Source organism: Paenibacillus sp. UNC496MF, from assembly GCF_900113915.1.
GTDB lineage: Bacteria > Bacillota > Bacilli > Paenibacillales > Paenibacillaceae > Paenibacillus_Z > Paenibacillus_Z artemisiicola.
Genome location: NZ_FORE01000010.1, coordinates 1 through 225,684, shown reverse-complemented (window position 1 = coordinate 225,684; position 225,684 = coordinate 1). Strand labels below are relative to the sequence as shown.

General features: G+C 64.5%; 211 protein-coding genes, 4 pseudogenes and 2 riboswitches (1 of these 217 only partly in view). Of the genes and pseudogenes, 69 read left to right on the top strand and 146 right to left on the bottom strand.

The window, feature by feature from the left end; all coding sequences use genetic code 11:
* From nagZ to nirB, 7 genes are all read right to left on the bottom strand, one after another.
* Positions 1–683 carry the 5' end (the start) of a beta-N-acetylhexosaminidase gene (nagZ, locus tag BMZ79_RS18885; protein WP_256252833.1) on the bottom strand. The gene continues 715 nt to the left of window position 1, outside the view, so 683 of the gene's 1,398 nt are visible here — the first part of the coding sequence; it begins with the start codon at positions 681–683; its stop codon lies off the left edge, out of view.
* A gap of 42 nt (positions 684–725) precedes the next feature.
* Positions 726–914 (bottom strand): hypothetical protein, encoded by a 189-nt coding sequence (locus BMZ79_RS34730; RefSeq protein WP_218154719.1) that lies wholly within the window; start codon positions 912–914, stop codon positions 726–728.
* A 66-nt stretch (positions 915–980) separates the two neighbouring features.
* The gene (locus BMZ79_RS18880) at positions 981–1,805 is read right to left on the bottom strand and encodes an alpha/beta hydrolase family protein (protein WP_090642462.1); all 825 of its coding nucleotides are present in this window, start codon (positions 1,803–1,805) and stop codon (positions 981–983) included.
* A 123-nt stretch (positions 1,806–1,928) separates the two neighbouring features.
* Entirely contained in the window at positions 1,929–2,624 is a 696-nt protein-coding gene (locus tag BMZ79_RS18875; protein ID WP_090642722.1) for a DNA alkylation repair protein, read from the bottom strand.
* A gap of 181 nt (positions 2,625–2,805) precedes the next feature.
* Positions 2,806–3,630, bottom strand: coding sequence for a uroporphyrinogen-III synthase (locus BMZ79_RS18870; protein ID WP_090642460.1), 825 nt, complete (start codon positions 3,628–3,630; stop codon positions 2,806–2,808).
* An 87-nt stretch (positions 3,631–3,717) separates the two neighbouring features.
* Complete coding sequence (nirD, locus tag BMZ79_RS18865; RefSeq protein ID WP_090642459.1) at positions 3,718–4,053, bottom strand: nitrite reductase small subunit NirD; 336 nt, start codon at positions 4,051–4,053, stop codon at positions 3,718–3,720.
* A 107-nt stretch (positions 4,054–4,160) separates the two neighbouring features.
* On the bottom strand, positions 4,161–6,590 hold the full coding sequence (gene nirB / locus BMZ79_RS18860; RefSeq protein WP_090642457.1) for a nitrite reductase large subunit NirB: 2,430 nt from the start codon (positions 6,588–6,590) through the stop codon (positions 4,161–4,163).
* Positions 6,591–6,943: 353 nt separating this feature from the next.
* Here nirB and BMZ79_RS18855 point away from each other — a divergent pair, with 353 nt between their 5' ends.
* Positions 6,944–7,498: an ANTAR domain-containing response regulator gene (locus BMZ79_RS18855; RefSeq protein WP_090642456.1), complete on the top strand. Its 555-nt coding sequence runs from the start codon at positions 6,944–6,946 to the stop codon at positions 7,496–7,498.
* A 316-nt stretch (positions 7,499–7,814) separates the two neighbouring features.
* On the top strand, positions 7,815–9,053 hold the full coding sequence (locus BMZ79_RS18850; RefSeq protein ID WP_090642719.1) for a nitrate/nitrite transporter: 1,239 nt from the start codon (positions 7,815–7,817) through the stop codon (positions 9,051–9,053).
* 178 nt (positions 9,054–9,231) lie between these two features.
* Here BMZ79_RS18850 and BMZ79_RS18845 read toward each other — a convergent pair whose 3' ends face one another.
* The gene (locus tag BMZ79_RS18845) at positions 9,232–10,071 is read right to left on the bottom strand and encodes a molybdenum cofactor guanylyltransferase (protein ID WP_177222209.1); all 840 of its coding nucleotides are present in this window, start codon (positions 10,069–10,071) and stop codon (positions 9,232–9,234) included.
* 321 nt (positions 10,072–10,392) lie between these two features.
* Here BMZ79_RS18845 and BMZ79_RS18840 point away from each other — a divergent pair, with 321 nt between their 5' ends.
* On the top strand, positions 10,393–10,983 hold the full coding sequence (locus tag BMZ79_RS18840) for a nitroreductase family protein (RefSeq protein WP_371263744.1): 591 nt from the start codon (positions 10,393–10,395) through the stop codon (positions 10,981–10,983).
* A gap of 317 nt (positions 10,984–11,300) precedes the next feature.
* On the opposite strand, the gene BMZ79_RS18835 is transcribed toward BMZ79_RS18840, so the two are convergent.
* Positions 11,301–12,959 (bottom strand): glutamine--tRNA ligase/YqeY domain fusion protein, encoded by a 1,659-nt coding sequence (locus tag BMZ79_RS18835; RefSeq protein WP_090642451.1) that lies wholly within the window; start codon positions 12,957–12,959, stop codon positions 11,301–11,303.
* 223 nt (positions 12,960–13,182) lie between these two features.
* Between BMZ79_RS18835 and BMZ79_RS18830 the strand changes: the two genes are divergently transcribed.
* Genes BMZ79_RS18830 through BMZ79_RS18820 form a run of 3 tightly spaced genes read left to right on the top strand, consistent with a single transcriptional unit; the run spans position 13,183 to position 17,414 of the window.
* Positions 13,183–13,710, top strand: a complete 528-nt coding sequence (locus BMZ79_RS18830; RefSeq protein ID WP_177222208.1) for a MarR family winged helix-turn-helix transcriptional regulator — start codon at positions 13,183–13,185, stop codon at positions 13,708–13,710.
* Between the two features lie 6 nt (positions 13,711–13,716).
* Complete coding sequence (locus BMZ79_RS18825; protein WP_090642447.1) at positions 13,717–15,447, top strand: ABC transporter ATP-binding protein; 1,731 nt, start codon at positions 13,717–13,719, stop codon at positions 15,445–15,447.
* Positions 15,444–17,414, top strand: coding sequence for an ABC transporter ATP-binding protein (locus tag BMZ79_RS18820; RefSeq protein WP_090642446.1), 1,971 nt, complete (start codon positions 15,444–15,446; stop codon positions 17,412–17,414). The genes BMZ79_RS18825 and BMZ79_RS18820 overlap by 4 nt, the downstream gene beginning before the upstream one ends.
* 324 nt (positions 17,415–17,738) lie before the next feature.
* Here BMZ79_RS18820 and BMZ79_RS35510 read toward each other — a convergent pair whose 3' ends face one another.
* Positions 17,739–18,101 (bottom strand): S-layer homology domain-containing protein, encoded by a 363-nt coding sequence (locus BMZ79_RS35510; protein WP_090642444.1) that lies wholly within the window; start codon positions 18,099–18,101, stop codon positions 17,739–17,741.
* A gap of 44 nt (positions 18,102–18,145) precedes the next feature.
* Between BMZ79_RS35510 and BMZ79_RS18810 the strand changes: the two genes are divergently transcribed.
* The gene (locus BMZ79_RS18810; RefSeq protein ID WP_256252832.1) at positions 18,146–18,445 is read left to right on the top strand and encodes a carbohydrate ABC transporter permease; all 300 of its coding nucleotides are present in this window, start codon (positions 18,146–18,148) and stop codon (positions 18,443–18,445) included.
* A gap of 172 nt (positions 18,446–18,617) precedes the next feature.
* Here the strand turns inward: BMZ79_RS18810 and BMZ79_RS18805 are convergent, their stop codons facing one another.
* From BMZ79_RS18805 to thiC, 4 genes are all read right to left on the bottom strand, one after another.
* A complete protein-coding gene (locus BMZ79_RS18805; protein ID WP_090642443.1) occupies positions 18,618–19,838 on the bottom strand; it encodes an FAD-dependent oxidoreductase in 1,221 nt (406 codons plus the stop codon).
* Positions 19,835–20,695, bottom strand: a complete 861-nt coding sequence (locus BMZ79_RS18800; RefSeq protein ID WP_305728351.1) for a thiazole synthase — start codon at positions 20,693–20,695, stop codon at positions 19,835–19,837. Before BMZ79_RS18800 ends, BMZ79_RS18805 begins: the two co-directional genes overlap by 4 nt.
* Positions 20,696–20,700: 5 nt before the next feature.
* Positions 20,701–21,567: a thiamine phosphate synthase gene (gene thiE / locus BMZ79_RS18795; RefSeq protein WP_090642441.1), complete on the bottom strand. Its 867-nt coding sequence runs from the start codon at positions 21,565–21,567 to the stop codon at positions 20,701–20,703.
* A 78-nt stretch (positions 21,568–21,645) separates the two neighbouring features.
* Positions 21,646–23,409: a phosphomethylpyrimidine synthase ThiC gene (gene thiC, locus BMZ79_RS18790; RefSeq protein WP_090642440.1), complete on the bottom strand. Its 1,764-nt coding sequence runs from the start codon at positions 23,407–23,409 to the stop codon at positions 21,646–21,648.
* Positions 23,410–23,787: 378 nt separating this feature from the next.
* Positions 23,788–23,893, bottom strand: a riboswitch (TPP riboswitch).
* A gap of 154 nt (positions 23,894–24,047) precedes the next feature.
* Between thiC and BMZ79_RS18785 the strand changes: the two genes are divergently transcribed.
* Positions 24,048–24,581: a YceI family protein gene (locus BMZ79_RS18785; RefSeq protein WP_090642438.1), complete on the top strand. Its 534-nt coding sequence runs from the start codon at positions 24,048–24,050 to the stop codon at positions 24,579–24,581.
* Positions 24,582–24,851: 270 nt separating this feature from the next.
* Here BMZ79_RS18785 and BMZ79_RS18780 read toward each other — a convergent pair whose 3' ends face one another.
* The 4 genes from BMZ79_RS18780 to BMZ79_RS18765 all read right to left on the bottom strand — a co-directional run bounded on the left by BMZ79_RS18780 (position 24,852) and on the right by BMZ79_RS18765 (position 26,731).
* A complete protein-coding gene (locus BMZ79_RS18780) occupies positions 24,852–25,328 on the bottom strand; it encodes a MarR family winged helix-turn-helix transcriptional regulator (protein WP_090642436.1) in 477 nt (158 codons plus the stop codon).
* Between the two features lie 81 nt (positions 25,329–25,409).
* Positions 25,410–25,907, bottom strand: coding sequence for a CcdC family protein (locus BMZ79_RS18775; protein ID WP_090642435.1), 498 nt, complete (start codon positions 25,905–25,907; stop codon positions 25,410–25,412).
* Between the two features lie 136 nt (positions 25,908–26,043).
* Positions 26,044–26,517 carry a NanQ anomerase/TabA/YiaL family protein gene (locus tag BMZ79_RS18770; protein WP_090642433.1) on the bottom strand — a complete coding sequence of 158 codons (474 nt, stop codon included), beginning with the start codon at positions 26,515–26,517 and terminating at the stop codon, positions 26,044–26,046.
* 4 nt (positions 26,518–26,521) lie between these two features.
* Positions 26,522–26,731, bottom strand: a complete 210-nt coding sequence (locus BMZ79_RS18765; protein WP_090642432.1) for a YwbE family protein — start codon at positions 26,729–26,731, stop codon at positions 26,522–26,524.
* 181 nt (positions 26,732–26,912) lie between these two features.
* Between BMZ79_RS18765 and BMZ79_RS18760 the strand changes: the two genes are divergently transcribed.
* Positions 26,913–27,137 (top strand): DUF1450 domain-containing protein, encoded by a 225-nt coding sequence (locus tag BMZ79_RS18760; RefSeq protein WP_090642430.1) that lies wholly within the window; start codon positions 26,913–26,915, stop codon positions 27,135–27,137.
* A 114-nt stretch (positions 27,138–27,251) separates the two neighbouring features.
* Positions 27,252–27,758: a ferritin gene (locus tag BMZ79_RS18755; protein ID WP_090642428.1), complete on the top strand. Its 507-nt coding sequence runs from the start codon at positions 27,252–27,254 to the stop codon at positions 27,756–27,758.
* A 189-nt stretch (positions 27,759–27,947) separates the two neighbouring features.
* Here BMZ79_RS18755 and BMZ79_RS18750 read toward each other — a convergent pair whose 3' ends face one another.
* The 4 genes from BMZ79_RS18750 to BMZ79_RS18735 all read right to left on the bottom strand — a co-directional run bounded on the left by BMZ79_RS18750 (position 27,948) and on the right by BMZ79_RS18735 (position 30,503).
* Complete coding sequence (locus BMZ79_RS18750; protein WP_090642426.1) at positions 27,948–28,286, bottom strand: DUF4183 domain-containing protein; 339 nt, start codon at positions 28,284–28,286, stop codon at positions 27,948–27,950.
* Positions 28,287–28,363: 77 nt separating this feature from the next.
* Entirely contained in the window at positions 28,364–28,681 is a 318-nt protein-coding gene (locus tag BMZ79_RS34325) for a DUF4183 domain-containing protein (protein ID WP_177222206.1), read from the bottom strand.
* 470 nt (positions 28,682–29,151) lie between these two features.
* The gene (locus BMZ79_RS18740; protein WP_090642423.1) at positions 29,152–29,892 is read right to left on the bottom strand and encodes a WecB/TagA/CpsF family glycosyltransferase; all 741 of its coding nucleotides are present in this window, start codon (positions 29,890–29,892) and stop codon (positions 29,152–29,154) included.
* Positions 29,893–29,978: 86 nt separating this feature from the next.
* Positions 29,979–30,503: a hypothetical protein gene (locus BMZ79_RS18735; protein ID WP_090642422.1), complete on the bottom strand. Its 525-nt coding sequence runs from the start codon at positions 30,501–30,503 to the stop codon at positions 29,979–29,981.
* A gap of 152 nt (positions 30,504–30,655) precedes the next feature.
* Here BMZ79_RS18735 and BMZ79_RS18730 point away from each other — a divergent pair, with 152 nt between their 5' ends.
* Positions 30,656–31,402 carry a Gmad2 immunoglobulin-like domain-containing protein gene (locus tag BMZ79_RS18730; protein ID WP_090642421.1) on the top strand — a complete coding sequence of 249 codons (747 nt, stop codon included), beginning with the start codon at positions 30,656–30,658 and terminating at the stop codon, positions 31,400–31,402.
* 87 nt (positions 31,403–31,489) lie between these two features.
* Here BMZ79_RS18730 and BMZ79_RS18725 read toward each other — a convergent pair whose 3' ends face one another.
* From BMZ79_RS18725 to BMZ79_RS18715, 3 genes are all read right to left on the bottom strand, one after another.
* A complete protein-coding gene (locus BMZ79_RS18725) occupies positions 31,490–31,858 on the bottom strand; it encodes a DUF4180 domain-containing protein (protein ID WP_090642419.1) in 369 nt (122 codons plus the stop codon).
* Between the two features lie 152 nt (positions 31,859–32,010).
* Complete coding sequence (locus tag BMZ79_RS18720; protein ID WP_177222205.1) at positions 32,011–32,778, bottom strand: sugar phosphate isomerase/epimerase family protein; 768 nt, start codon at positions 32,776–32,778, stop codon at positions 32,011–32,013.
* A gap of 7 nt (positions 32,779–32,785) precedes the next feature.
* A complete protein-coding gene (locus BMZ79_RS18715; RefSeq protein WP_177222204.1) occupies positions 32,786–33,823 on the bottom strand; it encodes a Gfo/Idh/MocA family protein in 1,038 nt (345 codons plus the stop codon).
* A gap of 254 nt (positions 33,824–34,077) precedes the next feature.
* On the opposite strand from BMZ79_RS18715, the gene BMZ79_RS18710 reads away from it, so the two are divergent.
* The gene (locus tag BMZ79_RS18710; protein WP_090642416.1) at positions 34,078–35,619 is read left to right on the top strand and encodes a copper amine oxidase N-terminal domain-containing protein; all 1,542 of its coding nucleotides are present in this window, start codon (positions 34,078–34,080) and stop codon (positions 35,617–35,619) included.
* An 85-nt stretch (positions 35,620–35,704) separates the two neighbouring features.
* Here BMZ79_RS18710 and BMZ79_RS18705 read toward each other — a convergent pair whose 3' ends face one another.
* The 3 genes from BMZ79_RS18705 to BMZ79_RS18695 all read right to left on the bottom strand — a co-directional run bounded on the left by BMZ79_RS18705 (position 35,705) and on the right by BMZ79_RS18695 (position 38,595).
* Positions 35,705–36,103: a VOC family protein gene (locus tag BMZ79_RS18705; protein WP_090642414.1), complete on the bottom strand. Its 399-nt coding sequence runs from the start codon at positions 36,101–36,103 to the stop codon at positions 35,705–35,707.
* Between the two features lie 53 nt (positions 36,104–36,156).
* Positions 36,157–36,729, bottom strand: a complete 573-nt coding sequence (locus BMZ79_RS18700; protein ID WP_090642413.1) for a GNAT family N-acetyltransferase — start codon at positions 36,727–36,729, stop codon at positions 36,157–36,159.
* Between the two features lie 114 nt (positions 36,730–36,843).
* Positions 36,844–38,595, bottom strand: coding sequence for a DEAD/DEAH box helicase (locus BMZ79_RS18695; protein WP_090642411.1), 1,752 nt, complete (start codon positions 38,593–38,595; stop codon positions 36,844–36,846).
* A 211-nt stretch (positions 38,596–38,806) separates the two neighbouring features.
* Between BMZ79_RS18695 and BMZ79_RS18690 the strand changes: the two genes are divergently transcribed.
* From BMZ79_RS18690 to BMZ79_RS18680, 3 genes are read left to right on the top strand one after another with little or no spacing between them, the layout of a single operon-like run.
* On the top strand, positions 38,807–39,178 hold the full coding sequence (locus BMZ79_RS18690) for a hypothetical protein (protein ID WP_090642410.1): 372 nt from the start codon (positions 38,807–38,809) through the stop codon (positions 39,176–39,178).
* A gap of 30 nt (positions 39,179–39,208) precedes the next feature.
* Positions 39,209–40,450, top strand: coding sequence for an FAD:protein FMN transferase (locus BMZ79_RS18685; RefSeq protein ID WP_090642409.1), 1,242 nt, complete (start codon positions 39,209–39,211; stop codon positions 40,448–40,450).
* Between the two features lie 17 nt (positions 40,451–40,467).
* On the top strand, positions 40,468–41,085 hold the full coding sequence (locus BMZ79_RS18680) for a ferric reductase-like transmembrane domain-containing protein (protein WP_090642407.1): 618 nt from the start codon (positions 40,468–40,470) through the stop codon (positions 41,083–41,085).
* Positions 41,086–41,166: 81 nt separating this feature from the next.
* Here the strand turns inward: BMZ79_RS18680 and BMZ79_RS18675 are convergent, their stop codons facing one another.
* On the bottom strand, positions 41,167–42,285 hold the full coding sequence (locus BMZ79_RS18675) for a nitric oxide synthase oxygenase (RefSeq protein WP_090642406.1): 1,119 nt from the start codon (positions 42,283–42,285) through the stop codon (positions 41,167–41,169).
* Positions 42,286–42,471: 186 nt separating this feature from the next.
* Between BMZ79_RS18675 and BMZ79_RS18670 the strand changes: the two genes are divergently transcribed.
* The gene (locus BMZ79_RS18670; RefSeq protein WP_090642404.1) at positions 42,472–43,521 is read left to right on the top strand and encodes an NADH:flavin oxidoreductase/NADH oxidase; all 1,050 of its coding nucleotides are present in this window, start codon (positions 42,472–42,474) and stop codon (positions 43,519–43,521) included.
* A 151-nt stretch (positions 43,522–43,672) separates the two neighbouring features.
* Here BMZ79_RS18670 and BMZ79_RS18665 read toward each other — a convergent pair whose 3' ends face one another.
* Entirely contained in the window at positions 43,673–44,650 is a 978-nt protein-coding gene (locus BMZ79_RS18665; RefSeq protein ID WP_090642403.1) for a helix-turn-helix transcriptional regulator, read from the bottom strand.
* Between the two features lie 243 nt (positions 44,651–44,893).
* On the opposite strand from BMZ79_RS18665, the gene BMZ79_RS18660 reads away from it, so the two are divergent.
* Positions 44,894–45,778: an SDR family oxidoreductase gene (locus BMZ79_RS18660; RefSeq protein ID WP_371263743.1), complete on the top strand. Its 885-nt coding sequence runs from the start codon at positions 44,894–44,896 to the stop codon at positions 45,776–45,778.
* Positions 45,779–46,178: 400 nt separating this feature from the next.
* On the top strand, positions 46,179–47,039 hold the full coding sequence (locus BMZ79_RS18650; RefSeq protein WP_090642398.1) for a hypothetical protein: 861 nt from the start codon (positions 46,179–46,181) through the stop codon (positions 47,037–47,039).
* Between the two features lie 196 nt (positions 47,040–47,235).
* On the opposite strand, the gene BMZ79_RS18645 is transcribed toward BMZ79_RS18650, so the two are convergent.
* The 3 genes from BMZ79_RS18645 to BMZ79_RS18635 form a co-directional block, all read right to left on the bottom strand.
* Positions 47,236–47,643 (bottom strand): VOC family protein, encoded by a 408-nt coding sequence (locus BMZ79_RS18645; protein ID WP_090642397.1) that lies wholly within the window; start codon positions 47,641–47,643, stop codon positions 47,236–47,238.
* Positions 47,644–47,731: 88 nt separating this feature from the next.
* Entirely contained in the window at positions 47,732–49,735 is a 2,004-nt protein-coding gene (locus BMZ79_RS18640; protein ID WP_090642395.1) for an elongation factor G, read from the bottom strand.
* Positions 49,719–50,231: a metallophosphoesterase family protein gene (locus tag BMZ79_RS18635; protein ID WP_090642394.1), complete on the bottom strand. Its 513-nt coding sequence runs from the start codon at positions 50,229–50,231 to the stop codon at positions 49,719–49,721. Before BMZ79_RS18635 ends, BMZ79_RS18640 begins: the two co-directional genes overlap by 17 nt.
* Positions 50,232–50,472: 241 nt before the next feature.
* Here BMZ79_RS18635 and BMZ79_RS18630 point away from each other — a divergent pair, with 241 nt between their 5' ends.
* Positions 50,473–50,937: a GNAT family N-acetyltransferase gene (locus BMZ79_RS18630; protein WP_177222203.1), complete on the top strand. Its 465-nt coding sequence runs from the start codon at positions 50,473–50,475 to the stop codon at positions 50,935–50,937.
* Positions 50,938–50,981: 44 nt separating this feature from the next.
* Here the strand turns inward: BMZ79_RS18630 and BMZ79_RS35170 are convergent, their stop codons facing one another.
* From BMZ79_RS35170 to BMZ79_RS18590, 7 genes are all read right to left on the bottom strand, one after another.
* Positions 50,982–53,531 carry a helicase C-terminal domain-containing protein gene (locus BMZ79_RS35170; protein ID WP_256252830.1) on the bottom strand — a complete coding sequence of 850 codons (2,550 nt, stop codon included), beginning with the start codon at positions 53,529–53,531 and terminating at the stop codon, positions 50,982–50,984.
* Positions 53,532–53,625: 94 nt separating this feature from the next.
* Positions 53,626–57,351, bottom strand: a complete 3,726-nt coding sequence (locus BMZ79_RS18615; protein ID WP_177222202.1) for a response regulator — start codon at positions 57,349–57,351, stop codon at positions 53,626–53,628.
* A gap of 99 nt (positions 57,352–57,450) precedes the next feature.
* Positions 57,451–58,536: an AI-2E family transporter gene (locus tag BMZ79_RS18610; RefSeq protein WP_090642389.1), complete on the bottom strand. Its 1,086-nt coding sequence runs from the start codon at positions 58,534–58,536 to the stop codon at positions 57,451–57,453.
* A gap of 169 nt (positions 58,537–58,705) precedes the next feature.
* Positions 58,706–58,906 carry a cold-shock protein gene (locus tag BMZ79_RS18605; RefSeq protein ID WP_090642387.1) on the bottom strand — a complete coding sequence of 67 codons (201 nt, stop codon included), beginning with the start codon at positions 58,904–58,906 and terminating at the stop codon, positions 58,706–58,708.
* A gap of 297 nt (positions 58,907–59,203) precedes the next feature.
* Positions 59,204–60,268, bottom strand: coding sequence for a ThiF family adenylyltransferase (locus BMZ79_RS18600; RefSeq protein WP_090642712.1), 1,065 nt, complete (start codon positions 60,266–60,268; stop codon positions 59,204–59,206).
* Between the two features lie 265 nt (positions 60,269–60,533).
* Positions 60,534–61,556, bottom strand: a complete 1,023-nt coding sequence (add, locus tag BMZ79_RS18595; RefSeq protein WP_090642386.1) for an adenosine deaminase — start codon at positions 61,554–61,556, stop codon at positions 60,534–60,536.
* 211 nt (positions 61,557–61,767) lie between these two features.
* Positions 61,768–62,658 carry a LysR family transcriptional regulator gene (locus BMZ79_RS18590; protein WP_090642384.1) on the bottom strand — a complete coding sequence of 297 codons (891 nt, stop codon included), beginning with the start codon at positions 62,656–62,658 and terminating at the stop codon, positions 61,768–61,770.
* A gap of 189 nt (positions 62,659–62,847) precedes the next feature.
* Here BMZ79_RS18590 and BMZ79_RS34320 point away from each other — a divergent pair, with 189 nt between their 5' ends.
* Positions 62,848–62,988: a hypothetical protein gene (locus tag BMZ79_RS34320; RefSeq protein ID WP_256252829.1), complete on the top strand. Its 141-nt coding sequence runs from the start codon at positions 62,848–62,850 to the stop codon at positions 62,986–62,988.
* Positions 62,989–63,350: 362 nt separating this feature from the next.
* A complete protein-coding gene (locus tag BMZ79_RS18580) occupies positions 63,351–64,709 on the top strand; it encodes an outer membrane protein assembly factor BamB family protein (RefSeq protein WP_177222200.1) in 1,359 nt (452 codons plus the stop codon).
* Positions 64,710–65,040: 331 nt separating this feature from the next.
* Here BMZ79_RS18580 and BMZ79_RS18575 read toward each other — a convergent pair whose 3' ends face one another.
* The 7 genes from BMZ79_RS18575 to iolG all read right to left on the bottom strand — a co-directional run bounded on the left by BMZ79_RS18575 (position 65,041) and on the right by iolG (position 73,431).
* Positions 65,041–66,060, bottom strand: coding sequence for a LacI family DNA-binding transcriptional regulator (locus tag BMZ79_RS18575; protein WP_090642380.1), 1,020 nt, complete (start codon positions 66,058–66,060; stop codon positions 65,041–65,043).
* A 64-nt stretch (positions 66,061–66,124) separates the two neighbouring features.
* Positions 66,125–67,579, bottom strand: a complete 1,455-nt coding sequence (locus BMZ79_RS18570; protein WP_090642378.1) for a CoA-acylating methylmalonate-semialdehyde dehydrogenase — start codon at positions 67,577–67,579, stop codon at positions 66,125–66,127.
* 178 nt (positions 67,580–67,757) lie between these two features.
* Positions 67,758–68,759 carry a 5-dehydro-2-deoxygluconokinase gene (gene iolC, locus BMZ79_RS18565; RefSeq protein ID WP_090642377.1) on the bottom strand — a complete coding sequence of 334 codons (1,002 nt, stop codon included), beginning with the start codon at positions 68,757–68,759 and terminating at the stop codon, positions 67,758–67,760.
* A gap of 3 nt (positions 68,760–68,762) precedes the next feature.
* Positions 68,763–69,602 carry a 5-deoxy-glucuronate isomerase gene (gene iolB / locus BMZ79_RS18560; RefSeq protein ID WP_090642375.1) on the bottom strand — a complete coding sequence of 280 codons (840 nt, stop codon included), beginning with the start codon at positions 69,600–69,602 and terminating at the stop codon, positions 68,763–68,765.
* Positions 69,599–70,507, bottom strand: a complete 909-nt coding sequence (gene iolE, locus BMZ79_RS18555; RefSeq protein ID WP_177222199.1) for a myo-inosose-2 dehydratase — start codon at positions 70,505–70,507, stop codon at positions 69,599–69,601. Before iolE ends, iolB begins: the two co-directional genes overlap by 4 nt.
* 30 nt (positions 70,508–70,537) lie before the next feature.
* The gene (gene iolD, locus BMZ79_RS18550; RefSeq protein ID WP_090642373.1) at positions 70,538–72,397 is read right to left on the bottom strand and encodes a 3D-(3,5/4)-trihydroxycyclohexane-1,2-dione acylhydrolase (decyclizing); all 1,860 of its coding nucleotides are present in this window, start codon (positions 72,395–72,397) and stop codon (positions 70,538–70,540) included.
* On the bottom strand, positions 72,394–73,431 hold the full coding sequence (iolG, locus tag BMZ79_RS18545; protein WP_090642372.1) for an inositol 2-dehydrogenase: 1,038 nt from the start codon (positions 73,429–73,431) through the stop codon (positions 72,394–72,396). Before iolG ends, iolD begins: the two co-directional genes overlap by 4 nt.
* 644 nt (positions 73,432–74,075) lie before the next feature.
* Between iolG and BMZ79_RS18540 the strand changes: the two genes are divergently transcribed.
* Positions 74,076–74,285, top strand: coding sequence for a hypothetical protein (locus BMZ79_RS18540; RefSeq protein WP_090642370.1), 210 nt, complete (start codon positions 74,076–74,078; stop codon positions 74,283–74,285).
* A gap of 217 nt (positions 74,286–74,502) precedes the next feature.
* On the top strand, positions 74,503–75,726 hold the full coding sequence (locus tag BMZ79_RS18535) for an NAD(P)/FAD-dependent oxidoreductase (protein ID WP_090642369.1): 1,224 nt from the start codon (positions 74,503–74,505) through the stop codon (positions 75,724–75,726).
* Between the two features lie 95 nt (positions 75,727–75,821).
* On the opposite strand, the gene BMZ79_RS18530 is transcribed toward BMZ79_RS18535, so the two are convergent.
* From BMZ79_RS18530 to BMZ79_RS18520, 3 genes are read right to left on the bottom strand one after another with little or no spacing between them, the layout of a single operon-like run.
* Positions 75,822–76,574 carry an amino acid ABC transporter ATP-binding protein gene (locus tag BMZ79_RS18530; RefSeq protein ID WP_090642367.1) on the bottom strand — a complete coding sequence of 251 codons (753 nt, stop codon included), beginning with the start codon at positions 76,572–76,574 and terminating at the stop codon, positions 75,822–75,824.
* A gap of 39 nt (positions 76,575–76,613) precedes the next feature.
* Positions 76,614–77,291, bottom strand: coding sequence for an amino acid ABC transporter permease (locus tag BMZ79_RS18525; RefSeq protein WP_090642366.1), 678 nt, complete (start codon positions 77,289–77,291; stop codon positions 76,614–76,616).
* A gap of 19 nt (positions 77,292–77,310) precedes the next feature.
* Complete coding sequence (locus BMZ79_RS18520) at positions 77,311–78,207, bottom strand: amino acid ABC transporter substrate-binding protein (RefSeq protein WP_371263740.1); 897 nt, start codon at positions 78,205–78,207, stop codon at positions 77,311–77,313.
* Positions 78,208–78,405: 198 nt separating this feature from the next.
* On the opposite strand from BMZ79_RS18520, the gene BMZ79_RS18515 reads away from it, so the two are divergent.
* From BMZ79_RS18515 to BMZ79_RS18510, 3 genes are all read left to right on the top strand, one after another.
* Entirely contained in the window at positions 78,406–79,692 is a 1,287-nt protein-coding gene (locus BMZ79_RS18515; protein ID WP_090642364.1) for a multidrug effflux MFS transporter, read from the top strand.
* A gap of 42 nt (positions 79,693–79,734) precedes the next feature.
* Entirely contained in the window at positions 79,735–80,958 is a 1,224-nt protein-coding gene (locus BMZ79_RS33660) for a hypothetical protein (RefSeq protein ID WP_143088993.1), read from the top strand.
* A gap of 656 nt (positions 80,959–81,614) precedes the next feature.
* Positions 81,615–82,040, top strand: a complete 426-nt coding sequence (locus BMZ79_RS18510; protein WP_090642363.1) for a VOC family protein — start codon at positions 81,615–81,617, stop codon at positions 82,038–82,040.
* Positions 82,041–82,137: 97 nt separating this feature from the next.
* Here the strand turns inward: BMZ79_RS18510 and BMZ79_RS18505 are convergent, their stop codons facing one another.
* The 6 genes from BMZ79_RS18505 to BMZ79_RS18480 all read right to left on the bottom strand — a co-directional run bounded on the left by BMZ79_RS18505 (position 82,138) and on the right by BMZ79_RS18480 (position 87,862).
* Positions 82,138–83,268 (bottom strand): glycosyltransferase WbsX family protein, encoded by a 1,131-nt coding sequence (locus BMZ79_RS18505; RefSeq protein ID WP_177222198.1) that lies wholly within the window; start codon positions 83,266–83,268, stop codon positions 82,138–82,140.
* A 271-nt stretch (positions 83,269–83,539) separates the two neighbouring features.
* Entirely contained in the window at positions 83,540–84,463 is a 924-nt protein-coding gene (locus BMZ79_RS18500; protein ID WP_090642360.1) for a helix-turn-helix transcriptional regulator, read from the bottom strand.
* 15 nt (positions 84,464–84,478) lie between these two features.
* Positions 84,479–85,297 (bottom strand): sulfite exporter TauE/SafE family protein, encoded by an 819-nt coding sequence (locus BMZ79_RS18495; RefSeq protein WP_090642358.1) that lies wholly within the window; start codon positions 85,295–85,297, stop codon positions 84,479–84,481.
* A gap of 576 nt (positions 85,298–85,873) precedes the next feature.
* On the bottom strand, positions 85,874–86,152 hold the full coding sequence (locus tag BMZ79_RS18490) for a hypothetical protein (protein ID WP_090642357.1): 279 nt from the start codon (positions 86,150–86,152) through the stop codon (positions 85,874–85,876).
* A gap of 74 nt (positions 86,153–86,226) precedes the next feature.
* Positions 86,227–87,210, bottom strand: coding sequence for a quinone oxidoreductase family protein (locus BMZ79_RS18485; protein ID WP_090642355.1), 984 nt, complete (start codon positions 87,208–87,210; stop codon positions 86,227–86,229).
* A gap of 4 nt (positions 87,211–87,214) precedes the next feature.
* On the bottom strand, positions 87,215–87,862 hold the full coding sequence (locus BMZ79_RS18480) for a glutathione peroxidase (RefSeq protein ID WP_090642354.1): 648 nt from the start codon (positions 87,860–87,862) through the stop codon (positions 87,215–87,217).
* 362 nt (positions 87,863–88,224) lie between these two features.
* On the opposite strand from BMZ79_RS18480, the gene BMZ79_RS18475 reads away from it, so the two are divergent.
* Together BMZ79_RS18475 and BMZ79_RS18470 are read left to right on the top strand one after the other, a co-directional pair.
* On the top strand, positions 88,225–89,028 hold the full coding sequence (locus tag BMZ79_RS18475) for a futalosine hydrolase (protein WP_090642352.1): 804 nt from the start codon (positions 88,225–88,227) through the stop codon (positions 89,026–89,028).
* A gap of 4 nt (positions 89,029–89,032) precedes the next feature.
* The gene (locus BMZ79_RS18470; protein WP_090642351.1) at positions 89,033–89,866 is read left to right on the top strand and encodes a 1,4-dihydroxy-6-naphtoate synthase; all 834 of its coding nucleotides are present in this window, start codon (positions 89,033–89,035) and stop codon (positions 89,864–89,866) included.
* 329 nt (positions 89,867–90,195) lie between these two features.
* Here the strand turns inward: BMZ79_RS18470 and BMZ79_RS18465 are convergent, their stop codons facing one another.
* Entirely contained in the window at positions 90,196–91,053 is an 858-nt protein-coding gene (locus BMZ79_RS18465; RefSeq protein WP_090642349.1) for an MBL fold metallo-hydrolase, read from the bottom strand.
* Positions 91,054–91,335: 282 nt separating this feature from the next.
* On the opposite strand from BMZ79_RS18465, the gene BMZ79_RS18460 reads away from it, so the two are divergent.
* Positions 91,336–92,280 carry an NAD(P)/FAD-dependent oxidoreductase gene (locus BMZ79_RS18460; protein WP_090642348.1) on the top strand — a complete coding sequence of 315 codons (945 nt, stop codon included), beginning with the start codon at positions 91,336–91,338 and terminating at the stop codon, positions 92,278–92,280.
* A 50-nt stretch (positions 92,281–92,330) separates the two neighbouring features.
* Here BMZ79_RS18460 and BMZ79_RS18455 read toward each other — a convergent pair whose 3' ends face one another.
* From BMZ79_RS18455 to BMZ79_RS18425, 7 genes and pseudogenes are all read right to left on the bottom strand, one after another.
* Positions 92,331–92,927 (bottom strand): hypothetical protein, encoded by a 597-nt coding sequence (locus tag BMZ79_RS18455; RefSeq protein WP_090642346.1) that lies wholly within the window; start codon positions 92,925–92,927, stop codon positions 92,331–92,333.
* 77 nt (positions 92,928–93,004) lie between these two features.
* Entirely contained in the window at positions 93,005–94,471 is a 1,467-nt protein-coding gene (locus tag BMZ79_RS18450; protein WP_090642702.1) for a DEAD/DEAH box helicase, read from the bottom strand.
* A gap of 247 nt (positions 94,472–94,718) precedes the next feature.
* Positions 94,719–97,715 (bottom strand): alpha-mannosidase, encoded by a 2,997-nt coding sequence (locus BMZ79_RS18445; protein ID WP_256252826.1) that lies wholly within the window; start codon positions 97,713–97,715, stop codon positions 94,719–94,721.
* 215 nt (positions 97,716–97,930) lie between these two features.
* A complete protein-coding gene (locus BMZ79_RS18440; protein ID WP_090642343.1) occupies positions 97,931–99,190 on the bottom strand; it encodes a GntR family transcriptional regulator in 1,260 nt (419 codons plus the stop codon).
* 624 nt (positions 99,191–99,814) lie between these two features.
* Positions 99,815–100,282: a transcription elongation factor GreA gene (greA, locus tag BMZ79_RS18435; RefSeq protein WP_090642341.1), complete on the bottom strand. Its 468-nt coding sequence runs from the start codon at positions 100,280–100,282 to the stop codon at positions 99,815–99,817.
* Between the two features lie 166 nt (positions 100,283–100,448).
* The gene (rlmN, locus tag BMZ79_RS18430; RefSeq protein ID WP_090642340.1) at positions 100,449–101,510 is read right to left on the bottom strand and encodes a dual-specificity RNA methyltransferase RlmN; all 1,062 of its coding nucleotides are present in this window, start codon (positions 101,508–101,510) and stop codon (positions 100,449–100,451) included.
* Between the two features lie 147 nt (positions 101,511–101,657).
* Positions 101,658–102,237 (bottom strand): annotated as a pseudogene (locus BMZ79_RS18425) (DJ-1/PfpI family protein).
* 229 nt (positions 102,238–102,466) lie between these two features.
* On the opposite strand from BMZ79_RS18425, the gene BMZ79_RS18420 reads away from it, so the two are divergent.
* Entirely contained in the window at positions 102,467–103,780 is a 1,314-nt protein-coding gene (locus BMZ79_RS18420; protein ID WP_090642338.1) for a phytoene desaturase family protein, read from the top strand.
* An 88-nt stretch (positions 103,781–103,868) separates the two neighbouring features.
* A complete protein-coding gene (sigJ, locus tag BMZ79_RS18415) occupies positions 103,869–104,783 on the top strand; it encodes an RNA polymerase sigma factor SigJ (RefSeq protein WP_090642337.1) in 915 nt (304 codons plus the stop codon).
* A gap of 252 nt (positions 104,784–105,035) precedes the next feature.
* On the opposite strand, the gene BMZ79_RS18410 is transcribed toward sigJ, so the two are convergent.
* From BMZ79_RS18410 to BMZ79_RS18400, 3 genes are all read right to left on the bottom strand, one after another.
* Positions 105,036–106,706, bottom strand: a complete 1,671-nt coding sequence (locus tag BMZ79_RS18410) for a methyl-accepting chemotaxis protein (protein WP_218154718.1) — start codon at positions 106,704–106,706, stop codon at positions 105,036–105,038.
* 423 nt (positions 106,707–107,129) lie between these two features.
* On the bottom strand, positions 107,130–107,372 hold the full coding sequence (locus BMZ79_RS18405; protein ID WP_090642334.1) for a hypothetical protein: 243 nt from the start codon (positions 107,370–107,372) through the stop codon (positions 107,130–107,132).
* Between the two features lie 183 nt (positions 107,373–107,555).
* Positions 107,556–108,011, bottom strand: a complete 456-nt coding sequence (locus BMZ79_RS18400; protein WP_143088992.1) for a hypothetical protein — start codon at positions 108,009–108,011, stop codon at positions 107,556–107,558.
* Between the two features lie 205 nt (positions 108,012–108,216).
* Between BMZ79_RS18400 and BMZ79_RS18395 the strand changes: the two genes are divergently transcribed.
* Positions 108,217–108,735, top strand: coding sequence for a Crp/Fnr family transcriptional regulator (locus BMZ79_RS18395; protein WP_090642331.1), 519 nt, complete (start codon positions 108,217–108,219; stop codon positions 108,733–108,735).
* Between the two features lie 108 nt (positions 108,736–108,843).
* On the opposite strand, the gene hmpA is transcribed toward BMZ79_RS18395, so the two are convergent.
* Positions 108,844–110,061 (bottom strand): NO-inducible flavohemoprotein, encoded by a 1,218-nt coding sequence (gene hmpA, locus BMZ79_RS18390; RefSeq protein ID WP_090642329.1) that lies wholly within the window; start codon positions 110,059–110,061, stop codon positions 108,844–108,846.
* A gap of 237 nt (positions 110,062–110,298) precedes the next feature.
* Between hmpA and BMZ79_RS18385 the strand changes: the two genes are divergently transcribed.
* The 7 genes from BMZ79_RS18385 (at position 110,299) to thiE (BMZ79_RS18355) (ending at position 116,667) form a co-directional block, all read left to right on the top strand.
* A complete protein-coding gene (locus tag BMZ79_RS18385) occupies positions 110,299–111,297 on the top strand; it encodes a globin-coupled sensor protein (RefSeq protein ID WP_090642327.1) in 999 nt (332 codons plus the stop codon).
* Positions 111,298–111,451: 154 nt separating this feature from the next.
* Positions 111,452–111,556, top strand: a riboswitch (TPP riboswitch).
* 97 nt (positions 111,557–111,653) lie between these two features.
* Positions 111,654–112,424 carry an ABC transporter ATP-binding protein gene (locus BMZ79_RS18380; protein ID WP_090642326.1) on the top strand — a complete coding sequence of 257 codons (771 nt, stop codon included), beginning with the start codon at positions 111,654–111,656 and terminating at the stop codon, positions 112,422–112,424.
* Positions 112,399–113,193, top strand: a complete 795-nt coding sequence (locus tag BMZ79_RS18375) for an ABC transporter permease (RefSeq protein WP_090642324.1) — start codon at positions 112,399–112,401, stop codon at positions 113,191–113,193. Before BMZ79_RS18380 ends, BMZ79_RS18375 begins: the two co-directional genes overlap by 26 nt.
* Positions 113,190–114,248 carry an ABC transporter substrate-binding protein gene (locus BMZ79_RS18370; RefSeq protein WP_256252822.1) on the top strand — a complete coding sequence of 353 codons (1,059 nt, stop codon included), beginning with the start codon at positions 113,190–113,192 and terminating at the stop codon, positions 114,246–114,248. Before BMZ79_RS18375 ends, BMZ79_RS18370 begins: the two co-directional genes overlap by 4 nt.
* Positions 114,249–114,299: 51 nt before the next feature.
* Entirely contained in the window at positions 114,300–115,100 is an 801-nt protein-coding gene (gene thiM, locus BMZ79_RS18365) for a hydroxyethylthiazole kinase (protein WP_090642323.1), read from the top strand.
* Positions 115,101–115,166: 66 nt separating this feature from the next.
* Entirely contained in the window at positions 115,167–115,991 is an 825-nt protein-coding gene (gene thiD, locus BMZ79_RS18360) for a bifunctional hydroxymethylpyrimidine kinase/phosphomethylpyrimidine kinase (RefSeq protein ID WP_090642321.1), read from the top strand.
* Positions 115,992–116,046: 55 nt separating this feature from the next.
* Positions 116,047–116,667, top strand: coding sequence for a thiamine phosphate synthase (gene thiE, locus BMZ79_RS18355; RefSeq protein ID WP_090642697.1), 621 nt, complete (start codon positions 116,047–116,049; stop codon positions 116,665–116,667).
* Positions 116,668–117,094: 427 nt separating this feature from the next.
* Here the strand turns inward: thiE (BMZ79_RS18355) and BMZ79_RS18350 are convergent, their stop codons facing one another.
* On the bottom strand, positions 117,095–117,907 hold the full coding sequence (locus BMZ79_RS18350) for a hypothetical protein (RefSeq protein ID WP_090642320.1): 813 nt from the start codon (positions 117,905–117,907) through the stop codon (positions 117,095–117,097).
* A 160-nt stretch (positions 117,908–118,067) separates the two neighbouring features.
* Between BMZ79_RS18350 and BMZ79_RS18345 the strand changes: the two genes are divergently transcribed.
* A complete protein-coding gene (locus BMZ79_RS18345) occupies positions 118,068–118,721 on the top strand; it encodes a DUF6199 family natural product biosynthesis protein (RefSeq protein ID WP_218154717.1) in 654 nt (217 codons plus the stop codon).
* Positions 118,722–119,236: 515 nt separating this feature from the next.
* Here the strand turns inward: BMZ79_RS18345 and BMZ79_RS18340 are convergent.
* A complete protein-coding gene (locus BMZ79_RS18340) occupies positions 119,237–120,286 on the bottom strand; it encodes an NAD(P)/FAD-dependent oxidoreductase (RefSeq protein ID WP_090642317.1) in 1,050 nt (349 codons plus the stop codon).
* A 191-nt stretch (positions 120,287–120,477) separates the two neighbouring features.
* Between BMZ79_RS18340 and BMZ79_RS18335 the strand changes: the two genes are divergently transcribed.
* The 5 genes and pseudogenes from BMZ79_RS18335 to BMZ79_RS18315 form a co-directional block, all read left to right on the top strand.
* Complete coding sequence (locus BMZ79_RS18335) at positions 120,478–121,482, top strand: iron-hydroxamate ABC transporter substrate-binding protein (RefSeq protein WP_090642316.1); 1,005 nt, start codon at positions 120,478–120,480, stop codon at positions 121,480–121,482.
* Between the two features lie 4 nt (positions 121,483–121,486).
* The gene (locus tag BMZ79_RS18330; RefSeq protein ID WP_090642315.1) at positions 121,487–122,497 is read left to right on the top strand and encodes a FecCD family ABC transporter permease; all 1,011 of its coding nucleotides are present in this window, start codon (positions 121,487–121,489) and stop codon (positions 122,495–122,497) included.
* Complete coding sequence (locus BMZ79_RS18325; RefSeq protein WP_090642314.1) at positions 122,494–123,504, top strand: FecCD family ABC transporter permease; 1,011 nt, start codon at positions 122,494–122,496, stop codon at positions 123,502–123,504. The genes BMZ79_RS18330 and BMZ79_RS18325 overlap by 4 nt, the downstream gene beginning before the upstream one ends.
* Before the next feature lie 187 nt (positions 123,505–123,691).
* Positions 123,692–124,249, top strand: coding sequence for a cytochrome c biogenesis protein CcdC (locus BMZ79_RS18320; protein WP_090642313.1), 558 nt, complete (start codon positions 123,692–123,694; stop codon positions 124,247–124,249).
* A 192-nt stretch (positions 124,250–124,441) separates the two neighbouring features.
* Positions 124,442–124,636: pseudogene (locus BMZ79_RS18315) on the top strand (3-ketoacyl-ACP reductase); the annotation flags it as partial.
* Here BMZ79_RS18315 and BMZ79_RS18310 read toward each other — a convergent pair.
* The 8 genes from BMZ79_RS18310 to BMZ79_RS18275 all read right to left on the bottom strand — a co-directional run bounded on the left by BMZ79_RS18310 (position 124,600) and on the right by BMZ79_RS18275 (position 131,665).
* Positions 124,600–125,013, bottom strand: coding sequence for a hypothetical protein (locus BMZ79_RS18310; RefSeq protein WP_090642311.1), 414 nt, complete (start codon positions 125,011–125,013; stop codon positions 124,600–124,602). The pseudogene BMZ79_RS18315 and the gene BMZ79_RS18310 overlap by 37 nt on opposite strands.
* Positions 125,010–125,684 carry an HAD family hydrolase gene (locus BMZ79_RS18305; RefSeq protein ID WP_090642310.1) on the bottom strand — a complete coding sequence of 225 codons (675 nt, stop codon included), beginning with the start codon at positions 125,682–125,684 and terminating at the stop codon, positions 125,010–125,012. The genes BMZ79_RS18310 and BMZ79_RS18305 overlap by 4 nt, the downstream gene beginning before the upstream one ends.
* 48 nt (positions 125,685–125,732) lie before the next feature.
* Positions 125,733–126,674 carry a LysR family transcriptional regulator gene (locus BMZ79_RS18300; protein ID WP_090642308.1) on the bottom strand — a complete coding sequence of 314 codons (942 nt, stop codon included), beginning with the start codon at positions 126,672–126,674 and terminating at the stop codon, positions 125,733–125,735.
* Positions 126,675–126,889: 215 nt separating this feature from the next.
* A complete protein-coding gene (locus BMZ79_RS18295; protein ID WP_143088991.1) occupies positions 126,890–127,765 on the bottom strand; it encodes a M15 family metallopeptidase in 876 nt (291 codons plus the stop codon).
* 117 nt (positions 127,766–127,882) lie between these two features.
* Positions 127,883–128,710, bottom strand: a complete 828-nt coding sequence (locus tag BMZ79_RS18290; RefSeq protein ID WP_090642305.1) for an SDR family oxidoreductase — start codon at positions 128,708–128,710, stop codon at positions 127,883–127,885.
* Between the two features lie 217 nt (positions 128,711–128,927).
* Positions 128,928–129,524 (bottom strand): TetR/AcrR family transcriptional regulator, encoded by a 597-nt coding sequence (locus BMZ79_RS18285; RefSeq protein ID WP_090642304.1) that lies wholly within the window; start codon positions 129,522–129,524, stop codon positions 128,928–128,930.
* Between the two features lie 292 nt (positions 129,525–129,816).
* On the bottom strand, positions 129,817–130,980 hold the full coding sequence (locus tag BMZ79_RS18280) for a sensor histidine kinase (protein ID WP_090642302.1): 1,164 nt from the start codon (positions 130,978–130,980) through the stop codon (positions 129,817–129,819).
* Positions 130,973–131,665 carry a response regulator transcription factor gene (locus tag BMZ79_RS18275; protein WP_090642301.1) on the bottom strand — a complete coding sequence of 231 codons (693 nt, stop codon included), beginning with the start codon at positions 131,663–131,665 and terminating at the stop codon, positions 130,973–130,975. The genes BMZ79_RS18280 and BMZ79_RS18275 overlap by 8 nt, the downstream gene beginning before the upstream one ends.
* A gap of 223 nt (positions 131,666–131,888) precedes the next feature.
* Between BMZ79_RS18275 and BMZ79_RS18270 the strand changes: the two genes are divergently transcribed.
* The 5 genes from BMZ79_RS18270 to BMZ79_RS18250 all read left to right on the top strand — a co-directional run bounded on the left by BMZ79_RS18270 (position 131,889) and on the right by BMZ79_RS18250 (position 138,787).
* On the top strand, positions 131,889–133,631 hold the full coding sequence (locus tag BMZ79_RS18270) for a sensor histidine kinase (RefSeq protein ID WP_090642299.1): 1,743 nt from the start codon (positions 131,889–131,891) through the stop codon (positions 133,629–133,631).
* A complete protein-coding gene (locus tag BMZ79_RS18265; protein ID WP_177222197.1) occupies positions 133,624–135,051 on the top strand; it encodes a response regulator in 1,428 nt (475 codons plus the stop codon). Before BMZ79_RS18270 ends, BMZ79_RS18265 begins: the two co-directional genes overlap by 8 nt.
* A gap of 126 nt (positions 135,052–135,177) precedes the next feature.
* On the top strand, positions 135,178–136,893 hold the full coding sequence (locus tag BMZ79_RS18260) for an extracellular solute-binding protein (protein WP_090642296.1): 1,716 nt from the start codon (positions 135,178–135,180) through the stop codon (positions 136,891–136,893).
* A gap of 89 nt (positions 136,894–136,982) precedes the next feature.
* Positions 136,983–137,873 carry an ABC transporter permease gene (locus BMZ79_RS18255; protein ID WP_090642295.1) on the top strand — a complete coding sequence of 297 codons (891 nt, stop codon included), beginning with the start codon at positions 136,983–136,985 and terminating at the stop codon, positions 137,871–137,873.
* A 20-nt stretch (positions 137,874–137,893) separates the two neighbouring features.
* A complete protein-coding gene (locus BMZ79_RS18250; protein WP_090642293.1) occupies positions 137,894–138,787 on the top strand; it encodes a carbohydrate ABC transporter permease in 894 nt (297 codons plus the stop codon).
* 215 nt (positions 138,788–139,002) lie between these two features.
* Here BMZ79_RS18250 and BMZ79_RS18245 read toward each other — a convergent pair whose 3' ends face one another.
* The 5 genes from BMZ79_RS18245 to BMZ79_RS18225 all read right to left on the bottom strand — a co-directional run bounded on the left by BMZ79_RS18245 (position 139,003) and on the right by BMZ79_RS18225 (position 143,074).
* Entirely contained in the window at positions 139,003–139,470 is a 468-nt protein-coding gene (locus tag BMZ79_RS18245; RefSeq protein ID WP_090642292.1) for a heme-degrading domain-containing protein, read from the bottom strand.
* A gap of 79 nt (positions 139,471–139,549) precedes the next feature.
* The gene (locus tag BMZ79_RS18240) at positions 139,550–140,155 is read right to left on the bottom strand and encodes a pentapeptide repeat-containing protein (RefSeq protein WP_090642290.1); all 606 of its coding nucleotides are present in this window, start codon (positions 140,153–140,155) and stop codon (positions 139,550–139,552) included.
* 80 nt (positions 140,156–140,235) lie between these two features.
* A complete protein-coding gene (locus tag BMZ79_RS18235; RefSeq protein ID WP_090642288.1) occupies positions 140,236–140,526 on the bottom strand; it encodes a hypothetical protein in 291 nt (96 codons plus the stop codon).
* 128 nt (positions 140,527–140,654) lie between these two features.
* Positions 140,655–141,290 (bottom strand): DUF2306 domain-containing protein, encoded by a 636-nt coding sequence (locus BMZ79_RS18230; RefSeq protein WP_256252821.1) that lies wholly within the window; start codon positions 141,288–141,290, stop codon positions 140,655–140,657.
* Between the two features lie 260 nt (positions 141,291–141,550).
* The gene (locus BMZ79_RS18225; RefSeq protein ID WP_090642287.1) at positions 141,551–143,074 is read right to left on the bottom strand and encodes an MDR family MFS transporter; all 1,524 of its coding nucleotides are present in this window, start codon (positions 143,072–143,074) and stop codon (positions 141,551–141,553) included.
* 119 nt (positions 143,075–143,193) lie between these two features.
* Here BMZ79_RS18225 and BMZ79_RS18220 point away from each other — a divergent pair, with 119 nt between their 5' ends.
* Complete coding sequence (locus tag BMZ79_RS18220; protein WP_090642285.1) at positions 143,194–143,748, top strand: PadR family transcriptional regulator; 555 nt, start codon at positions 143,194–143,196, stop codon at positions 143,746–143,748.
* A gap of 240 nt (positions 143,749–143,988) precedes the next feature.
* Here the strand turns inward: BMZ79_RS18220 and BMZ79_RS18215 are convergent, their stop codons facing one another.
* The 6 genes from BMZ79_RS18215 to BMZ79_RS18185 all read right to left on the bottom strand — a co-directional run bounded on the left by BMZ79_RS18215 (position 143,989) and on the right by BMZ79_RS18185 (position 150,211).
* On the bottom strand, positions 143,989–144,411 hold the full coding sequence (locus BMZ79_RS18215; RefSeq protein ID WP_090642284.1) for a universal stress protein: 423 nt from the start codon (positions 144,409–144,411) through the stop codon (positions 143,989–143,991).
* A gap of 42 nt (positions 144,412–144,453) precedes the next feature.
* Entirely contained in the window at positions 144,454–145,722 is a 1,269-nt protein-coding gene (locus BMZ79_RS18210; protein ID WP_090642282.1) for an MFS transporter, read from the bottom strand.
* Between the two features lie 5 nt (positions 145,723–145,727).
* Complete coding sequence (locus BMZ79_RS18205) at positions 145,728–146,165, bottom strand: MerR family transcriptional regulator (protein WP_090642281.1); 438 nt, start codon at positions 146,163–146,165, stop codon at positions 145,728–145,730.
* A 500-nt stretch (positions 146,166–146,665) separates the two neighbouring features.
* Positions 146,666–148,624, bottom strand: coding sequence for an ABC transporter ATP-binding protein (locus tag BMZ79_RS18195; RefSeq protein WP_090642280.1), 1,959 nt, complete (start codon positions 148,622–148,624; stop codon positions 146,666–146,668).
* 51 nt (positions 148,625–148,675) lie between these two features.
* Complete coding sequence (locus BMZ79_RS18190) at positions 148,676–149,482, bottom strand: DeoR/GlpR family DNA-binding transcription regulator (protein ID WP_090642278.1); 807 nt, start codon at positions 149,480–149,482, stop codon at positions 148,676–148,678.
* Between the two features lie 324 nt (positions 149,483–149,806).
* On the bottom strand, positions 149,807–150,211 hold the full coding sequence (locus tag BMZ79_RS18185) for a winged helix-turn-helix transcriptional regulator (RefSeq protein ID WP_090642277.1): 405 nt from the start codon (positions 150,209–150,211) through the stop codon (positions 149,807–149,809).
* 140 nt (positions 150,212–150,351) lie between these two features.
* Here BMZ79_RS18185 and BMZ79_RS18180 point away from each other — a divergent pair, with 140 nt between their 5' ends.
* The 6 genes from BMZ79_RS18180 to BMZ79_RS18160 all read left to right on the top strand — a co-directional run bounded on the left by BMZ79_RS18180 (position 150,352) and on the right by BMZ79_RS18160 (position 155,020).
* On the top strand, positions 150,352–151,581 hold the full coding sequence (locus tag BMZ79_RS18180) for an MFS transporter (protein WP_090642275.1): 1,230 nt from the start codon (positions 150,352–150,354) through the stop codon (positions 151,579–151,581).
* A gap of 75 nt (positions 151,582–151,656) precedes the next feature.
* A complete protein-coding gene (locus tag BMZ79_RS18175; RefSeq protein ID WP_090642274.1) occupies positions 151,657–152,499 on the top strand; it encodes an aldo/keto reductase in 843 nt (280 codons plus the stop codon).
* Positions 152,500–152,631: 132 nt separating this feature from the next.
* Positions 152,632–153,216 (top strand): Hcp family type VI secretion system effector, encoded by a 585-nt coding sequence (locus BMZ79_RS18170; protein WP_090642272.1) that lies wholly within the window; start codon positions 152,632–152,634, stop codon positions 153,214–153,216.
* Between the two features lie 17 nt (positions 153,217–153,233).
* Entirely contained in the window at positions 153,234–153,392 is a 159-nt protein-coding gene (locus tag BMZ79_RS34315) for a hypothetical protein (protein WP_177222195.1), read from the top strand.
* A 51-nt stretch (positions 153,393–153,443) separates the two neighbouring features.
* Positions 153,444–154,313, top strand: a complete 870-nt coding sequence (locus tag BMZ79_RS18165) for a type VI secretion system tube protein Hcp (protein WP_090642271.1) — start codon at positions 153,444–153,446, stop codon at positions 154,311–154,313.
* Between the two features lie 140 nt (positions 154,314–154,453).
* Positions 154,454–155,020, top strand: a complete 567-nt coding sequence (locus BMZ79_RS18160; protein WP_143088990.1) for a hypothetical protein — start codon at positions 154,454–154,456, stop codon at positions 155,018–155,020.
* 14 nt (positions 155,021–155,034) lie between these two features.
* On the opposite strand, the gene BMZ79_RS18155 is transcribed toward BMZ79_RS18160, so the two are convergent.
* The 4 genes from BMZ79_RS18155 to BMZ79_RS18140 all read right to left on the bottom strand — a co-directional run bounded on the left by BMZ79_RS18155 (position 155,035) and on the right by BMZ79_RS18140 (position 161,989).
* Complete coding sequence (locus BMZ79_RS18155; RefSeq protein ID WP_090642268.1) at positions 155,035–156,684, bottom strand: thiamine pyrophosphate-binding protein; 1,650 nt, start codon at positions 156,682–156,684, stop codon at positions 155,035–155,037.
* A gap of 27 nt (positions 156,685–156,711) precedes the next feature.
* Positions 156,712–159,516, bottom strand: coding sequence for a sensor domain-containing phosphodiesterase (locus BMZ79_RS18150; RefSeq protein ID WP_090642691.1), 2,805 nt, complete (start codon positions 159,514–159,516; stop codon positions 156,712–156,714).
* A 298-nt stretch (positions 159,517–159,814) separates the two neighbouring features.
* The gene (gene pyrH / locus BMZ79_RS18145; RefSeq protein ID WP_090642266.1) at positions 159,815–160,552 is read right to left on the bottom strand and encodes a UMP kinase; all 738 of its coding nucleotides are present in this window, start codon (positions 160,550–160,552) and stop codon (positions 159,815–159,817) included.
* A gap of 210 nt (positions 160,553–160,762) precedes the next feature.
* Positions 160,763–161,989, bottom strand: coding sequence for an MFS transporter (locus tag BMZ79_RS18140; protein ID WP_090642265.1), 1,227 nt, complete (start codon positions 161,987–161,989; stop codon positions 160,763–160,765).
* A 134-nt stretch (positions 161,990–162,123) separates the two neighbouring features.
* Between BMZ79_RS18140 and BMZ79_RS18135 the strand changes: the two genes are divergently transcribed.
* Complete coding sequence (locus tag BMZ79_RS18135) at positions 162,124–162,999, top strand: LysR family transcriptional regulator (RefSeq protein ID WP_090642263.1); 876 nt, start codon at positions 162,124–162,126, stop codon at positions 162,997–162,999.
* A 146-nt stretch (positions 163,000–163,145) separates the two neighbouring features.
* Here BMZ79_RS18135 and BMZ79_RS18130 read toward each other — a convergent pair whose 3' ends face one another.
* The 11 genes from BMZ79_RS18130 to BMZ79_RS18080 all read right to left on the bottom strand — a co-directional run bounded on the left by BMZ79_RS18130 (position 163,146) and on the right by BMZ79_RS18080 (position 175,608).
* Positions 163,146–163,571: an organic hydroperoxide resistance protein gene (locus BMZ79_RS18130; RefSeq protein ID WP_090642262.1), complete on the bottom strand. Its 426-nt coding sequence runs from the start codon at positions 163,569–163,571 to the stop codon at positions 163,146–163,148.
* Between the two features lie 329 nt (positions 163,572–163,900).
* Complete coding sequence (locus BMZ79_RS18125) at positions 163,901–165,784, bottom strand: cache domain-containing sensor histidine kinase (protein ID WP_090642260.1); 1,884 nt, start codon at positions 165,782–165,784, stop codon at positions 163,901–163,903.
* Positions 165,777–167,420 carry a response regulator gene (locus BMZ79_RS18120; protein WP_090642259.1) on the bottom strand — a complete coding sequence of 548 codons (1,644 nt, stop codon included), beginning with the start codon at positions 167,418–167,420 and terminating at the stop codon, positions 165,777–165,779. Before BMZ79_RS18120 ends, BMZ79_RS18125 begins: the two co-directional genes overlap by 8 nt.
* Positions 167,421–167,588: 168 nt before the next feature.
* Positions 167,589–168,848, bottom strand: coding sequence for an FAD-dependent oxidoreductase (locus BMZ79_RS18115; protein WP_090642258.1), 1,260 nt, complete (start codon positions 168,846–168,848; stop codon positions 167,589–167,591).
* Between the two features lie 129 nt (positions 168,849–168,977).
* Positions 168,978–170,540, bottom strand: a complete 1,563-nt coding sequence (locus BMZ79_RS18110; RefSeq protein WP_090642256.1) for an extracellular solute-binding protein — start codon at positions 170,538–170,540, stop codon at positions 168,978–168,980.
* A gap of 87 nt (positions 170,541–170,627) precedes the next feature.
* Complete coding sequence (locus tag BMZ79_RS18105; protein WP_090642255.1) at positions 170,628–171,503, bottom strand: carbohydrate ABC transporter permease; 876 nt, start codon at positions 171,501–171,503, stop codon at positions 170,628–170,630.
* 15 nt (positions 171,504–171,518) lie between these two features.
* The gene (locus BMZ79_RS18100; protein ID WP_090642688.1) at positions 171,519–172,463 is read right to left on the bottom strand and encodes an ABC transporter permease; all 945 of its coding nucleotides are present in this window, start codon (positions 172,461–172,463) and stop codon (positions 171,519–171,521) included.
* Positions 172,464–172,734: 271 nt separating this feature from the next.
* Positions 172,735–173,292 (bottom strand): RNA 2'-phosphotransferase, encoded by a 558-nt coding sequence (locus tag BMZ79_RS18095; protein ID WP_090642253.1) that lies wholly within the window; start codon positions 173,290–173,292, stop codon positions 172,735–172,737.
* Between the two features lie 33 nt (positions 173,293–173,325).
* Positions 173,326–173,802, bottom strand: coding sequence for a GNAT family N-acetyltransferase (locus BMZ79_RS18090; protein WP_256252870.1), 477 nt, complete (start codon positions 173,800–173,802; stop codon positions 173,326–173,328).
* On the bottom strand, positions 173,748–174,764 hold the full coding sequence (locus BMZ79_RS18085) for an SDR family oxidoreductase (RefSeq protein ID WP_090642250.1): 1,017 nt from the start codon (positions 174,762–174,764) through the stop codon (positions 173,748–173,750). The genes BMZ79_RS18090 and BMZ79_RS18085 overlap by 55 nt, the downstream gene beginning before the upstream one ends.
* Positions 174,765–174,900: 136 nt before the next feature.
* The gene (locus tag BMZ79_RS18080) at positions 174,901–175,608 is read right to left on the bottom strand and encodes a DUF421 domain-containing protein (protein WP_090642249.1); all 708 of its coding nucleotides are present in this window, start codon (positions 175,606–175,608) and stop codon (positions 174,901–174,903) included.
* 177 nt (positions 175,609–175,785) lie between these two features.
* Between BMZ79_RS18080 and BMZ79_RS18075 the strand changes: the two genes are divergently transcribed.
* The 5 genes from BMZ79_RS18075 (at position 175,786) to BMZ79_RS18055 (ending at position 181,428) form a co-directional block, all read left to right on the top strand.
* On the top strand, positions 175,786–177,381 hold the full coding sequence (locus tag BMZ79_RS18075) for a spore germination protein (protein WP_090642247.1): 1,596 nt from the start codon (positions 175,786–175,788) through the stop codon (positions 177,379–177,381).
* A gap of 33 nt (positions 177,382–177,414) precedes the next feature.
* The gene (locus tag BMZ79_RS18070; protein WP_090642245.1) at positions 177,415–178,626 is read left to right on the top strand and encodes a Ger(x)C family spore germination protein; all 1,212 of its coding nucleotides are present in this window, start codon (positions 177,415–177,417) and stop codon (positions 178,624–178,626) included.
* Positions 178,623–178,850 (top strand): hypothetical protein, encoded by a 228-nt coding sequence (locus tag BMZ79_RS18065; protein ID WP_090642244.1) that lies wholly within the window; start codon positions 178,623–178,625, stop codon positions 178,848–178,850. The genes BMZ79_RS18070 and BMZ79_RS18065 overlap by 4 nt, the downstream gene beginning before the upstream one ends.
* Before the next feature lie 26 nt (positions 178,851–178,876).
* On the top strand, positions 178,877–180,277 hold the full coding sequence (locus BMZ79_RS18060) for a GerAB/ArcD/ProY family transporter (RefSeq protein WP_090642242.1): 1,401 nt from the start codon (positions 178,877–178,879) through the stop codon (positions 180,275–180,277).
* 104 nt (positions 180,278–180,381) lie between these two features.
* Positions 180,382–181,428 carry a hypothetical protein gene (locus tag BMZ79_RS18055; protein ID WP_090642241.1) on the top strand — a complete coding sequence of 349 codons (1,047 nt, stop codon included), beginning with the start codon at positions 180,382–180,384 and terminating at the stop codon, positions 181,426–181,428.
* A 189-nt stretch (positions 181,429–181,617) separates the two neighbouring features.
* Here the strand turns inward: BMZ79_RS18055 and BMZ79_RS18050 are convergent.
* Together BMZ79_RS18050 and BMZ79_RS18045 are read right to left on the bottom strand one after the other, a co-directional pair.
* Positions 181,618–181,929, bottom strand: a pseudogene (locus tag BMZ79_RS18050) (ABC transporter substrate-binding protein); the annotation flags it as partial.
* 133 nt (positions 181,930–182,062) lie between these two features.
* Positions 182,063–182,506, bottom strand: coding sequence for an Rrf2 family transcriptional regulator (locus BMZ79_RS18045; protein ID WP_090642686.1), 444 nt, complete (start codon positions 182,504–182,506; stop codon positions 182,063–182,065).
* 359 nt (positions 182,507–182,865) lie between these two features.
* Between BMZ79_RS18045 and BMZ79_RS18040 the strand changes: the two genes are divergently transcribed.
* Positions 182,866–184,074, top strand: coding sequence for an MFS transporter (locus tag BMZ79_RS18040; protein ID WP_090642239.1), 1,209 nt, complete (start codon positions 182,866–182,868; stop codon positions 184,072–184,074).
* A gap of 104 nt (positions 184,075–184,178) precedes the next feature.
* Here BMZ79_RS18040 and BMZ79_RS18035 read toward each other — a convergent pair whose 3' ends face one another.
* The 11 genes from BMZ79_RS18035 to BMZ79_RS17985 all read right to left on the bottom strand — a co-directional run bounded on the left by BMZ79_RS18035 (position 184,179) and on the right by BMZ79_RS17985 (position 197,259).
* A complete protein-coding gene (locus BMZ79_RS18035) occupies positions 184,179–184,637 on the bottom strand; it encodes a hypothetical protein (protein WP_090642238.1) in 459 nt (152 codons plus the stop codon).
* 65 nt (positions 184,638–184,702) lie between these two features.
* Entirely contained in the window at positions 184,703–185,113 is a 411-nt protein-coding gene (locus BMZ79_RS18030) for a hypothetical protein (protein ID WP_143088989.1), read from the bottom strand.
* The gene (locus BMZ79_RS18025) at positions 185,110–186,381 is read right to left on the bottom strand and encodes a ParM/StbA family protein (RefSeq protein WP_090642235.1); all 1,272 of its coding nucleotides are present in this window, start codon (positions 186,379–186,381) and stop codon (positions 185,110–185,112) included. The genes BMZ79_RS18030 and BMZ79_RS18025 overlap by 4 nt, the downstream gene beginning before the upstream one ends.
* 251 nt (positions 186,382–186,632) lie before the next feature.
* A complete protein-coding gene (locus tag BMZ79_RS18020) occupies positions 186,633–187,160 on the bottom strand; it encodes a CBO0543 family protein (protein WP_090642233.1) in 528 nt (175 codons plus the stop codon).
* Positions 187,157–187,621 (bottom strand): hypothetical protein, encoded by a 465-nt coding sequence (locus BMZ79_RS18015; protein ID WP_218154716.1) that lies wholly within the window; start codon positions 187,619–187,621, stop codon positions 187,157–187,159. The genes BMZ79_RS18020 and BMZ79_RS18015 overlap by 4 nt, the downstream gene beginning before the upstream one ends.
* Before the next feature lie 358 nt (positions 187,622–187,979).
* Positions 187,980–189,173, bottom strand: a complete 1,194-nt coding sequence (locus BMZ79_RS18010; RefSeq protein WP_090642683.1) for an MFS transporter — start codon at positions 189,171–189,173, stop codon at positions 187,980–187,982.
* A gap of 100 nt (positions 189,174–189,273) precedes the next feature.
* Complete coding sequence (locus tag BMZ79_RS18005; protein ID WP_090642230.1) at positions 189,274–191,226, bottom strand: elongation factor G; 1,953 nt, start codon at positions 191,224–191,226, stop codon at positions 189,274–189,276.
* 212 nt (positions 191,227–191,438) lie between these two features.
* A complete protein-coding gene (locus tag BMZ79_RS18000) occupies positions 191,439–193,328 on the bottom strand; it encodes an ABC transporter ATP-binding protein (protein ID WP_090642229.1) in 1,890 nt (629 codons plus the stop codon).
* Complete coding sequence (locus tag BMZ79_RS17995) at positions 193,306–195,066, bottom strand: ABC transporter ATP-binding protein (RefSeq protein ID WP_090642227.1); 1,761 nt, start codon at positions 195,064–195,066, stop codon at positions 193,306–193,308. The genes BMZ79_RS18000 and BMZ79_RS17995 overlap by 23 nt, the downstream gene beginning before the upstream one ends.
* A gap of 469 nt (positions 195,067–195,535) precedes the next feature.
* A complete protein-coding gene (locus tag BMZ79_RS17990; RefSeq protein ID WP_090642226.1) occupies positions 195,536–196,504 on the bottom strand; it encodes an L-lactate dehydrogenase in 969 nt (322 codons plus the stop codon).
* Between the two features lie 383 nt (positions 196,505–196,887).
* Complete coding sequence (locus BMZ79_RS17985) at positions 196,888–197,259, bottom strand: winged helix-turn-helix transcriptional regulator (RefSeq protein ID WP_090642224.1); 372 nt, start codon at positions 197,257–197,259, stop codon at positions 196,888–196,890.
* A gap of 126 nt (positions 197,260–197,385) precedes the next feature.
* Between BMZ79_RS17985 and BMZ79_RS17980 the strand changes: the two genes are divergently transcribed.
* Entirely contained in the window at positions 197,386–197,901 is a 516-nt protein-coding gene (locus BMZ79_RS17980) for a dihydrofolate reductase family protein (RefSeq protein WP_090642223.1), read from the top strand.
* Between the two features lie 220 nt (positions 197,902–198,121).
* Here BMZ79_RS17980 and BMZ79_RS17975 read toward each other — a convergent pair whose 3' ends face one another.
* The 11 genes from BMZ79_RS17975 to BMZ79_RS17925 all read right to left on the bottom strand — a co-directional run bounded on the left by BMZ79_RS17975 (position 198,122) and on the right by BMZ79_RS17925 (position 210,376).
* Positions 198,122–198,562, bottom strand: a complete 441-nt coding sequence (locus BMZ79_RS17975; protein WP_256252819.1) for a hypothetical protein — start codon at positions 198,560–198,562, stop codon at positions 198,122–198,124.
* A 122-nt stretch (positions 198,563–198,684) separates the two neighbouring features.
* Positions 198,685–199,116: a VOC family protein gene (locus BMZ79_RS17970; RefSeq protein WP_090642681.1), complete on the bottom strand. Its 432-nt coding sequence runs from the start codon at positions 199,114–199,116 to the stop codon at positions 198,685–198,687.
* Positions 199,117–199,296: 180 nt separating this feature from the next.
* Positions 199,297–200,130, bottom strand: a complete 834-nt coding sequence (locus tag BMZ79_RS17965) for a DUF5666 domain-containing protein (RefSeq protein ID WP_143088988.1) — start codon at positions 200,128–200,130, stop codon at positions 199,297–199,299.
* Positions 200,111–200,608 (bottom strand): RNA polymerase sigma factor, encoded by a 498-nt coding sequence (locus BMZ79_RS17960; protein WP_090642218.1) that lies wholly within the window; start codon positions 200,606–200,608, stop codon positions 200,111–200,113. The genes BMZ79_RS17965 and BMZ79_RS17960 overlap by 20 nt, the downstream gene beginning before the upstream one ends.
* A 356-nt stretch (positions 200,609–200,964) precedes the next feature.
* The gene (locus BMZ79_RS17955) at positions 200,965–202,407 is read right to left on the bottom strand and encodes a DEAD/DEAH box helicase (RefSeq protein ID WP_143088987.1); all 1,443 of its coding nucleotides are present in this window, start codon (positions 202,405–202,407) and stop codon (positions 200,965–200,967) included.
* Between the two features lie 222 nt (positions 202,408–202,629).
* A complete protein-coding gene (locus BMZ79_RS17950) occupies positions 202,630–204,150 on the bottom strand; it encodes an ABC transporter substrate-binding protein (protein ID WP_090642216.1) in 1,521 nt (506 codons plus the stop codon).
* Between the two features lie 7 nt (positions 204,151–204,157).
* Positions 204,158–204,919: a response regulator transcription factor gene (locus tag BMZ79_RS17945; RefSeq protein ID WP_090642215.1), complete on the bottom strand. Its 762-nt coding sequence runs from the start codon at positions 204,917–204,919 to the stop codon at positions 204,158–204,160.
* Complete coding sequence (locus tag BMZ79_RS17940; RefSeq protein ID WP_090642213.1) at positions 204,894–206,654, bottom strand: sensor histidine kinase; 1,761 nt, start codon at positions 206,652–206,654, stop codon at positions 204,894–204,896. Before BMZ79_RS17940 ends, BMZ79_RS17945 begins: the two co-directional genes overlap by 26 nt.
* 173 nt (positions 206,655–206,827) lie before the next feature.
* The gene (locus tag BMZ79_RS17935; protein ID WP_090642211.1) at positions 206,828–208,348 is read right to left on the bottom strand and encodes an ABC transporter substrate-binding protein; all 1,521 of its coding nucleotides are present in this window, start codon (positions 208,346–208,348) and stop codon (positions 206,828–206,830) included.
* Positions 208,349–208,486: 138 nt separating this feature from the next.
* The gene (locus BMZ79_RS17930) at positions 208,487–209,416 is read right to left on the bottom strand and encodes a carbohydrate ABC transporter permease (protein ID WP_090642209.1); all 930 of its coding nucleotides are present in this window, start codon (positions 209,414–209,416) and stop codon (positions 208,487–208,489) included.
* A 15-nt stretch (positions 209,417–209,431) separates the two neighbouring features.
* Positions 209,432–210,376 carry an ABC transporter permease gene (locus BMZ79_RS17925; protein ID WP_090642208.1) on the bottom strand — a complete coding sequence of 315 codons (945 nt, stop codon included), beginning with the start codon at positions 210,374–210,376 and terminating at the stop codon, positions 209,432–209,434.
* A gap of 499 nt (positions 210,377–210,875) precedes the next feature.
* On the opposite strand from BMZ79_RS17925, the gene BMZ79_RS17920 reads away from it, so the two are divergent.
* Positions 210,876–211,637 carry an SDR family oxidoreductase gene (locus BMZ79_RS17920; RefSeq protein WP_090642206.1) on the top strand — a complete coding sequence of 254 codons (762 nt, stop codon included), beginning with the start codon at positions 210,876–210,878 and terminating at the stop codon, positions 211,635–211,637.
* A gap of 168 nt (positions 211,638–211,805) precedes the next feature.
* Here the strand turns inward: BMZ79_RS17920 and BMZ79_RS17915 are convergent, their stop codons facing one another.
* Positions 211,806–212,234 (bottom strand): hotdog fold thioesterase, encoded by a 429-nt coding sequence (locus tag BMZ79_RS17915; RefSeq protein WP_256252818.1) that lies wholly within the window; start codon positions 212,232–212,234, stop codon positions 211,806–211,808.
* Here BMZ79_RS17915 and BMZ79_RS34725 point away from each other — a divergent pair.
* Complete coding sequence (locus BMZ79_RS34725) at positions 212,224–212,409, top strand: hypothetical protein (RefSeq protein WP_218154715.1); 186 nt, start codon at positions 212,224–212,226, stop codon at positions 212,407–212,409. The two genes, BMZ79_RS17915 and BMZ79_RS34725, sit on opposite strands and share 11 nt — an antisense overlap.
* A 100-nt stretch (positions 212,410–212,509) precedes the next feature.
* Here the strand turns inward: BMZ79_RS34725 and BMZ79_RS17910 are convergent, their stop codons facing one another.
* From BMZ79_RS17910 to BMZ79_RS17900, 3 genes are all read right to left on the bottom strand, one after another.
* Complete coding sequence (locus BMZ79_RS17910; protein ID WP_090642205.1) at positions 212,510–212,971, bottom strand: phage tail protein; 462 nt, start codon at positions 212,969–212,971, stop codon at positions 212,510–212,512.
* Positions 212,972–213,142: 171 nt separating this feature from the next.
* The gene (locus tag BMZ79_RS17905; protein ID WP_090642203.1) at positions 213,143–213,757 is read right to left on the bottom strand and encodes a GNAT family N-acetyltransferase; all 615 of its coding nucleotides are present in this window, start codon (positions 213,755–213,757) and stop codon (positions 213,143–213,145) included.
* A gap of 149 nt (positions 213,758–213,906) precedes the next feature.
* Positions 213,907–214,503, bottom strand: a complete 597-nt coding sequence (locus BMZ79_RS17900) for a Crp/Fnr family transcriptional regulator (RefSeq protein WP_090642202.1) — start codon at positions 214,501–214,503, stop codon at positions 213,907–213,909.
* A gap of 109 nt (positions 214,504–214,612) precedes the next feature.
* Between BMZ79_RS17900 and BMZ79_RS17895 the strand changes: the two genes are divergently transcribed.
* Positions 214,613–215,581, top strand: coding sequence for an NAD(P)-dependent alcohol dehydrogenase (locus tag BMZ79_RS17895; protein ID WP_090642200.1), 969 nt, complete (start codon positions 214,613–214,615; stop codon positions 215,579–215,581).
* A gap of 26 nt (positions 215,582–215,607) precedes the next feature.
* Here the strand turns inward: BMZ79_RS17895 and BMZ79_RS17890 are convergent, their stop codons facing one another.
* The 6 genes from BMZ79_RS17890 to BMZ79_RS17865 all read right to left on the bottom strand — a co-directional run bounded on the left by BMZ79_RS17890 (position 215,608) and on the right by BMZ79_RS17865 (position 219,838).
* Complete coding sequence (locus BMZ79_RS17890) at positions 215,608–216,048, bottom strand: VOC family protein (protein WP_177222194.1); 441 nt, start codon at positions 216,046–216,048, stop codon at positions 215,608–215,610.
* Positions 216,049–216,232: 184 nt separating this feature from the next.
* Positions 216,233–217,456 carry an RNA polymerase sigma factor gene (locus BMZ79_RS17885; RefSeq protein WP_090642198.1) on the bottom strand — a complete coding sequence of 408 codons (1,224 nt, stop codon included), beginning with the start codon at positions 217,454–217,456 and terminating at the stop codon, positions 216,233–216,235.
* A 7-nt stretch (positions 217,457–217,463) separates the two neighbouring features.
* Positions 217,464–217,808, bottom strand: a complete 345-nt coding sequence (locus tag BMZ79_RS17880) for a YciI family protein (RefSeq protein ID WP_090642675.1) — start codon at positions 217,806–217,808, stop codon at positions 217,464–217,466.
* A 529-nt stretch (positions 217,809–218,337) separates the two neighbouring features.
* Positions 218,338–218,805: a phage tail protein gene (locus BMZ79_RS17875; protein ID WP_090642196.1), complete on the bottom strand. Its 468-nt coding sequence runs from the start codon at positions 218,803–218,805 to the stop codon at positions 218,338–218,340.
* Between the two features lie 25 nt (positions 218,806–218,830).
* Positions 218,831–219,310, bottom strand: coding sequence for a GyrI-like domain-containing protein (locus BMZ79_RS17870; protein ID WP_090642195.1), 480 nt, complete (start codon positions 219,308–219,310; stop codon positions 218,831–218,833).
* Between the two features lie 93 nt (positions 219,311–219,403).
* Complete coding sequence (locus BMZ79_RS17865; protein WP_090642193.1) at positions 219,404–219,838, bottom strand: DoxX family protein; 435 nt, start codon at positions 219,836–219,838, stop codon at positions 219,404–219,406.
* A gap of 92 nt (positions 219,839–219,930) precedes the next feature.
* On the opposite strand from BMZ79_RS17865, the gene BMZ79_RS17860 reads away from it, so the two are divergent.
* Positions 219,931–220,899 (top strand): helix-turn-helix transcriptional regulator, encoded by a 969-nt coding sequence (locus BMZ79_RS17860; RefSeq protein ID WP_090642192.1) that lies wholly within the window; start codon positions 219,931–219,933, stop codon positions 220,897–220,899.
* 122 nt (positions 220,900–221,021) lie between these two features.
* Here BMZ79_RS17860 and BMZ79_RS17855 read toward each other — a convergent pair whose 3' ends face one another.
* From BMZ79_RS17855 to BMZ79_RS34720, 8 genes and pseudogenes are all read right to left on the bottom strand, one after another.
* Positions 221,022–221,720 (bottom strand): ABC transporter ATP-binding protein, encoded by a 699-nt coding sequence (locus BMZ79_RS17855; protein WP_090642190.1) that lies wholly within the window; start codon positions 221,718–221,720, stop codon positions 221,022–221,024.
* Positions 221,720–222,841: an ABC transporter permease gene (locus BMZ79_RS17850; protein ID WP_090642189.1), complete on the bottom strand. Its 1,122-nt coding sequence runs from the start codon at positions 222,839–222,841 to the stop codon at positions 221,720–221,722. The genes BMZ79_RS17855 and BMZ79_RS17850 overlap by 1 nt, the downstream gene beginning before the upstream one ends.
* A gap of 124 nt (positions 222,842–222,965) precedes the next feature.
* The gene (locus tag BMZ79_RS17845) at positions 222,966–223,532 is read right to left on the bottom strand and encodes a TetR/AcrR family transcriptional regulator (protein ID WP_090642188.1); all 567 of its coding nucleotides are present in this window, start codon (positions 223,530–223,532) and stop codon (positions 222,966–222,968) included.
* Positions 223,533–223,740: 208 nt separating this feature from the next.
* Positions 223,741–223,890, bottom strand: a pseudogene (locus BMZ79_RS17840) (DinB family protein); the annotation flags it as partial.
* A 114-nt stretch (positions 223,891–224,004) separates the two neighbouring features.
* Positions 224,005–224,313 carry a VOC family protein gene (locus BMZ79_RS17835; RefSeq protein WP_371263739.1) on the bottom strand — a complete coding sequence of 103 codons (309 nt, stop codon included), beginning with the start codon at positions 224,311–224,313 and terminating at the stop codon, positions 224,005–224,007.
* A gap of 236 nt (positions 224,314–224,549) precedes the next feature.
* Positions 224,550–224,786, bottom strand: coding sequence for a helix-turn-helix domain-containing protein (locus tag BMZ79_RS17830; protein WP_256252817.1), 237 nt, complete (start codon positions 224,784–224,786; stop codon positions 224,550–224,552).
* Between the two features lie 14 nt (positions 224,787–224,800).
* Positions 224,801–225,082, bottom strand: coding sequence for a hypothetical protein (locus BMZ79_RS17825; RefSeq protein ID WP_090642186.1), 282 nt, complete (start codon positions 225,080–225,082; stop codon positions 224,801–224,803).
* 17 nt (positions 225,083–225,099) lie between these two features.
* Positions 225,100–225,258 (bottom strand): nitroreductase family protein, encoded by a 159-nt coding sequence (locus BMZ79_RS34720; RefSeq protein WP_218154730.1) that lies wholly within the window; start codon positions 225,256–225,258, stop codon positions 225,100–225,102.
* Between the last annotated feature and the right edge of the window lie 426 nt (positions 225,259–225,684).

Below are 225,684 nucleotides of genomic sequence, written 5' to 3'. Positions count from 1 at the left end.
CCCATCAGCTTGCTCGCCTTCCCGAGCGCGGTGCCGATCTGACCCGCGTACGCCGCGTCGCCCGTGTCGCCGATGGTCCGGGCGGGCGGGATTTTCAACAGGCCGGGCAGCCGGCTGACGCGCCCGCCTTCCTGGTCCACCGAGATGAAGAGCGGCGCGGGATTGGCCTTGTTCCACGCCTTCAGCTGATTGACGTAAGCGGCCACGCCCGCGGGGGTCGTGACATTGTTCTTATAGAAAATAAAGCCGCCGACATGCTGCTCCTGAATCATGCGCTTCGTCTGCGCGCTCGCCGTCGTGCCTTCGAGGCCGGCGATGAGCATCTCGCCGAGCTTCTCGTCCAGCGTCATCTTCGCGACGCGCTGCGCGAGCAGCTCTTCGGCCGTCGGCTGCGCGGGCGTCTGCGGCGGCGGCTCGTCCGAGCCGGCGTTGCCATTCTCCGCGGGCGGCGTCTGCGCCCCGTTATTGCCTGCGTTCCCGCCGTTGCCCGATGGCGCGCCGTTGCCCGCTCCGGGCTGCTCCGGCGCCGTCTGCGGCGGATTGCCGTTGTCCGGCGTCTGCGCCGGCGGGGCTCCGTTCCCCGGATTCGTCTCGCCCGTCGCGCCGCCGTTGCCCCCGGCAGAGCCGCAGCCCCCCGCAAGCACGACCGACAGCGCCAGCGTTGCCAGCCAAAGCTTTCTCATCTATACCACCACTCGTTTCGTCGTTGTAGGTTTAGTCTTACCCTAACCGACGAAAGCAGACGCCGGAATTGTTGCAATGGCGGCAAAAGACGGCTCGATCGGGTATGACGCGAGGATCCGAACGAGGCATGGAACAAAATGCGAAACCAGCAGCGAAGCAAGCTGCAAGACAAGCAGCGAATTCAGACGCAATGCAGCGATTCCGGCGGTATAACGGCGTTTATGACGCATGCCGGAAAGCGAAAAGCCGCCCGCGACCGTGTCGGTCCAAGGCGGCCGCCCTGCGGGAATTCCCCGTCAGATCGTCCACAAACTCCAATCGCTGCGGCGTTTGCCGACCGCGTCGATCCAGCGCAGCGAAATATCGAACAGCTCGTCGCGCGAGGTTTTGCTCGAGAAGGTATGGTCGCCCTGCAGGATGACCTCTTTGTCGCAATTGCCCTCTTTGCGGAGCCAGAACATTTTCTGGTACAGGAAGCAGTAGTCGACCGGCACGACCGTATCGGCCGTTCCGTGCACGATCAGCACGTCGCCGCCGAAGCCGCGCAGCTCCGTGAGCGGCTGGTACTGGGCCAGCGAGTCCGCGAAGCGCTTGGTGAACTGGTAATGCATGTAGTCGGTCTTGCCGACGTTCTCGATCTCCTCGATGGCCTTGGTTCCGATGATGTTGCGAATATCCATGAACGGATGCGCGACCGGCGCCCACAGGACGAGCGACTTCACGCGCGAATCCCGCGCCGCCGTCAGCACCGCGACCGCGCCGCCCAGGCTGTGGCCGAGCAGGATCAGCCGCTCCGAATCCACCAGGTCGAGGCTCGACGCGTAGTCGATGACCGTGCGGGTCTGCTCGATGAGCGCGTCCAGACCGCCGCCGCCGTAATCGCCGCCGCTCTCGCCGCAGCCGGCGTAATCGAAGCGGAGCACGAGATAGCCGCTGCGCGTCAGCCGCTCCGCCGCTTCCACGAACAGCCGGTCCGTGCCCATCCGGTTGCCGATGAAGCCGTGGCAGACGATGACGAGCGGATATTTGTTGCCGCATTTCGCGCCTTCCGGCACGACGGGATATTGAAGCACGCCGGACAGCTCGACCTCGCCGCTCCGGATCGTAATGGAATGATTCATCTTCGGCACCACCTTATTCCTATAATTCCTACCCACTTTGTTGGAATTAGAATACCACGGGACGAGCATGCCCGTCAAATACATTTGCAATGCGGCCAAACGCCTTGCGCGACGCCGTCCGGGCTACTCCCCGATATGCCTCAGCGCCTCGCGCGCGCTAAGCGGCGACAGCTCCGCCCGGCGCACGAACGCCCGCACCGCCTCCGGATTCGTCTTGGCGTATTCCCGCAGCGCCCAGCCGATCGCCTTGCGCATGAAAAAATCGCTCTCGCCCGCCGTGGGGCGGATGAGCGCGAACAGCAGCTCCGCATAGGTGCCCGCCTTGTAGCCGAGCTGGAACAGGATCGCCGAGCGGCGCAGCCACAGGTCGTCCGACGCGATCCATTTCTCCGCGAACGCCGGAACGAGCTCCGGATGCTTGTCGAACAGCGCCCCGGCCAAATGGCTCGCCGGCCTGTCCACCGTATCCCACCAGCTGTGCGTCGTGATCAGCTGCTCCAGCAGCCCCGTCTGCTCCGGGCGCATCTTCTTCTTGCGCTTCGTCAGAAGCTCCAGCGCCGCATAGTGAAATTCCCGCTCCGGCAGCGCCCACAGCCGCCGCGCGACGGCTTCGAGCGCTTCGCCGGGCGGTACGCCGTGCTCCTTCGCGTAGGCTTTCGCCAGCGCCGTGCGCGCCGGATTGCGGATCCCGAGAAACGGAAACCGGTCCCGCATATACGCCGCCATCGGAACGGCCTTCGCCGCGTCGGCATGGCCGCGCAGCAGCCGCTCCAGCCCGTCCGCGTACGCGGCCGCGTCTCCCGCCCATCGAACCCCCATCGCGTCGTCGCCCCCTTCGTTCACCCGAAACAAATCCGATTATACAGGATGCGCGGCCCGGCTCCTAATGGCCCGCGCCGCAGGGCGCGAAAAAGAGCCCCTCCTTGCGGAGAAGCTCCCGTTCTCTTGCGTGCTTGGCGCCGTGGCGGCGCGCTCCCCGTCTCGCGCGACTCCTTGCGCCTTACGCCACGTGATGGCCGCCCGCGGCGCCGAAATGCTTCCCGAGCGCCACGATCAAGCTGCCCATCCGCTCCTCCTCCGGGTAGAGCACCCGCTCCACCCCTTCCTCGCGCAGCGCTTCGGCCGACACCTTGCCGACGGATGCCGCGAGCACGTCCCCGGCGAACGCCTCGCGCACGGCTTCCAGCAGGCCCAGCTCGGCCGCGCGGCCCATCACGCAGCGGACCTGCGCCGTGCTCGTGAACGCGACGGCATCCACGCGCCGGCCCGCGATCTCGTCCAGCAGCTGCCGGAGCACGGCGCCTTCCGGCGCCAGATGGCGGTACGGCAGCAGCTCCTCGCAGACGGCGCCGCGGGCGGCGAGCTCGCCGGTGAGCCGCGGCGCGGGATCGCCGTACAGCTGCAGCGCGATCCGCGCGCCGGCGAGGCCGCGCTGCCCCATCGCGCGCAGCAGCCCCACCGTCGTGCCGTCGTCGTCGCGCACGTCCGGCGCTTGGCCGTATTTGCGCAGCGCGTTCACGGTCTTGTAGCCGCGCGCCGCGATGCGCATCCGCCCGAGCGCCGCGAGGAACGGCATCAGGAGACCGAGCCGGTCCGCCGCCTCCAGCAGCGCCTCTGTCCCCGTGCCGGTCGTGAGCACCAGCCAATCGGCCGGGCGGACGATCAGCCCGCGCAGCTGCTCTTCGATCCGGGCGTCGTCGAGAAACACGTCGCCCTGCGCCGGACGGAGCACCGTCGTCCCGCCGAATTTGGCCACCATCCTGTCGAACTCCTCCGCCTTGCGCGCGCCCGTCACCGCTATCGTTTTCCCTTCCAATCGCGCCATGCCGCCGCCTCCCGTCTTGGTCCGATCCGCTTCTAACGGCCCGGGCGCTCCTACGCGCCCCTTGCCGCCCCTGCACGCTTGCAAGACCTACGAAACTTTCGCTTCCGCCTCTTCCTTCAAAAACAATACGACGTTGCCGCTTTCGTCCACCTCGACCCGGTAAGCCGCCACGCAGCCCTCGTCGGGCGCCTGCACGAGCCCGTCGCGCAGATCGATCTTCCAATCGTGCAGGGGGCAGTAGACGTGATGGTCGCAGACGATGCCTTCGGAGAGCTGTCCGCCCTTGTGCGGACACCGGTTCTCCACCGCCCGGACCGTGCCGTCGGACAGCTTGAACAGCGCCAGCTCCAAGCCGTCCATTCGGAAAATGCGCCCCGACCGCGCGGGAAACTCGTCAATATGGCCCACAATCACTTCGTTCATCGCTCTTCCGCTCCTTTGCGCGGCTGCCGCCCGGGCGGCAGCGCTTCTCTGTCTCATTCGGTTAAAGCCGTCCGCGCCGCGCCCCGATCCGCAGCTTGCCGCGGACGTTACTTCGCGTCCGCCGGCGCGGTCAGCGTCTCGAACGCGCTGCGCAGTTCGGCGTTCTCGATGATCTCCTTCCACGGATCCCGCGTCAGCCCGAGCGTCGCGTCGATGCGGGCGTTCAGCGCGTCGCGGTCCGCTTTGTCCGCGAGCGCCGCCTTGACCGTGTCGAGTCCGACGCGCTGGCACCATTCGCTCGTGCGTTCCAAATAATTCGCCGTTTCGCGGTAGTACTGGAGGTACGCGCCGGTCCACTCCAGCACCTCCTCCTCGGTCTTCACCTTCGTCAGCAGTTCCGCGGCCCGGACGCGGGTGCCGCCGTTGCCCGCGACGTGCAGCTCCCAGCCGCCGTCGATCGCGACGACGCCGAGGTCCTTGATCGTCGCCTCCGCGCAGTTGCGCGGACAGCCCGACACGGCGAGCTTCACTTTATGCGGCGTGTTGAGCCGCTCGAATTTCTTCTCCAGGTCGATGCCCATCTTCATCGCGTCCTGGGTGCCGAAGCGGCAAAAGGTATTGCCGACGCAGGTCTTGACCGTGCGGAGCGACTTGCCGTAGGCGTACCCCGACGGCATGTCGAGGTCCTCCCACATGCCCGGCAGGTCCTCCTTCTTCACGCCGAGCAGATCGATCCGCTGGCCGCCGGTAATCTTGACGAGCGGCACCCGGTACTTCTCCGCGACCGTCGCGATCCGCTTCAAGTCCTCCGGCGTCGTCACGCCGCCGTAAATCCGCGGGACCACGGAGTACGTGCCGTCCTTTTGGATGTTGGCGTGGCTGCGCTCGTTGACGAAGCGGGACTCCTGTTCGTCCTCGTGCTCCTCCGGGAACGCCATCCCGATATAGTAATTGAGCGCCGGCCGGCATTTGGAGCAGCCCTCCGGATGGCTCCACTCCAGCACGTGCATCGCTTCCTTCGTCGTCGTGAGACGCATCTCCCGGATGGCGCCGACGATCTCGTCGCGCGTCAGCTTCGTGCAGCCGCAAATGCCCTCCTTCACCGCCGCCACCTTGTCGGCGCCGAGCGTCGACGTCAGGATCGCTTCCACGAGCGGCTTGCAGCCGCCGCAGCCGCCGGACGCCTTCGTGCACGCCTTCAGCTCGGGCACGCTGGCGCAGCCCTTCTGCGTGATGGCGTCCACGAGCATATCCTTCGTTACGCCGTTACAGCCGCAGACGATTTCGTCGCCGCTCATCGCCGCCGCGAGATCCTCCGCGCCCGCGGGCGTGCCGCTTCCGCCGGACGGGCCGAACAGCAGCTCCCGCTCGCTGCCCGTGTAGTCTTTTCCGCTGCGGATCGCCGCGAACAGCTTCGAGCCGTCGCTCGTGTCGCCGAACAGCACCGCGCCGACGACGCGGCCGTTCTCGAACACGACTTTCTTATAGATGCCGTCCAAGTCGTCCTGCACGCGGAGCGCCCTCGTGCCGGGATCGTCGGTATACCGGCCCGCCGAGAAGACGTTCACGCCCGACACCTTCAGCTTCGTCGACGGCACCGAGCCCGCGTATCCCGCGGTTTCCGCGCCGGCCAGCCGCTTGGCCAGCACCGCTCCCTGCTCGTAGAGCGGCGCCACGAGGCCGTACGCCACGCCGCGGTGCTCCGCGCACTCGCCGACGGCATAGACGTGCGGGAGATTCGTCTCCATAAAGTCGTTCACCACGATGCCGGCATGGACCGACACGCCGCTGCGCGCCGCCAACCCCGCGTTCGGCCGGATGCCGACCGCCATGACGATCAGATCGGCTTCCGCGTGCGTCCCGTCCGCGAACGTCAAGCCGGTGACGCGCGACTCGCCCGTAATGGCGGCGGACTGCTTATTCAGCAGGAACGTCATCCCTTGGCGCTCCAGCTCCGTCCGCAGCATGCGCGAAGCCGTCTCGTCGAGCTGCCGGTTCATGAGGAACGGGCCGTTGTGGACGACGGCCGCTTCCATGCCGAGATGGAGCAGGCCGCGGGCCGCTTCGAGACCGAGCAGGCCCCCGCCGATGACGATCGCCTTGCGGTATCGTTTCGCCGCCTCCATCATCGTCTCGCAGTCCTTGATGTCGCGGAACGCGATGACGCCTTCCTTGTCGGCCCCGGGCAGCGGCAGCATGAACGGCAGCGAGCCCGTCGCGAATACGAGCTCGTCGTACGGCAGCGCCGCGCCGCGGTCCGTGCGCACCTCGCGCTTCGCGGCGTCCACCGCGACCGCCTCCTGTCCGGCGAGCAGCGCGATGCCGTTGCCCTGGTACCAGTCCCAATCGTTCAGCACGATCTCGTTCAGGCCGGCGTCGCCGGCGAGGACGGACGAGAGCATAATGCGGTTATAGTTCGGATGCGGCTCCGCGCCGATGATCGAGATGTCGTACCGGCCCGGGTTCAGCTTCAGCAGCTGTTCGACGAACGAGACGCCCGCCATTCCGTTTCCGATCATGACCAGCTTCTTCTTCATGGCGATCTCTCCTAAACGTAAAGTGAGGGCGAAACGCGAATGACAACTCGGATGAAACCATAAAAAGCCCATCCCCGCGCCAAAGAAAACAAGACGCTCGGGATAGGCTCCATTGCCGGATCGTAAGGGCACGCCGTTGTGCCGTCGGATCGAAAGTTCTTGACCCGATTATAGATCGCCTTCAGACATATGTCAACTATCTTGACACGTAAACCCCGCCCAATTCATAATACAAAGAAGAGGCCCTTCGAAATGCGCGTTATTCGAAGCGATTCTGTGTAATCATACGTGACATTCATAACCGGCATAAACAGCCACGAACGCTTAAGCCCAGTTTAGCGAGGTGAAGGTCCATGAAGTCGATTTTGTTGCTTGAGAACGGCACGCCGCCCGCGGCCGCGGACAGTCTGCGGCGATGCTGCAAGTCGCTGCGCCGGGCGGCCGGCGAGAGCGAAGCCCGCGCCGCCGTCGGCGCCGTCGACGCGGTCGTCCTGCATGTCCCGGCCGCGGCGCTGGCCGGCTGGCAATCCGCCGTCGCGGGCATGCGCCGGCTGCCGACGCTGTGGCTCTGCCCGGACGGAGACGTCCCGCCGGATGCCGATTGGGGCTGCGCGCTCGACGGGATCCTGTTCGCTTCCATGGGCTCCCGCGAGACGAAGATCGCGCTCCAGTGGAGCGTCCGCGCGTTCCAGCAGCGCCGGCGCTGGGCGGAAGAACGCGAGCAGCTTTTGCAGCGGATCGAGGAGCGCAAATGGATCGATCAGGCGAAGGCCGTGCTGTGCGAGATCAAGGGCATTACGGAAGCGGAAGCGTACGACTTCCTCCGCAAGCAGGCGATGAACGAACGCAAGCGGATCGGGGACATTTCCGCGTCGATCGTCAAGGTGTACCAGCTCATTCACGGGTGAACCGGGGGGCTGCGGGCTTGAAAACTTTTGTATCGCCTTTTTTCGAAAATAATGTCAGGTATATTGACATCCGTTTTCGGCCGCCTCTATAATGCAAACAAGATCACAATGATGTGGATCCACGAATGAACCGGCGCGCACACCGACGTGCGGCCGGGTGGCAATGAGGCCGCGTTGCAGTTCTTTTTGACTGCGATGCGGCCTTTTCCGGTTGTTCCGGGCCCTGCCCGTTCGCGTAGTTCCGCCGGCCGGCATCCGGCAAGAGAGATGGAGAGAAAGAAGCAACGCCAACCATGGAGAGGAGTTTTGCAGGATGATGGATCGCAAAAGTTTCTTGAAAAGCGGGCACGGCCCTTCGCTGCTGAGCGCGTTTCTGTATTTCGATTTGAGCTTTATGGTCTGGTCGCTGCTCGGGCCGCTCGCCGTCGTCATTATGGGCGACTACCAAATGGACGCCGCGCAGAAGGCCAACCTCGTCGCGCTGCCCGTCCTCGGCGGCTCGGTGCTGCGCCTCGTGCTCGGCTACCTCACGGACGTCATCGGGCCGAAGCGCACCGGGCAGCTCGGGCTGCTGCTGACGATGGTCCCGCTCGTCTGGGGCTGGAAGTTCGTCGACTCCTTGAACGAGCTGTACGGCGTCGCCCTCATGCTCGGCATCGCCGGCGCCTCGTTCGCCGCCGCCCTGCCGCTCGCGAGCCGTTGGTACCCGCCGAAATACCAAGGCCTGGCGATGGGCATCGCCGGCGCCGGCAACAGCGGCACCGTGTTCTCGACGCTGTTCGCGAACCGGATCGCGCAGCATTTCGGCACGTGGCACGTCGTCTTCGGCCTCGCGCTCATCCCGATCGCCATCGTGTTCATCGTCTTCTCCATTCTGGCGAAGGATAGCCCGAACCAGCCCGCGCCGCGCAAGCTGTCCGATTACGGCGCCGTGCTGCGGCAGCGCGACACGTGGATGTTCTGCGTGTTCTACGGCGTCACGTTCGGCGGCTTCGTGGGCATGTCCAATTACCTGACCATCTTCTTCAATACCCAATACGGCCTGAGCCCCGTGCGGGCGGCCGACTTCACCACGCTGTGCGTCATCGCCGGCAGCTTCTTCCGCCCCGTCGGCGGCTGGCTGGCCGACCGGATCGGCGGCATCCGCATGCTGATGCTGCTCTATGGCATCGTCGCGCTCATGATGGCGTGCATCTCGTCGCTCCCGGGGCTCCCCATCATCCTCGTGCTGCTGTTCGTCGGCATGATGGCGCTCGGCATGGGCAACGGCTCCGTGTTCCAGCTCGTCCCGCTCCGCTTCCAAAACGAGATCGGCATCGTGACCGGCATCGTCGGCGCCGCGGGCGGTCTCGGCGGCTACTTCCTGCCGAAGCTGCTCGGCAACCTGAAGCTGTCCACCGGCTCGTACGCGCCCGGCTTCCTGATCGTGAGCGGCGTCGCGGCGCTGTGCGTCGCGCTGATCTTCCTGATCCAAGGCTCGTGGAAAAAATCGTGGATCGGCAGCGGCGGCAAAGCCCGCGTCGACGCGAGCGTGCCGGGCGGCGTCGCCTCGTAGAAGCGGGCGGCCGCGACGCCGCGGCGCTGGGAGATAAAGCAACGGCCACGATTGGCGACATTAACGGCAACTTTAAAGATCACTGCAGCAATCATAAAGGCAATGGCGACGATAAAGACAAGGACAATGGCGAGATAAAGGCAAAGCCCCTTGACCCGCGCGGATCTTCCGCAAACGGTCAAGGGGCTTTCGGTTGTTCGCCGAGACGGACGTACCGTTCGTACGCGTCCGGCGTGTTCAGGTTCGCGAACGCGCCTTCCTCGTCCGCGCCCGGCGTCAGCTCGAGCGTCCGCAGCGCGCCGGCGAGCGCCATGACGCGCAGGTCCCCGCGCGCCAGCCGCGACGCCAGCTCCGCGGCCGCGCTCGTATGGTACAGCGCGTGGAAGGGCTGCCCCGCCGCGCGGATCAGCTGCGGGCCGCGGAATGCCTCGCGACCTTCGGTCTTGGCGCCTCCGGCAGCCGCGGTTGCGGCAGCCGGCTCGGCCGCGTTCGGAGGCGCGCCGGCCGCGCCGCGGGCAATGCCGCCTGCCGGCGCGCCCGCTTCTCCCGGGCCCGCGACGACTTCGTTGCCGGCGGGTTCCGACGCGGAAACGCCGACGGCCCTGGCAGCATCGGGCCAGCCCGCTCCGCCGGGCCCCGCCTCCGCGGCGGCCCGAAGCAGCCGCGCCAGCAGCGGCGCCGACAACGCCGGCATGTCGCAGGCCATCGCGAAGCCGTAGCCGGGCGCCGGCATCGATGTCAGCGCGGCATGCAGCCCCGCAAGCGGCCCGCTATCCGGGAAGCGGTCGGCCGCGAAGCCGATCTCGCCCGGCAAGCCCGCGAGCAGCGGCCCGTATTCGTTCGCGCGCTCCGCCGGGCCGCAGGCGACGACGACGCGCCGCAGGCCAAGGGCGAGCATCGCCTCCGCCGCAAGCCGCAGCAGCGGCTTGCCGCCCACCGGCAGCAGCGCCTTGTTGCGTCCCATCCGCGAGCTCCGTCCGCCCGCGAGGAGGATGCCGGTCACTTCCTCCGCTCTCATGCGCATGACGCTCCTTCCGCTCCTTTTTCGCTAGATGCGCGTTTTCTCCAGTATAGAGGGCCATGAAGAGATTGTGAAGAAAGCCCGGCGCAAGCTTGCGGGCTTTGCAGCCGAACCGGAAGGAAGTCTATAATAAAACAGGAAGAAATGAACGGCGAAAGCGAACGCTAGGCTGCGCGGCCGCCGGTCTGTAAGCCGGCTCTGCTCGCCGTGCCGTTCCCGCCCGTGAACGAGCGTCCCGCCCCCCCCTCGTAACAGACGGGCGGCACGGGATGACCAGCCTGACCGCCATTCCATTTTCCCGACGAAAGGATGAGATCGATGTCGTTCGCTGAAATCGTCAAAGGACGCCGCTCCGTTCGCAAGCTGACCAACGCGCCGGAGGTGCCGCGCGCCGCGGTCGAGGACGTGATTCGGAACGCGCTGCACGCGCCGTCCGCCTTCAACATGCAGAGCGGCCGCCTCGTCGTGCTGACGGGCGCCAACCACGCCAAGCTGTGGGACCTCGTGACCGAAACGCTGCGCGCCCACGTCCCGGCGGAAAAATTCGGCGCGACGCAGGACCGCATGAACGGCTTCAAGGGCGGCGCCGGCACGGTGCTGTTCTTCGAGGACGAAACGACGGTCAAAGCCATGCAGGCGAAATCGTCGCCGTCGTACCAGATGCATTTCCACAATTGGTCGCATCAAGGCAGCGCGCTGCTCCAATACGCCGTTTGGCTCGGCCTGACCGAACAAGGTCTCGGCGCGTCGCTGCAGCACTACAACCCGATCATCGACGACCAGGTGAAAGCGGAGTGGGACGTCCCCGCCTCGTGGACGCTCATCGCCCAAATGCCGTTCGGCCGGCCGGCGGAGACGCCGGGCGACCGCTCCTTCCTGCCGTACGGGGACGTCGTGAAGTGGCACTGACCGCCTGATTCTCTATTCGACGCAAGCAAGCCGTACGCCATGAGGGCGTACGGCTTGTTTTATGATAGGGGCCTCCCGCCTTAGATTCGCACGTACGGTATCACGTACGGTACATGCACCCTCCAAACGCCAAATCCGCCCCATGTACGGTACCACGTACGGTGCATGTCCCAACCCTGCGGTAACCCCCGCCTCAACAACGACGCGCGCTTCCGCTCATTGTCGCCTTCTCCCCAAACAAACAAAAAGGACCGCCCCCACAGGCACGGCCCTTCACGTATCTGCCGGCATTCAACTCGCCGGCTAGCTCACAAGCGTCACGCCTTCGGGTCGAACGAGCTCTTCAGCGACACGATGCGGTTGAACACGATCCGCTCCGGCGTCGAGTGCTTCGGATCGACGTTGAAGTAGCCGTGGCGGAAGAATTGGAACTTGTCCTGCCCCTTGGCGTCCTTCATGTTCGGCTCGACGAAGCCTTGCAGCGTCGTCAGGGAGTTCGGGTTGATGCGGTCGAGGAACTCCTTGCCGCCGTCGGCTTCGTCGTCGAGCAGCAGCGGCTCGAACAGGCGGAATTCCGCCGGCACGGCTTGCGACGCCTCCACCCAGTGGATCGTCCCCTTGACCTTGCGGCCGGTGAAGCCGGTGCCGCTCTTCGTCTCCGGATCGTACGTGCAGCGCAGCTCGGTCACGTTGCCGTCCGCGTCCTTGACGACGTCCTCGCACTTGATGAAGTACGCGTTCTTCAGCCGGACCTCGTTGCCCGGGAACAGCCGGAAATATTTGCTCGGCGGGTTCTCCATGAAGTCGTCGCGCTCGATGTAGATTTCGCGCGAGAACGGGATTTGGCGGATGCCCATCGCTTCGTTCTCCGAATTGTTTTCGGCGTCCAGCAGCTCCGTTTGCCCTTCCGGGTAATTCGTGATGACGACCTTCAGCGGATCAAGCACGGCCATCGTGCGCGGCGCCTTCAGCTTCAGGTCCTCGCGGATGAAGAACTCCAGCATGCGCTCGTCCACGACGCTGTACGCGCGGGCGACGCCGATCTCGCGGCAGAAGGCGCGCAGCGCTTCCGGCGTGAAGCCTTTGCGGCGCAGGCCGCTGATCGTCGGCATGCGGGGATCGTCCCAGCTTTCGACGACGCCTTTGTCCACGAGCATTTTCAAGTAGCGCTTGCTCATGATCGTGTTCGTCACGTTCAAGCGGGCGAATTCGTATTGGCGCGGCTTCGCCGACATCTCGCATTCTTCGATGACCCAGTCGTAGAGCGGCCGGTGGTCTTCGAATTCCAGCGTGCAGACGGAATGCGTCACGCCTTCGATCGCGTCGCTGATCGGATGCGCGTAATCGTACATCGGATAGACTTTCCACGCGTCGCCCGTGCGGTGATGATGGGCGTGCGCGATGCGGTACAGCGCCGGGTCGCGCAGGTTGATGTTCGGCGACGCCATGTCGATCTTGGCGCGGAGCACGCGCTCGCCGTCCTTGAATTCGCCGGCGCGCATGCGGGCGAACAGGTCCAGGTTCTCGTCGACGCTTCGGTCGCGGTGCGGGCTGTTCTGGCCGGGCTGCGTCAGGGTGCCGCGCATTTCGCGCATTTGCTCGGCGGTCAGGTCGTCGACGTACGCCTTGCCCTTCTTGATCAGCAGCACCGCGCGGTCGTACAGCTCTTCGAAATAATCCGAGGCGAAACGCAGGTCGTCCCACTCGAAGCCGAGCCAGCGGACGTCCTCCTGGATCGCGTCCACGTATTCGGTATCTTCCTTCACGGGATTCGTATCGTCGAAGCGCAGGTTCGTCTTGCCTTTGAACTCGTCGGCCAGCTCGAAGTTGAGGCAGATCGATTTCGCGTGCCCGATGTGCAGGTAGCCGTTCGGCTCCGGCGGGAAGCGGGTGATGACCTCGCCCACCTTGCCGGACTGCAGGTCGTCGCTCACGATGTTCCTGATAAAATTAGAGGATGATGTCTTATTCTCCATAACGACCAACCTTTCTCCACTCTAGCGGAATGCGCCGTCCGAAGCGCCGGCTTCGAACGGAAGCCGATCCGCTCTTATCCTACTATTGTACACAAAACTAGACGTCTTTATAAATAGCAACTTGGCGAGCATGCCCGGAAAAACGATTCTTGACATTCTCCGTCCCTCTCATATACTTAGGTTAGCTAAACAAATTAATTGGCAAGCAAAGGAGTACCCGCTTATGCAGGATGACCGCGAACACCCCAGCCCCTCCGCGCACGAGCTCATCCGCGCCCTGCGTCAGCTGCGGCAGCTCCCGTGGAACAACCGCAACCCGATCGAGAACTGCACGCCGAGCGAGACGATGACGCTGTTCTGCATCCGCCGGGCCACGGACCGCAATCCGGCCGGCGTCAAGGCGTCGGAGCTCAGCACGATGCTGAACGTGGCGTCCCCGACGATCACGCAGAGCGTCAACCTGCTCGTCGCCAAAGGGCTGCTGCAGCGCAGCGCCGATCCGCAGGACCGCCGCGCCGTCCGCATCACGCTGACGGAGGAAGGCATGCGCCTGACCGGGCTCGCGCAGGACGCGATGCAGGAGCGGATGACCCGGCTCGTCGCGCATCTCGGCTCGGACCGGGCGCATCAGCTGGTCGAGCTGCTGCACGACGTCGCTTCGTTCTTCGGCGGCGACGAAGCCGGACCGGGAAACGGCGGCCCGTGCCGGAACGGCTGGAATCCCCCCACTACGTCCAAAGAAGGTGAATGAATCTCCATGGTCAAACTGCTCCGCATGCTGAAACCGTACCGATTGCTCGTCTTTTTCGTGCTGCTGTTCGTGTTTCTCCAGTCGCTGTCCGACCTGTACCTGCCGACGCTGCTCGCCGACATCGTCGACAAGGGCGTCGTGAAGGGCGACAACCCGTACATTTGGAAAATCGGCGGCCTCATGCTCTTCATCGCGCTGCTCGGCGGCCTCTGCTCCATCGGCGCGAGCTTCCTGTCCGCGAAGTCGTCCAGCGCCTTCGGCCGCGACCTGCGCAGCCGCGTCTTCGCCCACGTAGAGAAGTATTCGCTCCACGAGTTCGATAAAATCGGCACCGCCTCGCTCATCACGCGGACGACGAACGACATCACGCAGGTGCAGCAGGTGCTCATGATGATGATGCGGGTCATGGTCGCGGCGCCGATGATGTGCTTCGGCGGCATCATCATGGCCCTCTACAAGGACGCCCATCTGTCGCTCATCATCATCGCGATCGTGCCGATCCTCGCGCTGGTCATTTTCGCCGTCGTCAGCCGCGGCGTGCCGCTGTTCAAAGTGATGCAGGTCAAGATCGACAAGCTGAACCTCGTGCTGCGCGAGAACCTGACCGGCATGCGCGTCATCCGTTCCTTCAACCGCTCGAAGCACGAGCAGGCGCGCTTCAACGACGCGAACGCGGATCTGACGGACACCGCGATCAAGGTCAACCGCATCATGGCGTCGCTCATGCCGATCATGATGCTCGTGCTGAACTTCGCCAGCCTCTTCATCGTCTGGTTCGGCGGCCTTCGCATCGAAGACGGCCACATGGCGGTCGGCGACCTGATGGCCTTCATCCAATACGCGTGGCAGATCATGTTCGCCCTCATCTTCGCTTCCATGATGTTCGTCATGATTCCGCGCGCGTCGGCTTCGGCGACGCGGATCAACGAAGTGCTGCACACGGTGCCGGACATTCACGACCCGGCGCACGGCGGCGCCAAGCGTCCGTCCGTCCGCGGCGAGCTGGCGTTCCACGACGTGTCGTTCCACTACCCGGGCGCCGAAATGCCGGCGCTGTCCGGCATCTCGTTCGCGGCCGGTCCCGGCGAAGTGACCGCCATCATCGGCGGCACCGGCTCCGGCAAATCGACGCTGATCAACCTCATCCCGCGCTTCTACGACGTCTCCGGCGGCCGCATCACGATCGGCGGCACGGACGTCCGCGAGCTGACGCAGGAAGAACTGCGCTCGGGCATCGGCCTCGTGCCGCAAAAGGCCGTGCTGTTCACCGGCACGATCGCGGACAACATCCGTTTCGGCAAGACGGACGCCACGGACGAGGAAGTCCGCCATGCCGCCGTCGTGGCGCAGGCGTACGACTTCGTCTCCGAGATGAAGGACGGCTTCGACGCCCCGATCGCGCAGGGCGGCACCAACGTGTCCGGCGGCCAGAAGCAGCGGCTGTCGATCGCGCGGGCGCTCGTCCGCAAGCCGTCGATCTACCTGTTCGACGACAGCTTCTCGGCGCTCGACTTCAAGACCGACGCCAAGCTCCGCGCCGCGCTGCGCGGCGAGACGTCGGACGCCACCGTCCTGATCGTCGCGCAGCGCGTCAGCACCGTCATGGACGCCGACCGCATCATCGTGCTCGACGACGGCAAGGTGTCCGCGATCGGAACGCACCGCCAGCTGCTGCAGTCGTCCCCCGTGTACCGCGAAATCGTGACGTCACAGCTCTCGGAGGAGGAAATCGCATGAGCGAACAACAACGCGGATCCGCGGGCGGCGGCCCGGGCGGCGCCGGCAGACCCGGCCAGCGGCCCGGAGGCGCCGGACCCGGCTTCGGCTTCGGACCCGGACGCGGCCCGGGCGCCATGGGCATGCCCGTGCAGAAGGCCAAGGATTTCAAGGGCACGCTGCGCCGCCTGATCGGCTACCTGCGCCCGTACCGCGTCTCGCTGCTCGTCGTCCTGCTGACGGCCGTGCTCAGCACGGTGTTCTCCATCGTCGGCCCGAAAATCATGGGCAAGGCGACGACGAAGCTGTTCGAGGGCCTTATGGGCAAGATCCAGGGCACGCCGGGCGCGAAGATCGATTTTCATTACATCTGGCAAATTCTCGCCTTGCTGGGCGTCCTCTACATCATCAGCGCCCTGTTCGGCTTCATCCAGCAGTACGTCATGGCGGGCGTCGCGCAGAAGACCGTCTACGGCCTGCGCAAGGACGTCAACGAGAAGCTCGAGCGATTGCCGCTCAAATATTTCGATTCCCGCACGCACGGGGAAATCCTGAGCCGCGCCGTCAACGACGTGGACAACATCAGCGGCACGCTGCAGCAGAGTTTGACGCAGTTCATCACCTCGTTCGTCACGCTGATCGGCGTCATCGTCATGATGCTCACGATCAGCTGGATCATGACGCTCATCACGATCGTCACGCTGCCGCTCAGCTTCCTGGCGATCAAGATGATCGCGAAACGGTCGCAGCTGTATTTCAAAGGCCAGCAGAAGGCGCTCGGCGAGCTGAACGGCCACGTCGAGGAAATGTACACGGGCCACAACATCGTCAAGGCGTTCGGCCGCGAGAAGAGCTCCGTCGCGAAGTTCGACGAAGTGAACGGCCAGCTGTACGAGTCCGGCTGGCGCGCGCAGTTCGTCTCCGGGATGATCATGCCGGTCATGGGCTTTATCGGCAACATCGGCTACGTGCTCGTCAGCGTGGCCGGCGGGATCCTCGTCCTGCACAGCCGGATTACGATCGGCGACGTGCAGGCGTTCATCTCCTACTCCCGCCAGTTCGCGATGCCGATCACGCAGACGGCGCAGATCGCCAACGTCATCCAGTCGACGATCGCGTCGGCGGAGCGGATTTTCGAGCTGCTGGACGAGGAGGAGGAGGTGCCGGAAGCGGCGCAGCCGGCCGCCCTCGCGGCGAACGCGAAGGACGCCGTTCCGGGCAAGGCCGTCAAGGTGCGCGGCGACGTCAGCTTCAATCGCGTGCAGTTCCGCTACAAGGACGACACGCCTCTGATCGAGGACATGAACATCCACGTCGAGTCCGGCCAGATGATCGCGATCGTCGGCCCGACCGGCGCGGGCAAAACGACCTTGATCAACCTGCTCATGCGCTTCTACGAGCTGAACGGCGGCAGCATCACGATCGACGGCGCGGCGCTGACCGAGCTGAAGCGCGGCGACCTGCGCAGCCTGTTCGGCATGGTGCTGCAGGACACGTGGCTGTTCAACGGCACGATCCGCGACAACATCGCCTACGGCCGCATCGGCGCGACGGAGGAAGAAGTCGTGGCGGCCGCCCGCGCGGCGTACGCGGACCACTTCATCCGCACGCTGCCGGAGGGCTACGACACCGTCCTGAACGAGGAAGCGTCCAACATCTCGCAAGGGCAGAAGCAGCTGCTCACCATCGCCCGCGCGATCTTGGCGGATCCCGCGATCCTCATCCTCGACGAGGCGACGAGCAGCGTCGACACGCGGACCGAGATCCACATCCAGCGCGCCATGAGCGAGCTGATGCAGGGCCGCACGAGCTTCGTCATCGCGCACCGCCTCTCGACGATTCGCGACGCCGATCTCATTCTCGTCATGAACCACGGCACCGTTATCGAGCAGGGCACGCACGAAGAGCTGCTCGCGGCGGGCGGCTTCTACGCCGACCTGTACGAGAGCCAGTTCAGCACGCAGAAGCGGACGCAGGACGTCAGCTGACCCGGCCGGGTTATCGTCTCCGGCACACGCGGCGGCAACCCCGGCGGCAGAGCCGCGAGCCTTGCCGTCAGCTCGGCAGCGGCGAGATGCGCCGCGCGTGCCCAGGGCAGCGCGACGCATCTCCGCACGACAAAAGCCTCTCCGAAACCGGAGAGGCTTTTTGCCGTTCGCGCCGGGCGCGCGCGTAAGTCCGCCGCGGCCGCCCCCCGGTTCGCCGCAAACGTCCTGCCGTACGCCGCCTTCGGGCGTAAAGAAGCCGCGAGCCCCGTCACTGCGGGCTCGCGGCCTTTTGGAACCGCTTATCGCGCGTGCTCTTATACTTGCTTAGTTTACTTGCTCTTCTTTCACTTGATCGGCGATCTGCTTGATGAAATGCTCCTGGCCTTCGTCATTCCGGCTCGAGGCGTGGGAGAACGACGCTTCTACGATCTGCCCGAAGCCCCAGTAGCCCGCGGGCACGTCCGGGAACATCGGCGCGATGTCCGTCAGCGGACCGCGGAACAGCATCGCGTTGATCAGCACGACCGCTTCCACCCGCTTGATCGCGTTGTTCGGCTTGAACGTGCCGTCCCCGTAGCCGCTGATCATGTGGCTGCGGTACAGCGCCTCGATGGCCGAAGACGCCCAGCTGCCCTGAATGCGCAGCGCGATCGGGGTGCCGGCCTGCAGGTTCAGGAACCGCGCCATGCCTGTCGAAGCTGCACCGGGTCGACACGTACGCCGGCCATATCGTGCCCGGCCTGACCGGCGCGTTCGGCTGCTTCCTCTTGCGGCAGTTCATCGCCACCATCCCGAGCGAAATCATCGAGTCCGGCCTGATCGACGGGGCGGGCCACCTGAAAATAGTGCGGGCCATCGTGGCGCCGCTGCTGTACCCGGCGCTCGCGACGCTCGGCATCTTCACGTTCATGGGGACGTGGAACAACTTCTTCTGCCCGCTCGTCGTCACGAACAGCGAGGATCTGCGCACCGTGCAGATCGGGCTCAGCTTCTTCCAAACCCAGTACGGCACGGCCGACTGGGCGCGATGATGGCCGCCGCGACGCTCGTGAGCGCGCCGGTGCTCATCGTCTTCTTCTTCGCGCAGAAATATTTCATCGAAGGCATTACGATGACGGGCATCAAGGGCTGAACAAGCGACAAGGGCTCCGCCGCCGCCAGGGATCATGGCGGGGCGGAGCCCTTGTCGGTCGCGGCGGTCCTTCAGCCGCGATTCGCGCGGACGGCGCCGCGCGCGAACCGCTCCGGCGCGAAGCTCGCCGCCGCTTCCGGCTCCGGCGGCCGGCCCTGCAGCAGGCCGCCGATCAGCGCGGCGGTCGCCGGGGCGAGCAGGATGCCGTTGCGGTAATGGCCGGCCGCGAGCAGCGCGTCCGGGCTGCCGGGAACGGCGCCGACGAGCGGCCGCCCGTCGACCGTGGCCGGCCGCAGCCCCGCCCACGTCATGGCGGGCGCGCGCCCGGCGAGGAACGGGAACACCCGCGGCGTCCAGCGGGTCAGCCGGGCGATGCCGCGCTCCGTGACGGAGGCGTCGTAGCCCGCCGCGTCCTCGGAGGCGCCGCAGACGAGCCGGCCGTCCCGCTTCTGCACCCAGTACGCTTGGCTCGAGAACACCATGTGCCGCACGGATTCCGGCGCGGAAGCACGGCGGTCGTGTTCCGCGCCGCCGTGCGGGGCGCTGCCGGCCGCGGCGTTCCCGCCCGCGCCGGCCAGCTCGAAGGCGCAGATCTGCCCCCGGATCGGATGCACCGGGATCGGGAACCCGCACGCCTCGGCATAGGCGTTCGCCCAGGCGCCGGCGCAGACGACGAGCGCGTCGCCGGCGATCCGCCCGTACGCCGCCGTCTCCGCGGCGGGCTCGAGGCGGCCGCCGGCGACCCGCGGCGGCGCGATGCGCCCGGCGTGCTCCAGGAGGCGCACGCCGAGCCGGCGGCAGGCTGCCTCGAGCGCGGCGACCAGCTTCGGCGCGTGTACATGCGCCTCGCCGGGGCAATGCAGCGCGCCGACCGCGGCCTCGGTCAGCCGCGGCTCCAGCTCGCGCAGCCGTTCGGGGCCGACGAGCTCGGCATCCGCCCCGTAGCGGCGCTGCCAGGCGAGCCGCGCCTGCAGCGGCTGCAGGTCCGCCTCGTGCAGCGCGACCGTCAGGCTGCCGGAGGCGGTCAGCTCCGCGGACAGGCCGGACACGTACTCAATCCGGCGCACCCATTCGGGATAGCGCCGCAGGCTGTCCAGGCACAGCCGGAAGAACGCGTCCGGTAGCTTGGGGTTCTCGGTGTACGGCGCCAGCATGCCGGCCGCGGCGCCCGACGCCTGGCCGCCGGCGCGGCCCGGCTCCACGACCGTGACGGCGTCGCCGGCCAGCGCGGCCTCGAACGCGCAGGCGAGGCCGACGATGCCGCCGCCGAGCACGACGACGCGCCGGCTCATCCGCGGCCGTCCCGCGCGTCCGGCCGCGCGCCCGCGGCGGCGCTCGCCGCCAGGGGCGGCACGCCCTCCGCCTCGCTGCTGGCCGAGGCGTAGCGGCGCTTCGGAATCCGGCCGGACAGGTACGCCAGCCGGCCCGCCTCCACGGCCAGGCGCATCGCCCGCGCCATGCCGACAGGGTCCTGCGCCTTGGCGACCGGCGTATTCGCCAGGATGCCGGCGGCGCCGAGCTCCATCGCCTGCACGGCGTCGGCCGCGGCGCCGATGCCGGCGTCCACGATGACCGGCACCCCGGCCTCCTCGACGATCAGGCCGAGGTTGTACGGGTTCAGCAAGCCGAGCCCCGTGCCGATCGGCGCGCCGCCGGGCATGACCGCCGCCGCGCCGGCTTCCTCGAGCCGCTTGCACAGGATCGGATCGTCCGACGTGTACGGCAGCACGACGAAGCCTTCGCGCGCGAGACGCTCCGTCGCCCGCAGCGTCTCGATGGGATCCGGCAGCAGCGTGCGCGGATTGGCGCTGATCTCGACCTTGATCCAGTCGCTGAGCCCCGCCGCCCGAGCCAGCTTGGCAATCCGCACCGCCTCGTCGGCGTTGCCCGCGCCCGACGTGTTCGGCAGATAGACGTAGCCGCTTCCGTCCATATGCTGCAGAATCGCGTCGTCCTCCGCGTAATCGAGATTGACGCGGCGCACCGCGAACGTCACGACCTCCGCCGCCGACGCCTCCAGCGCCAGCCGGAACACCGCCGGGCTCGGGAACCGGCCCGTGCCGAGGAAGAACCGCGACCGCAGCCGCTTGCCGCCGATTTCGAGCCAATCCTCTTCCGCGCGATAGCCCATCGCTTCCAGCTCCGCCATTCGCCTCACCCTCCTCCCACGAAATGCACCAGCTCCAGCGCCGCCCCGTCCGCCAGCGAAGCCGTCTCCCACGCTTCGCGGGCGACGATGACGCCGTTCAGCTCGACGACGAGGCTCTTGCCCGCCAGGCCGAGCGCCTCCACCAGCTCCGCGACCGTCCGCGCGGCCGTCTCCTCGCGGCGCCCGTTCACGACGACCGCGATGGCCGCCGGCGCGCTAATCTCCGCGGCCCGCTCCGCCGCCGCGTCGATCCGCGCACGGAACGCCCGGCAGACGTCCGCGGGACGCGCGTCGCCGACGATCGCCGACACCGCGCAGATCCGCGTCGCGCCGGCCGCCAGCACCTCGTCCGCGTTCGCGAGCGTGATGCCGCCGATGGCGACCCACGGAATCGACACGTTAGCCGCCGCTTCGCGCACGTACGCCGTCGTGACCGCCGCCCTGCCGGGCTTCGTGCCCGTCGGGAAGACGGGGCCGACGCCGATATAGTCGGCGCCCCCGCGCTCCGCCGCCAGCGCCTGCTCCAGGCTGTGCGTCGAGATGCCGATGATGGCGTCCGGCCCCAGCAACCGTCTCGCTTCCGCGAGCGGCATATCGTCCTGCCCGAAATGCGCCCCGTCCGCGCCGACCTCGAGCGCGACGTCGAGATGGTCGTTGACGATGAACGGCACCCCGTACCGGGCCGTCAGCTCGCGCAGCGCCCGGGCGTCCCGCAGCAGCTCCTCCTTCGAGGCGTCCTTCGCCCGCAGCTGCACGATGTCCGCGCCGCCGAGGATCGCCTGTTCCATGACCTCCGGCAGCCCCCGGCCGGGATGATAGTTCGCCGCCGTAATGGCGTACAGCTTGAAGTCCCGCCAATTTCGTCGTTCCATGCCCGCTCTCCTCTCCATGCTTCCTCTTTGCGCGATGCTCCCTCTTTCCGCCATGCTTCCCCCGCCTGCGCCGGCCGTCTACGAATAGATCGTCCCGCCGCCCGAACGGAACGCGCTCGCCTGCTCCTTCATGCCGGCCTCGATCGCCTCGCGCGTCTCCAGCCCGTTCGCCTCCGCGTAATCCCGGATATCCTGCGTGATCCGCATGCTGCAGAACTTCGGCCCGCACATGGAGCAGAAATGCGCCGACTTCGCCGCCTCCGCCGGCAGCGTCTCGTCGTGGTACGCCATCGCCCGTTCCGGATCGAGCGACAGGTGGAACTGGTCCTTCCAGCGGAATTCGAACCGCGCCTTCGACAAGGCGTCGTCGCGCAGCCGCGCCCGGGGATGGCCCTTGGCGAGATCGGCGGCGTGGGCGGCGATCTTGTACGCGATGACGCCGTCCTTCACGTCCTCCCGGTTCGGCAGGCCGAGATGCTCCTTCGGCGTCACGTAGCAGAGCATCGCCGTCCCGAACCAGCCGATCATCGCGGCTCCGATCGCCGACGTGATGTGGTCGTAGCCCGGCGCGATGTCCGTCGTCAGCGGCCCGAGCGTATAGAACGGCGCCTCTTGGCAGACCTCGAGCTGGCGGTCCATGTTCTCCTTGATCAGGTGCATCGGCACGTGGCCCGGCCCTTCGATCATGACCTGCACGTCGTGCTTCCACGCGATCCGCGTCAGCTCGCCGAGCGTCTCCAGCTCCGCGAACTGCGCCTCGTCGTTGGCGTCGGCGATGGAGCCCGGACGCAGGCCGTCGCCGAGCGAGAAGGCCACGTCGTAACGCTTCATGATTTCGCAAATGTCCTCGAAATGCGTGTACAGGAAGTTCTCCCGGTGATGCGCCAAGCACCACGCCGCCAGGATCGAGCCGCCGCGCGACACGATGCCCGTGACGCGCTTCGCCGTGAGCGGGATATAACGGAGCAGCACGCCCGCGTGAATCGTAAAATAGTCCACGCCCTGCTCCGCCTGCTCGATCAGCGTGTCGCGGAACACCTCCCACGTCAGGTCCTCCGCCTTGCCGTCCACCTTCTCGAGTGCCTGGTAGATCGGCACCGTGCCGACCGGCACGGGCGAATTGCGGACGATCCATTCGCGCGTCGTATGGATGTTCTTGCCGGTGGACAGGTCCATGATCGTGTCGGCGCCCCAGCGCGTCGCCCACGTCATCTTCTCGACCTCTTCCTCGATCGACGACGCGACGGCGGAGTTGCCGATGTTGGCGTTGATCTTCACGTGAAAGGCGCGCCCGATGATCATCGGCTCGCTCTCGGGGTGGTTGACGTTCGCGGGAATGATCGCCCGCCCGGCGGCCACCTCGTCCCGCACGAACTCCGGCGCCATGCCCTCGCGGATCGCGATGAATGCCATCTCCGGCGTCACGATGCCGCGCCGCGCGTAATGCAGCTGCGTCACGTTCCCGCCCTCGCGCGCCCGCAGCGGCCGCCGCGTCAAGCCCGGGAACGTCTCCGCGCCGCCCCGCGAAGCGGCCGACTCGCTATGAAACCCGTTGTCGAGCGGCGCGATCGTCCGTCCCTCGTACGCCTCCGTGTCGCCGCGCTCCGCGATCCAGCCGCCGCGCAGCGCCGGCAGTCCCCGTCTTACGTCCGTCTCGTACGCTTCGTCGGTGTAGGGTCCGCTCGTGTCGTACACGGCGATCGGCGCGTTCGGCCGCGCGCCGCCGTTCCTTCCTTCCGTCGGCGTCAGGCCGATCTCGCGCATCGGCACGCGGATGTCGGGCCGGCTCCCTTCCGCGTATACTTTGCGGCTTCCCGGCAGCGGAGTCGTCATCATTGTCATTTCGCACATCCTCCTCATAATCGTCCATCTCGGCGGAAACGCACCAGGAGGCCTGCAAAGGGAAGCGAGGCGCGCGAAAAAACGAACGGGACCGCGCGGCGGAGATCGCCGCCAAGCGAAACGCTTCGCCGCAACTTGCCGGAGCGCGGGACGCAGGCGCCCGCGGCCGCCCATCGGCGGCGCGGACGCGCATCCCAGCGCGCGGCCGGCGAACGGCCGCCACGCAAAAAAACCGCTCCGGCGAAGGAGCGGTTCATGTCGCGGTCGTCTGTCCGCCGGCCGCGGAACGCCCAAGCGTTCCGCGGCCGGCGGACGGATCGGCTTCGTACGGCATGGCGGCATGATCGCCTCCCGCGCCGTACGGCCGAATCGAAGTCGCACGTACATTTCCCACTTTCCTACGCTGGCATGACCCAGATCAGGTTCAAAGGGACCAAGGCATTCTGCCTTATCTCAGCCCGTGCGGGCGCCCCTAGTGGATTTCCTGACAAGACTATACCCCTCGAGGGAAAAGTTGTCAACGTTCCGATCGGCGGCAGGAAGAAAAAGGATTGACGGTTTCCGCTTTCTGACTCTATACTAACTATAAAATATTAAGTTCATTACTTTATGTTATTAATTATCCGGAGGTTTTGCCCATGTCCACGTCCAAATGGCTTGTCGACGCGACGCACAGCAGCGTAGATTTTACGATCAAACACATGATGATCGCGAAAGTGAAAGGCACCTTTCACGAATTCAGCGCCGAGATCGAGGCGGATCCGAACGATCTGACGACGGCGAACATCCGTTTCGACGTGACGCTCGCCAGCATCGACACGCGCAACGCGGACCGCGACAACCACCTCCGCACGGGCGATTTCTTCGACATCGAGCATTATCCCGCGCTCACGTTCCAGTCGACCTCCATCGTGAAAACGGGCGACGGCGAATACGACGTGACCGGCAACCTCACCCTCCGCGGCTTGACCCGTCCGGAGACGTTCAGCGTCACGTACGAGGGCAGCGGCAAGGATCCGTGGGGCAACGAGAAAGTCGGCTTCAGCGCCAAAGGCGCGATCAGCCGCAGCAGCTACGGCCTGACGTACAACGCGGTCCTCGAAACCGGCGGCGTCCTGATCGGCGACGAAGTGAAGATCGCCATCGAGCTCGAGGCCGGCAAAGCGGACTAAGTTTGCGGAAATCCGATGCCCGCGGGCGGAACGCGCCTCGGGAAATACGACGCTCCGGCTGCGAAGGGCTGAATCGCCGGGTGCAGGCAAGACCATGCGGTCCGATTTCGTGCGAGGCGGGCTGATTTTGCGTTTTGGCCCTTGCCGTGCGCGCGGGGCAAGGCGGCCCTCCGCCCGGCTCCTCAGCCAAACAAACAGCGGCCGCCCCGCAGGAAACGGGGCGGCCGCTGTTTGTACGCGGTCCTTCGTATGCACGAATCCAAGAAGAAGCTACCCTTGCAATCCTTCAGTCGCGTCGGCGGCGCGCTCGGTCTGCGCGTGTACCTCGGCCGTCAGCTTGCGAAGCTGTTCGCGCAGCGCGACGATGCCGTCCGGGCTCAGGCTCGTCTGGCAAAAGACGCGCTCCGGGATGTCGGTCGCCCGCTCCTTGAGCGCCCGCCCGTCGCCGGTCAGCCGAACGATGACGCTGCGCTCGTCCTGCGGGTCCCGTTCCCGGCGCAGCAATCCCATGGCCTCGAGCTTCTTGAGCAGCGGCGTCAGCGTCCCGGAATCCAGGTACAGCCTGCGGCCAAGCTCCTTCACGGGCACTTCGTCCTTCTCCCACAGCGCCAGCAAGGTGACGTACTGCGTATACGTCAGGCCGAGCTCGTCGAGGAACGGGCGATACAGCTTCGTCACCTCGCGCGCGCAAGCATAGAGGGCAAAACAGAGCTGATTGTCCAGCTCGAGCATCGCGCTCTTGTCCATGATTCGTCTCTCCAATCTATATCAATGCAATTAAATTGCATACAATTGATGTGGTTAGAATATCAGCTGACCCGAGGGCTGTCAACTGATTTCCTTGCCGGCGCCGCGCTGCAGGGCCATGAACTCCCGGAGCATCGCGATGCGCCACACGACGATCATGCCGAACGCGAGCACGAAGAACAACGCGCCCGTCTGCGGGATCGACACCTTCGACTCCACCGCGTCGTGCACCAGCAGGCGGACGATCAGCAGGCCGAGCAGGATGAACACGAACATTTTGGACCGCTTCAGGACGATCTCGCCGCCGATCCGCTCCAGCTTGGACGTCCGGATCAGCGGATAGGCGAACACGGTCGCGCCCGCGGCGAAGGCGATCAGCGCCCACGTCCACGGCACGTGCGTCTCGGGCACGACGAACATCAGGAAGCCTGTGGACATGCCAAGCGGCGGGATGATGATTTTCCGCATGTTCGTCGGCCGGTTGCTGGCCCGCAGCCGCAGGAACATGACCGCCGCGCCGGACAGCAGCGTCACGACGATCGACGCGACATGGCCGACTGAAAATGAATTCTGGAACATCCGGACGCACTCCTTTGCGGCAAGCTCCGCGGTCGGTTCGACGGCTCTGGCGAAGCAGCCGTCACTCCATCTATCCTACCTATTTTGCGCCGTTGTTGCAAACGCCGCCATTCCGGAAGGAACGCGCTTCGCCGCCTTAGGCGAGCACGTCGGCCCGGATCTTCACGACCGCCTTGCGGATCGGCATGTCCTCGTCCGCCGAGCAGTTCGGACGATGGATATCGGTCGGGAAGAGCACGACGAAATCGCCGGGCACCAGATGTACGGTTTGCTCGCGATGAACCTCGCCGTAGAACGCGATGTCTTCCGCGTCGTAGCGGTCGTCGGTCACGATCTGGTCCTCCGCCGCTTTGGCGACGCGCATCTGCTCGCGGCCGCTCAGCAGCAGCTGCACGTCGGTGTGCGTCCGGTGCGTCTCCGGCGGTACCTCCCGCCACGTCCGCGTCACCGGTTCGTTGATGAGGAGGAACATGCCTTCCTCGCCGATGTCGTGCCTGCCGGCGGGCAGCGCGTCCAAATCCATGGCCTGCAGCCGCTCGATCGCGCGCCGCACGCCCGCGGGGAACGTCTGCTTCTCGCGCGCCCAATTGGTCATGTCGCTGATAATCATCGGTTCAGCCTCCTTCGGGAACGACCGCCTTGACCCGGCCCACGTCGCCGCTCTGCAGGCGGACCTTGATGCCGTGGGGGTGGTTCGGCGAATTCGTCAAAATATCCTTGACCACGCCGCGGGTCAGGCGCCCGGTCGGCTGGTCCTTCTTCAATACGATGTCGACCGTGAGGCCCGGCCGGATGTTCGCGCGCGATTGTCCGTTTGTGCTCATGCGGGGCAGCGCTCCTTCTCGTTCGTTTTTCTGTCCCCCATCATAATCCAGCGGGCAGGCGAAGTAAAGGAACGGGGCATTCGATATTTTCGTTGACAGTGAGAATGAGAATTACTATCATTAGAGTAGAAAAGCAGGCTGGCGAAGCGCGCAGGCCGCAGAGAGGCAGGGTTCCGGACGCATGAAGAAAATCAAATACTGCTGCCGCAATTTCCGGCACGGCTCCAAGACCGTGTTCAAATCGCTGAAGCAGGAATTTCCCGATTTGAAGCAGAAGAAGAAGGACTGCCTCGGCAACTGCAAGCTGTGCGCCAAGCAGTGCATGGTCCTGATCGGCAAGACCGAAGTGGTCGTCGCCCCGTCCGCGGACGCCCTGTATGCGAAGCTGAAGCATCGGATAGGCTAATGACGGCATAGTGTGGTACGATAAGAGAAGAAGCGCCGGATCGACAGCATCCGCCCGCCTTCTTCTCTTTGCGTTTACATACGACCCTAATTGGAAAGCGAGGCGTAGCCGATGATGAACGACACGCTCAGCGAAGCGTTGAACGAACAGCTGAACTTCGAGTTTTATTCCGCCCACGTGTATTTGGCGATCGCCGCGTATTGCTCCGGAGAAAGCCTGGACGGCTTCGCGAACTTCTTTATCGTGCAGGCCGAGGAAGAACGTTTCCATGCCATGAAATTGTACAAGTACCTCAACGACCGCGGGAAGCGCGTCACGTTGAACGGCATGGGCACGCCCCACAACGACTATGGCTCCATTCTCGACGCGTTCGAGCATGCCTACCAGCATGAGCTCGAAGTCACCAAGCGCATCTACCACTTGTCCGACCTCGCCCTGAACGACCGCGAGCATGCGACGATCCAGTTCCTGAAATGGTTCATCGACGAGCAGGTCGAAGAAGAAGCGATGTTCGACAGCATCATCAAAAAGCTGAAGCGCATCGACAAGGACAGCAACGCGTTCTTCATGCTCGACGCCGAGTTCGCGGCGCGGACCTTCGTGCCGCCGGCGAACGCTTAACGCCGGGCTTGTCCGGTTGCGCGGCGAGACGGCTGCGAGTATGTCATCCGCCGCCACGAGAAGAGCTCCCTGCTTGCGCTTCAGGCAGGGGGCTCTTCCCGTTGCGAAACCGAATCTTTCGACCGGCCCGTAATCGCGGCCCGTACTTCAGCCGAATGAGTTAAGGCCGATTCCCGTCATGACTTAGATTTAGACCGCGGTCAAGGATACCGCTTCGAGGATGACCGGCGTATCCGCGAGCAGACTGAACGGCGCGTCGGACGTGAACACCACGGTACCCGTCGCTCCCGCTCCGGGCGTGACGACGTACGTCGTTCTTTGCTGCAGCACGCCGTTGATGAAGAGATTGTAGTAACCGTTCGGCGAGACGTCCGGGATCGTCGAAGGCGTATCGCCGGCATCGTTAGCGAATTGAGCTCCCGTTACCGTAAAGGTCGTCACATCCGTAAGCGCCGACGACGAAAAGAAGAACGTTCCCACGCTCGCCTGAACGCTCGGGGTCACGATATTAAAAAGCTGGGTTGGCATCGAAAATCACCTCCTCTAACTCTATTAAATGCTGCCGCCTCCCTAACCGGAAGAGCGGATAACCTGATTCGCTTTCATCAACTATTCGCCGTCGGCACCGCTTGAAAGCCTACCGTCTCCAAAATGATCGGCGTACCCGCCGCGACCGTTTGTCCGGTCTCGTATATGGTCAGTCCCTCAGGCGCGGCATGGTACGCCTGTCCTTGCTGGACAACGCCGTTCAGGTACAAATTGTAATAGCCGGATTGGCCGAAATCCGCGAACGAGGACACGGGCTCGCCTGCGTCGTTGACGAAGTCGGCGGCCGGGAACGCAACCGCCTCCGCAAAGCCGATTTCCGCGGGCGCGGCGTAAAAGTAACGCCGGATGTCGGGAATGACGCGAATGCCCGCCATGCTGGCCGCCCCCGGGATCCCCGGAAGCCCCCGTGCCCCCGGGGCCCCCTGCGTTCCTTGGATACCTTGCGGCAAAGCCGCATGCCTGCGCGACGGGCTCCTTGCCGGCCTGTTTTGTTTTTGGCTTCCGCATGTCCTGCGCTTTTTGGCGACCTTGCGGCAGCAGATCCGTTTGAAGCGTTTCATGCGGTCCTGAAGCTTTTTTTTGCGTCTAGGCGCAACGGAACAGGCCAACGTCGGCACCTCCTCCATTATCTCGTCCCCTGCCTGGACGGCACACGCGATGCGTCTTCACAGGTTATGTTCACAACCTAGCGGCGGCCCTAGATTATTGAACCGATCCGAAGCTGGATTGACACCCATTTCGAGATGCAAAAAGACGCCTTCGAACCAAGGCGTTCCATGGTTTCGAAGGCGTCTCCGCCGACCCGAAGGACGGCTTCTTTTTGTCCGCTGCCGTCCCGCAACCCTCAGCGGCGGCGCGTCGTCAGAATAGTGAGCGCGAATTTCGGCAGCACCAGCTGGCGGCGCCAGCGCGACGGCTGCTTCAGCAGCCGGTACAGCCATTCGACGTTCAGCTTCTGCCAGACGACGGGCGCGCGCTTCACCTTGCCCGCGATGACGTCGAGGCTGCCGCCCACGCCGAACGCGACCTTCGCGTTCAAGCGGCTCTTATGCTTGTAGATCCACTTCTCGGCATTCGGCGCGCCGAGCGCCACGATCAGCAGATCCGGCCGTTTCCGCGCGATGTCGGCCACGATTTCGTTCTCCTGGTCGCCCTTGAAGAAGCCGTTATGCCGGCCGGCGATCTCCACGCCGGGGTACTTCGCCTTGATAATGTCGACGGCCTTCGCGTTCGTCTCCTCGTCCGCGCCCAGGACGTAGAGCGAGAAGCCGCTTGCCGCCGCGCCCTCCAGCAGCCGAATCAGCATATCGTAGCCCGTCACGCGTTCGGGAATGCGCGTCCCCTGCCATTTCGCCGCGAGCACGACGCCGATGCCGTCCGGCGTGATGAGATCCGCCTCCTCGACGATCCGCCGAAGCTCCGGCTGCCCCTTCGCCGCCATCACGATCTCCGGATTGGCCGTAATGAGATGGAACGGCTTCGTCTCCGCGCGCGCATCCGCCGCCAGCTTGGCCTGAATCAGCTTCACCGTATCCGAAAGCGTCATTTTCGAGAAGGGCACGCCTAAAATATTGACGCAGTCCATGCTTCCACACCTTCCTCTTCCTCACTCATGCTGTCCCTTATTGTAGCACAGGGCCCATGCCGGCGAAAGAAACCGCCCCGCCCGCGCTAATCGAACAGCCCGCCGATCCAGCGGATGAAGTCGCCGACGATCGGCACGAGGCCGAAGCCGTGCTCGCCGATCGCGACCAAGCCGTAGACGCGCTCGCCGATCGCCACCGCGCCGACGACATGCCGGCCGATGGCGACCGCCCCGAGCGCGTTCTCGCCGATCGCGACGGCCCCGAGCGCGGATTGGCCGATCGCCACCGCCCCGAGGGCAAGATCGCCGATCGCCACCGCGCCGGCGGCGAGGCCGCCCGAGAGCGCGACCGCGCCGAGCCCGAGCATGGCGCCGAGGGCGACGGCGCCGAAGCCGACGATGCCGACCGCCACCGCGCCGCCGGCGACGAGGCCGATCGCGACGTCGCCGAGCGCCACGAGGCCGAAGGCGACCTTCGGCTTGCCCCTGCCCGCGCTCGTGCGGATGCTGATGACGGGAAACTTGGAAGTCGGCCATTGGTAGTCGATCTCGTTCCGTCCGTTTTGGCCCAAATACCGGTTAAACCGAAGCAGCCGGCTCCATTCGAACATGTCGCGCGCTTCCTCCTCTTGGCTCCTTTGGTGATTCAAGCCTTTTTTTCAAGCGTATACTAAAGGCAAGAGCGCAGGCAACCTCGTTCGCCTGCCGCTAGCGAATTTTTTTGACCGGCGATACGCCGAATATAGGAAAGCAGGTGACAGCGATGACGAAACGAATCCGGACGGCGGCGTCCGGCGCGATCGCGCTGACGCTCGCGCTGATGCTGCTCGCGGGCTGTTCCGGCAAGCCCGGCAACGTCGCCGAGGCGCCCGGCAAGCCGCCGGCGGCCGATCAAGGGGACCGGACCGGCTCCGGGACCGGCGATAACGCCGGCAATAGCGGGAATGACGCGGGTGCCGTGAACAAAAACGATGCCGGAGACGGCGGGACGGTCGCGCCTTCCCAGCCGTCCGATCCGTCCGCCGGCAGCGGCGGGAACGGCCCGAACGCGGGCGGAGGAACGAACGCGGGCGGCGGCTCGAATGCGAACGGCGGAGCGAAGCCGGGCACGGGCAACGACGCGAACGCGGGCGGCGGCAAGAGCAAGCCGGACAGCGCCAAGCCGAAGGTCGTCGCGAGCAACGAGGCGTTCCGCGTCTACGGTCCCGCGCCGGACAGCGTCGTCGGCAAGTCGTTCAAGGTGAAGGGGCAGGCCCGCGTCTTCGAAGCGGCCTTCGGCTACTCCTTCGAGGACGGCCACAACGTGCTCGCGGAAGGCCATGCGATGGCGGACAAAGGCGCGCCGGCCTGGGGCGAGTTCGAGCTCGACATCGCGCTCCGGCAGCCGCCGTCCAGCCCGACGGGCGTGCTGACGATCTACGAGGCGAGCGCCAAGGACGGCTCGCACGTGCACGAGCTGCACATCGCCTACACGTTCGACAAAGGCATCCTGAAGCTCGAGGGCGAATAAGGTTTTGGATCGAAACAAGATAAAAAACGAAGGCGGCTGCCATTTCCGGCAGCCGCCTTCGTCCTATCCCGTCCGCGGACGCCGCCGTTAGTCAGCGGCATGAAGCGCGTCCAGCGCCTCCGCCCGGTCCGCCAGGAAGAAGAACCGTTTCCCCTGGTTGCATTCGTAAATGAAATCCCGCAAGCTCTTGCTGCCGTAGCCGCCGAACTCGCCGACGATGGCGATCTTGACGCCGTAGTTCGTGAACTTCTGCAGGATATCGCCCGCCAGCTTCGTCCGCAGCTCGAAGAAATCCTCCGCGACGTTCGCCTTGTCGAGGAGCAGCTTATGCGCGTCCCCGTTGTAACTCGCGTCGGCCATCAGATCGAGCGCCTCTTGCACGCTGCCGATGACGACGCCGTCGTCTTCGATGATCGCGACCCGGGACGCCCCGCGCTGATCGATCGTCATGTTCATGCGCCGCACCGCCTTCCTTGATTTCGATGATGCGCCTGCCCGAGGGCCGGCTGACTCCATCATAGCGCGAACGCGCGGCGGGATAAAGCCGCGCGCCGAAAATAAAACGGAGCCCGCCCCGCCGGGCAGGCTCCTCGCGGCGAAGCGCGGCGTCAACCGCCGAGCAGTCCCGCTTCCTTCAAATTCAAGTAGCTCGCCGCGATCGTCTCCATCGGCGTCAGGTTGCGAAGCCGGTCCTGCTCGACGACCATCCAGTTCACGCCGATCTCGCGGGCCTTCAGAATCGACGGCGCGATCCGGACGATGCCCGTGCCGACGGCGGTCCATTGGTCCGGCGCCTCGGCCGTCGTGACGTCCTTCACGTGAATGGCGGGAACGCGGCCGGCCATCTTGTGCAGGATCTGAACCGGGTCGGCGCCGCCCATCGTGATCCAGGCGATGTCCATTTCGAAGAAGACCGCCTTCGGATCGGTGTATTCGACCAAAATATCCATCGCGTTCACGCCGCCGAACGCCGTCCGGAACTCGTGCGCATGGTTGTGGTAGCAGAGCTTGACGCCCTCCGCCGCCAGCCGGGCGCCCGCCCGGTTATACAGCTCGGCGTCGCGCAGCAGCTGGTCCTTGGATTCGCACGGTCCCCACCAGACGGTGACGTGGGACGCCTCGACCGTCGCCGCGTTCGCGACGAGCCGGTCCAGCTCCTCGCGCAGCGACTCCCGGCTCGCGCTGACCGTGACGGCCTGCAGGCCGAGCGCTTGGAAGCGCTTCACGTTGCTCGCGGCGTCGCCCGCCAGCAGATGAGGCTCCATGCCCTCGATGCCTTGATAACCGATTTCGGCCGCCTTGCTCATCGCACCCCAAAAATCGGTCTTCGCTTCCTTGTGAATGATCCCGATCAAACCCAGCTTCGGATTTCCCATCTTCCGGTCACGCTCCTTGTTCGGCCGCCGGCTCGAAATGGCCGGCGTCCAGCAATTGGATAAACGCATTGTCGGTCACGCCCGCGAGGGGCAGCTCCACCCGCGCGTGGCGCCGGACCGATTCGTAGCACGCATAGATGATCTCGCTCGCGCGGAGCGCCTTCCGGTACGACAGCTCGGGCTCGCGGCCCGCTTCGAGGCTCGAGACGACGTCGTCGACGACCCCGATCATTTGGGCGGCTTCGTCGGCCTCCGGCACTTCGGGCTTCCACGCCGGGTCGTCATAGACCCGCGCTTCGCCGATGCGGCCGTCCCAGTCCACCTCGACGAAGCCTTCGCTGCCCACCAGCCGGACGCCGGTGTGCATATCCTGGTCCGGTCCGCCGGTCTGCAGGACGGCGCGGACGCCGTTCGCGAACACGAGCGTGCCGACCGCCATGCTTTCCGCGCGCACGCTGAACCAATTCAGCGGGTTCGTGCCGTCCACCGCGCCGAGCACCCATTTGACGCCGGTCTCTCCGTTGAAGCTCAGCGCCTGGTCGAACGTGTGGGTCCCGCAATCCAGCAAATTCGGCGGCGAATAGAGATCCATCCGCAGCAGCTTGCCGATCCGTCCTTCCCTCAGCCACTCCCGGACGAGCCGGTTCCCCGCCGCGAAGCGGCGCTGGTGGCAGAACGTCAGCTGGCAGCCCGACGCCTCGGCGAGGCGCGCCATCTCCAGACAGTCGCCCCAGTTCGGCGCCATCGGCTTCTCGGAATGCACGGCCCGGACGCCCGCCGCCGCGCATGCGCGGAACATCGGCAGGTGCAGCGGCGTCCACAGGCACGAGATGACGATGTCCGGCTTCTCCGCGGCCAGCATGGCCGCGTAGTCCGTATGGACGGCGGCTTCCCCGAACGCGAACTCCGCCTTGAACGACTCCGCCGCCTCGAGACTCAGGTCCGATACGGCGACCACCCGGCAGCGGCCGTCCGCCCGCAGCGCCTCGGCATGGCGCTTCGCCCGGTTGCCGCAGCCGATGAATGCAACGCGATACTTGTCCACGATCACACCCTCCTCCGCCTACATAGCCTTAGCCTACCACAAGCGCGCGGGGGACGGGGATAGACAATCGTACGAGAAATGGCGGGCGATCGTTCACGATTCGGACCGCGGGAATCCCGGCTAGCCCGGGCATTCCCGGGGATTCCCCAACAACCGCCAAAATTAAAGATCTTTCATGCCGGCAGGATGTAACTTCCTGACCGAGAATGTAGTCTTATGACAAAAAGGGATCAGAGGCCCAGGGAGGGTATCGCGTGAGCTTCAATCGACTACGGACGGCGGCTTTGGCCGTCCTGCTGGCCTTCGGGACCGCGGCATCTGCCGGCCCGGTCGCGGACGCCGCGGCGACGCGGAGCGCCGTGGACGCGGACGAGGAAGTCGCGGCCGTGCCGGCGGCGCCGGCGCTGCCCGCCTTCGGCATCGCGGCGGGCGACGTCGCGGCCGTGCATTTTCACCAGGCCGACCAGCGCTACCTGCCGCTGTTCGCCTCGCGCGAGGCGGACCATGACGCCATCGCCAAGACCGCCTCGGTCGTCAACCGCCTGATCGGCAAGGCGGAGCTGACGAAGGAACGGCTGGAGGGCGAGGAGCATTTCTTCGCCGTCGGCGCGGACATCGACCTGGCCGGGGAGACGGATCTGTCGCTCGAATTCAAAGACCGGCAGCACGTGCTGCTCTACTACGGGCCGGACGTCTATCTGGCGGCCGACAACGCCGCGATGGATGACCTCGCGACGCTGATGGCGCTGCCGCCCCGCTCGACGATCAGCACGCTGGAGCCCGCGATCGGCGAGACGCTCGCGATCCGCGGCAGCGACGGGTTCGGGCAGTCCGGCATCGTCAACGTGTTCGTCGAGACGCCCGGCGCCTCCGGCGGCTACACGACGGCGAAGGGGATGTATTTTCCGTCCAAACGGGCGCTGCTCGTCTATTCGGGACCGATGCGCGAGGCGCGCTACGCGCTGACGTTCGTCATGCCGGCCTACGGCGAAACGATCGACGGCGCCTTCAAGCCGGTGCCGCCGGGCGAATACAGCCTCGATCTCGTCACCGACGCCGGCAACCCGTCGTTCCCCGTGCGCGTCGCCGCGCCCGCCGGGCCGCAGCTCGCGATCAACGGCGTACCCGCCGGCCGGACGGCGCTCGCGCCGGTCGTCTCGAACGGCGCCATGTTGCTGCCGATGCGGGCGCTGGCGGAGGCGTTTGGCTGGCGCGTGACGTGGGACGCGGCGCATAAAGCGGCGATGATCGCCTCGCAGCCGAAGCCGCCGGCGGTCAACCCGAGCGGCGCCGGCGAGCTGTCGCTCTGGGTCAACGGCAAGCGGCTGGCCGGCGCGAACGCCAAGCCCGTCCTCGTGAAGGGCAGCGTCTACCTGCCGCTGCGCGCGACGGCCGACGCCCTCGGGCTCGGCCTCACCTGGACGCCGGCCGTGAACGGCGCGCTGCTGACCTTCAAGCCGGCGCCGCTCCAAGAAAGCGCGTACGCGGGCGACCCGCGGAAGCTCGCCGCCGTCAAGGTCCTGAACGGCTACGTCGAGGCGCTGAACGCCCGGAACGGCGCGGCGCTCGAGAAGCTGTTCGCCAAGGACGCCCTGCCGGCGCCGGACTTCGGCGCCATCGGGCAGCGGTTCATTACGGGCATCCGCGCCGTGACGTTCCAAAACCGGCCGGGCGGCGCGCTGCTCGCCGACGTGACGTTCGGCTACCTGTTCGACCCGCGGGGCAACCGGACCGGCGGCGCCGGCCTCGTGCTGACGCAGGAGGACGGCGCGTGGAGGATCGCGGACGTGGATTGAGCGCGGGCAGGCGCCCGGAACGCATGCGAAAGAGGCTCGCGGACGCCGTATGCGTCCGCGAGCCTCTTTGCGCGAAAGGCAGGGCTTATTGCCCGCCCGGCGCCGTCGCGATCTGCCACCGCACGCCGAACGGATCGGTCAGCCGGCCGAACAGGCTGCCCCAGAACATCCGCTCGAACGGCATGAGCACCCGGCCGCCTTCGGCCAGCCGGTCGAACGCCTGGCGCGCGGCGTCCTCGGTCTCGAATTCCAGCGTCAGGTCCAGGCCGTTGCCGCGCTCGACGGGCCCGGCGTCCGCGAGGAAGAACGTCACGCCCGCCGCCTGCAAGACCAGATGCATGACGCGGTCGCGATCCTCCGGCCGGTTGCCCGGCATGTCGGCGAACGTCTGCAGGCTCACGATTTCGCCGTCAAGCGCCCGCGCGTAAAATCCCGCCTGCTCGCGGGCATTGGCGCTGTAGAGATAGGGGGTTATCTTGGCCATTTGAATCGCTCCTTTAAGGTGGATGGGGGATTGCGCCCGTTGACCGGAAGGCATCACGGCTCGCGGCGAATCCAGAACCGCCGGACGACGTTCCCGTGCGCCTCGGTGAACTCGGAATCGAACCGGCCGCCGTTCGCGAGAATCGTGCGTTCCGAGCCGTCGTTGCCGCGGTCGCAAATGACGAGCACCTCGCCGAGCCCGAGCCGGTCGGTGACCGCCAGCGCCTGGGCGAGCATCGCTTTGGCGTAGCCCTTCCGCCGCTGCGACGGCGCGACCCCGTACCCGATATGCCCGCCGCTCTCCGCCAGCTTGCGGTTCAGCCGGTGCCGGATGTTGGCGGCGCCGACGATGCGGCCGGCCCCGTCCTGCAGCCAGTAGGTCGAATGCGGCACCCAGCCTTCCTCCACCCGCGCCTCCTCCGACGCTTCCAGCAGAAACCGGACATACGCCGGAAAGTCCGACGGGTCCCGCTCCACGACCCACGGCACGATGTCCTCCCCGCTGTCGATCCATTCCCGGTAAAAGTCCATGTACGCCGCCCGCAGTTCGACCGCCGGCTGTACGAGACGCACGTCTCCTCCGCCGGGAACGGCCGCTTCGGCGTTCGGCTTGCCGTCGCTATCCATATCCGCCACTCCTTTCGTTCGCCCGATCGTTCGTCTCCGCCCGGCTTGTCCCGGGCGAGAAAAAAGGCAAGGCATCAGATCGTGCGCTGCTGCCTTGCCTCGTCTTGCCGCTGTCTATCGCGTACGGCCTCGCTGGGCGCGCCCGCCCGCGTTCGGCTTGCCGCCCGGGCGACCGCCCGGACGGCCGGCGGGCGCGCCGCCGGAGGCGGGACGACCGCCGCCGCGGTTCTTGTCGCCGCTGCCGGGGAACGCCGGCGCGCCGGCTCCGCCGCGGCCCGCTCCGCGCGGCGCCGCCGCGCCGCGGGCGCGCGATTCGCCGCCGCTCCGCGCGCCCGGCTCCGCGTCGCGCCCGGCCCGGCCGCGCGGGGCCGCCGCCCCGCGGCCGCCCTTGGCGCCGCCGCCGGCTTCGCCCGCCGGCGTGCTGTAGCGCCCGCGGCCGCGCGGCGATTCCGCGCGCGAGGCGCCCCATTGCGGCGCCTCGTCCGTGCCGGCGCCGCGCTTGGCCGCGGCCGCGTACGCGCCGCCGGCCGATCTGCCGCCGCCCGCGGCGGAACGTCCCCCGCTCCGGCCGCCCTGTCCGGCGCGAGCGCCCTCCGCGCCGCGGCCGCCTTGCCCGCCGCGTCCGGCAGCGCCGCCGGCGGATGCGCCGCGGCGGCCTCCGCGAGGGCCTTCCGCGCGGCTCCCGCGGGCGCCGTCCGAACGGCCCTCGCCCGGCCGATCGCCCGCCGCGCGCGCTTGGCGCGCGGGCGCGCCGCCCGCGCGGCCTTCCCGCGGGATCGACATCCGGATGCCCTTCTCGATGGCGGCCAGCTCCAGCCGGTCGTGCGGCGACACGAGCGTGATCGCCAGCCCGTCCTCGCCCGCGCGGCCCGTGCGGCCGATGCGGTGGATATAGCTTTCCGCGTTGTCCGGAATGTCGAAGTTGAACACGTGCGTCACGCCTTCGACGTCAAGGCCGCGGGCCGCCACGTCCGTAGCCACCAGCAGGTGCACCTTCGCGTTGCGGAACCGCTTCATGACCTGCTCGCGCTTCGCCTGCGACAGATCGCCGTGCAGCTCCTGGCTGTTGAAGCCGTTCTCCTGCAAATATTCGTTGACCTCGCTCGCCCGCTTCTTCGTCCGGCAGAAAATCACGCCGAGAAACGGGTTATGTTCCTCCAGCAGCCGCTTCAGCTGCTCCTTCTTGTCGCGGGCGCCCGTTTCGACCGTCAGCTGGCGAATGCCCTCGACCGTCACCTGCGGCGCGCGCACCGTGATGTCCTTCGGCTCGATCATGATCCGCGCCGCCAGCGAGCGGACGCCGGCCGGCATCGTCGCCGAGAACAGCATCGTCTGCTTGCGGTACGGCATCTGCGTCAGAATTTCCTCGACCTCGGTCAGGAAGCCCATGTGCAGCATCTGATCCGCCTCGTCCAGGACGAGCATGCGCACCCCGCCCAGCTTGACCGTGCCCCGGCGGATATGGTCGAGCAGCCGCCCCGGCGTCGCCACGACGATATGGACCCCCTGCTTCAGCTTGCGCAGCTGCGACTCCACGTCCTGCCCGCCGTACACCGCGAGCACGCTGAGCCCGTCCCCGTCCGCGAGCCGCTTCTTCAGCTCCGTCGTGATCTGCAGCGCCAGCTCGCGCGTCGGCGTCAGAATCAAGCCCTGCACGTCGTCCTTGTCCGCCCGCGCCTTCTCCAGCATCGGGAGCAGGAACGCCAGCGTCTTCCCCGTGCCCGTCTGCGCCTGGCAAATGACGTCGCCGCCCTGCAAAATAACGGGAATCGCGCTTTCCTGGATCGGCGTCGCTTCCGTGATGCCTTCGTTCCGGAGCGACTGCGCCCTTGCCTGCGCGATGCCCAATTGTTCAAAACCTGCCACTAGTTCCACCTCATTTATTAATCGAAAACCGACCCGTCTCTCAACCGGTATTCCTATCCTACCACATTCCGGCGGCGCTCATGTACCGAATGTTCCCTTTACGCGCCGGGAAAGGAAATTTTCCGCTTAAGCCTCCGCTTCAAATCTCCTTCATATACCCCCGCTATAATCGGGAGCAAGCGGATGATCCGCCCGAAAGGAGGCTGGTCCCATGAAGGCCGCGAAGTGGCTGAAGTGGAAAATCGGCGCGGCGTGCGCCGTGCTGCTCGTGCTCGTCTTTCAAGTCGTCCGCTCCAGCCCGCAGTTCCAGCAGGCGCTCGACCGGCAAGCGGCCGCGAAAGGCGCCGGACCCGACGACCTGCAGGCGCAAGCCGACGACGGCGATGCCGTCATGCGCGAATGGCAGGGTCAGGCAGAGACGCCTTCGGGCGACGAAGCCTGGCAGGATCAAGCCCGCGGAGGCCGGCGCTTCGGCCGGCACGGCGGGCACGGCGGGCAGGAGAGCCGGGACGGCTCGGGCGCCATGGACGCGCGGCCGCCGCAAAGCGGAGGCGGCTCCGACACGCGCACGAGCCGATCGTAATTCGCGCCGAACGGCGGAAAGGAGCTTCGCATGAGCAACGTCCTTCATCCCTCGGCGACGGCCGAACGACCGGCGTTCACGCTGCGCTTCCGCGCCATGAATACCGCGATTTCGTGCACGTTGCCCTGCGGCGGCGGCGAGGAACGCGAGCGGTTGGCGCAGGACGCGACGTCCTGGTTCCGGTACGTCGAGGAGCGGTTCAGCCGCTTCCGCCCGGCCAGCGAGCTCGTCCGCCTGAACGAACGCGCCGGCGCGGACTGCTTCGTGTCCGCCGCCATGCTGGAGGTGCTGCGGCTCGCGGAAGCGTACCGGAAGCTGACGAACGGCGCATTCGATCCGTTCATCCTGCCCGCGCTGGAACGCAGCGGCTACGACCGGTCGTTCGACGAGCTGGCCGCGCGGGAAGTCCGCTCGCCCGCGGAATCCGGCCGCGGCGCATCCGCGCATCCTGCCTACGTACCCGTTAACGCACCCGTTGATCTTCCCTCATCCCTGCGAACCATCGACATTCAACCCTCTATGCGGGCCGTCCGGCTGCCCCGCGGCGCGTCCATCGATCTGGGCGGCATCGTCAAAAGCTGGGCGGTCAAACGGCTGGCCGACTGGCTGCGCCGCGCGCGCGGCGCGGCGTACGGCATCGTCAACGCCGGCGGCGACCTGGCCGTCTGGGGACGCGAAGCCGCCGCTGCGGCTTCGGGCGGCGAGCGGCCCGGCGCTGCCGGAGCCGCGCCGGAGCTTGGCGGCGCCTCGGCCTCGGCCGCTGCTCCGTCCGCGCATGGCGGCGCGCTTGCCGCGCCCTTGGGCCCGCGGGCCGATGCCCGCGGCGCCCAAGCCTCCGGCCGCTTGCCACGCCCTTGGCGCATCGGCATCGAGCATCCGTGGGAGCCCGGCCGCGACATCGGCCGGCTGCTCCTCGGCGAAGGCGCCTCGGCCACGTCCGGCACGCTCGGCCGCCGGTGGACCGCCGCCGGCGGCGACCGCCATCACTTGATTAATCCCGCGACGATGGCGCCGTCGGACAGCGACGTCGCGCAGTGCACGGCGTCCGGCGACGACCCCGTCGCCTGCGAGATTTGGGCGAAGACGCTGTGCATCCTCGGCACCGAAGCCGGCCTCGGCCTGCTCGCCCGGACGGGAGCGCCGGTCGAGGCGCTGCTCTTCACCCGCGGCCGGGAGCTCGTCTTCTACGGCGACCCCGCGTCGCTCGGAACGCGCTGGACCGGCCTGCCGGCCGTGCGTCTCGTGCCCGCCGTTAAGCGGATATTCACGTAATCGAAGGAGGGAGCCATATGGCGGACCTGCTGCTTCGACTGCCCACCTGGTTCATGATCCGGGCTGCCGGCATCGCGTCCTTCTGCCTGATCACGATCGGCATGGCGATCGGCATCTCGCACAATTTCGGGTTCTGGCCGCGCGGCTCCAAGCGGCGCCTCTACCGGCTGCACGCCTTCTTCACCGTCGCCGGCACGGCCGTCGGCCTGCTGCACGGATCGGTCACGGTCATCGACACGTATACGCCGTACTCCTGGTTCGGCCTGCTCGTGCCGTTCGGCTCCTCCTACGAGCCGGCCTTAAGCGGGCTCGGCACGCTGAGCGGCTACGGCCTGCTGCTCGTCATCCTGACGACGGACCTGCGGAACAAGCTGAAGCGCCCGGTATGGCTCGCGTTACATCTGCTGTCCTACCCGGTCTTCTTCCTCGCGCTCGTTCACGGCTTCTTCCTCGGCAGCGACAGCGGCGCGCCGGCCCTGCGGCTGGTCTACGGCTTCGCCTTCGTGCTGCTGCTCGGCCTGACCGCCGTCCGCGGTTCCATGAACAAATCCGCCAAGGACGCGGAACCGCAGGTCGCCATCATCCCCCCGCCGGCCAAACGTTCCGCGCTGCGCGACCATGCGCCGCGCCCTTGAACCGGATTGCGCGATCGCAATAAGGGACGGAGCCGTGGCTCCGTCCCTTATTGCGATCGCTGATCGTTACGCCAGCGATATTCAGCCCCCGTAAGGCGTCGGCTGATAAAAATAATTCGGCTTGTTCTCCGTATCCTCGTACCGCGCATGGAAGATGCCCGTCGTCGCCGGCGACAGCGGCGGCACGAGCCACGACCAGCGGCCCGTCGGCACGCGGCCCCGCTGCCGCTCCTTCTCCGCGAACAGCGCGAACTGCCGGCTCGCCGTATGGTGATCGACGATCGTCACGCCCCGCGCCTTGAACGAATGCAGCACCGCCACGTTCATTTCCACGAGCGCCCGGTCCCGCCATAAGGTCGACTCTCTGGCCGTATCCAGCCCCATGAGCGCCGCCAGCTTCGGCAGCAGGTCGTAGCGGAACGGATCGGCCAAATTGCGGGCGCCGATCTCGGTGCCCATGTACCAGCCGTTGAACGGCGCCGCCGTGTAGTGCAGGCCGCCGATCTCGAGCCGCATATTGGAGACGAACGGCACGGCGTACCATTTCAGCCCGAGCGCCGCGAACGCCGGCAGGTCCGGGTGAACGAGCGGCACCTCGAGCACGAGGTCCTTCGGCAGCTCGAACCAGCGCGGCCCTCGGCCGTCCGCCTCGACGACGAGCGGCAGCACGTCGAACGGCGTGCCGGTCCCTCGCCAACCGAGCGCTTCGCACGCTTCCGTCAAGTCCGCCGAGACCGGATCCCCGACGACGGTGCCGTCCGTCTGCCTGTAGCCGGCGTACCGGATCAGCTGCTCGTTCCAGATCCGGACGCGCGGCCGTTCCGCCCGGGTCGTCGGCGCGAAGACCGTGATCGTCGGCCGGATCTTGCCGCCGTTGGTGGCGTAGCCGATATGGCGGAACAAGGCCTCGGCCATCTCTTCTTCCGTGCCGGCCGCGCGCGCGTCCTGCACGACGAGCGAATCCCAGAACAGCCGCCCGATGCAGCGGTTGCTGTTGCGCCAGGCGAGCTTCGCTCCATATGCCAGCTCGTCGGCCGTATGGACGTACGCGCCCGTCGCTTCCAATTCGTCCTTGATGTGCGCCAGCCTGGCGTCGGTCGTGTCTTGGGGGACGCCCAGCTCGGCGCCGTACTGGCGGATGAAGCGTTCGGCCTCTTGCAGCAGCGCGCCGCAGTCGGCGGCCGTGAGTTGATTTTGCATGGTTGATCCCTGCCCGGTTCCTGATGATGGTTTCATTATAACGGATTCGCCGCGCGATTTCCCGGGTAAGTAGGTTATCAAAATAATTTAACTTTAATTAAGTAAGTATTAGCTATATAATGGCACATAGAGCGGAGCGGTCTGCTCGAAATTTCCAATTCGGACCGAAAGAAGGAGTGACGCCGTTTGACCCGGAACCGGCTTTATACCCCCTATCAGCTGAAAGGCTTGTCCCTGCGCAACCGCATCGTAATGGCTCCCATGTGCCAATACGCGGTCGATGCCAAGGACGGCATTCCGAACGAGTGGCATTACGTGCATTACATCTCCCGCGCCGTCGGCGGCACGGGCCTTATCCTTATAGAGATGACGAACGTCGAACCGGACGGGCGCATCACGGACAACTGCCTCGGCCTCTGGTCGGACGATCATGTCCCGGCTTTCCGCCGCATCGTCTCGGAGGCGCATAAGCACGGCGCCAAGGTCGGCATCCAGATCGCCCACGCCGGCCGCAAGGCGCAGGACGCCGAGCAGCCGGTCGGACCGTCGGACATCCCGTTCGGCGCGGCGTCCCCCGTGCCCCGCGCGCTGAGCACGGACGAAGTCCGCGCCATGGCCGGCAAGTTCAAGGACGCCGCCCGCCGCGCGGTGGAAGCCGGCGTCGACACGATCGAGCTCCACGGGGCGCACGGCTACCTGATCCACCAGTTCCACTCGAAGCTCGTCAATAACCGGCAAGACGCGTACGGCCGGGATCTCGCGCTGTTCGGCAGCGAGGTCGTCCAAGCGGTCAAGAGCGTCATGCCGCCGGATATGCCGCTCATCATGCGCGTGTCCGCCGCGGAATACGCCGAGGGCGGCTACGATCTGGCCGGCGGGTTGGAGATTTTCCGCCGCTACCGCGACGCCGGCGTGGACGTCTTCCACGTCTCGAGCGGCGGCGAAGGCCCGGTCGGCGCTCAAGGCTCCGCGCTGTACGCCGGCTACCAGGTGCCGCTCGCGCGCGGGCTGAAGGCCGCGCTCGGCGTGCCGGTCATCGCCGTCGGCCTGCTCGACGACGCGAAGCTCGCCGACGCGACGCTGGCGCACGGCGACGCCGACCTCGTCGCGGTCGCCCGCGGCATGCTGCGCGACCCGTACTGGGCGCTGCACGCCGTGCAAGCGGTGGCCGCCGGCCGCGAAGCCGCGGCGGATGCCGCCGAGCTCATTCCGCGCCCGTATACGCGCGGCTACTGATTTCGGCGCGATCGCGAAAACGGCCCGACGGGCGAAGCGGACGATTCCGCCTCGCGCGTCGGGCCGTTTTTTTGCGGGATGTTGTCGCCGGTGAGGACTTCGCGGGCCGCGAGACTGCCGTACGGCAGCCATTCCCGACTGCCCCGCGGCGCTATTCCGCGTCCTCCGCGTAGGCTGCCGCGACGGCCCGGGCCTCCTCGGCGACCCGCGCGCGCAGTTCCTGCGGGGCGACCGCCTTAGCCAGACTGCCGTAGCCGAGCAGCACGCCGACCGCCGAGTCGAGCGTATTGAACTCCGCCTCGGCCTCGATCCAGCCCCAGCCGCGGTCGGCATGCCTCCCGACCGTGACGAACCGTTCCCGCCCGAAGCGGCTCCAGGCGCTCGCGGCGACGAGCACCGTCGCGTCGTACCGGGGCAGCCGGTCGCGAAACCGGACGAGCGACGCCTCCCAAGCCGCCGCCAGATCGAATCCTTCCGGCCGCTCGAACGCGTCGTCCGTCATCCGCGCCTCCTCCATGCGCGACACCCGGTACGTCCGGACTTCGTCGTCCGGCTCGGCAAGCGCCATGACGTACCAGATGCCCGACTTGACGACAAGCCCCAGCGGCCGAAGGAGCCTCTCTTTGGCCGCCTCCCCGTCGGACGAGCGGTACATCGCCCGAAGCTTCCTGGCGGCCCAGACCGCTTCCTGCACGACGGCCAGGGACGAGCCGGCGTCGCGCGGGCCGGCATCGTGCCAGCCCGCGCCGTCGACGTGCAGCCGTTCGCGGGCGATCTCCGCGTCGCGGCGGGCCGCCGGCGGCAGCGCCGAGAGCAGCTTGTTCATCGCCGTGCGCGTGCTGCCCGCCAGCCCGAGATCGCGGACGACGTCCGACGCCTGCAGGAAGAGCAGCGACGAGATTTCGCCCGCGGTCATGCCCGTTAACCGGCTGCGGTAGCCCTCCGGCAGCGACCAGCCGCCCCCGTTTCCCCGGTCCGCGTACACCGGGATGCCCGCGACGCTCAGCGCCTGCATGTCCCGGTGAATCGTCCGCTCGGATACCTCGAGCTTCTCCGCGATTTCCTTCGACGATAATTTGCCGTGCGCCTGAAGCAGGCCCAGCACCGCCAATAGCCGATCCGCGCGCATGATGCGCCGCCTCCTATTTGGTCCGATTGAAGCGGCATGCCCGCGTTTGAAGCGATTCCGGCTCCGAGTGCGCACCGCCGATTTCGCTGCGTTCGCCGCTCCTTAAGTGTCTTGTTCCATTCTAGCATGCGAATAAGACAATAGCTGTCATGTTTGAAGGATATACTGATGACGTCGGGTTGATTCCCGGTTACAGGCAAAATGATTATCGGAATCTGTTCAACTTGCGGAGGAGGAATCGTGTTGACGAACGCAAAACCATTGGATGGCCAAATCGCCGTCGTCGCCGGCGCGACGCGGGGCGCGGGGCGGGCGATCGCCGCGATGCTGGGCGCCGCGGGCGCGACCGTCTACGCGACGGGCCGGAGCGTGCGCGGCAACCCGTCCGACATCGGACGGCCGGAGACGATCGAAGAGACGGCGGCGCTCGTGACGGAGCAGGGCGGCCGCGGCATCGCGGCGCGCGTCGACCATACCGTGCCGGAGGAGGTGCAGGCGCTGTTCGCGCGGGTCGCGGAGGAGCAGGACGGCCGGCTCGATATTTTGATCAACGACGTATGGGGCGGCGAATCGCTGACGGAATGGGGGACGCCGTTCTGGGAAGGCTCGCTCGACAAGGCGCTGCTCATGCAGCGGCGGGCGGTGCACTCGCACCTCATCACGAGCTACTACGGCGCGCCGCTCATGGTCCGCCGGGGCTCCGGGCTGATCGTGGAGATCACGGACGGCTTCGACTACCGGTACCGCGGCAATCTGCCGTACAGCCTGGCGAAAACGTCGGTCATCCACCTGGCCGAGGCTCAGGCGGCGGAGCTGCGCCCGCACGGGGTCGCCGCCGTGGTCGTGACGCCGGGCTTTCTGCGCTCCGAGGAGATGCTGGACCACTTCGGCGTGACGGAGGCGAATTGGCGGGACGCGGGCGCCCAGGAAGCGCATTTTCTGCAGTCGGAGACGCCGTTCTTCGTCGGGCGCGGCATCGCGGCGCTGGCGGCGGACCCGAATCTCATGGCCAAAACCGGCCGCATCTTCACCTCGTGGGGCCTGTCCGACGACTACGGCATCGAAGACGTCGACGGACGCCGGCCGCACTGGGGCCGCTATGCGGAGGAGCAGGGGTTTTATAAATGACGGCGGCGGCTTGAACGCGGCCCGGAAGCTTCCATGGCGGAGCTCCCGGGCCGTTCGCGCGGGCGGGCGCTCGTGAACGCCCGCCCGCGCGTTCGCTGCGCGCCGGCAGGGGGCGCGATGCCGAGCGGCGCGTCGGTTCCGGCCTCCGCGGCGGCATCGGCGACGTGCCGACGGTCGACCGGCGAGCCCGTTCAAGCCGCCCTCCGGATCAAGCGCGCCTACCCGCCGTTCACCGGCCAACGGACCTGGAGCGTCAGCCATGCCGCCGTTCCCCCTTGCGCTTCCGGTCCGACGCCCGGCTCGGAACCAAGGCCGCTCCGGTCCGTCCCCGGCATTCGCTTTCCGGCCGAAACATGATAAACTGATGCTAACTATGGCTTTTCGGAAAGGCGGGGTTCGGATGGATTACAAGTTCACGATCGAGCCGGGCGCCTTCAGCGCGTTCGCGGACGAAGAAGCGCTGATCGCGCAGTGCAAGACGTGGGGGCTGCTGTCGGACAAAGCGGTCAAATCGAAACCGTTCGTCTACAAGCGCGGCGGCGCCAGCGTGCCCTGCGCGATCGTCGGGGTCGTCGACTTCATGACCGCGGTCATCGAATTCGAGAACAAGCGGCAGCACCTGATTCACCCTTCGCTGCTGAAGGAAATGCAGGCGGCGAGCTACGGCCAGCGGACGGTCGCCGCCGTCGATCCTTCCGGCGACGGCGAGCCCGCGGAGGCGGCGCAGGCGGAGACGGTGCCTGCCGCGGCCGAGCGCGATGCGGCGGCAAGCGACGGCGCGGAAGCGGCGGGAGACGCTGAGGCAAGCGCCGCCGAGACGGACAGCGCGACGGACGCCGAAGACGTCCCGGCCGCCTCGAATACCGCGGCGGCGAGCGCGGCGGCCGCGCATGCCGCGGACAAGCCTGCCGCCTCGGCGCCGGAGCCCGCGAAGGAGAAGCCCGCCAAGAAACGGACGTCGTCCAAGCCGCAGCTCCCGGAGGAGAAGGTGAAGATGACCGCGGTCGTCAAGGAGTTCACGACGGTGCCGAACCATTTCGCCGAGGAAGACGACGAAGTGATCGTCTACGAGCAGGTGAGCATCGTCGAACCGGAGCTCGAGCTCGGCGACGCTTGGTCGAGCCACAGCAACACGCTCAAGAAGCTCGCGCTGGAGGTCGGCGACACGATCACGTTCGAAGCCAAGGTCGTCGCGAAGAAGCTGACGAAGCATCCCGTCCCGTACAAAATCAACAACCCGAGCAAGCTCGCGAAGGCATGAACGGAGACGCGCAGGCTGCCGGTCGGCGGCACGCCGCTTGTGCCGGCTCCTTATTAACACGCGAGCCGGCCCTGCAGAGCGACAAAGAGGCAGATACGGACGATCCGTCCCGTATCTGCCTCTTTGTTGCGCTTGCCGCGTCGCTGCCGCCGGTCTCCTGGCCGCAGCCACGGGATGCTCCGCCCGCCTATCGCCGCTATGAGGGGCGACAGGTCGGCGGGGCCGACCGCCTCCCCGCCTCAGCGCCCCCGCCCGCGGCATGCGACAAAATATTGACCAGCTTCCCGAACGGGTCGCGCACGTAGAACCGCCGCACGCCCCATGGCTCGTCGACGGGGCCGTACGCCGCCCGGAAGCCGGCCGCCCGCATGCGTTCGAACGCCTCGTCGACGTCGTCCACTTCAATGGACAGATCGGGCACGTCCGTTCCCGATCCGCCCTGCGACGCGACGCTGAGCTGGACGGTCGTCTCGTCCGCCGTGCCGTACGTGGCGATCCAGCCGTGGTCCATCAGCACCTCTAGGCCGAGCACGCCCCCGTAGAAGCGCTCCGCCTCCGCCGGGTCCGCCGCGGCGATGTTCGCCACGATTCGTTTCACCTTCATCCGCCTGGCCTCCTTCGCGCATCGCGGTTAATACCCGATTTCGCGCGCTCCCCGGTCGCCGCCGCTGCCCTCGGCGCCCCGTCCATTGCTACCCGCTCATCGCGTTGCGCACGGACAAAATATACTTCGCCTCGTCCAGCGGATTGACGCCGCGCCGCGCGCGCGAAACGTCGACGTCCGGCGGGCATTCGCGGTAGCCGGCGAAGAACGTCGTCAGCGTGCCGCGCCCTTTCGTCATGGCGCCGAGCCGCGCCGGGAAGTCGAGCGACGTCGCGACGGGCAGCAGCCCCTCCAGCTCCATCCGCTCCTGCCGCAGCACCGGCGCGTCGAACTCGCCGCGCATGACGACGAGCTCGTTCATGATCTTGCCGCCGTATTCCTCCGGCACCGACAGGCGGAAGCGCAGCAGCGGCTCCAGCAGCTTCGTGCCGACGTTCGCCAGGCCGTTCATGATGCCCATCGGCGTGGCGATGACGAAATCGAGCGGATGCGTATGCCAGACGTGATGCTCGCCCTCGACGAGCGTGACGGACAGGTCCGTGACCTCCCAGCCCCGCAGCCCCTGCTGCAGCGCCTCCGGCACGCGCCTTGCCACCTCGTTCTGATAGCTCTCGAGCAGCCGCTCCCCCCGCACGAGCGAATTGTAGACGAGCCCGCTGCCGCGCTCCCCCGGCTCGATGGCGAAGCGCAGGATCGCCCAGCAAGGCTTCGGCGCCAAATACGCGACGAACCCTTCGCCCGCAGTGGCCGGCGTCTCCTTGTAGATGACGGAAGGCGCTCCGAATGTCACCGCCAGCTTGAACCGGGTGAGCAGGAGCGAGGTCAGCACCTCCATCTGGATCGGCCCCATGACCTTCAAATGCAGCTCCCGCTCGTCCTGCAGCCACTGCAGATCGAGCAGCGGATCCTCGTCCGCGAGCTCCTGGAACGCCGCGACCACGGCGGGATAGTCCGCCTCGCTACCCCACTGCACCTGCACGGTGAGCAGCGGCACCGCCAGCCGCTTCTCGCCGGGCACGCCCTCCGGCGAGCCCAGCACGTCGCCGATCCGCGCGCGGCTCAGCCCGTACACCGCGGCGATGTCGCCGGCCGTCAGCACGCCGATATCCTCCGACTTCGCCCCGTGCACGCGGCGGATCTGCGTCACCTTGTCCTGAACGTCGCGCGTGTGGTTGTACACGGCGTCGCGGTTGCGGATCGTGCCTTCGTACAGGCGCACGTACGCGATTTTGCCCATGACGGGGTCCCGCTCCATCTTGAACACGACGCCCGATGCCGGCGCCTCCGCCGAACCCGCGGCCGCGGGCAAATACGTCACGACGGCGTCCATCAGCTCCGTCACGCCGAGACCGCGCCCCGACGCGCCGAAGAGCACCGGGAACAGCGCCGAGCGGCGCGCGCCGTCCGTCAACGCGCGGGCGGCCTCGCCTTCGTCCAGCTCGCCGCTCTCCAGGTACGCCTCGAGCAGCGCTTCGTCCTGTTCCGCCGCCGCCTCCAGCAGCGCCAGCCGCCATGAGGCCGCCCACGGATGGGCCGCAAGCGCCTCCGCTTCCAGCAGATCCACCGACCCGGCGAATTCGCCCTCCGCGCCGACCGGCGCCGCGACCGGCACGGCGGCCGGCGACAGCAGCCGGCGCAGCTCGGCGAGCACGCGGTCCGCGTCCGCGCCGATCCGGTCCATTTTGTTCACGTACAGAATCGTCGGGATGCCCAGTTCCCGCAGCGCCTGCCAGATGATCTCCGTCTGCGCCTGCACGCCCTCCACCGCGGACACCACGAGCACCGCGCCGTCCATCACGCGCAGCGACCGCTCGACCTCGGATAAGAAATCGACGTGCCCCGGCGTATCGACCAGGTTGATCGGCGTCCCGTTCCAGGCGAACCGCGTCACCGCGGCCCGGACCGAGATGCCCCGCTCCCGTTCGACGTCCAGCCAATCCGTCTGCGCCGTCCCGGCGTCCACGCTGCCGAGCGCGCGGATATGGCCGCTTTGGTACAGCATTTGCTCCGTCGTGGTCGTCTTGCCCGCGTCGACGTGGGCGAAAATCCCGACGTTGCGCAGCGTTAAGCTTTCCTCAGCTCTTGTCGTCATAGTAGATATGCTCCGCTTGAAGCAGCCGGCCTCCCGTTATCGTGAATACGCCGAAGGAATACTTCGGCTGCCGGCGCTTATCCGCCGCCGACCCCGGATTGAACATCAGCACCCCGTCCCGCTCGCGCTTCACCGGCACGTGGGAGTGGCCGAACACGACGACGTCGACCGTGCCCGGCGCGAACGACCTGAACGCGTTCGTCTCCGTATCCGCGCGCTTGCCCGTCCCGATATGCCCGTGCACGAGGCCGACGCGGACGCCGCCGAGGGCGAGGATCTTGCGGTGGCCGAACTTCGCGACGATGTCCGCGCCGTCGTTGTTGCCGGCCACGCCGTCCGTCTCCGCGTAGGCGCGCAGCATGTCCCAAACCCCCATCGTCATCCAATCGCCGGCGTGCAGAATCGCGTCCGCGTCCGCGAGCTCCCGGATCAGCCGGTCCGGCAGCTTCTTCGCCATGCGCGTCATATGCGTATCGGATACCACGACGACCTTCATGGTCCGCTCATCTCCTTTACTACCCTCATTATTGGGCAAAACGACCCGCGGTTCAATAGCAACCGATCTCACGGGCAATACCTTACACACACCTTCCGCATAAACCGATCCCACACGGCTTAATCTCCGTACCCGACCTGTTTTATCCGGAAATCCGTTCCCTCAATCCCGATCTTATGTTAGATTATATTACATAATAATGCATTGCCGTTATCCCACACCGGACAAAGGAGCGATCGCGATGCTGCACATTCGCCGTTATTCCACCGCCGACCACGACGACATCTGGCGGCTCCACCTGCTCGTCATTGCCGCCGCGGGCGTCGAGCCGACGCACCTGCATTACCATGATATTTTCCATATCGACGAGCAATACTTGTCGGGCGGGGGCGAGTTTCTCGTCGGCACGAACCGGCAAGGCACGGTCGTCGCGATGGGCGGCCTCAAGAAGCTCGACTTCGAGACCGCCGAGATCAAGCGGCTGCGCGTGCACCCGGACTACCAACGGCGCGGCTACGGGCAGCTGCTGCTGTCCCGGCTGGAGGGAACGGCCGCCGAGCTCGGCTTCCGCCGCCTCTACCTCGACGCGCTGACCAATCAGCACGGCGCCAAGCGGCTGTTCCTGAACAACGGCTACGCCCATCAGGGCGCCTCCGTCATCGACGGCTTCTGGGTCAACGTATACGAGAAATCGCTGCGCGGATAGCCGCCCGCGCCCGCGCGCGGCGCGCCGTCCTGTCGCCCGCCCCGCTATACGATCGTGTAATCCAGCCATTCCTGGGGCAGCAGCCGCTTGTACGGCGTCTGCAGGTAGCGGTCGTCGATCAGCAGCAGGACGCCCCGGTCCCGCTCCGAGCGAATGAGGCGCCCGCCCGCCTGCAGCACCTTGTTCATGCCGGGGTAGAGGAACGCGTAATCGAAGCCGCCCCGTCCCGTGCCGTCGAAGTACGCCTTCATGATATCCCGCTCGAACCCCACCTGGGGCAGCCCGACGCCGACGACGGCGACGCCCGTCAGCCGGTCCCCGACGAGGTCGATCCCCTCCGCGAATATCCCGCCCATGACCGCGAATCCGATCGTCCGCTCCCCGGTCCCGCCTTGAAACGCCGACAGGAACCGTTCCCGTTCCTCCTCCGACATGCGCGAGCCCTGCACGATGACATTCGCGCCGTCCCCCTCCGGCTCTGTCCCGCCGGCTTCCGCGCGCAGCGCCATGAACCGCTCGTACGCGTCGTCCATGTACGCATAGGACGGGAAGAAAAGCAAAAAATTGCCTCGCCGCTCCGCCGTGACGCGGCGGAGCAGCGCGACGACGGCCCCCTTCGTCCGCTCCCGGTCCTGGTACCGGGTGGACAGCGGGCTGACGAGCACGTCCAGCTGCTCGCGCGAGAACGGGGTCGGGATGACGACGGAATAGTCCGCCTCGCCGTCGCCCCCCAGCATGTCCATGTAATAGGGCAGCGGCGTCAGCGTCGCCGAGAAGAACACGGTCGACCGGTAGCCCTTGCCCATCGTCCGCAGCAAATGCGACGGGTCCAGGCAGAACAGCTTGACCCGCACCTCGCTGCGCGCGCATTCGACGTACGTCACGTACCGTTCGTCGTACAGCTTGGCCGCGCGGACGAAGTCCTGGCAGGCGAAATACAGCTCCAGCAGCTCCCGGCCGCCCGGCAGCTCTCCGACCGGGACGCGAGCGCCGCCGCCCGCGTCGCCCGGCGATCCGGAAGCGGCGCCCGCGGAGACGGCTTCGGGCACGCCGCCTCCGGGGCCGTCCGTCTCGGCGGCCCGCTCGTCCGCGGAGGCCTCCGCCGCGCTGCTTACGCCGCCCGCGTCCGACTCCAGCAGGTCGCCCTGCCGCACCGCGCCGGCGCCCGCGGCTTCCCCGGCGCCTGCGAACCCGGCGCCGCCTTGGCCCGCCAGCGCGCGCTCCGCCTCGGCGACGAACGCCTCCGCCAGCGCGACCAGCGCCTCCGGCAGCTCGGCGACCGCCTCCTGCTGCCGCTCGCCGATCCGCTTGCGCTGCGCGAGCAGGTGCTCGTTCACCGCCTTCGCCGCGCGGTGCACGCCGGGAAGCGCGCCCTTCGCCGCCCGCTGCACGCCCAGAAACGCGCTCTTGAACAACTCGGCGGAGTACATGTCCCGCGCCCGGTCGACCAGGTTGTGCGCCTCGTCGACGAGCACCGCCGTCCGCCGCTTCTGCTCGTCGAACATGCGCTTCAGGTTGACGCGCGGATCGAACGCGTGATTGTAGTCGCCGATGATCGCGTCCGCTCCGTACGCCGCGTCGAGCGAGAATTCGAACGGGCATACCCGGTGCTTGCGCGCGTACGCCTCGACGACCTGCCGCGTGATCAGCGTCTCGTTGCCGCGCAGATCGAGCAGCGCCTCGTTGATCCGGTCGTAATAGCCGTCGGCGAACGGGCAATGCTCCTTGCTGCAGCGGACCTCCTCCTGGAAACAGATTTTCTCCTTGGCCGTCAGCGTCACGGATTGGAGCCGCAGCCCCTTCTCCCGCAGCAGGGCGAAGGCGCTCTCCGCCGCGACGCGGGCGCTCGTCTTCGCCGTCAGGTACAGGACGCGCTGCAGCACGCCTTCCCCGATCGCCTTCACCGCGGGGAAGATCGTCGACATCGTCTTGCCGATGCCCGTCGGCGCCTTCGCGAACAGCTTGTGCCCGTCCGCGATGCTCTGGTACACCGCGCCCGCAAGCTTCCGCTGGCCCGAGCGGTACGCCTCGAACGGGAACGGCAGCGCCTTGACGCTGGCGTCCCGGGCTTCGGCGTGCTCCGCCTGCTGCAGCGCGCTGGCGTAATAAGCGCGCAGCATCTCCTCCAAGAAGCGCGCCAGCTCTTCCCGCGTCCACCGCTGCCGGAACCGCCGCTCTTCCTCGCTTTGCACCTGCACGTACGTCAGCTGGACCGTCACGGCCGCCAGCCCGCGGTCCGCCGCGATGATGGCGGCATAACACCGCGCCTGCGCCCAATGAACGGGGTACGTCTCCGCCTCCCCTTCCGGCAGCCGGCCGGAGGTCGACTTGATCTCGTCGACGACGACCTCGCCGTCCTCCGCGAGCAGCCCGTCGCAGCGCCCGTCCACGACGAAGAGGAGATCGTCCATGACGATCTCCTTGCTGACGTACACTTCCCGTTCGTCCCCTTCGCCGTACCCCTTCTGCACGCGCTGATGCGCCTTCGTGCCTTCCGTCAGCGCCGCCGCCGTCCGGAAGCCGGATTCGATGTCGCCGCCGCGGTGCGCGTATTCCACGAGCGCCCGCACCGAGAGCTGGATTTTTGCCTTCATCGCCGTCGCCGCGCCTCCCGCAAGAACGTTCGTTCCCTCCATTGTACCAGCAATCGCGGCCGGGATGAAGCCCCGCGGCCCGCGCCGGCGGCCCTTACGCGTACAGCCACACCTTCAGCAGCGACAGCAGCTTCTCGATGTCGATCGGCTTGCTGATGTAGTCGGAGGCGCCGGCATCCAGGCAGCGCTGGCGGTCCTCCTTCATCGCCTTGGCCGTCAGCGCGATGATCGGCAGCTTCTCGAACCGCGGCATGGCGCGGATCGCCTTCATCGCCTCGTAGCCGTCCATGTCCGGCATCATGATGTCCATCAGGACGAGGTCGAAGTCCGGGTCCTTCTCCAGCAGCTCCAGCGCCTCGCGCCCGCTCTCGGCGAACGAAATCCGCATGTCGTACGATTCCAGCACGTTGGAGAGGGCGAAAATGTTCCGGATGTCGTCCTCGACGAGCAGCAGCCGCTTGCCCTCGAACGCCGTCTCGTTGTTGTAGAGCCGCTCGAGGATTTGCCGGCGGTCCTCCGGCATGTCCGCTTTCACCCGGTGCAGGAACAGCGCCGTCTCGTCGAAGAGCCGTTCCTGCGACTTGACGTTCTTGATGATGATGCTCTCGGCGTATTTCTTGAGCTCCAGCTCCTCGCGCATGTCGAGCTCCTTGCCGGTGTAGATGATGATCGGCAGCTGCTTCAGGCGATCCGACCGCCGGATGCGGTCCAGCAGCTCGAAGCCGGAGATGTCGGTCAAGCCGAGGTCGAGCACCATGCAGTCGAAATGCTCCTTGCCCAGCTCCTCCAGCGCTTCCCGGCCCGTCGACACGGCGGTGATGAGCACGTCGTCGTGCCCGATCAGCTCCACCATGCTGTCGCGCAGGACGATGTCGTCCTCGACGATGAGCAGCCGCTTCAGGTCGCGCGCCATAAACGATTCCACGCGGGAGAGCGCCTGCTCGATGTGCGCCTTGTTCACCGGCTTCTTCAGGAACGCCATCGCTCCCATCGTCAGCCCCTTCTGCGGCTCGTCGACGACGGAGATGACGTGCACCGGAATATGCCGCAGCTCCGAATGCTGCTTCAGCCGCTCCAGGATCGACCAGCCGTCGATGACGGGCACCTGGATGTCGAGCAGAATGCCGTCCGGCTTATACTTGTGCGCGAGCGCCAATCCTTTGTCGCCTTCCAGCGCGATCAGCGCCTTGAACTTGCGCGCCCGGGCCATATCGAGCAAAATGCCGGCGAATCGCTCGTCGTCCTCGATGATGAGCAGCACCCGGTCGCCCGCTCGGATGTCGTCGCGGTCATCCTCCAGCGGGGACGGCGCCAGCAGCTCGGGGCTCGTCCACTCGATGCTCGGCGCGAGCAGCTGCTCCTCCCGGCGGGCCGCCTCCCGGCTCGCTGCCGCTTCGTCCGGCGCGGAAGCGCCGCCGGGGCCGCGCGGCTCCGGCGCGGAACCGGCTTCCGCCGCCGCGGGAAGGCCGGCGGGCGCGGCGTCCTCGTACCGCTCCGGCACGTACAGCGTGAAGACGCTGCCGACGCCCTCCTCGCTCTCGATCGCGATCCGGCCGCCGATCAGGCCGGACAGCTCGCGGCTGATCGTCAGGCCGAGCCCCGTGCCGCCGTATTTGCGGCTCGTCGAGCCGTCGGCCTGCTGGAACGCCTCGAAAATGATCTCCTTCTTCCCGTTCGGAATGCCGATGCCGCTGTCGGCCACGGAGAAGGCGACGACGCCCTCGGCTCCGTGCCCGCCGGGCCAACCTTCGGCCCCTGGCGGAGGCCCCTCCGGCCGGTGCATTCGCAGCGTGACATGGCCCTGATGGGTGAATTTGAAGGCGTTGGAGAGCAGGTTCTTCAAAATCTGCTGCAGCCGGTGGACGTCCGTCTGAATCGCCTCCGGCAGATCGCGCGCGATCTCGACCCGGAACGCGACGCCCTTCTTGCCCGCGAGCGGCTCGTAGCCGCGCTGCAGCGCGTCCCGGATGTCGGCCAGGTAGACCGGGCCGATCTCGATTTTCATTTGTCCGGCTTCCACCTTGGACAAATCGAGGATTTCGTCGATCAGGCGCAGCAGGTCCGTGCCCGAGGAATGGATCGTATTCGCGAATTCCACCTGCTTCGGCAGCAGGTTGCCCTGCTTGTTGTCCGCCAGCATCTGCGAGAGGATCAGCAGGCTGTTGAGCGGCGTGCGGAGCTCATGCGACATGTTGGCCAGAAATTCCGACTTGTAGCGCGACGCCGCCGCGAGATCGTCCGCCTGCCGGGCCAGCGCCGAATTTTGATGCGCGATCTGCTTGTTGAACGCCTCGGCCTGGTGCATCTGGATCTCCAGCCGCTGGGAACGCTTCGCCAGCTCCGAATTGCTCTCCTCGAGCTCTTCCTGCTGGCGCTGCAGCCGCTCCTCCGACCGTTTCAGCGCATCGTTCGACGCCCGCATCTCCTCCTGCTGCGCGAGCAATTGCTCGGACTGCGACTGCAGCTCCTCGGACTGCTGCTGCAGCTCCTCCGTCTGCGCCTGCAGCTCCTCGGCGAGCGTCTGCGACTCCTCCAGCAGCCGGGCGACCTGCATCTGCGCCTTGACGTTGTTGAGCGCGATGCCGACGTTGCCGCGGCTCTGCTCGATCAGCTCCAGGTGCGCCGGCGTGAACGCATGCAGCGACGCGAACTCCGCCACGCCCTCGACCCGGCCTTCGAATTCGATCGGGAAGACGAGGATGCTCTTCGGATCGGAGTCTCCGAGCCCCGTCGTGATCCGGACATGCCGCTCGGGCAGCCCGTCCAGCAGGAACACCCGCTTCTCGAGCGCGCTCTGGCCAACGATGCCTTCTCCGATGGCGAACCGTTCGAGTCCGGCCGGCGAGCCGGACGCGGCGTACGACGCGCTCCGGACCAGCTTGTCGCCCTGCCGGACGTAGAAGACGCCGTAGGCCGCGCCCAGCAGCTCCGCCGTCTTCGCCATGAACGACTGCGAGAGCTCGTTGACATGCGAGACGCCTTGGGTGGATACCGCGATCTCGGCGATGCCGGATTGCAGCAGGCGCGCCCGCTCCTGCGCGTCCAGGAGGTCGTTCGTCGCCTCGCCCAGCTCCCGCACCTCGTCGCGCGTGCGCATGTCGATCCGCCTCACCCTTCGCGCCCCTTCGGAGGCGGCGATGTCGCGGATCGCGTCGATGACCTGCCGGATGTTCCGGACGATCGTGCCGGAGACGACGAGCGAGACGGCGACGACCAGCACGGTCACGATGAGCAGCACGAGGTACAACCCGATCTTGAAGCTCCGGTTCTTCGCGTCGAGGTCATCGATCCGCTGCTGCGTCAGCCCCTTCTCGACCTTCAGGAAATCGGTCAGCTCCAGGCGCAGCGCGTCGATGATTTTTTTGCCGGGATCGAGCCGGAAGAACTGATTCAGCGTCGCCGCATCGCCCGCGTTCTTCGCCGCGATGACGGGCTCGCCGGCGGTTTCGATCCATCGCTCGACGTTCGCGCGGATCTCCTGCAGCTTCGCCTGTTGGCCGGGATTATCCGCGACGAGCCGGTACAGCTCGTTGTACGCCGCCAGCCAGTCCGCGCGGGACGACGCGTACGGCTCCAGGTACGTTTCCTGGCCGGTGAGCGCGTAACCGCGCTGCCCCGTCTCCATATTCAGCATATGGTTCTCGATCTGGTACGCCAAATCGTGCACGGTCATGTCGTGGCCGTTGATGAAGTCGATCTCCCGATCCATCGAGCTCATCCGGCCGTTCAGCACCGCGATGCAGATACCCACGCAGACAAGCACGATCAAATACCCGAGAATGATTTTGGATCTTAACGTAAACCTTGCATGCTTCCACATCCGGTCGTCCCTCCACCATTGTTGAACCTTAAACGGCCCGCTCCTTCGCAGCATGCCAAAAAGCAACGTTCCTCGGGAACCGTTGCTCCGGCCGGCGGCTCAGTCCACGAGCTCTTCCACTTTCTCCGCCAAAAACAGGTTGTACACGCGCACCACGATGATCTTCACGACCATGTACGCCGGAATGGCGAGAATGACGCCGAGAATCCCGGCGATGTCGCCCGCTACGAGCAGCAGCACGATCGTCGTCAGCGGATGGATGTCCAGCCGCCGGCCGTAGATGCTCGGGGACAGCACGTTCCCCTCGATCTGTTGGGCGATGATCGTCACGACCACGACCCAGAACGCCATCGTCGGCGACACGGTGAACGCGACGATGATCGACGGGATCGCGCCCAGGATCGGCCCGATGTACGGAATGATGTTGAGGAAGAACGCCGCGATCGCGAGCAGCAGCGAATACGGCAGCCCGATGATCAGGAAGCCGATGTACAGCATGACCGCGAGCAGGCACGTGATGATGACCCGCCCCACGATGAAGCCGCTGAGCGCCCCGTCGATCTCCTTCAGCACCTCTTGTCCGTCCTTGCGGTACCGGCGCGGCACGACGTGCAAAATCGATGCCGGGATGTGGTCGCTCTCCTTCAACATATAATACAGGATGATCGGCACGGTGGCGATGATGATGACGAAGCTGGTCACGACCGACACGACGTTCGTCACGTAGTCCGAAGCCGCGGTAATGGCGTCGTTCAGGTACTCCGACAGCTTCGTCGTGAGCTCCGACTCGTCGCCCGCGAAGCTCGAGAACACCGGGCTGTGCTGCAGCTGGGTCAGCTGGTACCGGAAACCGTCGATCAGCTCCGGCGCGCCCTTCACGAAGTTTTCCAGCTGCGTCTGCAGCGTCGGCCACACGACCGCGGCGAAGATGCTGAGCAGCCCGGCGAGCAGAACATAAATGACCAGAATCGCGAACACCTTGCTCATTTGCCGCCGGACCAACACGCTCACGACCGGCCGGAGCAGGTAGTAGAAGAACCCCGCGAGCATGAACGGCACGATGAGAATATTGAAGATCGTGAGGAGCGGCTTGAAGATAAAGCTGATCTTCGCAGTCAAATACACGATCAGAAGCAGCGCGATGATCACCAGGCAAATCCGAAAAAACCCTTTTTGCAGCGACATGGCCAACCCCCCCGGCTTGTACGGACAGTCTGAAACGCATTACCCCTTTATTAACCGGTTCGGATCCCGGCTGAAACAGGGGCACCGTCTCCGAAAGGGCGCCACGCGTGCAAAAAAAGAACAGCCCCGCGCAAATTGCGCGGGGCTGTTCGAACCGAAACGGTAAAACTTACAGTTTTACGACGTTTTCAGCTTGAGGACCACGGTTGCCTTGAACAACGTTGAACTCAACGCGTTGGCCTTCGTCAAGCGTTTTGAAACCTTCGCCTTGGATCGCGGAGAAGTGTACGAATACGTCGTTGCCGCCTTCGACTTCGATGAAGCCGAAACCTTTTTCTGCGTTAAACCATTTAACTGTTCCTTGTTGCATGGGGAATTACCTCCAAAAATTAAATTAACATGTACTTTTTATTCGTGGTAGCGAAATAAAAAAATCACACATTGAAAAACGTACCATTCACAAAATGACACCCTTTTCAATATGTGAATTCGGGGTTTTTTGATTAAGGTCATAGTAACATATCTGATTTTGAAATGCAATGAGCTTACAAGCTTTTACAAAAATTTGTGGGCGTTCCGAAAATCCGGCGAAACTGGCAACGACCGCTTGCCTTTGCTATTATACGCGGCCGCTGCCCATAATATACACGCTTCCGCCGAAAATGAATCAAGAACCGATGTACCGGTCGTACAGCGACTGCGCCCTGGCGAGATCCTCCGTGCCCTGAACGAGCACGCGCCCGTCGGGGAACACGACGAGCCGCTCGCCCTCCGGCAGCTCCGCCCGCAGCAGGTACGGGTTCGCCGTCACCGCGCAGGAGCGGCTCAGCCGTTCGCGCGTCTCCGCGAGATCGAGGCTCCGGCGGCCGCCGATCTGCACCGTCTCGCGGCCGCACAGCGTCACGGGAAGCGCGGCGTCCTCCGCGTTCAGCGACGGATAGCGCCGCAAGCCGCACGTCGGGCACGTCGGGCTCGGCTCCGGCAGCCGCATGTCCATCGTGCCGTGCCGCCAGACGTCCATCGACAGCAGCCCCTTCCGCAGCGACGCTTCGTCGCCGACGAGCAGCTTGAGCGCCTCCACCGCCTGCAAGGAGGCGACGATATCGACGATCGGCGAAATCACGCCGACGGTGTCGCACGTGTCGCCCGCGCCGTCGCCCCCGCCCAGCAGGCAGCGCAGGCAGGACGTCCGGCCCGGCACGAACGCCGCGGTCATGCCGCTCGAGCTGACGGCCCCGCCGTAGACGAACGGAATGCCGTGCTTGAAGCAGACGTCGTTCACGAGCAGGCGCGTGCCGAAATTGTCCGTCCCGTCCAGCACGAGGTCGGCATCGGCCAGCAGCGCTTCCGCGTTCGACGCCGTCAGGTGCGCCACGACCGGCTCGATCGCGATGTCCCCGTTGATCATGGCGAGCCGACGCTCCGCCGCGACGACCTTCGGCCGCGCCTGCAGGACGTCGTCCTCGTCGTACAGCATCTGCCGCTGCAAATTGCTCCGCTCGACGTAATCGCGGTCGATCAGCCGCAGCCGCCCGACGCCCGCCCGCGCCAAATGGTTCGCGATCACGGTGCCGAGCGCGCCCATGCCGACGACCGCGACCCGCGCCGCCTCGATCTTGCGCTGGCCGTCTTCGCCGATCGGCGCGAACAGCATCTGGCGCGAATAGCGCTCGCGCCGCCGGCGCTCCTCTTTTTCCGTCTCCCGCCGCTCCGCCGAAGCGCCCGTCTCCATGCCCATGCTTCCCCTCGACTCCTCTCGCCGCGCGCCGGCTTGTCCGCCGCCGGCCGCGCATCGCCTTTTTCCGTTAGTATACGGGACAACCGGCCGGGAAGTCGACTCCCGGGAGGTTATCGGGGCCGGTCGCGGCCCGCGGGCGCGGACGTCCGACGCCCGCTACGCCGGCTGCGTGCCCGGCACGGGCCGCTCGCGCTGGCACCGGCGCGCATTCTCGACGACCGCCGGGCACCGGCCGCTCCATCCGCGTCACCCGCCGTTCTTACAGCCGCATTGCCGCCAGTTCGTCGTCGATCCGCTTCGTCAGCGCCCGTTTCTCCGTCTCTCCGAGGAACGCCGCCCGCGCGCCGTTTCGGATCAGGACGGCCAGCTCCCGGTCCGAGAAGCCGAACTTCTCCGCGACGATGCCGTATTCCCGCGTGATGTCCGTCCCGGATACGCCCGGATTGTCCGTGTTCACCGTGACGACGAGCCCCCGGTCGAAATAATCGCGGATCGGGTAGTCGTCCCAGCCGTTCACCGCTTTCGTCTGAATGTTGCTCGACGGGCACATTTCGAGCGGAATGCGCCGCTCCAGCACGCGCTGCAGAACGGCGGGATCCTCGCGCAGCCGCACGCCGTGCCCGATGCGCGACGCGCCGAGACGCTCCACGGCCTCGAGCACGTTTTCGGCCCCGCCCGCTTCGCCCGCGTGGATCGTGACGGGCAGCCCGCGCTTATCGGCGAGCGCGAAGACGTCGCGGAACCGATCCGGAGGATACGCCGCCTCGTCGCCCGCCAGATCCACCGCGACGATCCCGCGCCCGGCGTACCGGGCCGCCGCCTCGACGACCTCCAGATTGGCGGCGCGGTCGTGGTTCCGCATGCAGATCGCGATCGCCCGGCCTTGGATATCGAACTGCTTTTCCGCCCGCTTCAAGCCCTCGGTCACGTAATGGACGGCCTCTTCCGCGCGCATCCCCTTCAGGCGGTGCAGCTGAGGCGCGAAGCGGACCTCGGCGTAGCGGCAGTTCTGCGCGGCCGCCTGCTCCAGCGTCTCGAACGCCGCGCGCTCCAGCGCCGCCCCGGACTGCAGGAACCGGGTCGTGAACGCGAATTTGCTTAGATATTCCGGAAGGCTGCGGCAGTCGTCGTCCGCTTGCATATGGGGCAGGAGCCCCGCTTCCGTGGCGGCCGGCAGCCCGATGCCCTCGGCCGCGGCGATCGCGAGGACGGTGGCCGGACGCAGGCTTCCGTCGAGATGGACGTGAAGATCGACCTTGGGCAGCGCATGCCATCGATTCATGAACGGTTCCTCCCTATTTATCGCGTTATATCGGCGCGAGCGCGATGCGGCCTTCCTCGATAGCGCCGAAGCCGCTCCGGGCGCCAAACGGCAATCCCGGGCGTGATCGCCGTACGGCTCGTTTTACCCCTATCTCCCGGCCGGACCCCCGGATACGCCAACAGGCAGCCCCCCCCGCCGTCACGGAATTCCGCCTGTCTTTGCCCGCCGTTTACACGGTTTGCGCCTCATGGCCCTCCGTGAGCAGCTCGATGAGATGCTTCATCGGCGTCGTCATGTATTTGCGCTTGCGGTATATCAGCTGCGTGTAGAAAGAGAGGTCCTCCATGCAGAGCGGCACCGTGCACAGCTGCTCCTTCTCGAGCTCCGACTGGATCGCGATGCGCGGGATGAGCGCGATGCCGAGGCCGTAGACGACGCACTGCTTGATCGCTTCCATGCTGCCGAGCTCGTAGGCGAGCCGGTACGGAATTTGCCGCGTCCGCAGCTCCCGCTCGAGCGCCGCGCGGTAGGTGCAGTCCTGCTCCGTCATGATGAACGACTCCCCGCTCAGCTGCCGCCACTCCACCGCCTTCAGCTTGGCGAAGGGATGGTCCGCGCTGGCCGCGACGACCATCTCTTCCTTGCGAATGACGATGCTGTCCAGCTCCGGATCCGCGAGCGGAACGTCGAGCAGAATGCCCATGTCGGCCTCGCCGTCCCGCACCGCCTGCTTGACCCGCTCCTCCTGCGCCGGCTCCAGCAGCACCTGCACCTGGGGATACATCCCCCGGAACCGGTGGAGGTACCTGGGGAGCAGGAACGCCGCCATCGTTTCGATCGAGGCGATGCCGAGGGCGCCGCATTCCTGCCGGCCGACGACGGATTTGGACTCCTGGAAGAGGTCGGCGATCTGGTTCGCGTAGAGGAGCAGCTGCTCGCCCGACTGCGTCGGCCGCATCCGCCGCCCGAAGCGCTCGAACAGCACGACGCCGTATTCCTGCTCCAGCTTCTGGATCTGCGTCGTGACGCTCGACTGCGCGTAGCCGAGCTGGTCCGCCGCTTTCGTGTAATTTTGCCACTTGGCCACCTCGCGAAACGTGAGGAAATGCTGAATGTCCATGCCCGCCAACCCCCTTGACGCATCGAAAAAACCGATCGTAGTTATCGAATATTATAGATAACTGCCAATCTGAAGTACATGATAAACTTTCCTTCGAGCAGGGAGGAAATGAGTTCCAAAACTGCAATTCATGTGTCAACGGAGTGATCGAACATGTTAAACCACTACGAGCATCAAAAATTGGCGGAAATGAAAGAAGACGAACTCCGCCGGCGGGCGTCCGGGCAATGGATGCGGGAGCCCCGGAACGGCGGCAACCCCGCCGCGGCCGCGCAGCCGAAAGGCATGCTCCGGCGAATCCAGGCCGTGCTGGCGGCGCTGTTCGCATGAGGGCCGCGCGACGCCTAGACCGACGACCGAGCCGCCGTTACACGCCAGACGAATAACGCCGCTTTCCGGTACGACCGTACCCGGAGAGCGGCGTTTTCTGCGTTTATTTGGGAGGCGGCTTGGTTGGAATGAGCCCCCGGGACGACGACGACGGCGCTTTGCGGGCGAAGCATGGAACCGGTGCGGGGCGGCTCGCGGGGAAATGCGGCGGTTCACGGGGAACATGGCGGCATGCGGGCATCAATAAAATCCCTGCGCTTGCAACCTTTTACAAATCGGACGCGTTTGAGAAGGCATATTCGGGCCTAGTGCTCGCTTGAACGAATAGCAGATTACAATTCAAGGAATGGATGGTGCGCGCGATGACAACGAACAGCATGTGGAGGACGACGGCGGCGCTCGGCTTGGCCGCGGCGATCGTTATCGGGGCGATGCCCGGCGGACAGCCGGCCGCCTACGCCGAACAGCCGGCGGTGAGCAGCGCTACGCCGATTTACGGCCCGCAGGCGTCCGCGCCGGTCGTCAAGCCGGCCTGGCAGCTGCCCCTGGCGAAGTTTCAGCAGGACGGCCGGACGTACACGGCCGCGCTCGCCGAGGAAGGGCGCGTGTTCGCGCTCGTGACGGGCGGGCAGCTGGCCGCCTACGACGGCGCGACCGGGAAGCGGCTGTGGAAGTACGGCGCGGGGCTGAAGCCGCTGCTGACGTACGACCGGGGCGTTGTATACGGCGCGGCGAAGGACGGCTCCGTCTACGCGGTGGGCACGAACGGCGCCAAGAAGTGGACGGCGGGCATTCGCGCGGACCAAGCGGGCAGCATCGAACCCATCGGCGACACGGTCTACGTCACGCAAAACCTGACGCTCTTCGCGCTCGACCGGGCGACCGGCAAGCTGCGCTGGAAAACGACCGAGACGGGCGGCCAATACGAGGCCGGCCTGACCGGCGTGACGGTGTCGGACGGCGTCGCGCTGCGCAGCTACATGGTGCAGGGCGCGCTGTCCTCGAGCCAGATCAACGCCTACGACGCGAAGACCGGCAAGCAGCTGTGGACCGCGTTCCGCCAAGGCGCCCCGCTCGCCGCGAAGGACGGGCTCGCCTATTCCGTCATGGACACGTTCATGGTCGGCGACGACGACCCCGTCAACAAGAGCCTGCATATCGCGGTGCTGAGCCTGAAGACCGGCGCCAAGAAAGGCGAGCGCGTCTACAAGTGGACGACGCAGCCCGAGCTTCCGGGCCAATACCGCTTCGGCGGCGCGTACGGCTCGGCGTTCCTCGACGGGAACGACCTGTACGTCTACCAGGACCAGGCCGTGGCCAGATACGATTTCGCCGCCTACGCCGCGGACGCCAAGCCCGTTCAGCGCTATGCCGCCCCGAACGGACGGGATTACCAGCCGCTGTACCGGGTATACGGCGGCCGGCTCCTGTACCAGAACGTCCACGATCACGGCATCCTGGCGCTGAAGACGGCAAACGGGCAGTTCGTGACGTACCCCGGCGGCGTCCAGCCGGTGCAAACCGATCTGTTCGGCAACGGGCTCTACGTCGCCCGGGCGGACGGCACCTTCGACGCGTACGATTTCGCGGCGCTGAAGCCCGCGTTCACCGTGAAGCTCGGCTCGCGGGATTTCGAGCCGACGCTGAAGTCCGGCGCGCTCGCCTACGTCCGCGCGGGGGGCACGCTGTACGCGGTGAAGCTGCCGGCGGGCTTGCGGTAAGGCGGGGCGGGGGGCGGGACGCGGCTGGGGGGATGACCGATCGCATCGGTCACCGCGCCTGCTGCCGTCGCGATTCGGGCCTACCGCTCGGGCCGGGCCGGCTCGGCCGTCCGTTCCAGGCTGGTCGGCGACGCGCCGCCTGCCGCCGCGGACACCGCGCTGCTTCGCCAAGCCGCGTGGAACAGGCCCGCCGCCAGCGCAGCCCTTGCGACCGCATCCGGCCAGTCTGTCGCCGGGCGCCCGCGCCGGTGGCGGTCACGCCAAAAAGACCTTCCGCAGCCATGTTTCCATGGCCGCGGAAGGTCTTTTCGCTTCCCGCGCGGCGTCTCGCTCACGCCCCCGCGGCGCCGCCCGGCGCCTGCGTCGACGCGCGCACGACCAGCTCCGGCAGCAGCACGACGCGCTGGCGGGCCGGCTCCTCGCCGCCCATCTGCTTGTGCAGCAGATCCACCGCCTGGCGGCCGAGCTCGCGGATCGGCTGGCCGACCGTGGTCAGCGCGGGGTCGATGATGCCGCACAGGAACGTGTTGTCGAACCCGACCACGGACAGCTCGCCGGGCACCGGAATGCCCCGCGCCCGCGCCGCCTGGATCGTGCCGATCGCGAGCAGGTCGTTGCAGGCGAACACCGCCGTCGGGCGTTCCGCCGCGTCCAGGATGGCGCCCGCGACGTCCATGCCCGACGCGACCGAGAAATCGCTGACCGCGACCCGGCGCTCGTCGAACGCGGCGTCGTGCGCCGCCAGCGCCGCCCGGTAGCCCTTCAGCCGCTGGCGCGAGCTCTCGAGGTCCATGCTTTCGACAATGATGGCGATGTCCCGGTGGCCGAGCCGCAGCAGATGCGACGTCGCCAGCAGCCCGCCCATGTAGTCGTCGACGAGCACGGTGTTCACCGGCGAACGCGGCACCTCGCGCGCGATGACCGTCACCGGCAGCTTCCGGTCCGTGAGCAGGTCGAGCGATTCCGGATGCGCGAGGCCGGTGGCGAGCAGGACGCCGTCGACGCCCTTTTGCTGCAGGAAGGTGAGGTAGTCGCGCTCCTTCTCCACGCGGTTGTCCGTGTTGCAAATCACGATATTGTAGCCCAGCTCGTGCGCCCGGTCCTCGATGTTCCGCGCCAGCTCGGCGAAATACGGATTCGAGATGTCCGGCAGCAGCAGGCCGAGCATGTAGGTCTTCTTGCTCGAAAGCGCCGTCGCCACGAGGTTCGGGGCGTACCCCATCGCCTCCATGATGTCCGTGACGCGCGCCCGCGTTTGCTCGCTGATCTTGCCCGTCCGGTTGATGACCTTGGACACGGTGGCGATCGAAACGCCCGCCTCCCGGGCGACGTCGTAAATCGTCGGCTTCATGCGTGAACGTCCCCCGTTTTTTATGCTCATCGTATCATAGGTCGGGCGCGGTCCGCCATGACGCCTAGTAACGGGCCACGATCATTTTCTTGCGGGTGTAGAACTCGACGCCGTCCTTGCCGTTCGCGTGCAGGTCGCCGTAGAACGACTTCTTGAAGCCGGAGAACGGGAAGAACGCCATCGGCGCCGGCACCCCCACGTTGATGCCCAGCATGCCCGCGTCGATCGTCTCGCGGAACTGCCGCACGGCGCCGCCGTTCGTCGTGAACAGGCAGGCGCCGTTCGCGAATTCGGATTCGTTCGCCCACGCGACCGCGTCCTCCAGCGTCTCGACGCGGACGATTTGCAGCACCGGCGCGAAAATCTCGTCCTGCCAAATCTTCATGTCCTGCGTCACGCCGTCGAAGATCGTCGGGCCGACGAAATAGCCCGGCCCTTGCGCGGCCGGCGCTTCCCGGCCGTCCAGCACGAGCGTCGCGCCTTCTTCGAGGCCCTTCTCGATATAGCCGAGCGTGCGGTCCTTGTGCGCGCCGCGGATGACCGGGCCGAGGAAGACGCCCTCGTCGAGGCCGTTGCCGATGGACAGTCCTTCGGCGCGCTCCTTCAGCTTGGCCACGAGCGCGTCGCCCGCCCCGCCGACGGCGACCACGACCGAGCACGCCATGCAGCGCTCGCCGGCGGAACCGAAGGCCGCGTTCGTGATTTCCTTGACCGCGAGGTCGAGGTCCGCGTCCGGCAGGACGATGGAGTGGTTCTTGGCGCCGCCGAGCGCCTGAACGCGCTTGCCGTGCGCGGCGGCGGTCTTGTAAACGTACTCCGCGACCGGCTGCGAGCCGACGAAGGAGATCGCCTTGACGCCCTCGTGCTCGAGCAGCCCGTTCACGACGTCATGCGCGCCGTGCACGACGTTGAACACGCCGTCCGGCAGCCCGGCTTCCTTGAACAGCTCCGCCAGCCGGTTCGCCGTGAGCGGCGTCCGCTCGGACGGCTTCAGGACGAACGTGTTGCCGCAGGCGATGGCGAGCGGGAACATCCACGACGGCACCATCATCGGGAAGTTGAACGGCGCGATGCCGCCGACGACGCCGATCGGATAGCGGTACATGGCGGATTCGATGCCCGTCGCGATGTCCGGCAGCACGCTGCCCATCATGAGCGTCGGCGCGCCCGCCGCGAACTCGACGCATTCGATGCCGCGCTGCACTTCGCCGTACGCCTCGCCGTAGCTCTTGCCGTTCTCGAGCGTGACGAGCTTCGCCAGCTCGTCCCAATGCTCCACGAGCAGCTGCTGGTATTTGAATAAAATCCGCGCCCGCTTCGGCACCGGCGTCTGGCTCCAAGCCGGATAAGCCGCCTTCGCCGCCCGGACCGCTTCTTCCAGATCCTCGCGCGCGGACAACGGCACGTTCACGAGCGTCTCGCCCGTCGCCGGGTTCGGCACCGCCTCCGACCGTTCGGAACGGGACGGCACGTAGCGCCCGCCGATATAATTGGCTACCGTTTGCATGCTATCAGCCATTTCTCTCCACTCCTATCGTAAAATCCTATCTTAAAAACCAATGGAAAAACGAACGCTTGCCGGCGCTAGGCGTTTGCCTCCGCGAGGCGCCCGCCGCGCGCCGATGCCGAGCGGCGCCCTCGCAAAAGCCGACAAGCGCGTCGCCGCGACGAACCGCCGCGTCGCCGGCCTCCGCTTGCTACACTTCCAGCGCGCCGACCATGCGCAGCACGTCCTCGACCTGCGCCCGCGTCGGCATGGCGTCCGAGCAGCTGTGGCTCGAGACGACGATGTGCGCCGCCGCCGCGCCGTAATCCTGGCACTTCGGCACCGGCCAGCCCTGCTGCAGGCCGTACAGGAACGCGCCGGCGAAGGAATCGCCCGCGCCGAACGTCTTGACGACGTTCGCCGGGAACGTGCGGCCCGGGAACACGCCGCCGTCCGCGTCGTAGGCGACCGAGCCGTCGCCCCCGCGCTTCACGACGACGAGCTTGGCCCGATGGCCCAGCCAGCGGGCGACGACCGCCGCTTCGTCGAACGGCGCGTCCGTCTTCGGCTCCAGCAGCGAGAATTCCTCGATGCCGCCGAAGATGACGTCCGCCTGCTCGGCCGCGAGCGCGCAGTACGTTTGAATCTCGTCGCGGTTCGCCCACGTGTACGGCCGGTAGTCGATGTCGTAGACGACCGCCGTGCCGTGCTTGCGCGCGTAGCCGATCGCCGCGAACACCGCTTCCCGCGAAGGGCTCGCGGCCAGCGCCGTGCCGGAGACGACGAGCGCCTTGGCGGAGGCGATCAGCTCCTCGCCGACTTCGCCGGGCGTCAGCTTCAGATCGGCGACGTTATCGCGGTACATGAGGATGCTGCAATCCGTCGGCGATTTGATTTCCGTGAACGCGAGGCCCGTCACCGCGCCCGTCGCATCGTCCACGACCGACGTCGTGTCGATGCCCGCCTCCTCCAGATAGCGCCGGATGAAGCGGCCGAAGCCGTCGCTCGCGATTTTCCCGATGAAGCCCGTCTTGGCCCCGAGCCGCGCGAGCGCGACCGTGATGTTCGCCGGCGACCCGCCGAGATAACGGGTGAACGTGACCGTCTCCTCGAGCGGCCGGTGAATCTCATTGGCGTTCAAATCGATGCACAGACGGCCGATGCTGACGAAATCCAGCGCGCGGCCCTCCGGAAACGCGAATCCGCTGCTCATCGCTCAAGCCTCCTCCTTCGGTTCCGGACTGGATGCCGGCTTCGGAAACAGCCACTCGTGCGCCGGATCGTTATGGAATTTCCACGTCCGGACCGGACCGGCCATGACGTTCAAGTAATAGCTGTCGTAGCCCGGCGCGGCCGACACGGGATGATAGCCGCGCGGCACGAGCACCGCTTCCCCGTCGCGCACCGTCAGCGTCTCGTCGAGCGAGCGGTCGTCCGTGTAGACGCGCTGCACCGCGAAGCCTTGGCCCGGGTTCACCCGATGGTAGTACGTTTCTTCGAGATAGGACTCCGCCGGCAGGTTGTCTTGGTCATGCTTGTGCGGCGGGTAGCTGGACCAGTTGCCGGCCGGCGTGAACACTTCCACGACCAGCAGGCTGTCCGCCGGCTCGCTCTCCGGCAAAATGTTTTGCACCCGGCGCGTCATGCTGCCGTAGCCGCGCGGCTCGACGCCGACCCGCTCCGGCGCGATCAGCCGGGCCGGAAGCCCGCCGCCGAGGCCCGGCGCGAGGCACACCGCCAGCTCCACGTCCGTCACCGCCGTGATGCGGCAGCTCTGCTGCTCGGGCACGTACACCGAATACGGCGGCGTGCCTTCGAAGATATCCATCCGCTTGCCGATGCCCGGCCAGCGCTGCCCGCCCGCCTCCGCGTCGGCCAGCCCGCTCAGCAGCACGAGGCACGCTTCCTGCGCTTCCGTCTGCCGCTCCAGCGTCTGCCCCGGCTTTAGCCGGTACACTTCGAAGCCGACATGCGTCCAGCCGGCCGACGCCGGGGTGACGCGCAGCACATTGCCCGCTTCGTCCGGCTCCGCCGGGCGCACGATCAGTTCGCTCATGACTTGACGCCTCCTTGCTGCAGCAGCGCCTGCACATGCGCCTTGCCCCGCGCGGCGTAGTCGACCGGATCGGCGATGGCCGGATCCTGCTCCGCTTCGAGAATCATCCAGCCCTCGTAGCCGTTCGCGTCCAACCGGCCGAGCACCGCCGCGAAGTCGACGCAGCCGTCGCCCGGCACCGTGAAGACGCCTTTCCGGACGCGGGTCAGGAAGTCCCAGTTCTCGCGGCGCGCCTGCTCCAGCACGTCCGGCCGGACGTCCTTCAGGTGCACGTAGGCGATGCGGTCCTTGTATTGCTCCGCATAGACCGCGGGATCGCCGCCGCCGTAGACGGCGTGGCCCGTGTCGAGCAGCAGGTGCACGAGCGACGGGTCGGTCGCCGCCATGAGCCGCTCGATCTCCCGCGGTCCTTCGACGACCGTGCCCGCGTGGTAGTGATAGACGAGCTTCATGCCGAGCTCGCTCGCGATCGCGCCGGCGGCGTTCAAGCCCTCCGCCAGGTTGCGCCACTGCTCGTCGCTTAGGATGACGCGCGCTTCGAACGCGGGATCCGCGTGCGGCGCGCCCCACACCTCGCAGGTGACGATGTGGCTCGCGCCCGCTTCCTTCAGGAATTCCGCGTGGCGGCGGTATTCGGCCAGCTCTTCCTCGCGGAAGGCCGGGTCCGCGAACCGGACGCCGCGCCACCAGGACCCGAGCTTCAGGCCGTGCGCGGCCAAGGCGTCGCGGACGCCCGCGGCGGATTGCGGGAATTTGCGGCACATCTCCGTGCCTTCGAAGCCGAGCGACGTGAAGTCGCGCATTAAATCCTCGAACGTATAATGGTCGCCGAGCTCGTGCATGTCCTCGTTGACCCAGTTGATGGCGGAAATGCCGAGCCGTACCCGTTCTGCGATCGGACGCATGCTATCCTCTCCTTATCGTTCGTATTCTGGTTAGATCGGCCGAGCTTGGCTGCGGATCTTGGCGTTCGCCTCGTGCGCCGCCGTGACCTTCGGGCTGACGGACACCGCCGCGCCGTCGACGCGCCACCACGATTCGTAGCCGTCCGTGTTCGTGCCCGGCAGCACCTGCATGTGGACGAGCGTCGAGCGGTCCGAAGCGGCCGCCTGCTCCAGCGCCGCGCGCAGCGAATCCGCGTCGTGCGCCGCGAACGCCGCGCAGCCCAGGCTCGCCGCCAGCGCGCGGAAGTCGATCGGCAGCGGATCGCCGCCGAGGACGCCTGCTTCCTTATAGCGGAACTCGTTGCCGAAGCCGTCGCTGCCGTGGCCGCGCTGCAGGTTGTGAATGCATTGGAAGCCGTGGTTGTCGAAGAGCAAGACGTTGATTTTGCGCCGCTCCTGCAGGCTCGTCACGAGCTCGGAGTGCAGCATGAGGAAGCTGCCGTCGCCGACGAGCGCGTACACTTCGCCTTCCCTGCGGGCCAGCTTCGCGCCGAACGCCCCGGAGATCTCGTAGCCCATGCAGGAGAAGCCGTATTCCATATGGTAGGTTTGCGGCTTGCCCGGCCGCCACAGCCGGTGCAGGTCGCCCGGCAGGCTGCCCGCCGCGCAGACGATGACGTCGTCCTCGCCGATGAACTCGTTGATGACGCCGAGCGCGCGCGTCTGCGTCAGGCCGTCCCCGCGCTCGAGCGCGTACAGGGCGTCCACTTCCGCGTTCCACTCCGCCTTGCGCGCCGACAGCGCCGCGCAGTCGTAGTCGGCGCGGTAGCCCTGCTGCGTCAGCAGGCCGGCCAGCCCTTCCAGCGCCAGCTTCGCGTCCGCCACGAGCGCCGTGCCGTCGAGCTTATGGGCGTCGAACGCCGCGACGTTGACGCACAGCAGCTCCGCTTCCGGGTTCGCGAACGCCGTCTTGGACGCGGTCGTGAAGTCCGACAGCCGCGTGCCGACCGCGATGACGAGATCCGCCTCGGCGGCCGTGCGGTTCGCCGCGAGCGTGCCGGTGACGCCGACCGCGCCGAGGTTCAGCGGGTGGTTCCACGGCAGGACGCTCTTGCCGGCCTGCGTCTCCGTCACCGGAATGCCGAACTGCTCGGCGAACTTGCGCAAGGTTTCGGTCGCGAGCGCGTAGTGGACGCCGCCGCCCGCCACGATGACCGGGCGCTTCTTGTCCGCGATCAGCTTCGCCGCGCGCGCCAGCGCCGAGGACGACGGCGGACGGCGGTCGATGCTGTGCACCCGCTTGCGGAAGAACGCCTCGGGATAATCGTACGCTTCCGCTTGGACGTCCTGCGGCAAGGCGATCGTGACCGTGCCCGTGTCCGCGGGATCCGTCAGCACGCGCATCGCCTGCGCCATCGCGCTCATCAGCTGCTCGGGGCGGGTAATCCGGTCCCAATAGCGGCTGACCGGCTTGAAGGCGTCGTTCGCCGATACCGTGTAGTCCATCGGATGCTCGAGCTGCTGGAGCACGGGATCCGGCTGGCGGTCGGCGAAAATATCCCCCGGCAGCAGCAGCAGCGGAATCCGGTTCACCGTCGCCGTCGCGGCGGCCGTCACCATGTTGAGCGCGCCCGGCCCGATGGACGAGGTGCAGGCGTAGATCGCGAGCCGGCCGCTCTGCTTCGCGTACGCGGCGGCGGCGTGCGCCATCCCCTGCTCGCTTTTGCCTTGAATGAAGTCAAGCGAGCCCCGGCCGCGCTCCAGCGCCTCGCCGATGCCCGTCACGTTGCCGTGGCCGAAGATGCCCATCACGCCCGTGACGAATTTGCGTTCTTCCCCGTCGATCTCCACGTACTGGGCGTCCAGGTACCGCACCAGCGCTTGCGCCATCGTCAAACGAACCGTACTCATGTCGCGGAAGCCTCCTTCAAGGAATCGATCACTTCGGAAATCTTCACCGGACGGCCTTCGCGCAGGGAGATCCCCGCCGCGCGCGCCGCCAATTCCGCCTGCAGGCCGTCGCGGCCTTGGACGGGCACGCTGCCCTCGCCGCGCACCGCCGCGAGGAAATCCTCGATCTCCCGCACGTAGGACGCGCTATAGCGCTCGAGGAAGAAATACTTCGGCTTCTCGCCGTGGATGCCCGTGCCGTCGAAGACGCGGACGTTGTTCGGATAGTCGTTGTCCGCCGTCAGGCAGCCGTCCGCGCCGAAGACTTCGACCCGTTGGTCGTAGCCGTAGCACGCCTTGCGGCTGTTGTCGATGGTGCCGAACGCGCCGTTCGCGAATTTCAGGGAAATCATCGCGGTGTCGATGTCGCCCATCTCGCCGATCGCCGGATCGATGAGCACGCCGCCCATCGCGTACACCTCCGTGATCTCGCTGCCGCTCAGGTAGCGCGCCATGTCGAAATCGTGGATCGCCATGTCGAGGAACAGGCCGCCGGACGTCTTGACGTACTCCGGAGCCGGCGGGTTCGGGTCGCGCGACGTGATCTTGACGGCGTGAACGCCGCCGATGCGTCCTTGCTCGACGTACGCCTTCACCTGGCGGAAGTTCGGGTCGAAGCGCCGGTTAAAGCCGATCTGCAGCGGCACGCCCGCGCGCTCCGCCGCTTCGATGGCCGCGTACGTCCGCTCGAGCTCCAGCGAGACCGGCTTCTCGCAGAAGATCGCTTTGCCGGCCTCGGCCGCTTCGGTAATGATGTCCACGTGCGTGCCCGTCGGGGAGCAGATGAGCAGCGCGTCGATCTCCGCGTCGCGCAGCAGCTCGCGGTAGTCGCCGCTTATTTTCGGGATGCCGATGCCGGCCGCCCATTCCCGGGCCGGATCCGGGAACAGGTCCGAGATCGCGACGATCCGGACGCCGCTCATCCGGACCAGATTTTCCGCGTGCAGGCGGCCAATCCGCCCCGCGCCGATAATGCCAATGCCAATCGGTTTCATGTCGTGTTACCGCACCTCTCCTAAGGGGTTGATTGCCGACTCGCAGCATGCCGTCGGCGCCTGGCCGGGCGTCCTCCCTCCCGGACGTCCGGCCGCGCTTCCTTGCGCTCCGCGCGCCGGCGGATCGCCCGTACTCCGGCGACCGAGCCGATCGCGCTTAAGTAAAACGGTTACCCTAATTCCCGCGGATCGCCGGCAGACGTCGGATAAAGTCGATTCGACAGATTTCCCAACGAATCGTCAACACGTGCGTCAATAGTCCCTTGTGCGCTTCGTCACGAGAAACCTCGGGCATTCGGGAATGGAGGGAAAGGATTGAGTTAAGCGCTTACCTTATAATTCAATCATGTAAGCCCTTTCGCTGTCAATCGAAACTTTCGGCGCGGCGGCCCGGGCGGGGACGCTTGCCCCGACTTCGCGGCGGAACGGATATCGGGACGCGGGACGGATGCCGGCGGACGGATAGCAGAGACGCGTGACGGCTTAGGCGAAGCGAGACGGTACGGGACTTTCCGCGGCGGTGCAAAACGGCACGCGACTATCCGGCAAGGCACGGCCCTCTGTTTCGCCCGCGCGGCGGAAGGGTACATGTCATACGACAACGACCGGCCGCCCGCCGGGGCCGCCGAAAGGAGCCTTCCCTCATGTCTTACGACGATTTCGCGTTCTTGCTGCGCTTCAATCATATCATGACGTTCGGCACGCTGACGCCGAGGACGGCGAATCACGGCACCGTCTTCGAGCTCCTGAAAGGCCGCCTGCCCAAAGCCGCCGGAGCCGGGCCGCTCCGCGCGGGACCCGGCTTCGCGGCCGCCGCCGGCCCGAACCCGCGGCGGACCGCGGCCGGCCGATAAGGCTCGCATTGCCCGAACGAACCGGCATCGCCCGGACGGGTCCTCCCGCCGGACGGACCCTCATCCCCAGCGAGACAAGCACCCTTACCGGCAAGGGTGCTTTTCGGCGTTCCCTCGCCGCCCGGACGACCGCCGCGGGCCGGACCGCGGCCGCAGACATGTTTCTTCCGGCTCCGGCGCACACTAACGCGACATGAAACGAAAGGCAGGGATCGGCTTGGATCTTCATACCGGCAAGATGTACTGGCCCACGACGCTGCAGGACGCGCCGGCGTATCCGACCCTTCGGGAAGACATCGCCTGCGACGTGCTCGTCATCGGCGGCGGCAGCTCCGGGGCGCAGTGCGCCTACGAGCTGAGCGGCGCGGGGCTCGACGTGGTCGTGGCGGACAAGCGGCGCGTCGGCTGGGGGAGCACGCTGACGAATACGGCGCTCCTGCAATACCTCGGCGACAAAATGCTGTTCGAGCTGGTCAACAGCTTCGGCGAACAAGCGGCGATCCGGCACGCCGAACGCTGCCGGCAGGCGATCTCGGATATCGAAGCCGACGCGGGGGCGCTGCCGCGGGACGTCGAATTCGCGCGCAGGGACAGCCTGTATTGCGCCGCGAGCGAGGCCGACCTGCCGAAGCTGGAGCAGGAGTTCGGCTACTTGTCGAAGCACGGCTTCGACGCCGAATGGTGGTCCGGGGACCGGATCCGCCGCCATTACCCGTTCTCGCGTCCCGCCGCGATCTACGTCCGCAACGACGGGGAGATCAACCCGTTCGCGTACAACGTCGCCCTGATCGAAGGCGCCAAGGCCCGGGGCGCGGCGATCTACGAGCAGACGGAAATCACCGGCCGGGTCGACGAAGCCGACCACGTGGCGTTCCGCACCGCCGGCGGCCCTACGATCCGGGCGCGCAGGGCGATCGTGGCGGCCGGCTACGAGACGATGTCCTTCAAGCCGGACAAAAACGCGCTGCTGCTCAGCACGTACGCCGTCGTGACCAAGCCCCTCGACGCGTTCGACGGCTGGCATGGCCGGACGCTCGTCTGGGAGACGGCCCGGCCGTACATCTACCTGCGCACGACGCGGGACCGCCGCGTCATCGTCGGCGGGCTCGACGAAGGGACCGCGATCGCGGAGGACCGCGATTCCCGCCTGGCCGGCAAGCGGGACCGGCTGATGAAAGAGCTGGCCGACCGGTTTCCCGCGATCGCCGCGGCGACGGAAGCGGAATTCCATCTCGCCGCCTTCTACGGCGGGACGCACGACGGCCTCCCGATGATCGGGGAATACGGGGACTTCCCGCGCTGCTTCTTCCTCTATGCTTACGGCGACAACGGGCTCGTCTACAGCTCCATCCTCGCCAAGCTGCTCAAGGACCGGCTGACGGGCACGCCGAATCCCGACTACGACTTTTACCGGCAAGGGCGGCCGGCATTGACGCGTTAGCCCGCGCGGGGAAGCGCGCTCCGAAGCCGAAGCCAAAAAGAAAGCCGGCCCCCGAACCGGGGGCCGGCTTTTTTGCTATGCCGTCTCGCCTTGTGTCACCCGTCCCGCTCCATCAGCAGGGACAAGAATCGCCGCGTCCGTTCCTCGCGCGGCCGCTCGAACAGCTGCTCCGGCGGGCCTTCCTCGACGATGACGCCGCCGTCCAGCAGCACGATCCGGTCCGCCACCTCGCGGGCGAACTTCATCTCGTGCGTGACGATCATCATCGTCCGCCCTTCCTCCGCCAGCTCGCGGATGACCTTCAGCACCTCGCGGACGAGCTCGGGATCGAGCGCCGACGTCGGCTCGTCGAACAGCAGCAGCTCGGGATCGATGGACATCGCCCGCGCGATCCCGACCCGCTGCTGCTGGCCGCCGGAGAGCTGGTGCGGGTAAGCGTCGGCCTTGTCGGCCAAGCCCACTTTCGCGAGCAGCCGCAGCGCTTTGTCCTTCGCTTCGGCCTTCGGCGCGCGCTTCACCGTCACCTGGCCCTCCATCACGTTTTGCAGCGCCGTGAAATGCGGGAACAGGTGATACGCCTGGAAGACCATGCCCGACCGGCGGCGCAGCGCGAGCACGTCCGCCTGCCGCGGCTTCGCGCCCGGCCGGAATTCCAGCCGCGCGCCCCCGACCGCGACGGTGCCCGACGTCGGCGTCTCCAGGACGTTCAGGCAGCGAAGCAGCGTCGACTTGCCGGAGCCCGACGGCCCGATGACGACGAGCACGTTCCCTTTCTCGAGCGTCAGGTCGATGCCGCGCAGCACGTCCAGGCCGCCGAACGATTTGGTCAGCCGGCGAACTTCGATCATGAGCGATCCCTCCTTCCGGACGGCGTCCCGGACCGTCCGCTAGACGGCGGCATACCGGTCGAAATGCCGTTCCAGCCGCCGCTGCAGCGCCCCGAGCACCGTGCAGAACACTAAGTAGATGAGCGCGACCTCACAATAGACCAGCATCGGTTCGTACGTCGCCGCCGCGATCTGCTGCCCTTTCTGGAACAGCTCGGTGACCGTCACGGCCGCCGCCAGGGACGTGTCCTTCACGAGCGAGATGAACGAGTTCGAGAGCGGCGGCACCGATACCCGGGCGGCCTGGGGCAGGATGATGCGCCGCAGCGCCTGTCCCCGCGTCTGCCCGAGGGAGTACGCCGCTTCCCACTGGCCCCGCGGAATCGAGACGATCGCCGCGCGGACGATTTCCGAGCCGTAGGCGCCGACGCTGAGCGAGAACCCGATGACCGCCGCCGGGAACGCGTCGATGAGAATGCCGAGGCTCGGCAGGCCGTAGAAAATGATGAACAGCTGGACCAGCAGCGGCGTGCCGCGGACGATCCAGACGTAGAAGCGCGCCAGCAGGACAAGCGGCCGGAAGTCCGACAGCCGCGCCAGCGCGGTCGCCACCGCCAGCGCGAGGCCGAGCGCGAACGAGATCACCGTAAGCGGCACGGTAAACGCAAGCCCCGCGCGCAGCAGGGGCAGGAAGGAATCGGCGAAAATCTGCAGGTATCGTTCCGTATGTTCGCTCATGTTGCCAACCCGCTTTCTCTTACTTCGAGACGTCCTCGCCGAAATAGGTCTGGGAGATTTTCAAGTAGGTGCCGTCCGCCTTCATGTCCGCCAGCGCCTTGTTCGCCGCGTCGACGAGATCCGTGCCGCCCTTGCGGAAGAGCAGCCCGCTTTGCGAGACGTTGTCCGTCTCCGCCACGACCTTGATCGGCACGTCGGGACGCTGCTTCTTCAAATCCAGGAACGACAGCTTGTCGTTGACGGTCGCGTCGATCCGGCCCGACGTCAGCAGGTCGATCGCCTGGTTGAAGCCGTCGATCTGCACGATCTGCGCGCCGTTCGCCTTGGCGATGTCGCCGAGATCGCTCGTGAGCGACTGGCCGGACTTCTTGCCCTTCAGGTCGGCCAAGCTCTTGATGGACGTGTTGTCGTCCTTCACGATCAGCACGGCCTTCGACAGGATGTACGGATCGGAAAAATCGTACTTCTGCTTCCGGTCGTCCCGGATCGTCACTTCGTTCGCGACCATGTCGAACCGCTTGGCGTCGAGTCCGGCCAGCATGCCGTCCCACTTGGTCTCCACGAACTTCGCCTTTACCCCGATCCGCTTCGCCACCTCCTGCGCGATATCCACGTCGAAGCCCGTCAGCTTGCCGCTCTTGTCGTGAAACGTGAACGGCGCGTACGTTCCCTCCGTGCCGACCGTGATTTCGCCGGCCGATTTGACGGCCGCGAGGGCCGTGCCGGCTCCCGCGCCCGCGTTGTTCCCGCCGGCGGCCTCGCCCGTATTGGTCCCCGCGCCGCCGGCCGCGTTGTTGCCGCCGTTCGCCGCCCCGTTGCCGGCATTATTGCCGCCCTTGCCGCCGCAAGCCGTCCCCGAGAGCAGAAGCGCCGCGGACAGCATGCCGGCGCCTAGACCGCGCTGCCAAGTATGCATGGGAAATCCCTCCTTTTGATTCGGGGATAGTATGCCGGCTTTTCCTTCGGATTATCCCGCGCATCCGGGAACGGCGGCTTTGCCGGACGCGCCTTGGGGACGGAAACCGTTCGGGCTCGTTCGTTGACAGCGCCGCGAACCGCTCCCTATAATGAGTGCAGCTTGTTACCGCGCGGAGACTCGATAAGCGCTGCTTCTATGAAACGGAACGTACCGAACGGAAAGGATTTGTTCGCCGTGTCTTCATCCCCGATTCCCGAATCGTCCGCCGCGCTGCCCCGCTCCCGGAGGCTCTGGACGGCGGGCGTGCTCGGTTCGCTGAGCGCGTTCGGGCCGCTCTCGCTCGACATGTACCTGCCGGCGCTGCCGAAGCTCGCGGAGGACCTGCATGCGAGCACGTCGCTCGCCCAGCTCAGCCTGACGGCCTGTATGATCGGCCTCGCGGTCGGACAGCTGTTCGCCGGCCCGGTCAGCGACGTGCGCGGACGCCGGGGCCCGCTGCTCGTCGGGCTGCTGCTCTACGCGGCCGCTTCGCTGCTGTGCGCGTTCGTGCCGAGCATCGGCGCCTTCATCGCCCTCCGCTTCCTGCAGGGCCTCGCCGGCTCCGCCGGCATCGTCGTCTCGCGGGCGGTCGTCCGCGACCTGTACAGCGGCACGGAGCTGACGAAATTTTTCGCCCAGCTCATGCTCGTGAACGGCATCGCCCCGATCGCCGCCCCCATCGTCGGCGGGCAGCTGCTGCACGTCACCGACTGGCACGGCGTGTTCCTCGTGCTCGGCGCGATCGGCCTCGCCATGTTTCTCGCCGTGCTGCTCGGCCTTCCCGAGACGCTCCCGCCGTCGCGCCGCTCCCAGGCCGGCATCGGGAACACGCTGCGCACCTTCCGCCGTCTGCTCGCGGACCGGTCGTTCATGGGCTACGCGCTCGCGCAGGGCTTCGTTATGGCCGCGATGTTCGCCTACATCTCGGGCTCGCCGTTCGTGCTGCAGAACGTGTACGGCGTCTCGCCGCAAGTGTTCAGCCTCTGCTTCGCCGTGAACGGCCTCGGCATTATTTGCGCCAGCCAGCTGGCGGGACGGCTTGCCGGCCGGGTCGACGAGGCGAAGCTGCTCGCGGCCGGGCTCGGCCTGGCCGCGGCCGGCGGCGTCGCGCTGCTGGCCATGCTGCTCGCCCATGCGCCGCTCGGCTTCGTGCTGCCGCCGCTGTTCTTCGTCGTCGCCAGCGTAGGGATCGTGTCCACGATGGGCTTCTCGTTCGCCATGCGCAGCCAGGGGAGCAACGCGGGCAGCGCCTCCGCGCTGCAGGGGCTCATGGCGTTCATCTTCGGCTCCGTCGTGGCGCCGTTCGTCGGCATCGCCGGCAGCGATACGGCGGTGCCGATGGGCATCCTGATCGCGGCCCTCGACGTCGGCGCGGTCCTGATCTACGCGCTGATGGTCAGAAGGAAAAAATCTCATAAAAAGCTATATTTTGATTCAAAATGAGTTAAAATATACTTTAAGAATCCATACTTAAGGGAGATATTTATGAATCTAGGAAGCTGGTTAATTGACAAGAAAATAAGGGGACTTAACCTTTCTTTAGATTTAAATATTCAAGAATATTGGAGTGTTGCTGAAAATATTTTAACGAAGAATGAGTTACAAAGACGCAAAGAACAACCAAAAGGCAATGTTTACACTCTATTGAGACGAGATTTGTTACAAGGGTGTATCATGCCACCAATAATACTAGCTGTTACTGAACAATTTGGCACTCGAATTGCTCCGTTAGTTACAGAAGTTGTTGCTAAAGGGTTTATTGATGATAATTCACATGACCAATTAAATAAATTTATTGGGGAAGCCTTTGAAAACAAAGAACTTATTATTTTAGATGGACTACAAAGAAGTTATACAATTAAGGCTGCATTGGAAGACTCAATTCACCAATCACAAATTGAAGCATTAAAAAATCATATAATTAGAGTTGAAGTCTACTTAGGTCTCTCAAAAATGGGTATACTTTATCGAATGTTAACACTGAATACCGGCCAAACTCCTATGTCGTTTAGGCATCAATTAGAAATGTTATACAATGACTATATTGATACTGACAAACTTCCAGATGGAATAACAGTTGTTCGTGAAATAGATGAAAGCCGCGCACGAGGACTAGGTAAATATAAGTTTTCTGATGTTATTGATTTGTTTTATTCATACTCCACTGGAACTCCGCAATCGTTTGATAAAGAAACTTTGGTTACACAGTTAAAGGAACTTGACTTTCTTGAAAATTATCAGTCAGACACTGAAGATATGTTAACTTTGCTTCAACTCTACAATCACTTGATCAATCACATTAATACAATTTCCGATGGTTGGGAGTATCAGAAAGACGAATATGCGCCAGATCAATTAAATAGAGCCTTTGGTGTAAGTGTTCCAAGTATATTTAGTAAAGTTCAAGCTATGACCGGATTCGGAAGTGCATGCAAAAAGTTAATAAAGACAAATATATATACAAACTTAACTTCTATCTATGAAACAATTACCAATTTATCATTTTGTGATAATCCTCCATCATTAGGCCTGGGTCAGTTATTAATTGTACTAGATGAAATTTCTCAAAGCGCCAAACGTATTGGTGACGCTCAAAGGGCTTATTTTGAAGTTGCCTTTAGAGAAATTCTTAATCCAAATTCAGATTCATTTGGTAATTTAAATGAGTGTTGGGTTGTTGCTCAAGAAAAATACAATATCTTATATTGAGGAGAATATGAGTCTACTCGAAAAGACAATATCTAAATTATTAGATATTCATACAGGTAACCATGCGCATACGAAAGACGGTATAACTTATAGTTACGGCGATAGCAGTATTAGCTTAAATTGTGGCGAAATTAATTTAAATGGTCTAGCAATAACTGAGTTTTCTTTCCTTCTTGTTAATGCTCGTGATCATAAAGAGAGCCAGAGCCTCAAGTGCAAAGTTTGAATAAACCTGAGCCCATTTCTCGTCTGGAATGTATGTTCTATCTATTAGAGAGTTTACCGGAAATATCCAACCAATTCTATCGCCATTAGAAAGTAATAATCTACTTAGTTTTTCACAGTGAGTTAACTTGTTTCTCGTTAATTCCGCCTATTATTCCGAATGATGGAATTTTCTCGATTCTAGATTTCTACTCAGCAGAACAAGCAGTTATTGTATTGAGTAATAAGGCAATAAATACTCTGAATCTAAACATAATGAATGTATGCCTAAAGCCAATTAGAAACTGAATAACCTCCTTCGGGAGGTTTTTTCACGTTTGCTATTGCGAACATATGTTCGATCATATATACTGGGTTTGTGGCGATACTGGATAGGGTTGCTAGCCCTGTAAAGCCCGTACCCATCTCAATATAGAGGAGCTGTTTGAGCCATGTCTTTGCGTTTGACCCCGTATTTCGTAATGAACGGCAACGCGCAGGATGCCATCGCATTCTATGAACGCGCCCTGGGCGCCACGCCGCTGTTCAAGCAGACGTTCGGCGAGATGCCGGAGAATCCCGATTTCCCGCTGCCGGAGTCCGCGAAGAGCCTGGTCAGCCATGCCATGATCCGCATCGGCGAATCCGACATCATGTTCTCGGATACGTTCCCGGGCCAAGAGGTCAAGGCCGGCAACCAAGTGACGATCTGCATCACCTTGGGCGACGCCGAAGAAGCCGCCCGCATCTTCAACGCGCTGGCCGACGGCGGCACGATCGAGATGCCGCTGCAAGAGACGTTCTTCAGCTCCGCGTACGGCACGCTGACGGACAAGTTCGGCATCCCGTTCCAAATCTTCACCGAAGGCAAAATGTAATTTCGAACCGTGCCGACGGACGACAAGGGGCTGTTCCCCGTCATTCTCCGCGAATGACGAGGGAACAGCCCCTTTTTGCGTGCTCCCGATCCGGCCGCTACCGTCCGAACACCGTACGGATCGCTTCCAAGTACGCCAAGCCGTTCGTCGTGTCCGGCTCCAAATAGCTGCCTTCGGTCCATTCGTTCCACGCGTTGATCGTGAAGGCGCGGAAGCCGTTGACATCCTGCTCCAGGAACGCCTTCATCCGTTCGAGCGCGCGCCGGAACCGCTCCGGCGAATTGCCGGACAGCATGGCCATGTACGGATAGCCGAGGTTGTCGAACCGGTCCGATTGAATCGTGCGCGGTGAGGAATCCCAGCCCATCGTGACGTTCGGCAAGTACGGCAGACCGTACTGCCCGGAAAACGTTTCCCAGTCTTCCGCGGATTTCTCGGCGATCTCGGCATACGGCGTCTCCGGAAACGACGACAGCTCTTGGTGGTGAATCCACACGTACGAGGACACACTGTCGATGCCGAGCGCGGCGAGCATGTCTTCCGCGTTCGCGATCTTCTCCTCCCCCGGCAGGATCTGCACGCCCCACACGACGGCGTTCACGTGCAGCTCGCCGAGTCCCGCCGCGCGCACCCGCGCCCGGAAGTCGTCCAGCGCCGCGCGCGCCGCATCGAGGCCGCCGAGCCCTTGGACGAGGCTCATCAGCTCGTAGACGGAGAAGTACAGCTTGCCGTCCACCCGCCAATAATTGGGCCGGTTGAAATAAGCGGCGATCATATGGCCGGTCGCCCGCGCGAACGCCTCCCGGCTGACCCCGCCGGGCGCCAGCGTGTTGTACGGCGCGTTCCGCGGCGCCGGATGGATGTCGATCCAATCGTGGTTCGCCCACATCAGCGCGAACTTCAGCCGTTCGTTGTTGGCCGCGCCGAGGAAGCCCTCCTCCAGCGCGCGCTCCAGGTAAGGGCCGTCCTCGTACCAGTACCAATCGAATATAAACGTATCCACGCCGTGATCCGCGGCCGCGTCGATCTTTTGCGCCATGGCGGCGGGATCCGCCTCGTCCGTGTAGCCCCACAAGGGCACCTTCGGGAGATCGTGTCCCTCGAAGCGCGGCGTCGCCCGCTTCACCAGCTCCCACTCCGTCCAGCCTTCGCCGTGCCAAGCCTCGTTGCGCCTGTCGACATGATAGTTCGGAAAATAATAGACCGCGACCTCGTACGGTTTCGCCATGCGCGTCCGCCTCCCGGATTCGGAATTTGCCATCGCTTTCATCCTACCCCGGCGGAGGCTTGCGTGTATTTGGAGCGCCGGCGCGGGCTTTTGCACAAACGGCGAAAGCGGAGGCCGCGGAGGCCGATGACGGGCTGCGTCAAGCCGGTCGGTTCCGCAGAACTTCGGTCGACGGGCGTTGACGATGCCGCGGAGGCTGGCGGCGCACGTAAGGGTCGGGACACTCACGCGCCTTTACGATGGACGCGCCATCCCTCTCTTGCGCGTCCGCTCACGTCGGGCCGCGCAGCGACTCCCCGTAGGCCCGCGGGGGCAGGCCCTCCAGCTTCTTGAATAAACGGCTGAAATAATGCAGGTCTTCGTATCCGCACCGCTGCGCGATCTCGCCGACGGACAAGCCGCCCTGCCGAAGCAGCTCCTTGGCCCGCTCCATGCGCTGCCGGGTCAGATACTGCGTCCAGGACAGGCCCGTCGCTTGCTTGAACAGCGCGCGGGCGTATTTCGGCGTCATGCCGTGTCGGCTCGCGACGGCCTCCAGCCCGGCCTCGGGCTGCGGCCCGTCGCCGCCGCGCAGGATCGCGACCAGCTCCGTGATCATCGCCCGGTGCGGGCTGTCCCGGCGGACGCCCTCCGCCGTATGCGTCTCCTCCAGCAGCAGGCCGATGAGATCGAGCAGGCAGGCGCGCATCCGCGCTTCGTAGCCGAACGGCCGGCGCTCGAACAGGGCGAGCAAGTCGGCGAAGCGTTCGCTGAACCGGTGCGGCGCGCCGGTATGGACGAACGGCGGCAGCTCCACGTCCGCGAACGTCTGCACGGGCCGCTCCAGCAGTTCCTCCTGCACGGGCACCTCCGGCAGATTCGCGTAGTCGACCCGTACATAGACATCGTCGGGGAAATCCAGCTCCCGCCCCAAATAGACGAGGTCGAAATGGCAGGCGTAATAGGCGAACGACCCGCCCTCCGGCACCCGGCAGGCGTTCCAGACGAGCGGCGGAATGACGTGCAGGTCGCCCGCTTGCAGCAGCCTCTCCTCGTCGCCGAGCGTGAACAAGGCGCTGCCTCGCGTCAGATAGATGAACTCGTAGTCGTAAATCATTCGGCGCGGCACCCGATAGCGCTCGTCGCCTTCGTTGTACTGCGCGTACCGCACGTACGGGGCCAGCTGCTGCAGCCCGATCGCCATGGCCGACGCCAATGGGCCCGCCTCCTCTCAGGTCATGATCATCCGCAGCGCGAACAGCAGGAGCGCCCCGCACATGATGCGGATCAGCAGCACGCCGCCGATGCGCCGCGAGATGCGCGCGCCGAACCAGCCGCCGAGCAGCGCGCCCGGCGCGAGCGCCGCGACGAGCAGCCAGTCCCATTCGCCGCGGATCAAGTGCATGCCGCTGCCGAAGACCGCCGAGACGAATATGACCGCCATCGACGTGGCGGAAGCGATATGCGGCGGGAACCGGAACAGCAGCACCATCGCCGGAATGAGCAGCACGCCGCCGCCGATGCCGAGCAGCCCGGAGATCAGCCCGACGACGCCCCCGATGCCGAGCGCGGGCAGCGCGTTGAAGCCGTATTCGTGCCGTGCGCCGGCCGCGTCCGTATAGGACCGCACGTACCGCCACTTGCCCTGGTACGGCTTGATCCGGTTGCGCAGCAGCAGAAGCACCACCATGAACAGCATGAAGTAACCGAACGCCCGGCGGAACGCGCCCGGATCGAAGAGCGAGGTCAGGCTCGCCCCCAGCACCGACATCGGCCCGCTGGAGATGGAGAAGAACAGCGCGCTGCGCAGGTCCGCCTTGCCCTCCCGCACGAACGTCAGCGTCGACGTCAGCGACGTGAAGACGAGCGCCCCGAGCGACACGCCGACCGCCAGCGCCGTGTCGATGTCCATGCCGAGCATGGACGGGCCGAGCAGCAGCAGCGCCGGCACGATGATGACCCCGCCGCCCAAGCCGACGATGGCGCCGAAGGTCGACGCCACCAGCCCGAGCGCGAACATTACCGGCAAAGCGGAAACGTCCCATGTCATAACCATTGGAAACAAAGATGCCGCACCTCTTATCGCATTCATTTGAACGTCTTGTTGGCGTACATCTTTCATTATAACGAACCGGGACTGCCATTTCATGCCTTTGGCGGGCCTGTCGGTTCAGAAGGATGCGAAGGTGCGGAAGCAATGGCAATGGCCCGGAATTGCCGCCCCCTGTCGGCTCCGTTCGCGGTACCGCCGGGATTGCGGCTTCCGCTGCCGATGCATGGCGGGCCCGCCGGAGCTGCGCCCCCTCATCCACAGATGCCGCTCACGGACACTGCCGGAGTGTGTCCGCGAAACCCCGCGGAAAGCCAAAATGATCGAAATAGCGGCTGTCGTGGCCGCCAAACCAAACGCCGCTTCCGTGCTTGCGCCCCCGCGAGCCGCGAGCTTACCCCCGTTGTCGCAATCGCTTCGACAAATGGCTCCGCGCTGTTGTCCGTGATCGAGCGGACCGTTCGGCAAACGGCTTTCGATGCATGGACAGCTCCGTCGCTCATCGCCCCCGCTCGGCGCCGGCAACGCAAAAAGGACAGCATCGCTGCTGTCCCCTTCAGGCCCGAGGCGACGTTCTTAGTCGACGTAGCCCGCGATGCCTTGTTCCATCAAGTAATCCATCTCCGCGTCCAGGATCGACTCCACGGTCAGCTCGTCCGACTTGAGTCCCGGGCGGCTCAGGATGTAGTCCGTCAGCTCGTCGCTGTCGATGTTCACTTCGCCGTTCTTGTCCTCCGGCGCGTTGTTGATGAACGCCTGCTCATGCTTCAGCACCTGCTCGATCAGCTTGGCGTCGGCGTTCGTCTTGCCGGCGATGAATTGCACCAGCTCGATCATGTTGATTTGCTCGCTCACTTCGTCAGCACCCCTCGTTCTTCATTCACGCAGTGCCATTGTATCATAGGCGGCCGCGCGCGCTCAAAGAGCCGCTACGGCACGAGCAAAATTTTCCCCGTGCTCGCCCGGCTCTCGATCAGGCGGTGCGCCGCCGCGCCCTCCGCGAGCGGAAACCGCGTCGGCGCCGCCAGCTTCAACCGGCCCGCGAGCAGGTCGCCGAACAGCGACTCCGCCCGCCGGATGCGGTCGGCCGCCGTCGTGACGTGGTTCCACAAATCCCCGCCGGTGAGCGTCTTGCTCGTATCCATCAGCATCCGGGGATCGACGAGCGGCGGATCGCCGCCGGCCATGCCGAAGAAGACGACCGTTCCCCGCGTCCGCACCGCCCGGAAGCTGTCCATCAGCGTCGCGCCTACGGAATCGTAAGCCGCGTCGACGCCGGCTTCTCCGCTGCCCCCGGGGGAAGCCGTCCGGCGCAGCACCTCCGCCGCCCAGTCGCCGCCGTACAGCAGCGCCTCGTCCGCGCCGGCCGCCAGCGCCGTTTCGCGCTTGGCCTCGCTGGACGTGAGGCCGATGACGTACGCGCTCTTGGCCTTGCATAGCTGCGCGAGCAGCTGCCCGACGCCCCCGGCCGCCGCATGGACGAGAATCCGGTCGCCCGGCCGGACGGCATAGCTGTCGTTCGCCAGGTAGTGCGCGGTCAAGCCCTGCAGCAGCACCGCCGCGGCGGTGTCGAAGCCGATGCCGTCCGGCAGCGGAATGAGCCGGTCCGCCGGCACCCCGACGAGCTCCGCGTTCGCGCGCGGCGCATCCGCGAAGCCCACCCGGTCGCCCGGGCGAATGCCCGCTACGCCCGGCGCGACCGCTTCGACGACTCCCGCTCCTTCGTAGCCGAGAATATACGGCGGTTCGCCGACGAGATGATAGTTGCCCTGCCGCCGGTACACGTCGGCGTAATTCAATCCGATCGCCTTCATGCGCACGACGGCGGTGCCCGGCGCGAGCGCCGGCTCGGCGATCTCTTCGACCGCCAGCACCTCCGGTCCCCCGAAAGCGCGGAATACCAATGCTTTCATGCTGTCACCCTTTCCTGCGCGTCCTCCCTAGTGTAACCGTTCGGGGAAACGAAACGCCAGAAGGCCGGCGGACGGGACGCGAAAAGCCGATCAGTTCGAGGCGCCGAGCAGCTGCTTCGATCTCGCCGGCCATCGCCAGCGGCTCGACGTTCGATTCGTAGCGGCCGACGACGTTGCCCTTGCTGTCGACGAGGAATTTCGTGAAGTTCCACTTGATGGAATCGTCGATCAGCCAATGCGGCAGCTTCTCGCTCAGGAAGGCGTGCAGCATGTTGCCGCTCGGCTCACTCGTGTCGAAGCCTTGGAACGGCGCCTGCTCCGTCAAGTAGCGGAACACCGCGTTCGCGTTCGCGTCGCGAACGTCGGACTTGGCGTACAGCGGGAACGTAACGCCGTAGTTGATCTGGCAGAAGCTCTGCACGTCGGAATCGGTGCCGGGCTCCTGCTCGCCGAATTGGTTGGACGGAAAGCCGGGCACGCGCATCCCTTGGCCGGCGTACTGCTCGTGCAATTTCTGCAGGTCCGCGTACTGCGGGGTGAAGCCGCATTTGCTGGCGGTATTGACGATGAGCAGCACGACCCCTTCGCACTCCGAAAGCGGCTTGTTCCCGCCTTTCATGGTCGTGGCCTGAAGCTCGTAAAGCTTGGACATCGTGGATCCCTCCGATATGGCATGAAAGCACGCCTTGAATGATATCAATCAATTAAATTGCATAAAATCTAAATGCAATGTGCCAGTCCCGCCGCCGACCATCAACCCGGAACCGCGCGGCGCGCCGCCGGACCGGCGGACGTTCGGGCGACCGTCCGCCAACGCGTCCGTCCTTCGGCCGCGAACGCCGGACCCGACGCGGCCCCGGGAGCGCCGGGTTGAATGTCCCGGACGACAGCGGTACAATTTTAGTGATCTGCGAGAGAAACCACACGGCGGCACATCGCCGGCCGGCCGGCTATCGTCCGTCCCGGCGGCTTGCCGCGAGCAGGCCTCGGCCTGCGTCGAAAAGGAGATGCCTCATGGCCAACAAGGAATTACCGATTCGCGGCCGCGTGCTGATCGTCACCGCGGTCGACGCGGAACGCGAGGCGGTGCTGCGCGGGCTCGGCGGCGACCGCCGGTTCGACGTCGTCGCCGCGGGCGTCGGCCCGGCCGCCGCGGCCGCGGGCACGGCCTTCGCGCTCGCGGCCGGCGGCCGGGCGCCAAGCGCCGCCGGCGCCGAAGCCGCTCCCGCGCCGGACGCGACCGGACGCGCGAAGCCGCCGCGCGCCGGCGGAGACGCCGCGGCCGTGCCGAGCGCGTCCGCGCGCTTCGCGGCCGCGGGCGGCGACGGCTACGCGCTCGTCGTCAGCGCCGGCATCGCGGGCGGCTTCCCCGGGCGGGCGCCCGTCGGGTCGCTCGTCGTCGCGACCGCGCTCGTCGCGGCGGACCTCGGCGCCGAGACCGCGAACGGCTTCGCCGGCGTGGACGAGCTCGGCTTCGGCTCCGCGCGCCTCGCGGCCGACGCCCGCCTCGCGGGCGCCTTGGCCGCGCGCCTCGCCGCGGCCGGCTTGCCGGTGAGCACCGGACCCGTGCTCACCGTCACGACCGCGACGGGCACGGCCGCGACCGCCGCGGAGCATCTGCGGCGCGTGCCGGACGCGGCGGCCGAAGCCATGGAAGGCTTCGGCGCGGCCGAGGCCGCGCGGCAGTTCGGCCTGCCCGCGCTCGAATTGCGGGCCATATCCAACGCCGTCGGCCCCCGCGACCGGGACGCCTGGCGGATCGGCGACGCGCTCCGGGCTCTGGAGCGCGCCAGCGAGATTTTGAAAGAGGTGCTCTGATCTTATGAAAATCGCGTACTCCCCTTGTCCCAACGATACCTTCGTCTTCCACGCGCTGACGCACGGCCTCGTGCCGGGCGCGCCGGCGTTCGACGTCACGTACGCCGACATCGACATCACCAATAATTGGGCCGCGGCCGGCGAAGGCCCCGAGGTCCTGAAAATTTCGTACGCCGCGCTTCCGTGGGTGCTGGACGACTACGCCCTGCTGCCGTGCGGCGGCGCGCTCGGCCGCGGCTGCGGACCGCTCGTGCTGACCAAGGAGAAGCTCGCTTCCCCCGCGGAGCTCGCGGGCAAACGCGTGGCCGTGCCGAGCGAACGCTCGACCGCGTACCTCCTCTTCCGGCTGTGGGCGGCGCAGAGCATTCCGGGCGGCAATCTCGACATCGTCGTCATGCCGTTCCACGAGATCATGCCGGCCGTGCGTGACGGCGCCATCGGCGCCGGGCTCGTCATTCACGAAGCCCGCTTCACCTACCAGAATTACGGCCTGAGCCTGCAAACCGACCTCGGCAGCTGGTGGGAATCCGATACCGGCCTGCCGATTCCGCTCGGCGCCATCATCGCCCGCCGCTCCTTGGACGCCGCTCCGCTGACGCAGTGGATCCGCGCTTCCGTCGACTACGCCTGGGCCCACCCGGAAGCGTCGCAGGCGTACGTGATGGAGCATGCGCAGGAGATGTCCCCGGACGTCGCCAAGCAGCATATCGCGCTGTACGTCAACGAATTCACCGCGAATCTCGGCGCCGGCGGCTATGCCGCCGTCGAATCGCTGCTCGGCCGCGCGATGAAGGAAGGCCTCGTGCCGGCTTTCGACCTCGCCAAGCTGCGTGCTTAAGGCGAGGCCCGAAATCGCCCGCGCGCAGCTCACCGGTCACCGCGCGTTTCGTTGACGCCGTGACTCATCCCAGGCACAGGCACCAGGCGCCTTCCCGCTGTCTGGCCGCGGTCCGTCCGCGGCTTGCCGCCTGCGCGCCAGCCCGGAAACCACGCGCACGGGCTTCGCAAGCATCGAAAAGGCATCTTCCGGCGTTCGCGCTATCGCGACGTCGAAAGATGCCTTTTTTGCATGCCGTTTTCGGCGGACCGCCCGCAATCGATAATCCGGCGCCCGCCTTCGCCGAAAGCCGCGACCCGGCTTTCGGCCTCACCGCAATTGCCCGTGCCTTACGCCTGCTCGCCCGCTTCCCGCTCCTCCCGAAGCTCCCGCTCGAACAAGGTTTGGTTCGCCCGGTGGAACTTGCGCAGGTTGCGCGGGAACGGACAGCCCTTGATCAGCGCGTCGATCCCCGCCTGGTCGCCCGCCCGCACGGCCGCCCGCATCGCGGCGATGTAGGCCATGTCCGCGGCTTGCCGCCGTTTCATCTCCGCGACGTCCGTCGTCGAGCTCCCGTGGCCCGGAATCAGCCGCGCGATCTCGTGCGCCTCCAGCATCGCGTCCAGCTTGGCGATCGACGTTTCGTACAAGCGGCTGTCGTGGTAAATATACGGAAACTCGATATTCGACCAGTAATCCCCCGCAAGCAGCAGGCCGAGCGGCTCCACGACGGTATACAACCCGTCGTCGTTGTGTCCCGGGGACTGGTAAAACGTCAGCTCGAGCGAGCCCGAGGCGCCAAGCCGCAGCATCCCGCCGTCGCCGCCGATCGCGTGCGTTACTTCCGGATAGCGAATCTCGTAGCTCCGCTCCAGGTAGTAGCTGTCGTCGAAAGCCCGGATCTGCTCTTCGATCTCCGCCTTGGCTTCGGCGCTCTTGCCGGCCAGCGCGGCCGAGGCGATGATTTCCGCGTCCGGAAACGCGCCGTACCCGATAATATGGTCGTAGTCCGAATGCGTAAACAGCACGTACTTGCGCTTGCCGTTCGCGGCCGCCTCGTCGGCGTAACGCCGGATCTCCTCGACCTCGCCCGGCAGCCAGCACGGATCGACGACGAGCACCGCGTCCTCGCTTTGAATGACGGCCGAAACCGTTTTGTACAACGCGCTCTCGAAGAGCGTAAGCGCGCCTTTTCGCCTTTTAATCATCGTTTCGATGCAGCCTCCGATCTCCCTGATTGTCCTCCCGGCTTCGCGGACTTCGCTGCCGCGATTCTTTCGTTCGCGCTACGTCTACGATACCGTGCCCGTCCCGAAAAAGCCATCCCCCGTCCGGCCGGGCAGCGGGCCTCCGTCCGTTTGTCCAAGCCGAACGGTCGTCACGTCTACATAGAAAGGCGGATAACCGCCAAACTAAAGGAGTGGAATGCCATGGAAACCAACGGCCGGGCTTTTGCCCCCGTCCCATTTTTACCGACAAAGGAGCACCCTATGACCTACGACTGCATCATCGTCGGCGGCGGCCTCGCCGGCATGCAGGCGGGCATCCAGCTGGGACGCTACGACGCGCACAAGGTACTCGTCGTCGATTCCGAGGACGGCCGGTCGACGCTTTGCCGCAGGTACCGCAATTTCCTCGGCTACCCGGACGGCGTATCCGGGGAGGAGCTTCGCCGCGCGGGCCGGCGGCAGCTGGACGAATACGGCATCCGCGTCGCGCGCGACACGATCCTGGCGGCCGAGCACGCGGGGCCCGGCGATGACGCGGCCGGCGGATTTCGCCTGCGGGGCGCGCAGGGCGCCGTCTACGAGACGCGCGCCATGCTGCTGGCCACCGGCGTCATGGACCGCCTGCCCGACTGGCCGGGCTTGCGGCCCTGCCTGGGGCTGACCGTCTTCGTCTGCCCCGACTGCGACGGCTTCGAGATCCGCGACCGCGAGACGCTCGTGCTCGGACGCGGCGACGTCGGCGCGGACATGGCGCTCACGCTGCGCCAGTGGACCAAGCGGCTGCTCTATTTGCGCCAGGAGGACGAGACGCATCCGCTCGGCCCGGAGCTGGCGGAGCGGCTGGCCGCCGCCGGCATCGAGCACCGGGTCGCCCCGGTGCGGGCCATTCGCGCCGCGGGGGACGGCGTTTTCCAGACCGCCGTCCTGCTGGACGGCACGGAGGTCGCCGCCGACCGCGCGTTCGTCGCCTTCGGCGGCAACGAGGTGCGCTCGGGGCTCGCCGAGCAGCTCGGGGCCCGCATGCACCAGAACCGCCACGTCTGGACCGATCCGCGCACGAAGCAGACGACCGTCCCGGGGCTGTGGGCCGCGGGCGACATCGCCTTTCACTCCGAGCAGGCGACCGTCGCCATGGGCGAAGGCGCGCAGGCCGCGATTTGGATTCACAAATCGCTGTCCGAAATCATGGAAAAGGAGCGGCATTGAGCCGCTCCTTTTTTGTTATGCCCCGCCTGCGGGGCGCTCCGGTCGCGCTATTACGCCGCCTTCTGCAGCTCGTAGAAATTGCCGTCCCACAGGACGAGCAGCGTTTGCGCGTCCTTCACCACGAAGAAGCTGCCCGGGCTCGCCCCGTCGCCGATCGTGACCGCCTTGACGGAATCCGCGTCGATGCCGAGATCCTTCAGCTGCACCCGGTATTCGCTCGCGAAATCGCCTTTCGCAAGCTCCTCTTCCTTGTATTCCGGCTTTTGAATCTCGTCTTTGCCGAAGACCGCTTTGTCGCTCGCATAGGTCGCTTTCGTGCCGATCATGCTATCGTCCGGCGCCGTCGAGACCGCCGTGGATCCGGCGACGCCCTTCACGGTCCAATCGCCGAAGTAGGCCGGCGTCGACGCGGATTCGTCCGCCGGCGCGTTCGCGTTCGAGCCGTTCGTATTGTTCGTGCCGTTCGACGCGTTCGATGCGCCGGACGCGCCGGAGCCGTTCGTGCCGTTCGACGCGTTCGATGTATTCGTCGCGTTCGAGCCGCTAGAGGCGTTCGATGCCGCGGGATCGTTCGAATTCGTATTGCCGCAGGCGCTGACGGCAAGGACGGATGCAAGGACGACGGACGTAAGAAGCCATTTTTTCATTGTCGGTAACCTCCATGATTTCGCAAGCTAGTTTCACCCGTTACAACGCGTCCGGATCGAATAAGGTTGCAGCGGGGCTACTCGTCTTTTTTCGCTTCGTGCACCTTCAGCAGCTTGCCCTTCACCGTCGTCGTCTTCATGGCGCGCAGCACCAGCGGCCCCTTGCCGTTCAAAATATCGACGAACGTCGCGTTGTCCTGCATCGCGATGATGCCGATGTCCTCCGCCGCGACGCCCTCGAGCTTAGAGATCGTGCCGACGAAATCGACCGCGCGCAGCTTCTTCTTCTTGCCTCCGTTGAAATACAGCTTCATGATGCCGGCGCCGAGCCGATCCCGCTTGTCCGGGCGCGGCGCCTCCGCGGCCGCGAGCTTCCGCTCGAACGCCGGACGCGCCGCTTCGACCGCCTCGGCGGAAGGCGCCTCCGCCCGCGGCAGCGCGAAGCCCAGGTATCGCTCGATCTCGGCCAGCCGCCGGTCCTCGCGCGGCGACGCGAACGTGATCGCCTCGCCCGCCAGCCCCGCGCGGGCCGTCCGCCCGATGCGGTGGACGAATTTCTCGCTGTCCATCGGCAGGTCGTAATTGACGACGTGGGTGACATGCTCGACGTCGATGCCCCGCGCCGCCAGATCCGTCGCGATCAGGAAGCGGAACGCCCTGCGGCGGAACGCGTGCATGACTTTGAAGCGGTCGTCCTGATCCATGCCGCCGTGCAGCTTGCCGCAGGGATAGCCGCCCGCGCGCAGCTCGCGGTAGACCGCGTCGACGGCTTCCTGCGTGGCGCAGAAGACGATGCAGCGGTCCGGGTTTTCCGTCACCGTCACCGCTTTGAGCAGCGCGGGCTTGTCCCGCTCGCCGACGATGTACAGCTTGTGGCCGATCCGTTCCGCCGCCACGCCGCCGGGCGCGGCGATCTCCAGGTGCAGCGGGGCGCGCAGATGCGTCCGCCCCAGCCGCTCCACGTCCTCCGGCAGCGTCGCCGAGAACAGCAGCGTCACCCGGTCCTTCGGCAGCGCCGCGATAATTGCCTCCACCTGCTCGACGAAGCCGCGGTTCAGCATTTCGTCCGCTTCATCCAGCACGAGAAACCGGATCCGCTCCACCTGCAGCGTGCCGCGCCCGATATGGTCCAGCACGCGCCCCGGGGTGCCGACGACGGCGTGGACCTTCTGGTTCAGCTCGGTCTTCTGCGCCGCGAACGGCTGCTGGCCGTAGAGCGCGACCGCCTGCAGCCGCTTGAACCGGCCGAGTCCGATGAGGTCCTCCTTGACCTGTCCCGCGAGCTCCCGCGTCGGCGTCAGCACGAGCGCCTGCGGGCGGTTCTCCGCCCAGTCGATCAGCTCGCAGAGCGGAATGCCGAACGCCGCCGTCTTGCCGCTGCCCGTCTGGGCGCGAACGGTCAGATCCCGGCGCGCCAGCACCTGCGGGATGACCTCCCGCTGCACCGGCGTCGGCTCGTCGTAGCCGAGGGTCTCGAGCGCCCGCAAAATCTCCCCGCTCAGCGCGTAGTCCCGAAAATGCGTTTCCTGCTTGTCCGTCGTCATCGAATGCTCCAATCCCTTTCGCCTTGCTTGCTTCTTACGTTCCAGTATACCCCATCTCCGCGGCGGATGCCCGGCCGGAAGGCCCGCCCTTTTCCCGCCAGCTCACTCACCCTCTTCCTCCCACGCCGCACGCCCGCCGCCGCCGTCGCGCCCACTCGCCCCCGAGCCGCCCGCCTCCATATGCCGCCAACGCCAAAAAGCCCCGGCCCCCGCAAGGGGGACCGAGGCCCAATCGCCAACCGACAGGCTAGCTTAAGTTGATCTTCACCGTCTTGATCTCGAACGGTCCGAACGAGAGCTCGTAGCCGCCCGCTTCCGCCGCGGCCAGCGCCGCCGTCTCCCGCTCCATCAGATCGGCCAGCGCGGCCGATTCATGGGCGAGGCGCACCTGCAGCCGCGCCGACGCGTTCGCGCCCGACGTCTCGTACAGCCGCACGATGAGGGCGTTCTCGTCCTCCGCCTTCTTCACAGCTTCGATCATGACGCCGCGGCCGTCCAGCTCGAGCGCCGAGAACCGGTCCGCCGGCAGCGCGCCGCCCGCCGAACCGCCGGCTTCCGCCGCCGCGAGCGGCGAGTTGAACGCGTACGCCGCCTTGTATACCTCGGCCGCCACGAAGTCGCCCTCATGCGGCAGCAGCGCGTAATCGAACCGGTGCTCCGCGCGGTCGCAGACCGGGTCCGGATACGAAGGGCTGCGCAGCAGATTGATGCTGATCGTGTGCCCGTTCGCGCTGTAGCCGTATTTGCAGTCGTTCAGCAGCGCGGCGCCGAAGTCGGGCTGCGACAGGTCGATCCACTGATGCGCGCAAATCTCGTCCTTCGCGTATTCCCACATCGTGTTGCGGTGCGTCGGGCGCTTCAGGTGGCCGAACTGGATCTCGCAGTTCGCCGCGTCGGTGTAGACGTTCAGCGGGAAGATCGCCCGGAGCATCCGGCCGTTCTCCTGCCAGTCCGCTTCCGTGGCGAACGCCAGCTGCTTGCTGCCCGCCGTCAGCGAGACGCGCTGCACCAGCGTCGAGCTGCCGTAGGCGTACCGCTGCTCCACGACGGCCCGCGGCCCGTCGACGAACGCCCGCGCGCCCGTCAGCGTCATGCGCTCCGCGCCCCCCGCGGCGTAATCCTCGGGGAAGTCCCACGCGTCGCCGTTGTCGGCGTACACCGCCAGCACGTTCGCCGGCTCGCCCGGCGCCAGCACCTCGCGGCGCAGCGTTTTGTCATAGACGGAGCCGATGCCGCCGTCCGCCAGGAACGTCACCCGCACGAGCTCGTTCTCGAGCGCGTCGTCCGCCGCCCGGAGTTCGAACGCCGGCAGCGCCTGCGGCGTCCCCGCGTCGACGACCGCGTAGCCCATCGCCGGCACGGTCACCTCGCGCCATTCGCCGCCGACCGCGTTCGTCCACTCCGTGCGCGCCCACGGCAGCGAGTTGAACACGACCGCCGCGCGCTCCGCGCCCGAAGGCGCCATGGCCGCCGCCGCGTCGCGGTACGCGCCGGCCGTCAGCTCGTTCACGCGGGCGAGCAGAACCTCGTACCGCGCCAGCGATTCGTCGAACACCCGGGTGATCGACGAGCCCGGCAAAATATCGTGGAACTGGTACAGCAGCACTTCCTTCCAGATCGTCTCCAGCTCCTCGGCCGGATAGACGCCCGTCCCGGACGCATGGGCGAGGGATGCCGCGAACTCCAGCTCGCGCAGCGCCTTCTCCAGCTTGCGGTTGAACCGCTTGTTGCGCGCCTGGCTCGTCAGCGTGCCCTGATGCTTCTCGAGGTACAGCTCGCCCTTCCACGACTTGTAGCGGCTTGCGTTCTCGTTGAGCTTGTCGAAGAACGCGATGGCCGGCTCCTGCTTCACGGGAATGAGGCCCTGCAGGTTCTTCACGCGGGCCAGCCGCTCCAAATGCTCTTCGCCCGGACCGCCGCCGCCGTCGCCGATGCCGAACACGACGAGGCAGTGGTCGGAGACGTTTTTATCGTAATAGTCCCGCTCCGCCTTCAGGACGGACCGCGGCAGCGCCGGGCCGTTGTACGTATCCTCCGGCGGGAGGTGCGTCAGCACGCGGCTGCCGTCCAGTCCTTCCCAGAAGAACGTATGGTGCGGATGGTCGTTATGCACGCTCCACGACAGCTTCTGCGTCATGACGTAGTCGACGCCGGAGAGCTTGAGCAGCTGCGGCAGCGCCGCCGAATAGCCGAACACGTCCGGCACCCACAGCATGCGCATGTCGAGGCCGAATTCGTCCCGGAAGAACCGCTTCCCGTACAAAATCTGCCGGACGAGCGCCTCGCCGCCGGAAACGTTCGTATCCGGCTCCACCCACATCGCGCCCTGCGCTTCCCAGCGGCCCTCGGCGATGCGCGCCTTGATCTGCGCGTACAGCTTCGGATGCCGCTCCTTCACCCATTGGTACAGCTGCGGCTGGCTCGCGCCGAACACGTAGTCGGGATACCGCTCCATGTTCCGCAGCACGGTCGAGAACGTCCGCGCCCCTTTGCGGTACGTCTCGCGGATCGGCCACAGCCAGGCGAGGTCGATATGCGCGTGGCCGACCGCCGTCGCCGTCATCGTCGGGTCGCCGCCGCGCTTCGCGAGCTCGGCGCCCAGAATGCGGCGCGCTTCGGCGACCGCCTCGTCCGACGGGCGGCGCAGCAGCAGATGCGCGTCGTACAGCGCCTGCACGATGCGCGCCGTGCGCGCGGACTTGTCGCCGGCGTTCTCCGCGTAATCGAGCAGCACCTCGTAATCGTAGTACAGCTGGCGCACGTCCTCATGGCAGATCGCGATGTCCGCTTCCTTCACCGTTCCGCTCCGGAAGAAGCCGAACAAGTCGTTATTCCCCGCGTCGCCCCACAGGTCGACGGTCTCGCCGCCGCTTGCGCGCTCCGCGAGCCGGAACACCCGCTTGCCCGGCAGGCCGAGCGTCAGGTCGAACTCCGAGTTCACGTTCGTGAGCCCCTGAAGCGGCGTCCCTTCCTCGTCGAACAGGCACAGTTCCCCGTTCACGTCGATCAGCAGCACGACCGGCCGGCCGGCCGCCGCCTCCGGCACCGTCCCGCGGAAATGGAACCACGCGCAGTCCCACCGCTCGCCCCATCTGTCCCCCGCCTGCAGCTCCAGCCGTTCGCCGGATTCGCGCTCCGCGAAGACGACCGGTTCCTTCGTGGCGTACGCCGTCATCGCGAGCGGCGCGACCTTCGTATAAATGCGCGACTCGATTCCCCGCAGCGTCTGGCGGAGAACGTCCATGTTAATCGGTGTATGCGGCATTTGATTCCGTCACCCTTTCTTGGCTCTCGGTAGATATGCCATAATAATATATTATATATGTATAATAGATCAATTGGTTTGCGAAAATAAAAACATGCCCCCGCCGGAAGCATGTTCGTCTCCTCATTTCCTTGCCGCCTTCATGGCCGAGCGCAGTCCGTCTCACTGACCGAACTCCTCCGCACCGGGCCGCTTCATCGCGATTCCGGCGCCGGTCCCGTCGTCCCGCGCACGACCAGCTCCGGCTTCAGCACGATATGGCTGTACGCTTCGGCGCTTTTCCTTCGCTTGCCGACGATGTCCAGGATCAGCTCGCCCGCGCTCCGGCCGATGCCGCCTTCATGCTGGTCGAGGTACGTGAAGGTCCCCTGCTCGTCCAGCAGGCCGCGGCTCGGATTGTCGAACGTCACGACCGATAGGTCGCGCGGCACCTCGAGCCCCGCTTCCTTGGCCAGCGCCGCGATATGCAGGCCGAGCGTGCTGTTCAGCGCGATGTACGCCGTCGCCGCGCGGCTCGCGATCGTCCGCACGAGCGGATGCTCCGGCCCCGTCTCTCCCGGCTCGACCGTAAAATCCGTCAGCAGCAGCGCCGGATTGATCATGCCGCCGTTCTCCTTCAGCGCGTTCATATATCCGTTCACCCGGTCGTCGACCGACGCCGTCGACAGCGGCGTGTCCGCGCAAATCGCGATGCTCCGGTGCCCGAGCGCCCACAGATGGTCGACGGCCAGCTTCGCCGCCAAAGCGCCGTCCGCGTTCACGGTATGCGTCTCGACGCCCGGCAGGTAACGGTCGATCAGCACGAACGGATAGCCGTTCATCTTCAGCGCGATGATTTCCTCATTATAGACGTTCGCGTCCACCGGGAAAATAATAAGCCCCTCGACCGTATCCCGCAGCTCGCGGATGAGCTCCTCCTCCCGTTCCTTGTCGTTGAACGTGAACAGCGCGAGCAGCGAATAGCCGGCGGCCGCCAGCGCGTCCCGGATGCCCGACAGCAGCCGGATGGCGAAATAATCGCCGATGAACGGGATCACGAGGCCGATCCGCGGCCGTTCCGCCTCCCGCTCCGCTTCCGCTCCTACGAGTCCTTCCGCCCGCTGCCGCAAGGCGCGCCCGTCCCCGCCGCCGTCTTGTCCGGCCGCGCCTTTCGCGGCCGAGAGCGCGCCGAGGCCGAAGTCGTCGCCCGCCGTCTCCGTCGCCGCGGGCCCATAGCCGGTCTCGTCCTCCGGCACGCCCCGCACGAACGTGCCCCGACCCGGCACGCGGTAAATCCATCCGTCCCGGGCCAGCTCCCCGAGGGCGTTCGCGACCGTAATGCGGCTGACGTTGAAATGCTCCAGCAGTTCCTTCTCCGCGGGAATGCGGTCCCCCTCGCGCAGCTGCCCGGCGCGAATCGCCTCCTTAAAATGGCTCTGAATGCGTATATACAGCGGCTTTCTGTCCATATACATCGTTGCAGCCCTCCGCAAGGTTTTTTATATATTCAATATATCATATATGTATGGGATTTTGTTGGAAAATTATTGTCACCCAATTTCTTACAGATTTAGATGCAAGATGTAAAATGGACGCAAAACGAGGCGAAAAAGAGGGAGGGGATGTAAGGTTTTGCGGAAATCGGCCGAACGAAGGCCAAAAAACCGCCGATCGCGATAATCGGCGGCGTTGAGGGAAGTCGCCCCGACCGGCCCGGCTAGGGGAGAGGATACCCGATCAAGCGGATAAGGGCGGCCGCGCAAAAAGGATGAAGGCGTGATCCGGGCACGGTGCATGGAAGCAACAAGGACGGCGTCCTGATCATGCCCCGATGGCGGAGTGCCCTGATTGTGGAGTACCCTGTTGGTTGAGTGCCCCGATGGGGGGTTTCCCGATGGCGGGGTGCCCCGATGGCGGCGGCTACCCGGGAGCCCGAGAGGCTGCCATGCAGATAAGCCGGAACGGGCGGCGCGAATGAGGAGAAAGCCAGGCCGTACCCGATAAAAAAGAGGGAGCGCCTGAACGCTCCCTCCCATTCCGCCGCCTGCGCGGCGGCAATTCAGCCTGCCCCTGCCGGGCGGCGTTCGCCCGATTCGGCGCTACTTGATTTCCAGCAGTTCGTACTCGATAACGCCCATCGGCGCGTTGACGCTGATCCGATCGCCGATCTTCTTGCCGAGCAGTTCTTTGCCGAGCGGGCTTTCGTACGAAATTTTGTTCGCCGCCACGTTCGCTTCGGCCGGCGCGACGATCTGGTACTCGATCTTCTCGTCGAACTCCACGTCGTGCAGCACGACCGACGCGCCGATCTGCACGTTGTCGAGATTGCCGCCTTCGACGACGCGGGCCGTGGCGAGCATTTTCTCCAGCACCTGGATGCGCGTCTCCATGAACGCCTGGTCTTCCTTCGCCGAATGGTACTCGCTGTTTTCCTTGAGATCGCCGTAGCTGATGGCCAGCTTGATCCGCGCCGCAAGCTCCTTGCGCTTGACGTACTTCAGATCGTCCAGCTCCTCCTGCAGCTTGTCGAAGCCTTCCTTGGTTAAAATCACTTGTTCGCCAGCCATGTCAACCGCTCCCGTTTATTCATATTGGATAACTCCATTTTACCCGATCTTCGCTCGTTTGTCCGTTTCGAACCGCAATTGCGCATCTTGTCAGTGTTAACCAAAAGCCCGGCGCCTATAAGAACGCCCAGCAAAAAAGCACCCGTCTCCGGGTGCCTGGGCGCCGTTAGCCGGATGCTTTCATTTGCTTGCTGCGCAGCTGCCCGCAGGCCGCGTCGATGTCGGTGCCGTGCTCCAGCCGGACGCTGACGCTGACGTTCTGCTTCTTCAGCACATCGTAGAAGCCGCGGATCGCCGACTGCTCGCTGCGCTGGTACTGGCTGTGCTCGTCGACCGGATTGTACGGGATGAGGTTCACGTTCACGCTCGGACGGCGGTCGCCGATCAGCTCGGCGAGCTCCAGCGCTTGCTCCTGCCGGTCGTTGACGCCGCGCAGCAGGATGTACTCCAGCGTGATGCGGCGCTTGTTCTTGCTAATGTAGTAGTCGATCGCCGCCATCAGCTTCTCGATCGGGACCGCCCGGTTGATCTTCATGATCCGCGTGCGCAGCTCGTTGTTCGGCGCGTGCAGCGAAATCGCGAGATTGACCCCGAGGCCGCGGTCGGTGAATTCGATAATCTTGTCGGCCAGCCCGCTCGTCGAGACCGTAATATGCTTCGCGCCGATCGCGAGCCCCTTATGGTCCTTGACGACGTCGAGGAAATCGACCAGGTTCTCGAAGTTGTCGAACGGCTCGCCGATGCCCATGACGACGATGTGGCTGACGCGCTCGCCCTGTCCCGCGGCATCGAGGTACAGCTGCGCTTTCATGATCTGCTCCGCGATCTCGCCCGCGGACAGATCCCTGCTCTTGCTCAGCAGCCCGCTCGCGCAGAAGCTGCAGCCGATGTTGCAGCCGACCTGCGTCGTCACGCAGACGGACAAGCCGAATTTGTGCCGCATGAGCACGGTCTCGATCAGGTTGCCGTCCTGCAGCCGGAACAGGAATTTCACCGTGCCGTCGGCCGATTCCTGCCGCGTGTGCTCGGCCAGCGTCCCGATCGCGAAATGGTCCGCGAGCAGCGCGAGGCAGTCGGGGTTCACGTCCGTCATCGCCTCGAACGACGTCACCCGCTTCCGGTAGAGCCATTCCCACGTCTGCAGCGCCCGCGAGGGTTTATGTCCGCGCTCGCGCAGCCAGTCGGTCAGCTGCGCGAGCGTCAATCCGTATATCGAAGGTTTGTTCATTTCAAGTCCTCTCTTCGCATGTTACCGCGTATTCCTATTTATTCTCCCAAAATTCAAAGGGGAATACAAGGGCGGGGAAGTTTTGCCGCCCGGCGAAAAAGAAAGCCCCTGAACCGGCATCCCCATGCTCGGCTCAAAGGCTTCTCTTCATCCTATGGGCCCGTCGGCAAAATAGTACGGGTAGTGCATCTTCTCCCGCACGCGGCGGGCGAAATCCCGGCCGGCCAGCGATTCCACCACGAACAGCCCCAGATCGAGGGAGGACGCCACGCCTCCGCCCGTGAACGCGTCGCCGTCCCGCACGCAGCGCGCCCGCACGACCTCGGCGCAGTACGGTTCGAGCAGCTCGTAAGCCGACGGATTCGTCGTCGCCCGCTTGCCCCGCAGGAAGCCCGCCGCGCCGAGCAGCAGCGCCCCCGTGCAGACGGACACCTTGTACGGCGCGCGCTCCGCGGTCCGCAGCCACGCGACGAAGCCTTCGTCGAACCGCAGCTGCCGGGTCGGCATCCCGCCCGGGACGAAGAGCAGGTCGTAGCCGGACAAGTCGGGCTTCACGTGCGCGACGTGAATCGACAGTCCGCGGTCGTCCGTCACGCGTCTTGTCCGCGCAATAGTCCCACGTCAGGCTTTCGTCCGCGCCGAGAAACTTCATCCAGGTGACCGCCTCGTTGAATCCGGAGAAATCGAGCAGAGTCATGCCGTCGAACAGCACGAACGCCATTTTCATGCCGCGTCATCCTTTCTTGCGACTCGTCTTGCCGGCCGATCGCGGACCGGCGTCTCGTCGTCCTCCTCTTCGACGTCTGGAAGGAAAATCCTTTTTGGCGGGCACAAGCGACCGTCGTGTATGGTACAGTGGATGAAAACGGGCTTTCGCGATTTTTTTCGGCGCGGCTGTCACAGACCGCTGACCCTCCACGTCCTATGTGCAACTTGCTAATGAGGAGGCGGTTGCGATGCAACACGCGGAAACGATTGTGATCGGCGGCGGATTGGCGGGCTTGCTGACGGCGATCGAGGTGGCGAAGGCCGGCAAATTAACGGTGCTTCTGGAGAAATCGGCGCATGTCGGCGGGCGGGCGATCACCGTGCGCAAGAACGGCGCTTATCTGAATCTCGGGGGCCACGCGCTCTATCGCGGCGGCGCGGCGTTCGCGGCGCTGCGGCGGCTCGGGATCGAGCCCAAGGGCAATGTGCCGGGTACGGCGGGATCGGTCATTTGGAAGAACGGTCTCGTTCCGCTGCCGGCCGACCCCTACCGGCTGCTGACCTCGAAGCTCTTCCGCTTTTCCGGCAAAATGGAGCTGGCCCGCTTGTTAACCCGGCTCGGCAAATTCGACGGCGCCGGACTCGGCGGCCTGTCGCTCCGCGAATGGGCGGAAGCCGAGGTGCGCGACCCGATGGTGCGCCATCTGTTCTACGCGCTGTGCCGGACGGCCACGTACGGCCGCGACATCGACCGGCAGCTCGCGTCGGCCGTGCTGCGCCAAGTGCAGCTGGCTCTGAAGGGCGGCGTCCAGTACCTCGACGGCGGCTGGCAGAGCATGACCGACCGGCTGCGCGAGCTGGCCGTCCGCAGCGGCGTCGCGATCCGCACCGACGCGGGCGTCGCCGCCGTGACGCACGAGGACGGCGCCGTGCGGGGCGTGACGCTCGCCAGCGGCGAACGGTGGACGGCGGACGGCGTCGTCAGCGCGCTGCCGCCGGGCGATACGTTCCGGCTCGTGCCCGGGGCCGAACGCACGGCGCTGCTGCGCTGGAAGGAGGACGCGAGCCCCGTGACGGCGGCCTGCCTCGATCTGGCGCTCGACCGGCTGCCCGTGCCGGGCAGGGACTTCGCCATGGGCCTCGACCAGCCGTACTTGTTCTCGAATCACTCGCGGGCGGCGAAGCTGAGCGACGACGGCACGGTCGTGACGCATCTCATCAAATACAACCTCCCCGGCGAGCACGATCCGCGCGCCGACGAGGAGGCGCTGCAGCGGACGATGGAGCTGCTGCAGCCCGGCTGGCGGCAGCATGTCGTCGCCAAGCAGCTGCTGCCGAGCATCACGGTCGTGCACGACCAGCCGCACGTCGGCCGGCGCGACCCCAAGCCCGGACCGGCCGTCCCGGAGATCCGCGGCCTGTACGTCGCCGGCGACTGGGCGAGCCACGGCGAGCAGCTCGCCGACGCGGCGGCGGCCAGCGCGGAGCGCGCCGCGGCCCGGCTGCTGGCGGACGCGCGGACGGGCGCCTCGGCCGGCCCGGCGCTCGCCGGACGCGCGTAACGGCCGCCTGCGGCCCGCTGCCTCGCCCCCGGTGCCCGCACCGCGAAGGCGGCCGCGCCGAAGCGCGGACTTCTAAGGAGGCATTGCCATGGAAACCAACATCCTCACGGAAGAGCTGTACGCATCGTACAAATCGCTGCTGTTCTCGCTGGCCTATCGCATGCTCGGCAGCGTCATGGACGCGGAGGACATCGTCCACGAGGCGTTCCTCTCCCTCCAGGGCACGGAGCCGGGCCATGTCGCCAACGTGAAGGCCTACCTGTGCAAAACGGTCACGAACCGCTGCATCGACCGGCTGCGTGCGTCGCAAAAGCAGCGCGAGCTCTACGTCGGCCCGTGGCTGCCGGAGCCGCTCGTCGCCGATTGGCCGGATGCCGCCGGCGCCGGCGCCGGGGGCATCGGCATCGACCCGTATCAGGCCTACGCCCGGCAAGAAGCGGTGTCAACGGCTTACCTGCTGCTCCTGCAGCAGCTCTCGTGGACGGAGCGCGCGGTCTTCCTGCTCCGCGAGGTGCTGCAGTACGACTACGACGAGATCGCCGCCATCGTCGGCAAGAGCGCCGTGAATTGCCGGCAGATCTTCCACCGCGCGCGGCGCGCCATTCATCCCGAGGACGAACCGAAGGCGCCGAGCCCGGGCCTGCCCGGTCACCAGGCGCTCGTCGAACAGTTCGCGGCGGCGCTGGCGAGCGGCGATATCGGCCGCCTGCTGAACGTGCTGTCGCGCGACGCGGCCCTTCTGTCCGACGGCGGCGGCAAGGTACACGCGGCCGTCCGGCCGATTGTCGGCGCGGCCCGCGTCGCCGGCTTCCTCGAAGGCGTGCTGCGGAAGCTGGAGCCCGGCCACGCCGCCAAGCCCGCCCTCGTCGGCGGCGAGCTCGGCCTCGTCACGTACGCGGCGGACGGCGAAGTGTCCGGCGTCGTCTCGTTCCGCGTCGAGCGGGACCGGATCGCGGAGGTCTACATTCTCGTCAATCCCGACAAGCTCGCGCGGGTTCGATAAGCCGCATCGCCCGCTGCGCCGCGGCTCCGGCAAAGCCGGGGCGACAGGCGCGGCCGGGCGCGAAGCTCCCGCGGGTCACCGCTCGCCGAATACGTGCAGGGCGGGAACCACGCCGCCCAAGCAAAAAAGCCGGATCCTCGGATCCGGCTTTTTTGCCGCTTGCCGCTTGCCGCTTGCCGCTTGCCGCTTGCCGCTTGCCGCTTGCCGCTGTCCAATTGCGGGCAACGGGTACGACCCCGATGCTCGCCCGGCTTATACCTTGAACCGCGTCACCGCCTGCCGCAGCTCGCCCGAGATGGCCCCGAGCCCGTCGGCGGTGCGGGATACCTGCGCCATGGCGCCCTTCTGGGTGGCCGCCGCTTCCGTGATCGTCCCGGCCAGCTCCGTCGTCTGCCGCGACAGCTCCGCCAGCTCGGCGATGGACGCCGAGATCTCCTCGGAGCTGGCCGACATTTGCTCGGAGACGGCGTACACGTCCAGCAGCTGGTCCGCCACCTGCTGCACGGAGCCGGACAAGTCCAGGAACATCGCTCCGGTCTCTTCCGCCGCCTGCCGCATCGCCGTCACCTCGCTCAGGCCGCGGTCGATCGCGACCGCGGCGTCCCGGGTCTCCTGCTGCACCCGTTCGATCAGCTCCGCGATGCGCCCGGCGGACGTTTTGGACTGCTCGGCCAGCTTCCGGATCTCCCCCGAAACGACCGCGAAGCCCCGCCCGTGCTCGCCGGCGCGCGCCGCCTCGATGGAGGCGTTCAGCGCCAACAGGTTCGTCTGCTGCGTCACCGACGCGATCATCGACGTCACCTGGCCGATCTCCTCGGACATGCTCCGCAGCCGGTTTATCGCCTCGACCGCCCCTAGAACCGTCTCGACGACGCCGATGATCTGCCGCATGCTGCCTTGCATCTGCGCGCTGCCCTCGCCCGCGCTCCGCCGCGCCGCGTTCGAGGCGTCCGACGCGCTGCCCGCCGACTCCGCCACCCGGCCGATGCCGGCGGCCATCTCCTCCATCGCCCGGCTGCTCTCCTGCGTGCCGTGGTACTGGCGGGACGAATGCCACGTCAACCGCTCCATCGCGCCGGAGATCGACCGCGACGATTCCGCCGACGCGTGCGCGCCCGACTGCAGCGTCTCGGCGGCCGCGGCCACCTGCCGCGACGATTCGCCGAGATGCTCGATGAGCGCGCGCAAGTTGCCGGTCATGTGGTTGAAATGCGCCGCGAGCGAACCGATTTCGTTGCGCGAGCGGATGTCGAGCGTACCGGTCAGGTCGCCGCCGGCCGCCCGCTCCGCCTGGGCGCCGATCAGCCGCAGCGGACGCAGGAACGCGCGCGCCGACGCGGCGATCACGGCGATGCCCGCGATCGCCGCCAGCAGTCCGATGAGGGAGCTGCGGTACAAGTCGCGCTTCAGCGTCTTCGTGATGAACGCGTAGTCGAAGTCGAGTCCCGCGTAGGCGATCAGGTTGCCCTTCGGGTCCTTGACCGCGCTGACGACGCTGATCCACGTGCCCAGACTGTCCGCGTACGCGCCCGTCCGGCTGACGCCTTCCAGCTCCGACGCCTTCAGCGCCCGGCGCAGCGTCTCGACCGGCACGTACGGCTCCGCCGGCTTCTCGTCGGCGTACAGGTTCGCGTTCGAGAGCAGGTTCAGCAGCGCGGGCTGGCCGTCCTCCCGGGTCCATTCGGGGTAGAAGAGATACGCGTTCTCCACCAGCTCCGAGGCGGCGGCGCGGTCCATTTCCTCCTGCACCCGCACGACGGAGGGAACCGTCTTGTACGCCTCCCCGTTTTTCTTCAGCTCCGTCTTCGCCGTCCCGATTTCGTCCAGCTCGAGCATGAGCGGGGAATGGAACATGTTTTCGAGCGCCACGAGCTCGTCCATCACATGCTGCTTCTGCTGAAAATAAGACACCGTCGTCAGCACGACGCACAAGGCCAAATAACAAGTCCCGGCGATAAAGGAAATGCGGAACGCCAAAGAACGGAAATAGCCGACCGCGGACGGGCCGCGTTTGATTGGCTGCGAGAAGGACATAGTTCGGAAGCACCTCCGGGTATAGGTCGAATGTCTACTAGACGAACGATACCCGATTCTAAAATATTGGTCAATTATGTCAAAATAATCTGTCGAAAACGGCCGATTTTCGCCGATTCCGGGCTTTGGCCCGCTACAGCCGCGGGCAAAGGCGCCGGACCTGCCCGTCAGCGCGCCGCACGCTCGCGCCGATCGGACCGGACCATGCCGAACAAGCCGCGGCCGGTTGACTCCGGCTGCGGCTTGAACGCGCGGCTTTGGTTGCGGGTAGATTGCGCTTATAGCCGCTCGCGCCGCGGCCGTTGCCCCGCATTACGCCTCGAACGTATACGTCCTCGACCACGTTGCCGTCTCGCCCGGCGCGGCGTGAACGGGCGCGAACATTTCCGGCGATACGTTGTGCGCCATGCCCCAGACGGCGATCAGCTCCGTCCGGAAGCCGCACGCCTCGGAGACCCGCACGCCCGAAGGCCGGTGCTCCAGCGTCCAGCCGTCCGGAAGCGCGCCGCCGTCCTCGCCCGGCGCCATGCGGCCGTAGAAATCCCGCTCCGGCACGCTGCCCCATGCCAGCCGGCCGCCCTCCGCCCGAATGTCGCCGACGTGAACCGCGAACGCGGACGAAAGCTCTCCGCGGAAGACGAGCGAATAGTCCGGCCCGACCGCATGTCCGTCGATGCAGATGAAATTATGCGCGTACTCGTTGGTGGCGATGGCCCGTTCCCCGACATTGGTCAGCTCTTAGTCCGCGCGCAGCGCGTTCCCCTCGACCGCAAGCCGCTTGCGGTAGCGGACCGCGAAGCCGAGGCACGGCTCGGGATGCACGTCGAACAGCACGCGGCTCTCGTCCTCCCGGATCACGTCGACGCGGTAAGGCCGCACCTCGTACGCCTTCATGAACCGGTAGCCCTCGTCCGACTCGCGCCGGAGCAGCCCGACGCCCAGCTTCGGAAACCACTCCCCCGGCTTCGCCTCGTCGTAGCCGAGCATCCGCTGATTGCCGAATTCGCCGCAGAGCCCCGCCCCCTTCGACGGGTCCCATACGTTCGGAATTTCATAAGCGCCGAACGTATGCCGGCCGTCCAGCGTCGCCTCCGCGACGAAGCCCGTCCGGTCGAACCGGGCGCCTCCCACCGCGGCGGGATGCTTGATCGCGACGGCCAGCCGGCCGCCCCGCAGTACAATGTCCTCGTGCATGAATCGCTCCTCCTTCGCTTGGCTCTCTCCTTCCTCAAACGATTCCGCGCGGAGCGCCGCCTTTCCTGCCGGCCGGACGCGCGCCGGACGCAAAAAACTCCGTCCCGCGGAGGGACGGAGTGGCGCGGCGCGTTTTTTGGTATACTGACGAAAGTCGCCCCCGTACGCCGCGGGCTTACGGCAGGCAAGGAGGTGCTTTGCGGCCATGCAGCTCAACAAAGGCGAGATCCTGTTCCGCCAAGGGGAAACCGGCCCCCTCTTCCATCTGCGCGGCGGCTTGCTCAAAATCATGCGCGTCCACGCGGACGGCACGCCGTTCCTCGTCAACATCATCACGCCGGGCGAAATCATTCCCCATCATTCGCTCATCAGCCCGAATCCGTACTTCGGCACGGCCGTCGCGCTCACGCCGTCGGAGGCGGAGGTCATCTCCGCGCCGGACTGGTACCGGCAGCTGGAGGACGAGCCCGCGCGGTGCCGGGAGATCGCCCTGCTGCTGCAGGACAGGCTGCGCATGATGCAGCAGCGCATCGACCAGCTGACGCAGGTCGCGCCCGCCGACAAGCTCCGCAAGCTGCAGGCGTGGTTCCGCCTCTACATCGAGCCGGCCGCCCTGACGGAGGTGCTGACGCAGGACGAGATCGGCCAGCTGATCGGCCTGCGCCGGGAAACCGTCAACCGGCTGCTCCGGGCGCAGCGGGCGGAGACGCAGCCAAACCGTTAGGCTATCCCCGAACGCCGGCCCTTCCCGGCCGGAGCGGCCGCCCTTGACCGGACCGCAGCCGGCCCCGCGTCCCGTCCAAGTCCAAGCGGCCGCTTCCATTGCCCCGCCTCAGTCCAGCGCGCCCGCCGGACCGAAGAATTCGAAATGAATGTCTTCCGGCGCGATGCCCCATTCCTTCAGCGCCTGATTCACCGTCCGCATGAACGGCGTCGGTCCGCAGAAGTAAAATCCGGCATCGGTCGTCCCCACGGTTTGTTGCAGGAAAGCCAGATCGAGATACCCCTCTTTATGGAATACCCCCGCTTCCCGGTCTTTATCCGTCGGCGTCCCGTAGACCCAGTGCGCCGAGAAGGCCGGGTGCTCGCCCACGATTTGCTCGACCTCGTCCCGCAGCGCGTGCATGCCGCCGTGGCGCGCCGCGTGGATGAACGTCACCTTGCGCTCCGGCTGCGTCTCCGCCAGCGTGCGCAGCATGCTGACCATCGGCGTCAGGCCGACGCCGCCGCTGATGAGCACGACCGGACGCGAATCGCCTTGGTCCAGCGTGAAATCGCCCGCCGGCGCCGACAGCGGCAGCACGTCGCCTACTTGAATCTCCTCGTGCAAGTACACCGATACGCGGCCCGCCGGCAGCCCCGGCACCGTATTCTCGCGCTTCACCGAAATCCGGTAATGCCCGGCCCCCGGCGATCCCGACAAGCTGTACTGGCGGATATGGGTCCGGTCCTCGCCCGGAATGTCCAGCTTCACGCTGACGTACTGGCCGGGCTCGAACGCCGCGATCGCGCCGCCGTCCGCCGGCACGAGGTAGAACGACGTGATGACCTCGCTCTCCCGCTCCTTCCGCGACACCTTGAACGGCCGAAAGCCTTCCCAGCCGCCGGGCTGCGTCTCCGCTTGCTTGTACATCTCCGCTTCGACGCCGATGAACGCGCCCGCGATCACGCCGTATGCCTCCGCCCAAGCGCCGATGATGTCATCGGTCGCGGCGTCGCCGAGCACTTCTTTGATCGCGCCGAGCAGATGCTCCCCGACGATCGGGTAATGCTCCGGCTTCACGCCGAGGCTGCGGTGCTTGTGCGCGATGCCCTTCACGACCGGCAGGATCGCCTCCAGCTTGTCGATGTTGGCCGCCGCCGCGTAGACCGCGTTCGCGAGCGCCGTCTGCTGCCGGCCCCGCTTTTGGTTGGCGTGGTTGAAAATATTCAGCAGCTCCGGATGGGCCTCGAACAGCCGCTGGTAGAAGCGCTTCGTAATCGCCGTGCCGTGCACCTCCAGCACGGGCACCGTCGATTTGATGATGTCGATCGTCTCTTGCTTCAGCATGTCGCATCCCCGCTTTCGCGTAACTTTGTTTTCATGGTTTCAGTATACGGCTGCACGGAGCTCCGCCTTGTGATTGCAATCACAGCGTTTGAGAAGAAAGTGTGACGATCCCGGATAAATCCTCTACTTCGCCGGGCGCGCGATTTTTTCCTTTTTGTAAAGGAACCGGCCGGTTTTGTCGACATAGAAGGAAAGGCATGACCGCATCCACCTCACAGGCCAAGGGAGACCGCAGCGATGATCCAAGCAAACGACACGCGCATGAAACAGATCACGTATACCGGCATTACGGAGCAGGACCTTGCGTATTTGAAAAGCGTCCGCCCGCTCTTCGAGCGGATCACGGACGAAGTCGTCGACCGGCTGTACGAACAGGTCGCCGCCAATCCGGAGATGAAGGCGATCATCGACCGGCACAGCACGCTGGACCGGTTGAAGGAGACGCAGCGCTGGTACTTCCTGTCGCTGACGGACGGCGTCATCGACCAGGCGTTCATCGACCGCCGCATCCTCATCGGCAGCATCCACTCGCGCATCGGGCTGACGACCGACTGGTACCTCGGCACGTACATGCTGTACCTCGATGCGGCCGTGCAGCACTTCCGGCGCATCGCGCCGGATGCATGGATGACCATCGTGCTCGCGCTGTCCAAAATGTTCAACCTCGACTCCCAGCTCGTGCTCGAGGCGTACGAGCAGGACGAGAAGGCGAAGATCCAGAAGCTGTCCGACGCGCGGCGGCACACGCTGACGACGATCAGCCGCATCGTCCAGGACCTGTCGGCGATGATCGTGGAGCTCGGCGGCAGCAGCCAGTCCGTCGCGGCGTCGGCCAGCCGCACGGCGGACATCCAGGATCAGGCGAACGCGAGAGTGCGCGGGCTGCAGGCCAAGATCGGCGAAATCGACGGCATCGGCTCGCTGCTGCAGGAGATCTCCGACCAAAGCCAGCTGCTCGGCATCAACGCCGCCATCGAAGCGGCCCACGCGGCGGAGCACGGTCGGGGGTTCGGCGTCGTCGCGAACGAGATCCGCAAGCTGGCCAGCCACTCCAAGGAATCGCTCGCCGCGGTCCGGGAGAAGCTGCGGGAGATCAACGGCGTCATGGGCGACGTCATGACGGACGCCGAGCGGACCTCGCAGCTCGCGCGCGATCAGGCGGCCAGCTCGCAGGAGCTGACGTCCTTCGTGCAGATGATCGAGACGATCACGCTGGAGCTCGAGGGCATCCGCTAGCGGCGAAGGGCGAACCGGGCCGCACCGGGCGACTGGCGACGGGCGGCGGGCGCCGACGCCCGGACCCGACGGGCCGACGCCGGCCTTCGCGGAGACGGACGTTCTTTTCACGCCGCCCCGCGTTGTGCTATAGTAAGAGCAACCGAATACCCGTTTTATTCGCTAGGGGAGTCTGACGACTGAGACGCGGAGCCGAATCCGCGGACCCTTGGAACCTGATCTGGGTGATGCCAGCGTAGGGAAGTGAATGGAATTCCGAACGACGACGCGCCTGGCGTTTGTTTCGCGGACCCGCCCATTCCTTTCCGGAGGAATCGGCGGGTTTTTTCGTATGCGCCCGAAAGGAGGATGCCCGCATGAAGACCGTTTTATCGCTGCGCGAGATTTCGTTCGCCTACGGAGCATGCGGCCGGCTGTTCGCGGGCTTGTCGATGCATGTCGCGGAGGGCGAATTCGTCTCCGTCGTCGGCGCGAGCGGCTCCGGCAAGAGCACGCTCTTCAAGCTGATCGCCGGCCTGCTCGAGCCGGCCTCCGGCGACATCGCGCTGTACGGGGATCGCGCCGCCCGCCGGCTCGGAAGCGTCGGCTACATGCCGCAGCGGGACCTGCTGCTCCCGTGGCGCACCGTGATGGACAACTGCCTGCTGCCCATCGAGCTGGCGCCGCGGGGACGCGCGAAGGACGGCGCCGCCGAGGTCCGGCGGCTGCTCGCGCGCTTCGGGCTGGAAGGGAAGGAGCGCGCTTACCCCGCCGAGCTGTCCGGCGGCATGCGGCAGCGGGTCGCGCTGCTGCGCACGGTCATGACGGGGCGCCCGCTGCTGCTGCTCGACGAGCCGTTCGGCGCGCTCGACGCGATGACCAAGCGGGAGCTTCACCGCTGGCTGCTCGGACTCTGGGGCGGCCTCGACAAGAGCGTCCTGTTCATTACGCACGACCTCGAGGAGGCGCTTCTGCTGAGCGACCGCGTCTATCTGATGCCCGCGGCCGGCAGCGGGGACGGTCTGCGGGAGCTGCGCCCCGGCCTGCCGCGGCCGCGGGACGCAAGCTTCAAATACGAGCCGGGCTTCGTGAAGCTCCGGCGGGAATTGGAGCTGCTGCTGGATGAACAGACGACGACCGTTCCGTGACCCGCTGTCGGCGCTCCTCGGGCAGTACGGCCTGTTCGCGCTCCTCCTGCTCGCGCTGCTCGGCGGCTGGGAATGCGCCGTGCGGCTCGGCTGGGTGCCGTTCTTCATCCTGCCGGCCCCGACCGCGATCGCCGGCGCGCTCGGCCGGGACGCCGGCACGCTGCTCGGCCGCCATCTGGCCGCCACGGCGTCGGAGGCCGCTCTCGGCTTCCTGCTCTCGGTCGCCGGAGGCGCGCTGCTCGCGGCGCTGATGCGCCAGTACCGCTGGCTGAACAAGGCGCTCTACCCGTTCATCGTCGTCAGCCAGACGATTCCGCTCATCGCGCTCTCCCCCGTGTTCATCCTGTGGTTCGGATACGCGGTCTGGAGCAAGGTCGCGGTGGTATTCCTGACCGCGTTCTTCCCGATCGTCGTCGGCACGTACGACGGCCTCGGCCGGGGCGACGCCGGCTACCGCGAGCTGCTGCTGACGATGGGCGCGGGCCGCTGGGCGATTTTCCGCAAGGTGCAGGCGCCGCTCGCGCTGCCGTCGTTCTTCTCCGCCCTCAAGCTGTCCGTCGTCTACAGCGTCGTCGGCGCGACGATCGGCGAATGGCTCGGGGGCACCGAAGGGCTCGGCTATTTCAGCCGCCGCATGTCCGGCGGCCTGCAGACGGACGCGATGTTCGCCGCGGTCTTCCTGCTGTCGGCGCTCGGCGTCGCGTTCTTCCTCGCCGTCGCGCTGCTCGAAACCATTCTGCTTCGCAAGAGAAAGAAGGATTACTCATGAGAAAGCCATTATTATTCGCATTCCCGATGCTCATCGCCGCGGCGCTGCTTGCGCTGGGCGGCTGCGGCTCGTCGCCGGGCGGCGGCGCGGCCCCGAATGCCGGCAATGCCGTGAATGCCGGCGCCGGCGAACAAGCGGGCGGCGGCGCGCCGACGCCAAAAATCTCGCTCATGTTGGACTGGTATCCCAACGCGGTCCATTCCTTCCTGTACGCCGCCGAGGCGCAGGGGTATTTCGCGAAAGCCGGCCTCGACGTCGACATCCGCATGCCGGCCGATACCAACGACGCCCTGAAGCTCGTCGCCGCGGGCAAGGTCGACCTCGCGCTCACGTACCAGCCGCAGGTGCTGATGGCCCGCGGAGAGCATATCCCCGTGAAATCGATCGCCGCCATCGTGCGCCATCCGCTCAACCATCTGATGGTGCCGGCGGGGGGCGGCGTGCGGTCGCCGAAGGACCTCGCCGGCAAAACGATCGGCTTCTCGTCCATCCCCCTCTACGAGGCGATGGCGCGCACCATGATCAAGCAGGACGGCGGCGATCCGGACGCCGCGAAGCTGGTCGACGTCGGGTACGATCTGATCCCGGCGATCTCCACGGGCAAGGTCGACGCCATCATCGGCGGCTTCATCAATCACGAGCAGCTGATCCTGGACAAAGACGGCCATCCCGTCGACTCGCTCGACCCCGCCGCCTACGGCGTGCCGGACTATTACGAGCTTGTGCTGGCCGCGAGCGACGACGGCCTGAAGGCGAAGCGGGAGCTGTTCGCCAAGTTCGTGCGCGCCGCGGCCGAAGGGCAGCGCTACGTCGAAGCGCATCCGGACGACGCGCTGAAGACGCTGCTCGCCCACGAGGACGGCGGCTCCCCGCTCGACCCGGCTATCGAGGCGAAGAGCCTGGACATTCTGCTGCCGCTCATGACGGACAAGGACGCGCCGTTCGGCGCGCAGGATCCCGCGTCCTGGGACCGCGTGAACGCCTGGCTCGCGGACAACGGCTTGCTCGGCTCGGACGTCAAGGCCGCGGACGCGTTCGTCCGTCTCGCCGACTAACCGGCTTTAGCGACAAGATAGACGACTTCACACGACCAGGAGGAATCGACCATGTCCTATCTCGATCAAATCCGCGAGCGCAAGCCGCTCGTGCATAACATCACCAACTGGGTGGTGACGAACTTCACCGCCAACGGCCTGCTCGCCCTCGGCGCCTCGCCGATCATGGCGTACGCCCGCGAGGAGGTCGCGGACGTCGCGAAAATCGCCGGCGCCGTGCTGCTGAACATGGGCACGCCGGACGCCGCCGTCGTGGAGTCGATCCTGCTCGCCGGCCGGTCGGCCAACGCGCACGGCGTGCCCGTCGTGTTCGATCCCGTCGGCGCGGGCGCGACGCCCTATCGGACGGAGACGGCGCGGCGAATCGTCCGCGAGGTGCGGCTGACCGCGCTGCGCGGCAACGTGGCGGAGATCGCCAACGTCGTCGGCGAGAGCTGGTCGATCAAAGGCGTCGACGCCGGCGCGGGCGACGGGGACGTCGCGGCGCTAGCCGTGCGGGCCGCGAAGCGGCTCGGCTGCCTCGTCGTCGTCACGGGCAAGGACGACGTCGTCACGGACGGCGAGACGACGTACGTCGTCCATGGCGGCCATCCGATCCTGACGCAGGTGACGGGCGCGGGCTGCCTGCTCGGCTCCGTCCTCGGCGCTTTCCTGGCCGTTGCCGGCGACGGCGCGGCGCGGCTCGAAGCGGCCGCCGAAGCGCTGGCGTTCTACGGCGCGGCGGCGGAGCTGGCGTTCGCGGCGACGGAAGGCCGCGGACCGGGCAGCTTCCAGGTCGAGTTCCTGAACCGGCTGGCGCTGGTCACTTCCGCCGAGCTGCGGGAGATGGCCGCTATCGAGAAGCTGGCTTAAGCCGAGGGCGCCATGAAAGATCGTTGCGAGCTTGCGCATACGAAACGCTTTAGAGGAGGAATGACGATGACGACCATTACCAAGGCGCTTACGATCGCCGGCTCGGACAGCGGCGGCGGCGCGGGCATTCAGGCCGACCTGAAGACGTTTCAGGAGCTCGGCGTCTACGGCATGTCCGCGCTGACGGCGGTCACGGCGCAGAACACGCTCGGCGTTCACGGCGTCTACCCGCTCGAGCCCGCGGCCGTTGCCGCGCAGCTGGACGCGATCGGCGCGGATTTGCCCCCGGACGCGGTCAAGACGGGGATGCTGTTCAGCTCGGCCATCATCGGCACGGTCGCGGACAAGGCGCGCGAGTACGGCTGGCGGAACCTCGTCATCGACCCCGTCATGGTCGCCAAGGGCGGCTCGCGGCTGCTGCTCCGGGAAGCGGTCGACGCGCTCGTGACGCGGCTGCTGCCGCTCGCGCTCGTGACGACGCCGAACATACCCGAGGCCGAGATGCTGACCGGCCTGCAAATCGCGAGCCTGCAGGAGCGCGAAATCGCCGCGAAGACGATCGTGGAGATGGGTTCGCGGTACGCGCTCATCAAGGGCGGCCATGGCGCGCAGCACGAGCCGATGATCGACCTGCTGTACGACGGCCGGACGTTCCGCTACCTGGAGAGCAAGCGGATCGACACCCGCCACACGCACGGGACGGGCTGCACGTATTCCGCCGCGCTGACGGCCGCGCTCGCCCGCGGCTTCGCGGTCGAGGACGCGATGGAGATGGCGAAAGCGTTCATCCAGGCGGCGATCGAGGACGAGCTCGGGTTCGGGGCAGGCCACGGGCCGACGAACCATTTTGCCTACCGGCGGCGGATGCGGAGCGAAGCGCGTGCCCGGTAACGTTCGCCGTCCCGCGGAGGAAGCGGTCCGCCGCGCGCTGGGCGTCTACCTCATCATGGGCAGCCCGAATTGCCCGCCCGGGACGGACCCGGCCGAGCTGCTGGCGGACGCGATCGACGGCGGCGTCACTTGCTTCCAGTACCGCGAGAAAGGGCCGGGCTCGCTCGCGGGCGACGGCATGCTGGCGCTGGGGAAACGGCTGCAGGCGGTATGCCGGGCGCGCGGCGTGCCGTTCATCGTGAACGACGACGCCGGCCTGGCGGCGGCGCTCGGAGCCGACGGCATCCACGTCGGGCAGGACGACGAGCCGGCCTCGTCCATCCGGGCGCGGCTCGGCGCCGGCATGATCGTCGGCGTGTCCGCCCACACCGCGGACGAGGCGCGCCGGGCGCTGGCCGACGGCGCCGATTACTTGGGCATCGGGCCGGTGTTCCCCACCGGCTCGAAGCCCGACGCCAAGGCGCCGCAGGGCACGCGGCTGCTCGAGGAGCTGCGCGCGGCCGGCATCGCGGCGCCGCTGGTCGGCATCGGCGGCATCACGCCCGCGAATGCCGCCTCGGTCCTCGCCGCCGGGGCCGACGGCGTCTCCGTCATCTCGGCGATCGCGCTCGCGCCGTCGCCTTCGGAGGCCGCCCGGCGGCTGGCGGAGGCCGCCGCGCGGGCCGGCCGGGGCTGACGGCCGCTGCCGGACGCGACGGGCGGCCGAGGCGTACCGCCGGCCGGACGCCCTCCCGCCGCCGACGATAGCCGCCGCACGCGCTGCGGGGCGGAAGGCCGAACCGGCCGAGGCTCTCCGGCCCCGCCTTGCATCCTTGCCAAAAAGCCCCTCACCGCCGGCAGGCGCGGCCGAGCGGCTTGTTTCCGTTGCGGAACCGCGTTCGCCCCGCGGCCGTCGCCTTCCGCAGGTATAAGCGGACAGGAGATCCGTTATGCGGCCGCATCTGGGCGTTTCTCGGGAAATGACGGACACGACAGCCGCTATTGCCGTCCAAGACGGCATAACCACCTCCGAATCCTAACGAATAGCAGCTCTGATGGCCGCCAATCCCGGGCACCGGGCGTAAGCAACGGTACCCGCGCCTCCCGACGACTCACACCAGTGCCTACGCCAAGCGCACGCGCTCGCGTCCAACTCCGCCCTGCACCGCCCGCCCCTGCGCGCAATGCGGCCGCAGCCCGCACGCGCCGCACTTCGGCGCGCCGCCGCAGATGGCGCCGTAGTCGACGGCGCAGTACAGCCACATCAGATTGTCGAGGTACGTCAGGTTCACGCCCGCCTCGGCCGCGAGCCCGCTCAGAATCGCGACTGCTTCGGCCTCCGACGGGTAGCCGCCGTGCAGCCGGAGCCGCGAATCGCCGACGATGCGCCGGATGTGGGAATCCGGCTTGATCGCCTTCACGCCGACATGCCGGAGATACTCCAGCGCGAGCGTGAAGCCCATGCCCCGGAGCTTGTACCGCTTCCCCTGCCCCAGCTCGCGCGCGATCGCCTCCGGCGCGTCGCTCAACACGAACCGGTCCAAACTGCCATAGTCCGCAGCGATTCGCTCCAACGTCGCGAGGTTCGCGTCCAGATCGGCCATCTGCCTGGCGATCGCGCGGTTGCCGCATTTGATCGCCTGGACGCGCTCGGCGAGCCGGCTTTTGTCCGCCGCCTTCAGGCGCTCGGCCTCGTATCCGCCGAATAGCTCCGCGAGCCGCGCTTCGTTCCGCGCGATCGGCCCCCATGGCCGCTGATTGCTCAGCAGCGCGAGCAGCATCCCCCGGATATGCTCGCCGAACGAGAACGATTCGCCGCGGTCTCGCCGATCCGACTGGCGCACCTGCCCGAGCTCGTCGATCGCCCCGGCCACGTCGAAGCCCTGCGCGCGAAGCGTTTCCTCCATCAACGCTAGCAGCTGCCCTGCCGTTACCACCGCCCCCGCCTCCTCCGTCAAACTATCGTTCTACCCGCAACCAAACCGCCATCTCCGCGTACAACGGAACAAAACGAAAAGAGCGGGTGCCTTCCCTATGGCCGTACGGATCAAAAAACTCAGTAACCCCAGCGTACTCTTCTTCGCCGCCCTCACCGCCGTGACTCTCGCGGTCGCGCTGCTGTCCCACTCGTATTTCACGGACCGCGCCTTCTACCTGAACCAGGACCGGTACACGCTGCAGCGTCTGCAAAACGACCTGGCCACGTACCGCGGCGGGTCGGCCGGTCCCGTCGACGTTCGCGTCAGCGGCGGCCGGGAGCGCACGGTACGGATCGGAGCGGACGACTACGTCATCGCGAAAACCACCGCGCCCCCGCTTCCGGCGGCCTTCACCGTCGCCTACCCCAACGGCCACCGGTACAGCGTGGAGGACAATAATGGCATGCTCCTCAGCTACGACGCGAAAGGCGAGCTCGTCGTGGAAATCGCGGCCTACTCGGGAGGCGTGCGCATTGACGAGCCCATCGAAAGCTATCTCCCCGCATCGCTCGTCGCCGCCGCCTATCCGGAATACCACCGCGCGCAGGGCCGGCCCGGATTTCTCTTCCTGGCCTTCGCCTTCATGATCTTCGGCTGGTGCTGCTTCCGCTACGAACGATTCCAGACGCGCCTGTTCTATCTGTCGCCCCGGCAGCTCCTGTACGACAATCCCGAGCCGAGCGATTTCTATTATTTCATGAGCAAGGCCGGCGGCATCGCCGTCATGGGCGGATCGATCTGGGTCGCCTGCCAGGCGTTCGTCTCCGGTTGAGGTCCGCGCGGCAGCCCGGTCTCTATCCCGCGCCGGAGACAGCGGCAAGCGGCCGGCGAATGCGGGAACCCGGCGAACGTCCGATCGTTCCCCTCCGCCGCGTTCGAAGCCGATGTCCCGGACCGGTTAACTCCGATACGCCATACGCTACGCTCATCATACGATGACGAACCTTGCCGCCGCCACTCCCCGGAGCGCCCGCTGCTTGCCCGCCAAAACCGAAGGAGCATGAGCTCGCGCCGCGCTTCGCGGTTTTGGCGCCGAAGCCGCAGCGCGCCATGGCATAGTCGGCTGATGCCTGCGTGACGCGTGCGGGACGGGCGGGAAAACAGGGTCGCGTGCGGTGCGGAGGCAGACAAGACAGCGTGCGTAGCCGAGGGTAGGCAGACGGCGAAGCGGAGATCGTGCGCGATGCGGAGGCTGGACTTCCTTCCTTAACGCGCCAAAAAGGCCCGGACGCTAGCCGTCCGGGCCGTTTGTGCTTGCGCGATCGAATTCGACGGGCGCTCCCCGCCTTACTTCATCATTTGTTTCACCAATTCGCGGTTGCGCTCCTTGAACCGGTCGTTATGCGACGAGACCATGGCGAACTTGTCGGCATCCGGCTGGATGAACTGCTTCGCCTTGTTCACCGCGTTCGCCGCGTCCTGGAACGCCCCGGCGATGAGATGCAGCTTGCCGTCGTGCATCAGGATGTCGCCCGCGGCGTACAGCCCCGGCACGGACGATTCGCTCATGACGGTGCCCGATACGTAGAAATCCTCGAGCATCTCGATGTTCAGGTCGCTCGCCTGCAGCAGCGTCGATTCCCGGTCGTAGCCGTGATTGATGACGATCTCGTCGGCTTCCACCGTCACGACCTCGCCCGTCTCGTGGTTCGTCAGCTCGACGCGCTCGATCTTCTCGTGGTCCGCGCTCGCGATCAGCTTCGTGATCGAGGAATGGAAGACGCATTCGGCGGAGCTCCTCAGCAGCTGCTGCACCTGCGCCTCGTGCCCGGTCAGCGAGCCCTTGCGGTACACGACGATGACCTGCTTCGCGACCGGCTCCAGCTCGTTCGCCCAATCGACGGCGGAATTGCCGCCGCCCGAGACGACGACGGTCTTGCCCTTGAACTGGCGCAGCGACTTGACCGTGTAATGCAGATTGCTCACCTCGAACCGCTCCGCGCCCTCGATCTGCAGCTTGGTCGGCTTCAGGATGCCGCTGCCGACGGCGACGATGACGGTCTTCGAGTAATGGACGGTCCCGGAAGCCCCGCGCAGCTCGAACAAGCCCGTTTCCCCGCGTCCGATCGCCTCCACCTTCTCGTTCAGCACCACCTCGGGGCCGAAGGTCAATCCCTGCTCGACCAGCTGTTCGATCAGCTTCGCGCCGGGAACGGGCGTCAGGCCGCCGACGTCCCAAATCATTTTCTCCGGATAGACGTGCACCTTGCCGCCGAGCTGCGGCTGAAACTCGATGATTTTCGTTTTCATTTCCCGCAGTCCGCTATAGAAAGCCGAGTACAGCCCCGCCGGGCCGCCCCCGATGATGGTCACGTCGTATACGTCCGCCGCGTTCATGAAGATCGCTCCTTCGCCATGGTTTTTCGTTGATAACGATTCTCAATTAGTATAAATATACACGGCCGCGTGCTTTTTTACAAGATGATATTGACAATCATTCTCACTGAACGTATCGTTGGTTATGGCAGTTTTGATAATCGTTATCACTGAATAACCAGTTTATTCCAATAAAAAGGGGTTTTCGTCTCATGAAAAAAGCGTTTTTTCCGATTCTCGCCGTCCTCATTCTGCTCCTAAGCGCCTGCGGCAACGCCAATAACGGCGCCGGCAACGCAGCGGAAGGCAATGCCGCTCCCGCGAACAACGCCGCTTCGAGCGCCGATCAGCCGGCCGATAACGCGGCGGCGAACCATGCGGCTTCGGCCGACGCGCCGGCAACCGGCACGATTACGTACCAATCCGAATCCGGCCCCGTCGAAGTGCCGGCCAACCCGCAGCGCGTCGTCGTGCTGGCTTCCTACGCGGGCGACCTCATTTCGCTCGGCGTCAACATCGTCGGCGCCGATTCCTGGTCGATGAAGAATCCCCGTTTCGCGGATAAGCTGAAGGACGCGAAGGAAGTGTCCGACGAGGACCTGGAGAAGATCATCGAGCTCGATCCCGACCTGATCATCGGCCTCGATAACGTCAAGAACCTCGACAAGCTCAAGGAAATCGCCCCGACGGTCGTGTTCACGTACGGCAAAGTCGACTACCTGACCCAGCACGTCGAGATCGGCAAGGCGGTCAACAAGGAGAAAGAAGCGCGGGCGTGGGTCGACGACTTCAAGAAGCGCGCGGCCGAAGCCGGCACCGAGATCAAAGCCAAAATCGGCGAGAGCGCGACCGTCTCCGTCATCGAAAGCTTCGACAAGCAGCTGTACGTCTATGGCAACAACTGGGGCCGCGGCACGGAGGTGCTGTACCAGGCGATGGGCCTGAAAATGCCGCAGAAGGTCATCGATTCGGCGCTGAAGCCCGGCTACTTCGCCCTGTCGACGGAAGTGCTGCCGCAATACGCCGGCGATTACGTCATCCTGAGCAAGTTCAGCGATGCCGACAACTCCTTCCAAGACACCGATTCGTACAAAAACATTCCGGCCGTGAAAAACGGACACGTCTTCGAAGTGAACGCCAACGAGTTCTACTTCAACGACGCCGACACGCTCGACTACCAGCTGGACTTCTTCAAGAAAAGCTTCCTGGGACAATAAGGCGATGGCCGGCGATTCGACCCGCTCCGTCCCCTTTGCCTTCAAGCTCGCCGCGGGCCTGCTGCTCTTCGTGTTGACGTTCTTCGTCGCCATGACGCTCGGCGCCGCCCACACGACGCCGAAGGAAGTGTGGCTCGCGATCATGACCGACCGGCCGGGCGAGAATCTCTCGGTGCTCCGCGAGATCCGGCTGCCGCGCGAAATCGCGGCGGTCTTCATCGGGGCGGCGCTGGCGGTGTCCGGCTCCGTCATGCAGGGCATGACGCGCAATCCGCTCGCCGATCCCGGCCTGCTGGGACTGACCGCCGGCGCCAACGCGGCGCTCGCCTTCACCCTTGCGCTCGTCCCGTCTGCCAACTACTTCTGGATCACCGTGGCCTGCTTCGTCGGCGCCGCCGCCGGTTCCCTGCTCGTGGCCGGCATCGGCGCCGCCAAGAAGGGCGGCTTCTCCCCGCTGCGCATCGTGCTGGCGGGTTCCGCCGTTTCGGCGTTTCTGTACGCGCTCGCGGACGGCATCGGCTTGGCCTTCAAAATTTCCAAGGACGTCTCCATGTGGACCGCCGGCGGCATCATCGGCACGTCCTGGGAACAGCTGCAGGTCATCATTCCGTTCGTCTCGGTCGGCGTGCTGACCGCCATGGCGCTGTCGCGGCAGCTCACGATCCTGAGCCTGAGCGAGGACATCGCCGTCGGCCTCGGCCAGAAGACCGGCGCCGTGAAGGCGGCGCTGTTCGTCGTGACCGTGCTGCTCGCCGGCGCCTCCGTGGCGCTGGTCGGCAACCTGACCTTCCTCGGGCTCATGATCCCGCATATCGTGCGCGCCGTCGTCGGCACGGATTACCGGTTCGTCGTGCCGATGTCGGCCGTGTCGGGGGCGACGTTCATGCTGCTCGCGGATACGCTCGCCCGGACGATCAACGCGCCGTACGAGACGCCGCTGGCCGCCATCGTCGCCGTCGCGGGGCTGCCCTTCTTCCTGTACATCATGCGGAGAGGGGGCAAGGCGATCAAATGACTCGGCCCGCAATCGTCCGCAAGCAGCGAATCATCCTGCTCGCGTTGTTCGCGCTCATCGTATTGACCGTCTTTCTCGGCATGGGACTCGGCTACGCCAAGCTCTCGTACGGCCGCCTGCTGCCGACGCTGTTCGGGCACGGCAACTTCAAGGAGCATTTCATCCTGTACGAAGTCCGCCTGCCGCGCATCGTCATCACGCTCCTGTCGGGCATGGCGCTGGCGCTCGCCGGCTCCGTCCTGCAGAGCGTGACGCGCAACGACCTTGCCGATCCCGGCATCATCGGCATCAATTCCGGCGCGGGCGTCGGCGTCGCCTTCTTCTTCCTGTTCATGCCGCTCGAGGCGAACACGTTCGCGTACGTGCTGCCGATGGTGGCGTTCGGCGGGGCGCTCTTGACGTCCGCGCTGATCTACCTGTTCGCGTACAAGCGGCACGCCGGCCTTCAGCCCGTCCGCTTCGTCCTGACCGGCGTCGGCTTCTCCATGGCGCTCTCGGGCATCATGGTCGTGCTGATCTCGTCCGCGGACCGGCAGAAGGTCGACTTTATCTCGAAATGGCTGGCCGGCAACATCTGGGGCACGGATTGGCCGTTCATCTGGGCGCTGCTGCCGTGGCTCGCCGTGCTCGTGCCGTTCGTGCTCTACAAGGCGAACAAGCTGAACCTGCTGGCGCTCGACGAATCCGTCGCCGTCGGCGTCGGCGTCGCCCTGGCGCGGGAGCGGCTCGAGCTGCTGCTCGCGGCGGTCGCGCTGGCGGCCGCCGCCGTATCCGTCACCGGCGGCATCGCCTTCGTCGGCCTGATGGCGCCGCATATCGCGAAGGCGCTGGTCGGCCCGCGCAACCAGCTGTTCATGCCCGTCGCGATCCTGATCGGCGGCTGGCTGCTCGTGCTGGCCGACACCATCGGCCGCAACGTCGGCACCGCGGACGGCGTGCCCGCGGGCATCGTGGTCGCGCTGATCGGCGCGCCGTACTTCGTCTATCTCCTGATGAAGAAAATCTAAAAGCGGCGGCTCCGGGCAGCCCGTCCGAGCCCAGCCGCTTCTCCTTGGCCAAACGCGCTTCGTTCCCATGGGACGAAGCGCGTTTGGCATTGCGCGAACGCTTCCCGATCGGCGCGGAGCCACTAGGCAAACGGGAAACTTTTCCATATACTAGAGAGACTTTCCCGAAGGGTGGACCGATCTCGTCATGCAAGGGTCATCGTTTTATCTCGTTGTCGTCCTGATCGCGGCGCTCATTCTCTGGCGCAGAACGCGCGCGATGTACCGCCCGATCAAGGGCAGCGGCATCCGCCTGCTGCTCCCGGCCGTCTATGTGGCGGTCCTCTGCGTTCCTTTGGCGTCCGGCCCGAACGTGGATGCCCCGCCGTGGGAATTCCTCGTCGCGTTCCTGGTCGGCGCCGTGCTGTCGGTGCCGCTCATTTGGACCACGAATTACGAGCTTCGCGCGGACGGCCAGATCTATGCCGTCAAGAACTCCGGCTTCATCGTCGCGTTCCTCGCGGTCTTCGTCATCCGCTTCCTGCTCCGCAATTATTTCGCCTTCATCGGACCGGAAACGGAAGCCGCGCTGTTCGTCGTCGTGGCCGCCGGCTACGCGGTACCGTGGCGGATCGTCTCGTACGCGAAATTCCGCCGGCTGCTCGGGCAGCGCGCGGCGGCGATGTCAGCGCCGGGCGCGCCGGCCGGGCCGCAAGCCGGGCCGCAGGCCGGTTTTGCCGATGGCGGGCCGCAGACCGTCGCTTAAGCGTGGACGTATTAGAAGCGAAAAGACACCGGACGCCGGTGTCTTTTTTTGCGTACTGCCCTGCGCCGCGGCTGCGATCAATAATAATGAACGCGGCTATCGTTTTATTCAATTAGGCAAGCTCCGTTTCCCGGCGTTGCAATGGGGTCGACTCGCGAGCGGGCAGCGCGCGTCATCGAATTCGAAGGAGCGAACCCGGTCGTGCCCGGCGCCGTCGCGACGCGCTGGCGGGCGGGCCGGGAGGCGCGGATGCGGCGGCTCGCGCCGACGCTGCTGCTGCAGCGGATCTCGACCCCGGAGGACGTCGCCCAGCTCGTCTGCGCCGCGCTCGAGCAGGAAGCGATGACCGGTCAACTGATCACGGTGGACAGCGGGCAGACGCTGTAGCGGCGCGGGGCCCAGCGTCCGGCGGCAAGGCGCAACGGCGGCGGGCCGCAATCGCGATTCATGCGGTCAACGCGAAAAAGAAGAGCACCGGACGGTGCTCTTCTTCGTTGCCGCGAAGCCGCGCGGGCGGTTGTCAAATGCGCGCCGGGCGGATGCGCCGCCAGCATCGCGTCCGTCTGGCGGGCGGCCGCCGCCTCCGCCGCGAAGGCCAGCGCCGCGTCGCGGCGGAACAGCCAGCTCGCGACCGCGGCCGCGCCGTAACGCGCGCGCCAGACGTCGCCCGTCTCCGCCAGGCAGCCGGCGATGACGGCGAGCCCGGCCGACAGGCGGGTCCGCTCCGCCACCCGGCGCCCGAGACCCGCCGGCGAATCGCTCATCGGACCGGCGACGCGGCCTCCAGGCGCCGGATCAGCGCGTCCAGCCTCACGTCCGCCAGCGATTCCAGCCGCAGGTCCACGCTGCCGAAGGCCAGCTCGCGCGTGACGTCGTTCGGCACCGTGACGCAGTACATGCCGGCCGCCTTGGCCGCCTTCGCGCCGTTCGGCGAATCCTCGAACGCCACCGCCTCGTGCGGCTCGAGCCCGAATTCGCGGAGAACCTGCAGGTACAGCTCGGGATCGGGCTTCGCCCGGACCACGTCGTCGCGCACCCGGATGCATTCGAAATACGGCGCCACGCTCAGGCGGCCGAGATGGCCCGTCACCCAGGCGCGGGTCGCGCTCGACGCCAGCCCGACGCGAAGGCCGAGCGTCCCCGCGTCCTTCAGGTAGTCCTCCACGCCGGGACGGATCGTTTCCGCCGCGAGCAGCGCCTCGAATTTCTCCCTGTGCCGCGCGCGCAGAAGCTCCCGGTCGACGGTCCGCCCCAAGCACGCTTCCAAATGCCCGTACGGATCGAACCCGCTGTCGTGCGTGCCCACGCATTGCCCCCAGACGGCCAGCTCCAGCTCGTGCCCGTGCTCCGCGAAAATCTCCCGATACGCCCGATACTCCGGCGCTTCGGTATCGTAGATCAGCCCGTCGAAATCGAATACGATCGCTTTAATCACGCTACCACTCCTCCTCGGATGTCGCCTGCTTCCCTGAGGAGTTCTCGATCAAGGGGCCATATCCCTGCCGGGGACGCCATTTTGCGCCTCTCCGTCACCGCCCGCTTCCTCCGCGAGCCGCCGGTAATGCGCGACGACCAGCTCCTTGAACGCGGACGCCGCCTTCGTCAGATGCCGGCGTTTCGACCAGGCGAGCCCGATCGTCCGATAGCAGGCCGGCTCCGCGATTCGCGTCCGGTGGGGCAGCAACCGCGCGACCGGCTTCCATTCCGACGCCGGTATGAACGTCACGCCGAGATTTTGCCTGACCAAGCGGATGATGGCGTCCGGCTCGTCCAGCTCGAACGCGACGCGCGGCTCGAAGCCCGCCTGCCGGCAGAACCCGTCGGTCAGCTCCCGGAACGCGTAGCCGGCGTTCATCCCGATGAACGGATCGCGCTCCAGCTCCCGCAGCGCGACGCGTTCCCTGCCCGCGAGCCGGTGGCCCGGCGGAAGCGCGAGAAACACCTCCTCGGTCAGCAGCGGCAGCCATTCGATCTCGGGACCCTCCAGCTTCAGCGAGGCGATGCATAGATCGACCTCGCCCTTCTCGAGCTGCCGCAGCATCGACGGGACGGGCGCCAGAAACTGCCGCACATGCACCTCGGGGCGCGCGCGCGCGAAGGCGCCCATGAGCGCCGGCAGCATCTTCGTGATCGACACCGCCAGCTTCAGGCAATTCTGCTCCTTGCCCGCCAGCTCGCCGATTTCGCGCTTCGCCTCGTCGAGCTCCATGAAGGCGCGCTCCAGCCGCCGCAGGAAAATACCGCCGTACGCGTTTAGCCGGATATGCCGCCCCTCCCGGTCGAAGAGCGGCACGCCGACGTCGTGCTCGAGCCGCGCGATCGTCTTGCTCAGCGACGGCTGGGCGATCCGCAGCTCCTCCGCCGCCCTGGTCATATGCTGAAGCCGCGCGACGGTCCGAAAATAATGCAATTGCAATAACTCCATGTCGCCCTCCGGCCTTCCGTCCACAGACGGAGAGGAATCCAACGCATAGCCGCTAGTATTTCCGTATCCGTCCCCGCGAATGTATGCCGACGCTTCACCCCGGTTCATGCCGAAGCAGCCGCTCCCGCGTCATGGCGACGCCGGGAACGGCTGCTTGCTTCGGGAATGCCGCCGGGGACGGCGCTCGGCTTGATGAACGGTGCGCGGAACGCTTCTTACGGCTTCTCCCCGCCGGCGGACGACGTCACGATGATGCCGTCGTCGTTGTCGCCGGACACCGTGTACGCGCCGTCCGCGGGCACGCTGATCGCCGTCTCCCCGGACGGCGACGCCGTGTAGTAATCGACCTCGTAGCTGACGCCGTCCACGAGCGCCGTCAGCGTATGCTGCTCCTTCAGCGCGGCCAGGTACTCCTCCAGCGTCCAGCCGCGGTCGTGCATGATCACGCTGTGCGGCAGGCCGACGTAGCGAAAATGCCACGGCTCGAACTGAATGCCGGTCACGGCGGTCTTGTCCTCGGGATAGCGGAGAATAAAGCCGTACGCCCAGGCATGCTTGCTCAGCCAATTGCCTTCGGGGGCGGCGTTCATGCTCGCCGTCGTCGACCCGACGTCCATGGAGAGGCCGAGGTTATGCTCGCTGTAGCCCGGCGGCAGGGCGTAGTCCGACCCTTTCTCCGCGTACAGCTTCTTCTGCGCGGCCTCGTCGCGGTAGCCGCTGTTGATCACGAAGTGGCGGATGCCGTCGGCCCGGGCGGCGTCCGCGAGCACCTGCCACTTCTCCGCCACCCGTTTCGACAGGCTCACCGTCGTATCCATCAGGCCGTAGCCGTGCTTCAGCTCCGGATGCTCGAACAGATTGACGACGTCGTCCAGTCTTCCCGCCTCGCGAACCGGATGCGTCCGGTCGACCAGTACCAGGTCTCCCCGATATGGCTGGTCCGCGTCCGTCTGCACGATGCGCGACATCGGCGCGGCGTCCGCCGCGGCCGCCTTTCCTTCGGGCTCCGCGAACCACCCTTTCGCATGCTGGCCGGCCTTCACGGCCACCACCGCCAAGACGACGAGCGCCGCCAATCGCGTTGCTTTCATGCCTTTCATCCTCCCGTACCGCTAGTTGTTCCAAGGATACGGCAGCGGGATAAAAAAGAACCGGGGCAAAACTTAATTTTTTCTTAAATCAGCGCCCGGAGATGACCTCACCGCGCTTTACTCGTAGCCTTTCGCGATCGTCTCCAGGTACTCCTCGATCGGAACGGAGCTGCGCAGCGCGAGCAGATTGTTGCCCGCCTCGCCGACGACCGTCCGGAATTGGCGGCTCGCGCCGGTCGCCTGCGCCGCGATGGCGTCCACGATGGTTTGCGGATCGTCCAGCGAGCCGTCATCGGAACGCGAAGCCATCATGCCGGCGACCTTGTTCATCAGGCCGTCGTACGCCGCAATGTTCTCGTCCTTGCTCCAGCGGATGTTGTTCAGGAAATTGTTGCCGCTCGAACCGCCCTGCTCGATGAGCCGCAGCTCGATGTTAAGCGGCTTGAGCTCGTAATAAAGCCCTTCCGTCAAGCCCTCGAGCGCGAACTTGGACATGTTGTACAGCGAACCGAGCGGCACGGCCGTCGTGACGCCCATGAACGAGCTGATGTTGATGAACATGCCGCCGCCGTTCGCCCGGAAATGCGGCAAGAACTTGCGGATGACGTTGATCGGCCCGCGGGCGTTCACGGCGAACTGCCAGTCGATCGTCTCTTCGTCCGCCAGCTCCAGCGCCCCGTATACGCCCATGCCGGCGTTGTTGACGACGACGTCGATCTTGCCGAACGCCGCGATCGCGCCGTCGACGGCGGCGTTCACTTCCGCCAGCTTCGTGACGTCGAGCTTGAACAGCTTGATGTTCTCGTACGCCGTGAGCTCCGTTTCCTTCTCCGGGGTGCGCATCGTCGCGGCGACGTTCCAGCCGAGCTTCGCGAAATGAATGGCCGTCAGCTTGCCGAGTCCCGTGCTTGTGCCCGTAATGAATACCGTTTTGTTCGTGGTCATGATTTCATCATTCCTCCGGTTATGCGTTTTATTTGGGTTTGAATTGAACGTTCGTTCTAATGTGCCGAGACTGAACGGCGGACTGTACGCTAGACGACGATTGACGACGAATTGACGACGATTGGAACGCGAGTTCGAACTCCCGCTTCGCGAAAGCCGTGTTTTTCTATCGAACGTTCGATCTAATCTTGGCGGAAAGAAGCAGGCCGGACTTCGCTTACCCGGTCCAACCTTTTTCTTTGCTCACCGCGTTCCAGCAGGCCCGGATCGCTTGCTCCTCGAGGTCGTCCGTCAGTTCCAGCATGTTCTGCTGATGGCTCTTCAGGAGATAGACGAGGGAGCCGTAATGCATCTGCACCATCATGTGCGGATCGAGCGGGACGAACAATCCTTCTTCGACCGCTTGGCGGTACAGCTCTTCCATCGGTCCGCACCAGCCGCCCGTGTAGGCTTCCAGCTTGGACTGCTCGCGAATGTACGGCGAGAACGAATACTGCTCGATGAACCGGAATCCCTTCGGGTACTGCTTGCCCAGCTCGATCACGCTGCGCCACGCGAGCCGGAACCGCTCCTGCACGGAATCGGCCTGATTCATGCCCTTCGTGACGAATTCGCCGTTGAACTTCACGATGGCCTTGTACAGCTCGTTGATGATGTCTTCCTTGCTGCTGAAGTAGTGGTAGATGTTGCCCGTCGAGACGCCGGAATCCTTCGCGATCAGCGACATCGACGTCGCCTGCAGCTCGCGGTCGATGATCAAGTCCAGCGTCGTCTCCAGGACGGCTTTCTGTACTTTGTTGCAACGCTCGAACATCGGCCTGCCTCCTTTCGTTCGGATTAGATCGAATGATCGTTCTAATCATAATCCTGCAGCCCGCCGCTGTCAACCCGCCGCTCTGCGAGCCGGCTCCGGCGCCCGCCCGGCACGGGTTACCGCGGCGGCACGGCGCAGCCGAGGCAATCGCGGGCGGCCGCCCGGGCGCGCGATTCGCGGCCGACAGCTGCTCCGGCTCGGACAAGGCGACGCCGGCGCGACTCGGCCGCAGGCAACGGACTGCGAGCCCGGTGCCGCCGCGACCAGCCGGGCGCCCGCCCGTGCGCCGCGTTCATTTCCCCCGGCTGGCGCTCCGCGGCTTGAGGGCGGGCTGCTCGGCCGCCGGCGGGGTCTCTCCGCCGTCCAGCGGCAGCCGCACCTCGAAGCAGGTGCGCACGACGTCGCTCCGCGCCTCGATCGTGCCCCCGTGCTGCTCCACGATATTGCGGACGATGAACAGGCCGAGCCCGGTGCCGCCGCCCTGATGGGTCCGCGCCTGGTCGCCGGTGTAGAACATCTCGAACAGATGCGGCAGCTGCTCCGGCGGAATGGAATCGCCGTAGTTGGCCACCTGCACGACGGCCTCGCCGCCTTCCTCGAAGCAGACGATGTCGATGTAATGCCCGTCCGCCCCGTAGCGCGCGGCGTTCGTCAGCAGGTTCTCGAACACCCGCGCCAGCAGCTCGCCGTCGCCGAAGAGGCGGACGTTCGGCGCGATGTCCGGGCGCACGGTCAGCTCCTTGTTCTCGAACAGCGGATACAGCTCCTCGTTCAGCTGCACGAGCAGCTCGCTCAGGTCCAGGTCCGCCCGGTGCAGCGGCGCCATGCCGTGATTCATCCGGGTCACCTCGAACAGCTCGTCGATCAGCTTCTCGAGCCGCTTGGACTTGGTGAACGCGATGCGCGTGTAATGGGCGGACTGCTCCTTGGACAACCCTTCGTCCCGAAGGATGAAATCCAGGTAGCCGAGCACCGACGTCAGCGGCGTGCGCAGGTCGTGCGCCAGGTTGAGCACGAGCTGGTTTTTGCTGCTCTCCGCGAAGTCGCCCCGCTCCACCGCCCGCTGCAGGTTCTCGCCCGCGAGGTTGATGTCGTCGGCGATCCGCTCGAATTCGTCCTGCGAATGGATGACGACGCGGCTGCTGAAATCACCTGCGGCCAAGCCGTGGATGCCCCGCGAGATCGCCTTGAAATACGCCGCGTACGGCTTCGTGAACAAGTAAAAGAACAGAATCGTCAACGGGATCATCAGCAGCATGGCGAACTTGAAGTCGCCGATGCCGTTCGCGATGATGTGCCGCAGCCGGAACAACGGGTCGTCGGCGAATCGCGCGTCGGCCAAGTAATACGATTCCACCGCCTTGTACGCGAGGAATAGCGCAAGCCCCGCAAGCAGCATGCTGAAGACGAGGAAGAGGATCATTTTGACGCGGAAGCTGATGCCGGGCTTACCCATTGAACGTGTACCCCACGCCCCAGACGGTCTTGATCCACTTGTTCTTGTCGTCGCCGAGCTTCTTGCGCAGGGTGCGGATATGGACCATGACGGTATTGCCGCTCTCGTAATACGCTTCGCCCCAGACGCTCTGGAACAGATGCTCCGCGCTGAACACCTTCTTCGGATGGCTCGCCAGCAGGTACAGGATGTCGAATTCCTTCGGCGTCAGCTCGACGGGATGGCCGAACTGCGTCACCGTATGCCGGCCGGGATCGATGACGAGGCCGCCGGCCTCCAGCACGGGCGCGGCGCTTCCCCCCGATTGCTGGTTGAAGTGCAGCGCTCGCCGCAGCTGGGCGTTCACGCGCGCGACCAGCTCCATCGGGTTGAAGGGCTTGGTCATGTAATCGTCGGCGCCGATGACGAGCCCCGTGATTTTGTCGAGGTCGCTCGTCTTCGCGCTGAGGAAGATGATCGGCATCGCGGACGTCTCCCTTATCTGCCGCGTCACCTCGTAGCCGTCCATGCCCGGCATCATGATGTCGAGAATCGCCAGGTCGACCGTCTGCGACTGCACGGTCTGCACGGCCTCGAGGCCGGTCGTCGCCTTGATGCAGCGGTAGCCCTCCCTCGCCAGGTGCAGCTCGACCAGATCGGCGATTTCCGCTTCGTCGTCCGCGATCAATATCGTCATGCGCTTCATCCGTTATTCCAGCTCCCGTGCGGGCAAGCCGAAGCTTGCCGTTTTCTTTTAGTTTACTCCATCGGGCCGGGTTATAGGAAATGCCCGAGGCCGGGCAGGACAAATTTCGCTAAGCCGGCAATCGTATCATGACGGATTTTGGAATCTCGCGTCGAACTTGCGTATGCTATAATACGTCCGAATAACGACGGCGCGCCCGCCGCGGGAAGGAGCACCCAGAGGCATGAAGCGACGCATCATCGCGCGCAAATCCCAGTCTTTAAGACGAAGCCTGGTCATCTACCTGGTCATCGGCAGCCTGCTGCCGCTCGCCGTCCTTGGCGTCATGACGTACTACTCCATTTACTCGATCCTGACGAACAAGATCCAAAGCGGCATCAGCGCCAGCCTGAACCAGGAAGCGGCCACCCTGGAGAACACGATCAACAACCTCGACTTCGCCTCCAAGCAGTTCGCGCTGGACGGGCAGATCGTCGACGAGGTCGGCAGCTTCCTTCAGGAGAAGCAGGTGTACAAGAAGTCGCAGCTCATGGCGAGCATCAACGAGAAGATCAACCTCGTCAACTTCACCAATCCGGTCCTCGGCGTAACCGCTTACGTGGAACCCGGGCTGGACGATCCGGTGCTGTTCACGAACTTCAGCCTGAGCCGCGATTTCGGCACGGACAAGCTGCCGCCGTTCATGTCCTACAACGGCGCGTCGTACTTCGGCCCGCACAAGACGATGTACAGCTCGAGCAACAACTTCGTCTTCTCGTCGCTGCGGGTGGTGCGCGTGCCCGGCGCCAAAGACGTGTACATCTACTTGGAGACCAACTACAACCTGTTCGCCAAAATTCTGAGCGAGCGCTCCTACGGCATGAGGGTGACGCATCTGCTCGTCAACGAACACGGCGACATGACGTATGTCGAAAACAAAGACATGCCCCGCGAAGCGCTCGACGTCTCCTGGACCGACGACGCCTCGCCGCACAAGATCAGCGGCGGCTACCACCTGTTCCGCTACAAGAGCCCGCAGGGCTGGCAGCTGATCGCCGCGGTGAAGCAATCGACGTTCAACAGCGAGATCTATTCGTGGCTGTACAAGCTGTTCTTCGTCGCGCTCGCGACGCTCGTGTTCTCCGTCCTGCTCGCGCTGTTCATCTGGAAGCAGGTGTACCGGCCGCTCCGGAAGGTCAATTCCGAGATCGTGCGGATGGCGGAGAACATCGAAGCCCCGGTCGCCTATACGCGCGTCGAGGAGTTCGACCTGCTGCTCGGCAACTTCCAGGACATGAAGACGAAGATCAACGGGCTGCTGAACGAGGTGGAGCATAACGAGCAGCAGAAGAGCCGGCTGGAGATCGAGAAGCTGCTCAGCCAGATCAACCCGCATTTCCTGCACAACACGCTGAACACCGTCCAGTGGCTCGCCCGGATGAACGGCCAGAAGGAAATCGACAAGCTCGTGACCCTGCTGGTCAAGGTGCTGCACTACAACCTCGGGAAGAAGAGCATCATCGTGACGATCCAGGACGAGATCGACGCCCTGCAAAACTACATGGAGCTTCAGCGCATCCGCTACGACTACGAGTTCGAATACGCGGTCGACGTCGACGAGGCGGTCGTCGGGGCCGCGATTCCGCGCTTCCTGCTCCAGCCGCTCGTGGAGAACGCGATTTACCACGGCACGGGCGAGCGCCAGGGACGGGTCGCGATCACGATCCGGGCGCTGGAAGGCGGCCGCGTCTCGCTCCGGGTGGCCGACAACGGCGACGGCATCGACCCCGAGACGGCGCAGCGGCTCCTCCATGAAGATCCCGGCGCCGCCAAGCGCGGCCTCGGCATCGGGCTGTCCTACGTCAACCGGCTGCTGAAGCAGTTTTACGGGGAGCGGATGTCCATCGACATCGCCGGCGTTCCCCATGAAGGCACGACGATTACGATTATCATTCCGCGCAAAGCGAAGGAGGAGTTCGATGATTAGGGCAATGGTTGTGGATGACGAGAAGCTCGTGCGCAAAGGGTTCATCTCCGTCATCGACTGGGCGTCCTTCGGGATCGTGATCGCCCAGGAGGCCGCCGACGGCCGGGCGGCGCTGGAGCTGCTCGAGAAGCAGGAGGTCGATCTGCTGTTCACGGACCTCACGATGCCGGGCATGGACGGCTTCGAGCTGCTCGGCCGCGTCCGGACGCGGTTCCCGCGGATGAAGTCCGTCGTGCTGACCTGCCACCACGAATTCGATTACGTGCAGGAAGCCATGCGGCTCGGCGCGATCGACTACATCGTGAAGACGGTGCTCGACATGGACAACGTCGACGACGTCATGAACCGGATCGTCGACCGCGTCCGCTGGGAAGCGAGCAGCCGCGCGGCGTACGCCCCCGGCGCGGACCCGGACCGCGAACGGTTCGCCTCCGGCGACGCCCTGGCGTTCGTCCCGCTCGACCCGGACGCGGATCCCGCCGAGCTGCTTCGGCTGCCGTTCGCCCAGCGCCATGCGATGCTGGAGCTGGTCGGCGGCGTCCGGATGGCGCAGCTCGCCCCGCCCGGCTGGACGCCGGAGCTGCGGCGCGAGCTCGAGGGCCTGCATGCCGGCCGCTGGCGCACGGCGCTCGTCGCCGGCTTGGAGGACCGCCCGCCTGCGGACGTGAAGCGCGCGCTCGGCGAGCGGCTGGCCCGCCATCTCTTCTACGCGCCCGAGCCGCCGGACGGCCGCCCGCCCGAGATCCCGTACGAAGCGCTCGCGAAGGCGCGGCCGGACGCGGACGCCGGGCTCGAAGCCGCGTTCGACGGGTGGCTCTCCGTCAAGTGGGCGCTCGGCGCGGCCGAATGGGACGCGTTCGAGCGGGCGGTCGCGGACCTGCGCCCGGCGCCGGAGCGGCTCGAGGCGTTCGCCCGGGCGCTCGAGCGCGAATGGGCGGGCGTGCTGCTGGACGGGGAAGCGCTCCGCCGGCTGAACGCCGACGGCGCGCCGCGCCATGCCTGGGCGCCGTGGCGGGACTGGTTCCGGCTCTTCGCCGACCTGGCGCAGCGCCGGATGCTCGAGCTCTCGCTGTCGCGGGAATTGATGGCGAGCCTGATCCAAGCCCTCCGCTACATGCGCTCGCACGCGGGCGACAAGATCAACCAGGCCGACGTCGCCCTGCGCATCAACATGAGCCGCAGCTATTTCAGCCAATGCTTCACCCGCTTCGCCGGCCAGTCGTTCGGCGAGACGCTCCGCGGCATGCGGATCGAGCGCGCCAAGGCGCTGCTTCTGGAATCCGACGCGCCCGTTTACGAGATCGCCTCCCTCGCCGGCTTCGAGGACGACAAGTATTTCAGCCGCGTGTTCAAGGAGCGCGTGGGCCTGCTGCCGACGGAATACCGGAACCAAAGGGGGAAAACGGTCGGCAGCCGGTAGGAAAACGGTTCGCCAACTGCGAACGCCGCCGGATCATCTGCGGCTCGTTTTCTCTCCGGCCGCACGCGCCCGATCGGGTAAGATGAAAGCGTAAACACGAATCAAACACAAACGGGGTGTTTTTTTATGAAAGCGAAGCTTCTTCTCACGGCGATGGCCATGTCCCTCGTCTTGTCCGCCTGCGGCGACAACGGCGGCAACAGCGGCAATGCCGGCAACGGCGGCAACGGCAGCCAGGCCTCCGGCAACGACGGCCAAGCGGCGAACGCCGGCAACGAGGCGACGGGCGACGATCTGGCCTACGGCAAATCCGCCGAGCCGGTCACGCTCAGCATCGGATTCAAGATTCCCGACGACAAGCTCAAGAACGGCGACACGAACGAGAACAACATCGTCTCCCGCTACTTCGAGAGCCTGACGAACGTCAAGGTCGTCCACGCCTGGGAAGCCAAGGGCGACGACGCGTTCAAGCAGAAGGTCAACCTGGCGATCGCGAGCAACGACCTGCCGGACGCCATGGTCGTCGACCGCAACCAGCTCCGCAAGCTGATCGACAACGACATGCTGGAGGACCTGACGGACACCTACGAGAAATACGGCTCGCAGCTGGTCAAGGACCTGTACGCCTCCACGAACGGCATGGCGCTCGCGGACGCGACGTCGGACGACAAGCTCTACGGCCTGCCGAACGTGGCGATCGAAGCCGACGCCCCGTCGCTCCTGTGGGTGCGCCAGGATTGGCTGGACAAGCTGAAGCTGTCCCCGCCGAAGACGATGGACGATCTCGAGAAGATCGCCAAGGCGTTCGTCGAGCAGGATCCCGACGGCAACGGCAAGGCGGATACGGTCGGCCTCGAGGGCGACAAGTCGGTCGTCTACGGCCAGAAACCGAATCCGAACGGCTTCGACGCGATCTTCGGCGCGTTCCACGCCTTCCCGAAGAACTGGATCAAGGACGCGAGCGGCAACGTCGTGTACGGCTCGATCGCGCCGGAGAACAAGGAAGCGCTCGCGAAGCTGGCCGACTGGTACAAGAACGGCCTGATCGACAAGCAGTTCGCGCTCTACAAGGAGACGCAGGAGCCGATCGTGGCGAACAAGACCGGCTTGTTCTTCGGCCCGTGGTGGATGCCGTACTGGCCGCTCGCCGACTCCGTCACGAACGACACCAAGGCGGAATGGAAAGCGTACGCCGCGCCGCTGGACGCGGACGGCAAGTTCACGACGCACATGGCGCCGGTCACGGACCGCTACGTCGTCGTCCGCAAGGGCTACGAGCATCCGGAAGCGGCGATCAAGATGCTGAACGTCTTCACCCGCTACGAGCGCAGACAGGACCCGAACACCGAGGAAGCGAAGAAGCTGGACGATTACGCGGCCGAGACCGGCGTGCACATCCGCAACTTCTATCCGTTCGACCTGCTGCTCGACTACTCCGACGCCGTCGTCAAGCGGTATAACGACGTGCAGAAGGCCGTCAAGGGCGAAGTCGATCCGTCGACGTTCGATCCCGACACGAAGCTGGTCTACGACTTCACGATGGCCGAGAAGGAAAATCCGAAGAAGAACATGGACGCCTGGAAGCCGGCCAAGGCGTACGAGATCGGCGGCGCGGTCCTCGCGACCCAGCCGATGGAGAAAGTGTACAGCGTGTTCTACGGCATGACCCGCACCATGGAAACGAAGTGGGCGACGCTCGAGAAGCTCGAAAGCGAGACGTTCCTGAAGATCATCGTCGGCGATCTGCCGGTCAGCGCCTTCGACGACTTCGTCGCGCAGTGGAAGAAGCTCGGCGGCGACCAGATCACGAAGGAAGTCACGGACATCGTCAACGACAAGTAAGACGGCCTTAACGGCAGCGGCGGGCTTCCGGGCGACGTCCCGGAAGCCCTTTTTTATCCAAAAAATTCTCGAAAAAGCGGTGAGAACCGATGCGCACGAAAAAGAATGGCTTTCACTACAACCTCATGGTCCTGCCAGGCATCGTCTTTCTGGCCTTGTTCAGTATCGTACCGATGTTCTACGCCGTCATGGCGTTCCAGAACTTCAAGCCGGGACGCGGCATCCGGGGCTCGGAATGGGTCGGCCTCGATAACATTACCTATCTCTTTCAGCTGCCCGACAGCAGGCAAATTTTCTTCAACACCATCTTCCTGGCGGTGCTCAAGATCATCGCCAACCTGATCGTGCCGCTCGTGTTCGCCCTGCTTCTGAACGAAGTGCGGCAGCGGTTCCTGCGGAAATCGATCCAAACCATCGTCTATTTGCCGCACTTCCTCTCGTGGGTGCTGCTTGCGACCATATTCTTCGACGTCTTCTCGCTCGACGGCATCGTCAACAAGGTATTCGGCCTGTTCGGCATCGATCCCGTCCTGTTCTACGCCAGCAACAAGTGGTTCCCGGCCATCATCGTCGGCACGGACGTCTGGAAGGAATTCGGCTTCAACGCGATCGTCTACCTGGCGGCGCTGACCGGCATCAATCCCGTGCTCTACGAGGCGGCGAACATCGACGGCGCGAGCCGCTTCCGCCAGCTGTGGCACGTCACGCTGCCCGGCGTGCGAACGACGGTCGTGCTGCTCGGCACGCTGGCGCTCGGCAACGTCATGAACGCCAACTTCGACCAGATCTTCAACATGTACAACCCGCTCGTCTACCAGTCTTCCGACATTATCGACACGTACGTCTACCGCGTCGGCCTGAACGACCTGCAGTACAGCCTCGCGACCGCGGTCGGCCTGTTCAAGTCGGTGGTCAGCTTCATCCTCGTCGTCGTGTCGTACGTGCTGGCGAGCCGCTTCGCGAACTATCGCATTTTCTAACTCGAATGGGGTGACTACCAATGGTGGGAAGAGCCAATCTATCGAACCGGGTGCTGGACACGACGATTCTGATCGCGCTGATCGTTTTCTCGCTCGCGTGCCTCGTGCCGATCCTGCATACCCTTGCCGTCTCCTTCTCCGATAAGGCGGCGGCCGACGCCGGGCGGGTGCTGCTGCTGCCGATCGACGCCACGACGGCCAGCTACGCCAAGGTGCTCGACGACGGACTATTCTTCCATGCGTTCTATATCTCGATTAAGCGGGTAGTATTCGGCGGCCTGCTGAACTTCGCGCTGACGGTCATGATGGCTTACGCGCTCTCGAAGGATGCCAAGCAGTTCCGGATGCGCAACGTGTACATGTGGTTCCTCGTGTTCACCATGCTGTTCAGCGGCGGCATCGTGCCGTGGTTCATGACGATCAAGTCCTACGGCCTGCTCAATTCCATGTGGGCGCTCATTCTCCCCCACGCCGTGCAGGTATTCAACGTCATCCTGCTCATGAACTTCTTCCGCAACCTGCCGAAGGAGCTGTCGGAAGCGGCCGAGATCGACGGCGCCGGACCGTGGTACATCATGATCCGCCTGTTCGTCCCGCTGTCGCTGCCGGCGATCGCCACGGTGACGCTGTTCAGCATCGTGTTCCATTGGAACTCGTTCTTCGACGGCCTCATCCTGATGAACAAGCAGGACCACTATCCGCTGCAGACGTACATCCAGACGCTGGTCGCCCAGCTCAGCGCGCAGGCAATGACCGGCATGTCGCCGGAGCAGCTGGCGCAGGCGATGGCGGTGTCCAACCGGACGTTCAACGCGGCGAAAATCATCATCTCGATGATTCCGATCCTGCTCATCTATCCGTTCATCCAGCGCTTCTTCATTCACGGCATCACGCTCGGCTCCGTCAAGGAATAGCTTCGGCGTTCGCACAACGCCCCGGAAGCGGCATCGGTTCGAAACCGGCGCGCCGTTCCGGGGCGTTTTTCGCGCCGGGGCACGGCGCGGGCGGCTTGAGCCCCGGCGCGTCAGCCTGGCCCCGAAATGCCGAAAAGACCGGCTGCCGCTGCCTGCGGGCCGGTCTTTCCTCGTTTATGAGCCTCCGTCGCTGCTTCGCCGAAGCCTTGATCGCGTTAAGTCCGGGTCAAATAATGGCGCAGGCCGTCCACGGCGACCTGATGGTCTTCCTCGCCGGCCAGCCCGGATACCGTGACCGTGCCGACGACGCCCTGGCCGCGCACGATGATCGGGAACGAGCCGCCCTCGCCCTGGTACTCCTCGAGCGGCAGGCCGGAGCCGTCCTTGAACGTCGTGCCTTCGGCCTTAAACTTCTCGCCGACGTACAGCGAGCTGTGGCCGAAATGGCGCACCGCGTTCTTCTTCGCGTTGATCCAGTACGTGTTGTCCTTGGACGTGCCCGTCATGTAATGCGTGAACAACGGAACCTCGCCGTTCTCGATATGGACCGCGATCCCTTTGCCGAGCACGTCCTTGGCGTGCTTGACGATGATGCAGCCCAGCTCGAAAGCGTCCTCGTTCGTGAAATAATCGAATTGCAGCTCCTCTTCCTGTGCCAACAGCGCGTGCAGAAAATCGCTCATGGTCTGGTCGTCCCTCTCTTCGCTTCGGATTCCCTCTTAGTGTACGACAAATCGGGACGGCACGCCAAATCAGGCCGCGTCAGTCCACCTTCGCGCCGTGCGCCCGCAGGAACAGGACGGCCTGGGCGGCGTCCATCCGCACGCCCTTCACGTCGACGGAAGGCCAGTTCACCCCGTCCATGACGGCGCCGCGCAGGTCCGCGCCCTTCAGCTTGGCCTGGGCCAGGTTGACCCGCGTCAGGTCGCAGCCCCGCAAGTCCGCCTTCTCGAGGTTGGCGCCCGACAGATCGGCCTCCTTGAAGCAGACGCCGCGCAGGTCCTGCTTGGTCAGCCGCGCATGCCGGAGGTTCACGTAAGACCAGTCCCCGCCGGCGACGGTGAAGCCGTCCAGCTGCGCCTGGGCGAAGTCGGTCCCCGTCATCTTGCAGGCCGCGAACTTCGCCACGAACAGATTCGCTTCGGTAAACCGGCAGTTGAGAAAGGCCGACTCCGCATGCGTCGACGCGTTCAGCAGCGCGCCGCGGAAGCTGCAGTCCACGAAGCGGCAGCCGGTCGTCGCCAGCTCCTCCATGGACGCGGCCGAGAAATCGCAGCGCTCGAACGTGCAGCGGATCAGCTCGCCGTCCCGCAGGTCGCGGCCGCCGAAATCGACGGCTTCGTAATGTTGATCGATATAGGAATACATTGGGGTTCCTCCTTGGTGCCGCAGGCGCGCCGGTCGTTGCGGATCTATGGGAACGCGCGGCCGGGTCGCCGGGGCGGCGCTTACGGCCCGGTTCCCCTCGACGCCACGTACCAGCCGTAGCCGGACTTCTTGACGTAGACGAAGGATGCCTCCAGCCCGGACGCGTGATAGAGATCGCCATATCGCGGATCGTCCTTGGTCGTGCCTTCCGTGACGCGCGCCTCGAAGGCGAGCACGGGATGGAAGGACAGCAGGATGTCCTTCCGGACGGCCCATTCGGGCGTCGGGGACGGCGAGAACAGCGCCAGCGCGAAGCCGGCGACGATGACGATCGGCACGGCGGCCGTCATCCGCTTGCCGCGGTTTGCCATGGCAGGTCGCTCCTTTGCTCGGGCCCGCGCAAGCCGAATGCGGGCATGAGTATGCGTTCACGGTACGCTAGCTTAGTTCGGGCCAGCCCGCCCGGAATCCTTCCCGCGCTGCGCGCATTCACCCGCGACTATGACTTCTTCGGCTTCAGCAGCACCCATTCCACCACGGCGAAGTTCGCGACCAGTCCCGCCCAAATGTTCGCGTTCAGCACGGCCTCGACCATGCCTTCCCGGCCCGCGGGCAGCGTAAAGCCGTGCAGCAGGCCGTACGTCAGCAACAGCAACGGCACGAGCAGCCGCCCGCTCACGGCGACCAGCGTGATGCCGAAGCTGCGGAGCATCCAGATCCGGTGCGCCTCGAAGTCGCGGCGCACGGCGCCGCGCCAGCCCTTCCAGGCCGTGAAGAGCCATGCGAGCGCCAGCGCGAGGAAGCCCGTCGCCTTCGAGAAGTCCTCCATATAGCCGGCAAGCGGAAGCGCCAGCAGCCCGGCGGCCCCGACGCTCGCGACGTAGACTCGGCCTGCGATGCGGTGCAGCCCGGGCCGCCGCGCGCGGAGGCGCCCGGAGAACTGGGCGAAGCCCGCGAGCATCGCGGCGAACGCGAACGCGATATGGGCGATCAGCAGCGGGAAGCGCAGGCTGCCCGGCGCGATGTCCACCCGGCTGTTCGCGGGGTCGAACGTGAAGTACGGCGCGGCGAACGGAATCATGACGCCGAGCGACACGATTAGCAGCAGCAGCCGGCGGTTTAGCTTCGTCTTCAAGACTGGGCACGCTCCTCGTCGGCGGCCGCCTGTCCGGGCGGCCGTCCGTTCTCGCCTCTCATCGTAACACAGCCCCGGAACGAGCTTCGTCCGTCTCGGGACGGAGGCGCGGCGCCTCCGTAACGCCGAAGAACCCCGGGCGGCCGGCGGCCGCCCGAGGTTCGGAAGAGATGCGCGCTTGCGGCGCAAGCGTGCCGGCACCGGGTTCGCCGCGACGGCGCCGCGACGGGCGCGACGGCGCCGGCAGGCCGCGGCAGCCGTTACGCCTTCGCGTCGGCCGTCGGCGCGCCGGCGGTGCGGACTTCGCCGCCCGCGGCCGGACGGGCCTGCGCGGCGCCATCCGCTTCGGCGGCCGCCGGCTTCGCCCGGCCCACGAACATGGCCAGCGGCAGCGCGATGATCGCGACGATCGTGGCGATCAGGTACACGTCGTTGACGCTCATCGTGAACGCCATCATGCCGATGTGCTGCTCGTTCGTGTCCCCGGCCTTCGCCAAATCCGCGGCGTGCTGCGTGGAGCGCGACGCGAGCAGCGTCGTGAAGACGGCGATCGCGAACGAGCCGAACACGTTGCGCAGCCAGTTGGAGATCGAGGACGCGTGCCCCGTCAGGTGGCGCGGGATGCGCTCCATCGCCGCGTTGCTGGCGGGCATCATGACCATGGCGATGCCGAGGTTCCGCACGATCATCCACCAGAGGATATAAGTATGCGAGATGTCGATGCTGCCCCAGCTCAGCATCAAGGTGCCGAGGGCGAGCAGCGGAATGCCGACGCCCATCAGCCAGCGCGGGCCGATCGACGTATACAATTTGCCGATAATAGGCATAACGAGTGCCATGACGAGCGATGCCGGCAGCAGGATCAGCCCCGTGTCCATCGTCGACACCTGCTGGATGCGCTGCAGGAAGAGCGGCGTCAGCAGCGTGCCCGAGTACAGGCTGATCGTCAGGATGACGGTGATGATCAGGTTGAGCGTGTAGCGGCCGTTCGCGAGGACGCGCAGATTAAGCAGCGGCGATTTGGACCGCAGCTCCTGCCAGACGAACGCGAGCAGCAGCAGGACGCCGACGACGATCAGCGAGACGACCTTCGCGGAGCCCCAGCCCCACGTGCCGCCTTGGCCGAGCGCGAGCAACAGCGACGCGCTGCCGATCAGGACGGTGGCGAAGCCGATGCCGTCGAATTTCTTCGGCACGCTGAGCCGGTAATACGGAATATAGGCGGCCACGAGCACGATGGCGATCAAGCCGATCGGAATGTTCATCCAGAAAAGCCACTGCCAGTCGAAGTTCTGCAGCAGCCAGCCGCTGAAGGTCGGGCCGATCGCCGGCGCCATCATAGAGGCGAGCGACCAGAGCGCGATGGCCATGGCTTGCTTTTCCCGCGGGATGACCTGGTAGACGACCGCCATCGAGGCCGGAAGGATCAAGCCGCTGAACGCCCCTTGCAGGATTCGGAACGCGATCAGCGAATATTCGTCCCAAGCGACGGCGCAGAGGAGCGACGACAGCGTGAAGCCGACGAGCGCGAGCAGAAACAGCCGCTTGTAGCTGAACCTCTCGCCCAGGTAGCCGACGATCGGCGCGAACGTCCCCATCGCCAGCATGAAGCCGGTCAGCGTCCACTGGATCGTGCTCAGGCTCGTTTGAAAATGGTCTTGCAAAATCGGCAGCGCGATATTGATCGTGCTGGATGCCAGAACGCACAAAAACGACCCCACGAATATGGCGGTCATAATCGGCCAGAAGCTGGCTTTCGTTTGGGCTTGCTCACCCTGTTCCATGGTCTCCCCATCTCTCCGTTCGTTTGCTGATATGTAGCTTTTTACATATACTGAATACAGCCCTATTATAGAACCGAACCGCGCTTATGTCAAAATTTACTTATGAAGGGAAGCGTCCCGTGAACACCTTATCGTACGGCCTCCTCAGCCTCCTGTCGCATACCGCCGATTCCGGCTACGATCTCATGCTGAAGATCCAGCCGTTCTGGCCCGCCAAGCACAGCCAGATCTATCCCCTGCTCGCCCAGCTCGAAAGCGGCGGCTACGTGCGCCACACGCTCGTCGTCCAGACGGACAAGCCGGACAAGAAGGTCTACTCCATCACCGACAAAGGGCTGAACGCCCTGCGCAATTGGCTGACGCTGCCGACGGACGAGCCGGTCACCCGCGACGAGCTGGTGCTCAAGGTCTTCTGCATGGAACAGGGCGACCCCGCCGATATCCGCCGCATGCTCGAGATGCGGCTCGCGTATTGCCGCGACCAGCTGCAATGGCTGCAGACCAAGATGGACGCCTACACGAAGCTCAACCCTTCCCCGTCGTTCGGCATCCTGCTCCTCATGGAGAAAGGGCAGTTCGCCATCAAGGCCGACCTGCAGTGGGCGGAATGGGCGCTCGGCCGGCTGGACGAGCGCGAAGCGGCACAAGGTTCGCCGCGCGCGGACGACGCCTGATGATGACGCGCGCGAGGCCGGGGACGTCCGCTCATCACGCTCGATCAATCTCGAAACCCGAAGAACGACCGTGCCGCCCGGCGATTCGCCGTCCGCCCGGTCGTTTCGTGTTGCGCGGTCGGCGTGGAAGTTCGGCCGCTGAAGCCCCTCGCGCGCCAACGCGAAAAAACCCGCCCGTCCATGCGGCTTGAATCCGCATGAACGAACGGGACGGGAACGGTGCCGCTTCCGGCCGGCCGGTTACTTCACCAGCAGCACCGGGCAGTGCGCGTGCTTCGCGACGGCGTGGCTGACGCTGCCGAGCAGCAGCTCGGAGACGAGGCCGACGCCGCGGCTGCCCATGACGATCAGGTCGGCGCCGGCTTCCTTCGCCGTGCGGCAGATGACCGCGGCGGGGTCGCCTTCGGCGAGCAGGACCTTGTGGCCGGCGCCGGCCGCCGCCAGCTTGGCGTTCGCGTACGCCAGCACGTGCTTGTCCTCTTCCTTGAGCGCCTCCTCGATGCCCGTCGCGACGGTCGGCTCGTTCAGCGTCACGCCCGGATTGACGTGAAGCGCCGTCAAGCGGACGCCGCCGCCGAGCGCGCCGGCCAAGCGGACGGCATGGTCGAGCGCCTTGCCGGACAGCTCCGATTCGTCGATCGAGATCAAAATATGGTTGTACATGGCGGTTTCCTCCCTGGTATTCGCCTGCGGGAACGGGCGTGATTAGTGTGCGCTCTCGACGTCGTCGACATGCTTCAGGTGCTTCGCATTCACCAGCAGGTACAGGGACGCGATGACGACGAACGCGCCGCCGACGATGAACGGCATGTGCGGGTTGAACCAGTCGGCCAGCTTGCCGGCCAAGTACGGCGCGATCGCGCCGCCGATGAAGCGCAGGAAGCTGTAGGCCGCCGAAGCGGTCGGGCGCTCGACCGGCGCCGCGTTCATGACCGCGGTCGTGATGAGCGTGTTGTTGTTGCCGAGGAACGCCCCGGCGACGATGACGGCGACGATGACGACCGCCTTGTCCGTCGTCCACTCCGCCATCACGAACAGCGTGACCGCGAACAGCAGCAGCATCGCGACCATCGAGGCCAGCGTGCCGAAGCGCCTCTGCAGCCACGGCGCCATGAAGACCGACGTGAAGGCGAGCATCAGGCCCCAGCCGAGGAACACGTAGCCGAGCTGGTGCTCGTCGAGGCCCAAGCCGCCGAGCACGAGCGCCGCGTAGACGAGCAAGGTGAAGAAGCCGAAATTATACAGGGCCGCCGCGATGCCGAAGGTGCGCAATGCGCGGAATTTCAGCGCGCGGAACGGATCGGCGAGCGACGTCTTCTTCTTCGCGGCCGCGGACGTCCCGGCCGGCGCGAGCTTCCGGCGGCTCGGCATGAGCGCCAGGATGAGCAGGAACGCCAGCACCATCAGGCCGGCGACGCCGAAGAACGGGCCGCGCCAGGAGATGGCGCCGAGCTCGCCGCCGAGCAGCGGCCCGACGGAGATGCCGAGGCCGACGGCCACTTCGAAGAGAATGATCGATTTGCCGACGCCCGTCTTGGACAACGAGACGATCGCCGCGAGCGCCGTCGCCACGAACATGGCGTTGCCGAGCCCCCAGCCGCCCCGCAGCCAGACCAGGCTCCAAATCCCGTTCGACATCCCGCCGAGCGCGGAGAAGACGGCGATGACGATGATGCCCGAGAGCAGCGTCCATTTCATGCCGAGCCGGGAAGAAATGAAGCCCGTGACCAGCATCGCGACCGCCATGACGGCGTTATAGCTCGTGAACAGCAGGGTTACGTCGCTTGCGGAGGCGTGCAGCTTCTCGGCAATCGCCGGCAGAATCGGGTCGACGAGGCCGAGCCCCATGAACGCGATGACGCTGGCGAACACGACCGCCCAGACCGCGATCGGCTGGCTGAACATACTGACGTTCTTCGCGGGCAGCGCTTCGGACGCGCCGCCGCGATGACTTCCGGTAGCAGAGGATTGCATGCGGCTTAAAGCTCCTTTTCGTTGGATAGTCTGACGATGCCGTCGGAGACGCGCGCGCGGAGGCCTTCGATTTCGCCTCGGAATTCGGCCATTCGGGCGAGCTTCTGGTCGATCATGCCGAGCTGCTGGTCGATCGTGGCCTGAATGCCGCGCAGCTGCCGCAGCTTCTCCTCCCGCTCCTCCGTCTTCCGGTACGTCTGCTTCCGTTCGTCCAAATTCTCGTGAACCGCGACGAATTCGAGCAGCTCCTGCAAGGAAAACCCGAGCACGTCGCGGGCGTTGATAAGCTGCTTCAGCCGCTCGATATGCTTGCGGGCGTACAAGCGGATGCCGCCCTCGCTTCTCTCCGGAGGCGGGATCAGCCCGAGCTCCTCATAGTAGCGGATGGTCCGCTTCGTCAGCCCGCATGCCTTCGCGACCTCGTCGATCTTGAACGTTTCCATGGACCCGTCGTCTCCTTCCTGTGGACCGCATCGATCTCATCTATCAAGCATAGGCATTTCTAACGTTAACGTCAACGTTAACTTTTGGCTGCATGGATTCATTGCCGGAATCGGCTGTTTCTAGCATGCCCTCAATGACCCGTATCATCCGCTGCCGGCGGCTCGGTCAGCCCCTTTGAGCGCAACCGGAAGGGGACCTTCGCGCGCCGCGAAGGTCCCCCTGGATTAACGATGCCGCAACCGGCGGCAGACGGTTCATTTTGCTTGACCGGCCAGCATCAAATATAAATATTTGTCCGCATGCTTCGTCTCGTCGGTGAGAATTTCGAACACCATATCCCTGTAAAACGGGTCGGCAGTCCGGCGCGAATGTTCCGGTAACGCTCGACGGCCGCCAATTCGCCGAAAAACGCCTTCCTTAGGCCGTCCGCGTAGGACGCCGGCTTCTCGAATGCCTCTTCCTGTCCCGCGCCGACGGCTTGCCGCCCCCGCTTGCCGTGCTAGCGCCCCTCAAGCTCCGCTTCGACGTGGAACTGCGTCTCGTACAGCTGTTTGTACAGCGGGTCGCGCTCGACCAGCTCGGCGTGCGTGCCGACGGCGGCGACGCGTCCCCGCTCCATGACGACGATTTTGTCCGCTTTCAGAATCGTGGACAGCCGGTGCGCGATGACGAGCGCGGTCCGGCCTTCCAGCAGGACGGCCAACGCGTCTTGGATTTTGCGCTCGATGACGGTGTCGAGCGCGCTCGTCGCCTCGTCGAGCAGCACGATCTTCGGCCCCTGCAGCAGCACGCGCGCGATGGCGAGCCGCTGGCGTTCGCCGCCCGAGAGGCGGTAGCCCCGTTCCCCGACGACCGTGTCGTAGCCCTCCGGCAGCGCGGCGATCGTCTCGTGGATCTGGGCGGCGCGGCACGCGGCCTCCATCTCTTCGATCGTCGCCGTATCCTTGGCAAGGCGCAGGTTGTTCGCGACCGTGTCGTGGAAGAAGAACGGATCCTGCGGCACGAGCCCCATCTGGGCGCGCAGCGCGTGCAGCGTCAGCGTCCGCGTGTCCGTCCCGTCGAGGAGCAGCCGCCCCTCGGCCGGGTCGGAGAACCGCGGAATGAGGTTGAGCAGCGTCGTCTTGCCGGCGCCGCTCGGCCCGACGAGCGCGACGGTCTCGCCGGGCTCGATCGCGAGGTCGATCTCCCTCAGCGCCCAGCGCTCGGCCGGCCGCTCCGGCGTACCGCCGCTGCCGTCCGTGCCGCCGCCCGGAAGCCGGCGCCGGCCGTTCGCGTCCGCCGGCCCCTCCGCCCGCGTCTCCCGCGGGCTCGGCGCGTACGAGAACGACACCCCCTCCAGCCGCAGGCTTCCCTGCACGCTGTTGTCCGGGATGGCCCGCGTCCCGTCGACGACCTCCGGCTCCACGTCCATGATGCCGAAGATGCGCCGGAACAGCGCGACGGACGAGAGGATGCTCACGTGCAGCTGCGCCAGCTGGCTGAGCGGACCGTACAGGCGGGACAGCAGCGCCGTGAACGCGACGATGACGCCGAGGCCGATGTCGCCCTTCACCACGAGCCAGCCGCCGTAGCCCCACAGCAGCGCCGGCCCGATGGACGAGAACATGCTCAGCCACATGAACAGCCACCGGCCGACCAGCGCCTGGCGCACCTGCAGGTCGCGCAAGGTCCGGTTCGATTCGGCGAATTCCTTCTCCTCCGGCCCCTGCCGGTTGAAGATGCGGATGAGCAGCGCGCCGCTCACGCCGAGCGACTCGCTCAGCTGGACGGTCATCTTCGACAGCCACTGCTGGATCTGGCCCTGCAGCTGCTGCCGGGACTTGCCGACGCGTTGGGTCGGAATGACGAAGCCGGGCACCACGACGACGGCCAGGATCGCGAGGCGCCAGTTCATGCTGAACATGAGGAACAGCGTCGCCGCGATGCTCAGCAGGTTGCTGACGAAGCCGACGAACGTCGAGGTGACGACGCTCTGGATGGCGGTCACGTCGTTCGTGACGCGCGAGACGAGATCCCCCGACTGGCGGGAGGCGAAGAAGCCGACCGTCTGCCGCTGCAGATGGCGGAAGATCGCGATCCGGTAATCCGCCATGACGTTCTGGGCGATCAGATTGCTGAGATACGACTGCAGCACGCCGAGCAGTCCCGTGCCGATCGACACGAGGATGAGCGCCAGCGTATATTCCACGATGAGGGACATGTCGCGCCGCTGAATGCCCTCGTCGATGATCTTCTGCGTCAGCCATGCCGGAATGGCGCCGCCGAGCGACACCGCCAGAATGACGATCGTGACGACGATGGTGTAAGGCCAATACGGTACGAACGCCCGCAGCGCGCGCCGAAAAATCGGCCAGTCGAAATGTTCGCTCTCGGCCAGCTCCCGCATCCGCCACCGGTTGCCCCCCGCTCCTTGGCCGCCGCTGCCGGCGCCGAGGCCTAATCCGCGAAATTCTTGCATGCCGTCCGCTCCTCTCCCTCGGCGCGCCCGGTTCTTCCGGGTCGTGCCGGTTTAGTCCCGTTCATGCTCTTCCGCTTGGGCCACGACGACTTTGACGCCGAGCGCGCGGATCCGCTCCACCGCGTCCGGATCGGCGTCCCCATCCGTCACGAGCAGGTCGAGCCCTTCGACGCCGCCGGTCTTGGCAAAGCCGTCGTTGCCGAGGGAGCGGTGCGTCGTCATGCCGATCGCCCGGCGGGAAGCCGCGATGACCGCTCGCCCGAAGGCGGCGACCTCCGGCGTCGAGACGAAGACGCCCTCGTCCGAGAAGCCCCCGCCCGTGACGAAGCCGATGTCGAATTTGAACTGCCGGATGAACTCGTTCGCGATGACGTCCGTGATGTTGCCGGACCGCTTCACCCGCCCGCCGATCAGATACGTCTCGATGCCCTCCCGTTCCCGCAGCGCGTCGGCGACCCGGATGCTGTTCGTCACGACCGTCAGCGGCAGCCCGTCGGGCAAATGCTTCAGCAGCACGTACGCCAGCGACCCGCTGCCGATGAACACGGTATCGTTCGGCCGCAAATACGAGACGGCCAGCTTCGCGACGGCGTTGCCCTGCGGCGATCCTTCGCCGTAGCGCATCTCGGGCGGCGGAGGCTGCTGCCGCACCTTCGTCGACGCGATGGCGCCCCCGTGCGTCTTGCGGAGCAGACCCTGTTCCTGCATCAGGGTCAAGTCCCGGCGGATGGAATCGATGGAGATTTGAAACTTCTCGGCCAAGTCCTTGGCGAGCACCCGCTTCTCCCGCTCGAGCAGCGCCAAAATCCGCTCGCGGCGTTCTTCCGCGAACATGCCCGACGTATCCTGCGTTGTCATGCGCGTTCCCCCCCTCGCTCCTTTATCGTTGCCGAGCAACTTCATGGTTTGATTATATGCGTTTTTATTCCGGTTTACAATTTTATTTATGCGCGTTAATTCGTTTTTATTCCGCTTTTCCATCTAACTCCCGCATAAAACCGCGCTTTGCCGCGGCAGCTCGCAGGATTTTCGCTTTCCTCCAGCATGCCGAACCTGCCGATGATGACGACCGCAAACCAGCAAAAAACCCCGCCGGGAGCCGCTGCGCTTCCTCGCGAGGTTTCATTGCTTCTTATCGATTCAGGCAACGCTACTTGTACAACATCCATGCCGGCCCGGGCGTTACCCGTGCACCGGCTCCTGGTCCAACTCGTTCAGGATATTGTCCTCCAGCACCGACGCCTTGTCCCCGTACTCCTTGACGATATGCTTCTCGCCCCAGTCGCACAGCATGTGCAGCACGGTCTCGAGGCTCCAGCCGTACTCGGTCAGCTCGTATTCGACCTTCGGCGGCACCTGGTTGTAGACGATGCGGTTGATGATGCCGTCCTCCTCGAGCTCGCGCAGCTGCTGGATCAGCATCTTCTGCGTAATGCCCCGCATCAGCCGTTTCAGGTCGCTCGTGCGCTTCTTCCCCCGAAGCAGGTAGCACAGAATCACGCACTTCCACTTGCCGCCGATGACCTCGAGCGCCGCCTCCACGGAGATGTTGTACTTCTTCTTCCCGAGCGCTTCTTCCCCAGCCATAGCCGCTCCTCCCTTTCAACAGACAAAAGTAACTTTTCGGTGACTATATAACTGAAAAGTACGTACTACTCACTTATACCCGTAGCCCGTATAATAGCATTCATCGGCCGGCCGCCGCAAGAATTCGGAGGAGGAGAAGCATGACCGCTCAACGGAAAAACAGTACTTTGGCTCTGCTGGCGCTCGCAATCAGCGCCTTTGCGATCGGCACGACGGAGTTCATCAGCGTCGGCTTGCTTCCGCTAATCGCAGAGGATTTGCATATATCCGTCACGGCGGCGGGACTCACCGTCACGCTCTATGCGCTCGGCGTTACCGTCGGCGCGCCGGTCTTGACGTCCTTGACTTCGCAAGTGTCGCGCAAGACGCTCCTGCTGTGGATCATGATCGTATTCATCGGGGGCAATCTGCTCGCGGCGACGGCATCCGGCGTTGCCGTCCTGCTCGTCGCCCGCGTCATCGCCGCGTTCGCGCACGGCATCTTCATGTCGATCGGCTCCACGCTGGCCGCCGATCTCGTGCCGGAGAACCGCCGGGCGAGCGCGATATCCATCATGTTCTCCGGACTCACCGTCGCCACGGTGACCGGCGTGCCGATCGGCACGTTCATCGGCCAGCAGCTCGGCTGGCGCGCCGCTTTCTTCGCCATCGTGGGGATCGGCGTGATCGCGTTCATCGCCAACTTGGCGCTCGTGCCTTCGGGGCTGCGCAAAGGCGTCCGCATCCGGCTCGGCGACCAGGTCAAGCTCGTGACGAAGGGCAGACTGCTGCTCGTCTTCCTCATTACGGCCCTGGGCTACGGCGGCACCTTCGTCGTATTCACGTACCTGTCCCCGCTGCTGCATGAAGTGACCGGCTTCAGTGAAAGCACGGTCGCCGTCATTCTGCTGATGTACGGCGTCGCCATCGCGATCGGCAACATCATCGGCGGCAAGGCCGCCAACCGCAATCCCGCGCGGGCGCTGTTGTATATGTTTGCCCTTCAGGCCGTCGTTCTACTCGTGCTGGCGTTCACCGCGCCCTACCAGATCGCCGGGCTGATCACGATTTTCTTCATGGGGCTGTTCGCCTTCATGAACGTGCCCGGCCTGCAGGTCTACGTCGTCACCTTGGCCGAACGGTTCGCGCCGCAGGCGAAGGACGTCGCGTCCGCCGTCAACATCGCCGCGTTCAATGCCGGCATCGCGCTTGGCGCTTACTTGGGAGGCCTGGTCACCGATTCCGCGGGGCTCATTCACACGACATGGGTCGGCGCCGTCATGGTCGCGGCGGCCGTCGCGCTGACGGCGTGGGCGAAGCTGCTCGAACGCAAGGACCGCCGGCCGGCCGCGCAGAACGAAGCGCCGGAAGCCGAGCTGCGGCGGGCGTAAGCGGCGCCTGCCTCGACGAACCGGCTATCCGATTATCGAACCGATACTTATATAAGCGAAAGGGAGTTTTCCATCATGTTGAACCATCTGCAAGATACCGTCGCGCTGCATAACGGCGTCCGCATGCCGGGCTTCGGCCTCGGCGTCTTCAAAGTCCGGGAGGGCGAGGAGCTCGTGGAGGCGGTCAAAGCCGCCATCAAGCACGGTTACCGCAGCATCGATACCGCCGCGATCTACGGCAACGAGCAAGGGGTCGGCCGCGGCATCCGCGAAGCGCTGCGGGAGAACGGCCTGCGCCGGGAAGACCTGTTCGTGACCTCCAAAGTGTGGAACGCCGATCAAGGCTACGACTTAGCGATCGTGGCGTATGAAGCGTCCCTGAATAAGCTGGGTCTCGATTACCTCGACCTGTACCTGGTCCACTGGCCGGTGAAGGACAAATTCAACGAGACATGGCGCGCGCTGGAGACGCTCTACAAGGAAGGCCGCGTGAAGGCGATCGGCGTCAGCAACTTCCACATCCATCACCTCGAAGAGCTGATGCAAGGCGCGTCGGTGAAGCCGATGGTCAACCAAGTCGAGCTGCATCCCCGCCTGACGCAGAAGGAGCTCCTGCGCTTCGCGCAGGCGCAGGGCATCCGGCTGGAGGCCTGGTCTCCGCTGATGCAGGGCGAGCTGCTCGATAACGGGACGCTGAAGGCGATCGGCGCGAAATACGGCAAGACCGCCGCCCAAGTCATCCTTCGGTGGGATATCCAAAACGGCATCGTCACGATTCCGAAATCGACGAAGGAGCACCGTATCGTCGAGAACGCGGCTATCTACGATTTCGAGCTGACGGAGGAAGATATGACCGCGATCGACGCCTTGAACGAAGATCGCCGCGTCGGCCCGGACCCGGACAACTTCGACTTCTAATCGCTATCCGAACGAACGTCTGCAACAAGGCCGTCCTGCATGCGGGGCGGCCTTGCCGCGTTTATCAAAAGAGACGCTTGGCGGCGCTAGCATCGATATGATAGTATTGATACAAATTGTATCATCATTCTAATGGTCAAGGAGCTGATCGTCTTGTTTCCACGCAAGAAGCTGCAAGTGCTCGCCCTTCTGCTCGCCGTCGCCGTGTTCGCCGCGCTGCTGCCTGCAACCGCTTTCGGTGCTCCGGGAGCGCCGAAAGGCATCTACCTCGTCCTGGACGGGATTAAAGGCGAAACCAGGGCCGAGGCGGTTAAAGACGGCATCGATATTCTGAGCTTCTCGTTCGGGGCCGCCAATGCCGTCTCCGTCGGCGGCGGTGCGGGAGGCGTGTCCGGGAAACCGGAGTATACCGACCTCTCGCTCATGAAATACCTCGATGCCGCTTCGCTGCCTCTGCTGAAGAACCTCTCCGAGGGCAAAGCAATCAAAGGCGGCAAGCTGTACATCTATAACGGCGCAAGCGACAAGCCCGTGCTGACGATCGACATGAAGTCCGTCTTCGTCACGTCCCAACAGCTGTCGAGCAGCAACGGCGACCGGCCGACGGAATCGATTTCCCTGAAATTCGCCCAAGCGACGTTCACCTACAACGTGGTCGGGCCGGACGGCCGCGTCGTCACGACGCAGACCGTCGATATCGGCGTTGGCCCGAAATGATAAAGGAGGAACGACCCATGAATCACCCGCAGCCCCAACCGCCGCAGGACGGCAAGCAAGCATGGACGACGCCGAGCCTGATCGTCTTGAGCGTGAAAGAAACGAAAGCTTCCGGCGACAAATGGCAGTTCGTGCAGGACGGCGATTTCTGGAAGCGCACGCCGCTCATCAGCTGACACGCGGGCACGCGCGCCCAGCGCCTGCCCGGCATAAAGGAGTAGATCGGATTGTCTAGACGCATACCGCTCACGCTATTGGCGTTCCTGCTCGCTTCCGCCCTGCTGTTCGTCCCGAAGCCGGCGCCCGCGCAAGCCGCCGCCGGCCATCTGCCCGCCATGCTGCTGACGCTCGACGGCATCAAGGGCAGCTACTCGGGCGGGCCGTTCAAGGACGCCATCCAGGTGTCGTCCTACGCGTTCGACGCCGCCAACGACAGCCAGCCGGGCAGCGGATCCGGTTCCGGCGGCGGAAAGCCGGTTTTCGGCGCCATTACGCTCGCGAAGCCGACCGACGCCGCCTCCGCGCCGCTGCTGGACGCGCTCGCGAAGGGCAAGCATATCAAGGACGGCTACCTGTATTTTCAGACGACCGCCGGCGCGGATTCGCGCACGTACATGATCATTCATTTCACCGATGCGCTGGTCGCGGGCTATCAGCTCGCGCATGGCGCGGACGCATCGCCTACGGAGACGATCGAGCTGCGGGTCGCGTCGATGCTGTTCAAGTACGTAACGACGAAGCCCGACGGCTCCCCCGGCACCGTCATCGCCGTTCCGATCGGCAAAGCGCCCGTCGGCGCCTCCGCCGTGACGACGCAGTACCACTTCGAGCCGATTTACGCGAAGACCGCCAAGGGCGACGCCTACATCGAAGGCTTCACCGTCTCGCTGAAGGCCGCCGCGGCGAACAGCCTCGTCGACCGGACGACGTACCGGATCAACGGCGGCGCCTGGACGGATTATACCGCGCCGTTCAAGATCTACGCGGACGACACGCATACGCTGGAATACTACAGCACGAACGTGGACGGGGACGTCGAGAAGGCCAACGTCATGGACTTCGACGCCGGCACGTTCGCGGGCAACGGCAGCTTCTGACGCCACGGACAAGCAGCAGCAAGACCCGCAGGGCGCGCTCGCTATGAGCGCCGCTTTGCGGGTCTTGCTGCTGTTATCGGCCGAACGAACCGATTACTATAGAGAGAGTCCCCATCCTGCATGTACTGGAGGTACCACGAATGACGAAAGCAGACACTATGGACAAGCGCCTCGCGGCGCTGGACGCCGTCACGGGCGCGGCGGTCTTCGCGATCGTCGAGGAGCTCTACGGCCTCGACCTCGCCTCCGCGCCGGTTTCGCCGGACGCCCCGCGCCTCGGCGAAGCCGTCGACGCCTGCCTGGCGGACAACGCCGGCCGCCCGGCCGGAAGCGCGCTCCGCGCGGCGATCAACGCCGCGTGCGGCGTCAATCTCGACGCCCTCTCCGCGCTGGAGGGCAAGCGGATCAGCCTCTATTCCAAAGGCCGGTGGATGCTGCGGGCCGACGACGACCTGTTCGTCGTGCAGACCGGCGACGGCGACGCGGACGTCGCCATCTATCCGACCGGCCGCTACGCGGACATCGCCGGCACGCGCGCCCTGCCGGCCGAGCTGACCGAGGCGCTGGTCCGCCTGGGCTACGCGGACAACGGGCCGGCCGGCTGCTCGTACGCCGATCCGGCCGGCGAAGCGGTGCCCGACGCGTTCAAAGGGCGGACCATGGCGGCGCTCTTGGACGTCATCCGCCGCTCGTTCGCGGACGTCTAGGCGGCCGTTGCTTGTTACTTGCCGAACGAGGACAGGAACTTGACGCGGTCGCCCATCGGCGGCGTGTTGTTGTCCTTCAGCGCGATCTCCAGCACCGCCGGGCCGTCCGCGGCCAGCAGCCGGTGGATGGCTTCCTCGCGGAAGTCGTCCATCGCCTCGACGCGGTAGCTCGGAATACCCATGGCCGCGGCCATCTGCGCGATGTCGACCGGCTCCTGCTCGAACGAGGCGTGCGTGCGCTTGAACTGCAGCGAATGTCCGTGATAGACCATGCCGAGCCGGGCGTTGTTCATGATGACGAACAGAATCGGCAGCTTCGCCTCCTTCGCGGTCAGGATCTCCATGCCGTGCATGAAGAAGCAGCCGTCGCCCGTGATGCAGGCGACCGGACGGTCCGGCTCCGCCAGGGCCGAGCCGATCGCCGAGCCGATCCCGCTGCCCATCGCGCCGAAATGCACGTTGATGTTGAACGAATCCGTATCGAGCACGTGCATGTAGTGTATGACGTACGACATGAACTCGCCGATGTCGACGGTGTAGCGCGTGTTGACGGGCAGATGCGTCTGGAGCGTCCGCAGCGCGTTCGCCGTGTTGTAGGCGCCGGCGTCCTTGACGGCCGCCCTGCCGAACGCGCCGGCCTCGCCGCCGCCTTCCGTTCCCCGCGACACGCCCAGCACGCGCAGCTCCTCGATCAGCATCAAGAGGCTCAAGTGAATGTCGCCGAGCACCGGAATGTCGATCTCGTACTTGCGATTGAACACCGTCTGGTCGAAATCCAGCTGAATCGTGTACCGGTTCCCGACCAACTGGACGTTGTAATTGTTCGTCGCCGTCTCGCCCAGGCTGGAGCCCACGATCAGCAGCGATTGGCGGGCGCCCTCCGCGATCAGGTTCGACGCCGCCTCGTGGCCGGCGAAGCCGAAGACGCCGGCGAGCAGCGGGTGATCCTCCGGTATGTAGCCCTTGGCCTGCGGCGTCGTCATGATCGGCCACTGCAGCATCTCCGCCAGCTCGAGCAGCGATTCGACCGAGCCGCGGACGCCCTGGCCGACCAAGATGCAGCCGTCCGGCCGTTCGGCCATCGCTTCCGCGGCCGCCTGGATCGTCTCGAGATCCGGGATCATCGGCTTGCGCTCCGGCAGCGCCGGAATGTCCGGCTGGCCGATCTCGGCGTGCTGCACGTCGATCGGGATGGCCACGTGCACGGGGCCGGGCACGCCGGAGACGGCGATTCGGCTCGCCTTGACCACCTCGCGTAGCAGCTCCTTGGCGTCCTTGACGAGGACGCTGTATTTCGTGACGGGCTTGAAGACCGGCACGGCGTCCAGCTCCTGCGACGCGTTCAGCCCCATCGTGCCGACGGGCACCGCGCCCGTCAGGAACAGCACCGGCAGATGCTCGCGCATCGCGTTGGCCGCCCCGGTCACGAGGTTCGTGCCGCCCGGGCCGCTGCAGCCGATGGCGACGCTCAGCTGACCGGCGTATTTGGCATACGCCGCCGCCATGTACGACGCCGCCCCCTCATGCTTGGCCACGACCGTCTCGATCTCCGGCATCTCGTACAGCTCGTCGAAGAACGCGTTGACCGAGCCTGCCGGAATGCCGAACAGGTGACGGACGCCGCTCTTCTTCAAAAACTCCAATACCGCGCGGGCTGCTTTCATCTTCTATCCCCTCTCTTATCTAAAAAATCAGCTTGGCGCCGCCAGAAACTTCGCTTCGAACTCCGCCGCCCGCATCGGGCGGCCGAAATAATACCCCTGCATCAGGAAGCATTCGCGCGACGACAGGAAATCCACGTGCTGGCGCGTCTCGACGCCCTCGGCGATGACGCTCAGATTGAGGTTCTGGGCCAGCGTGATGATCGTGTTGATGATGGCCGCGTTGTCGTCGTCCTCCGTCACGTCCTGCAGGAACGACTTGTCGATCTTCAGCGTGTCGATCGGCAGGCTCTTGAGATAGCCGAGCGAGGAATACCCCGTGCCGAAATCGTCGATGGCGATCTGGATGCCGAGGCCCTTCAGCGCCTTCATCGACTCGAACGTCAGGTCCTTGTTCTTGATGATCAGGTTCTCCGTCAGCTCCAGATGCAGGTAATCCGGGCAGAGCCCGACTTCCTCCAGCGCGTTCTTGACCATCGCGAACAGGTTGTTCTGCTCGAACTGGCGAGCCGACAGGTTGACCGAGACGCTGAACGGCGGATATCCCTGCGTCTGCCACGCCTTCAACTGACGGCACGCCTGCTTCAGCACCCATTCGCCGATCGGCACGATGAGCGCCGTCTCCTCCGCGATCGGAATGAACTGGTCCGGCGCGATCATGCCCTGCTTCGGATGGTTCCACCGCAGCAGCGCTTCGACGCCGACCAGCCGGTTCGTCTGGTAATGGATCTGCGGCTGGTAGTACAGCTCGAGCTCGTCCAGCTCCAGCGCGCGGTACAGGGCGTTCTCGAGCTTGACGCTTTCGAAGGTCCGCGTGTCCATCCCCTCGCTGAAGAAGTGGTAGCTGTTGCCGGAGATTTCTTTGGACTTGTACATCGCCGTGTCCGCGTTCTTGACCAGCGTGTCGGTCGTGTCGCCGTTGTCGGGGTACAGGCTGATGCCGATGCTCGCTTTGATGTAAATCTCGTTCTCCAGCAGCTGGAACGGCTCGTCGAACGTGTCGATGACCGCGTGCACGACCTTCAGCACCTCGTGCTCGTTCTTGACGTTGGGCAGGTAGATCGTGAATTCGTCCCCGCCCATCCGCGAGACCGTCGCGCCCTTCGGGACGCACCGGCTGAGGCGCTGCGCGACGTCGCGCAGCAGTAGGTCGCCGAAGCTGTGGCCGAGCGAATCGTTGATGAACTTGAAGCGGTCGAGGTCCAGATAGAGCACGGCCAGCTTCTCGCCGTTGATCTGCGCCTGCACGAGCCCCTGGTTCAACCGGTCCTTCAGCAGCACCCGGTTCGGCAGGTCGGTGACGCTGTCGAAGTACGCGTGGTACTTGATCTCCGCCTCCATCTGCTTGCGCTGCGTGATGTCCTTGAAGGTGACGACGTCGCCGACGATCTCGTCGCCCTCCCGGATGGAGGAGATGACGAATTCCACCGGGAAGCTGGAGTTGTCCTTGCGGTAGAACCGCTCGTCCTGGCCGTAATTGTCCCAATTCCCGTCCGAGGCCGTCGCGACGTACTGCAGGCTGTCGCGGCCGATGTGCGCGCCGTAGAAAATGATGCTGGACGGCTGCCCGATCAGCTCGCTCTTCGTGTCGTAGCCCAGCATGGCCGCCGCCGCGGGATTGCAGAAGGTGATTCTCCGGTCGAGGTCCAGGCCGAATATGCCTTCGCCCGCCGAATTCAGGATCAATTCCTTCTCGCGGCTCAGCTGTTGCAGCTCCGCCACGACGCGCTCGAGCTCCTGGTTCTTGACCGTGATTTCCGAGGTCCGCTCTTGGATGATGTTCTCCTGCTTCTCCATGTACATCAGGTTCGACAAGGTCGAGGCCGTCGCGTCGACGATCGACTGCGCGAGCTCCTTCTTCGCGGCCGGGTAGCCGAGGCTGCCCTCCTCGAGCCGGACGACCGGAATGACGCCGAGCACCTCGCCCATCGAGACGAGCGGCAGCATGAAGAGTCCTTTGATGCCGAACGTGCGGCACAGATCGTGGTTGGGCCGGTCGTCCGCGAACACGTCCGGAATGAGGACGGCCTTCTTCGTGCGGATGACCTCCTGGAAGACGGGGTCGTTGCTCTCGTCGATTCGGATCTTGCTGTGCGTCCGCATCCAGTCTTCCTCCGACCAGTCGCTGTCCTTGCTCAGCTTGGCCGGCTTGATCTGGCTCTCCGTGAGCGGATCGAGCAGATGGACGCCGATGTTGTAGTTGCCCAGCACCTTGCCGAGGTAGGAGAAGCAGATGTCGAGGCTCTGCTGCAGCGTGGAGCACATCGCCAGATCGCTCGTCACGTCGAGCAGCAGCTGCTTCTCGGCGATGAGGTTCTCCTTGTGCGTCAGGTTGCGCGCGTTCTGGATCGCGACGGCCGCCATGTTGACGTAGGCCTCCACCGTCTGGATCTCGGATTGCGTCAAGTTCATCGGAATGCCGTAGTCGAACAGAAACACGAGCCCGAACAGCTCCTGCTCGAACGAAATCGGTAACACCAGCAGCGATTTGATCTGGAAGCCTTCGACGGCTCTCGGATCGGGCCTGGTGTCCTTCGAGGTATCCGGGATGTACACGGCTTTCTTCGTCTCGACGACTTCCTTCGCCAGCAGGTCCACTTCCATGTCGATGACGTGCATATCCAGCGTCCAGCCGTTGATCACCTGGGGCTTGCCGACGTATCCCCTGAAGGTCCCATCTTCCTGCGGCAGATAGATGCCGACGGAATCACATTGGACGATCTCTTCGGAGATCGCGGTGGTCACATGCTCCAGGACTTCACGCAGTTCAAGCTTCGTATTGATCAGTTTTGTAAGATGCGCAAGACGCGAATACCGCATTTGTTCCTTATACACCATTAAACCCCGCTCCCGATTCACGCTTTGTTACCGACTTCCTTACAAAGTTCTACAATAAATACGATTTTCCTGTCTAAAGAATAATTAAATCTTGACAAAGTCTCCCGGAACCGTCGGCGTTGTTCTCCGGAATCGGAATTTGCCGCGTTATTCTGCCAGCGCCTGTCAAAATATCGGGGTCCCAAGACCTAGCCCGCAGCCGCGCGCCGCCTGCCGCGGACGGCAAAAAAGGCACCCTCGCCCGGGTGCCCTTCGAATGATTGGCCGTCCTCGCGGTTCGCGATCCGCCGCGCGCCTATTCCAGGGCCAGCCTCGTATCGCCGTTGATGTACGTGCCGTGGTCGATGCCCTCGCAAATCTCTTTCATCCAGCCCGGCCGGTCGAAATTGAACACGTGCATGGGCAGGTTGTAGTCCCGCGCCAGGATGAACGCCGATTGGTCCATCACCTTCAGGTCGTGCTGCAGCACGTCGTTGTAGTGGAGCGTCTTGAACTTCCGGGCTTCCGGATCGCGCTTCGGATCGGCGCTGAACACCCCGTCCACGCCCTGCTTGGCGACGAGCAGCGCGTCGCAATTGGTCTCGATCGCCCGCTGGACGGACGGGTAATCCGTCGTGACGTAAGGCTGTCCGTTGCCGCCGGCGAAAATGACGATGTAGCCCTTCTCCAGGTGGTGAATGGCCCGCAGCCGGATGTACGGCTCGGCCACCGACGTCGCCGGAATGGCCGTCATGACGCGCACTTCCCGGTCGGTTCTCGCTTTCAGCACGCCGCGCAGCATCAGGCTGTTGATGACCGTGGCGAGGGTGCCGATGTTGTCGGCCTCCGCCCGTTCGATGCCCCACGACTCCGCCATGTTGCCGCGGAAGATGTTGCCCCCGCCGATGACGACCGACACCTCGACGCCGAGGTCGACCACGGACATGATTTCGCGCGCGATATGCTCCAGCCGGTCCGGCTCGAACCCGAACTCCGAATTGCCGGCGACCGCGCCGCCGCTTAATTTGATCAACACTCTTCCGTATCTGGCCATCTTCCACACCTCCGATAAAATAAAAAGCACTAAAGCATGGAATGCTTTAGTGCTTCGAAAGACGAAAATAAGAAGAAGACGCCGGTTCGCTGCTCGCGCTGCCTCGTCCGCTTCATCCTTTCGCCTCCTTTTGCTGAATCGTGTTCGTTCTTAGTGTATACGTTCCGGCGGCGGTTTGACAACCGGGACCGCGGAACCGGGCCGAACGCCTCAGCGCGGCTGCCGGCCGCCGGCCGGCGCGTGACGCAAGGCGGATAACCGGCGGCCGGCGAGCGCCGCCGCGAGGAGCGCGACCAGCACGAGCAGGACGCCGATCATGCCGACGACGCCCGGCCAACCGTAGGCCGACAGGAACGAGCCGCCGGCCGTGCCGAGCACGCTGGAGCCCAGGTAATAGAACAGCAGATACAGCGAAGAGGCGTACGCCTTGTACGGCGGCGCGGCCGTCTTGCCGACCCAGCCGCTCGCCACCGTATGGCCCGCGAAGAAGCCGAACGCGAACAGCACGATGCCGACGATGGTGAGCGTCAGGCTGCCGGCCAGCGTAAGCCCCGCGCCGAGGAGCGACAGGACGACGCCGGCCGCGATCAAGCCGGCCCGCGGGTACCGGTCGGCCATCCGGCCGAAGAAGAACGAGCTCCAGGAGCCGACGAGCTGGAAGACGAACAGGCAGCCGATGACCGACTGGCTGAGGCCGTACGGCGGCTTGGCGAGCAGGTAGCCGATGTAGTTGAACAGCGTCACGTACCCGCCGAGCAGCAGGAAGCCCGCGGCATAGAGCGGCAGCAGCCGCTTGTCGGCCAGTCCCGCCTTCAGTCCGCCCGCCCAGATGCGAAGCGAGATGCCGGACGGCTGAAAGCGGCGCGACTGCGGCAGGTACAGCCAGAACAGCACGCTGCAGATCAGGCTGAACACCCCGAGCGTCAGCAGGCCGGCGTGCCAGTCGAACGCGTCCGTCAGCAGGCTGACGATGACCCGGCCCACGAAGCCGCCGATGGCCGTGCCGCCGACGTAGACGCCCATCGCTTTGCCGATGCTGTCCGGCGCGATCTCTTCGTTCAAGTACGTCATCGCGATGGCCGGGAAGCCCGACAAGCTGATGCCGAGCAGCAGGCGCAGCGCCAGCAGCAGCTGGAAGCCGTGGACGAAGGACGACAGAATGGCGAGCGCGGACGTCGCGAACAGCGACGCGACCATGATGTTTTTGCGGCCCCAGGCGTTGGAGAAGGCGGAGATGAACATCATGCACACGGCCAAGCTGATCGTCGAGATCGAGATGACCAGGCTGGCCGAGGACGGGGAGACCCCGAACTCCTCCGAGAATTGGCCGAGCAGCGTCTGCGGGCTGTATAGAACGGCGAACGTGACGATGCTGCCGAGCAGCATGGCGAGCAGCGTCCGCCGGTAGGTCGCGCTTCCTTTGGCGATATGCGTCATGGCGTAAGGACTCCTTCTCTCGTTGGACTGAGTCTAAGTGTACGCCTCGACAATTCATAACGTCCAATTTATTATAGGTATGCGAACGATGCCTTTTCATTATCGATTCGATTCAACGTCAGGAGGTTGCCCCGATGGAATGGCAGCAGCTGGAATACTTCCGCGTCGTCGCCGGAACCGAGCATTTCACGCAGGCCGCCGAACGGCTGGCCATCTCGCAGCCGGCGCTGAGCCGGTCGATCACGCATCTGGAGGAGACGCTCGGCGTGCCGCTGTTCGACCGCGTCGGCCGGTCGGTGAAGCTGAACGCGTACGGCGCGTCGTTCCTGAAGCGCGTCGAGCGGGCGCTGCAGGAGATCCAGGACGGCATGGCCGAGCTGCAGCAGCTGCGGGACCCGTACACGGGGACGGTATCGCTCTCGTTCGTGATGACCTTCGGGCTCAGCTTCCTGCCGGACTTCATCAGCTCGTTCAACCGGCTGTATCCGCAGGTCAAGCTGCAGCTGTTCCAGAACACGACGGCCGCCATCGCGCGCCAGCTGCAGGACGGCGAAGCGGACCTCAGCATCGTCGGCTCGCTCGATCACCGCAATCAGCTGGAGTGGCGCAAGCTGCTCGACGAGGACTTGTTCGCTTACGTCCCCGCCAAGCACCGTCTGGCGGACCGCGAGTCGATCCGTCTCGAGGAGCTGGCCGGGGAGCCGTTCATCGGCTTCAAGAAGGGCTACGGCATGCGCGACTTGACGGACCGGTTCTGCGCGCAGGCCGGCTTCGCGCCGCAGGTCGTCTTCGAGGGAGAAGACGTCGCCACCGTCTCCGTACTCGTCTCCTCGGGCATCGGGGTGACGCTCATCCCGTCCTTCCGGGGGATCACGCCGAGCAAGATCAAGAAGCTGCGGGTCGAAGAGCCGGCCTGCCGCCGGGAGATCGGACTGGCCTGGCAGAAGGGCCGCACGCTGTCGCCGGCCGCGGAACTGTTCCGTTCGTTCATTATCGGCCAGTTCGCCTGAACGCTTCGCGCGATCGGCCGGCAAGCCGGCTGCCGTGCGGGAAAGCGAAAAAAGCGCCGGCCGTCTCCCCCGATGATCGGGGAGACGGCCGGCGCTTCGCGCGTTCCGGGCGGGCGCCCGCCCGCCGCCCGCTCGCTCGGCTTCGCTTAGTGGACGCCGTTCACGACGAGCTTCACGTCGATGTTGCCGCGGGTCGCGCGGGAGTACGGGCAGACGCCGTGCGCCGCCTTGACGAGTTCTTCGGCCGTCTCCTGCGAGACGCCGTCGATGTTCACGTGCAGCTGCGCCGCGAGCTGAAAGCCGCCGTCGGCGGCCTTGCCGATGCTGACGTGCGCCGTGACGTCCGTGCCTTCATGCTGGACCTTCTGCATGCGGGCCACGAGCTTGAGCGCGCTGTGGAAGCAGGCCGAGTAGCCTGCGGCGAAAAGCTGCTCCGGGTTGGTGCCTTCGGCGCCGTTGCCGCCCAATTCCTTCTGCATCGTCAGCTTCAAGTCGAGCACGCCGTCCGAGGACGTCACGCGTCCGTCCCGTCCGCCTTCAGCCGTTGCGATTGCCGTGTACAAAATTTCCATGAATGATCGCTCCTTCGATGTAAGCTAAATTAACGTTTACGTTAAATTAACTTTAATTTAACTAAATTTAATTGAATACAATTTAATTTCATGTACGTAATTTAACATGCCCGTCCGCGTATTGCAACCTTCTTTACACAAGTTTTAAGATCGTTGAATCGCGGCGCGGGCTATCGTGCCGGAAGACGCGCAATAGCCGCCCCGTGAAGGAGCGGCTATTGCGCGTTTTCGTTTCCCGTTCGCGCACGGGTTGACGCTGCTCGCCGCATGCGGCTGCAGAGCGATCGTTTTCCTGCATCTCCGCGCGCCTGCAGCACGGACGAGGGACGTCATCCGCCCGCATCGCCCTGCTTGCTATCGTCCGGGCGGCGCTTCGCCTTCAGCCGGACGAACACCGTCGTGCCGGCGCCGAGCTCCGACGCGATGGAGAGGCCGTACGCGTCGCCGGCGTACAGCTTGACCCGCTCGTTGACGTTGAACAGCCCGTACGAGCTGCCGCCGGCGCCGTCGTCCTTCGCCTCGGACGGGGCTTCCGTCAGCAGCCGCGCCGCCAGCCCTTCGTCGATGCCGATGCCGTTGTCGGCCACGGTCAGGACCAGGTCCCCGCGTTCCTCGCGGGCGGCGATGGCAATGACGCCGCGCCTACCCTTCGCCTTGCGGATGCCGTGCAGCAGCGCGTTCTCGACGATCGGCTGCAGGATGAGCTTCGGCATGGCGCACGCTTCGAGGCCGGGCTGGACGTCGAGCTCGAAATCGAACGTATCCGGGAAGCGGCTCCGCTGGATCTCCAGATACACCTGCGCGAGCCGGAATTCGTCCTCGACGCTGACGATGCTCCGGCCCTTGCTGAGGCTGAGCCGGAAGTATTTCGCCAGGCTGTCGATCATCTGGCTGATGTCCGTCGCGCCCTTGCCGATCGCGATCCAGTTGATCGTGTCGAGCGTGTTATAGAGGAAATGCGGGTTGATCTGCGCCTGCAGCGCCTGCAGCTGCGCCTCCCGTTCCAGGAGCTGCGCCTTGTACTTCTCTTCGACGAGCGTCCGAACCCGGAGAATCAGATGGTCGACGCTCCGCTCGAGCAGCCGGAAGTCGCCGTTCACCGGCGGCAGCTCGCTCAGGCTCGTCTCCGTACCCTCCCGGCGGATGACCGTGATCACCTGCTTCACCCGGCGGTTCATGCCCCGCACGATGATGGCCATCAGCACGAACGGCAGCGCCAGGAAGAGCGCGATGTACTCCAGCAGCGACGTCCACTCCGACCGCTGCGTCAGCTGCACCGCGCGGCGCGACAGCTGGGACTCGGTCCCCTGCGCGACCAGCTTCCAGCCGGTCGGGTCGAGCGTCGCGTACATGACGTCGTTGACCTCGTCGTTCAGCTTCACCGCGCCGGTGCCCTCGCTTCCCCGCCCCAGCACGTCCAGCACGGCCGGATCAAGGCTCGTGCCGATTCGCGACCGGTCGGGGTGATAGACGATCGTCCCGTTCGGATCCGCGAGGTACACCTGCGTGCCCGGCGCGAACTGCAGCGCCGACAGGATGCCGGACACCATGCTCTCCTTGACGTCGATCATGAGCACGCCGGAGATTTTGTCGTAATGGTTCGGATCGCGCAGCATGCGGGCGAGCGAGAAGATCCGCGCGTCGCCCACGTCGAGGAAGTGCTCCGTGTAGTCGCCGGTCCAGACGATGCCGCCGTTCGCGGCGATGATCGGCGCGTACCACGGCCGGTCCTTCAGGCTGTCCAGCGTGAAGAAATTGATCCGCTCCGCGGCGTACAGCTTCGACTTGTCGACGAACAGCCGCACGTGGTATACGTCGGAGTTCGTCTGCACGGTATCGACCAGGTTGCGCAGATCCTTGACGACTTGCAGCTGGACGGCGATCGACTGATCGTCCGCGCCGACGGACAGGTACGTATGCAGATTGGCGTTCATGAACGCCGCGTTGCTGATCTCCTCGAGGCGCTCCAGCCGGTACGACAGGTTACTGCCCGCCTGCTTCACCGTCTGCTGCATCGTGCGGACGACCTCGTCCTTCAGGATCTTGGCCGAGCGCTCGTAATAGCCGTACAGGAACACGGCCGCCGGAAGCACGATCAGCAGCAGGTACGCGATCAGCCACTGGCGCGGCATCGCGAAGCGGCGAACGAGCCGCAGGCCCGCGCCGGCGGCGGCCGCCAGCCGGCGCCAGGCGAATGCGGCGGCGTTACGCATGGGCTTCCCGGTACGCGCTCGGCGTGACGCCCGTCGCTTTCTTGAACAGCTTGGTGAAGTAGCTGGGGTCCGTGTAGCCGATCGCATGGCAGATGTCGTAGAACTTGTATTGCGGGTCGCGCAGCAGCTCCTTCGCCTTCTCCACCCGGACCTGGGTGAGATACTCGTTCACCGTCTGCCCCGTCTCCTGCTTGAACAACAGGCTGACGTACGTCGGCGTCAGGTACACCTCCCTGCCGATCTCGGCCACGGTCAGCCCGCCGTTCGCGTAGCCCCGGTCGATGATGGCGCGCACCCGCTCCACGACGTTCGCCGTCTTGCCCGTGCGTTTCTCGCGGATCCGCCCGCACGCGTCCAGCAGCCGCGATTCGAGCAGCCGCCGCAGGTCGCCGAGCGTCTCCTGCTCGAACAGCGCCTCCCACAGGCCGGATGCCGGCGCGTCCGCGTCCGATCCGCCCGCGGGCACGTTCAGCTCCAGCAGCAGCTGGTCGACCGCCAGCGCGATCTGCAGGCAGACGTTGCGCCCGTACTTCAGCCCGTCGCGCCGCCTGCGGGCCAAATCGGCGAAGATCCGGTCGAGCCCCGCGCGCAGCTTGTCCGCGTCCGCGGCCTTGAGCGCCGGGATCAGCCCCTCGTGGTCGGCGGAGCCGCTCCGTTCATAGCCGCCCGCTTCCGTCTCCGGCCCCCGCAAGCTGTCCATCGTGATGATGCGGTTCTTGCCGAGGTACCATTTGTGGTCGGCCGCCTCGCGCGCCTGCCCGTACGCCTGCGCGAGCGCGTACGGCGACGTCACCCGCTCGCTGATGCCGATCGTGACGCCGATCTTGAGCCAGCGCTCCAGGTTGCCGCGCACGTCGCCCGCGAACGCGAACAGCGCCTCCGCCGCGTCCGACGCGTACTCGTCGTCCGGCTCCGCCCGCAGGATGCCGACGAACTCGCCGGCGCGGCGCTCGAACGCGTAGCCGGCCAAATGGCGGTCGATCAGCTCCTGGGCGATGTTCAGCACCGCGTACCAGAGCAGCTGGCGGTCGGTCTCCGTCCGGCTCGCCAGCACGCCGGCCATGTCGTCGACGGAGAGGACCGCGACCCAATACGGCGCGTCGGCCGGCAGGCGCAGGCCGAGGAAGTCGAGCCGCTCGCCCAGCCCGTGCTTCGGCGCCCCGCCCTCCACCAGCGACAGCAGCAGCTTCTCCCGCAGCAGGGGCATGCCTTCCTTCAGCTTGACCTCCAGGTCTTCCTTCCGGCGCCGCTCGGCGCGCTCCGCGTCGAGATCCGCCACGACGCGCCGGATGACCGCGCTCAGCTCCTCCAGATTCACCGGCTTGAAAATATAGTCGACCGCGCTGACCTTCAGCGCCGACTTCAAGTAGTCGGCATCGTCGTGCCCGCTGACGAACACGATCTTCGTCCCGGGATGCCGGGCGGAAATTTCCCGCGACAGCGCGATGCCGTCCAGATTCGGCATCCGGACGTCCGTCAGGACCAGATCCGGCGTCTCCCGCCCGACGATCTCGAGCGCCGCGTCTCCGTCGTCCGCTTCGTCCATCACTTCGATGCCGAAGGAGGACCAATCGAAATACGCGCGCAAGCCCGCGCGCACCGTCGGCTCGTCGTCGACGATCAGCAGTTTGTACATGAACCCGAGTCCCCTTCCTCATGGTGTAGGCGCCGACGGCGCGGCAAGGCATCGGCCTTCCTCCGCGGCGCGAACGGCCGCCCGCCCTCGCAAAACGGCAACGAGGCGGCGCCCCTACGGGCACCGCCATTGCCGGAAGACCGCCCTCGCTTCGCGCTTCGGCCTTGGTTATGTTGTCGTCACGCGGAAGCGGACGCCCTGCCGTTCCAGGATGCCGTGCAGCTTCGCCATGGACACGTCCTTCGCCGCATCCCCGTCGTCCAATGCGATCGCCGCCGCCGCTCCGGCGGCCTGGCCGAGCGCGTAGCAGGTCGCCTGCACGCGCATCGAGGACATCGCCACGTGCGTCGCCGAGATCGCCCGGCCGGCCACGAGCAGATTGTCGTACGCGGCCGGCACCATGCAGCGGTACGGGATGTCGTAGCCGTCCACCTTGCGCTCGTCGGTCGTCTTCTGCGCGTCCGGGCTGTGAATGTCGATCTCGTAGTTCGTCTGCGCGACCACGTCCGCGAACCGCGCCCCATCGACCACGTCCCGCTCCGTCAGCGTGTAGAGGCCCTCGATCTGGTTCGTTTCGCGGACGCCCGTCTGCGGCGCGATATGCGCGATGGCGTACGTCTCGAAGCCGGTGCGCTGCAAGTAATGCGCGATGGAGAACACCTGACGCAGCGCCTCCGTCTCCGCGAAATTGACGTCCGCGAGCTTGGCGCCGTTCGCCTTGACGCGCGACATGTTGACGAGCAGCGTGCCGTCGCCGTGCTGCTCCCAGTACAGCCGCCGGCCCTGCGGCAGCTCGGCCACGTCGCGATAGAAGTAGCAGCCCTCCGGCAGCACCTGCTTCACCGGCTTGCCGGTGTCCTGCATCGTGAACATGAGCGTCATCGGCTGGGTCAGGCCGTCCGACTCGCGGCCGGCATGGTACGGCACGCCGGCGTCGATCGCCACGCGGGCGTCGCCGGTGGCGTCGATGAACACGCCGCCCTCGAACGCCCGCAGCCCTTCGCGCGTGGAGACGACGACCGCCTTCAGCCGCCGGTCCTCCGTCACCGAGCCGACGAATTCGCTGTGGAAGAACGCCTGCACGTTCTCCTTCTTCATCTTCTCGTTCAAATACTGCCGCAGCAGAAACGGCGAATACTGCGGCGCGATGGATTGATCGTGGTCGGCCGGCAGAAACTCCGCCAGCATCTCCGCGATGATCTCGCGGTAGATGCCCGTCACGTTGCCGACCGGCATGAAGATGCTGACGTTCGCGAGCGTGCCCATGCCGCCGAGCTGCGCGGATTTCTCCAGCAGCGCGACCGTCTTCCCGCAACGCGCGGCGGCGATCGCGGCCGCCGTGCCCGCCGGGCCGCCGCCGATCACGACGACGTCCGTGCGCGAGTGGGTATCGACGTTCCGGGTGAACGAATACTGCGTGCTTGCCATGAATGAGGACTCCTTTCGATTCGAGGCGACGATGCCCGCGCCATGCTCGCGGCACGGCACGGGCCGGTTCGCCCCCTTAAGCGGTAGGATTGCGAATCATCCGATAACTCTGCTTCTACTACGCGGCCATTATTTGACCGTGGCGTACCAGTCGTTGATTTCCTTCGCGCTCGCTTCTTCGCCGGCCGCCTTGTACTTGGCCCGGAACGCTTCCAGCCCGGACAGCGGCTCCGCGCCCGCGATCAGCTTGATCGTGTAGTCGCCGACCATGGATTCCAGCTGCAGGTTGTTCTTGGCGTATTCCGGCATGTACGGCGCGAGGCCGAGCTTGTTCGGGATCTTGACGTCGTCCGGCTGCTTGTTGTTCAGGAAGTCGAACGCCTCGAACATGACCGGGCTCTTGCGGACGCGCGCCTGCCAGTAGAGCGGGTAGTTCGTCTCGTCGGTGCCCGCCATGTAGTTGTTCGCGAGGTTGCGCTCGTCGTTGAAGATCGGCAGAATCGGCGTATACGCGCCGTTCTCCATCTTGAAGTGCTTGCCTTCCTCGCCGATGGCCAGGTCCTTGAACGTCGCCGGATCGAGGCTCGCGTTGATCCATTTGACCGCGTCCTCCGGATGCTTCGCCGCCTTCGGCACGAACGTCAGGCGGTCGAAGCCCGCGTTGGCCGCGAAGCCCGCCTTGCCGCCCGGCCCTTTAAGCGCCGGCACGAAGGCGAATTTGGCGTCCGGCGCGCTCTTCGCGAGCGCGTCGGAGATCGTCGGGATGTCCGCCCAGTGCACGATGATGGCGCCCGCCTTGCCGCTCGAGAACTTCTCTTTGGCCGTCGCGTCCTTGTTGACGACGAATTGTTTGTCCAGCAAGCCCTGCTTGTAGAGGTCGGCCATGTAGGTAATGTAGTCCGTGTACGCCGGGTCGAGCACGCGCGGCACCAGCTGGCCGCCGACGTCGTTCCAGCTGTTCGGCATGCCGAACGCGCCGACGATGTTGTCGAGCATCGGCAGGTCGCCGCGGATCGTGAGCGGCACGTCCTGATCCCCGTTGCCGCCCGGATCCCGATCTTTAAACGCTTTCAAAACGGCGGTGAGCTCGTCGGTCGTCGTCGGCATCTTCAGGCCCAGCTTATCCAGCCAGTCGGTGCGGATCAGGATGCTGCTGTTGATCGGGTACGTGACGGACGTCGGAATCGCGTACAGCTTGCCGTCGACCTTGAGCGCGTCGATCGACGCCTGCTTGATCGAGGCCTTGATGTTCGGGCCGTACTTGTCGATCAGCGGCAGCAGGTCGACGAGCGCGCCCTTCTGCGCGTAATCCGAGTATAGTGCCAAGTCGCTGTAGGTCGTAACGAGGTCGTACGGCTCGCCCGAGGACATGATCAGGTTCAGCTTCTCCGCGGACTTATCCTGCGGGAGCATGTCGTACTGCACCTTGTAGCCCGTCTTCTCCTCCAGCATTTTCGCGACCGGATACGCGTTGTAATCCTCGTTCTGCCAGATGTCGAGCCGCTTCAGCTCCGGCTTGGCCGCATCGTCCGCCGCGTTGCCCCCCGCGTCCGCCGCGCCGGCGTTCGTACCGGCGTTATCCCCGGCATTATTCCCGGCGTTATTCCCGCCGCCGTTCGACGAGCAGGCCGCCGCGGCCAAGAGCAGCGCCGCCATCGCGGCCATCAGCATGACCTTCACAACCTTCTTCATTGCATGACCCTCCTATATGGTAGTATATATCATTAATCTCGCGGCATGCCGCCAAGAATTAATGCGCGTGCGGTTTGCGGGAACCGATCAGCCCTTCACGGAGCCGATCAGCACCCCTTTGATGAAATATTTCTGCAGAAACGGATAGACGAGCAGGATCGGAATCGTCGACGCGATGACCGTGGCCGAGCGCACGCCCTCCGCCGGCACGTTCATCAGATCGTCCGCGCTCCGGTTCAGGGCCGACGACGTGTCGGCGTTCATGACGATGTCCTGGAGGTACAGTTGGAGCGGCATCAGGGACGCGCTGTTGATGTAGAGCATCGGGTTGAAGTAGTCGTTCCAGTAGTACACCGCGTAGAACAGCCCGATCGTCGCGAGCACGGGGCCGCTGAGCGGCAGGATGATGCGGAAGAGAATCGTGTAATTCCGCGCCCCCTCGAGCTTCGCGGACTCCTCCAGGCTCGCCGGGAGACTCTCGAAATAGCTCTTGACGACGAGCAGGTTGAACACGCTGACGAGCGCCGGCAGAATGAGCGCGCCCAGGTTGTCGATCAGATCGAGCTGCCGGATGAGCAGGTAGTTCGGAATGATGCCGCCGTTGAACATCATCGTGAAGATGAACAGCACGATGAGCGGCCCCGTGCCGGGCAAGTCCCGCTTCGAGAGCGGGTACGCCGTCATCGCGGTCACGAGCAGCGACGCCAGCGTGCCGACGACCGCCACGAGCGCCGAGACGAAGAGCGCGTGCAGGAACTGCCCGGACGTGACGACGAACCGCATCGTGTCGAGCTGGAAGCCGACCGGCACGATGCCGACCTTGCCGGCGACGATCGCCCATTCCTCGCTGATCGACTTCGAGAGCACGTTCGCGAAGGGAAGCAGGGTCGCGAGCCCCATGAGCGTGAGCGAGATATAGATCACGGTATCCAGCGCGTAATCGCGGATTGATGTGCTGCGCATCGTGTTTATCGCCTCCTACCAGATGCTGCGCTGCAGAAATTTTCGGCTGAGCATGTTGCCGATGACGATGAGCAGGAAGCCGACCGCGGAATTGAACAGGCCGACCGCCGTGCTGAAGCTGTAATCCTGCTGGCCGAGGCCCATGCGGTACACGTACGTGCCGATGACGTCCCCGCTCTTGTAGACGAGCGGGTTGTACATCGTCAGAATCTGCTCCGTGCCCGCTTCGAGCAGGCTGCCGATCCGCAGGATGAACATGAGCATGATCGTCGGCAGCATGCCCGGCAGCGAGATGGAGACCATCTGCCGGATCCGGCCCGCGCCGTCGATGGCGGCCGCCTCGTACTGCTCCTGGTCGATGCCCGCGATCGCGGCGATGAAGACGATGGCGTTCCAGCCGATCTCCTTCCACCCGGCCGTGAAGACGACGACGACGCGGAACCAGTGGTTTTCCGTCAGGAACGAGATCGGCTGTCCGCCGAACGAGCGGATCAGCTCGTTCACGAGCCCCCCGGTCGGGGACAAGATGTTGATGAACAGGCCGGAGATGATGACCCAGGACAGGAAGTGGGGCAAGTAGATGATCGTTTGGATCGTCCGCTTGAAGACCATCCGCCGCACCTCGTTCAGGAAGAGCGCGAGCACGATCGGAATCGGGAACAGGATGACGATCTTGTACAGGCTGATGAGCAGCGTGTTGGCGAGCACCCGCAAGAATTCGTCCGAGCGGACGAGCTTGCGGAACTGCTCCAGCCCGACCCAGTCGCTGCCCTTGATGCCGCCGAAGATGTTGAAGTCCTGGAACGCGATCACGATGCCGTACATCGGCGTGTATTTGAACAGGAGGAGGAAAATCACCCCGGGAATCAGCAGCGCATACATGTCGAGATTGCCGCGGATCAGCTTCCCCCGGCGGCTTCCCGTCCGTTCCCGCGGGGCTGTCTTGCTATCGAGCGCCATATCGGCCTTGCTCATGTCCGTCACCTTCTTTAAGTCCGTCGTGCTTTTATTGTAGTGAACGGGCTTCCGCGGCTGTAGCGGGCAATCCTTCGATTTCTGGTCGATTTGTATAGAAGTTCGGGGGAAACGCAAAAAAGGACCTCGTTCGAGGCCCTATAGGGCGGGCGGCCGCGGGATCGGTCGTCCGCCCGGGCAGCCGTGCGCGTTTAGATTGAAACTGTTCCACGTGGAACGGACGCGGGCGTCCGGTCGTACACAACCGGCCTGGCGCCTATTCCCCTTCCGGCACCGTTACGTACCGCCACGGCACCTCGTCGCACAGCCATACGCCGTTCGCCGACAGGTAGAACCGGCGGCCGTCGAGGCGCATGGCGGCGGCGTCCACGTGCAGGGCCAGCGGCCTGCCGTGACGGCGCCCGACTTCGACGGCAGCGGCGCGGTCCGCCGACAGGTGCACGTGCCGCCGCGCGCCCGGGCGGATGCCCTGCGCCCGGATGCCGTCCAGGAAGCGCGTCGCCGTGCCGTGATAGAGCTTATCCGGCGGGACGGCCTCCGGCAGCTCCACGTCCACGCCGACGGAATGCCCTTGGTTCGCCCGGATCTTCGTCCGGTCCTCGTTAAAGCCGTACCGCTGCTTGTCGTTCTCCCGCACGATGCGCGCCAGCGCCTCGAAGTCGATCGCTTTGCCCGCCCGCGCGCAGCCCGCGAGCAGCTCACGCACGTCGGCCCAGCCGTTGGCGTCCAGCCGGATGCCGGCCGCGGACGGATCGTGGCGCAGCACGAGGCTGAGGAACCGCCCCAGCGCCGCGTCCCTATCGCGTTGCGTCATGATGTCTCCCCCTTTTCGGCTTGCCGGCCGCCGTTACGTCCGCCGCCGGTACGTCGCTTGGATAAACCCGCCGAAAACGTCATGGCTGAACGCGAACCCGCGGCTCAAGTAGAACTTGAGCGCCGCCTCGTTGCCGTTCGACACGAAGATGAAGACGACTTCCGCGCCGCGGAAGCCGTCCAGCCAGTCCATCGCCATCCCGAAGAGCTTCGAGCCCAAGCCCGGATGGCGGTATCCGCCGCGGATGTAGAGATTGTTCAGGCAGCCGGCCTTGTCCGGCAGGTCGTCCCAGTCCGGGTTCCGGCTATCCGCCCAACCTGAGCGCGCGAACGGGAAACAGGCGAAAACCCCGCCAAGGGTTTTCGCCTGCTTCCCGTTCCGATATTTCCGGACCGATGCTCCCGTTCCGATATTTCCGGACCGATGCTCCCGACCTGACGCGCCCTTTCGTCCGGCTAGCCCTTCACCGCCGCGATCGCGCCGTTCAAGGCATCGATCACCTTGTCGCACCACGCGTCGAACTCGGGGTCCTCCTTCTGCAGCTCGGGATGCGCCAAAATATGCGCCACGGTCTCCCGCACGCCCTGGTCGAAGCGCGTCGTCGCGACGAACTCGGGCACGAGCCGCTTCAGCTTGGCGTTGTCGAACGCGACGGAATTCGCCTTGTCCCCGATCAGCCCGCCCGTGAAGTCCTCGCGGCTGCACGCGGCCAGAAATTCCGAAGAGACGTGGACCGCTTGCAGCTTCACGCCGAGCGCGTCCGCGATCGCTTCATAGATCTGGTTCCAGGTCAGCGTCTCGTCGGACGTGATTTGGACCGCTTCGCCGATCGCGCGGCGGTTGCCCATCAGGCCGATGAAGCCTTTGGCGAAGTCGCGGTTATGCGTCATCGTCCACAACGACGTGCCGTCGCCGTGGATGAGGACGGGCTTGTTCGCGAGCATTCGTTTCGCCACCTGCCACGAGCCGTTCCGGCCGTGCACGCCGAGCGGAACCGAGCGTTCGTCGTAGGTGTGGCTCGGCCGCACGATCGTGACCGGGAACCCCTGCTCCCGGTACCGCTTCATAAGATAGTCCTCGCACGCGATCTTATTGCGCGAGTATTCCCAATACGGATTGGCGAGCGGCGTGCTTTCGGACACCCGGTAATCGGACAGCGGCTTCTGGTAAGCCGAGGCCGAGCTGATGAAGATGAATTGCTTCGTCTTGCCTTGGAACAGCCGATAGTCCCGCTCCAGCTGCTCCGGCACGAAGGCGATGAAATCCGCCACGACGTCGAATTCCAGCTCCCGGATCAGCTCGGCGACACGCGCCTCGTCGTTGATATCCGCCTGCAGCACCTTCACGTTATCCGGCAGAGCCGCGTTGCGGTTCCCCCGGTTCAGCACGTACAGCTCGCACCCGTTCGCCGCCAATTGCCGCGTGATCGCGGAGCTGATGATGCCGGTCCCTCCGATAAACAGCGCTTTCATAACAAGCCACCTCCGAATGGAATTGAGAACGATTCGCCGATAAGTCTCGTTCCCTCTATTCGCGATCCGGAGTCGAGATTCCTCTAAATGCCTATTTATTCGGCCGGCACCGCGCCGCGTCACCCGGTCATGGCCGTCACTCCTTGTCGACCGGCCGCCGGATGCGGTCCTCGTACCCGTCGACGAACAGCTGCCCGTGCGTGCCCCGGACCGCGTAAAACACGTCCTCCAACCGCTTTCCCCGCCGGCCCAGCTCCCGCTCCAGCCACTCCCGCGTCAGCCCGTTCGCCTCGAGGTTCCCTTCCACCAGCGCGCCGTCCATGACGAGCTCGACCGGGAACGACTGCGGCTTGGCCTTCAGCTTGAGATCCTTCCGGGTCGCGGCTTGAAAATCATCCTTTTTCAGCACGGACAGCACGCCGTTATCCTCCAGCACGGCATACTCCACCTCGCCGATGTTGAAGATGCTCTGTTCCCTTAACGCTTGGTCCAGCGAGTCCAGCGAGTAGCGGATTTTGCGCATGTTGTCTTCAAGAACGCGGCCGCCCTCGATGAGCACGGTCGGCGAGCCCGAGATCCAGTTCCGCATTCGGCGGCTTTTCAAGGCGATGACGGACAGCAGCAGCGATGTGCCCGCCATGACGACGAGGGCAAGCACCATATGGAGCGATTTGATTTGAACGTTGAACGCCAGATTGCCCGCGATCGCTCCTAAGGTAATGCCGGTCACGAAATCAAGGAACGTCATGTTGGATACCGTCTGCTTGCCGAGGAGCTTGGCGACCAGCAGGAGCAGCAGGATGGCGATCACGGCCCTAAGCAGCACGTCGACGTATTCGTTCATCCGCGCACCTCCTTTTTCTACTACGATGTCCATTTCCGCCCTTTGTCAATCGCTCCCTCGCCCCGTCCCTTCGCGTCCGATCCGCCGTCCGCGCCCGGCTTCGAAACCCGCCCGCGATGGTTTTAAACCGTCCGGTTATGGAGATAGTGGTAGAAAGTAACTGATCCGGGTGATGACATGGTCGATTTCTATCAAGCATTCCGTAAATTGAAGGCGAAATCCGCCTCGAAGCCGACAGGGCAGGGCACGGGCGGGACGAATGCCGCGAACGCGCTGCCCGCGTCGCTGGCCGCGACGCTGAGCCAAATCGAAACGCAGCTCGGCGGCAGCACGGATCTCGTCATCCGCCGCTTCGTCATCCGCACGAACCGGCAGCCGCACGCCGCCGCCGTCGTCTACATCGAAAGCTTGTCCGACCCGAGGCCCCTGCTTGAATCGCTGCTCGTCGAAAGCAGCGAGACGCAGCTGTTTCTGCAGCCCGACGATAACACCGAGCCCTTGCGGTTGATCCGGGAATACATTCTGAAGGTCGGCGACATCGGCGGCCTCTCCGATCTCGATACGCTGTTTCATGCGATCCTGTCGGGCGATTCGGTCGTGCTTATCGACGGCCACGCCGAAGGCATCGTCGCCAGCACCCGCGCGTGCCGGGACAGGGGCGTCGACGAGCCTTCCTCCCAATCGGTCGTGCGGGGACCGCGGGAAGGCTTCACCGAGACGCTCCGCACCAACTCCGCCCTCATCCGGCGAAAGATCAAGGATGCCAACCTCTGGATGGAGACGCGGCAGATCGGCAAGGTCACGATGACCGACGTCGCGATCATGTATATCAGAGGCATCGCGAACGACAAGATCGTCGAGGAAGTCCGCCGGCGGCTGGACCGGATCGACATCGACGGGATCCTGGAGAGCGGCTATATCGAGGAGCTGATCCAGGATGAGACGTACACGCCGTTTCCGACGATGTACAACTCCGAGCGCCCCGACGCGATCGCCGGCGGACTGTTGGAAGGCCGCATCGCCATCCTCGTGGACGGCACGCCGTTCGTCCTGCTCGTACCCGCGCTGTTCGCGCACTTCCTGCAGACGCCGGAGGACTACTACCAGCGGGCGGACATCGCGTCCCTGCTGCGCATCCTCCGGTACGTCTGCCTGTTCATCGCCATGTTCGGGCCTTCCGCGTACATCGCGATCACGACGTTCCATCAGGAGATGATCCCGACGCCCCTGCTCATCAGCGTCGTGGCCCAGCGCGAGGGCATCCCGTTCCCGGCGTTCATCGAAGCGCTGTTGATGGAGATCACGTTCGAGATTCTCCGGGAAGCGGGCGTCCGCATGCCCCGCACGGTCGGCCAGGCGGTGTCGATCGTAGGCGCGCTGGTCATCGGGCAGGCCGCGGTCGACGCCGGGCTCGTCGGACCGGCCATGGTCATCGTCGTCGCCATCACGGCGATTTCGAACTTCGTGATTCCGTCGTACAACATGGGGATCTCCATCCGCATGATTCGCTTCGTGTTCATGATGCTCGCCGCGTCGTTCGGCCTGTACGGCATTCTCGTCGGAACCATTATCATGATCCTGCATCTGTGCAGCCTGCGTTCGTTCGGCATTCCGTACATGGCGCCGTTCGCGCCGTACGCCGCGGAGGACCAGAAGGACAGCATCTTCCGGGTTCCGCAGTGGGCGATGCTGACCCGGCCGCGGCTGATCAGCCAGACGAACCGGACCCGGCAACAAAGCGACCGGCCGCGGAAGCCCCCCTCCCGCGGCTAGCCGCATGGACTCGAAGAAAGGGATGAACCCGGCATGACGGCAAACCGAGCACTCAAACTCTCCCTGATCTCCCTGCTCGCGCTCCTGCTGACGGGCTGCTGGAACCGCAAGGAACTGAACGAAATTTCGATCGCGACGGCGTACGGCTTCGACAAGAACGGCGACCGGTACGGCGTGTCGGTCCAGATCGTCAACGCCACCGAGATCGGCGCGGGCAAGGGCAGCGGCAGCCGCGTTCCCGTCCTAACGGTGCAAACGAACAACGAGCGCTCGATTTTCGAGTCGATCCGCGAGATGGGCACGATCGCGCCGCGTAAAATTTATTCGTCCCATCTGCGGATCCTCGTCATCGGGGAAGATCTGGCCCGGGCGGGGATCGCCAAGGTGCTTGACGGGCTGTCCCGGGACCACGAACTGCGGACGGACTTCTACATTATCGTTGCCCGTGGCGCGACGGCGAACCAGGTACTGCGGATCCTCACGCCGCTCGAGAAGCTGCCGACGGACAAATTGTACACCTCGCTCGAGACCTCGCAGCGCAACTGGGGCGTCTCGGCGAAGGTCGACCTGCATCAGCTCATCTACGATCTGGTCGACCAGGGCAAGGATCCGGTACTGACCGGCATTCGCATCGTGGGGGATATCCGAACCGGCGGAACCCGGAGCAACTTGAATTCGGTGGCCGCTCCCGCTTATATGCAATACCAGGGGCTCGGCGTGTTCCACAAAGACAAGCTCGTCGGCTGGCTGAACGACAAGCAGAGCATGGGCTACAACTTCATCCGGGGCAACATCAGCAGCACGATCGTTCAACTGCCTTGTTCCGGCGGGGATGACCTGGATGTGGAGCTCATTCGCATGAACCACCGAATTAAGGGGCGGATCGTGGACGGCGAGCCGCGGATCGAGGTGACCGTCAAGGCGGAAGGCAACATCGGCGAGGTCGAGTGCGGCATGAACATCGCGACCAACGAAGCGATCGAGCTGCTCGAGAAGGAGCTGAGCGACCAGATCGAAAACATGATGAAAGCCGCTGTCGCGCGGGGCAAATATTACAAATCGGACATCTTCGGCTTCGGGTCGGCCATCCATCGCGCCGACTACCGGGCGTGGAACCGGATGAAGAACCGCTGGGAGCAGGAATTCGCCGACCTCCCCGTCCATATCGCCGTGAACGCGAAGATCCGCCGCACCGGCTCGATCGTGGAATCGTTCCTGGAACGGATGGAGGCGGAGTCCGATTGATCTGGATCGTGCTGATCATGGCGGCCCTCGTCGTTCGTTTCCAGTACCCCCGGCTGAAACGGAACGGGCAGAAGAAGGAACTGGCGGTGTCGGCATGCCTGCTGGCCGCGGCCGTCACGCTGAGCATGCTGCAGAGCTTCCGCGTCGAGCTGCCCAATCCGCTCGATTGGCTGACCGTCGTCTATAAGCCCTTGAGCAAAGCCGTCTTGTCCATGCTGAACTAGTCCCGACGGAGAGGAGCGTCCGAACGATGACCGAACAAGGCAAGATCAATGCGCGGCAGCTGGCGATCCTGACGCTCCTCTTCAGCTTGGGCAGCTCGATTCTGATCGTCCCTTCGGGCCTTACGGCCGTCGCGAAGCAGGACGGGTGGCTGTCGGCCCTCGTCGGCGTCGGCATCGGCATGCTGCTCATCGGGCTCTACGTCGCGCTCAGCCGCCGTTATCCCGGTCAAACGCTCGTGCAGTTCGCCGAGCAGATTCTCGGCACCTGGCTCGGGAAGCTGGTCGGACTCTTGTTTTTCTCGTTTTATTTGCTGCTCGCTTCCCTAGTGCTGCGGAACGTCGGGGACTTCATCACGACCATCGTCATGCCGGAGACGCCGATCCAGATCGTGCATTTGCTGTTCATCATGGCGATTCTGACGGGCGCGAGCCTTGGCCTCGAGGTCATCGCGCGCACGGCGGAGATCTTCCTGCCGTGGATCATGACCATGCTGCTGCTGCTGATCGTGTTCCTGCTGCCCCAAATCCAATTCGACCGCATCCAGCCCGTCTTCGAAGCCGGGACGAAAGCGATCATCCACGGCAGCCTGTCGGTCATCAGCATTCCGTACCTGGAGCTGACCGTCTTCCTGATGATCATCCCCTCCGTCAACAAGACGAACATCGGCATGCCGTTCCTGAAGGGCGCCATGCTGGGCGGGCTCGTCATCGTCGTCATTACGCTGCTGTGCGTGTTCGTCCTCGGCTGGGACTTCGCCTCGCGGCACACGTTCCCCAGCTACACGCTGGCGAAAAAAATCCAGGTCGGCGAATTCCTCCAGCGGATCGAGGTGCTCGTCGCCATCATTTGGTTCTTGACGATCTTCTTCAAGCTGTTGCTCTGCTTCTACGCCGCGCTGCTCGGCTTCGCCCAGGTGCTCCGGCTGCAGTCGTACCGCCCCATGATCGTGCCCTTCGGCATCCTCATCGGCGTCCTGTCGATTATTGTCTACCCCAACATCGTCTATTTCCGGGTGTTCGCCGGCGAGATCTGGCCGTTCTACTCGGCCACCTTCGGCTTGTTCCTGCCGCTCCTGCTGCTCGTGGTCTCGTGGTTCCGGCCCCCCGCCGCCAGCGCGACGGGCGCTGGAAGCGGTTCGGGCGAAAGCCCGCCCGGCGGGGGGCAGTCGGGCGGGAATCAGCCAAGCGATAGCCAGTCTGGCGGGAATCAGTCCGGTCATGGACAGCCGGACGGGAACCAGCCAAGCGACAGCCAATCGGGCGGGAATCAGTCCGATCATGGACAGCCGGGCGGGAACCAGTCAAGCGGAAGTCCGTCCGGCGGAAGCCAGCAGAGTGAGAGCCAGCCGGGCGGCGGCTCTAGCGAGAGTTCGTCCGGTGAAGGCCAGTCGGGCGGGAATCCATCCGGCGGGAACCAATCCGGCTAAACAAAAGCAAAAAATAGCGCCGAAAGCAAAGGAAATCTCCCCCGAATCCCCCGGCATTTGGTAGGATGGAAGTGATAGCCCATTTCCGCAAAGGGGGAGACGGCATGAACGTAGGCAGGGCCAAGCAGGCCGCGGCCGCATGGGTGAGGTCGCAGGCCGCGCGGGAGAGCAGCTTCCGCGGCGCGTATTTCAGCGGCTCCACGATCGGGATGCCGGACGAAGCCGAGCTGCCGGCGTCGTCCGACGTCGACGTGGTGGTCGTGACGGGGGAAGCGGAGGCGCCGCTCAAGCCGGGGAAGTTCCGGTATGACGGCACGCTCCTGGAAGTGACGGTGCTGGCTTGGGACGACCTCGCCTCCGCCGAGAGCGTGCTGGCCGACTATCACCTCGCCGGCAGCTTCCGCATGAATGGCATCATCGCCGACCCCGACGGCCGGCTCGGGCGGCTGCAGGCGGAGGTCGCCCGCCATTTCGCCGACGAAGCATGGGTGCTGCGCCGCTGCGCGCACGTCCGGCAGCGCGTCGAGGCCGGCCTGCGCGGCATCGATTACGGCGCGCCGGTCTACGACAAGGTCACGCAGTGGCTGTTCCCGACCGGCGTGACCGCGCATATGCCGCTCGTCGCGGCGCTGCGCAATCCGACGGTGCGCCGGCGGTACCCGGCCGCGCGGGAAGCGCTGCAGGCTTGCGGCCACGCCGGCGCGTACGCGGAGCTGCTGGACCAGCTCGGCGGCGCGGCGCTCGCTCCCGCCCGGGCCGAGCGCCATCTCGAGGCGCTCGCCCGGACGTTCGACGCCGCCGCGGACGCGGGCCGGACGCCGTTCTTCTTCAGCAGCGACATTACGGCGGACGCCCGGCCCATCGCCATCGAGGGCAGCCGCGCCATGATCCGCGCCGGCGACCACCGCGAGGCGATGTTCTGGATCGTCGCGACGTTCGCGCGCTGCCTGAAGATTCTCGGCGCGGACGCCCCCGGGCTGCTGCCCGCTCACGTGCCCGCGCTCGAGGAAGCCGCCGCGGACCTCGGCATCGCGTCGGACGGGGACATCGCCCGCCGCGCGGAGGCGACCCTCGCGTACCTGCCCCGGCTTTGGGCGACGTGCGAGGCGATCGTCGCCGCGCATCCGGCGATCGTCCGGCCCGGCCGTTAAGGCCGGCCGGCGGCCACCGGCGGAACGCATGGCTATTGCCGGATGCATCGGCCAGCCGGATGCGCCCGCCCGGGCGCCCGGGCGCCGGGCGGCACCAAACCGCGTCCCTGCCAAAAAGCCCGCGCATAGGCGCGGGCTTCGTTGGCTTAGGCGGACGTTCGGGCGGGCGCCCGCGTTGACTCCTGAGTCTTAGCTGCCCAGGAAGCCTTTCTCGAAGATGTCGAGCAAATATTCGAGCGTCGTCGGATCGCTGTACGAGGACGCCTCCGTGTCGATCTCGATGACGTGCCCGTTCTTGACGGCCGGCACGTTCGTCCATGCCGCCGTCTTCATGATCGCGTTGTCGGACGCGCTGCTCCGGCTCAAGACGACGTAATCTCCCGCGTACTGCGACAGCACCTCCGGCGACAGCGTGTAATAGCCCGGTCCGAGGGCGTCCTTCTTCACTTTCTCCGGCATGCTCAGCCCCATCGCCTGGTACAGCAGCTCGGTGCCGCGAGCAGGCCTCGGCCGCGCAACATTATCGCCGCCAAAAAAAGACCGTCCGGAAGCGAGCTTGCTTCCGAAACGGTCTATATCGGTCTATCGCGACCCAGGCGTCCGGCGCTTACGGCGCCGCGCCGTCCTCGCGCGTTCACCGCGCCGCGCTCCGCTTGATCTCCTTGGCCAGCACGTCGACCAGCTCCGCCATCGTCACCGCCGCAAGCACGCCTTCCATCGCGTCCTGCGCCTTCAAGAGCAGCAGCCGCAGCACCTGCTCGATGTTGGCGCCGACCTCGCAGTCCGGGTTCGGCTGCCCGTGGACGTGGAACAGCTTGCCCTCCTCCACGACCTCGACCGCGCGGTAGACGTCCAGCAGCGAGATCTCGGCCAGCCCGCGCGCGAGCGACGCCCCGCCGCTGCCGGCGCGGACCTTGGCGAGCCCGGCCTTCTTCAGCTGCCCGAGCACCCGGCGAATGACGACCGGATTCGTCCCGACGCTGCCCGCGATCCATTCCGACGTCTGATGCTCGTTCGGATTGATCGCCAGGAGCGACAGGATATGAACGCCGATGGAAAATCTACTGCTGATTTGCACGTTCAACACCCTTTCGTTGTAGTGATTATAGGTACGACGGCTTTCGTTTGTCAACCGCGGTGCCGGAGCGGAACGCGCCGCCGATTCTTCTCTTCTTCGCGCCCGGGGCCGGAACGGAATTCTTCATGTTTGCGCTTACATCCGATTGTCGTTTTTGCATGTCTGAAACCGAAGCGCTTTCATTCGGTACGATTGATGGAAATTTCGTAAAATCCCTTGTATTCTCGCCCGGCACGCCACACAATAGGGGTTAGCTTCCGGCGGCCGACGCGCCGCCGGAGCTGATTGGTTTGCGCAAAGCGAAAGCCTGCGCCGCCTTCAGCCATGACGCCACACAACACGAAAGGTGAACGTATCTCATGGAATTATCGCATGCTTCCGTCCCCCGTCCCGCCGTTCGCAAGAAGCCGTCCGCGCTTCCGCTGCTCTCGCTGACGCTCGGTGCCTTCGCGATCGGCATGACGGAGTTCGTCATCATGGGCATTCTGCCGAACGTCGCGGACGACCTGCACGTCAGCATCTCCGCCGCGGGCCAGCTCATTACGATGTACGCGCTCGGCGTCGCCGTCGGCGCTCCGATCCTGACGGTCCTAACGCACAAAATCCCGCAAAAGCAGCTGCTCTGCTTCCTGATGGGCCTCTTCATCCTCGGCAACGCCGTCTCCGTCTTCGCGCCGAATTACGCCGTGCTCATGGGCGCCCGGCTGCTGACCGCGCTGACGCACGGCACGTTCTTCGGCGTAGGGGCCGTCATCGCCTCCGGGCTGGTCGCGCCGGACAAGCGGGCCGGCGCCGTCTCGATGATGATGGCGGGCCTCACGATCGCCAACATCATCGGCGTGCCGGTCGGCACGTTCATCGGCCAGCATATGGGCTGGCGGGCCTCGTTCGCCACGATCGCGCTCATGGGCGTCGTGACGCTCATCGGCATCCTGATGCTCATCCCGAAGCTGAAGCCGGAGGCGCCCATCGGCATCGGCAAGCAAATCGCCGCGCTGGCAAGCCCGCGGCTGCTGCTGTTCCTCTTAATCGCGGTGCTCGGCAACGCCGGCCTGTTCGCGGTCTTCACCTACATCACCCCGCTGCTCGTGCAGGTCGCCGGCTTCGCCGAGCATAGCGTCACGTGGATACTCGTCCTGTTCGGCTGCGGCGTCACGCTCGGCAACATGGTCGGCGGCAAGCTCGCGGACTGGAAGCTGATGCCGACGATTCTCGGTCTCTACGCCGCGATTTGCGTCATTTTGACGCTGTTCGCGTTCACGGTCCACAGTCCGGCGGCGGCCGTCGCGACCGTCTTCCTCTGGGGCGCCGCCTCGTTCGCGGTCTTCCCGGGCCTGCAGGTGCGGATCATGAGCTTGGCGAAGTCCGCGCCGGCGCTCGCCTCCACGACGAGCCACTCCGCCGGCAACCTGGGCAACGCGGCGGGCGCGTTCATCGGCGGCACCATCATCACGCAGCTGTCGCTCGAAGCGCTGCCGTTGGTCGGCGCCGCGCTGGTCGTCGCGGCGCTCGCCGTCGCCTTCGTCTGCCTCATGCTGGACCGCAAATCCGCGGCGACGAAATCGTAACCGCCCGCGCATGCGACACCCCAAACAGCCCCGGCTCCTTGCCGGGGCTGTTTGCGTATCGTCTCGCGGACCGCGGAGCTCCCTCCGGCGCCCCCGCGCGCGTATCAATTCGCGATCTGCCGCCATTCCGGGAACTCGTCCAGGTAGCCGTACAAGCTCAGCTCCTGCAGCGAGCGGCGGATGTTCTCCTCGTCCTCCCCGGACTGCGACGCCATCTCGAGCAAGCTGTGCAGTTCGACGCGCGGATGCTCCTTGCAGAAAAGCAGCAGCCCCTTCGCCGACCAGGACAGCCGGTCGTCCTGGAAGACGCCGACCATGCGGCGGAACAGCTTCAGCGGGAGAATCTTCAGCTCGACGAGCCGCTGCAGCGCCTTCACCGCCTGCTTCTCGTCCATCCGCCCCAGCTTCGCGATCTCCGCCACGTTCGGAAAATGCGATTCCGTGGCGAAGCACTTCAAGATGATGTACACCATTTGCGAATGAATGTCGAGGCCCGCTTGGTGAAACACTTCCTCCGACAGCGTGTAGCTGCGGGTTCCATCGTTCTGTTGTCCGTTTGGCATGTCTGTGTCCTCCTTCTTGCCGTTATCGGTACCGGCCCGGCTTGGCGCCTCCCGCCTCCGGGCCGCTAGGAGCGAAGCTTGCCGGCGTTGCGGCCGGCCTGGCGGAAGATCTCGTCCAGGCTGAACGCCTTCGCGGGAACCGCGGGCTGCGCGGCTCCCGTCCCGAAGCCGTCGTCCTCGTCCGCCGGCTCCGGCGGGAAGCCGTCCTCCTCCGCGTCGCGATCGAATCGTCCCGCCGCCGCTTCGCGCGCGCCCTCGGCCTCGTCCCCGTCATCGTCCATGCGGGACAATGCCTCCAGCGCTTCTTCGCGAACGATATGCCGGATCAGGATGTCCATGACCCCTTGGCTGAAGACGCCTTCCGCCTTCAGCCGGTTCAAGTACCGAATGACCTCGGGCGGCGTGTCGGCCGGAATATAGAGCGTGACGTCCTTGCCGGGCGATACCGGCACCATCGATCTGCGTTTTTTCTTCAAGCCTTCCCGCTCCCGCCGCCTTCAGGCTTCCTGGCGGGGTCGGCCGCCGCGGGCGCGGCGGACTGGGCGGTCGCGCCGGGCGCGCCGGGCGCGGCGGATTGCTTGTCGGCGGCAGCCGCGACCTCGGACTCGGCTTCGGCCTGATTCAGGGCATGCCGCAGCAGGAAGAACGTGCCGCGGGCGTTGCGGAACTGGCTGTACTCCGTCTGGTCGAAGCGCAGCGGCAAGCCGAGCTCGGCATTCAGCTTCTCGATCCACGGCTGGAGCACGATCGCCCCGCCCCCGATGAACCAGAACTCGTTGGCGTACCGGACATGCTTCCAGGCATTGCGGGCATACTTCAGCACCTTCTCCGCCAGGATGCGCATGTGGCGGTTGACCAGCGGCGTCATGTCGAACGCGACCTTGCCCTCGGCATAGATCTCGTACTCCTTGTTGACGAGCATGAGCGTCAGCTCCGCCGTGCTGGAGATCAGCTCTTCGCCTTGGGCATTCACTTCGTTGCGGATGTTCTCGAGCGCGTCGTTCAGGTAGATCTTCGCGCCGGTGGAATGCCGCTGATCGAGATCGAGCCCCGGCCGGAAGAACGCGATGTCCATGTCCACGCCGCCGACGTCCGCGATGCCGAAGCCCTTATGCGCCAGCTGCGTCTTGGCCGTCGCCTCCATGTCGTAGACGCCGGAGACGTCGTCGATGCTGATGCCCGTCGGCAGGACGAATTCCAGCTCGACGGTAACGCCCTTGAAGCCCGGCGTCGTCACGAACGCGACCGAATGGACCCCGCCCGCGATTTTCTGCGCGAATTCTTCGCTGAACTTCGTGATTTCGCGGATCGGCAGGCCCGTGCCCAGGTTAACCGCGGCCTTGATGCGGTTTTTGCCCCGCGCGATCGCGTCCTCGTGCTTCTTCGCCACGGCGTACGCCGCCGCCGTCAGGAGCGTCACCATCGTCTCGGGCCGCTGCGCCTTCTTCTGCACCGCCTTGTCGCCGACGATCTCGTGCACGATCCCTTCGTCGCCGATCGCCAGGTTGCCCACGTACACGTGCCGGTACTGCTCCGAATCCAGCGCGGGCGAGGTAATCTGCACGTCGAGAAAATCGAGGGGGTCGCCCTGCTCCATCAGCAGGTAGCGCTCGCCGAACGGCTGCGCCACCACGTTCGGGAAAATAAACGCGTTGCCGAGCTCGTCGTAAATGCCTTTGATATGGCTGCTTCCGTTATCGATCGCTAAATCCAGCGTTGCGGTAAGAATATCCTGTTTAACCATGTGGTTTTGTCCTCTCCCAACCTTATGAGATTCTATATAGATTCGCAGGGTCGGCGGGACTTCGGAGGTTTATTAGGAGTTTTTAACAATTTTGTGTCCGGGGAGGGGCCTTGGCTCGGATTGAGCGCCAAGTTTAACGGTTAAACGGCATCGTTTAAAAGGTAAAGTTCAACAGATGCCTTTCAAGCTTTAACGTTTGCCTTTTAAACTTTACCTTTTACCTTTTAACGTTCGTTTCGATGCCGTCCGGGTCAGCCCGGCGGATCCTCCGCTCCCCCCGCCCGCCGGCGCCCGATGACCGCCCCGGCCAGACGGAGCGCCAGCAAATTCAGGAGAATGACGGCGGCGTAGACGAACACGGAATAATACAGATGCCAGCCATGGTAGCGAAACACGCCCGCCTTCGACGCCGCCCATTCCAGTCCCGTAATCAGCAGCGTCCAGCCCGCGACGTACAGCACGCGCCGGTAGCCGGACGGCTTCCACCGGTCATAGAGGTTCAGCAGAATATATAACACGGGCGGGTATAGGAAGAAGTACAGCACCATATCGAACCACTCGTACTTCTGCACGTCGTTCGCGTCGTACAGGTTGAGCGGCGGGAGCGCCAGAATGAAATCGCCCACTTTGCCCAAATAAACGTTAAACAGGTAGACGAACATCGTGAGCGGCGTCGGAAACCGCCGCGGCAGCAGCAGGGAAACCGTCAGCACGAGCGCGATGCTGATCAGGATGAACCATTCGTTCGCGTCGAATCTTCGGGGCGGATAGAGCATCATAAGGCGGCCTCCCGCTTGCGAAGCGAGCGGCGGAACCAGGCGGCGAAGCCCCAGGCCGGCAGCAGCACGGACAGCCACTTCAGCGCCGAGTAGCCGAGGTTCCACCTCTGCGCCTTCCAATAGCCCAGCTGGTCGAACAGCAGCTCCGTGCCGTACAGTCCCAGCAGCGCCGCCGCCCCGATCGCGAGCTTCAGGACGAGCGAGGCTTTCGGCGAGAACCACGCGTACAGCACCCACAGCAGCAGGCACGGCGCGACGGCGAGATGGCCCAGCATCAGAAACCAGCTGACGGATGCCCGCCGGGACGGTTGGATGAAGCCCAGGTTGAGCGTAACCATGCCGCAGAACTCGATGATGAAGACGTTCAGCGCCATGAAGGCCGCCGCGATCTCGATCGGGCGGAATACGTTTCGAAGGCCGAGGAGCGACCAGAAGCCTCCGGCGGATAGGAGAATGATCACGATGAGCGATAAGACCAAGCGTAACGCCTTCTTTCCGGTAAATTGGCGTTGCCGAGAGCACCGGTACGGCGACTCATGCTAAAGTGTTGCCATTATTGCCAAGAAACTCTCGGTCGGGGCGCAATTCGCCGGATCGCGCCGTCATCGCCGCCGCGCGCGAACGCCGCGAACGTCGCCGGACAAGCCGCGCCTGAGCCGGCCGGCAACGCAAAAGGACGCCCCGAAGGGCGTCCTTGGAATGACGGTGATGCCAAGACGATATGAGAATGCGAATAATGCCAATTCGATTCGCCATGGCGACATGATGGCGGTGCGACGGCAGCCGCCCCCGCGGGATTCGCGTCCCGCCCGTCGTCCGTTATGCGCGAACCTTGTCGTCCTTGGGCAGGAATACGGCCAGCACGCCGAGCAGCGGCAAGTACGCGCACAGCTTCATCATGAACTCGATGCTCGTCGCGTCGGCAACCCAGCCGAGCGCGGCCGAGCCCAGCCCGCCGATGCCGAACGCCAGGCCGAAGAACAGGCCCGAGACGAGCCCGACCTTGCCCGGCAGCAGCTCCTGCGCGAACACGACGATGATCGAGAACGCCGAGGAAAGCACGAAGCCCGCGCAGATGCACATCGCCGCCGTCCACGCCAGGCTGCCGTACGGCAGCAGGATGGAGAACGGCGCCGTGCCGAGAATCGAGAACCAGATGATGTTGCGGCGCCCGTAGCGGTCCGCGAGCGGCCCGCCGAAGAACGTGCCCGCCGCCGAAGCCGCCAGGAACGCGAACAGGAACAGCTGCGCGTGCTGCACGGTCACGCCGTAATGATCGATCAGATAAAAGCTGTAATAGCTCGACAGGCCGGCCATGTAGATATGCTTCGTGAAGACGAGAAACACGAGCACGGCGATCGCCCAGCCGACCTGCCTGCGCGTCAGCGGCGAAGCCGCGGCGCTCTCCCGCATCGCGTCGGCGGCTGCCTTCGGCTTGGCCGCCGGGCGGAGCAGCGGCGCGTTCTGGCCGTACCAGCGGGCGACGTACGCCTGAATGATCATCGCGGCGATCGCCGCGATCGAGAACCAGAGCACGCTGATCTGCCCGAGCGGCACGAAGATCGCGGCGCTCATGACGGGACCGAGCGCGCCGCCGATGTTGCCGCCGACCTGGAAGATCGATTGCGCCAGCCCCCGCTTGCCTCCCGCGGCCATATAGGCGACGCGCGACGATTCCGGATGGAAGATCGCCGAGCCGATGCCCATCATCATGACCGCGAGCACGAGGTAGACGTACTCGGGCGCGAGCGCGAGCCCTACGACCCCGACGAGCGTGAACACCACGCCGACCGGCAGGATGTAAGGGCGCGGGCGTTTGTCCGCGTACAGGCCGACGAGCGGCTGAATGACCGCCGCGGTCATGTTCATCGCGAAGGCGATGAAGCCGATCTGCTTGTAGCTAAGATCCATCGAATCCCGCAGCACCGGGAACAGCGCCGACACCGTCGACTGCATCGTATCGTTCAACAGATGCACGACGCTGATCGCGAACAGAATCGGAAATACGGTCATGCCGAGCGGCACCGACCGGGATAATGCTTTGGCCACCTTGATTGCCCTCCCCCAACGACTCCGAATTGCCTGAACCGCCGGCCGGCCGGCCCCGCGGCCGTTATAACAAGTGCATCTTGGCTTCCGCTTCGTCCCACGGCACCGTGTAGCCGTGCCCCTTCGCGCAGAAGATCGAGGACGAGCTGTAGAGCGGGTCCGCGTCCTTCCGGTACGCCTTGCGGGCGATGACCTCGCGCTCGTCGTGGCAGCGGTCGTACCCGTCGAAGACGAGCCGCAGCGTGCCTTTGCCGTGCGTGTACGCGGCCAGCTCCGCGCCGTATTCCATGAACGGCGCCACGGGCACGCGTCCCGTCACCACGGCGTGCGACGCCGTCGTCGCGGGCGGCCCGAACTGCCCGGACGCCCGCTGAATATCGGACAGCACCCGGCCCAGCTCATCCAGCTCCACCCGGATCTTGAACGCGTAATACGGCTCGAGGAGCACGTTCTCCGCCTTCTCCAGCCCCTGGCGCAGCGCCCGGAACGCCGCTTCGCGGAAATCGCCGCCGTGCGTGTGCTCGTTGTGCCCGGCGCCGGTCAGCAGCGTGATCCGGACGTCGGTCAGCGGCATGCCCGTCAGCAGCCCGTGATGGTCCCGTTCGAAGAGATGCGTCCGGATCAGGTTCTGGTTACCGACGCTGAGGTCGTCCGCGTGGCAGGCGTTGACGAACGTCAGGCCGCTGCCCCGCTCGCCCGGCTCCAGCAGCAGATGGACTTCGGCGTAATGCCGGAGCGGTTCGAAGTGGCCGTAGCCGCGCACCGTCGACCGGATCGTCTCCTTGTACAGGATCTCCGGCGCGCCGAACGCGACGTCGAGCCCGAAACGGTCCTTCGCCAGCTGCCGCAGCACCTCGAGCTGAATGACGCCCATGACGCGGATATGAATCTCCTGCAGGCTCTCCTCCCAGACGACGCCGAGCGACGGATCCTCCGCGTTCAGCATCCGGAACGCCTTCAGGACCTCCTTCGCGTTCAGCGTCTCGGCGAAGACCACCTTCGACGTCAGCGTCGGCATGAGCTCGTAGCCGATCCGGTCCGCGCAGGCGCCGAGGCCTTCGCCGGTCTCGGCGCCCGACAGGCCGACCACCGCGAACAGATCGCCCGCCGCGACGCGGTCGACCGCCTGCGTCTTGCTGCCGTTCACGAGGAGCAGCCGCGTCGCCTTCTCGCCGGTCCGCGCCTCGCCGGCGCCGTAGAACAGCTCGTCGCGCACCTTGAGCTCGCCGCTCAGCGCCTTCGCGTACGTCACCCGCGCGCCGCTCGCGTCGTGGCGGATCTTGTACGCGCGTCCCCCGAAGGGCGCCCGCTCGTCGTACGCCGTGACCGTCAACGCGTGCAGCCGTTCCAGGAACTCCGTCACGCCGACGTCCTGCAGGGCGGAGCCGCTCATGCACGGATAGAGCCGGCATTCCCGGATGAGGCGCCGCAGCGCCTCCAGCCAGAACGCCGCGTCTCCCGCGCCCGCCAGAAACGCCTCGAGCAGCGCCTCGTCGCGCTCCGCCAGGCTTTCCCGCAGCGCCTCTCCGATTTCCCCGCCGGCGAAACTGCCGGTCAGCGGGCATGCGTCCGGCGTCAGCTGCGCGCGGATCTCCGCGAGCGCGCGATCCGGGTCCGCGCCGGTCCGGTCCGTCTTGTTCAGGAAGAAGAACGTCGGGACGCGGTGCTTGCGCAGCAGCCGCCACACCGTTTCCGTATGGCCCTGCACGCCCTCCGCCGCGCTGACGACCAGAATCGCGTAGTCCATGATCCGGATCGCCCGCTCCATCTCCGGCGAGAAATCGACGTGCCCCGGCGTATCGACGAGGTAGTACGTGTCGCCTTCGTAGGTCATGACGGCCTGGTCCGCGAACACCGTAATCCCGCGGGCGCGCTCGATCTCGTGGCTGTCGAGGTAGGCGTCCTTATGGTCGACCCGGCCCCGCTCCCGGATGCTTCGCGTATGGTACAGCAGCTGCTCGGCCAGCGTGGTCTTGCCCGCATCCACGTGGGCGAACATGCCGATCGTGATTTTCATGCGTATCCCCTTGCTCTCGCAGTCGATTGTCCGGCTTGAAGCCTGCCCCGCTATCATAACACAGCGGACGCGATCGCGGACCGGTTTTGTCCGCCGCGGACGCCGGATCGCGCGACCCCGCTGCCATCGGTCGTTGCGGCCCCGCAACCCGCGGTTGCGCCCCGCAGCGCCCCGCCGGACACGCAAAAAGAGGAGCGTCTCCGCCCCTCTCCCTACGTCGCCTCGCCCTGTCCGCCGTGCGCCTCCGTCTCCTGCGCGAACTGGCTCCGGTACAGCTCGGCGTACTGGCCCCCGCGGCGCAGCAGCTCGTCGTGCGTGCCCCGCTCGGCGACCTCGCCGCCGCGAATGAACAGGATATCGTCGGCCTCGCGGATGGTGCTCAGCCGGTGCGCGATCACGAAGCTCGTTCGCCCCTGCATGAGCGTCTTCATCGCCTCCTGGATCTGCAGCTCCGTCCGCGTGTCCACGCTGCTGGTCGCCTCGTCCAGGATGAGAATGGCGGGATCCGCCAGCACGGCGCGGGCGATGGTCAGCAGCTGCCGCTGGCCCTGGCTCAGGTTGCCGCCTTCGGCGCTGAGGCGCGTCTCGTAGCCGTGCGGCAGCTTGCGGATGAACGCGTCGGCGTTGGCCAGCCGGGCCGCCGCCTCCACCTCCCGGTCCGTCGCGTCCAGGCGGCCGTAGCGGATATTGTCCCGCACGGTGCCGGAGAAGACGTACGCGTCCTGCAGCACGAGCCCGATCCGCCTGCGCAGCGCCTGCTTGCCGAAGCGCCGGATGTCTTCGCCGTCGATGGCGATCCGGCCGGCCTGAATATCGTAGAACCGCGTCAGCAGGTTGATGATCGTCGTCTTCCCCGCGCCCGTCGGGCCGACCAGCGCGATCGTCTGGCCGGGCGAGGCGCGCAAGTTCAGGTCCTTCAGCACGGGCATGCCCGGCTTGTAGGCGAAATGCACGCCGTCGAACGCGACTTCGCCGCGAATGGGGCGATCGGCCGGCTCCGCGGACGCCTCTCCCGTCTCCGGCTCCTCGTCCAGCACCTCGAAGACGCGTTCGGCGCCGGCGATCGCGGACTGGAACAGGTTGTACTGGTTGGCCAGCTGATTGAGCGGCTGGCTGAACAGGTTGGCGTAGGCCAGGAAGCTGACGATGATCCCGACGGTGATCAGGCCGTGGTACGCGAAGATGCCGCCGAACGCCGCGATGACGACGAAGCTCAGGTTGCGCATCGCGTTCATGAGCGGCCCCATCGAGCCGGACAGGCTCTGGGCCTTCACGCCGACGGCCCGCAAGCGTTCGTTCATCTCGCGGAATTGCGCAAGCGACCGCTCCTCCCGGCCGAACGCCTTGACGACCTTCAGGCCCGAGATGCTCTCTTGCACGAAGCCGTTCACGTCCCCCAGATGCCGCTGCTGCTCCGAGAAGTACCGGCGGGTATACGACGTGATGCGCTTGGTCATGAACGCGACCAGCGGCACCGTCACCATCGTCACGAGCGTCATCCACCCGCTCAGCGTCAGCATCATGACGACGCTGCCCGCCAGCATGAGGACGGAGGCGATCAGCTGGACGACCGTCTGGTTGAGCGTGTTGGACACGTTCGAGATGTCGTTGGTGGCCCGGCTCATCAGCTCGCCGTGCGTCTTGTCGTCGAAGAACCGCACCGGCAGCCGCTGGTAGTGCCCGAACAGGTCCTTGCGCATGTCGCGCACCGTATGCTGCGACAGGCTGGAGGCCGCATACTGCTGCACCCAGGTGAACGCGGCGCCGAGCGCGTACACGCCCAGGAGCAGCAGCCCCATGCGCGCGAAGCCGTCCCCGCGGTGCGGCACGATATAATCGTCGATGAGCTTGCCCATCATGTACGGGCCCAGCAGCTGGAGCCCGGACGTCAGCACGGTGCAGACGACGACGGTCCAGAGCGCGCCGCGCTGCAGCCGGAGGTAGCGGCCGATTCGCCGCAGCGTGCCTTTGGCGTCCTTCGACCGGACCTTCGGCGCTGCCCCTTGATGCGGGCCGGGACCCTGCCGGAAGCCCATCTGGGCGAAATCCGCCGGGGCTTTGCCCGCGTTAGCCTGCGCATTAGCCTGATTGCTGTCCGACATACGGCTTCTCCTCCTCCCGCTTCCCGAATTGCGACCGGCAGATCGCCTGGTACACCCCGCAGCTCGCGAGCAGCTCTTCGTGCGTGCCGCAGCCGGCGATTTCGCCTTCCTCGAGCACGATGATCCGATGGGCGTCCTTCACGGACGCGATCCGCTGCGCGATCAGGAACGTCATCGCGTCCTGCCGGAGCGCCTGGAGCGCGAGGCGGAGCCGCCGCTCCGTGCCGAGATCGAGCGCGCTCGCGCTGTCGTCCAGGATCAGGATGGGCGGCTTCGCGAGCAGCGCCCGGGCGATCGAGAGCCGCTGCTTCTGCCCGCCGGAGAGGTTGACGCCCTTCTGGCCGAGCTTCGTCTCGTAGCCGTCCGGCAGCGCGGCGATGAAGTCGTGCGCCTGCGCGAGCGCCGCGGCCGCTTCGATGTCCGCCTGCGACGCGTCCGGCTTGCCGAACGCCAAATTGTCCCGAATCGTGCCGGTGAACAGGTACGCATCCTGAAAAATCATCCCCACGCGGCGCCGAAGCTCCGTCAGCGGAAGGTCGCGAATATCGCGGCCGTCGAGCAGGACGGCGCCCGCCGTCACGTCGTACAGCCGCGGGATCAGCTGAACGAGCGTGGACTTGCCCGAGCCCGTGGCCCCGATGATCGCGACGGTTTCCCCGCGGCGGGCTTCCAGGCTGATCCTCCGAAGCACCGGCACCTCCCCGGCCGGCCCCGCATAGGAGAAGACAACGTTGCGGAATTCCACGTGCTTGGCCGGGATCGGCGCTTCCGCGCCCTGCGGCCCGTCCGCGATCGACGGCCGCGCTTCCAGTACGTCGCGAATGCGCCGCGCGGAGACGTTCGCCTGCGAGACGTTCATCAGCAGGCCGCTGACCATGAGCAGGGACGCGAGCACCTGGCCGACGTAGTTCGCGAACGCCACGAGGTCCCCGACGCGAATCGCGCCGAGCCATACGCGGTTGCCCCCGTACAGCAGAATCGCCACCAGGCACGCGTTCATGATCAAGGACACGATCGGCGAATTGAGCGCGATGAGCCGCGCCGCCCGGACGGACGCCCGCGTATAATCCGCGTTGATGTCTCCGAACCGCTCCTGCTCGTAGTCGGACCGGACGAACGCCTTCACGACCCGAATGCCCGCCAGGTTCTCCTGGATGCTCGTATTGACGGCGTCCAGCTTCGCCTGCATGCTCGCGAACAGCGGCGACGAGAAGCGAATGAGCACGAAGATGACCGTAGCGAGGACGAGAAGCGTGCCGAGCAGGATCAACCCGAGCCGCAGATCCATGAGCAGCGCCATGATGACGCTGCCGATCAGCAGGCTCGGCGCGCGGACCAGGCCCTGCAGCGCGATCTGCAGCAGATTTTGCACCTGCACGACGTCGTTCGTGATCCGGGTGATGAGCGAGCCGGCCTTGAACGCGTCCACGTTCTCGAACGAGAAGGTTTGAATTTTGGCATAGAGCGCCTCCCGGATGTCGGCCCCGAAGTTTTGCGAGGCGCGGCTCGCGAAGAGGTTGCACCCGACGCCGGTGATCAGCGAAAGCAGCGTGACGAGCAGCATCACCAGCCCGGTGCGCTCGATGACGCCGAAGTCGCGGACGACGACGCCGAAATTGACGATATGCGCCGCCAGCCGGGGCTGCAGCAAATCGAAAAACACCTCGCCGAGCATGAACAGCGGCCCGAGCAGGACGAACTTCCAATACGGTTTGATATAGGCGCGAAGTCCCCACATGGCTAGCCCTTCTCCCCCTCCGTTGCGAATTGACGGTATATTGCCGATTCGGCGCGGCGTCCGGCACGCTTCCCCGCCGCGAGGCGCTGCTTCATGCGCATACGCTTCCCTCCCGACACAATTGAATACATTTGTATACACTATCACAACTGTATACAAATGTATGCACCCTGTCAATCGAAAATCATCGATTCATCGCAGCTTGATCGAAGCAGCGCGCTAACGCAAACCAAACGCAAACCGACTACCCTCCCTCTACTGCCGCTGCCGGCAGGGTTCCGCTAATGCATCGCGATGCAAAAAAGCCATCCCCGTCGGGGATGGCTCCTCGTATGGATCCGATGTGATTCCGGCAATGGGCATCGGCGACGACGGAGGCCGATTGCCTCGAATCGGCAGCGCGCTGCGCGCGGGCAGCCGCGCACGCTGCATTCGCCCGCTCTCGCTTAAGCCTCCAGGCTGCCGGCGGCTACGATTGCGCGATCGCGTCGAGGGCCAGCGCCTCCATCGCGCCGCGGATGACGCCGCACGACTCGGCGAAGCGGCGGCGCTCGCCCGCCGTCAGGTTCAGCTCGACGATCTCGGTCATGCCTTCGCGCGTCAGAATCGCCGGCACGCCGGCGCAGAGGCCGCTTTGGCCGTATTCGCCCTCCAGGTACGCGGACACCGCGACGATTCGGTGTTCGTTGTTCAAGATCGAACGGGCGATCGAGGCCAGCGCGCTGGCAATGCCGTAGGTCGTGGCCCCCTTCGCCTGCAGGATCTCCCACCCGGCGTTGCGCGTCTGCTGCGCGATTACATCCAGGTCCAACCGGTCGAACCGTTCGCCGTGTTGGGCGAGAATATCGCGGATCGGCTTGCCGCCGATCGTCACGTGCGACCAGGCGGGGAACTGCGAGTCGCCGTGTTCCCCGAGCACGTAGCCATTGATGCTGCGCGGGTCGACGGGCAGATGCTCGGCCAGCAGCGTCTTCAGCCGCGCGGAGTCGATCGACGTGCCGGTGCCGATGACCCGCGAGCGCGGGAAGCCTGACAGCTTCAGGACGATGCCGGTCACGACGTCGACGGGGTTCGCCGCCACGAGGAACACGCCCTCGAAGCCGGCGGCCACGATTTGGGGCACGATCTCGCGGCAGATCTCCAGGGAGCTCGCCGCCAGATCGAGACGGGTGCCGCCCGGGATCATGACGACGCCCGCGCTCAGAACGACGATATCGGCATCCCGGCAGTCTTCGTACGTCCCCGTGCCGACCTTCGTGCGGTTATGGGTAAAATCCATGCAGTGCGACAGGTCGAGCGCGTCGGCGCGAACCTTCTCGGCCGAACGGCCGATGAGCACGATTTCGTCGCAAATGGATTGGTTGACGAGCGCGTAGGCACAGCTGGCGCCGACGGCGCCGACGCCGACGATCGCCACTTTTCTTGTTTTGCTGGGCATTCCTATCCCTCTCCTCGCTATGATGTCGGCGTGCCTAATGATAGCTTTCATTACATATATGTGCATGGAACATCCCATATACCGAACATATAGCATTATAGCATGCCCGCCAGGAAAAATAACCTTCGTATAGGCGCAAATACTTGATTAGTCTCTCTTATTTGCTGGAAACTATGGCTCCCCATCCATGAAATCATAAAATCCTTCGAGCCGCTTAGACGGCGCGCGTTCTTTTGGACGCGGCGCCGCAGCTTAAAGCCGCAGGTCTGTGTCAACTTTATGGGATATTCATGACTCCGGTACCGATAACCAACGCAAAACGCTCCGGGATTCCCGTGTTCGGAAATCCCGGAGCGTCTATGTCGGGCAGCTTCTACCCGCGCTTACATCGCCGATTCTTCTTCTTCTGCTTCTTGATTAGTCCCGCCGGCCGTCTTCTCCAGCCCGGCGCCGAATTGCTGCGTCCAGGCCCACATGGCCTCGAAGATCGGCTGCAAGCCCTGCCCGCTCTCGGTCAGCTCGTACTCGACATGCAGCGGCACGCCGGGATAGATCGTACGGGTCACGAGCCCCTTCTCCTCCAAGAGCCGCAATCGGTCCGTCAGCGTCTTCGGGCTGATGGGATGCAGCTTGCGGCGCAGCTCCCCGAAACGCCGGGTGCCGTTGAAGAGCTCGAACAGGAGCAGCAGCATCCATTTGCCGTCCAGCATCGCCAGAATCGGTTCCACGTTGCCCGGACAGGATCGGTCCATCATCTCGGATTGCCCCCATACTTCATTTATTGAAACTATTGCACAAAAATGTAACTACTTTTCAAATGTACCACAGTTCCGCTAGGATGGAAACCGAAGGCGATCACGAATTCAAGGAGGCATTCTCTTATGAAAACTTTGTTATGGGCAACCCTGTCGGCCAACGGCAACTATGCGCAGTCCGGACCCGGCAACCCGCCGAAGCCGGAGGCGCTGGCGGACTTCGCGGCGCAGGCCGCCGCCGCGGGCAATTTCATCGTCGGGCGCCGGACGTTCGAAGCGATGCGCGGCAATGGCGGCGCCGGCGGACCGTTCGCCGCGCTCGACATCGTCGTCGTATCCCGGAACGCCGGGGAGCTGCCGGGGGCGACGGTCGTGCGGTCGCCGGAGGAAGCGCTGGCGTATTTGGCGGAACGCGGCCACCTGACGGCGCTGATCGGCGGCGGCGCGGAGATCCATAACGCGTTCCTCGGCGCGGGGCTCGCGGACGAAGCCGTCTTCAACGTGGCGCCCGTCCTGGAGGGAAAGGGACTCAACCTGCTCATCGATACGGAACATTACGCCTGCAAGCAAGTACGGCTGCTCGACTGCAAGCCGCTTGGCGGAGGCGTCGTGCAGCTGCGCTACGGGATCGAGCGCGAGTAGGCTAGGCGCCCGCTCCGAACGCCGGCACGAAGACGATCCGCTGCCCGGCGCCTGCCGGCGTCCTCCAGAAGCTTCCTGTCCGATGCGCGCATCTCCCGCCTCCGCCTTCCCGCCTGATGCAGGCGCCGGCAGGCATCCCGCGGCCGCCCGCGCGCCGCAAAAAAAAGCTGCCCGGACCCCGTCCGAGCAGCTTTTGCCCCGTTATCGCATGCGCGGCCGACTAGCGCGCGATCGTCGCCAGATCCGCGAGAAGCCAGCCGCGGCTCTCCGCGTCCGTCACCCGCTCCGTCAAGCGCGACGCTTCCGCCGCCGCGGCCTCCATCCGTTCCCGCTCCCCCAGCACGGCGTACGCCCGCGCCTGCGCCTCGTGCGCATACGCCATGTAGAACGGCGCCAGCTCCGCCTCGGCGGTCACCTTCAAACACTTCTCCGCGTACGCCAGCGCCTGCCCGCCCTGCCCGATCACGGCATACACGCGCGCCAGCTGCCAGTAGCCGATCGAAATATTCGTCGCCGTGTGCCCCTCGTCCTGGGACCAATGCCAGAACGAGGCGTGGCAGAGGTGCACCATCTCCTCGTCGTCGCGCTCCGAGCGGTCCTCCTTGCCCAGCAGGTCCCATACCTTGTTGAAGCACGAAGCCGCCCATTGTTTGTGTTCCATTCCGCCGCTCTCCCCCATGCGCATCGTTCGGTCCGCCTGCCCTCCGAGCGGGCTGCGGCATAAAATAAGCCTCCTGTTCGTCGCGATCAGGAGGCGTTTGGGTTTTCGTTTGCCAAGCGCGGTTATCCCGGCTGCTGTCCCGGCACGTTCACTTGGAACGTGAGGCCGAATTTGTCTTTCACGATGCCGTACATCGGGCTCCAATCCGTCTTCTGAATCGGCAGAATCACTTGTCCGCCGTCCGCCAGCGCTTCGAAAATTTCCTTCGCTCTCGTCTCTTCCGTCGGATGAATCGCGATTTGTACCGCGTCGGTCACCTGAAACGGCGCCTCGTCGAACGAATCGGAGAACATCAGATGCGATTCGCCGATCTGCAGATGTCCGTGCATGACGCGGTCCTTCATGTTGTCCGCGATCGGATACTCCGGGTTTGCCGGCATGTCGCCGAACGCCATGATGCCGATGACTTTCCCGCCAAGCGCTTTCTCGTAGAAATGGATCGCTTCCCTTGCGTTGCCGGCAAACATCAAATACGGGTTCAAACTGATGGACATCATTCAACAGCCCCTTCGGCATGAATTGGACAACCTCATTCATTATACACGAAGCCGCGCCGTTTCAACATGGACCTTCCGGGGTCCGGCGGCGTGCCGGAAGCGAAAAGGACGCCTCTCGAGGAGGCGCCCTGTCGGTCAATCCGCGTCGTTACGCCAATCGCCGGGGTTCGGCGATGCTTATTTTTGCGGAATCATGTTATTGTAAATGCGCGTCGCATGGACCTTGCCCGTGCCGACGTCCTCGGACGTGTAGCCGGACACGACGTTGCCGACTTTAAACTCCTTCTGCAGCAGCTCCTCGGACGGCGCCGCGGCCGTCGGGCCGTCGATGCCCATCGCCGTATCCGGCGTCACGGTGACCCACAGGTCGCCGACCTTGAAGCTCTTGCCGTCCGCGCTCACTTCGGTGATCGTGCCTTCGATGTTGACGGCCGCTTTGCCCGTCGTCGCCGGTTTCTCGGCCGCCAGGTTGGTGTAGATGACGTCCGCCGTCACCTTGCCGGTCGATACGTCCTGCGCGGTGTAGCCGGAGACGATGTTGCCGACCTTGATCTCCTTCGACGGCGCGACGGCCGTCGGTTCGCTGCTGCCCCATTTCGTGGCGTCCGTGACCGTGACCCACAGGTCGCCGACCTTGAAGCTCTTGCCGTCCGCGCCTACTTCGGAGATGACGCCGTCGATGTTCACGGCCACCTTGCCCATGATCGGCGCCTTCGTCGACGTGGATGCCGGCGGCGAGGAAGGCGTTGCCGGGCTATTGCCCTGGTTCATCGCGAAAATCCCGACCGACAGCACCGCGCACGCCGCGATGCCGACCGTCCAACCCGTTACTTTCCGTTTCATCGTTCTTTCCATGCGTATCCGCTCCTTCGGTTTGTTTGGTTGCAATATTGGTTCCGTCGTCCGCGCGGGCTGCTCCAGCTCGCGCTTCAGCTTCTGATAGGTCGCTGCTTTGAAATCCTCGCTCGTCTTCACGCGGTCCATCGCGGATTTATAGACAGATTTCTTCATCCTCCAAGCCTCCGATCTTCTTTCTCAACAACAGTCGTCCTCGCGCCAGCCAGGTTCCGACCGTTGCCGGCTTGGCCTGCATAATCGCCGCGATTTCTTGGATGGAATAGCCTTCGTAATAATGCAGGTGAATCGGGATGCGGTATTTCTTCTCGAGGGAGAGCACGGCCTGCAGGACCTCGTTCTCTTCCTTCGGGAGGTAGCTCAGGTCTTCGGGCACCGGATTGCGGTTTCGGAACCAGCCGGCCTTCAGCATGTTTTTGCTTTTGTTGATGGCGGTACGGATCAGCCACGCTTTCTCGTGTTCGTCGCTATCGAAGACGGGACGCTTCTGCAGATACGCGAGAAACACGTCCTGCGCCACTTCTTCCGCGTCCGCGATGTTCTTCAGGTAGGCGAACGCGATCTTGATCAGGCTTTGCGAATAGCGATCCAAGGCCCGCTGCACGGATTCATTGAGCTCGGATGAATCGTACACCTCAGCACCTCCTTTCACTTGTAATACAATCGAGCGCGCCGCTTTTTTTCACGCCGCAAAAAAAAATTTAAATATTTCGCTTTTCTACGCTCGTTCATGGCTGTAGACGTAGCGCCTCGCGTAAATGACTGCAGCGGGGGGAGATGTAAAATCGACCAGCCTCCGCGTTCTATCGTTCCCATGCTTCTTATCGCCCAACAAAAAAAGCGCCAAGAACGGGAATGTTCTTGACGCTTTGCTTGGTTAATAGCTTATGCGGTTGTTCGGCTTGTCCTTCTACACAGGGGATGAAGCCTGCCGCGGCCCGCGGAGGCGGCTCGGGCCGCCGCCAGCGAGGTCCGGGCGCGGGCGCCCGCTTACTTGCCGGCGTTGGACCGCCGTCTGCGGTGGCGTCCGCCGCCGGAGCCGCCCGCGCCGCCTTCCTTCGCGGCCGCGGTCTCGCCGCGTCCGGCTTGCGCGTTCCGGCCGCCCTGCGCGTTCTGGCCGCCCTGCGCGTTCTGGCCGCCTTGGCCTCGGCCGCCGGCTTGGTTGCCGCCGCCGCGCCCGGAGCCGCCGCCCTGGCCGCGTCCGGCGCCGTTGCCGCCCCCGGACTGCGCGCCGCCGCGAGCCGCGCCGCCGCCGCCCCTGCCCGCTCCGACCGCCGCCGGTTCCGGCTCCGTCATCGTCATCGGATACGGATGGTTCTCGATCACCGGAATCTTCTTCTTGATCAGCTTCTCGATGTCCTTCAGGTACGGGATTTCCTCGAACTCGCAGAACGAGATCGCGATCCCGCTGAGGCCCGCCCGGGCGGTGCGGCCGATCCGGTGCACGTACGTCTCCGGAATGTTCGGCAGGTTGAAATTGACGACATGCGACAGCTCCTCGATGTCGATGCCGCGCGCCGCGATGTCCGTCGCCACGAGCAGGCGGGTCGCGCCGCTCTTGAAGTTGTTCAGCGCCGACTGGCGGGCGTTCTGCGACTTGTCGCCGTGAATCGCCTGCGCGGTGATGTTCGCCTTCACGAGGCCCCGCACCACCCGGTCCGCGCCGTGTTTCGTCCGCGTGAACACGAGCGCGCTCGCGATCGACTTATCCTGCATGATGTCGATCAGGAGCTGCAGCTTGTTCGGCTTATCCACGTAGTAGAGCGATTGCTCGATCCGCTCCGCCGTCGAAGAGACCGGCGTGATCTCGACCTTCACCGGGTTCGTGAGCAGCGAGTTCACGAGCGACGTGATCTCGTCCGGCATCGTCGCGGAGAAGAACAGCGTCTGGCGCTTCGCGGGCAGCTTCGCGATAATGCGCTTCATATCGTGGATGAAGCCCATGTCGAGCATCCGGTCCGCTTCGTCCAGCACGAGGATCTCCACGTGCCGCAAGTCCGCGAAGCCTTGATTCATCAGATCGATCAGCCGGCCCGGCGTCGCGATCAGAATATCCATGCCTTGCGCCAAGGAGTTCTCCTGCGCCTTCTGCGAGACGCCGCCCACGATGACGTCGCTGCGCAAATTCATAAAGCGTCCGTACGCCTTGCAATTATCGGCAATCTGAATCGCCAGCTCGCGCGTCGGCGTTAGAATGAGCGTGCGGATGACGCGCTTGCCGCCCTGGCGGCCCTGCTTCGCGTTCAGCAGCTGGAGGATCGGCAGCAGGAATGCCGCCGTCTTGCCCGTCCCCGTCTGGGCGCAGCCGAACAGGTCGCGTCCGGCCAGCACCGGCGGAATCGCCTGCTCTTGAATCGGCGTCGGCTGCGCGTAATTTTCTTTGGCCAATGCCTTCAGAATCGGGGGAATCAACTTCAATTGTTCGAATGTCATAAAGCTCTCCTTCTTCAAGCCTTCCGTCCATGCGGAGACTTCCTCCTTGCATTATACACCAAAATCGAGGAAGGAGTCGGCGGCTCGCCGCGTCCGGCCCGCTTTTCGTCCAGGAATGGCACCCCGATCTGCCGCATGGCATCCCGAATGAACGCCGATTCCGGCCCCGCGCAGCCGGACGCGAACCGAACCGCATCCGCCCGGATACGTTCGCCCTGCCGCCTATTGATGCGCCGCCCGCCAGGCGTCCAGCTGCCGCTGCACCTCGGTCCGCACCTCGTCGATGCCCGCCTGGCGGAGCTCCTGATTGAACTTCGGCAGCACCGCATCCACGTCCACGCTGCCCGTCATCAGACTCGGAAAATATTTCTCCCACACCATCTGAATGTTCTGCACCTGGATCGGCATCCGGGAGAGGTCCGGCGTAAAGCCCAGCGTGCTCGACTCGACCGCCTCCTTGTTGGCGGCGCGGAATTGATCCCACTTGTCGAGCGGATCGGGGTATTCCCCGCCCATCGTCTTCAGGATGAACCAGTTGCCCTGCGTATACTGCACGCCCGCGTAGTTCGGCTGCGCGTCCGGGATCGGATGGCCGTTCTCGTCCTTGGGCGGAATCGGCACCACCTGGCCCTTGCCGTCCAGCGTGTAATGCACGCCTTCGATGCCGAAGTTGAACAGGTTGCGCACTTCGGGATCCGTGTTCAGCAGATTGAGGAACTTGACGGCCTCCACGGGATGCTTCGTATCCGCGCTGACGACCATGACCCCGCCCCGCGTGGACTCCGTCGTAATGAGCGCCGGGGTGACGGGATACGCCACCAGCTTGTAGCCGCGGTCCTTGCTCCAGCTGTTCTCCGACAGCGGCCCGCCGCCCGCGGCCTTCCAGAAGACCGGCGTGCCCCGCTGCAGCCCTTGGTTCTCGCGCATGGCCGCGTCTTCGTTGATGTAGCCCGCCACGTAGTAAAGCCGGAGCAGGTCCAGCACCTTGCGGGCTTCCGGGGTCTCGAAGATATTGACGACCGACGCCTTGGGATCCAGCACGCGAATCATGAGCGGGAGCGTCTTCTCCGCCACGTACTGGTAGCCGTCCAGGGCGAAGAAATTTTGCGAGTCCTTGTCGAGCTCCATCGGCTGGTAGGCCGGCTCCTTCTCCTTGATCATCCGGAGCAGCGGCTCGAGGGACGCCAGCGTCGTGTACTTGGAGATGTCGATGCCGTACTTCTTCACGAGCGCCTCCGGGTACATCCACTGATCCCGCACGGCGAGCTCCTTGTTGGTCGGCACGCCGTAGATGCCGCCGTCATCCATGCGCACGCCTTCCCAGAACACCGGGTCGATCGCGTCGTACATCTCCTTCCCCGCCGTGGGCAGGTAGTCGTTCAGCTTCAGCCACGCGCCGCGCTGCGCGTAGGTCGAATACTCCGGCGCGAACGCGATGTCGAACGGCGTGCCCGCCGACACGAGGGTGTTCAGCCGGTCTTCGTATTCCTGCCAGCCCACCTTGATGTACGTGACCGTCACGCCGATCTTCTTGGCCAGCACCTCGTTGATCTTGTCGTTGACCTGCTTGAGGTCCTTGTCGGGATCCCCGATCGTATAGTAGATCAAATTCACCGCGTGGCCGGACGCCGCGGGACTCTCCCCCTCGCCGGGCGAGGAGAAGCAGCCGGCAAGCGGCAGCATCAGGACGAGCGCGAAGGCCGCGGCGAGACGTCGCAGGTGCAGGTTCCGTGGAAGTCGCATGGGCGCGTTAATCCTTTCTCCGCATATCCGAAGGCGATTTGCCGAAATAGGAATGGAAATGCGAATAGAAATAGTTCAGGTTCGGATAGCCGACGGACAGCGCGACGGACATGATTTTTTCGTCCGTGGATTGGATGCGTTCCCGGGCGCGCAGCATTCGGTAGGCCATCAGGTATTCCGAGAACTTCTTGTTCGTTTCTTTGAGGAAAAGCTGCCCCAAGTACGTGCCGTTCATGCGGAACCGTTCCGCGACGGATTTCAAGCTCAGGTTCTGGGCATACTCCGCCTTGACGATCAGCAGGATGCGGTTGGTCAGCTTGGACAGGCTGTCGTAGCGCACGCCGAGCACGGGGTCCGTGTCCACGTCGTCCCGCTCCGCGCCCTCCACCGTGCCGTTCAGATCCTCGACGATGATCTTCTCGACCAGCTGCTGCAGCTTCGAGCGGTCGACGGGCTTGAGCAGATAATCCTTGGCCCCGCAGCGGATCGCCTCCAGCGCGTACTGGAACTCGCCGTAGCCGCTCATGATGATGTATTTCGAAGGCAGGCGCAGCTCGTTCAGCTTGTGGATCGCGTCATAGCCGCGCTGCTTGCCGATGCACACGTCGAAGATCGCGAGGTCCGGCAGCAGTTCCACCGCCTTCGAGATCGCGCCCTCGTAGGTCTCGCTCGTCTCGATCTGGCCGAAGCCGTACTTGGCCCAGTCCAGCGTCCGCTTCATGCCCTCCAATATTTGCGGCTCGTCATCCACGATCAGCAGCTTGTACATCTCTAATCGCCTCCTTGGTTAGGATTACGGCTATCCGAACGCCCGCTTCTTCGTTGTTGTCGATGGTCATGGAGAAGCCCGGCCCGTAGAAGAAGCGAAGCCTTGTATACACGTTGCGCAGCCCGATGCTGTCCCCCGGGGCGTCGTCGCCGCTCGTCAGCTTGTTCCGAATCTCGGTCAAGCGCGCGTCGGAGATCCGGCTGCCGTTGTCCACGACCTCCAGCACGAAGCGATCCTCTTCCTCCCAGCCGTTCACGAGCAGCAGGTTGAACTCGCTCCCCGGGTTGAAGCCGTGCACGAAGAAGTTCTCCGCGAGCGGCTGCAGCCAGAACTTCACGGTGGGCAGCGCGAACAGCGTTTGTTCCACGTGGAACTGATAATAGAACCGGTCGGGATATTTGAACTCCATGATCTTCAAGTACTTCTGAAGCAAGTCCAGCTCGCTGCCGAGCGAAATCATGTTGTCGTTCTTCACGATGTCGCGGTACAGCGCGCCTAAGGTGGCGATGGCGTCGGAGGTGTAGTCGGCGCTGTTCACCAGCGCGGAGGAACGGATCACCTCGAGCGTATTATACAGAAAATGCGGATTGATCTGATGCTGAAGCGCTTTCATCTCGGTCTCTTGCTGCTTTAGTTTGAGCAAATAATTGGTGCGGATATGCCGGTCGAGCTGATGGATCATATCGTCCAGCTCCCGCGCGATCATGCCGTATTCGTTGCGCCGGTAACGCGCCGGGCTGACCGGCGTGAAGTCCGCCGTCTTCGCGCGCCCGATGGAGGAGATGATCCGACGCAGGAAGTTCGCGTCCTCGCGCAGGTTGTACACGATGAGCAGCAGGACGCAGATCATCGCCGCCAGCACGACGAGGAACACGATGAGCAGCACGTTCGCCTTCTGCCGGATCAGCGCGGCCAGGTCCACGATGCTGACGAACCGGTAATCGAACTCGTTGGAGTGGTACGCGACGAAGTACGCGCGGTCGATCCAGCCCGTCGACAGGAAGCCGTGCGTCCGTCCGTCCGCGACGGCCCGGCGAATGAGCGCCTTCGTCTCGCTGCCGCTGCCGGCGATCAGGTACACGTCGCCGGACGCGCTGACCGCGCCCGCTTGATCCAGACGGTAGTTCTGCGCCGCCTTGAATATCCGGTCGCTGCTGACCAGGAACCGGAATTCCCCCAGCTGGCGGGAGATTTGATTCGGATCGGAAAACTTTTTATGGTACATGAAGCCTTTTTGGATCGTCTCCGCGAACATGCCGTCCGTGTTGGGCAGGCGGAATTGAAAGCTCGTGTTGCCGTTGCTGTCGAAGCTCACCACGTTGCCCTCGCGCTCGGTATGCAGGCTGATCTGCGTGATGTCGCCCTTGCCGCCGTTGCTTAGGAACGCTTTCATATCGTCGGGGAAGGACACGAGCGGCCGATTGTAATGGCTGCCCTCCAGCCTGCTCGTCAGGTATCCTTCCGCGCTATGGCCCAAGAAGCTGCGGATGTCGGACACCAGCCCGCTGTTGGAATAGACCCGCTGCATGAACGCCTCGACGCGGTCGGAGTCGTACTGCAGGCCGCTTTCCACCCGCGTATACGCACCTGCGGCTTCGTTGCGGGCATTGCCGACCCACTGATCCAGCAGGATCGCGCAGGTGAGCGCGCCGAGCGTCAGGCCGATGAAGACCACGAATACCGCATATGCAATGAATTTGCCGCGATAGATCTTGATTTGCAGAAATGAACGCATGCGGCGTCTCCTTTGCAATAAGCTATTGTCGCACCCCGCTTTTTTTAACCATATTACTTCATCTTACCCTAGTGCAATCCCGTAATTTGTGGCAAAAACCCGAACGGCCGCTTGCCGTTCGGGTTTTCCGGGTGTCGATTTGCGCGCTTGGCTTACGATTTTCCGCGCTTGGCTTATTTGAAGTACGCGTCGATTTGCTCTTGGGCGGCCTTCGCGACCGTATCCATGCCGGCGGCTTTCAGCTCGGAGACGATCTTCGGAATGACTTTCTCCGGATCGGATGCGCCCGTCAGCAGTTCGTATTTGTATTTGTCCCATACCGCTTTGGTGTTGGCCACTTCGGTACCCAGCTTGCTGATGTCCAGCGCGAAGCCGAGGGTCGAGGAGGACGTGGCTTGCTCGTTCAGCTTCTTCACTTGATCCCATTGATCGACGGGCGCGCCTTTCGTGACGGCCAGGTCGAAGAACGTGCCTTGCGTGTAGGCGGCCAGCGGCCACGTGTCGGTCGTGCGCTCGACGACTTTCTCGCCGTCCACGTTGTTGTAGTCGACGCCCGGCTCGCCGAAGGCCAGCATGTTGCGCAGCTTCGGATCGGTGTTGACCAATTGCAGGTATTTCAGCGCTTCGCTCTTATACTTCGAAGTCGCCGAGATCGCGTTCAAGGAACCTTGGATGGTGCTCGTCGTGTAGATCGGGCCGAAGTTTTGGAACATGTCGTACTTCGCTACGCCTTCGTTGATCTGCCACGTCGTTTCCGCGCCAGGGAACGCTTGGGCCGCGAAGAACGCAGGTCCTTTGTCCGCTTCGGTCTTGGTCGGCGCGTCCGGGTTGACGATGCCGTCCTGGTACCACTTATGCAGCAGCTTCAGGCCGTCCATGACGTCCGGCTGTTCCAGCACGGATACGACTTTGCGGGACGCGTCGTCGGCTTTCACGCCGATCGGCGGCAGGCCGAGGGTCATGTCGTCGTAGCTGTTGAAGAAGCCGTTGAATCCGCCTTGCGTCATCGGCAGCGGGTAGAAGCTCTTGCCTTCGCCGGCCTTCATGTCGTGGAACGGCTTGTCGAGATCCTGCAGCGTCTTGATGTTCGCCGTATCGATGCCGTATTTCTGCACGTATTTGTCGTCGAACACCCAGTATTGCGTAAGCGAGGAGTCCTTATACGTCGGCACGGAATAGATTTTCCCGCCGATCTTCGTGCCGTCCCATACCTTCTGCGGAATGAGGTTGTACAGGTCCGGCGTTTCCTTCTGAACGAGGTCCGTCAGGTCGGCGAACGCGCCCATGTTCACTTGCTGGCTGTATTTGCTGTTATTCGTAAACATGATGTCGAAAGGTTCGCCGGTGTTGACGACCGTGTTGATCTTCGTGTCCCAATCGCCCCAGCTTGCCACTTTGATGTCGATTTTCACGCCGATTTTCTCGGCCGTGTACTCGTTCATCGCGGCGATGGCTTTGTCGAAGTTGGCCGGCATTTGACCGCCGATCGTCCACCAGACCAGCGTCGGGATGTCGCCCGATGCCGGCTTGTTCGCGTTCGTATCCGCGTTAGCCGACGTATTGGCAGGCGTGTTCGCGTTAGCCGGCGCGTTGTTGCCCGTCTCCGAGTCGGCGTTCGAGCCGCAGCCCGCGAGCGCGGTCGTCAAGAGCGCCGCGGCGCCGACGGCCAGCAATTTTTTCTTTGTCTGTTTCATATCCGTTTTTCCTCCCTTTGATCGTGCTTCCTGGAATCGTGCTTGCTTTAAATCGTGCTGCGGATGCTTCGGCTTGCTTCCCGCCGTCGGCAAGCGCGGCGGGTATCATAAACCGGACGAAGCCGGTTTATTTCGGAATCAGCCTTTCACGGCGCCGATCGTCAGACCGGAGATAAAGTACTTCTGGAAGAACGGGTACGCGATCGCCACGGGCACCACGATGACGATGGCCACGGCCATCCGCGCGGATTCCTTCGGCATTTTGGCGACCAGTTCCGCGTAGCTCACGCCCATGACGGACGCGTTCTTCGCCAAGGCGTCGATGTTGGTCATCAGGCTGTTCAGCAGCGCCTGCAGCGAGTACAGGTTCTGATTGTCGATGTACAGCATGGATTGGAACCAGTCGTTCCAATAGGCGAAGCAGAGGAACAGGCCGATGGTCGCCAGGACCGGCAGCGAGATCGGCAGCACGATCGAGAAGAAGATGCGCAGTTGGCTCGAGCCGTCGATCTCGGCGGATTCGATCAGCGCGTCCGGAATCGTGCTGCGGAAGAACGTCTTGCAGATGATGACGTTGAACGACGAGACGGCGAGGGGCAGGATCAGCGCCCAGACCGTATCCTTCAGGCCCAGCAGGTTGGAGTTGATGTAGTAGCTGGACACCAGGCCGCCGTTGAACACCATCGGGATGAAGACGATCCAGGTCAGCAGCCCGTTCAGCTTGTAATTCGGCCGGGACAGCACGTACCCCATCGACGTCGTCAGCATCACGCCGAGCAGCGTGCCGACGCCGGTCACGAGCACGGAGACGCCGAGCGCCTTCATGATCATCGTCCCTTGGTTGATGATGTATTGGTACGCCTCTCCCGAGAACGACGTCGGGAAGAGATGATAGCCGCCATTCCGGATGGAATCCTCGCTGCTCAGCGAGATGGACAGGACCACGAGGACCGGGATGAGGCAGAGCAGCGCCAATAGGATGAAGATCAGGTTGAACAGCAGGTTGGTGCCGGGCTTGATTCGGTTGAACTCATCGAGACCCGACTCGTATTTCGCGCTTGATGACATGTTCCGCATCCTCCTTTACATCATGGCGCTCTCGCGGTCGACGCGACGCACGATCCAGTTGGCCAGCAATATGGTCAAGCAGCCCAGCACGGATTGGACGAACGCGGAGGCGGACGCCATGCCGACCGTCGCGGTCTTCAGCTGCTTATACACCAGCACGTCGACCGTGGTCGCCACGTTGAATAGCGAGTTGGAGTCCCGCGGCACTTGGAAGAACAAGCCGAAATCCGTGTAGAAGATGCGCCCGACGGCGAGGATGAACATCATCACGATGACGAGCTTCATGAGCGGCAGCGTAATGAACCGCGCCTGCTGCCACTTGGACGCGCCGTCGATGACGGCCGCTTCGTAGTACGTGTTGTCGATGCCGGTGATCGTCGCCAGGTAGACGACCATGCCGTAGCCGAGGCCCTTCCAGACGTTCATGAACACCAGGAAGTACGGCCAGTAGCTCGGTTCCATGTACCAGTTGACCGGGTCCTTGCCCAGGCCGGTCAGGAACTGGTTCGCGATTCCCTTGTCGAAGCTCAGGAACGCCCACACGATGGCGGACACCACGACCCAGGAGAGGAAGTACGGCAGGAACATCAGCGTCTGATAAAACTTGCCGGCCTTGCCGCTGTGCAGCTGGCCGATCATCAGCGCCAGCGTGACGGGCACCGCGATGCCGAGCACGATGAAGATCAGGTTGTAGCCCAGCGTATTGCGAATGACGACCCAGGCGTCGTTCGACTTGAACAGGAATTCGAAGTTCTTGAACCCGGTCCAATCGCTATGGATGACGTTGCTCAGGAAGCCCCCGCGGATCTTGAAATCCTTGAAGGCGATCACGAGGCCGAACATCGGCAGGAAACAAAACAAGATGTACCAGACGGTCGTCGGTAAGGCCAGCAGCGTGAGTTCGGTATCTTGTGTGCGCCAGCGCGTTCGCGCGCGCTTGCGCCCGGTCTTCATGTCCATATTCGCCCACTCCTTGCTTTTGCTCGCGTTTCATAGGTGTACACGCTTTCAGCACGCGCTTTCAGTAAGCGCATTCAGTATCCGATTGATGTAATTGTAAAGAATATGGCATGCCCTCTTCTAGACAACAAACTTGAGAATGCAGTCAACAAACGTTAGATTTTTGGGGTATAAGGGACTAATAGACTATAAATTTACGGGGTACGGCTCTGAATGAGGGTAGAAGGACAGGGCGTCTCCGAGCGGGACGGGTCGCTTCGCTCCGGCAGCGAACGAAAATTTGTTGACTTGAACCACGGTGCAAGGCGTATCCTATTGGTAACAGCAGGATGCGTTTCCTGCGGCGGAGCACAGGATGCTTCCGAAGATCGCGGGCCGCTGCGGGACAAGCATCCCCGTATTCGCATCCATGCACGAGCCCTCGCCCCTGAGCGCCGGCTTGCCTTGCATTGCTTTGCGCGTCCGCAAGCAAAATTCGTAAAGAAAAGAGGAACTGCCCATGAAACTCACGGGAAATACGATCCTGATCACAGGCGGAGGTTCCGGCATCGGTCTCGCCTTCGCGGAGCGCTTCGTGAAAGCCGGAAACACGGTCATCGTGACCGGCCGGCGCGAGCACGTCCTTCGACAGGCGAAGGAGCAGGTCCCCGGCCTCGTGACGCATGCGGCGAATCTGGACGGCGAATCCGAGCGCGCGGCCTTGTTCGAGTGGGCCACGACGCACTATCCGGACGTGAACGTCCTGGTGAACAACGCCGGAATCCAGCAGCGCTTTCACGTGCTGAAAGCCGATGCCAAGGACAACTGGCCGCATTACGCCGGCGAGATCGCCACCAACCTCGAAGCGCCGATCCATCTCGCCATGCTGTTCGCGCCGCACTTCGCCGCGAAAGAATCGGCGGCGATCCTTAACGTGACGTCGGGGCTGGCGTTTACCCCGCTCGCGATCGCGCCGATCTATTCCGCCACCAAGGCGGCGCTGCACTCCTTCACCGTGAGCCTGCGGCATCAGCTCGCGGAGACGTCCGTCGAGGTCATCGAGGTGGCGCCTCCGGCCGTCAATACGGATCTCGGCGGGTCGGGACTGCATGTCCATGGCGAACCGCTCGATTCGTTCGCGGACGGGATCTTCAAGGGCCTGGAGGAGGGCAAGCCGGAGATCGGCTACGGTTCCTCCGTCGCTCGCCTGCGCATGCCGCGGGACGAGGTCGACCAGCACACGGCCAATATGTATCAAGCTTTGAAAGGCTCGATCGAATAACGGCGCAGGTTCCTGTGCCGGATGCACCGAGAGGCTTGACAGCCCCCCGATTCATAGTAGAAAAGCAAAAGCTCCCTCGCTTGAGGGAGCTTTTATCGGTTTTCGGCTATTATCGCTTCCGCGGGCTTAATCGGCCTTTATCGGCCTTCCAGGGCGTTTACGGTCCCGCTAGCGCACTCTCGGAATGATGCCGACGGTGCAGCGGGAGACGCAGATCAGCCGGTCGTCCTCGTCCGAAATCTTGATGTCCCAGACCATCGTCGTCCGCCCCTTGTGCAGCGGCGTCGCCACGGCGGTCACGATGCCGTCCCGCTTCGAGCGGATATGGTTCGCGTTGATCTCCATGCCGACGGCCAGTTGGTTCTCCTTATCGATGAGCTGGTAGGTGCCCACGCTCGCGACCGTCTCGGCCAGCGCCACGGACGCGCCGCCGTGCAGCGCGCCGAAGTATTGGCGGGTCGCCGGACCGACGGGCATCGTCGCCACGACGCGGTCCCCCGTGCATTCGGTAATCCGCATGCCGAGCGCGCCGAACATCGTCTGCTCGTAGGCGACGTCTTCGCTTAACATGAAATGGTTGTCCTGGATGTGGTTCATTTTGAAAATCTCCTTCGCTGGTTTCGCTGGTATTGCCGGTTTCGCTGAGGCTGCGTTTCCTGCTTTCGGCGGCCATCCGCTCGGGAATGGCGTGTCCCTTGTATTGTACCGCTTTTTCGCCCCCGATCGCGAATCCGCTCGCCTTCGTATCGCAAGCGCGGCTTGTTCCGGCTGACCGAGGCGTCGGAGTCCTCACGAACAAAGCCTCTACTCCGGTGTAGGAATAGAGGCTTGTACATGACGTGCATGCGGCTTGCGCGTTCAGGCTCGGAGGCTTAGTATTCGCCTTTGACGACGAAGTACGAACCCCGAATGGTGCCGGCCAGCTTGGACTTCTGCGTCGCGAATTTGAATTTTCCTTCGAGCTCCTTCGGCACGTCCATGCCCTCGGAAAGCTTGAACCCGACGGCCCGCTTCTTCGCGTCGTCCACCGTGTACATGACATTGACCGACAGCCCGTCCTCGTAGAAGACGTAAGCGAACTTGATATTTTCCACTTGAAACCGCGACGTCTCCAGCGGCTTGGCCGCAAACGCGATATCGCGCTCCTGCAGCACGCGGTTCACGTAATCCAGGGTGTCCCGGCTCTCGCTCGCGGGCACCACCGTGAATTCGTGCTTGTATTTGTTCATGAAATAACGGGCCTCGTTCGCGCGCAAGCCGGCCAGCGCCTCCGCCACCGGCGAGGACTCCAGCCCGACCGTGGACACGGTTTTGAAATCAACGGTATACGCCATTGCCATCCCTCCTACTCTCTCATTATGCCCAACCGGCGTTCGCCTAGACTGATAGAGACGAACACCAAGATTCGACACCTATTTCGGCGCTGGCGGGTGAAATCCCTTTCCAAAGGAAGAAATTTGCCATTTCCAGTAGCCGCCGAGTCATACGCGCTCCTAGCTTAGCCGCTATTCAAAATCCACCCGCATCACGAATCGCCGAAGCGTCGGATGGGTCACCTCGCGGAAGCCGGCCGCGGCGAAAGCGTTTCGGCTGCCGACGTGGAGCTCGCCCCACGTAATCTCCTTGCCGGGCACGGTGCTCATGGGATACCCTTCGAGGGCGCGGGCGCCCCGCTGCCGGGCGAAGTCCGCCGCCGCTTGCGTGAGCGCGTGCATGATGCCGCGCCGGCGATAGCCCTTGCGCACGATGAAGCAGGTGACGGCCCAGACGCCTTCGTCCTGCTTGTCCTCGTCCCGCCCCGCCCAGAGGATGCGGCTCCTCAGCAGATTAGCGAAGACCGCGCGCGGCTCGATCGCGGCCCAGCCGACGGGTTCATCGTCCAGGTACGCGACCAGGCCGCTGGTCGTGTCCGCCTCCGGGCTGCCGCAGTTGGTCTGCGCGCGCAGCAGGAAGGCGCGTTCGTCGTCCTCGATCCGGCGCCACTCCGCGCTTAAAATCTTGTGCCGCTGGCAATAGCACCGGTCCGAATGGCATTTCACCGGTCCCAGCACCTGCTCCAAGTCCTCCCAAGACGCCTCGTTCGCGGGTACGATCGTGATGCGGTCCTCCGTCGTCGGCATGGCGGCTGCCTCCTCGAATGCGAAATGATCCTTCGGCTAACGTTCGCGCTCGTCTCTTGACGTAAGTCAATGCGCGCGAACCTTTCCCTCGTTAGACTGTAACCAGTACTTCACCTTCCGCAAGGGTTTTTCATCGTATAGGCCAACAATCAGGTCCTCGGATCAGCCGGGCCTTGGCCGACTCGCTTCTTGATGCGGCTCAGCGACTCCGGCGTCATGCCGAGATAGCTGGCCAATTGATGCTGGGGGACGCGGTCGAGGAGCGACGGCCGTCTCCGGAGCAGCGTCCGGAAGCGTTCTTCGGGCGACGAAGCGAGGAACGCCGCGAATTCCTCCCGGACCTGACCGAAGTTCGCTTCGATCATCCGGCGCGTCATCGTTTCCAGCTGGGGATGCTTGTCGTACATGTCCTGCTCCGTGTCCAGGTCGCCGACGACCATGGCCGAATCTTCCGCGCAAATGAAGGTATAGGGAGACGACTTGTCCGACTTATGATGATTGAAGATCGCGATGGCCTGCTCTTCGGTGTAGAAGTTCGACGTGACTTCATTCCCCGCTTCGTCGATCGCGTACTCCCGAACGCAGCCCTTCAGGATGAAATAACAATAGGCCGGCTCCTCTCCCTGCCTGATCAGCACGGTGCCCTTCTTGAATGCCTCGATGCGAATCTGGTTCACGATGGCCCGTTGTTCGTCCTCCTGAAGAGAAGTCCATTTCGACAAGTACGCATATAAGAGGTCCCGCATCGCTCCATCTCCTCTTCGTCCGTTCGTTCTCTATCCATTTTCCAACAAGAGGGCGTCTCCTGTAAACGTCCGCTGCCGTAAAACAATAACAAATGCCGGAGGGAAACGCATGAAAGCCATGGTTCAACGCGCATATGGCGCGCCGGACGTGCTCGCCCTGCAGGAAGTCGCGACGCCGTCGCCCGGTCGCACGGACGTGCTCATTCGAATTCACGCCTCGAAGGCCGGACCGTCGGACTGCGCGTTTCGCAAGGGCGACCCCGTGATGATCAAGTGGCTTTACGGGCTATCCAGACCGAGATTCGGCATCGGCGGCACCGAATTGGCCGGCGTGGTCGAAGCGGTCGGCAAGGAGGTCACGCGCTTCAAACCGGGGGACCGCGTGCTCGGGCTCAGTCCCACAACCTTCGGCGCGTACGCCGACTATAAATGTTTGCCCGAAGACAGCCCCCTCGCGCGCATACCGGACAACGTCGCGCATGAGGAAGCCGTGGCCATCTGCGACGGGGGCGCGACCGCATTGACGTTTCTGCGAGACAAGGCCAAATTGCGGAAAGGCCAGCGCGTGCTGATCAACGGCGCCTCCGGAGCCGTCGGCATCTACGCCGTGCAATTAGCCAAGTACTACGGCGCGGAAGTCACCGGCGTCTGCTCGGCCGCCAACGAGGCGTTGGTCCGCCAAGCAGGCGCGGACGACGTCGTGGACTATACCCGGGAGGACTTCACGCAGGCGCATGCCGCCTATGACGTCATATTAGACGCCGTGGGCAAACGCTCCTTCCCGGCCTGCAAGCGCGCGCTTACGGCCAAGGGTCGCTATCTGACCACCGTGCCGAGCTTGTCCATCCTGCTGCAGATGATGCGTACGTCCCTGACGAACGGCAAAAGGGCCGTCTTCGCAACGGCCGGTCTAATGCAAAGCCAAGCGAACTTGGCGTTTCTCATGGAGCTCGCGAAGCACGGAACGCTGAAGGCCGTGATCGATCGCCGTTACCCGCTGGAGCTCCTGCCGGAAGCGCACAGGTACGTGGAGACCGAGCGCAAGAAGGGGAACGTGATTATTACGGTCCGCCATTAGCCGCGACTGTTTGCGCAGCATTGGCGTTATTCGCCTCGCTCTTCCACTGCCCGAAAAAAATGCCCGTCCGGATCATAGAACGTGAAATACCCGAACTCCTCCGTAAAGGCAGGCTCCGCATCGATCCGGGCGCCGGCCTGTTGAACCCGTTCATGCAGCGCCAGCAAATCGTTCGTCAACAGCTCGATCATCGTCACCTGTCTCTGGCCGTTCGTGACCCAGAAGGGCCGCGGAAATTCAAACCGCAGCGGCGCGATCGCTTCCGGCTTGGTTTCCATCAGGAAAATACTCGGTCCGCTGCCGTTCTTCAGGGCAATATGCGCTTCGCCGAACGCATAGTCCGCCGATACCAAGTCATAGCCCAGCACCTCGCCGTAAAACGCGACGGACGTCTTCAAATCCGTCACCGGGAACCGCAGGCAGCAATAACCGATCACATCCGCAGGGTTCGTCTTTTTGTTCGGCACACGCTCATCTCCTTTGCTTGAAAAGGCCTGTTCGCTCTCCATGATAACGCTTTCTTCTTATTCTTATTACTATTCGACCGGCGGGCTTGGCTTCCTTCCACGAAACACGAAAAAGGCACCTTAACAAGGTGCCTTTCGGGATCGTCGTATCGTGGCTGCCGTTAGCCGCATATAGCCAACCTCGTTAAATCTCGGCGGCTTGACGGCTTAGAAACTGCCGCACGGCCGCATCCGTGCTGAGCCCGATCGCCCGGCTATACGCCGATCGGGCTTCTTCTCGGCGATCCATGCGCTTGTACAAATGGCCGGCGAGCGCCCAATAGGGCTGGTAGGCCGCAACATCCGCGGCCGGCACGGCGCCCAGCAAGGCCACGCCGCGCTCCGTGCCGTAAGCTTCCGCGACCGCCGCGGCCCGGCCGACCAAGGCGCCAAGCGTAGGGTGCAGCCGCACGAGGCCCTCGTAGAGCTGCGCGATCGCCTCCCACTCGATGCGCCCCGTCCGCAGCCGCTGCGCATGCACCGATTGAATCGCGGCCAGGAGCTGAAAGCGGCCGATCCGGCCGGCTTGCGAGGCGGTATGCAGATACCGCTCCGCCTCCAAGATAAGGCGTTGGTCCCATCGCGAGCAGGCTTGCTCGGAGAGGGGGATGTAATTCCCCCCTTCATCCTGCCGCGCTTCGCGGCGCGCCTCGCAGTGCAGCATGAGGGCGAGCAGACCGCACGCCTCCGGTTCGTTCGGCGTGAATCGGACGAGCAGCCTGGCCAGATGGATCGCTTCCTCCGCCAATCGCCGGCCGGACGAGCCGGCCATGGCGGCCTCGTCCCACCCGCTCCCGTAAGCCGCGTAGATCGTCTCCAGCACGGCATCGAGACGCTCCGGGATTTCTGCGGCATCCGGCATTTCGAACGTGAGGCGTTCGGCGCGAATGTGGGCCTTTGCCCGCGTCAGCCGCTGGCCCATGGTCGAAGGCTTGACGACGAAGGCAGACGCAATGCGAGCTGCATCGAGGCCGAGCACGGTTTGCAGCATCAGCGGCGTCCGCATTACGGGATCGATGGCCGGATGCGTACAGAGAAACATCATCCGCAGCCGTTCGTCCGGGAACGCGTCGGTCGAAGCCGTCAGGCGCCGCGCGTCCTCGGACAGCGCATGGAGCGTCGGCAGCGCGTTCTCCGCGATGCGGGCATGCCGGGCACGGTCGATCAGCCGCCGGCGGGCGGCCGTCATGAGCCAAGCCTCCGGCTTATCGGGCACGCCGATCCGGGGCCACGCCTCCAGCGCCGCGACAAACGCATCGCCGAGGGCATCCTCCACCGCCTGCAGATCCCGCCAATTCACGGCGAGATAAGCGAACAGCCGCCCATAGGCCTCCCGTGCCGTTGCTTCAATGACCTGATGCGCGCTCATCGAAGGACTACAACGCGGGAAGGTTCTGCCGAACCTCGACCGTCGCCACTGGCCCTCTGGCCGCCCACGCGAGGGCGGTGTCCAGGTCCGGCACATCGATCACGAAGATCCCGCCGAGCTGCTCCTTCGTCTCGGGAAACGGACCGTCCTGCACCGCCAGCTCGCCGCCGCGGCGCTTCATCGTGGCCGCCGTCTCCGGCGCGTGGAGCCCCGTCCCGAACACCGCGATTCCAGCCTCCCGCAACGCATGCACGTAGTGCGTCCAGCCGGCCAAATACTCCTGCTGCCGCGTCGGGTCCGTTCGTGCGGCAAAATCCTCCTGGCTCTCGAAAAACATCAACGTGTAACTCATGCAAAACGCCTCCTCTTTCATCATTGGATTTGGGATTCGTTATGATGTCGGTTCAGGTATGGCGATTTCTACAAGCAAGGCTAAATTTTATTAATTGTTCCGCATCGACTTAACGCTTCGGCCGTATCGGGCGAATTTTGCGAGAAGATCAACTTCCCTCCCGTCGCCATCCGGATCCACGCCATGCACGGACTCGAAATAGGTTCCGTGACGTTGATATAGACGCCATTACGGGTTAGCGATTTCGTGCAGCCGGCAAACGCGCTCTTATTGACGGCTTCAAAAATAACGTCAAATCTAGCGCCTTGCGCGGAAATCGTCTCTTTCGTATCATGATTTTACACCCAGTGTATACGCGAGCGATATTCCTGTCTATGTGGTCGGCGCACTCTTTAACACAATGATCCGTCTCCCCTTAATAGGTCTATCGGCGAAAAAAATGGCGGCTCTATGGCCGCCAAGCGTCATGATTAATTTTGTAAATGTTGCTTGCGGCGGGGTCATTCTTAGTCGCGATGGCTTGATTGCTTCAATACTCTCCTTTAATGACGAAGAACGAACCTCGAATGGTCCCGGCCAGTTTGGACTTCTGTCTTGCGAATTTAAACTTCTTCTCTTCCAGCTCCTTCGGCACTTCCATCCCCTCGGACAGCTTGAACCCTACGGCCCGCTTCTTGGGATCATCCACCGTATACAGGACGTTGACCGCCAGACCGTCCTCATAGAAGACGAAGGCCCAGCTGATATTTTCGACTTGAAAACGCGAGGTTTCCAGCGGTTGGGCCGCAAACGCGATGCCGCGTTCTTCTTTCAAAACCCGTTCCACGTAATCAAGCGTCTCCCGGCTTTCGGCGGCCGGTACGACCGTAAATGCGTGCTTGTATTTGTTCATGAAGTAACGCGCCTCATTCGCACGCATACCGGCTAGCGCTTCGGCTACCGGCGAGGTTTCCAGACCCGCCGCAGACACATGCTTAAAATCAACGATCGTGGACATTTTCATGCCTCCTTCTTGATTTCGATTACTTCTTCACGACCGGAACCCACATCTCCCCATAGACGAAGCCGTCCCGCCGCCCCATCTCAACCGTTGCATTAGGCCCGCCAACATAGGCGTAATGATCGGCTGCCGGCAAGACTTGACCGAAGGCAATGCCGGTAAGCATCGCGCTCAACTCGTCAGCCGACTTCCCTTCGCCTTTAACGACAAGGTATTGTCCCTTCGGGAATTGGATCACCCGGTGTTCTTCCGGTACCGATGAATCCGTCATCACGCCAGCGTAATACATCATTTTGTGATTGACCGCTTCGTTCACGGCAAACATGAAGTCGTTCGCGGCAATCGCCTTTAACGCGTCAAGCCTTCCGTCCTGCTCCACGGTCCGCCAAAAGTTTTCCTTCTCCATAGTCATGCCGGCATAATCCGTGTAATCGCTCTTCAACTCCGTTCCGATACCGAGAACGATAAAACCGTCTTTTTCCTCAAAAGCATACGTGGCCATGATTCCAGCTCCTCTTTTGAATAGTCGAATCGGTTTGTTTATCCGCTTGATAGGTTTATCGTAACCTTAAACCATGTCACAATGCGATACTGTTTAGCGGTTGCCGACTAGTCTGCGGCTTTTCGGACGCAGCGCCCAAGAGGCAATGCCAAGCGCGGCATAGAACAGCGGAAGAAGAACATGGAAACCGCCATCGCCGTAATCATGGGCGAACGCATGGGATAAGGCCGCGCCCGTCATGAGAAAAAAGATACCGCTGTATGCCCATTCCTTGAGCCGGGGGAAGCCTGGCAGGACGATCGCAAGAACGCCAAGCAATTTCCACGTTCCGAGAATGTTCGTGATATATAACGGGAAGCCAATGGCGGTCACCAGATCGACATTGCCGCCATATCGCAGTAATTGCCCGATCCCGCTTAACGCAATCGAGCATGCGAGAATGACGGTGACGGTCCAATAAGCGGCCGTCCTTCCCGTAAAGCGGGATTCCACCTTCACGCTCGTTTCATTGCCGGTAATCGTACTCATTCCAATTCCTCCTTTGATCCTTTGTTTTTCCGCTTGATGAGTTTATAATAACCATTAATCATGTCAAAATTTGAACCTGTTTAGAGGGCCCGATGAAAAAAGTAGAACGGATTAACATCCTCATGCGGTACATCAACAACCGCGCCCATTTTACCATCTCGGAAATTATGCGGGAATTCAACATCTCCCGTTCGACGGCGATTCGGGATATCAGGGAAATCGAAGCGATGGGAATGCCGCTCGTCGCCGAAGTCGGGCGGGACGGGGGCTACTTTGTGATGAACAACTCCGTCCTGCCCACGGTCCGCTTTACCGATAATGAGATTAAAGCGCTTTTTATCGCGTTCATGGCCACGCGCAATCTGCAGCTCCCTTATCTCAAGAGCCGCCACTCCTTAGCGGAAAAATTGCTCGGCCTCCTCTCTCAAAACCAGCAAGACGACCTTGTACTGCTAAATCAAATCCTGCTCTTCGAAGGCACCAACCCCCACAATCCCGACCTGCTTGATCTATCCGATCTGCCCCATCCCATGCTGGAGCAACTCATCCGGATTCTTCTGAAAGACTGCTACTTAGCGGTATCCGTCGAAGAAGGAAGAATAACAACGCCGTATGCCATCTATCTCCTGCGCCTCTATCGCGAGAAAAGCGCTTGGCAAATCGAAGGCTTCGACCTCGAGGAGAATAAGAGGCGGATTATCCCCGTCGATCATCTCGCCGACGTCAAACCATACTCCGGGAAAAAAAGAATAAGCAAGAAGAAGATCGTAGAACACCTCGGCAAGCAGGAAGAAGCCATCAACCTGGTCCTCGAGCTCGGTCCCAAGGCGATCGCCCAGTTCAAGAAGTACCATCCGTTAAAAATCACCATTTCATACACGAATCCTTATCAAACCACGGCGATCTTAAAGACGTTCATCCATGTTCATCATCCGGATGAGTTGGCCGAAATCACCGATTGGCTGCTTTTCTTAGGCGGGGATATCAAGGTTAGATCAATACCGAAGGAAGTCGTAGAAGGATTGCAGGAGCGACTGGTTGCGCTGGGAACAAGCAATTGACCCTCACTCGCTACCGACCATAAGGAAGATACAGCGAATTCTTAAGGTTCACCGTATCAATCTACCAACTGAAAAAAGGCGCCTGACGGGGCGCCCGGATCTTCTTAGAAACCATAGCCTATCTAAACTAATCTTGTCGGTTGGGCAAGCGACAATCTGCCATCTTCCATCCGATATACGTGATCGCAATAGTCGAGCATGCGTTCATCATGCGTGACCATAATAGCTGCTTTCCGACGCGATTTCACTTCATTGGCAATCAGACTGACCACTTCATGGGCACGCTTGGTATCCAGACTTGCCGTCGGCTCATCCGCCAAAATCACGTTGGGATTGTTTACTAAAGCTCGCGCGATAGCCGTACGCTGTTTCTCTCCGCCTGACAGCTCCTCCGGGAAGCTCTTCAGCTTCGAACCCAATCCCAATTCCTCGAGCAACTGAACGGCGAACGCCCGATCCTCGAGGCTGACCTTGCCCGACATCTTCTTGACTAAGCGCAATTGGTCAAGGACGTTCAAATAGGGGACCAGATTAGACGATTGCATGATAAAGCCGATTTCCTTCAATCTGACGCGGGAAAGTGCTTTATCGGAAAGCTTGGAAAGAAGATGCCCATTCAAGTTGACTTCCCCTTCCGAGGCTTTGAGCAGCGCGCCCGCAATCGATAGAAACGTGCTCTTGCCCGATCCGGAAGGCCCGACGACGGCGACTAGCTCCCCGGGCGCCACCGATATCGATACGCGTTCGAGCGCGGATACCGCGTTGCTGCCCTCGCCGTAATATTTCGACACGTTACTGATTTGCAGTCCTGATGTTGTCATTATTCGACCCTCCCCAGCGCCTTCAGCGGATCAATCTTCGTTATTTTTCGAACCGAAACCAGTGAACTGAGCACCGCGATCACGAGCAGGATAACCGAATACTCGATAACGAGGTTCGTCTCCAATTTGAATGGCATCCCTTTCGGCATGATTGCCGCAGTCCCATAAGTGAGCAGAACGGCAACCACAATGCTCGCTAGCGATAGAACAACGACCTGCGAAACAATGGCCTTGCCGAGAAAAACGTTTCTTGCGCCGATTGCTTTCATGATGCCGAATTGATTGGTCTTCTGCATCGTAATGACATAGAAGAACACACCGAGCACGAATGCGGATATCGCAAGCAAGAAGCCCAGCATCATCATAATGGAGCCGTTCTCTTCCTTATACCCCGGCATGCCGTGAATCGCCGCCGAGCGCGTGACGGTATCGGTATTGGAGAGCTTGCTGCTAATGAAAGCAGGATCGATATGCTTGCCTTGCAGCATGATCGCGTTAACCGGACCCGCAACGCCCTTATCGGATCCCGGCGCGGCAAACGTAATTTTTCGCCATTCGGACAGCGGAACGAATACGGCCGGGAGGTGGTTGTAGGTCTGGTTATCGACGAATCCGGTAATCGTCAACGCTTGTGTCGAACCGTCTAGTTGAAACGTATCCCCCAGCTTAAAGCCGTCATCCTTCATCGTCTTGTTCACCATGACGCCTGTCGGATTCTCCGCGGATAGTCCTGTACCTTCGATTACGGCCGGCTCTAGGAAGCTGCCGGGAAGAATCCCTAAGATCGCGATATCGATCTTGTCCTCGTTCTTTGTGCTATTTCCTTTCAGAGCGGTGGCCATTGTGCTTCCCATTGGGGATGCGGCTGTTACATGAGGCAACTTCTCGGCTTGCGCCGCCAATTCGTCGGATAACAGGGATTTTCCCATGGTCGACTGCGACCCTTGTTCAAAAACGACATAATCGGCTCTCATGTTTTGGAAAGCCGAAGCCGCAAGCGTCGATAAACCATTCCCGAGTCCCGATAGGATGAATACTAACCAAGCAACCAAGACAAAGATAATGACGATCATCAAAAATTTCATTTTGCTATGGATCAATTCCTTCAATGCTAAAAACACGCCTTCCCACTCCTTGTTTTTTATTTATGACACCTGTGTCATTTTTGTTATAGGCGATGCACGTTCCTTCTCCATCTATTAAACTATATATCCGACACATGTGTCAAATTAGAAGAAAGCCCTTCTAGCGTCGTGCTCCTCCCAGCCACAGTTGAAACAATAGCTTGCCCCATTCCGGCGTAGGGACGTTCATCATGTTCGGCGTGTTAATGAGGTTGAAAAAGCCACCGATCAGTACGGGGAGCGGGATGTCTTCTCTGAGATTCTTCTCTTGTTGCGCTCGTTGGAAGAGACGGGATAGCTGCACTTTTAGCGTTACATGGGCTTGTTCCACAACCTCAAGATCCCGACCAGCCGCCGTAGAATTGTTTGTATTGATTTTATGGGCATCGCCTAAGAGCTGATGAAGCTCGGACTCTTCGACATAAATGCCAAGCAGCTCCTGAAGGGCTTGCATGGCGTCGGTCTCATCGATTGCCGAGGCTTTCCCGATGACGCTCGTGATCACGCGCTTCATGCAGGCAGCCACAATTTCTTCCTTATTGGCATAATACTGATATATCGTACTTCTGGCACCGGGTAGATGCTGCGAAAGCAGCTTGAGATGGAACCCGTCATACCCATGCTCAAGGACTAACCTTTTTGTAAGATCCAGTAGTTCCGACTCCGTATAGGATTGCTTTCTGCCCATGGTTGCTTTCCTTTCGCCTGCTGCCTTTATTCCACCAATCACTGTTCGGAAAAAAGAGGAGGGAGCGAATGTCGACTCCTCGCATTTCAGTCTACCATACCAGCATTTGAAATGGTAAGCGTAAAGGATTTCGCATGAATGCGTTGCATTTAAGAATGATAACATAAATTTTTCGCCGTCACTTATGATAAGGCTCAGCTTAACGGGGCTAACGGCGAAAAATGCGAAAGGAGCGGTCGCGGCGCGACAAGCTCCTAGAAATCCAATTGGTCGGGACGCCGGCAGACCCGTGTTGCATCAGCATAGCAGTCACTTTGCCCCGGCGATATGTCCCGTGGTTGACCACATGCCGCAGGACATCTTGTTTCCTTTCATGCGCCTTATCCCTGCTTCACAATCATCCAATAGACGCCGAACTTGTCTTCGATCTCACCGTAATAGGCTCCCCACGGCTGCAATTCAAAAGGATACTTTACGGACCGTCCTGAGCAAGCTTCTCGAAGGATTGGCGCGCTTCCGCTTCATCGCTGAAGGTAAGCGACAGCGAAATAACCCGGCCTCCATGAGTCCGTTCGAACGGGGAGTCGGCAAGGAACAAGAGGTTCCCGCCTGCTACGGACAGTACCATATGCATCACTTTATCTTTGTTCGCTTCCGGCGTTCCGGGGATATCCCCGTAAGTCATCTTCGAGAGGATTTCCCCACCCAATGCTTGCGCATAGAACCCCGCTTGCACGCTCGCGTCCTCCGATTGAATGTAAGCGTTAAGTTGTGCTGTCATATCCAACATCCTTTCCATCATCGTTATTTGAGCTTCTACTAAAGCGACGAACCCACTACGACAAAATCGACATGTCTGCAACACTCCCATTAAAAATCGTATGGCAAGCCTTCAGCATGGCTTACTTATGAGTTTTGATTCCGTTCGATTAGCCGTCTTGTAAAATGCGAACACCTTTTTGTACGATCTGCCCTTCATAAAAAAAACCACAACAAAGTGTGGTTGGCTCCTCTCTATCAAGTCGACATCATGTATTCCTTGGGCGCTAATCCCGTGATTCGCTTAAACTGACGATTCATATGACTTTGGTCGGTAAAACCGAGGATCGCGGCGATTTCTCCAATCGTATATCCGCGACTTGTAAGGAGCATCTTGGCTTTCTCGATCCTGAGGCGAATAAAGTATTGGTACGGGCTCAGTCCCGTCGACTGTTTAAACATTCTTACCAGATGGGTCTGGCTTACGCTCGCCACTGCAGCTAGTTCTTTCAGCGAAATATCCCGGTCATAAGGGTAGCCTCGAAACGAAGATCTCCCTGAACCGTTTTCTTGAACCCATCGAGCAGGAAATGTGTCACGTGATCACGCATATGTATCGGACGCATGGCCGCAATTGCTTTTCCGCCTCCGTCAGCGACGAACATGACGTCTTCGGTCAGCAGAGACAGCATATGTTCGACGTTCCCTTGCTCGAGGGATGCGAGGAACCTGCTAGCCCAATCTAAATCGACCGCTTCAGCCGCGACCGGCTCCTCCTCAGATATTTCCATCTTGTTTCTTGCCCGGCTCAGCAGCTTGCGGCCATTCGTCTCGTGCTTGCCGAATCTTCATCCGAAATCTTTTTGTTGGTGTCAAACACCCTACAAGCATGTCTGAACTGGTAAGCTTTTAAAATTTCTTGTTTGTTACTTTCCGTTCCTATGTTTATTTTTGTCAAGTCGTTCATCCTTCCTCAGCTCCTTTTACGTCTTGCACTTAAAACAATATAAGGCTCTGATTTGTGACAACGGAAACGAACAAAACGAATCCTGCAAGGGCCAGTTTTCCAAAAAAATGAAGAACGTCCCAGGCATTCGAGCTGGGATACGTTCTCCTATAACTTGCAGCGTTTAGCTAAAGCACATATGCCGCCATGCTCTTCCTGCAACTATTTTCGCCGTTACTTGTGGTACGGTTCCCCATCAGCTATAAAGCAAAATCAAAGGCACCCGTATGAGGTAATTTCTTTGTTGGAACAAAGTTCGAGGATCATAAACACAGGCGTACTAGACGAGACTCGGATTTTCGTTCGAGCCGAACGTCATCGGTGTCCCGGCAGCCTTGTTTTTAGCCCATAATCGAAAATGATATACTAGTGAGGAAAGGAGTCGTT

What these genes read in the sequence shown, in the direction of transcription:
- BMZ79_RS18005 (WP_090642230.1), bottom strand. Translation starts at nt 191,226, where the DNA reads ATGAAAATCACGATCGGCATGTTCGCCCACGTGGATGCGGGCAAGACC.
- BMZ79_RS18800 (WP_305728351.1), bottom strand. Translation starts at nt 20,695, where the DNA reads ATGGCGGAGCTGGAAGCGATGGGCTATCGCGCGGAAGAGGATTGGCTC.
- BMZ79_RS18580 (WP_177222200.1), top strand. Translation starts at nt 63,351, where the DNA reads ATGACAACGAACAGCATGTGGAGGACGACGGCGGCGCTCGGCTTGGCC.
- BMZ79_RS18280 (WP_090642302.1), bottom strand. Translation starts at nt 130,980, where the DNA reads ATGGGTAAGCCCGGCATCAGCTTCCGCGTCAAAATGATCCTCTTCCTC.
- BMZ79_RS18725 (WP_090642419.1), bottom strand. Translation starts at nt 31,858, where the DNA reads ATGAACATGACGATCGATCAGCGCGGGGCGTCCCGGGTCGCGATCATC.
- BMZ79_RS17980 (WP_090642223.1), top strand. Translation starts at nt 197,386, where the DNA reads ATGAAAACTTTGTTATGGGCAACCCTGTCGGCCAACGGCAACTATGCG.
- BMZ79_RS18455 (WP_090642346.1), bottom strand. Translation starts at nt 92,927, where the DNA reads ATGAAAAAATGGCTTCTTACGTCCGTCGTCCTTGCATCCGTCCTTGCC.
- BMZ79_RS18735 (WP_090642422.1), bottom strand. Translation starts at nt 30,503, where the DNA reads ATGTTCGAATGGAGCCGGCTGCTTCGGTTTAACCGGTATTTGGGCCAA.
- BMZ79_RS18240 (WP_090642290.1), bottom strand. Translation starts at nt 140,155, where the DNA reads ATGTATTCCTATATCGATCAACATTACGAAGCCGTCGATTTCGGCGGC.
- BMZ79_RS18255 (WP_090642295.1), top strand. Translation starts at nt 136,983, where the DNA reads ATGCGCACGAAAAAGAATGGCTTTCACTACAACCTCATGGTCCTGCCA.
- BMZ79_RS18195 (WP_090642280.1), bottom strand. Translation starts at nt 148,624, where the DNA reads ATGCAAGAATTTCGCGGATTAGGCCTCGGCGCCGGCAGCGGCGGCCAA.
- BMZ79_RS18635 (WP_090642394.1), bottom strand. Translation starts at nt 50,231, where the DNA reads ATGAAGGTCGTCGTGGTATCCGATACGCATATGACGCGCATGGCGAAG.
- BMZ79_RS17955 (WP_143088987.1), bottom strand. Translation starts at nt 202,407, where the DNA reads ATGACATTCGAACAATTGAAGTTGATTCCCCCGATTCTGAAGGCATTG.
- BMZ79_RS33660 (WP_143088993.1), top strand. Translation starts at nt 79,735, where the DNA reads ATGAATCTAGGAAGCTGGTTAATTGACAAGAAAATAAGGGGACTTAAC.
- BMZ79_RS18770 (WP_090642433.1), bottom strand. Translation starts at nt 26,517, where the DNA reads ATGATTATCAGCGACATGACCAATTGGGCGCGCGAGAAGCAGACGTTC.
- BMZ79_RS18140 (WP_090642265.1), bottom strand. Translation starts at nt 161,989, where the DNA reads ATGACGCATATCGCCAAAGGAAGCGCGACCTACCGGCGGACGCTGCTC.
- BMZ79_RS18540 (WP_090642370.1), top strand. Translation starts at nt 74,076, where the DNA reads ATGTCTTACGACGATTTCGCGTTCTTGCTGCGCTTCAATCATATCATG.
- BMZ79_RS18820 (WP_090642446.1), top strand. Translation starts at nt 15,444, where the DNA reads ATGAGCGAACAACAACGCGGATCCGCGGGCGGCGGCCCGGGCGGCGCC.
- BMZ79_RS18775 (WP_090642435.1), bottom strand. Translation starts at nt 25,907, where the DNA reads ATGTTCCAGAATTCATTTTCAGTCGGCCATGTCGCGTCGATCGTCGTG.
- BMZ79_RS17995 (WP_090642227.1), bottom strand. Translation starts at nt 195,066, where the DNA reads ATGTGGGGACTTCGCGCCTATATCAAACCGTATTGGAAGTTCGTCCTG.
- BMZ79_RS17925 (WP_090642208.1), bottom strand. Translation starts at nt 210,376, where the DNA reads ATGGACATGAAGACCGGGCGCAAGCGCGCGCGAACGCGCTGGCGCACA.
- BMZ79_RS18630 (WP_177222203.1), top strand. Translation starts at nt 50,473, where the DNA reads ATGCTGCACATTCGCCGTTATTCCACCGCCGACCACGACGACATCTGG.
- BMZ79_RS18000 (WP_090642229.1), bottom strand. Translation starts at nt 193,328, where the DNA reads ATGTCGGACAGCAATCAGGCTAATGCGCAGGCTAACGCGGGCAAAGCC.
- BMZ79_RS18505 (WP_177222198.1), bottom strand. Translation starts at nt 83,268, where the DNA reads ATGGCGAAACCGTACGAGGTCGCGGTCTATTATTTTCCGAACTATCAT.
- BMZ79_RS18225 (WP_090642287.1), bottom strand. Translation starts at nt 143,074, where the DNA reads ATGGAACAGGGTGAGCAAGCCCAAACGAAAGCCAGCTTCTGGCCGATT.
- BMZ79_RS18665 (WP_090642403.1), bottom strand. Translation starts at nt 44,650, where the DNA reads ATGCGCGCGGATCGGCTATTGGCGGTGCTGGGCCTGCTTCAGGCGCAC.
- BMZ79_RS18645 (WP_090642397.1), bottom strand. Translation starts at nt 47,643, where the DNA reads ATGAAGGTGAAACGAATCGTGGCGAACATCGCCGCGGCGGACCCGGCG.
- BMZ79_RS18085 (WP_090642250.1), bottom strand. Translation starts at nt 174,764, where the DNA reads ATGAAAGCGCTGTTTATCGGAGGGACCGGCATCATCAGCTCCGCGATC.
- BMZ79_RS18530 (WP_090642367.1), bottom strand. Translation starts at nt 76,574, where the DNA reads ATGATCGAAGTTCGCCGGCTGACCAAATCGTTCGGCGGCCTGGACGTG.
- BMZ79_RS17905 (WP_090642203.1), bottom strand. Translation starts at nt 213,757, where the DNA reads ATGCCGACGACGGAGGACCGCATCACGATCGTACCCGCGAACGAGGCG.
- BMZ79_RS17825 (WP_090642186.1), bottom strand. Translation starts at nt 225,082, where the DNA reads ATGGAAATATCTGAGGAGGAGCCGGTCGCGGCTGAAGCGGTCGATTTA.
- BMZ79_RS18120 (WP_090642259.1), bottom strand. Translation starts at nt 167,420, where the DNA reads ATGTACAAACTGCTGATCGTCGACGACGAGCCGACGGTGCGCGCGGGC.
- BMZ79_RS18125 (WP_090642260.1), bottom strand. Translation starts at nt 165,784, where the DNA reads ATGCGTAACGCCGCCGCATTCGCCTGGCGCCGGCTGGCGGCCGCCGCC.
- BMZ79_RS18835 (WP_090642451.1), bottom strand. Translation starts at nt 12,959, where the DNA reads ATGGAGAATAAGACATCATCCTCTAATTTTATCAGGAACATCGTGAGC.
- BMZ79_RS18155 (WP_090642268.1), bottom strand. Translation starts at nt 156,684, where the DNA reads ATGAAAGCAGCCCGCGCGGTATTGGAGTTTTTGAAGAAGAGCGGCGTC.
- BMZ79_RS18720 (WP_177222205.1), bottom strand. Translation starts at nt 32,778, where the DNA reads ATGGGAAATCCGAAGCTGGGTTTGATCGGGATCATTCACAAGGAAGCG.
- BMZ79_RS18610 (WP_090642389.1), bottom strand. Translation starts at nt 58,536, where the DNA reads ATGTCGCTGCAAAAAGGGTTTTTTCGGATTTGCCTGGTGATCATCGCG.
- BMZ79_RS18825 (WP_090642447.1), top strand. Translation starts at nt 13,717, where the DNA reads ATGGTCAAACTGCTCCGCATGCTGAAACCGTACCGATTGCTCGTCTTT.
- BMZ79_RS17965 (WP_143088988.1), bottom strand. Translation starts at nt 200,130, where the DNA reads ATGAAGAAATCTGTCTATAAATCCGCGATGGACCGCGTGAAGACGAGC.
- BMZ79_RS18840 (WP_371263744.1), top strand. Translation starts at nt 10,393, where the DNA reads ATGTCGTTCGCTGAAATCGTCAAAGGACGCCGCTCCGTTCGCAAGCTG.
- BMZ79_RS17885 (WP_090642198.1), bottom strand. Translation starts at nt 217,456, where the DNA reads ATGAGCGCGCATCAGGTCATTGAAGCAACGGCACGGGAGGCCTATGGG.
- BMZ79_RS17900 (WP_090642202.1), bottom strand. Translation starts at nt 214,503, where the DNA reads ATGCGGGACCTCTTATATGCGTACTTGTCGAAATGGACTTCTCTTCAG.
- BMZ79_RS17990 (WP_090642226.1), bottom strand. Translation starts at nt 196,504, where the DNA reads ATGCCCAGCAAAACAAGAAAAGTGGCGATCGTCGGCGTCGGCGCCGTC.
- BMZ79_RS18730 (WP_090642421.1), top strand. Translation starts at nt 30,656, where the DNA reads ATGACGAAACGAATCCGGACGGCGGCGTCCGGCGCGATCGCGCTGACG.
- BMZ79_RS18605 (WP_090642387.1), bottom strand. Translation starts at nt 58,906, where the DNA reads ATGCAACAAGGAACAGTTAAATGGTTTAACGCAGAAAAAGGTTTCGGC.
- BMZ79_RS18335 (WP_090642316.1), top strand. Translation starts at nt 120,478, where the DNA reads ATGAAAAAAGCGTTTTTTCCGATTCTCGCCGTCCTCATTCTGCTCCTA.
- BMZ79_RS18570 (WP_090642378.1), bottom strand. Translation starts at nt 67,579, where the DNA reads ATGGCTGATAGCATGCAAACGGTAGCCAATTATATCGGCGGGCGCTAC.
- BMZ79_RS18340 (WP_090642317.1), bottom strand. Translation starts at nt 120,286, where the DNA reads ATGAACGCGGCGGACGTATACGACGTGACCATCATCGGGGGCGGCCCG.
- rlmN (WP_090642340.1), bottom strand. Translation starts at nt 101,510, where the DNA reads ATGAACAAACCTTCGATATACGGATTGACGCTCGCGCAGCTGACCGAC.
- BMZ79_RS18615 (WP_177222202.1), bottom strand. Translation starts at nt 57,351, where the DNA reads ATGTGGAAGCATGCAAGGTTTACGTTAAGATCCAAAATCATTCTCGGG.
- BMZ79_RS18205 (WP_090642281.1), bottom strand. Translation starts at nt 146,165, where the DNA reads ATGGAAACGTTCAAGATCGACGAGGTCGCGAAGGCATGCGGGCTGACG.
- BMZ79_RS18640 (WP_090642395.1), bottom strand. Translation starts at nt 49,735, where the DNA reads ATGACGACAAGAGCTGAGGAAAGCTTAACGCTGCGCAACGTCGGGATT.
- BMZ79_RS18055 (WP_090642241.1), top strand. Translation starts at nt 180,382, where the DNA reads ATGAACGTAGGCAGGGCCAAGCAGGCCGCGGCCGCATGGGTGAGGTCG.
- BMZ79_RS18485 (WP_090642355.1), bottom strand. Translation starts at nt 87,210, where the DNA reads ATGAAAGCATTGGTATTCCGCGCTTTCGGGGGACCGGAGGTGCTGGCG.
- BMZ79_RS18520 (WP_371263740.1), bottom strand. Translation starts at nt 78,207, where the DNA reads ATGCATACTTGGCAGCGCGGTCTAGGCGCCGGCATGCTGTCCGCGGCG.
- BMZ79_RS18395 (WP_090642331.1), top strand. Translation starts at nt 108,217, where the DNA reads ATGCAGCTCAACAAAGGCGAGATCCTGTTCCGCCAAGGGGAAACCGGC.
- BMZ79_RS18700 (WP_090642413.1), bottom strand. Translation starts at nt 36,729, where the DNA reads ATGGATAGCGACGGCAAGCCGAACGCCGAAGCGGCCGTTCCCGGCGGA.
- BMZ79_RS18320 (WP_090642313.1), top strand. Translation starts at nt 123,692, where the DNA reads ATGCAAGGGTCATCGTTTTATCTCGTTGTCGTCCTGATCGCGGCGCTC.
- BMZ79_RS17985 (WP_090642224.1), bottom strand. Translation starts at nt 197,259, where the DNA reads ATGATGGACCGATCCTGTCCGGGCAACGTGGAACCGATTCTGGCGATG.
- nirB (WP_090642457.1), bottom strand. Translation starts at nt 6,590, where the DNA reads ATGAAGAAGAAGCTGGTCATGATCGGAAACGGAATGGCGGGCGTCTCG.
- BMZ79_RS18830 (WP_177222208.1), top strand. Translation starts at nt 13,183, where the DNA reads ATGCAGGATGACCGCGAACACCCCAGCCCCTCCGCGCACGAGCTCATC.
- BMZ79_RS18215 (WP_090642284.1), bottom strand. Translation starts at nt 144,411, where the DNA reads ATGTACAACCATATTTTGATCTCGATCGACGAATCGGAGCTGTCCGGC.
- BMZ79_RS18765 (WP_090642432.1), bottom strand. Translation starts at nt 26,731, where the DNA reads ATGAGCACAAACGGACAATCGCGCGCGAACATCCGGCCGGGCCTCACG.
- BMZ79_RS18075 (WP_090642247.1), top strand. Translation starts at nt 175,786, where the DNA reads ATGGTCGATTTCTATCAAGCATTCCGTAAATTGAAGGCGAAATCCGCC.
- BMZ79_RS18575 (WP_090642380.1), bottom strand. Translation starts at nt 66,060, where the DNA reads ATGAAGCCGACGATTTACGACGTCGCCCGGGAGGCGGGCGTTTCGATC.
- BMZ79_RS18325 (WP_090642314.1), top strand. Translation starts at nt 122,494, where the DNA reads ATGACTCGGCCCGCAATCGTCCGCAAGCAGCGAATCATCCTGCTCGCG.
- BMZ79_RS18115 (WP_090642258.1), bottom strand. Translation starts at nt 168,848, where the DNA reads ATGGCAAGCACGCAGTATTCGTTCACCCGGAACGTCGATACCCACTCG.
- BMZ79_RS18185 (WP_090642277.1), bottom strand. Translation starts at nt 150,211, where the DNA reads ATGGCTGGGGAAGAAGCGCTCGGGAAGAAGAAGTACAACATCTCCGTG.
- greA (WP_090642341.1), bottom strand. Translation starts at nt 100,282, where the DNA reads ATGGCTGGCGAACAAGTGATTTTAACCAAGGAAGGCTTCGACAAGCTG.
- BMZ79_RS18060 (WP_090642242.1), top strand. Translation starts at nt 178,877, where the DNA reads ATGACCGAACAAGGCAAGATCAATGCGCGGCAGCTGGCGATCCTGACG.
- BMZ79_RS18510 (WP_090642363.1), top strand. Translation starts at nt 81,615, where the DNA reads ATGTCTTTGCGTTTGACCCCGTATTTCGTAATGAACGGCAACGCGCAG.
- BMZ79_RS18525 (WP_090642366.1), bottom strand. Translation starts at nt 77,291, where the DNA reads ATGAGCGAACATACGGAACGATACCTGCAGATTTTCGCCGATTCCTTC.
- BMZ79_RS18465 (WP_090642349.1), bottom strand. Translation starts at nt 91,053, where the DNA reads ATGATTAAAAGGCGAAAAGGCGCGCTTACGCTCTTCGAGAGCGCGTTG.
- BMZ79_RS17940 (WP_090642213.1), bottom strand. Translation starts at nt 206,654, where the DNA reads ATGCGTTCATTTCTGCAAATCAAGATCTATCGCGGCAAATTCATTGCA.
- BMZ79_RS17870 (WP_090642195.1), bottom strand. Translation starts at nt 219,310, where the DNA reads ATGGCCACGTATGCTTTTGAGGAAAAAGACGGTTTTATCGTTCTCGGT.
- BMZ79_RS17970 (WP_090642681.1), bottom strand. Translation starts at nt 199,116, where the DNA reads ATGTCCATCAGTTTGAACCCGTATTTGATGTTTGCCGGCAACGCAAGG.
- BMZ79_RS18180 (WP_090642275.1), top strand. Translation starts at nt 150,352, where the DNA reads ATGACCGCTCAACGGAAAAACAGTACTTTGGCTCTGCTGGCGCTCGCA.
- BMZ79_RS18690 (WP_090642410.1), top strand. Translation starts at nt 38,807, where the DNA reads ATGAAGGCCGCGAAGTGGCTGAAGTGGAAAATCGGCGCGGCGTGCGCC.
- BMZ79_RS18330 (WP_090642315.1), top strand. Translation starts at nt 121,487, where the DNA reads ATGGCCGGCGATTCGACCCGCTCCGTCCCCTTTGCCTTCAAGCTCGCC.
- BMZ79_RS18260 (WP_090642296.1), top strand. Translation starts at nt 135,178, where the DNA reads ATGAAAGCGAAGCTTCTTCTCACGGCGATGGCCATGTCCCTCGTCTTG.
- BMZ79_RS18855 (WP_090642456.1), top strand. Translation starts at nt 6,944, where the DNA reads ATGAAGTCGATTTTGTTGCTTGAGAACGGCACGCCGCCCGCGGCCGCG.
- iolD (WP_090642373.1), bottom strand. Translation starts at nt 72,397, where the DNA reads ATGAGTACGGTTCGTTTGACGATGGCGCAAGCGCTGGTGCGGTACCTG.
- BMZ79_RS18095 (WP_090642253.1), bottom strand. Translation starts at nt 173,292, where the DNA reads ATGACGCAACGCGATAGGGACGCGGCGCTGGGGCGGTTCCTCAGCCTC.
- add (WP_090642386.1), bottom strand. Translation starts at nt 61,556, where the DNA reads ATGAATCGATGGCATGCGCTGCCCAAGGTCGATCTTCACGTCCATCTC.
- BMZ79_RS18650 (WP_090642398.1), top strand. Translation starts at nt 46,179, where the DNA reads ATGGATTACAAGTTCACGATCGAGCCGGGCGCCTTCAGCGCGTTCGCG.
- BMZ79_RS18420 (WP_090642338.1), top strand. Translation starts at nt 102,467, where the DNA reads ATGCAACACGCGGAAACGATTGTGATCGGCGGCGGATTGGCGGGCTTG.
- BMZ79_RS34325 (WP_177222206.1), bottom strand. Translation starts at nt 28,681, where the DNA reads ATGGCGGGCATTCGCGTCATTCCCGACATCCGGCGTTACTTTTACGCC.
- thiE (WP_090642697.1), top strand. Translation starts at nt 116,047, where the DNA reads ATGGGCAGCCCGAATTGCCCGCCCGGGACGGACCCGGCCGAGCTGCTG.
- BMZ79_RS17895 (WP_090642200.1), top strand. Translation starts at nt 214,613, where the DNA reads ATGAAAGCCATGGTTCAACGCGCATATGGCGCGCCGGACGTGCTCGCC.
- BMZ79_RS18785 (WP_090642438.1), top strand. Translation starts at nt 24,048, where the DNA reads ATGTCCACGTCCAAATGGCTTGTCGACGCGACGCACAGCAGCGTAGAT.
- BMZ79_RS18685 (WP_090642409.1), top strand. Translation starts at nt 39,209, where the DNA reads ATGAGCAACGTCCTTCATCCCTCGGCGACGGCCGAACGACCGGCGTTC.
- BMZ79_RS18265 (WP_177222197.1), top strand. Translation starts at nt 133,624, where the DNA reads ATGATTAGGGCAATGGTTGTGGATGACGAGAAGCTCGTGCGCAAAGGG.
- BMZ79_RS18010 (WP_090642683.1), bottom strand. Translation starts at nt 189,173, where the DNA reads ATGACCGTATTTCCGATTCTGTTCGCGATCAGCGTCGTGCATCTGTTG.
- BMZ79_RS18680 (WP_090642407.1), top strand. Translation starts at nt 40,468, where the DNA reads ATGGCGGACCTGCTGCTTCGACTGCCCACCTGGTTCATGATCCGGGCT.
- BMZ79_RS18480 (WP_090642354.1), bottom strand. Translation starts at nt 87,862, where the DNA reads ATGTCCAAGCTTTACGAGCTTCAGGCCACGACCATGAAAGGCGGGAAC.
- BMZ79_RS18170 (WP_090642272.1), top strand. Translation starts at nt 152,632, where the DNA reads ATGGTCAAGGAGCTGATCGTCTTGTTTCCACGCAAGAAGCTGCAAGTG.
- thiE (WP_090642441.1), bottom strand. Translation starts at nt 21,567, where the DNA reads ATGGAACGACGAAATTGGCGGGACTTCAAGCTGTACGCCATTACGGCG.
- BMZ79_RS18275 (WP_090642301.1), bottom strand. Translation starts at nt 131,665, where the DNA reads ATGAAGCGCATGACGATATTGATCGCGGACGACGAAGCGGAAATCGCC.
- BMZ79_RS18760 (WP_090642430.1), top strand. Translation starts at nt 26,913, where the DNA reads ATGAAGAAAATCAAATACTGCTGCCGCAATTTCCGGCACGGCTCCAAG.
- BMZ79_RS18290 (WP_090642305.1), bottom strand. Translation starts at nt 128,710, where the DNA reads ATGACCACGAACAAAACGGTATTCATTACGGGCACAAGCACGGGACTC.
- BMZ79_RS18270 (WP_090642299.1), top strand. Translation starts at nt 131,889, where the DNA reads ATGAAGCGACGCATCATCGCGCGCAAATCCCAGTCTTTAAGACGAAGC.
- iolE (WP_177222199.1), bottom strand. Translation starts at nt 70,507, where the DNA reads ATGCGTCCGATCGCAGAACGGGTACGGCTCGGCATTTCCGCCATCAAC.
- BMZ79_RS18705 (WP_090642414.1), bottom strand. Translation starts at nt 36,103, where the DNA reads ATGGCCAAGATAACCCCCTATCTCTACAGCGCCAATGCCCGCGAGCAG.
- sigJ (WP_090642337.1), top strand. Translation starts at nt 103,869, where the DNA reads ATGGAAACCAACATCCTCACGGAAGAGCTGTACGCATCGTACAAATCG.
- BMZ79_RS18035 (WP_090642238.1), bottom strand. Translation starts at nt 184,637, where the DNA reads ATGCCAAACGGACAACAGAACGATGGAACCCGCAGCTACACGCTGTCG.
- BMZ79_RS18875 (WP_090642722.1), bottom strand. Translation starts at nt 2,624, where the DNA reads ATGGGGGTTCGATGGGCGGGAGACGCGGCCGCGTACGCGGACGGGCTG.
- BMZ79_RS18250 (WP_090642293.1), top strand. Translation starts at nt 137,894, where the DNA reads ATGGTGGGAAGAGCCAATCTATCGAACCGGGTGCTGGACACGACGATT.
- BMZ79_RS18375 (WP_090642324.1), top strand. Translation starts at nt 112,399, where the DNA reads ATGAACAGACGACGACCGTTCCGTGACCCGCTGTCGGCGCTCCTCGGG.
- BMZ79_RS17950 (WP_090642216.1), bottom strand. Translation starts at nt 204,150, where the DNA reads ATGCGACTTCCACGGAACCTGCACCTGCGACGTCTCGCCGCGGCCTTC.
- BMZ79_RS18020 (WP_090642233.1), bottom strand. Translation starts at nt 187,160, where the DNA reads ATGATGCTCTATCCGCCCCGAAGATTCGACGCGAACGAATGGTTCATC.
- hmpA (WP_090642329.1), bottom strand. Translation starts at nt 110,061, where the DNA reads ATGCTGAAGCAAGAGACGATCGACATCATCAAATCGACGGTGCCCGTG.
- BMZ79_RS18750 (WP_090642426.1), bottom strand. Translation starts at nt 28,286, where the DNA reads ATGCCAACCCAGCTTTTTAATATCGTGACCCCGAGCGTTCAGGCGAGC.
- BMZ79_RS18295 (WP_143088991.1), bottom strand. Translation starts at nt 127,765, where the DNA reads ATGAAAGCAACGCGATTGGCGGCGCTCGTCGTCTTGGCGGTGGTGGCC.
- BMZ79_RS18805 (WP_090642443.1), bottom strand. Translation starts at nt 19,838, where the DNA reads ATGAGCCGGCGCGTCGTCGTGCTCGGCGGCGGCATCGTCGGCCTCGCC.
- BMZ79_RS17910 (WP_090642205.1), bottom strand. Translation starts at nt 212,971, where the DNA reads ATGGCGTATACCGTTGATTTCAAAACCGTGTCCACGGTCGGGCTGGAG.
- thiC (WP_090642440.1), bottom strand. Translation starts at nt 23,409, where the DNA reads ATGACAATGATGACGACTCCGCTGCCGGGAAGCCGCAAAGTATACGCG.
- iolC (WP_090642377.1), bottom strand. Translation starts at nt 68,759, where the DNA reads ATGAGCAGCGGATTCGCGTTTCCGGAGGGCCGCGCGCTGGATTTCGTC.
- BMZ79_RS18675 (WP_090642406.1), bottom strand. Translation starts at nt 42,285, where the DNA reads ATGCAAAATCAACTCACGGCCGCCGACTGCGGCGCGCTGCTGCAAGAG.
- BMZ79_RS18755 (WP_090642428.1), top strand. Translation starts at nt 27,252, where the DNA reads ATGAACGACACGCTCAGCGAAGCGTTGAACGAACAGCTGAACTTCGAG.
- BMZ79_RS18135 (WP_090642263.1), top strand. Translation starts at nt 162,124, where the DNA reads ATGGAATGGCAGCAGCTGGAATACTTCCGCGTCGTCGCCGGAACCGAG.
- BMZ79_RS18495 (WP_090642358.1), bottom strand. Translation starts at nt 85,297, where the DNA reads ATGACATGGGACGTTTCCGCTTTGCCGGTAATGTTCGCGCTCGGGCTG.
- BMZ79_RS18460 (WP_090642348.1), top strand. Translation starts at nt 91,336, where the DNA reads ATGACCTACGACTGCATCATCGTCGGCGGCGGCCTCGCCGGCATGCAG.
- BMZ79_RS17935 (WP_090642211.1), bottom strand. Translation starts at nt 208,348, where the DNA reads ATGAAACAGACAAAGAAAAAATTGCTGGCCGTCGGCGCCGCGGCGCTC.
- BMZ79_RS18285 (WP_090642304.1), bottom strand. Translation starts at nt 129,524, where the DNA reads ATGTTCGAGCGTTGCAACAAAGTACAGAAAGCCGTCCTGGAGACGACG.
- BMZ79_RS18850 (WP_090642719.1), top strand. Translation starts at nt 7,815, where the DNA reads ATGGATCGCAAAAGTTTCTTGAAAAGCGGGCACGGCCCTTCGCTGCTG.
- BMZ79_RS18370 (WP_256252822.1), top strand. Translation starts at nt 113,190, where the DNA reads ATGAGAAAGCCATTATTATTCGCATTCCCGATGCTCATCGCCGCGGCG.
- iolG (WP_090642372.1), bottom strand. Translation starts at nt 73,431, where the DNA reads ATGAAACCGATTGGCATTGGCATTATCGGCGCGGGGCGGATTGGCCGC.
- BMZ79_RS18440 (WP_090642343.1), bottom strand. Translation starts at nt 99,190, where the DNA reads ATGTATATGGACAGAAAGCCGCTGTATATACGCATTCAGAGCCATTTT.
- BMZ79_RS34720 (WP_218154730.1), bottom strand. Translation starts at nt 225,258, where the DNA reads ATGAACGACTTGACAAAAATAAACATAGGAACGGAAAGTAACAAACAA.
- BMZ79_RS18300 (WP_090642308.1), bottom strand. Translation starts at nt 126,674, where the DNA reads ATGGAGTTATTGCAATTGCATTATTTTCGGACCGTCGCGCGGCTTCAG.
- BMZ79_RS18380 (WP_090642326.1), top strand. Translation starts at nt 111,654, where the DNA reads ATGAAGACCGTTTTATCGCTGCGCGAGATTTCGTTCGCCTACGGAGCA.
- nirD (WP_090642459.1), bottom strand. Translation starts at nt 4,053, where the DNA reads ATGAACGAAGTGATTGTGGGCCATATTGACGAGTTTCCCGCGCGGTCG.
- BMZ79_RS34315 (WP_177222195.1), top strand. Translation starts at nt 153,234, where the DNA reads ATGAATCACCCGCAGCCCCAACCGCCGCAGGACGGCAAGCAAGCATGG.
- BMZ79_RS18025 (WP_090642235.1), bottom strand. Translation starts at nt 186,381, where the DNA reads ATGGTTAAACAGGATATTCTTACCGCAACGCTGGATTTAGCGATCGAT.
- BMZ79_RS18080 (WP_090642249.1), bottom strand. Translation starts at nt 175,608, where the DNA reads ATGAACGAATACGTCGACGTGCTGCTTAGGGCCGTGATCGCCATCCTG.
- BMZ79_RS18400 (WP_143088992.1), bottom strand. Translation starts at nt 108,011, where the DNA reads ATGCACGAGGACATTGTACTGCGGGGCGGCCGGCTGGCCGTCGCGATC.
- BMZ79_RS18385 (WP_090642327.1), top strand. Translation starts at nt 110,299, where the DNA reads ATGATCCAAGCAAACGACACGCGCATGAAACAGATCACGTATACCGGC.
- BMZ79_RS18100 (WP_090642688.1), bottom strand. Translation starts at nt 172,463, where the DNA reads ATGGCGCTCGATAGCAAGACAGCCCCGCGGGAACGGACGGGAAGCCGC.
- BMZ79_RS34725 (WP_218154715.1), top strand. Translation starts at nt 212,224, where the DNA reads ATGTGGTTCATTTTGAAAATCTCCTTCGCTGGTTTCGCTGGTATTGCC.
- BMZ79_RS17945 (WP_090642215.1), bottom strand. Translation starts at nt 204,919, where the DNA reads ATGTACAAGCTGCTGATCGTGGATGACGAGCCGCAAATATTGGAGGGC.
- thiD (WP_090642321.1), top strand. Translation starts at nt 115,167, where the DNA reads ATGACGACCATTACCAAGGCGCTTACGATCGCCGGCTCGGACAGCGGC.
- BMZ79_RS18310 (WP_090642311.1), bottom strand. Translation starts at nt 125,013, where the DNA reads ATGAGCGATTCGCCGGCGGGTCTCGGGCGCCGGGTGGCGGAGCGGACC.
- BMZ79_RS35170 (WP_256252830.1), bottom strand. Translation starts at nt 53,531, where the DNA reads ATGAAGGCAAAAATCCAGCTCTCGGTGCGGGCGCTCGTGGAATACGCG.
- BMZ79_RS18880 (WP_090642462.1), bottom strand. Translation starts at nt 1,805, where the DNA reads ATGAATCATTCCATTACGATCCGGAGCGGCGAGGTCGAGCTGTCCGGC.
- BMZ79_RS34730 (WP_218154719.1), bottom strand. Translation starts at nt 914, where the DNA reads ATGCGTCATAAACGCCGTTATACCGCCGGAATCGCTGCATTGCGTCTG.
- BMZ79_RS18515 (WP_090642364.1), top strand. Translation starts at nt 78,406, where the DNA reads ATGAAACGGAACGTACCGAACGGAAAGGATTTGTTCGCCGTGTCTTCA.
- BMZ79_RS18780 (WP_090642436.1), bottom strand. Translation starts at nt 25,328, where the DNA reads ATGGACAAGAGCGCGATGCTCGAGCTGGACAATCAGCTCTGTTTTGCC.
- BMZ79_RS18475 (WP_090642352.1), top strand. Translation starts at nt 88,225, where the DNA reads ATGGCCAACAAGGAATTACCGATTCGCGGCCGCGTGCTGATCGTCACC.
- BMZ79_RS18105 (WP_090642255.1), bottom strand. Translation starts at nt 171,503, where the DNA reads ATGCGCAGCACATCAATCCGCGATTACGCGCTGGATACCGTGATCTAT.
- BMZ79_RS18190 (WP_090642278.1), bottom strand. Translation starts at nt 149,482, where the DNA reads ATGACAACGCAGGATACGTCGGGCATGTTCGCGGAAGAACGCCGCGAG.
- BMZ79_RS18235 (WP_090642288.1), bottom strand. Translation starts at nt 140,526, where the DNA reads ATGGCAAACCGCGGCAAGCGGATGACGGCCGCCGTGCCGATCGTCATC.
- BMZ79_RS35510 (WP_090642444.1), bottom strand. Translation starts at nt 18,101, where the DNA reads ATGGCGCGGTTCCTGAACCTGCAGGCCGGCACCCCGATCGCGCTGCGC.
- BMZ79_RS18740 (WP_090642423.1), bottom strand. Translation starts at nt 29,892, where the DNA reads ATGGACTGCGTCAATATTTTAGGCGTGCCCTTCTCGAAAATGACGCTT.
- BMZ79_RS18450 (WP_090642702.1), bottom strand. Translation starts at nt 94,471, where the DNA reads ATGACGACGGACAAGCAGGAAACGCATTTTCGGGACTACGCGCTGAGC.
- BMZ79_RS17880 (WP_090642675.1), bottom strand. Translation starts at nt 217,808, where the DNA reads ATGAGTTACACGTTGATGTTTTTCGAGAGCCAGGAGGATTTTGCCGCA.
- BMZ79_RS17845 (WP_090642188.1), bottom strand. Translation starts at nt 223,532, where the DNA reads ATGGGCAGAAAGCAATCCTATACGGAGTCGGAACTACTGGATCTTACA.
- BMZ79_RS18210 (WP_090642282.1), bottom strand. Translation starts at nt 145,722, where the DNA reads ATGCAATCCTCTGCTACCGGAAGTCATCGCGGCGGCGCGTCCGAAGCG.
- BMZ79_RS18040 (WP_090642239.1), top strand. Translation starts at nt 182,866, where the DNA reads ATGGAATTATCGCATGCTTCCGTCCCCCGTCCCGCCGTTCGCAAGAAG.
- thiM (WP_090642323.1), top strand. Translation starts at nt 114,300, where the DNA reads ATGTCCTATCTCGATCAAATCCGCGAGCGCAAGCCGCTCGTGCATAAC.
- BMZ79_RS34320 (WP_256252829.1), top strand. Translation starts at nt 62,848, where the DNA reads ATGAAAGAAGACGAACTCCGCCGGCGGGCGTCCGGGCAATGGATGCGG.
- BMZ79_RS18110 (WP_090642256.1), bottom strand. Translation starts at nt 170,540, where the DNA reads ATGAAGAAGGTTGTGAAGGTCATGCTGATGGCCGCGATGGCGGCGCTG.
- BMZ79_RS18870 (WP_090642460.1), bottom strand. Translation starts at nt 3,630, where the DNA reads ATGGCGCGATTGGAAGGGAAAACGATAGCGGTGACGGGCGCGCGCAAG.
- iolB (WP_090642375.1), bottom strand. Translation starts at nt 69,602, where the DNA reads ATGAGCGAACTGATCGTGCGCCCGGCGGAGCCGGACGAAGCGGGCAAT.
- pyrH (WP_090642266.1), bottom strand. Translation starts at nt 160,552, where the DNA reads ATGGCCAGATACGGAAGAGTGTTGATCAAATTAAGCGGCGGCGCGGTC.
- BMZ79_RS18470 (WP_090642351.1), top strand. Translation starts at nt 89,033, where the DNA reads ATGAAAATCGCGTACTCCCCTTGTCCCAACGATACCTTCGTCTTCCAC.
- BMZ79_RS18160 (WP_143088990.1), top strand. Translation starts at nt 154,454, where the DNA reads ATGACGAAAGCAGACACTATGGACAAGCGCCTCGCGGCGCTGGACGCC.
- BMZ79_RS18245 (WP_090642292.1), bottom strand. Translation starts at nt 139,470, where the DNA reads ATGAGCGATTTTCTGCACGCGCTGTTGGCACAGGAAGAGGAGCTGCAA.
- BMZ79_RS18845 (WP_177222209.1), bottom strand. Translation starts at nt 10,071, where the DNA reads ATGAGAGCGGAGGAAGTGACCGGCATCCTCCTCGCGGGCGGACGGAGC.
- BMZ79_RS17865 (WP_090642193.1), bottom strand. Translation starts at nt 219,838, where the DNA reads ATGAGTACGATTACCGGCAATGAAACGAGCGTGAAGGTGGAATCCCGC.
- BMZ79_RS18445 (WP_256252826.1), bottom strand. Translation starts at nt 97,715, where the DNA reads ATGGACGTTCTCCGCCAGACGCTGCGGGGAATCGAGTCGCGCATTTAT.
- BMZ79_RS17915 (WP_256252818.1), bottom strand. Translation starts at nt 212,234, where the DNA reads ATGAACCACATCCAGGACAACCATTTCATGTTAAGCGAAGACGTCGCC.
- BMZ79_RS17860 (WP_090642192.1), top strand. Translation starts at nt 219,931, where the DNA reads ATGAAAAAAGTAGAACGGATTAACATCCTCATGCGGTACATCAACAAC.
- BMZ79_RS17975 (WP_256252819.1), bottom strand. Translation starts at nt 198,562, where the DNA reads ATGGAACACAAACAATGGGCGGCTTCGTGCTTCAACAAGGTATGGGAC.
- BMZ79_RS18600 (WP_090642712.1), bottom strand. Translation starts at nt 60,268, where the DNA reads ATGGAGACGGGCGCTTCGGCGGAGCGGCGGGAGACGGAAAAAGAGGAG.
- BMZ79_RS18175 (WP_090642274.1), top strand. Translation starts at nt 151,657, where the DNA reads ATGTTGAACCATCTGCAAGATACCGTCGCGCTGCATAACGGCGTCCGC.
- BMZ79_RS18130 (WP_090642262.1), bottom strand. Translation starts at nt 163,571, where the DNA reads ATGGAAATTTTGTACACGGCAATCGCAACGGCTGAAGGCGGACGGGAC.
- BMZ79_RS17835 (WP_371263739.1), bottom strand. Translation starts at nt 224,313, where the DNA reads ATGACAGCACAACTTAACGCTTACATTCAATCGGAGGACGCGAGCGTG.
- BMZ79_RS18070 (WP_090642245.1), top strand. Translation starts at nt 177,415, where the DNA reads ATGACGGCAAACCGAGCACTCAAACTCTCCCTGATCTCCCTGCTCGCG.
- BMZ79_RS17855 (WP_090642190.1), bottom strand. Translation starts at nt 221,720, where the DNA reads ATGACAACATCAGGACTGCAAATCAGTAACGTGTCGAAATATTACGGC.
- BMZ79_RS17875 (WP_090642196.1), bottom strand. Translation starts at nt 218,805, where the DNA reads ATGTCCACGATCGTTGATTTTAAGCATGTGTCTGCGGCGGGTCTGGAA.
- BMZ79_RS17930 (WP_090642209.1), bottom strand. Translation starts at nt 209,416, where the DNA reads ATGTCATCAAGCGCGAAATACGAGTCGGGTCTCGATGAGTTCAACCGA.
- BMZ79_RS17920 (WP_090642206.1), top strand. Translation starts at nt 210,876, where the DNA reads ATGAAACTCACGGGAAATACGATCCTGATCACAGGCGGAGGTTCCGGC.
- BMZ79_RS18590 (WP_090642384.1), bottom strand. Translation starts at nt 62,658, where the DNA reads ATGGACATTCAGCATTTCCTCACGTTTCGCGAGGTGGCCAAGTGGCAA.